This is a genomic window from Mesorhizobium sp. 113-3-9, assembly GCF_016756515.1.
Lineage (GTDB): Bacteria > Pseudomonadota > Alphaproteobacteria > Rhizobiales > Rhizobiaceae > Mesorhizobium.
Map to the genome: position 1 here is coordinate 4,149,339 of NZ_AP023246.1, position 226,439 is coordinate 4,375,777.

Sequence of the window (226,439 nt, forward strand, 5' to 3'; positions counted from 1 at the left end):
CCGGCCAGAGCATTTCGCCGTTTCACGGAAACGGTAAAACGCCCTATCTCTTTGTTTTAACGCAATTCCCAAAGGGAAAAGCGCTACGCGCCTTTCCCGGGAAAACCGATCACGCTTTCCTGGAATTGCTCAGGGTGCCGGTGCGGGGTTGATCGAAGCCGTCAGTAAGCCCGGTGACTGAAGCGGGCGCGGTATGCGCCCATCGTCAGGTTGCGGAAATCCTCGCCGCTGACATGCACCAGCGTTCTGTGGTCGCCGCCTTCGAAGTAAATGTCGGCGGCATCACCAAGGCTTTCATCGACAATCACCGGCACGTCGTAGGGGGCGCCGATCGGCGGGATGGCGCCGGTGTCGCAATCAGCGAAGAGCGAAGTCACCTCGTCTTCGGAGGCTAACCCGAGACGCTTGTCCATGACGTGTTGCAATGTGCCGAGCTCGATCCTGTGCGTGCTGGGAATCACGGCCAGCGCATAGCCGAGTTCGTGGTGAACAACCACCGATTTGGCCACTATGCTGCCGGGTACATGCGCCGCAATGGCGGACTGTCTGCTGGTGGATGTGCGATGGTGGGCGACCGTGTCGTATGAAATTCCCTTCCCGTCGATAAAGTCCTTCAGTCTGGTTGCGATCGTCATCTTGGCCTCCCTTTGCCGGAGTTCGCGACGATGGTTCGAGGCGCGGCGGCAAGATCTGAATGGGTTTGCGCGTCAGGGGCCGGCTCCGAAAAATGCCAGCCGGGTGAAAAGCGTGTAGTCGGCTTCGAAGACCATCATTGTCATGAACACCAGCACCAGTACCGGCGGCAGGATGATCGCATAGGCCAGCGCCAACCGTTCCCAAGCCATGTGCATGAAGACGGCGACGATCAGCCCTGCCTTGAGGATCATGAAGATCAGGATCAGCGACCATCTGAGATAGCCGTGGAGGCCGAAGTAATCGACCAGATAGGAGCAGGTGCTGAGGATGAACAGCCACGCCCAGACCACCAGATAGAGCTTGATCGGATGTTCCTGATGGACGTCTGCACGGGCGACGGCCGCCGGCGCTCCAGCATGAAGTGCGTGTTGTCCGAGGCCGTTTGTGGTTGCTTCAGCCATGTCTGCCTCCTCACCAAAGATAGAAGAATGCGAAGATGAACACCCAGACCAGGTCGACGAAGTGCCAATACAGCCCCATGATCTCGACGTTCTCGTAGCGGCCCGTGCGGCTGGTGAAGAAGCCGCGCCGTCCGGTGTCGAAATCTCCGCGCCAGACCTTGCGCGCCACGATGATCAGGAAGATCACCCCGATCGTCACATGGGTGCCGTGGAAACCGGTGATCATGAAGAACGACGACCCGAATTGTGCGGCGCCCCAGGGATTGCCCCAGGGCCGCACCCCTTCACTGATCAGCTTGGTCCATTCGAAGGCTTGCATGCCGACAAAGGTCGCGCCGAGTGCCGCGGTCAGAAGCATGAGGATTGCCGTCTTGCGGCGGTCGCGGCGGTAGCCGAAATTGACCGCCATGGCCATCGTTCCGCTGCTTGAGATCAGCACGAAGGTCATGATGGCAATGAGGATCAGCGGGATTTCCGAGCCGCCGATACGCAGCGCAAAGACCTCGCTCGGATTGGGCCACGGCTCGCGTGTCGAAATGCGCGCGGTCATGTAGGCGAGCAGGAAGCAACCGAAGATGAAGGTGTCGCTGAGCAGGAAGATCCACATCATGGCCTTGCCCCAGGACACGTTCTTGAACGCGCGCTGATCCGAGGACCAATCGGCGGCAATGCCTCGCCAGCCTGTGGGCCGTGGCTCCGTCTGGCCGATATGTGTCAGTGTCCCTGCCATTCGCTTGATCCCCTCAGGTCAGCAACTGCCGGCAAATGTCGATGAACGTCGCGGCCCAGCCGGCCAGCAGCGCGAAGATGGCAAGCCAGATGAAAAGCAGGAAATGCCAGTACATGGCGCATAATTCCACGCCGAGGCGAAGCCGTTCCGGCCGCGTTCCAGTCCAGGCGCTCTTGGTGGTCCTGCCCAGACCCACCAGCCCTCCCAGCACGTGCAGGCCATGCATGCCGGTTATCAGGTAAAAGAAACTGTTGGCCGGATTGGAGGCCACAAAATAGCCGTCGGCGGTCAGTTGCCGCCATGCCATGAACTGTCCGACCAGGAAGGCCAGGGCCGTGAGCCCGGCCGTGGCGAGGCCGAGCCTGACGGTGTCGATTTGGCCCCTGCGCGCCGCCACCGAGGTGCATTGCAGGGCGACGCTGCTCAGGATCAGCACGCCGGTGTTGAGCCAGAGCAGGCGCGGCAAGGGCAGCGGTTGCCAGTCCGACACCGCCATCCGCATGAAATAGGCACTGGTGAAAAGCGCGAAAAGGCAGCCGACGACAGCAAGGAAAACGCCGAGGCCGATCTTGGCGGTTGGCAGGGCCGACCGGTCGAGGCCGACGAAATCGCCGGCCAGACCTTGCTCAAGCCATGGCTTCGTCATCAGCCTCTGGTGCGAAAGCCACCAACCGGCAAAACCGGCAATGACGAGCAGGAAGACCAGGATGACGCTCATGCCGGCTCCCTTGAGGGGCCGAAGGAGCCCGGCATGTTCTGCGGGATGAAGTCCTCCTTGGCGCCCGGTACGCTGTAGTCGTAGGCCCAGCGATAGACGATCGGCAGGTCCTTGCCGAAATTGCCGTGGGCCGGCGGTGTTTGCGGCGTCTGCCATTCGAGCGTCGTGGCCCGCCACGGATTGCCGCCGGCCTCGCGGCCATGGCGGATGCTCCAGATCAGGTTGAACAGGAACACCATCTGGGCAAAGCCGACGATGAACGCCATGACGCTGATGAACGAGTTCAGGTGATGGGCAGACTCCGTCATGATCGTCATGTCGGTCAGCTCGGCATAGCGCCGCGGCACGCCCATCAGGCCGAGATAGTGCATTGGGAAGAAAATCAGGTAGGCGCCGAGGAAGGTGACCCAGAAATGGAACCTGCCCAGCGTTTCGTTGAGCATCCGGCCGGTGACCTTCGGGTACCAATGGTAGATCGCGCCAAAAACCACGAGGATCGGGGCGACACCCATGACCATATGGAAATGGGCGACGACGAACATCGTGTCGGACAGCGGAACATCGACGACGACATTGCCGAGGAACAGGCCGGTCAGCCCACCGTTGACGAAGGTGACGATAAAAGCCAGGGCGAACAGCATCGGTATGGTGAGATGGATGTCGCCGCGCCACAGGGTCAGCACCCAATTGTAGACCTTGATGGCGGTCGGAATGGCGATGATCAGGGTCGTGGTGGCGAAGAAGAAGCCAAAATAGGGGTGCATGCCGCTGACATACATGTGGTGCGCCCAGACCACGAAACTCAGCGCGCCAATGCCGACGATGGCCCAGACCATCATCCGGTAGCCGAAGATGTTCTTGCGTGCATGGGTGCTGATCAGGTCGGATACGATGCCGAACGCCGGCAGTGCCACGATGTAGACCTCGGGATGGCCGAAGAACCAGAACAGGTGCTGGAACAGGATCGGGCTGCCGCCATTGTGTTGCAGTTGCTCACCCATCTCGGAAATCGCGGGCATGAAGAAGCTGGTGCCCAGGACGCGATCAAGCAGCATCATCACGCTGGCGACGAACAGCGCCGGAAAGGCGAGCAGCGCCATGACAGTCGCGGTGAAGATGCCCCAGACGGTCAACGGCAGGCGCATCATTGTCATGCCGCGCGTGCGCCCCTGCAGCACGGTCACCACATAGTTTAGGCCACCCATGGTGAAGCCGATGATGAACAGGATCAGCGAGGAGAGCATCAGGATGATGCCCCAGTCCTGGCCGCCTGGCGTCCCGCTCATGATGGCCTGCGGCGGGTAGAGCGTCCAGCCGGCCCCCGTTGGTCCGCCGGGCGCGAAGAAGCCGGACACCAGGACCAGCACGGCGAGCAGGTAGATCCAGTAGCTCAGCATGTTGACATAGGGGAAGACCATGTCGCGCGCGCCGACCATCAAGGGGATCAGGTAGTTGCCAAAGCCGCCGAGGAAGAGGGCGGTGAGCAGGTAGATCACCATGATCATGCCGTGCATGGTGATGAACTGGTAGTAGGCTTCCGGGGTGATGAAGTCGAACGTGCCGGGAAAGCCGAGCTGCAGTCGCATCAGCCAGGACAGCACCAGGGCGACGAGGCCGATTGCCGTTGCCGTCGCCGAATACTGGATGGCGATGACCTTGGCGTCCTGCGAGAAGACGTATTTGGTCCACCAGCTGTGCGGATGGTAGAGTTCCATTTCCGCGACTTCGGCCGGCGGGATTCCATCTGCAGGCGTGATGTCGACCATAGGAACACCTCCGTGTCCTTTTCAGCGAGCCTCGACCGTTTCGAGCCTTGCTGCAATTTCGGGACCCGGCGCCGCCGTCTGTCCCGTCGCCTTGTCCGCCGATCCCGTCTGCTGGGGGGGCGACAATTGTGCAAAAGTCTGCTGCTGGCCGAGCCAGGCCACATAGTCCGCCTGGGTATCGACCACGACGACGCCATGCATCATCGGATGTCCCTGGCCGCAAAGTTCGGCGCACAGGACCTGGAAGGTTCCGGTCCTGGTCGGGGTGAACCAGAAATAGGTCACCGAGCCCGGGATCATGTCCATCTTGGCGCGGAATTCCGGTACATAGAAATCATGCAGCACATCGATCGAGCGGAGCAGCATCTTGATCGGTTTGCCGACCGGCAGATGCAGATCGGCCGCTTCGACCACGACATCGTCCTGACCATTGGGATCGCTGGGGATGATGCCTAGCGGATTGTCGGCACTGACGTCGCGCGTGTCTGATGTGCCGAGCTTGCCGTCATTGCCGGGCAAGCGGAAACTCCACTGCCATTGCTGGCCAATGACCTCGACCTCAGTCGCATCGGTCGGAACGGTAACAAACCGGCTCCAGACGAACAGGCCGGGAACCAGCAACGCCGTGACTCCAACCGCGGTGACGATCGTCAGCCACGATTCGAGCCGCTTGTTCTCTGGTTCGTACGCCGCGCGATTGCCTTCCCGATGACGGAAGCGGAACACGCAATAGGCCATGAAAAGCACGACGGCGGCGAAGACGACGCCAGTGATCCAGAAGGTAATGATGATGGTATTGTCGATATAGGCCCAGTTCGAGGCAATCGGCGTCCACCACCATGGGCTCAGGAGGTGAAACAACACAGAGCCCACTACGATCAAAACGAGTACAAGCGCTACGGCCATGTCCCGTTCCTCCGGCATTCGAGGGGGGCGAAGCCGACCCAACAAATACCAAGCGCATCATAGCTTATTTTGGGGTCGCAATTCCAGAGGCGACTATCTTGACGCGAAAAATGCTGTCTTTTGCCGCCGCGACCCTTCGAGACGAGCCATCCCCAGAACCGCGGTTTGGCGGGTGAGGGGCGCGCTTTTGAGGCAATTCCGGGGAAAACCGCTTCACCCTTTTCCTGGAACTGCTCTAGCGGCACCATTTCTCGACGGCGATCGCAATCGCCTTTGTGCAATCGACGAGATCGCGCACCGAGACCCGTTCGTTCGGCTGATGTGCCTGTGCCGGATCGCCAGGACCGAAATTGACGGTCGGCGTGTTGCCAAGCCCGGTCGGCAGGCCGATGTCGCTGTGCGCGCCGAAACCGCTGAGGATCGGTGACAGCTTGGCTTCCTCGACCGCCTGCTGGAAGACGCCGATGAACGGATTGTCCGACGGAATCTCGGCGCAGTCGGCGTCGAGGATCCATTCGACGCGGGCCGGGTGCTTTCGCAGATAGGGGTCCGCCTGGCAGACATTGGCGATGTGTTCTTCGATTTCGCGTTTGACGTTGCCGCCCAGCCTGAACTCGTCATGCTCGCTCGGCAGGTACTGCGCGTCGATTATGATCTCGCCGCGTCCTGCCATGGAGGAGGGGTGTTCGCCGGCATTGATCTGGGTGACGATGATCTGGTTGGGCAGGTCCATCAGCGGATGGTTCTTCCTGGGATCGAACATCCAGCGCCGGTTGAGAATGTCGATACCGTCGAGGATTTGCCGGCAAAGCTGGACGGCATCGACCGGGCCGCTCGAATACCAGGCATTGGGCGTGAGTTCGGCGTGGCCGCCTATGCCGTCGATGATGATCCTGCCCCACAGGATGCCGTGGCAGAGCGGCGCTATTCTGTTTGCCGTCGGTTCGGTCATGATGCCGGCGTCGGCGTGAAAGCCGCGATCGACCATGGCGAGCGAGCCCATGCCGCCGATCTCCTCGTCGACGACGGTGGTGAAGACGATGTCGCCGGACAGGGGAATGTCGAGCTCCCTAAGGATCTCGACGGCCATCAGCATGCAGGCGACGCCGCCCTTCATGTCGACCGTGCCGCGGCCGTGCAGAAATCCATCCTTGAGGACGGGCTGGAACGGGCCGGTCGCCCAGTGGCTGGCGGCGCCGGGCGGCACGACGTCGATGTGGCCGGTGAGCATGATGGAACGTCCGCCGCCGGTGCCTTTCAGGACGCCGCCGAGATTGGGCCGGCCGTCGAAGGTCCGACCCTTGTTGGCGCCGGCGCGGCCTTTGTATTTTTCATAGAGCGCCGGACCGTCCGGATCCCAGAGATCGGTCGTGAAACCGAGCGCTTCGATGCGTTTTTGCAGATAGAGCTGGCAATCGCGCTCTCCTGGCCCGGCCTCCTTGGGATTGGATTTTACGATCGAAGGGAAGGCGACGAGATCGCTCAGCGTTGCGACGATGCGGTCGGCGGCTGCCTCGATGCGTGCGGCGATGATCTCTTCTTTGGACGGCATCATGATCTCCAACGTTGGGAAAGTCGGTCGGCGAGAAGGACGAAAACCAGAAGGGCGCCGACAATCCCCACCTGCCAAACCGTGTTGATGTTCAATTGCAGAAGACCGGTCTTCAGCGTGACCAGCAGCAGGACGGCCGCGAAAACGCCGCCGACGCCACCGCGCCCGCCGGTGATGACGATGCCCCCCAACATGGCGGCGGTCAGCGATTCAAGTTCGAGGTTCTGGCCGATATTGGGCCTGCCGCTGCCGAGCCAGGCGAGCGAAACCAGACCGGCGGCACCGGCGAGCGCTCCGCTCAAGCAATAGAGAATGAAGCGCACGCGATCGACCGGAATGCCGACCAGCTTGGCCGAGCGTTCATTGAAGCCCATGGCGTAGATCCAGCGCCCCCAGGCCGTCGAGATCAGCACCAGGCCAGTGAGGGCGAAGCACGGGATGGCAAGTGTAAGGAAGGGCATGGGAATGCCCATGACGACGCCACGCCCCCAGACAAGCAGCCAGGACGGCACGCCGGCCTGGGCGGCACCGCCGGTGACGGCGAGTGCCGCGCCTGAATAGACGAAGAATGTGCCGAGCGTCGCTATGAAGGGAAGCAGGGCAAGCCCGTTGACCAGCCATCCGTTCAATGCGCCGAGCACCGCCCCGGCCAGGATGCAGGCGACCGGCAGCAGGACAGGTGGCAGGCCAAGCTTGATGCAAAGCATTGCGACGATGGCGGATAATGAGACCGCGCCGCCGACCGACAGGTCGATGCCGGCGCCACCGGCCAGGATGACCAGCGCCTGGCCGAGGCCAACCAGCGCCAGGATCGTCGAGAACTGAAGAATGGTGGTGACCGTGCCGAGGTTGAAGACCGAAGGCCTGAGCACAGCCAAGCCGACAATGACGATCAGCCAGAGTGCGCAGAGCAAGGCCAAGGTGAGGGCTGGGCCCTGCAGATTGCGGAGCGTCTTCATGCGCGGGCCCGCTGTATCAGGCCAAGCGGCAGCCGGTTGGAGACGGCTTCGAAGCCGAGCACGCCGATGATGAGAACGCCGGTGACGACGGGCTGCCAGAGCGAGGGGACACCGATCAGCAGCAGCCCGTTCTGAAGGATTCTCAAAAGCAGCACGCCGAGCACGGTGCCGATCAGGCTGCATTTGCCGCCCAATATGCTCGTGCCGCCGAGAATGACCGCAGCAATGGCATCGAGCGCCAGCGTGCTGCCGACCGTCATTTCCACATTGCGGTAGGTGGCGACATAGAAAGTGGCGGCAATGCCGGTCAGAAGGCCGCTGATGAGGAAGGTCATGAAGCGGGTCTTGACGACCGGGATACCCGACAGCCGCGCCTTTTCCTCCGAATTGCCGATCGCCAGCAGATGCAGCCCGTAGGGCGTCCGCCGCAACGCCAGCCAGACGATGAGATAGGCAATGGCTATCACCAGGGCGGGAACGGGGACGCCGAGTACGGTTGTTGCAAGGATGTTGGTGAGGCTCGAGGGCAGGCCGGAAAGCCATTGCCCGCCGAGCAGGACGAAGACAGCGGTGCGGTAGACGCCGAGCAGGCCAAGCGTGCCGACGATGGCGGGGACGCGGCCGAGAACGACGACAATTGCCGTCACGCATCCAAGCAACGCCCCGACCAGCGGACCGACAATGATCGCCAGCACCGGACTGCCATCGGCACCGAGCACGCGGCCGATGGCTATGGCCGCGAGCCCCATGACGATGCCGATCGACACATCGATGCCGCCCATTGCCAGCAGCAAGGTCATGCCAAGGCCGACAAGCAGCAGTTCGACACTGTTGCGCAGCACCGTCGCCGCATTGCCGGAGGTGGCATAGTGAGGCGATGCGACGGAAAAGATGACGATCGCCAGCAAACAGGCGACAAGCAGAGACCACTCTCGTCCGTTCATGGAGAAGACACCGTTTGCAGATTGTCGCACCGCGCTCATGTCAGGCTCAGAAGTTGAACTTGTCGACGTTGTCCTTGGTGAAGACAGCCGGCGGCCCGAGCAGCAGAATGCCCTTGGCGGCGTCATAGGTGACGGGCTTTTCCAGGCCAGCGATCTTGTTCTCGGTCTCGAAGGTCTTGCCGTCGATCAGCTGTTTGCCGGCCCAGACCGTGAGATAGCCGAGCTGCTCGGGATCCCACAGAACGGTGAAGCCGAAGGCGCCGCTCTTCAGGTAGGAACGCGCGGTGTTCGGGCTGCAATAGCCGGCGCCGATGACCGAACCGATCTTGCCGGCGGTCTCGATGGCCTGGGCGACACCCGGGCAGGTCGAGGATGCAACGGCGATGATGGCCTTGATGTCGGGGGTGGCGGCCATGAGATCACCTGATATTTGCGCGGCGCGCTCCGCCGTGCCGCCGGCGAATTGCGGGGCGAGCAGCTTCAGCTTCGGATATTTGGCCGTGGCTTGCTTCTGCATGAAGCCGATCCAGGCGTTGAGGTTGGACGCCGTCGCCTCGCCGGAGACGATGCCGATCGTTGCGTCCTCGCCGACGCGCTTGACGAGTTCGTCGACGATGGTCGTGCCAAGGCCCTCGTCGGTTGCCTGGGCAACATAGACCGCGCGGCCGCTGTCGGGCGCATCGCTGTCGCTGGTGAACAGTTTGATGCCCTTGGCCTTGGCGCTCTCGACCACCGGGGCGATGCTTGAGGCATCAAGCACGCTGACCGAGACCGCCTCGACGCCCTGGTCGATCAGGTTCTGGACGATCTGCAACTGGTCGACCGGGTTGGTGTCGACCGGGCCGGAATAGATGAAGTCGACGCCGAGATCCTTGGCGGCGCGATTGCCGCCGGCTTCCATGGCGTTGAAATAGGGGATGCCGATCAGCTGTGGGACAAAGGCAACCTTGTGCTTGTCCGCGGCATGCGCCGCCGTGGCAACGACGAGTGACAATGCGGAGGCGGCGAGCACTTTCTTGAGTTGTGAAAGCATTTTGGTTTGATCCTCTCTGGAAATGACGTGCGTTTCAGTTTGTTTTTTCGAGCGCCCGCACGTCGGGATGAGCGCCTGTTATGAGCGAAACGACTTCCTCGTGATTGGTCTCGGTGGCCAGCCGTTCGGCCACCTTGCGACCGCGCCGGAACACGACGATGCGGTCGGCAACCTCGAAGACTTCGGAAATGTTGTGGCTGATAAGGACGACGGCGCAGCCGCGCGCGGCGAGCCGCCGTGTCAGCGCCAGCACCTTGCGGGTCTCGGCCACGGCAAGGGCCGCCGTCGGTTCGTCCATGATGACCAGCTTGGCATTGAGATTGAGCGCCCGGCAGATGGCGACAGCCTGGCGCTGGCCGCCGGACAGGCTGCCGACAGGCGCTTCCGGGTCGGAGATATGGGCATCGAGTTCTTTCAGCAGGCCGTCGACGCGCTGGCGCATTTCCTGGCGCTTGAGGAATGGGATACCAAAAATGGAGCGTTTCAATTCTCGGCCGAGAAACACGTTCTCCGCGATCGAAAGGTTCTCGGAAAGCGCCAATTCCTGGAAGATCGTCGCGATCCCCGAGGACGCTGCATCCTTGGGTGAGGAAAAGGCGACCGGCTTGCCTTCGATGACGAGTTCGCCGTCGCTCGGCGCATGGGCGCCGGCCAGGATCTTGATGAAGGTCGATTTGCCCGCACCATTGTCGCCGAGCAGCGCCAGCACCTCGCCGGAGCGGATCTCCAGGTCGACATTCGCCAGCGCGGTCAGCGCGCCGAAGCGCTTGGCGATGTTTCTGGCGACAAGAAACGGTGCTGTCATGGTGGTTCCCCGGCGTTGCTGATCGGGCTGAGTGGCTAGATGGTCTTGCTCACCCAGCGCAGCACATTGGTCCAAAGGCGCGCATAGCCGGGCCACTCGACAAAGCTGTTGGGCAGCCAGTGCGGGCCGATGTCCGATGTCCAGACCAGGGTGCGGCCTTCGCCATGGCGCCCGGTGACCAGCAGCGGGTGACCGCCCTGGTCCTGCGGCAGCCGCGCCAGCACTTCGACATCGTCCCGGTCGCGGGCAACGACCTCGTTGGCGCCGAGAAGAATCGGCCATTCGCCGTCGATGCCGGCAAAGAGCGGATGATCCCTGGGGCCGGTGATCTCGGGCCGAAAGCCCTCGGGAATTTCCAGCCGGTCGTCATTGGGCAGGCAGGTGACCGGCAGCGCATCCTCGACAGCCGTGCGATTCCAGCGCGCCTTGCCATCGATGCCCTGGAAGGAGAAATAGCCGCCGATCATGATCAGGCCGCCGCCGGCCAGCGTCCAGTCGCGCAGAAGCTTGAGCCGGTTGGGGACCGTCTTGCCGTGCAGCCAGACATCGGGATGGAGCAGCAGCGAGTTCGCACCGATGTCGGACAGGATGATCGCCCTGTATTGCGACAGGCCTTCCATGGTGAAAGGCAGCTTTTCGACAGCCTCATGGGCCGGCATGTAATCGAGATCGAACTCGCTGTCCTTCAGGGCGGCAACGAGCGGTGTCGCACCCAGATGAAAGGTGACGCTGCCGAACTGATCGAAGCCCTTGTAGTGGGTTGCCGAACTCATCCAACTCTCGCCGACCAGAAGGACTTTTGCTTTCGCCATGATCATATTCTCCTGATTTCGCTTGATGGGCGGATGTCCAGAAATCGATAAGTCTTTGATTTAACTTGCCATAACAGTGTCGCTCGCCAAGGCGGCGGCCTTCAGGGTCGCGAAATCCGCGATGTAGCCCTGCGCGCCTTCGACCGTGGTCGTCAGGCTCGCGCCGATCGCGGCATAGCGGGCGGCGGCGTCCAGAGACGCGCCATGCAGCCACAGGCTCAGGAAGATGCCGGCGAAGCTGTCGCCGGCGCCGGTGGCATCGACGCGGTTGACCGGAAGTGCCGGCACCTCGATCTGTGGGCCGCCGCCAGCCGGGAAGACGACCGCGCCAAACTCGCCAAGGGTGAGCACGACGGTGCCACGCGGCTTGATGCGTGACAGCATCAGCCGCACCTCATCGATCATGCTTGCGATTCCGGTGCGAAAGCCGAAAATCTCGCGCATCATCACGTCGTTGATGAAGGTCAGGTCGATCTGCCTGACCATCTGCGCGAAGGTTTCCGGCGTGCGCGCGCTTTTGGGCAAGCCGGCCGAATGCAGGCTGACCTTCCAGCCGGCCTGATGAAAGCGCGTGATGGAGGCGGTCATCGTCTCATAGTGAAAGCCTTCGATATGCAGGCAGGTGGGGCGCTGCTCAGGCTGGATGTCCAGATTGGCGGTCAGGTCGACCTCACCCAGTTCGAACGGTTCGCTGATGATGGTGCGGCTGCCGTTGCGCTCGATGATGACGATCGCCTGCGAAAGCCGGTTGTTGGGCGTGCTGCGGATGGGGAGGGCGTGGACGCCCAGCTTGGAAAGTTCGCCCAGCGCCCAGTCGCTTTCCGCATCCCGGCCGACCGCCGTCGCCAGTTCCACGTCAAGAGCGTAGGGCGCCCCAACGCCGGCCGCGGCAACCGCGAGATTGGCGGCTGGGCCGCCCAGCGCCTTTTCGATATGGCTGGCGGTGATCCGGTCGTCTCTATGCGGCAGCACGTCGACGCGGCACAGGAAGTCGACGCTGACGCGTCCGGCGACCAGAAGCCTTGGCAGGTGATCGAGGTTTTTTGGCCTGCGCAATGCGCGGCCGGGCAGGGAACGCGCGAAGGAACTCGGCCGGTACATCAACGCGGCGACCGCCTTCTCGATGCGGTCGCGAGTGTCTTCCCTGAGGCCGGCGGTGCCATTGATGAAGTTCGAGACCGTGCCGATGGAGACACCGGCGGTCCGTGCGACATCCGCTATGGTAGGGCGCTTGCGTTGCAATTGCCTGGTTCCGATTGAAGCGTTTCAAACGGTAGCAGCGGAAGTGCGGCGCCTCAACGAAACCATTTTCCAAAAAATAGGAGATTGCGCTTGTTGTTTGGAAGATTGATCCAAGTTGACCGAGATGGCTGGATTGCTCTTTCCAGGATTGAACGATTTTCAAATTTCCGTATTTCGTTCGATCCGCTGCGCCTGATCGGGCGCTCATCGCAGCCCTTCCTGCAATCCAGCAAGCAGTTGCCACGCTTGAATGGCCCTCGGGCGTCTTCTCTACGGCCAGAAACAGCAATGCCGCCGGGCGAACCCGGCGGCATTGCCTTCCACAATCAGGATACCGCCGTTGTTGGTAGACGCCTACGGCGTCGTCTCCGCTCCGATCTTGGTCGCCATCTGGTCGATCTTGCCGGCAAGGACGCCCTCGGCCCAGGCCGTGACCTCGGCGTCTACGGGCTTGTTGGCCATGTCCGTCAGCGCCGCGCCGAGCGACGCCTGATCGGTGCCAACGGTCGCCGCGGCAGCCGCCGCCTCTGCCTGGGCCGCCGCCGCGTTATCGGCGTCTACAACGGTCTGCTGAGCCGAGATTTGATCGTTCACAGCCTGGACTTGTGCGGCCGTGGCGGTCGGATCCGCCTGCAGGGCGGTCAATTGTGCATTCAGCGTATCCAGTTGGGCCTGGGCAGCGGCGGCCGTGGCGGCAGCCGCCTCAGCCGTGGCCTGGGCGTTCTTGGCTTTCGCCGACTGCGTCACAAAGGCCTGAATGGCGGCGAACTTCTTGCTCTTGGAATTCATATAGGCGTTGATGTTGCGCTGCAGCGAGTTCAGCCGACCAAGCTTGGCGTGGATGTTCTTGTCCTTGGGCACGGACGCAACCTGGGTGGTGTCGACCGTGGTATCGGTTGTTGTGTCCGTTTCCGCCTTGGCTACCTGTCCTGGGGCTGACGCAGACTTTCCATGCGGAGCGCCGCTCTTGCCATGGCCATTGCCGCCGGCATTGCCGTTGCCATTGCCGTTGCCATTACCGCCGGCATTGCCACCGCCGTTGCCGTTGCCGTTGCCACCGCCGTGCCCGTTGCCGCCACCGTGCCCATTGCCGCCTCCGGCGAGCGCCGGCGACGCCAGAAGCGCCAATGCGGCAAGCGCCGCGAACAGAGTTTTCCGGTTTGTCATGGTGTCTCCTCGGGGAATCGCCACCTCCGCCCAACCGCTAGGGCAGCGTAATATGAGAAACCGCTAATCGTACGGAGTAAACTTTAGACAAATGCGGTCGCAATGCGCGAGGCTGGTGACCGCAGGAGACATAATTATTTGATATTACACGTAAATCAGCGCCATGAGACGGCTATGGCACTGAAGTCCCATGCCGGCCGGACCATGGTCCTGGCTGCCAACCAATGATGGTCGAGCGGCCCGTCCGAAAGGCGCTGGAATGCGGGAAGTCGATGACTAAAGCCTGGTCGGATGCGTTGCGGGCGAACGGCCTGGCTCTGCTCTCGGCGAAGATGATTTGTTCGCCATATCGGCCGGCGCTCAAATCAGCAGCAGGCCCTTCATGCTGGCGTATCCCTTGCGCCCGATGATGATGTGGTCGTGCACGGCGATACCCAGCCGTTTGCCTGCTTCGATGATCTCTTTCGTCATCTCGATGTCGGCGCGCGACGGCGTCGGGTCGCCTGACGGGTGGTTGTGCAACTTCCTCTCGCCGTAAGCTATCTTATTGAAATATAGTGCAGAAATTCCCACATCCGAGAACGTGAGGAGCGGCGTCTGGGGGCGGTATTGGATGCTCCTCCGTCACTGACCACGCTCACTCACCGCCGTTCATGCTGAATCGCTTTGACGCATGGCACGCCACTTTATTCATTTGATCCCACGTCTCCAGTTCCTCAATTGGGTACAACACGGCTTTGCCAAGCTTGACGTACGCCGGTCCAATCCTCTTGGCTCGCCAATTTCGTAGCGTTCCAAGAGAGATGGTGCCGCGATAGCGTTCCGAGACTTCCTCAGCTGTCAAAAACTTCCTGTTGTCCATTAAGCCCCCAAATGTCCGACGTCGGGAACATGGGAGCAGGCTCAAGCACGCTCCCAAACCCTTGGTCATGCAGTTGCGCGGTCATAAGTAGCTATGTGCGTCGGAAATAGAAGCCGCTGAGTGAGGGAGTAGAAGCAGGGGATATGTCTGGATAGAATCGGATCAACTGCCAACAAAGTGTGCAAGGTCGGTCGACCCGGGCCGACCGGAAAATGAGGAGTGCGATCTGCGGTTCCATCGCCTCGAACCGTTAGTGCTTCGTGTCGGAGAGGAATTGGATGAGGCGACGCATTTCGGCGAGTTTGAGCCAGCCTGAGCGGGAGAGCGCAAGAAACACGAGGCGAACTACTCTCGAAATCTCATCCCGATGTCGCAACCTAGAAGTGACGGGATAGTCAGAGGATCAACGCTCAGTGACCACGGCACGAGTTGGGAGCCGAGGCCGTCGTCGATCATCGCCAAGCGGCCCGATGACAGTATCAGTTGCCGTCCCGCTAGGAAAAAGGCCGGCGCCCTCGCTGGGAGGTTGCCCGAATGGCGCCGGCCAGACGGTCCTTTTCAGGTCCGCCGCTCTCCAAACATAGCTGAGTCTTTCCGGTGCGTCAGATGGTGGCGGACTACACTTTGGCTTTCCGCTTCCCAGGTGCCTTCTTGGCTGGTACGACGGGTTCAGCCTTGCGGCCAAGTCCGATGGACTTCGCCAGTTGCGAGCGCTGAGCGGCGTAATTCGGAGCTGTCATAGGGTAGTCGTGCGGCAAGTTCCATTTGGCGCGATAGGCGTCCGGTGTCAGGCCGAAGTCCGTGCTAAGATGCCGCTTCAGTGATTTGAACTTTTTGCCGTCTTCGAGGCAGACAATGAAGTCCGGCGTCACCGACTTCTTCGGGTTGACCGCCGGAGTTTGCGGCTCAGTGACCGGTGGAATCGGCGTGCCAAGTCCGGACAGCGAAGCATGAACCGATGCTATCACGTCCGGCAAGCCAGACACCGGTAATGGATTGTTGCTGACATATGCTGAGACAATGTCGGCGGTTAACTCAGCTAGTTCGGCAGAGCGGGTATCGGATTCGTCGGTCATTGGTGGTCCTTTTGCCTGATTTATCCCCTCTCTAGGGGCTGATGATTAACGACGCAACCGTCGTCCTAAGCCTGATCTATCGAACTGCAGTGGGGCTAATGCAGAATTCGTAAGGTCTTCGGACAACCCTTTGACGTTATTGCCGAAGTAGTTCCTGCCGTAGGGCGAATGAGGCTAGTGGAGCGAAGTTGCCTGCCCAGCGTCCGGTTTGGCTGGGGTTCCTGGAAGCTTTTCGAACTTTCTGGGTCGCGCCTCAGCCCGAATTGCGGGTGCTGATGGACAAAGTGGGACGCTAGATTCGGTTTTTGGATAGTTTTGAGGGCATCGACTTCTGGTAGATGCGCCAGATAGCGCGTCAGCACAAACTTCCGAACGTGCTATCTTTTGAACGGCTGCTTTGCGCCTCAAGTCGGTCGTAGAGGGCGGCTTTGCCGTTTCCTGAAGGGAAACATCGCCGACCATCACGCTGGAAGTCGAGTTCCCGCCATTTCCCGGGAATCCAGCCGATATAGAGAAACGGCGAGGTGTTGAGATTGAAGACCTCGTCGGCCATCGCGCGTACCCTGCACCTACTACGATAAATGCGGGTTCTTGAGCTGATAGCGGAATTCGGCCATAGGCTGATCATCAGGTGAACCCCTTCGGGTTTATCGACCATGCGAAAGGCGGAGGGGCCGGGCAACACCTAGTTGCACGAAGGAGGATATCGCCGGCCGGCATGCGGGTATCGCAAACTTCACCTCTGGCTGAATTGCCATGATCGATGACGGTACCGGCTTCCAGCTAGTGCCCTGACAGCCGACAAACGGATCGGTCAGCAAATCGCCGGCATCGTCCGCGACAGCGGTGGCATCGAGTGGGGTCCGGCAGCAGGGCGGCACTCGGACTTCAGCCGCTCAGCAGCCTGCGACACGGTCAAGTCACATCCCTTGATTCGCAGACAGGCAAGCTGGACACCGGCATTGACGGGTATGCCGGTCTGCTGTCAATGTACGTTAACTGGTTGTTTACCATCCGCAATTGTCGGATGAGATCGGGGGCAATTTTGGAACCGTTTTTGGACGCGAACCTTCTGAATTGGGACGATCGAGCCGAACTGCACGCGACCGACAGAACGGGTAGCTACCGCATCGAGAATGTGCTGGCCGGCGGGTCTAATCTCTATGAGTTGGAAACGCGCGAGGTCGGCGACATTTTCAGCACGGACATTGTCCATCTGCAATGCCACATCGGGCTTGACACGATCAGCCTCAGAAATCTCGGCGCGGGCAGCGTGACCGGCCTGGACTTTTCACCAAGGGCGATCGCTGCGGCGCGGGATTTCTCCGCCAAGGCAGGCAGCGACGTGCGCTTCGTCGAAGCGCCGGTGTACGAAGCTGTCGAAGCGCTCGACCGGACCTATGATATCGTCTACGTCACCTGGGGGTCGGTGAACTGGCTTGACGATGTCTTTCGTTGGGCGCGCGTGGTCGCCGATCTTCTGCGGCCCGGTGGTAGGCTCTATATGGCCGAGGGCCATCCCTTGATGTTCCAGTGCAATCGAAAGGCTGCTGCTCTCGAATTGAAGGATGACTGGCGAACGCCGGAGGCGCGGCCACTCGTCTGGAACGAGCAACGGACCTATACTGGCGATGAGCGAACCTTGAAGCATCCTCGATACTATGAATGGATCCACCCGATCAGCGACGTAGTGAACGCGCTGATCGCCGCAGGGCTGACGCTCGATTTTCTCAATGAGCACGACACCGTTTCCTGGCAGCACTTTTCATTCGCTGTGAGAGCCGGCAAGGACATGTATGGCCTGCCCGAAAACGCTCCCAAAATTCCGATGGCCTATTCAATTGGCGCGACCAAGCGTGGCGTCGGGACGTATCGGATCGTGCAGAAAAAGGTCGACAGCCACTAGCCCCGCTACGTGGCGAGTTTCTCGTGCGATATATCCGGCGTATCAGCGTCCGAAGGAGCAAAAATTTTAAAGACTGTGAAGTCTAAAATTAAGTTATTGCGAACTAATATTCCCTTGATGAGGCTCGCCTGGGAGAGCCTGAACGGGCAAAGGGAATATCGCTTTATTGGCTTTTTTTGCCAAAATGTACGGCCGCATGAGGGGTACTGTCCTCTCACCGGCAAGGATTCCGGCGGCGATCGCGGTCGTAGTGATGGCCGTTTGCGCAATATTCGCTGACCATCAAAACAAGATCGTCTCGGATCAGGCCGCCCGCGTGGATGTTCTGGCCAAGGTCAACGTCATTCGAGCCAAGCTCGAAGGCAACGTCAACGGCAACCTCCAGTTGGTGCGAGGATTGGTCGCTGCAGTTATGACCGAACCCTATATGGGACAGCAGCGTTTCGCGGAGCTTGCCGGTAGACTGTTCAACGAAGAGTCCCAGCTTCGCAACATTGCCGGCGCGCCCGATCTGGTCATTTCCTTGATGTACCCGATGGCGGGCAATGAAAAGGCCATCGGCCTCGACTACCGCAAGAACGACCAGCAACGCGCGGCCGCGTTACGCGCGCGAGATGAGCGCAAGGCTATCATCGCTGGCCCTGTAGATCTGGCGCAGGGCGGGCAGGCCTTCGTCGGCCGATTTCCGGTATTCGTCAAAAGCGCGGGCAACACCGACCGGTTCTGGGGCATCGTTTCCGCGGTCATCGACGTCCAGCGCCTTTATCAGGCGAGCGGACTCCTCGACAAGGATCTTGGGATTGACGTCGCACTTGTCGGCAATGACGCCCTTGGCGCAAATGGAGTCCAGTTCTTTGGCGACGAACGCGTCGTCAGAAGCGATCCTGTAACCGCGGACGTTCTTTTTCCGTCGGGCTCCTGGCGGATCGCCGCCATTCCCAAAAACGGTTGGTCCGCCACTTCCGCCAACGCATGGTCGTTGAGAGCGATCATGGCGGCGGCGGCGGCACTGATCTTGATCCCTTTCCTGGCGGCAGGCCGCCTGATCGACGAGAGGCAGCGAAACTACTGGGAACAGCATCGGCTGTCGCGACGTCTGGAACTTGCTCTGGAGGCGTCGGCCATCGGAGTGTGGGAGCACGATCTAGAAACCAACCATCTCACCTGGGATGAGCGCGTCAATGAAATATATGGCAAGGAGGCCGACGGCAAGTCGCGCGGATATGCGGACTGGGCCGGGGCTATTCATCCTGCCGATCTGCCTCGCGCGCTTGCGGACTTCGACAATGCCGCAGCCGGACAGAGCACATATTCATCCGAATACCGGATTGTTCGTCCGGACGGCGAAATTCGTCACGTCCGCTCCAGAGCGATCTTCTATCAGACCGCCAACAATTCCCCCCGAATGGTAGGCGCAGAGTGGGACGTTACGGCGGACGTGTTGCTTAACACCGATCTGGTTCGCGCAAAACAGTTGACCGAGTCGAAAAATACGGAACTTGAATCTGCCAAGGCGCGTATAGAACACGTCGCGCTCCATGATGCGCTGACGAATCTGCCCAATCGGCGTTATCTGGATCAGGTGCTGGAAGACTACGTGAGAGGGGCCAGGCTTAATGGTAGCTACGCGGCGCTCCTTCACATCGATCTGGACCGCTTCAAGCACATCAATGATACTCTCGGCCATGCAGCAGGCGACGCCATGCTGGTGCATGCGTCATCCGTCCTCCAATCCAACGTGGGCGACCGTGGTTTTGTCGCCCGGATTGGAGGAGACGAATTCATCGTGCTCTGCACAGTACATGACGATGCCAGCCAGGCGGCGTCCCTCGCTGAGAACATCGTCGAGCAGATGCGCAGACCTGTCTATTACCAAGGGCATCAATGTCGATTTGGCGTCAGCGTTGGAATTGCGATCGACAATGACAGAGACGCCGGTGCCAGGCAGTTACTGGTAAACGCCGATATTGCCCTCTACAGGGCAAAGAGACGGGGCCGCAACCGTTATGAATTTTTCAGCGAAGAGCTGCAAAGCGAAATCGTCAACACGAAGAGGATTGCCGACGAGATTCTAGCCGGCCTCGAGCGCGACGAATTCGTCGTATTCTACCAGCCTCAGTTTGATGCAAAGACGCTGGAGATTGTGGGAGTTGAGGCGCTGGCGCGATGGCGGCATCCGGAGAAAGGGATTCTGACGCCAGACGTGTTCCTGAAGACCGCCGAAGAACTGAATGTCGTCTCGGTGATAGACGGCAAAGTTCTCCAACAATCAATCCTGGATTTCGACGCCTGGTCAGCCAAAAAGATGGGTATTCCGCGCGTGTCAGTCAACGTTTCGGCGCGGCGCCTTCAAGATGAGAACCTTCTGAAGAGCTTGCGGGGCCTCAACATCAGGAAGGGGACATTTTCCTTTGAGCTGGTCGAGTCGATCTTCCTCGACGACGACGACGATCTGGTCACATGGAACGTTGAACAGATTAAGCAGCTCGGCATCGATATCGAAATCGACGACTTCGGCACGGGCTATGCTTCCATTGTCAGTTTGCTCAAATTGCAGCCCCGCCGCCTGAAGATAGATCGCCAGTTGGTGGCTCCCATCGTGAACTCACCTCAGCAACGGCAGGTCGTCTCGTCGATCATCGAAATCGGCAAATCCCTGGGCGTCGAGATCGTCGCCGAAGGCGTCGAGACGATGGAGCACGCGAGCCTGCTCAAAGGGCTTGGCTGCGACATATTGCAAGGCTACGCATTCGGGCATGCGATGGATTCCGACGGGCTCAGAAGGTTCGTTCGATCTCGTCGGTTGTCTGTCGCCAGCTAGAGCTAGAGCCCTTGACGCACTTGGCTAAAGACGGCCTGAATTGAACACGAAAACACCCCCAAAGGCGGACGCGACTATGGATGGCCCCGTTTGTTCGTCAGTTAGCAGATGCTTTGCAGGCGACCAAAACAGATGAGGACCCTTCTGCCCGGCTGGCCCTCTAGCCCGTAGCGTCGCCTTGGGGCACTCAGCAGGCTAGTAGAGACGCGAGAAATGGGACCAGCCACCGGTTGAGATGACTGCCCAATTTCACCTATGCGCCGGACGATGAGATGGCCGGTCGCTCGGCGGCGCGCTTGACCGCCTGGCTGGCGTCGAGAGTCGCAGCGAGAAAGTCGCGCAGTCCGTTCGCGTCGGGCTGTGCCTGCGATACAGAGGGGGAAGCGATTACCCAGCTGTCTTCGACGATGGACCCGATCCAGAGTTCCGTCGAATGGCCGTTTCGCAGGTCAATGTCGGTCGCCCAGATACGAAGCACGCCTTCGCCACATGGTTGCCGGCCAGCACCACCGTCTGGCGCCGCTACCTCTACCATTCGCCAATCATGCCGCATCGCTTGAAGATCACCGACGAGGCTCCGGCTAAACGCGGGCATCGTGTCTGCCGATTTCACGGGGCCTGCGGCGGGGCGCCAAGAGGGGCCGCGCACTGCTTATACCGGCACGGTCACTACACCTGCGAGGCCGTGGCTATGCGTCGAGCCGTTGCCGGTCTCGCAGCGACTGCGACCAAAACAATCGCGACTATGCCGAAGCGTGACGATCAGAACACAACAAAAATCTAGCTGCCTCCCATCTTGCGCAAGAGAGGGCGGCACTTCGTTCGCCGGCATTTGTCAGGAGCCCGCCGGTCGCACTTATCCGCCACGGCAGGCTCTGCGGCCCAGTTCCATACGGTTTTGTAAACTTACCGCCACGATGGCGTCAAAGTCGTTGAGGAGCTTGGGACTGGAGGGACAAGTTCGCTGAATGGAGGAATGAAGATGTTCCGCAAATTAGCCGTTGCCGCTGCACTCGTAACCGTTTGCAGTATGCCCGCTTTCGCTGCCACGGAATACTGGGTGGCAAAGGATACCGCGACGAAGAAGTGTGAAGTCGTTACGAAAAAGCCGGACGGCTCGAAGTTGATGGATGCCGGCAAGAAAACTTACGCCACTAAGGGCGACGCCGACAAAGCGTTGAAGCTCCTGGCTGATTGCAAATAATCCGATAGCGCTCTCCGGCGCAATTTCATACCCGTCCCGGGTCGACCTGGGACGGGCTTTTTGAAGCAGCCGGACTGAAGTACCGGAGGTTGATTGCTCAGCGTTGATGTCGCCCAATATCGGGAGCATAAACGGTAGACCCGGCAACTGCGGCAGTGAGGATTTAGCTTTCGTGCAGTTCAAGCGAGCCCTTTGTCTGCAAACCAATCGATACCCCTGTGGTTTTTCATCGCTACAGCAATGCCGGAGTTCTCTCAAGAACAAGCTGGCAAGCGCTCCGACGGGGCAACTTGTCGGCCGTTGCCGCAGGATCGATGCGACATTGGCACCGTCACCCGACCGGGGTTACCGGTGCCGACAGGATGGCTCTTACTCACCGATGGCGCATCTCTCTGCCAAGAGTTATGCGTCCGCGTCGGGAGAGCTATGCCAAACTGAGTCACAGCCGAAATCAGCGACCGAATACTGGCACGACATTGAGGGTGTTCGGGGTGGATAAGGGACGTAAGTCTCAAGATCTTGTTTCGGCATTGGATATACCCCGGCAAACGGGTGCGAGGGATAGGCGACATTATTGAAGGCAGGGCGCGAAGCGCGGGGTCGGCTCTCGCCTCAGCAAACGTACTACGGCCGGATCTGAAATTTGGACCTTTTAGCAATTTCGAACGTTATCAGATGATTTTATCGGGCGGGGTTTTCATCGTGGGCGGGAAAGCTACAAATCCAGCTGTTGGGCCATCGAAGCCGCGACTGCTTGGGGTTCTTGGACCTGGCCTGATCACGGGCGCTTCTGACGACGATCCGAGTGGAATCGCCACCTATTCGCAGACCGGCGCTCAATTTGGGTTCGGGCTCACCTGGACCATGCTGTTTTCCTATCCATTGATGTCGGTCGTCCAGGAAATCAGTGCCCGCATTGGCCGAACCACCGGCCGCGGCATCGCTGGTAACATGCGGAAGTACTATCCGAATTGGTTGCTGCAATCGGTCGTTGTCCTGCTGATCGTCGCAAATATAATCAACATCGGTGCCGATCTTGGCGCTATGGGTGATGCGCTAAAGCTCATCATCGACGGCCCAGCGCTCCTCTACGTGGTGCTGTTCGGCACTATCTCCGTCTTACTTCAAATTTTCCTCAACTACAGCCGCTATGTTTCTGTGTTGAAGTGGCTTACGCTTTCCCTATTCGCTTATTTCGGCACGGTGCTGTTTGTTCATGTGCCCTGGAGCGAGGTGGCAAAAGGCTTGTTCATTCCCAAGCTCTCGCTCGATGCTTCGTTCTGGACAGCGGTGGTCGCTATCTTCGGCACCACCATCAGCCCATACCTGTTTTTCTGGCAGGCTTCACAGGAGGTCGAGGACCAGAAGGCCAAGCCGCAACGTAAACCCCTGAAAAAGGCGCCCGAACAGGCCAAGAGTGCGATCGAGCGCATCCGTCTGGATACCTATGTTGGTATGGCATTTTCTAATATTGTCGCCCTCGCCATCATGATCACGGCCGGCGCGACACTCCACGCCAACGGAACCACGGACATTCAGTCTACCAGCCAAGCGGCCGAAGCTCTTCGGCCAGTCGCAGGCACCTTCGCTTTCGCCATCTTCGCCCTTGGCGTCATCGGAACGGGACTGTTGGCAATTCCGGTCCTGGCGGGCTCCGCCGGGTATGCATTGGGCGAGGCCCGCAAGTGGCCGGTCGGCCTGGAGCGTGAACCGCTGCAAGCCAAGGCCTTCTATGCGACCATCGCGATCGCTACCCTAGTTGGAGCATGCCTGAATTTCACGCCTATCAATCCGATCAAGGCGCTCTACTGGAGCGCCGTGGTCAACGGCGTCGTCGCCGCGCCCGTCATGGCTGTCATGATGCTAATGACGGCCAGAAGCGACATAATGGGTGAGGCGACCGTGCCTCGGTGGATGCGGCTAATCGGGTGGCTTGCGACAGCGGTGATGGGAGCGGCGGCTACAGTCATGGTTGTCCAAATCTTTGTTTAGGGTTTGTCGTGAAAACGGCGAGGTATCTCGGTGAAATCGACAAGGTGTGCTGACCGCAAGGGACTTCGGCGACGGCTCGCCCTCCAAAAGGTGGTTCGTTCGTGTTTTAACGATTAGTAAGTAGCGAGGTCTAAAGTTCGCTAATGCGCTTCGCTGCCCTATTGTTCTGTTGAATCGCATTCTTTGGCTCGGATTTGTCCGCCAACAACGTTGAATACGTCAACGCAACGGCACCAGGCTCATGCCCTTCAACCACTTGACCGGTCTTATCTAACGGCTAGGCCTTGACGACGTCACTGTATCCCGTTCGGCGCATGGTAGGCTACCGCGCCTTCAGATTGTCGGGGCGGCTCGAACTATCAGCCCATAGACCCACGACGGAGCCGGTAAAATAGACTATACGAGAGGAATGATGACCCTCTAAACCACCAAATGGGATGCTGTCGAATTGCTCGATAGCGAGGACGCTATAGCTGCTTATCTCGAAGCCGCACTCGACGATGAAGACGAGGCGCTTGTGGCCCTAGCCCGAACGAATAGTTTCCGAGCGCGAGAGCGGTTAGGGCAGTCCGCAAAGGTGTGCCCTACGAGTTCATAGTTTCGCGTACGATGCCGCTAACGGAGCGTGCTTACGATGGCCTACATAGTGATCTGGTACGGGAAACAAGGCATCGTTGAAACAACCCCCTTCGATGCTGAGAAAGCGGCACGGAACCATGCGAAGGCGGCATTCGCCGATCAACAGCACGACAACGGCATCGTGGCGGTGGAAGTTCGGAAAGACGACGGCACGGTCGTATTCAGCCAAGCGGGTGGCGGCGGTGGCGTTTTGGACGGAGGGGGATAAAATGGCCTCCTGCGAGCGTGGGTGTAGTTCCTCGGTAACTTTATCGCACCTTGCCCGCCGGCCTGAGCCGGCGGTCGAAGCCGTATGGTCATTTGCGGATCGCAGGAGGTCGCCGCCGAGTACTGCGGTTGCTTTTCGTTCTCGGCGGCGCGGAACCCGACGCAGTTGCATCAGACTCGCAGATATAGGCGCCCTTTCTGGTGTTCCCGTAGTTCCTGCTTCCGGCGAAGCGGAAAATCTTCGACTTCAGGTTCACCCAACCACGGTGCCGGGCGGGCAACGGGCCTTCTCTTTCAGCGGCAGCCAATTTCTAAAGCTCAACGAGACGGTATTCAGCCATATCAACACCATACAAGCCTCTCGCCTTCAAATGTATGGGAACGATTGCTGGCCCTAAAAGTGGCGCGCCTGGATGAGCAATTCAGATGCCAATCCAATAGTGCCATAGCGGGACGAGTGCGATTTGCTTCGGAAGGCCGACAGGCGCCATAGGCGTCTTCATTAGAACGCAGGGCGACGCTAGCAAGCGTCCATGGGACCATATCTTGAAGTGGGTGCGTTTCACGGAGACAACGCTTATGGCAGCAGTGGGCCTTTACAAATGCCCGGGAAATCCGCCGTGGGCCTGTGTGCTGGAAGGGGCGAAAGGCACCTACGTCGCAGAGCATCATTATCGAGAAGGTGGCTATCAGCCAAACTTTGACACCTTGCCATGGGAGAGCGACTACAAGGCCGCTAAGGAAAAAGCGCTGGCTGCGGCCAGATCCTATCCGTTTTCAAAGGTTGAAGAGCCTTCATCGATTGTAAAGACAGGCAAATAAGCGTTGGCGATCAGCCATTCGGTTACGACTGTTCGAATCAATTCCGGCTTCGAAACGCCCATCTCTGCGGTCAACTCATCTAGGATTCCCTCGATTTTCGGCTCGAGGTCAACGCCGTCGCCGGCATTCCGGAGCATCAGCGCCGCCCGGCGCAGTAAGACCTTAAGATGCGATGACGACATCTCCGCGTTGCGATCGGCGGCACCTTCAAGCTCTTCGACAAATGATTGGCGGCTCATCGCGATCTGTTTTCCATTTCTTGCAGGGACCATCGCGCGGTGCGTGGTGGAACGCAAGGCGGTTGGCAACGGATCGCTTCGCAAACAACCTAATGCCTATCGCTGCGAGAAATGCCTGCAGGTTGGAGGGCGAGCTTAAGACACCTGTTCCGGTTTTGCTGCGCCGGACGGCCATGCCCTGCCGATCGTCGCAGGATGCCGGAGGGGTGCAAACGAGAGCCCATTCGGTGAGCGGCGGCTTTCTATTTTTTGTGCGGCACAATGTAGGTTCTGCTGACGCCGTTGCTCCCGATACCCCGCGTGACAACAACTGTTGAGTAGCTGTTCGGCATCGAGCCCGTCACCGTCGCGTCGATTCTGCGGCAGCGGCCGACGAGTTGCCCCGTGGGAGCGCTAGCCAGCCTGCTCTTCAATGATGTCCGGCACTCGTCAAGCGAAGAATATAATCCCGGTGGCATGTTAATTGGCTTGCAGACAAGAGGCGCGTTCGGGCTACAGGAAAGCAATAACATCACTGCCGCAGTCGCCGGGTCCATCTCCGAAAGCTCCATGTTTGGACGAGGATCTAACGCGGATCGACGGCCTTTCGTTGCACGTGCCTGCTTCCACACGGTACCGGGCTCCCTGTGGCAGCAACTGGCGCGCGTTTACATCCAACCGAGCCAGGCGTACCTTTTGAGCATGAACAAATGGGGATGCTCGTCACTCCTCCCGAACTAGCGCCCGCTGCCTCACGGTGGCGGGCTTTTTTAGGAACAGGGCGCGAGTATCTCCACCTCGACGCTGCCTGCGAAAAATTGCACCGATCAGGCATTCCTTGGAGGAAGCTGTCCACAACTTTCAGGCGACCTTTTCTGTGGAGCCGCGCACGCGCACAGACGTCCCCGAGGTGAACGGCAATGTGCGCAACCCGCTCATAGCGTAATTGGATAGCGTCACACGCACTTCTTGCGTTCGGCCACCTCGACACCGAGCCGGAACGCCTTGCCGTCCGCGTAGGAGCGTGCGTGGCGGCGTGAGCGGCCAACGATTAAATCTCGAAGTACGGAACTCAGATCATTACGGTCTCGCCAATTCTGCAAAAGACCCACAAAGCGAATGCGATGAGTACGGCGTATTCGAAAATACGAAGCAGAGAGGACAATTAACCGCTTTTCCAGTTCAGGACAGCAGGTACTTAGGGGCAATTCCCGCCGGATCAATATTCCCGCAACCAACTACGCGGCAGCCCGTTGACCTATGCTGGTTGATCCCAGCACTCGGACCCTGGCCCGCTGCCATTACCTATCCGGCAGTGGGCCTTTTTGACGCCTGTTGACTCGCGAAGCCGGGGCAACGATTTTGCTCCGCTGCGGACAGGGACATAAAAATGGCCTCATACGTCAGGCAAAGACTTGCGGAAATCAGGGCAGACCCCGCTCTGCGGTGGCGCCCGATCAAACGCCCAACGCTGCGCAAGCAGGCGGGCGTCGCCGCGCGGTGGGTTGCTGTCCTGGCGCAGGACAAGCGCCTGTTGATCGTTATTCATTTGGTGGATCAGGAAAGAACGGTGACCGACCTGGTCTCGCAGGTGGGCGTCAGACAGACCACCCTTTCAAAACATCTCAGCGTGCTTGTTGAACACGGGATTGTGGAATGCCGCGCCGAAGGCACCTGGCATTACTATTCCTGCAAGTCGGAAGACGCAAAGGCTGTCATCCGGTTGCTGGATGATCTGGCCCGAAATGACAAGCTTCCCGAAATATCGCCTGGCACCAGACAGCGAACGTGAAGCCTTCCGCACTGTTCACGTCAGAGAGCGCTCGTCAAAGCTAGCGGCCTTTTTCCTTGGAACCGAAAACGTTCGGCGAGGTTTGTTAAGTGCTCGGTGTCCCTCCGCCGAGCGGACAAACAAGAGCCCGTCACTGTTTTCGCGGTGGCGGGCTTTTTTAGGCCGATTGACAATATTGATTGGCCGGCTCGAACAAATTTCTCACTGAGGGAAAAAGCGAGGACACCACATGAAAAAGTCATATGAAAAGCCTACGCTCATCAAGCGCGAACGTCTTTCGAAGGTTACGGCAGGCCCCGGTCCTTCAGTGATTATCGTGGTCCCAAGCCCAGGCTGAGACAGCAAATACCTGCTCGGAAGCCCGTTGGCTCCGGCCGGCGGGCTTTTTGTTTGTCGCGGCATGGCTATTTCCGGAGGCTCAGAAACATGAGGATCGTTGCACCATCTTCAGGCTCCAGCGGCTCGTGCCCTGGCCCTTCGTGGTAGAGGACTTGGCGCAGGTCTCGCTGATCGACGAGTTGGCCGCAATAGGGGCACGGATAGAAATGGGCCTCTTCGTTGGCGGCCCGTGCAGCTTGCCGGGGATCGGCGGGCCAAGGTCTGATAGCTTCGTCATAGGCTGAAACTGTATTCGAAGACGTGACCGCGCTGTTCGTCGGTCACCCGGATCCATACTGGCTTGGTAGTGCGCAGCGTGACGCCACGCTCGGTGCTTCTTGGGCGGCCCTTAAGGGTGTAGAAGCACTAACGAGATGGGTTGCTGTCACGGCATCGCCGCTCATTTCCTCGACGTGATATTTCGGCCCGCTTGTCTTCATCCCTTGCCTTTGAGCGCCTTCGCGCGCTCCAAAGTCTCGCAGCTGTTGCCGTGCTTGGCGATCAAATCCCTGACCTGCTGCGGAGTGATCCCGGCCTTCTCGGCAAAGTACTGGACTTCATAGTCCTCTGACGCCGATACCCTGTCGCGGTCCCGAAAGTCGCGTTTGCTCTTGTCGTCGGCCATAATCAGTCCTCTAGCAATTGTCGACCCTAGCGCGCTGCAGCAGGGGTGACGTTCACTTTTTCTTTGCCGCAGCCTGCCGCTTCTGTCCGGTAGGCGCGGCGGTTCTAGCGTCTTTCGAATGCGCTGCGATTGCCGGCCCAGCGCCCGTTTTTTTGCGCATGTCGCCCGACTTCTCCGGACCAGGCTTGTTGCCAAACAGCTTCGAGAATAATCGCATGTCAGCCTCCCATGGCGTCGTCGACACCGAGCTGCTGCAGCTCGGAGTAATCAATCGACGCGACAATTATTCCATTGGCATCGCGCGCTCTAACGGCCCAACCGGTCGGGACCCGATTATTGCTTAGGGCGGCGCGCCACAGATCCTCAGCGGATCGGCGCACCTCTTCTTCCACAGCTGCGAGATGAGGCAAGCGAATGCCAGCCACCTGGCGGGCCTGCCCGTCGTCCTGGTATTCAAGTGTGTAGCTGTCGGCATCAACCGAGCGCTCGTCAGTCATGTCAACGACACCGGTCGGGGTTCGCTGTTCCACGCCAAAAGTAGCCACCTGCACCAGCACAGCCTTGGCCGATTCGACCAATTCATCGTCCGAGACAGGGTATGTACCTGCTGCCAGGGTCACGCGGATCTGCTCTCCTCCTTCACCCTGGAACTCCACCAGGTGGGCGTCGCCGACCCGAAAAACCTGAGTATCAACTACTTCCATGTCCGTTCTCCTGCGAGGAGGGAATTTACGCTTAAAGAGGAGACGTGAGCCCCGGCGCTCAACTCCGGGGCTCAGGATGCGAAGGGGGACGCGGTAGCGCTAAGCCGCTTCGGCCGCTGCGTTGACAGTCGACTCAGCAAGCGCTGTGAGCGCCTCATCGGTGGCCTTTTCTTCGCCGAGTGTCAGCTCGAGGAGGGACGCGGCTTCGTCGAGGCCAAGTTCGGTTGCCCATGTTTTCATGGTGCCGTAGCGCGAGATCTCGTAGTGCTCGACAGCCTGAGCGACCGCCAGCAGGCCGGCATCGAGGGCAGGGGTGCCCTTATATTCTTCCATGATCTCGGCACCTTCATCGGTGATGCCGACGATTGCTGCGCACGTTTTGGCCTGAGGCTTCTTGTCGATGACCTCGAACACCTCTTCAAGGCGCGCGACATGCTCCTCAGTTTCGCCGCGGTGCTTCTCGAATGCCGCCTTCAGATCTGGGCTGTTTGCGGCCTTTGCCATCTTCGGCAGCGTGGCAAGGATCTTCTTCTCTGCAAAGTAGATGTCCTTGAGCGTGTCGTGAAAAAGCTCACTCAGGCCTTTAGGTGAGGCCGATTTGGTCGTCGCCATGATTGGTCTCCCGTGTTGACGCCTCGAATTGAGGCACCTCAGGAACTTCGCTTTTGAAAGCTGGTTCCGCGAAATCGAGCTCTTGCGATTTTAGGTATGATTGAGGCTGGCACAGCTGCAGCTAGTCGCCCGACGTATTATTGACGCAGCCTAAGCTCAGCTCGATGCCTTGATGCTCGGCGCCGGCGGCTTCACCGTCGCCTGAAGCTGGAGCTTCTCGACAGGGGCAATTGCCGCCGAATTAATATTTAACCAACTCCGCGGCAGCTCGTTGACCTATGCTGGTTGATCCCAGCACTCGGACCCTGGCCCGCTGCCATTACCTATCCGGCAGTGGGCCTTTTTGACGCCTGTTGACTCGCGAAGCCGGGGCAACGATTTTGCTCCGCTGCGGACAGGGACATAAAAATGGCCTCATACGTCAGGCAAAGACTTGCGGAAATCAGGGCAGACCCCGCTCTGCGGTGGCGCCCGATCAAACGCCCAACGCTGCGCAAGCAGGCGGGCGTCGCCGCGCGGTGGGTTGCTGTCCTGGCGCAGGACAAGCGCCTGTTGATCGTTATTCATTTGGTGGATCAGGAAAGAACGGTGACCGACCTGGTCTCGCAGGTGGGCGTCAGACAGACCACCCTTTCAAAACATCTCAGCGTGCTTGTTGAACACGGGATTGTGGAATGCCGCGCCGAAGGCACCTGGCATTACTATTCCTGCAAGTCGGAAGACGCAAAGGCTGTCATCCGGTTGCTGGATGATCTGGCCCGAAATGACAAGCTTCCCGAAATATCGCCTGACACCGGACAGCAACCGTGAAGCCTGTTCAGCGCGCACTGTTGCCTTCAGAGAGCGCTCGTCAAAGCTAGCGCGCGGCCTTTTGTTGGAACCGAAAACGCTCGGCTAGGTTTGTCAGGTGCTCGGTGTCCTTCCGCCGAGCAGACAAACAAGAGCCCGTCACTGTTTTCGCGGTGGCGGGCTCTTCTATTCGCCTCGCAGCATGCCGCAGGCCTTGGCGGCTGCTACGAAGGCCGTGCGCACCTCGTCGGGCGTCATGGTGCCTTCCTTGGCCGTGATGCTGGGTAGAATTGGAACCATTATCCGCCAGCGCCGTCGCGTCATCAGCCTCTCACGAAATTGACTCGACCGCTAAGACAGCGAAGCGCACTATCTTCGGATCGTAGGCCAACTTACAGGGGCGCCAACGGCTGAGAGCGACCACAGGTGCTTTCGACCCCTACAGGGAGAATGAAGCCTTGGCTACTGTCGCCGCGCAGATTTCCCCAAACGTCCAATTGTCCGAATTGTTGGGTGAGTGGGTTGTGGCCATCGTGGAAAAGCGCGGCAACTCATACACCCGAAGCTTCTTGGATAAAGCCTTTGCCGAGTCTTTTGCCGAAGGCCAGCGTGTGCGCCTTGGCATCCGCACCGCGCTGGCGGTTGCTTTAGTGACGGAGGCGGATTGCCTGTCTACCCCTACGGTCCGATCCCGGTAAGATATTGTCGCCTACGAGTTGATCGTCGGAGGAAAGTTTGGGCGGTATAAAAGAACCGGTTGCACCTATCTCGCCTAGCCAATCTTCGTAGCCCGCGTTCATCTTGGCCTTTAGAGCGCCAGGATCGATTATTCCGGATTGGAACAGGCTCATCAGCCGCCGTCCGAAGTGCTCCCTTGCCGGGTGGCCTATTGGAATCCCAGCCTCTTCGCAGTAGCTGTTGAGTACCTTGGTGAGCATCGAAAGCTGTTCGGAATTGACCAAATTATCGAGTGACATCGCTTTTCCCTCGTTGGGCGAAAGCGTGATGGACTCTTCCAAGCGCCAGCGCCCTTGCCGTGGCTGGCGACACCGGCCCTCTACGCCTCTGAGGGCGGATTAGCGAGTCTTTTCGGCCGGCTCGGGTGGGCTTCAAGGCTCGCGGGCCAGCGCGGGGCGGTTAAACAGTTGCCTGACACCCCGCGCTGGCCCCGGCGGGATCGGGCATCACCGCCGCGACAACAATTAGTCGAGCCTAATTAAGCGGAACATTCCGTGATCGCGGACTGAGCTTTCCGCATTGCAGCGCCAGTAGGCCAGCGTTTCAGCCACCATTATTTTTAGTCTGCCTGACTTGGCAAGTTCAGATCTCGCCGCTGCATGAACTGCGCCACGCGGCTGCCGTTCCGGTAGCTTCCACCAACACTTAACAGCCGCGAATCCGTAAACCCTTACAAGGGAAACAACATGGGACTTATACGCGACCTCGCTATGCGGTCGAGGAATACGATCTGCTTGGCGTCGAGCGCGAGACGGGAAAGCAGGCCTTCGCGCTCATGTCCGACCGGAAGACTGGGAAATATGTGGGTTCAGCCTTTATCAACTCCAAAGGTATATCCGAGATCGGCTATGGAAGCGCGTCCAGGAGCATGCCGGGCCGGCGAAGGGCATGAAGCGGCCGGTGACGCGATGGGTTAAGCCGGGCATCATCGGCCGGGTGAAGCACTTGCACGGCGAAGAGGATCTGCGACATGCGTCGCTTCAAGATTTCCTGGAAGAAACCTAAGACATCATTGACTTGGAGCTTCCCGTGCTAGCAGCCGGAGTATCTCGGCTTCCGCCACAGAGAACAAGCTGTCCAACTCTTCAAGATGGTTAGAAAATCCATCTTCCGCAAACTCCCTTCGAAGTGAGCTCACTTGCGTTCTCGCTCCCGTCAGTGCCGCCTGCCAGCGGTCGCCACCTGGCTGCAGCTCGCCACCGACGGTTTCTCGTATCCAAGCAGATGCGAGTGTCAACGTCGCGCGAAAGATATGCTGACCGGAACAGTCACGAACTTTTACAGATAATATCCGCCTCGGGCCATCTGGCAAAACCTCACGAGCAATGTCCGGCAGGACATCTACAGCATGGAAACTCAATTCTTCCAACGAAGCGCAAAATATTCCGTCTTCATCCACAGTGAGCTCTTCTCCGTCGTGCACATCAAAATAGTACCGAGACATACAATCCTCGATTTCCAGTTCAACAACGTCGTCACCGTGAATTTCTGCCGAAACTTACAACCTGCGGGCCGGGCGAAGGTTCCGGAATCGCTGAGCCCCCGGCTTTGGTGCGAATACGGCAGTGGTTGCAGCTATCAAATGATGCAGACCCAGGGCTCCTGGGGGAGTAGGTTCGACACATCGGCGGAAATTGCCACGGGCTCTGCCGGCTGTGAGCGAACATCGCGCTTCCGCCCCGACATGGAGGCGCAGTGTGTGTCCCGCAAAAATCTGGAATGCTTTCAACCAGAGGAAATCGAATTACTGCAGCGCATATTCGACCGTATTTGCAGTGAGGGGAGGGTCGCGCGTGGCACCCTGTTTGAGGAGCAATTGGCCGCTTGGTTGATCGCGCTGTACCAAGGTGGCGAACGGGATGAAGCAAAGCTCATCGAAGCGAGCCGAACTCGAATTGCAAATTTCACAAGCCAACCCACCTCTATCGCCACACCGCTTGCTTTCCCTACGTTCCCCAAATCGAGCCAGGAAAACTATTCCAAGTCAGCGATTTTTTGGCCGTCAGACCAAAGGGGGCTGTCATGAAATGGAAAGTCGACCGCGACAAGATCGAGCGCGCCGACCGGGAGAGCAAGATTTTGCTGGATGCTGAGCGCGCTGCGCGAGAATCGAAAACTGCAAATTTACGGGAGCAGAGGCTTAAAGCTGGGAGCACGGAACCTAACCTGGCGAGTGATCTTAAGCCTCGATGAGCACACGTGGCGTCAACTTTCTGGATCAATGGCTGGCAAATAACGTCCCCGAGACGACAAAAGCCGATGTCATTTCCGTTGATGAGCTGACCCACAAACTCATCGCCGACGCCAAGGCGATCGGGATCAAGCGCAGCGAGATCGACGAAGAGGTCGACAGTCTCTACCGCACCATCCTCGACGCGATCGTGCATTTCGACCCGGGTCTCTTAGATTGAAACAGATTGCGCCAGCCTTCATTATTTACCCGCCGCCTATCGAGGGCCTGCCTTTCTTGGCGGTCGAGATGATGCCGGACGGTTCGATAACAGCTGTGCCGTTTCGGTCACTCGAGGAAGCGATCGCTTTCAAGAATGAGCAGTCAAAGGATTGGCTGCGAAGGCAAACTCAGCCTTGATTCGTTCCCGGTTCGTTTTTGGCCTTCCCTGACAGCAACGATTGAGCATCCAAAATGTGCGGACGCGTTCTCGTAAAGACGACAATCCCCGACATGGTCCGTCGGTTTGAATTCGCCCATGCCGGCGAGGTCGAGCGGTTGGGCAACAGCTTTCCCCTCTGGAACGGCGCGCCCAGTCTGACCTATCCGATCATCGTCCGCGAGGAGTTGTCGACGAGCATGGCCGGCTTCGTGTCGGCGCGGTGGGGCCTGGTGCCCGGCTGGGCTCGTGACGGCGGCGTAGGCCGCCGCCCGTCAACGCACGCTGAGAGACCATTGCGACCAACGGCATGTTCCGCAAAGCCTGTGCCTCACGGCGCTGCCTGGTGCCGGTGGACGGGTATTTCGAATGGCAGAAGCTGGATGCCTCGGGCAAGAGGAAATAGCCCTATGCGATCGCGATGAAGGACGACGAACCCTTCGCTATGGCCGGCATCTGGGAAGAGTATGCCGACAAGGTCACGGGCGAACTGGTCCGCACATTCGCAATTGCCACCTGCGAGCCGAACAGTCTCATGGCAACCATCCATGACAGGATGCCGGTGATTTTGGCGCCCGCCGATTACATGCGCTGGCTCGGCCCGGAGGCCGATCCTCACGACCTGATGAAGCCCTTTCCTTGGGACCTCATGAAGATGTGGCCGATCGGCAGCAAGGTCGGCAAGCCCGGCAACAACACGCCTGACATCATCGAAGAGATCGGCCGGCCGGATATCATCGATGTGAAGGGCCACGGCCCGGACGACCTATTCGATGTCTGACCGGGACGAGCCTCTGGCAGCATGAGTACACGCGGGACTAACTTCCTTTTCAAATGGATTGCCAACACCATTCAAGAGATCGACGATACCCCGGTCGCCGAGCTGGCTGAGATGCTCTTCGCCGATGCTAAAATGCTTGGCTTTAGCAGAGCGGAAATTGAAGACGACACGGGCAGCGCCATGGATGCGATCGATGATGCCCGTCGCCACCGGGATGCCGGCTTGGCCGACTGACGGAGTCATTGGCCTGATAGTTGTCCTGGCAAGAAGCTAGGAAAAGGTTGATGCCGGCTTATCGGTTTGAAGGTCCGCGATTCCGCGGCCGATGGTTATGAGGTCCTGCAGGACGACGAAGTGGTCGGTTCTTTCGCTAGCATAGTCGAGGCGATTCGGTACGTCGGCGATCGGGACGCACGCCTCTCGCTTGATTGGGGCCGGATCATCGTCGGCGGCGACGCCGCGCCATTCGATTATGAACGGTCATTCCTCGGCACGTGCGTCGGCCGCATTCTTGGGGAGCCGCACGGTCCGAGCAAGGGCTATTGGTTCTGGACGATCAGCACCAACCACAGGCGCTGGCGGGTGCATTGCGGCCAGCGCGGCAGGAATGCCGACAAGGACGCGGCGGTGGCCGAGTTGGAACGCCAGTTCACGGAATATCTGGCCGAAACGCCGCCTTATGCCCAGGCGAATGGCGTGTAAGGATCTACCGCTTCACATTGTCCAAGCGTTTCGGAGCGTTGGCATCTCGGATGATGTTGGCGGCCTCGCCTACGGAGATCCCACATTTACGGGCGTAGTAGGCGGCCTCTGCTTACGTTCTACAGGCGCTTCAACAGCCTGTTTCGCTCTCCGGTTTGCCTTCCCATGTGGCGAATAATAGCACGTTGTGGGACTTGGCTGAACGCCCGCATCTGCTGTGGGTGGGGGAACCTCGCAACCGCATCAATTCGAGCCATGGCGGAGCCAAGGACGCGCGCGGAGGGTCTCGCGGGTAAGTGAATTCAAATCGTAGCCGATTTGGCACCAAACAGGTCACAAGAATGGTGTAACTCTCGCCAGAACGGTACAGGCTGTCGGGTGTGTAGAGTCTATTTGGTGCCACACTGGCACTAACGCACCAAATCGCCGGATGATGTCGAAAGAGGCCCTAACGCCTTGCAATTGAAGGCGTCAACGGTTATTCAGACGCCCGTTGCTGCGGCAGCTCAGTGGTAGAGCACTCCGTTGGTAAGGAGTAGCGGCGGACTACGCCGCTTCTGGTTATCGCCACATCGCTCTGAGTACAGCCCCAACGGGCGAGCAGCGGAGGATAAAAGTTCGCGGCTTTGCACCGCCCGCTGCTCACAACCACCGGTCATGTTCGCCGGTTCTTATGGGCTTCATGCCGTTCCGCATCGAATGCCTGCTTTCCCTTCGCGGCCCATAGATCTCGTGCATGCTCGCCTTCAGCGCTCTGCAATTTGTCGGCCGTAGAGAGCAGCGCGCCATATATGGTGGCGCGATCATCGCCAGTCAGCTCGACGATGCCTGCCTTGGCGACGAGACCGCCGAGTTCGATCAGATGTCGGGTGCGCTTGCGACGCTCGACCTGCCAGGCGCGCATGTCATTGCGAGCCCGTGCCGCTTGCCGACGATTGTGGGCCGCCCGGTTGCGCTGGAGTGCTGCGAGCGTTGCGCTGAGATGTCGGAGCAGTTCGCCTGGACCTGTTTTCGAAAAACATCACCCCACGCTTGGCCCATGCCTCAAGCTTTGCCGTGTCTTTCGTCTCAGCGATTGCAACCAGTGCGCCGGCCAGTTCTTCGGTGCTGAGTTGATCGGCGCCGGTGGCGATCACCAGTTCGCCAAGCTGCTGGACCTTTCGAGTTTTGAGCTCTCGCGTTTTTTCTTCCAGCGCCTTCAGTTCCGCGTCGAAGTCCCGTGGTTTGCGCATGGCTGTCTCCATCTGACGTCAATGCGGCGATCATAGGCGAGCGTCCGCCGGAAGGCTTCAGGGTTGCCGAGACAGCCCGGGACGGGCTGGTCCATCCCGAGATTTTTTCGAGGGAGGGCGCGCTTATACGTCGTGCCGACGTGCGCTTTGCCGTGCAAATGATCCTGTCGCGATGGCGATCTATCATCTTCACGTCAAGGTCATTGGCCGCAAGGCTGGGAGCAGCGCTGTCGCGTCGGCCGCCTACCGCTCGGCCTCGCGGCTGCGCGACGAGCGGATCGAACGCAGCCATGATTTTTCGGCCAAACGCGGCGTCGTTCATTCTGAGGTGATGCTGCCGGAGGATGCACCGGAGGCCTGGAGCGATCGCGAACGGCTGTGGAACGATGTCGAGGCGTTCGAGGTACGCAAGGATGCGCAGCTTGCGCGCGAGGTGGAGTTTGCGCTGCCGCGTGAACTCAGCCAGCCGCAAGGCATCGAACTGGCGCGCGGCTTCGTTCAGGTCGAGTTTGTCAGCAAGGGCATGGTCGCCGATCTCAATGTGCACTGGGACAGGGCGGAGGATGGCAGTCCCAAACCGCATGCCCATGTCATGCTCACCATGCGGGCCGTGGACGAGAACGGTTTTGGCGCGAAGGTTCGAGACTGGAATGCTACCCAGCTGGTTGAGCGCTGGCGCGAGCGATGGGCGGAGCTTGCCAACGAACGCCTGGCCGAACTCGACATCGACGCGCGCATAGATCATCGCAGTCTGGAAGCGCAGGGCATTGCCCTGGAGCCGCAGACCCAGATTGGTGCACCGGCGCAGCGCATCGAGGGCAGTGGCCTTGCTGCTGGCGATAGTGAAGCAGATCGCGCCGAACTGCATCGCGAGATCGCGCGCAACAATGGCGCGCGCATCGTTGCCGATCCATCCGTGGCGCTGGACGCCATCACCCATCAGCAATCGACCTTCACCCGAAAAGACATTGCGAAGTTCGCGCATCGGCACAGCGATGGAATGGAGCAGTTCAACGCGGTGATGGCGGCCATCAGCAATGCACCCGATCTGGTCGAGCTCGGCAAGGACAGGCGTGGCGAAGATCGCTTCACCACCCGGCAGATGATTGAGACCGAACAGCGCCTTCACCGCGCGGCGGAGCGTATCGATTTGGACGAGCGACACGCGGTGAGTGAGGCACATCGCGAGGTAGCTCTGGCGCGCGCTGCGCAAGGCGGGCTTGTCCTTTCGGGCGAGCAGGCCGATGCGCTTGCGCACATCACCGATGGTCACGGTCTTGGTATCGTTGTCGGCTTTGCCGGCACCGGCAAGAGCGCCATGCTGGGCGTTGCGCGCCAGGCATGGGCGGCAGCCGGCTATGAGGTTAAAGGCGCCGCACTCTCCGGCATTGCGGCCGAGAATCTGGAAGGCGGATCAGGCATCCCGTCACGCACCATCGCCAGTATGGAGCATAGCTGGGGACAGGGCAGGGATCTGCTCACCACGCGCGATGTCCTGGTGATCGATGAGGCCGGCATGGTCGGCACGCGCCAGTTGGAGCGCGTGCTCTCCCATGCGGCGGACGCTGGCGCAAAAGTCGTCCTTGTCGGCGATCCCCAACAGCTGCAGGCGATCGAAGCGGGTGCTGCATTCCGTTCGATCCATGAACGCCACGGCGGCGTCGAAATCGAGCAGGTGCGCCGGCAGCGCGAGGACTGGCAGCGTGATGCCACGCGCGATCTTGCAACCGGCGGGATCAATGCTGCGATCAGCACCTACGACGCGCACGGCATGGTGCATCGAGCTGCAACGCACGACGAAGCGCGAGCTGAACTCGTCGAGCGCTGGGATCGCGACAGGCAGGCGCATCCAGAGGCAAGCCGGATCATTCTCACACACGCAAACGACGAGGTGCGTGCGCTCAACCAGGCAGCACGCGAGCGCATGCGCGCTGCCGGCGATCTGGGTGACGATGTCCAGGTGAATGTGGAACGCGGTGCAAGAACCTTCGCCAGCGGCGACCGGGTCATGTTCCTGCGCAATGAGCGCGGACTCGACGTCAAGAACGGCACGCTTGGCATTGTGGAGGAAGTCAGCACACAGAGCATGACCGTGCGCACCGACGACGGCAGATCGGTCCAGTTCGACCTGAAAGACTACGCGCACATCGACCACGGCTATGCCGCGACCATTCACAAGGCGCAGGGCATGACCGCCGACCGGACCCATGTCCTCGCCACGCCCGGCATCGATGCACATGGCAGCTACGTCGCACTGTCGCGGCATCGCGAAGGGATGGAACTGCATTACGGCAACGATGAGTTCGGAACCCGCGAACGGCTCGTCCGGACGCTGTCACGCGACCGCGCCAAGGAGATGGCATCCGACTACGAGCAGATTGACCCCGTGCAAAGCTATGCCGAGCGGCGCGGCATCACCTTCCGACAGCGCGTGGTCGAGATCGTGCGCCGGATCGTTCCGGAGAAGCTGCGCGACAGGATCGGCGAGCTGCTGGACGGGTTGCGCCCACCTTCAGAGGCGGAGCCCGGACAAGAGCGCGGGCAAGGGCCGGAAAGGGGGGGCAGTGGAACGCAGCGCGGCGATGTCGGCGCCGCACCTGGAAGAGAAGCGGCCGCCAGGGCTGCGCAGCGCGAGGGGGATGCTTCGGTGGATTCGGAGGCAGCGTTGCGCAGCGCTCGCACCAAGGCGCTGGTGCGTCACGCGCGCGCGCTCGACGCGATGTCGCACAACGCAAATGCGGACGGGCAGGGCAGTCCTGAGCAGACGCGCGAATTGAGAGATGCCCGTAGCGCTTTCGAGAAGGTGCGGCCGTATGGCTGGCGCGATGCCGAAGCGGCTTATGTGAAGAATCCCGAGCTTGTCCGCGAGGCGGGGGCTGGCCGCGTCAGCCGCGTTGTGCTTGCTCTCCAGCTCGAAACCGAAATCCGCACCGGGATGGACAACGATCCCGGCCGCCGCGCCGACCGTTTCGTGGAACGTTGGCAAAAGCTCGATCGGACCGGACGTGAGCAATATCAGGCCGGCGACATGTCCGGCTACAAGTCAACGCGCTCGGCCATGTCCGACATGGCCAAGAGCCTCGAACGCGACCCTCAACTTGAATCCCTGCTTGCAAACCGCAAACGCGAGCTTGGCATCAAGATCGATTCCGGCCGGCGCCTTGGTGCGGAACTGGCATTCAGCCATGGCATCGGAAAGGGGCGGGGCCTTGGGCTCTGACACCCTTCCGATTTGCCGCCGTTTTCACGCCGCAGGCGGCTGAAGCGACAAACCTGATTGCGTCCAGCATTCGGTTCGTCGTGTCTAGCAACAACCACTTTGAAGCAGGCAAGCTATGCCCGAGTCAGATCGTATTGTGCGCCTCAGTACCGTCCTTGCCCGAACCGGTCTGTCCCGCTCGACCATCTATCGCAAGATCGCCGAAGGCACGTTCCCCGCTCAGATCAAGATAAGCATCAACGGGGCGGGCTGGCGGGAATCCGATGTCAATCGATGGATTGACGATCCAGTCTCATGGCACACCAGCGCATCACGAAAAAACAGCGACTAGTGGCGATGGAGTGGCACGTTGCTGGCAATGTTGAACACTTTTCTCTGGGGCTGGTTCAATGACTGGGAAGGGGCCGGCAGCCCGGCAGCTTTCGGTACAGAGCAAGCTATAGCAGCCGCTAGACTTACGTGGTGCTCTGGGCTCAGTGTACCCGAGATTTCGCGTTGTCCGCTCGTGGTGCAGCATCCCAACGCTCTATCAGCGTCGCCATAGGAACGGAGTGCAAGTGGTGCTCGGAGCTCGACATCAGCAACAGCCGATTGATGGTATTGTCCTGAAAGCCTCCGAAGCGAAACGCGGTCGTAAGGCGCGCCGCGATGGCGGGGACCTTGGCGCTGGCGATTAAGGATTTCATCGAGTCCCGCTCTCGCCGGAAGCGTGCGGCGAGCTGTGCCTCGAAGTTCGGTTTCAGATTGTCAGCGGTACGGGAAGCCGTATAGGCGAAGGCGGCACGAAAGAGCGACTCCATCGCGCGAAACGACCGGTCGTTTAACACTCGGAATATCGCTTGGTGGCCTACCGGAAATTCGACTTGGGTCGATGCGATCTCGCGCTGCAACTGGATCAGGGCAGGCGTGGTTCCGAGATGCCGCCTGGCGAGGGCCGCCTGAAGTTCTCTCCAGCGGAAGATACTGTCGGTCAGTATCTGCGCGCCGGTCGCCTGGGCAAGGTACATCGCTATCTCGAAGTTGGGCGCCATCTTCATCACTTCGAACTGACCACCGTCCATGAGCGGGTCGCCCTGCAGGATGGCCAGCATGTCGTCCACCTTCATCTGTTCAATGAACTCAACGAGGGCATTTATCCCGATCGACTCGTCATCGCCCGCTATCTCCAGCATTCGCTTGGCAAGAGTTTCCTTCGGCATGTTCAGCATCATACGGCGCATGTCTTCTTGCATCACCGTCTCAAGCCTCGGATCGTCGGACGGGCCAAACTTAACAGTCTGGGAACGAGCCCTAGCCATGGCCATCATCTGGTCACGGAGGTGAAAATCAAAATCGCACGGATCCGGGATCAGGGTAACCAGCCCTGCCTCGACGAGCGGCATGAGCTGCAGGAAAGTCATCAGGGTCTTGAGGGCTTCGCCGCGGTATTGGCGGGGGTGCTCCGTGGGTCGCTTATCCTTCTGTATGGTTCGTGAGATCATGAATGGGTTCTGGATGATCACCTCACCAAAATACAGCGGCGCCCCCAGCGCGAACTCCATGATCAATTTGGGATGGAGCGACCCTGTATACACCGAACGCATTTTGCCATCCGGCTTGGGCATGAGGGATAGCAGGTCGGTCTCGAGCGGCCACAGGGCCTCGTACAAGCCATACATCCGCGCGATCTTGTCATCGGTCATTTCGCGACGGACCGTATCCCAGTCGTTGCTTTCCAGCTCGAAGAGCAGGGTCAAAGCGTCCATGAACATCATATTGCGCTCGCGGGTACTCTTCTGCGTCCACGACATGCGCAGGTGTACCGGCTTGTCCCGGCAGCAATTTCCGAACGGCTGCCCGGATCCACACGGACAGTAGTCGCGTGACCGGGGCTGAGCTTTGGGCTCGGCCTTCAGCAGCCATTCTCTGGGTTTTTCGGTTCGCCCGAACTCGTCCTGATAGTGGACATCACCGTTGTCGAAACTGGCAAACATCTCGCCACCGAACCGGTATAGCTCGTCCGCCGGCGGCAGGAACGTTGCTCGAAGGTCGGCCCAGGACTTAGACACCACCTTTTCGGGATAAAGGTCTTTCCGGCGCGACCCGGCGACATAGCGGTCTGCGCGGGCCTTGATTACGAAGTTCACTTCGGTGACCTGATCGTCGGTGAGGTATCGCGTCTTGATGAACTCGATCGTCGACACCATCGTAGGCTGGTAGTTCCGCGCAAACGTCCTTTTCGCGTCGGGGCGCACCGCGGGGTCCTTTGCGTATTCGAGGTTAGTAAGGATCAGGAGGTGATCCGGGCCCAGCGGGAAGAGTGTCTGCGAGCCCTTCAGAGCGGTCGATGGATCTCTGGGGTGTCGGTTGCGCGCGTCAGACGGCGGTACGGCATGGTTATAAACCGTGACCGGATGGTCGCTGAGGATGAACTTGACGCCGGCCTGCTCCGCGGAGACGATTTCCCGAACTCCGGTCGTCCAGGTCGTCACGTTTAGCATGCGGATACCCTGCATCTCCAACATCAACTGGTTCTGGGCAACACCCGGCAACATCTCGCCGAGCCGACCAATCTCCGGATACTGCTGGCGTAGCCATGCGAGACCCTTTGGCGTCCGCAATTTCTGGATGTCCAGATATTCAAAAAGGTCTTCGAAATGTTCATGCCAGGCACGCTGGTCATCAGCGCAGAATGCCCGGATCGCGTCGGCGCCCCGCCGGTCGATGTCACCGAAAAGCTTTTTCTCGATCTCGTCTTCGATCTCGACTCCAAAGAATGTCGAGTAGAGGTCCTGCTCGACGAACGCCCGTGAAGTGGGTGAATTGAATAGGTGGCGCCCGCTCGACACCATCCCGTCTCGGCCCTTGTAGCTAGGCGGCTTCAGGTCGAGCAAGCAATGAGTCTTCATGCCCGGAGTAAAGAACCTCTCCTGATGCCATTGGGGAACATAATGGTTCTTCCTTGTGACCGACATAGGTGCTCGCTGCTTACGTGCGGGATATCCACCAGCCTGATCTGTTGATCAGGCCACCGACAATGTCCGCTATCAACAATAGCTATAACCTTCCGAACCTCCGGAATGGGCGGTCTTCGCCGTCTCTAGCAGGCTGAGCGCTGTCAAGTGCGGTCGCGGAAATTCAAGATCGATGCTCGAACGTACTGCGGGATATTCAGGTAGGCAGACCACGCTGTTTTTCCAAGATGCCCTCGCAGCTTGACCTCGCTGCTCAATGGATTCTCGGCCGGATTGCCGCAATCCGGGACAATGTGAACGGCATGAATGATCTTGTTACAGGCCTGCTCAAACGAGAGAGGGAACTCCTTACCGCTATTGAGGATGTCCGTTTGGAGCGAGCCACACTGCATGGAGACTAGTCGATGCTTTGGCTCGGCTGGATCGGCGCGCAACTGGCTCATGTGTTCCAAGTGGATGCGATTGGCGACCGCAGTGCCTACCAACAAATGGGCGATCTCGTCGGCGAAGTGATCATCTCGCATTAGTCTGAGGGGATCATCTGGTGTAGGCGCGAGTTCAAAAAGCCGCCCGTCGCCGCTGAATACGAGAAACAGGCGGTATATGTCCCGGATCGCAATCGATGAGTTCAACTCGAAATTGTTGCGCCCATACGTGGTCAAAATCGTATCCTTCTGTCGTCTGACCAACCCTGATCGCTATGGCCGGTCCGAAATAACTGCGCATTCTCCTTTATGCTTTGCGGTGGCATGCGGGTCGAGCCCTCGCCTTTCCATTATCCAGGACTGCCTGGCTGATAGAGGTAGTGTGAGTGGGCTGGGAATGTCCGGTCTTGGCAACCACTGGTGTCAGCCGGAACGACTGATATGAGGCGCAAAGCCGCCGCTCGCTCGCTACGGCGCTGTTGTGTGGCGCGCTCGCGAGCGGTTGGGATGGTCTCAGCTAGATTCAGTCTGGTTCTGCTGCCAATCTCTTGATGGCTGAAGAAGGGTCGAACCCCAGGATTTTCGCCAGATCGATGAATTCGACTACGTCGACGCGGCGTTGGCCGCTTTCGAGTCGAGCGACAAACGACTGATATTCGCCGAGCTTTTCGGCGAGCTCGGTCTGTGTCAGCCCGCTAGCCTCACGCTTTGCAATCAGCATCGTGATCAATGACTTGTGGCGCAGCGTTCCGAGCGTTTTCACCACCGGCCTCATCCAGTTCCAGATGAGGGCTTCAATTATATCTGATTTCCAGTTATCTTAAATTCAGATACGACCCAGCCATGTCGAATTGGAGGAATCCAAGATGGCGCAATCAGCAGCAATGAAACATGACCCAGCTCTCGCCCTGTGGGCCGCATGGCATCGTGCCCAACATACATCTCTGGTGCTTTGCAGGGTCCAGCAGCGGTTGGAGACGAGAATTATCTGCAATACCGGAATTCAGGCATTGACCAGAGGCGAAATGAAAAAGCAGCCCATGCCAGTGGCCGCACCGGACGGCGTTCAGTACGCTGTTGCTCGGGAGGCCGAAGTCTTAGCCATGACCGAAGCGCTCAAACTTCAAGATGCGCTTCCAGAGGTTCCAGCTCTGTCGTTAGCTGGCATCTTAGCCAAGTTGGAGGTGATCGTCGGAGCGGACCGTGACATCGGCGATCCGACCGATTTCCCTTGGCCACACATCGCTTCCGTATTGCGCGATCTGAAAGCTATCGCGGGCGATTTGCAGCCGTGCGAGTTGGACCGCTTCACCACTCGCGCTGATATAACGAGGCATCTACAGCAAGCAGCCCAACTCGTAGACTCAGTCGAGGCGGAACAGGCTGCGGAACATATACGCCAAACTGCGAAATCGTTCGCGGAAACATCCGTTCTTCCAAAACCGGCTGAATTTTAGAAATCAAGTCGGCCCTGTCCCGTCTCAAACGTCAAAAAAGCAGTTGCTAGCTCACGCAGCTTCCCTAAGGGCGACTTTACGCTTCTTCTTCGTCACGAGTTCGCGGACAAACTTGTCCCACCGGGCCATGGCAGCACGCTTTTCCGGCATGTAATTCCAGCGATCGTAGCTCTTGGAACTGACGTCCTGCAGAGTGTGGTTCTGCAATCGGTCTCGGATCTCTTTCGAGAGACCTGCCTTGCCGGCAAGCGTCTTCCAGGTTCGCCGGAGATCGCGGTTTGTCACGACGGGAATGACCTCGCGATCGCGCTGTCGCCACATGAACGAATAGAGCGTTCCATGACTGACAGGCTTGGACGGGTCGGTTGCGGATGGGAAAAACCAACCAAATTCATTCGGCTTGATCGACCCGATAAGCTCGGCCGCTATCTTGGGCACGGGGATGGCATGAGGCTTTCCATTCTTGGTCTTGGACCAGTCGATGATGCACTCAGCGGCATCCCATTGATCGACGTGTAGCCGAGCAATCTCTTCGACGCGTTGGCCGGTCAGCATAAGAATTCTTACCGCACGCGTGTAAGGGGGATGTACCGGCGCATCGGGATATTCGAGCCAGCGATAGAGACGGACAAATTCCTCTTCGTCCAACCAACGCGTTCCAACGTTTTTTGGTTCTGTCGGAATACCAGCAGCCGGATTGTAGATGAGACGAAAGCGACGGACAGAGGTCGAGCGGTAGTCGTGCTCGGATTTCAGCCCCCAACTGTAGGCCGATCGAATATAGCTGCGAACATGATCGGCCATGGACCGTTTGCCTCGCTGATAGATCGGTCGAATGATGTCCCTGATCTCATCGGGCTCGATGTCACGGGCAGGGCGGTTGCGACCGAGCGAATCGGCGATCTTGTTCAATCCCTTTTCGGCCTCCTTCCAGGACGGTTTTCCATCTGCCTTGAGCGACGCGACGTAAGCCTCAAACAGATCGGCGACCGTGCCGGGTCGCGTGTCGCCTGCAATCTTGATGCTGCGTCCCTTCTGGATCATGTCGGCGAAATCGCGTCTGAAAATCTCGCGAGCCTGGCTGAGGCCCATTGACGGATACGAGCCGAACTTTTTTTTGAGACGCTTTTGGTCTCGCCATTGCTGGGCCATCCAGTCCGCCGTTACGCGGGTCGGCATCGGCTTTATCACGAGAACGAGGCGGCCTGTTCCGTGACCCTCGCCATCGACAAGGTTCTGCTGCTTTCCGGTCTCCTCGACTTGCTTCAAAGCGCGGCGAATCTCTCCATCGGTAAGGCTTGGCACTGGGGTCTCCCGTAGGCTTTCGAGTGGGATCGGCTGACGGGTAGTAGGGGTCTGTGGTTGGGTCCAAACGGGCCTTCGATCCCCCTAAAACCGACCCCAATATGCCACGATATCCGACTCTGCGACAAGTCGAAAAAGCGATATGTATCAATGTGCTAAAGCGTGATTGTGCGTGATCAAAAAGAGGCGAGTGGGATGGTTGTGCACCAGGATGATCGCGGTGGCCGACAGTTCAAGCGCACGCTTGACCACTTCCCTGGGATAGACGGGCGTATGATCGACAGTGCCGGTCTGCTGCACCTCGTCGGCAATCAGCGCGTTCTTCTTGTCAAGGAACAGGATGCGGAACTGTTCGCGCGCCTCGAAGGCCATGGCAGAGCGGCAGTAGGCGAGAAGCTGCGTCCAGGACGACAGGACTTCGCGGCCATGCACCTCGCCATGCGCCATGCGCTGCGCCGTCGCCGCGACGATTTTCAGGTCGAGCGCCACCGCCGGGCCGATGCCCTTGACCTCCTGCAGCAGGTTGACGGGCGCGCCAAGGACCTCGGCCAATGTGCCGAAGCGCGTGAGCAACGCCTTGGCGGCAGGCTTGGTGTCGGCGCGCGGGATCAGCCGGAAGAGCAGGAGCTCCAGAAGTTCATAGTCGGGCAGGGCGTCTGGACCCGCTGAGACGAAGCGCTCGCGCAAGCGGTCGCGATGGCCGAGATATCCAGGTTTTTCGGCTGGAGCCGAGTTTGCCTTCGCCGCCGGCCGAACCGGTACGTCGGAGAAGAAACTCCGCTCGTCTTCGTCGTCGTTGGCTTTCCCCATCCGCCCCCGCATCCGGCAATCGATCGGGCGCAGCAGTCGCCCGACGGTCAAAAAATCAGGCCGGCAGGCCGGGCCGGTCGAGCTTGTTGGGCGAGAGCGTGAAAATCTCGCAGCCGGCGTCGGTCACGCCGATCGTGTGCTCGTACTGCGCCGACAGCGAGCGGTCGCGGGTTACCGCCGTCCAGCCGTCCGACAGCACCTTCACATGCGGCCGGCCGAGATTGATCATCGGCTCGATGGTGAAGATCATGCCGGGCCGCATTTCCACGCCTTCATTGACGTTGCCATAGTGCAGGATGTTCGGGGCGTCGTGGAACAGCTGGCCGACGCCGTGGCCGCAGAAGTCGCGCACCACCGAGCAGCGCTCCGCCTCGGCAAAGGTTTGGATGGCGGCGCCGATGGCGCCGGTGCGGGCCCCGGGCCTGACCGCGGCGATGCCGCGCATCAGGCATTCATGGGTGACCTCGAGCAGCCGCTCGGCGGCGCGCTTGATGGTGCCGACCGGATACATGCGCGAGGAATCGCCGTGCCAGCCATCGAGAATGTAGGTCACGTCGATGTTGACGATGTCGCCATCCTTCAACGGCTTGTTGTCGGGAATGCCATGGCAGACGACATGGTTGATCGAGGTGCAGGACGACTTCGTGTAGCCGCGATAGTTGAGCGTCGCCGGCAGCGCGCCGTGATCCATGCCGAACTCGAAGACGAAACGGTCGATGGCATCGGTGGTGACGCCGGGCGCGACCATGGGCACCAGCTCGTCCAGGCAACGCGCGGTGAGGTCGCATGCCTTGCGCATGCCGGCAAAACCGTCCTCGCCATAGAGGCGGATCTGGCCGGTGTTCCTGAGGGGGGCGGTGGCGGCGTCGAGATAGGTGACCATTTTGTCCGTATGGAAGGTAGGGCGCTGCAGGGGTGCTGGCGTGAAAATCCCATCAGATTTGGCACTTGGGGGCAAAAGGTTCAAGGAAGAACTGCCTGATGCAGCCCGAACCGGCGGGATATTCGTCGCGTCGGTCCGGTCTTTTGCCGGTTTTGCACGGTTTGCTTTCCTTTCCGCCCGTCGTGCGCTAGGGCGGGACGATGTCTTGGAGATCGCGTCCAGCCCTGAAGCGCGCCAGATCGCTTGAAGCGCCGCTGACGGCAGCCTGCTCATGTCTGATGGGCCTTGTGCTGCTGGCGATGCTGTGCCTCGGCCGGCCGGACGTCCCTATTTTCGCCGACCCCGCCCAGGGCAGCGCCAGCGTTGGCATCGAACGGTCGGGCGAAGTCGCGGCGCTGCTGCGCGTCACCAACAAGGCACAGGCCCTTGAGGTTCGCACCGCAAGGCCGGTGCTGGCCAAATTCGCGGGCGGCCATCCGGCATTGCCGGCTCCAGAAACTGTTTTCCTTTGGCTCGCCCCGACGTCGCCGGCGGTGTTTGTCGCCGGCCATGGGACGATCTCGGCTCCGTGCACCAGCACCAATCAGCCGCGCGCGCCGCCGTCCGCGCAGGCCTGAGCGGTCCAAGACCGCACGTTCGCCATCCATTCCAAGCCATTCGTGTCGCGATCCGTGCGGCGGCCATAGCCGCGCATTGGTGGCGCGGCGCGTCATTTCCGGATCATCGCAATGCAACAACGTATCAAGACATTCAAAAGCCTGTCGCGTGCGGCCTCGGCTGCTTCATTTCTGTCCGTTCAGGCGTTCATCTGTATCGGAACCGTTTACTGGGCGATCGCCGAGACGCTCTATCTGTCGGGAACCGGAGCGCTCGTGCTCGGCGCCCTGTTCGCCTTGCCGTCGGCCTATGTTCTGGTGATGGTGGTGCGCATGGCCTTCGACGCCGAGACCGACCCGGCCAATAAGTAAATTGCGCCGCCGGATCGGAAAGTTCTGCCGGGTACCTTCATGCCGGCAGAACTTTCCTCGCCCTTTGCAGCAGAAGCGGCCGCTTCCGCAGTGACGACACATTTCCGTGGCACAAACCGGTCAAAGCAACTTTTGACGACGGACGGCGTTGCTGGGCGACGCCAGTTCGGGAGATTTCGGATGGACAGATTGCAGTTCGAGGTGCCGGTGCGCATCGCGCAAGGGCCCGGCTTGCCCGTCGAGGAGATTTACAGCGTCGAGCAGGCGTTGGATTTTCTCCAGGACTGGCCGGCACGCCGGCAGGGGCCGGTGTATCAGAAAGCCTTCAACGCCTGCTTTGGCGCCACGGTAGACGTGGTCAAGACCGAGGATGCCTGCCGGGCATTCATGGCGTTCTGCCGCGTCACCGGACTGATGGCCAGCGACATGATGGCGCCGCGCAAGCGCGGCGGCGAGGCGAGGGCGCTGCAGGCTTGAGGGCAGCTTCGCTTGCCTCGATAACCAGTTCGGCTTGAGTGCCTGTTTCGTGTCGCGGATATCCATCAATAGCGGCGTTAAGCTTCCGTTTCCACCTTCGCGGCTACGCCATTGCTTGTTCAGCAATGTTGATTCGTTGCGTCAGTCTCATGGTTCGGAAGATGTCTGCAGAAAAAATCCGTGCGTTCCCGATCGACCGTCAGTTATTCCTGGTCAGAGAAGTTGCGGCCAAGCTCGACAATCTGCATGGCGAGACAGCGGCCTCGTTCTGGAGGGCCAAGGCAGCGGAGCTGCTTGACCTCGTCGTCGGGTCGGGCAGGGACAGAGCCACCGCCGGTGACGAAGTCCGCAGATTTTTCCTGGCTGTACAGAAAGAGTTGTCGGCTGGAGTGGCCTCAGAGCCAGTGCCCGTCCTTTCCGCCTGAAGCCAAGACTGCCGGCAAACCAAGACTGCCGGCGCGCTGGATTTGACCGCATCCGGTTGAGCCGGATCGCTTTCATTCGTCCGCGGAGCGCTGCCGTGCCGTCAGGAACGGCAATCGCCGTCGTCCGCGCACCGATCAGCGAACGGCCGGCTGCTTGAAACCAATAGAAGCCGTGATCAAAAATGAACCGAACTTCTTAGCCGTTCGTTCATATATGCGTGCTTTCTAATTTAAGCCATGGCTTCCAATTGCTTCACCCGAATTCGGCTCATGGCGACCGGTATACGCCGGAGTACCAAGGCAAATGTTGCCACTATCTTCGCCCTCAGCCTGCCGATCGTCGTCGGTGCCGCTGGCTTCGGCGTGGAGACCTCCTACTGGTACTACAACAGCCTGAAACTGCAGGCGACGGCCGATGCCGCCGCCTATGCCGGCGCGCTTGAACAGATCTCAGGGTCCGACAAGCCGACGATCGTCGCAGCCGCGACACAGTCGGCCACGTCCAATGGGTTGGGCTCGGGCACGATCGTCGTCAATACGCCGCCAACGTCCGGACCGAATACGGCGAAGAAAGCGGTCGAGGTCATCGTCGGCCAGAAGCTCGACCGGATGTTCACCTCGATCTTCACGCAGGGCCAGGTGCCTGAACAGGCGAGGGCGGTGGCCCTTATCACCAACGCCTCGAAGTCCTGCATGACCGCGCTCGATCCGACCGCCTCGCAGGCTGTACTGTTTTCCGGCAATACCAGCGTGAAGGTCACCGGCTGCGTGGTGATGTCCAATTCGAACGCTTCGGACGCCATCAAGCTCCAGGGCTCGGCAGCACTGCAGGTCGATTGCCTGATATCGGCGGGCGGCGTTTCACTGAACAATCCGGTCACCACCGTTTGCCCGGCCCCGATCACCCAGGCGCTGCCTGTCGCCGATCCATTCGCCGACCTGCCGACCCCGGCCGCTTCAAATCCCTGCCAGAACACCAACAAATCGACGCTGAAACCTGGCACCTACTGCAGCGGACTGAGCCTTAGCGGCAGCGTTACCCTCCAGCCGGGCGTCTATGTCGTTCAGGGCAATCTCAAGATAAACGCCAACGCTTCCGTCACCGGCAGCGGGGTGACCATCTTCATGTCAGGCAGTTCGACGGTCAGCATGAACGGCAACGCCTCCGTGCAGCTCAGTGCGCCGACTTCGGGAGCCTATTCAGGCGTTCTGTTCTATGGCGACAGGGCCGGCAGCAGTGCATCCAGCACCTTCAACGGCACAGCCGACTCGCTGCTGACCGGGGCCATCTACTTCCCAAGACAGCAGATCAGCTATCTCGGCAATTTCGCGGGCAACGGCGGCTGCACCCAAGTCGTCGCCGATACGATCCAATGGTCAGGCAGTTCAACCATCAATCAGGATTGCACCAGCCTCGGAATGCGCGACATTCCGGCCGCGCAGTCCGTGGCACTGGTCGAGTAGCCTCCCGTGGAACGCCGATCAAAGCCGATCCTTGGCGACCGTTCGGGCGTTGCCGCGGTCGAGTTCGCCATGGTCCTGCCCTTCCTGTGCGCGGCGCTGCTCGGCATCATCGACGGCTGGTCCTATGTGACGAGTTCGCTGTCGATGCGCGCCGGCGTGAAGACCGCCGCGAATTTGATCATGGCAGGATCGACCAATGACACGGCGACGCAGGCGGTTGCGATCTCGAGCTGGGAGAAGCGGCCGACGGACGGCCAGGTCACGCTAAGCCGAATCTATATGTGCGGGACGACCGTGGTCAACGCTTCCGCCTTGTGCAGTGGGCCGAAGGTTCCATCGGTCTATGTCCAGATCCAGGCATCGGCCACCTGGACGCCGCCCTTCACCTTCGGCGTTTTTTCCGCGTCCAGCGTCATCGGCCACCTGGAGGTGATCCGTGTCCGCTAAGGCAAGCGCCTTCAAGGGGGATCGATCGGGTGGAACGGCGTTGGAGTTCGCGCTGATCGCGCCATTCCTCATCATATTGCTGTTCGGAATCTTCGCCTTGGGCTGGTCGATGAACTCGGTCTCCAGCGTTCGCTATACGCTTGAGACTTCGTCACGCTCGCTGCAGCTTCAGAACACGTTGACCCAAGCCGACATCCAATCGATCGCCACGCAGAAATTGCAGGCCCTGGGTTTGAAGGATGTGAACGTGACGATCGCCATCGACCCGGCGAGCGGCGGCTTCCGCATGGCGCATCTGACCGCCACCTATGCCTTCGTCGTCGACTTCCCTTACCTCAGCGCCTTCCCGATCAACTACGCGACCACCGTTACCGTGCCGCTGGTCGGCGGCTAGGCGATCGATCCTACCGCCGGAACATTCTTCGTCTGGTGAAGTTCTGAATCCGCCTTGGTTTTGATCCCCGTGGGCCAAGGCCAGGAAGCTGCCTCCATCAGCTTCCAACCAGCCCGCCTCGGACGGGGGCAAAACTGTCTGGGGCGGGCTTCGTTCAGCCTTGTCGCCGCAGCGAGCAGTTTTCCACCGTTAACTCCAGCCTGTGGATCGAGTTGTCTTGCAGGAGCTTCGATGTGTCGCTTATTAGGAATTCCTTATGGAGCGACGGCACGCAATGCGGAGAGTCAGGGATGGGCTCTGGGAGGTCTACGACATAGACAACAACAAGGTTGTGCGCGTGGGCGGAGTGCCCCTGACAAACTTGTTGGATGAAGACGCGCTCGATGCCTTGGATCTGATAAGGGATGGCTTTCTGACCCCGGCCAAATCCAGGAGGACAAAACCCTAAAGCAAGCTCCAATTCGGCATGCTTGTCGGGCTGGTCCTAACCTATGGCGTGCTGCTCGCCCCACAAGCCGACATTGTGAGGAACCTGTGGACCGGATGTCGACGCCATGCCGACCAGAGCAACGATAATACCCAGGCCTACCGCGAGGGCCACAGCGACCGCGGCGACGCTGGCTGCAGGCGTGTGCTGGTGGCGTTCCAGAGCCTTGCCGAGATCGTCGAAGGTTGTTTCCATTCGCCGAAGCTAACAGACGTCAGGCAAACAAGGCGTTAACGAATGAGCCGCGGCGCTTCTACGGTATCGGCAGGGCGCCGAACAGCGCGCATTGGCCGCCCTGGTGCGCAGCAGGAGGCGCCTGAGCCGGCGGACGATAATACAGCGGTCGGCACCAGATGCGCTTGTGCGGGCTCTGAAAGGCCTTGGAACCGAATCAGGGGTTCGCAGCTTCTACCGACGAAGCATGCATATGAGGCGTACCTATTGTTCAGTGACAAAGAGACCCGATTTCTAGAAGCTGGGCTTATCCTCGCGGTGCCTCTTTCCATCCTGGTCGCAGTGGTGATGGTCAGCATGACATTCGGCTGGTTTTGAATGACCACGGCGAGATCAACGACGAGATTGTGCATTACGACCCTCGGCCTGCCGGAAGAGGCCTTGCCACCGAGATCGAGGGGAGGAATATAATCCTCTCGTTGCGGCGGCCCTTGCGTTTGTCCGGTGGCACACCACGGGGCCGGTGCGGCCTCCAACCGCACTTGATGCGGAACATTAGCCATCTCTAAAAGTTGATCCGTGCGGCAGGTAGGTGCCCTCCATCGTCCTGCCGAAGATCGGGTCTCCGATCGGGCCCGCGCCTTTTCGCCGCCAGAGGGGCGCGGGCTTCAATTTGCCAGGGTATGACGATTTCCGGCAACTTTGCGGACAGCGGACTCGTAGAGCAATTGGTCGCTCTGTTTATGTCCCTCATGCCAGGGCGGCTGGCTCGCCGAGATTTCGTTGGGGTTTCTCGGCGAGCCTATCCGAGGACAGGGGATAAAATGGCCGGCGCCCGTCGGTTGGGGACCGTTGGGTGGGGGGTGGACGCCGGCCAAGCGGACAATCAGGTCCGCCGCATGAACGGCATGACTGATTCAAGAAGCCTGCGATATGGTGCGATCACGGACTGCTGGGCGCATGGCCTAGCCGACTTGAGGGCCTAGCCGACTTGGGGCTTCCTTCCGTGCAAGCCGGCTGTTGCTTTCATCGGCCCAATTGTCGTCAGGAGGGGCGTCGGCTCCACGGGGGAGTAGGGTGCTGATCCGCCGTATTGCCTGACATCACCTTCCAAACCCTGCGCAGCTTTGATCACGGCCTTGCGGCTGTTACCGTGTTTGAGGATCAACTCCCAGACCAGGTCCGCGGTCAAACCGTTCTCCGAAGCGAAACACTCGACCTGATGGTCGTGAATAGCATCATGCCAGGGCTTATAGCCGCCCATTTAGGCCTCCGCTTTAGGTGCCGCATGGCAAAGATATGCACTGCTGTCAGATGTAGGTGAAACATGCGAACGAAGGACGTAGCACGGCGCCAGACAGCGCCAGCGAGCATCGAGACGGTGGCCGCTCGGCTTCAGGTCTGCGATTCGGCGGATATTCGCCAAAAATTGGACAGGGAGCGGAGGTTTTTTGCTAATTGCTTGAAGTTGCTGGTACGCCCAAGGGGAATCGAACCCCTGTTACCGCCGTGAAAGGGCGGTGTCCTAACCGCTAGACGATGGGCGCGCTCAGACGAAGCGGCTTATACTGGCGTTGTGCGCAACCGGCAACCCGTCAAGTGTCGCCCTGGACAACTTTTTTGTGGGCCTTGGGAATACAGGGATTTCATCACGACTGCACGGCCTGGCGATTAGCATAAACGCCCATCGCTTCGTCATTCTGGAGCGAAGCGACGCGGCGCAGACCCCAGAATCCATGCCGCGATTTCAAGGCGCTGCCACGGTGCAAATTCTGCTCCGCTGCGCTCTTCGACAGGGGGTACGGAATGGATCCTCGGGTCTCCGCGACGGAGCTTTGCTCCTGCTCCGCCCGTGGATGACGAAGTTGGGGACGCTTCGGCCAATCTCGAATGTTTGGAATTGTCCGCTGGAACGACATTGCCTGAACGGCCTTGGCAGCCAACAGGCTTCGGCCCATCAAAGAGCGCCGTTAGCCGTCGCCACCACCGTCGCCGCTACGCTGCGCCGGCGGCAGCGCCAGTTCCAGTCGCGCTCAGGGCCGACGTCAACGTGGACCGATTCGGTGTGGCAGTAGGTGCCGACGCCGCCACGGCCGGGCATGGTCCTGATGTAGTTCGCCAGTTCCCATTTGGAGACGCCGGGTACCTGGATGTCGGCGGCGGCGCAGTACATGTGCAGCGAATTCTTGGCGCCGTTGGCGCGGCGGTTGCGGGCGGGGTCGCGGTAGCCTGACGTCACCATCATCTTGCGGCCGTAATGGCCTTCGATCGTCTTCAGCACGCGCACCAGCGACGGCTTCAGGCAGGCGACATCAACGCTTTCGTTCTGCTTCAGCAGCCCGTTGGGCGCGAGCCGGGCCATGCCGGCGGCGGACGCTACCTGATAGCTGCCGCCCGAACCCTCGTCCTCATTGAGGTCGACGTCGCTTTCGTCGTCGAGGCCGGATTTGCGCTTGATCTCGAACAGCGCCGTCTGGCGCACGCCGGGCAACGCGTCGCCGCCCGTGATGTGGCCGGCTTCGTCGCCGGTCGAAGCCAACTGTATCGGCTTTGCGGCGGAATCGGCCGAGGCCAGTGTGATGATCGGCTTTGCCGGAGCCGGCGCGGGCTTGGCCTGCACGGCCGGCTGTTCGCCCGTGCGCGTGTTGACCAGCGGAGCGGGGGTTGCGGAAGCCGGCGTGGCGCCGAACATCGAGGCCAGGAAGCCCCGCTTCTTCGGCGCCTCGGCTTGTGGCATCTCGCCCGCCGTCACATAGACCGGATTGTTCATCGCCGGTGCCGCGGCAGGCTTCGGCGCCGTCACCTCGGCATCAGCCGCGGCGATCTTCTGGGCGACCGCGTCGGTCTGCTGCGCCGTCTGGGCCGGCTGCTGCAGGGCCTGCGGCGTTTGTCCCGCGATCGTTTCAGCCCCGGCCGGCGTTGTCAGTGGAAAGGCAGCCTCGGGTTTGGCGATCGGTACGTAAGCGACCGTTTCGGGAAGCGCCGTATCGCCTTCGCTCATCACGGTCGTCTGGGTGGTCGTGGTCTGCGATGTCGAATCGGCGGTGGTGATGGGCTTGCCGGTGGCGGCCGCATTGATGTTCGAGGAAGAGGCATTGTAGCCAGGCATTCCGACCGACATTGTCGGGTCGCCGGCCGAGGTGCAGGAGGCCAGGAGCACGGAGCAGAGCGCTGCCACGATGGCGCGGCGTTCTCCCTTTGCGAGGCTCCATCCTGCTGATTTCAAAGTCAAATTCCCCCTCGATACCCGGCCGGTAAATCCTTGGCGCAGCACTGGCCGCCGCAGTCCAAGGTGACCTTTGTCTCCGATCCGGAAACGAGACCTGTGTCAAATCCGCAAGCTTGAAAGTATTTTTGCAGCGATTGCCGAATTACGGCCGCTCGACGGTTGACGACACCATTTCGCCCGCTTTTGGCAAGCCGTCAACTCACCAGACATTACAGTCCGTTACACACGCACCTTGACATAGGTGCCGGGAGCATCCCCCAAGGTTTTCATATGCTTGCCGGGTTTGCGGGCAGGCACGCGGGTGTTGTCCTTGGCTTCTATCCAGCCTTGCCAGTGCGGCCACCAGGATCCCGGATGGTCGGTGGCCGTGGCTATCCACTGGTTGAAATCGCCGATCGGCGCGCGGCCGGTCCAGTACTGGTACTTGTTGGATGCGGGCGGATTGACGACACCGGCTATATGGCCGGATCCGGCCATCACATAGTCGACCTTGCCGCCGAAATATTTCGAACCGAGGAAGACGGACAGCGCCGGCGCGATGTGATCTTCCTTCGAGGCGAGGTTGTAGATGGGAATGGTGACATCGCCGAGCGAGACCGTGCGGCCCGCCAATTCCATCGTGCCGCGCGAGAGGTTGTTCTCCAGATAGCAGTTGCGCAGGTAGAAGGAGTGATTGGCCGCCGCCATGCGGGTCGAATCGGCGTTCCAGTAGAGCAGGTCGAAGGGCAGGGGATCCTTGCCGCGCATGTAGTTGTTGACGACATAAGGCCAGATCAGGTCACCGGAGCGCAGCATGTTGAAGGCGGTCGCCATCTTGGTGCCGTCGAGATAGCCCTTTTCGTTCATCGACTTTTCCACCGCCGCGACCTGTTCCTCGTCGACGAACACTTTCAGGTCGCCGGCATAGGTGAAGTCGACCTGCGTGGTGAAGAAGGTCGCCGACTTGATGCGGTCATCGCCTTCGCTGGCCATCAGCGCCAATGCCGCCGCCAGCAGCGTGCCGCCAACGCAGTAGCCGATCGCGTTGACGTCGCGCTCGCCGGTGGCCTTCTCGATCGTGTCGAGGCCGTATTGCAGGCCTTCCCTTATATAGGCTTCCCAGTTCTTGGCGCCGTGGCGCTCGTCCGGATTGATCCAGGAGATGACGAAGACGGTATGGCCTTGCTCGATCGCCCAGCGGATGAAGGATTTCTGCGGGTTGAGGTCGAGTATGTAGAACTTGTTGATCCAGGGCGGGCAGATCAGCAGCGGCCGTTTCAGCACCGTCTCGGTGGCGGGATCATACTGGATGATCTCCGCGACATCGCTGCGGCCAACCACCTTGCCGGGCGTGGTGGCGATGTTGCGACCGATCTCGAAGGGCGAATAGTCGGCCTGGCGCAGTTTCAGGTCGCCCTTGCCGGCGGCGATGTCCTCGGCCAGCATCTTCATGCCGCGCACCAGGTTCTCGCCGTTGGAGGCGACGGTTTCGCGAAACAGTTCCGGATTGGTCAGGATGAAATTCGACGGCGAGATGGCGTTGGACACCTGCTTGACGTAGAAGCTCGCCTTGTGGCGGGTGTGCTCGTCCAGACCTTCGGCGTGCTCGACCAGTTCGGACGCCCAGCGCGAGGTGACGAGATAGGCCTGCTTGAGAAAATCGAAGAAGGCGTTGCGGCCCCATTCCGGATCCTGGAAGCGCTTGTCGCCGCGCTCCGGCTTGACGGCATCGTCGGCACCCTCGGCGCTGGGACTGACACGCTGTATGGCGTTCGCCCACACGGTCATGTAGCCGGCGAACAGCCGCGTCTGCGCCTCGAGCGCGCGCTGCGGGTCGGCAAGCCAGTATTCGCTGAGCTTGGAAAAGGTCTTGACCATGTCGACGACCGGTTCGGCGACGTGGTCGCGCACCTCGCCTTTCTCGCGCGGCTCGGCCCAGGCCGACGCCGCCTTGCCGGCCTGCTCGACCATGCGCGCCATGTTCAACGCGAAGCGTTCCGGATCCTTCACCAGATATTGCTCGACGGTCGAAGGCTCGTCATCTTCCGTTTTGCCCGAATCGGGTGTTTTGGACATGGTTCGCGGGGTTCCTCCCGAAGCGTTTTCTTGACATATTAACATGGGACATCCGACAGGGTCCAATCTCGCTCTACCTCGGCTGCCAAGGAAACAATATGACGATTAATATTGGCGAGACTGTTTTTTTTGGTGCCGCACGCTTTTGCCGCATCGGCGTGGCGATCGTCCTCGTGGGGATCGCCGGATGTTCGAGCGCGAATACCAGCGGTCCGGTGCCGATGGCGGAGAATGCGGGGCCGAAGGATACGGGCACCTTTCCGAACCTGAACATCCCGCCGCAAGTGGCGAACAAGCAGTTCACCGAGGCCGAGCGGAACGCCAAGCTCGCCGAACTCAAGGCCGACAAGGGCGGGCAGGGTGCCAAAAGCGGCGGCGGCTCCGTCACCGATCAGGCGGCGCTGACGGATCTGGCCAAGAAACACGGCCCCCAGACGCTGAAGCAGATCGAAGGCAAATGCGATCCCGCCCTCGACCCTACCTGCAAATGAGTATATAGCGCGCGCCCAATACCCCCCGTTGCTGTCTGGAACCGCCATGGAAGAGTTTCACAAGGTCCGTCGCCTTCCGCCCTACGTTTTCGAGCAGGTCAACCGGCTCAAGGCCAGTGCGCGCTCGCGCGGCGCCGACATCATCGACCTTGGCATGGGCAATCCGGACCTGCCGACGCCGAAGGCCATCGTCGACAAATTGTGCGAAGTCGTGCGCGATCCGCGCACGCATCGCTATTCCTCCTCGCGCGGCATTCCGGGGCTGCGCCGCGCCCAGGCCGCCTATTATCAGCGCCGCTTCGGCGTGAAGCTCAACCCCGACACGCAAGTGGTTGCCACGCTCGGCTCGAAGGAAGGCTTCGCCAACATGGCGCAGGCGATCACCGCGCCCGGCGACGTCATCCTGTGCCCCAATCCGACCTATCCGATCCACGCCTTCGGCTTCATCATGTCGGGCGGTGTCATCCGTTCGCTGCAGGTCGAGCCCGATGACGGCTTCATTCCGGCGGTCGAGCGGGGCATTCGCCATTCGATCCCGAAGCCGCTGGCCTTGATCCTCAACTATCCGTCGAACCCGACGGCGCTGGTCGCTTCGCTCGATTTCTACAAGGACGTGGTGGCGTTCGCGAAGAAGAACGACATCATCATCCTGTCCGACCTTGCCTATTCGGAGATCTATTTCGACGGCAATCCGCCGCCTTCGGTGCTGCAGGTTCCGGGCGCCATCGACATCTGCGTCGAATTCACCTCGATGTCGAAGACCTTCTCCATGCCCGGCTGGCGCATGGGCTTTGCGGTCGGCAATGAACGGCTGATCTCGGCGCTGACCCGGGTGAAATCCTATCTCGATTACGGCGCCTTCACGCCAATCCAGGTGGCGGCCGCGCATGCGCTCAATGGCGACGGCGCCGATATCGCCGAGGTGCGCGACATCTACCACAAGCGTCGTGACGTGATGGTCGATGCGTTCGGCCGCGCCGGTTGGAATATTCCCGCCCCGGCGGCCTCGATGTTCGCCTGGGCGCCGATCCCGGAGCCATTCCGTCACCTCGGCTCGCTCGAATTCTCCAAGCTGCTTATCGAGCACGCCGACGTGGCGGTGGCGCCCGGTGTCGGCTTCGGCGAACATGGCGATGATTTCGTGCGCGTGGCGCTGGTCGAGAACGAGCACCGGATCCGCCAGGCGGCGCGCAACATCAAGCGCTTCCTGTCGACCAGCGCCAAGCAGCCCAACAATGTGGTGCCGCTCTCCGCCCACCGGTAAGCAAGAATTCTATCTGATTTGAGGGACGTCGCCTTCCATGGCTGAAGCACTGCGTGTTGGAATTGCCGGCCTCGGTACGGTCGGTGCATCGGTGGCACGTGTGCTGCGCGACAAGGCGGCGGAACTGACCCGGCAATGCGGGCGCGACATCATCGTCGCAGCGGTTTCGGCGCGCGACCCGAAGCGCGACCGTGGCATCGATGTCAGTTCCGCAAAATGGTTCGACGATCCGATGAAGATGGCGCAGACCGCCGAGATCGACGTGTTCATCGAATTGATCGGCGGCGACGAGGGGCCGGCACGCCTGTCGGTGAAGGCGGCGCTCGAAGCCGGCCGCCATGTCGTCACCGCCAACAAGGCCCTGCTCGCCAAGCATGGCGTGGCGCTGGCCGAGATCGCCGAGAAGAAGGGCGTGCTGCTCAACTACGAGGCGGCGGTGGCGGGCGGCATTCCCGTCATCAAGACGATGCGCGAGGCGATGGCCGGCAACTCGGTCACCCGCGTGTTCGGCATTCTCAACGGTACCTGCAACTACATCCTGACCCGCATGGAGGCCGAGGGCATCTCGTTCGATGCCTGCCTGAAGGATGCGCAGCGGCTGGGTTACGCCGAGGCCGATCCGACCTTCGACATCGAAGGCCATGACACCGCGCACAAGCTGTCGATCCTGACCAGCCTTGCCTTCGGCACCAAGATCGCCGCCAACGACATCTATATGGAAGGCATCTCCAACATTACCCAGGCCGACATCCGTGCCGCCGGCGACCTCGGCTACAGGATCAAGCTGCTGGGCGTCGCCCAGCGCACCGAAAGCGGTATCGAGCAGCGCGTGCATCCGACCATGGTGCCGACCGCCTCCGTCATCGCGCAGGTGCATGGCGTCACCAACGCGGTGGCGATCGAGACCGACATCCTCGGCGAATTGCTGCTTTCCGGCCCCGGCGCCGGCGGCAACGCCACCGCGTCGGCCGTCATCGGCGACATCGCCGACATCGCCAAGAGCCGGCCGGGCTTCCAGCATGGCCCGGTCTTCGGCCGGCCGGCAAAGGAGTTGAGGCCTTACAAGAAGGCGCAGATGCGCAGCCATGCCGGCGGCTATTTCATCCGGCTGACCGTGCATGACCGCATCGGCGTGTTCGCCGCGATCGCCAAGCGCATGGCCGACAACGATATTTCGCTGGAATCGATCGTCCAGCATGCGGTCAGCGGCGAGGCGGCGGCACAGAAGACGGTGATCCTCGTCACCCATGAGACCACCGAGGCCGCCGTGCGCAAGGCCGTCGACGGCATCACCAAGGACGGTCACCTGACCGACAAGCCGCAGGTCATCCGCATCGAGCGGGCAGGGTAGCTCCGCCCCCACCGTCGCGCAGCCGCGATCAGCCGGAACGAATCCGCGCCGGCGCCGTTCTCTTGGTCAGCAACCAAGGGAGCCGCTCCATGGCCGATACCAACAAATCCGACACCCCTCACATCGACGACATCCAGAAAACGCTGGAAAAGCAGATCGCCGAATTGCGCAAGGAGATCACCAAGATCAACAAGAGCATTTCGGCGCGGGGCGCGGAAATGCTCGACGATGCCAGTGAGCAGGCTTCGGATTTCTACGAAACGGCCGCCGCGCGTGCTTCGCGGACAGCGCAGCAATTGCGCACCCAGGCCCAGGCGGTTTCGGACGTGGCGCGCGAAAACCCGGGTACCACGACCGCATTGGTCGGCGTGATCGGCCTGCTCGGGTTTCTGGCCGGGATTGCCGTCGGCCAGTCGTTGAACAACGACAGTTCGCGCCGCTGGTATTGACCGCGTCGACATCGAGCCGGCGTTGCCGGTTCGTTTCGCGGTTTCTCAGGTAATCATTTGAGGAGGGCACCATGGCTTCATCCGTGCTGATCGGCATCCTGATCACATTTCTCGTCATCATCCTTGTTCTTTATCTGGTGCAGCGCCTGCCTCTCGATGCCCGGATGCGGCAGATCGTGCAGATCATCGTCATCATCATCGGCATCATTTCGCTGCTCAAATACCTCGCGGTTTTCTAGATCCCGGCGTTATCTCTGTATCTTCAAGGGCGGCCCGGCTGTTTCCAGCCGGGCCGCAATCTTGTTCGGAATAAGGTTCAATCGATTGATATTGCTTATCTTTCGATAAAACTCGCGGCAGGTCTTGCCGTTGTCATGCTCGTTTGACAAAACAAGCCCGCCTCCGGCGGGAGGTGGCATGCAAACGAGGATTTGCCGAAATGAATGTGGCCCAGAACATCGTCGCCGGCCTTGACCGGATACTCACCATGGAACTGGTGCGCGTCACCGAAAGGGCCGCGGTCGCGGCAGCCAGGCTGCGTGGGCGCGGCGACGAGAAGGCGGCTGACCAGGTCGCTGTCGACGCCATGCGCCAGGAGCTTAACCGTCTTGCCATCAAGGGCACGGTGGTGATCGGCGAGGGCGAACGGGACGAGGCGCCGATGCTCTATATTGGCGAGGAGGTCGGCACCGGCAAAGGCCCGGCCGTCGATATCGCCCTTGATCCGCTCGAGGGTACGACGATCTGCGCCAAGAACCTCCCTAACGCGCTTGCCGTCATCGCGATCGCCGAGAAGGGCAGTCTGCTGTTCGCGCCTGACGTCTATATGGACAAGATCGCCATTGGTCCGGGTTATGCCGAAGGCGTCATCGACCTCGACGCATCGCCGGCCGAAAACATCGCCAGCCTGGCCCGGGCCAAGGGCGTCGCGGTGTCCGACATCACCACCTGCATCCTCGACCGGCCACGCCACGCCAAGCTGATCGATGCCGTGCGCGCCACGGGTGCCGCGATCCGGCTGATCGGTGACGGCGATGTCGCCGGCGTCATCCACACCACGGACCCAGACGAAACCGGTATCGATATCTATCTCGGTACGGGGGGGGCGCCCGAGGGCGTGCTGGCGGCGGCCGCACTGCGCTGCACCGGCGGCCAGATGCAGGGCCGGCTGATCCTCGATACGCCGGAGAAGGTCGCCCGCGCGGCGAAGATGGGCATTTCCGATCCGAAGCGGATCTACCATGCCGAGGACATGGCGCGCGGCGATGTGCTGTTCGCGGCCACCGGCGTGACCGACGGCAATATGCTGGCCGGCGTCAAGTTCGGCGGCACATACATCACCACGCATACGATCGTCCTGCGCTCGTCGTCGCGAACCGTGCGGGAGATCAAGGCTCGGCACCAGGATCTGGATAAGTTCTAAAGCTCTCTGTTTTGACGCAATTCCCAAGGGGAAAGCGCTACGCGCTTTTCCCGGGAAAACCGTTTCACACTTTTCCTGGAATTGCTTTAAGCCTGCTTGCGAAGCCGCGCCGCAGTTGTTAGCCATTGGCCGCATCTGAACCTTGGCGCGCAAGGACCGACGATGAAAGCGTTCGATTGGCACGCGAATCCGATTTCGCGTGCCACGCCCATCACGAAGTCCTACCGCAACACCCAGAATGTGCGCCGCTTTTTCATCCGCGAATGCGGCGATACGTTCAGGTTCGATCGGTCTTTCATGGCCTGGCTCAAGAACGATCGGGAAAAGACAATGGGGGACGCGGCCGAGGAATGGGTCCGGCGCCAGGCTGAAAAGCGGAAAGCGTAGTTATTCTTGAGTTCTCATGCGATGCCTACCGCCGCGAACCGCTTGGCTTTGCCCGCCTTTGGCGCCAAAGCCCGTCGTGTTCACGCGACGCTCCTTAGAGCAATTCCAGGACAAGTGCGAAGCGGTTTTCCGTCCGGAATTGCGTCAAAACAACAAGTTAGAGCGGTTCGGCGGTTCCGTGAAACGATGAACCGCTCTAGGCCGTTGTTTGTGCATGTCGTTATCCCAAAACCGCTGCACACTTTTGGGCGACATGCATTATCCTGCGGCCAACCATGAGTTGGCAAAGCGCATGATGGGCGACAGGCGCCTCTTCCTCGATGTCAGGCAATCGGCTACCGGTCTCTCCTGGGAGCATCGGCTGACCGAGCGACAGGACATGATCGCGCTGGCCATCGCGCAAGGCCATGGCGTGCCCGACATCGTTGCACGCGTCCTTGCCGGACGCGGTGTTACCGCCGAGCAAACCGAGCGGTTCCTCGATCCGACGATCCGCGACCTGTTGCCGAATCCGGCTTCGTTGACCGACATGGACAAGGCCGCCACCCGCATCGCGGCGGCGGTGATGGCGAGGGAAAAGGTGGCCATCTTCGGCGACTACGATGTCGACGGCGCGGCCTCGTCAGCCTTGTTGAAACGGTTTCTGACGCATTTCTCGGTGCCGTCGGAAATCTATATTCCGGACCGTATTTTCGAGGGTTACGGCCCCAATCCCGATGCCATGCGCGAACTCGTCTCGCGCGGCGCGACGCTGATCGTCACCGTCGACTGCGGCACCAACAGCGCCATTTCCGTCGATGCGGCCAATGTCGCCGGCGCCGATGTCGTGGTGCTCGACCACCATCAGGTCGGTGGCGCCTTGCCGGCCGCGATTGCCGTCGTCAATCCAAACCGCGACGACGATCTTTCCGGTCAGGGTCACCTCTGCGCCGCCGGTGTCGTGTTCCTTGCCCTGGTGCAGACCGCAAAGGTCCTGCGTGGCTTGACCGAGACCACGCCACCGGATCTGCTTTCCATGCTCGATCTCGTTGCATTGGCCACCGTGTGCGACGTGGTGCCGCTGACCGGCGTCAACCGTGCCTTCGTCGTCAAAGGGCTGCAAGTGGCGCGCCAGCAGAAGAATGAAGGGCTTGCCGCATTGGCGCGGGTTTCTCGCATCGGCGAACCGATCGGCACCTTTCATCTTGCCTATCTGATCGGGCCGCGCATCAACGCCGGCGGGCGCATCGGCGACGCGGCCCTTGGCAGTCGGCTGCTTGCGACAGACGATCCGGTCGAGGCAGGGACCATCGCCGAGACGCTGGACCGGCTGAACCAGGAGCGGCAGCTGATGGAGCAGGAGATGCTTGCGGCAGCCCGCGCCGAAGCCGATGCCGAGCTTGCCGGCGGCAATGGCCCGGCCATCGTTGTCACCGCCAGCAACAACTGGCATCCCGGCATTGTCGGTCTGCTCGCTTCACGCCTGAAGGATCATGCCCGGCGGCCGGCTTTCGCCATCGCATTCAACGCTGTGGGCATTGGTACCGGTTCGGGCCGTTCGGTGTCGGGCTTCGACCTCGGCCGGCTGGTGCGCGAAGCCGCCGATGCCGGCTTGATCGTCAAGGGCGGCGGCCACGGCATGGCGGCCGGTATCACCGTGGAGCGCGCCAGGCTTGGCGAACTCAGGGCGTTTTTCGAGGAGCGCGCGGCCGCCGACGTGTTTCGGCTGCAGGACGAGGAAAGCCTGGCAATCGACGGCGCGCTTGCCGCCGAAGGCGCGACGCTCAGCCTGCTCGATGCGCTGGAAAAGGCCGGCCCCTTCGGCGCCGGCCATGTCGCACCGGTTTTCGCGCTGCCGCGCCATCGGCTGGCCGACGCCCGGCCGGTCGGCACCAACCATATCCGCGCCGAATTGCAGTCGGAGAGCGGCGGCCGAATCCAGGGGATCGCCTTTCGCGCCGTCGACACCGCACTTGGCGAGTTCCTGTTCAAGAACCGGGGCAAGACGGTGCATATCGCCGGCTCGCTGTCGGGCAATTACTGGAACGGCAACCGCACCGTGCAGTTCCGCATTATCGACGCGGCGCGGGCGTGAGGGTGGCTGGCTAAGCCAGAACCGTCTGCAGCCGGCTCAGTTCGCCGATCTGGGCCATCGTCGCCTGGTAGCCGAGCTGGATCGCCTCGTCGGCACGATGGAACTCGGTCAGGCCGATATGGCTGAGCTTGGGCTGCAGCGACATGTCGGGCGGATCGCCGGCAAGCCTGGCGCGCGAGATGCGGTCCTGGATGATGTTGAAGGCTTCGACCATGACGCCGGTGATGCCGAGGCGGCTCTGATGCGACTGGTGGTCGGGGTCCGAGTGACCGGCGCGCGGCGCGTCCTTTTCGACAACCAGTTCGCCGGCGCTGTGCTTTATCACCGCTGCGCGGCCGAACAGGTCGTAGTGAAGATTGACCGCCACGACGAGGGGCTGTTCGTAGGCGCGGCAGACCGACACCGGCACCGGATTGACCAGCGCGCCGTCGACCAGCACACGGCCGTTGCAATTCACCGGCTCGAACACGCCAGGCAGTGCGTAGGACGCGCGCATGGCCGTGATCAATGAGCCGCTCGACACCCAGATTTCGTGGCCGGTGCGGATTTCCGACGCGACGCAGACAAATGGCTTGGGCAGATCCTCAAAACGAACGCCTGCCACATGCTCACGCAGGCGGGCGTCGAGCTTCATGCCGCCGAACAGGCCGCTGCCGCGCAGATTGAGATCGAGCAGGCCGAAAATGCGCCGCTTGGTGAGGCTGCGGGCGAACTCTTCCAGCTCGTCCAGTTTGCCGGCGAGATAACAGCCGCCGACCAGCGCGCCGATGGATGTGCCGGCTATCATCGACACTTCGATACCGGCTTCGTCGAGTGCACGCAGCACACCGATATGGGCCCAGCCACGGGCGCAGCCTCCACCCAATGCCAGTGAGATGCCTGTCTTCTTTTCGGGTTTTGGTTGGGGTGCGCCGCCGGACGAGGAGAGGCCGTTGGCTTCTCGAACGTCTGATCTGTTACGCAATGACGCCCACTCGAGCATCATGATCTCCCTTGTCCCACATCCTTTGTATCAAAAGGATGTTTGAGAATAGTGAACATGAGTGGTTTGTGAATATGGAATGGTTCACACAGGCTTCCGATACGTCTTTTCCGCATCGAACAGCGGTTTGCTGCCGTCGTCGACAAGCGTCCCCTTGCCATCGACCAGACCCACCGTCCGATAAAAGCATGAACGCCGGCCGGTGTGACAGGTTGCGTCGTGGCCCAACACTTTCACGTGCAGCCACAATGCATCCTGATCGCAGTCGGTGCGCATCTCGACGACATGCTGGAAATTGCCCGAGGTTTCGCCCTTCTTCCAAAGCGCGTTGCGCGAACGCGACCAGTAATGGGCGATGCCCGTTTCCAATGTCAGCGCGAGCGCCTGCGCGTTCATATGGGCGACCATCAGCAGCATGCCGTCTTCGGCATCGGTGACGACCACCGTGACAAGACCGGCCGCGTCGAAGCGCGGCGAGAACACCGCGCCTTCTTCGAGAGCCTTCTTGTCTGACGGAGCTTCGGGAAATTCCAGTGCCGACATCGCCGGTGCATTTTCCTGTTTGACCACCATCCTGTCCGAGAACCGGTTCTTCGGGATCATGGTTGGGCGATGCCGGTGCCGGGCTTACGCCCCGCCGCCGCGCACCATGGTGACAAAACGAACCTGCTCTTCGGGCGTATCCTTGAAGACGCCGGTGAAGGTGGAGGTGAGCGTGGTGGAACCCTGCTTGCGGATGCCGCGCATGGCCATGCACATATGCTCGGCCTCGATCATCACGGCGACGCCGCGAGGGTTGAGCACGTCCTGGATGACGCCGGCGATCTGCGCGGTCAGCGCTTCCTGCGTCTGCAGGCGATGGGCGAAGATATCGACGACGCGCGCGATCTTGGACAGGCCGACGACCTTGCCGTCTGGGAGATAGCCGACATGCGCCTTGCCGATGATCGGCACCATGTGGTGCTCGCAATGCGAATGGAACTGGATGTCCTTGACGATGACGAGGTCGTCATAGCCTGCGACCTCCTCGAAGGTGCGGCCGAGTTCCTCCGCCGGGCACATGTCGTAGCCACCGAACATCTCGCGATAGGCCTTGGCCACGCGCTTGGGCGTGTCGATCAGCCCTTCGCGGTCCGGATTGTCGCCGGTCCAACGCAGCAGGGTGCGCACCGCGGCCTCGACCTCGGCTTCGCTCGGCCGGTCGGTGACCGGCTTTTCCATGTAAGCGGACTGGGGCATGAATTTCTTGATGACGGCATCCATAAAAGGCGTCTCCCGTAGTTCCTCTCCAAGGAGGAACGAGTTGAACGGACCACGACCTTTCGGTGTCGGAAACTCGCCCCGTTTCCAGCCCCGTAAGCGGCGTGAACTTCCCGGCCAGGACAGCGGCGCTCATCGCCTTGTCGTTACCGGACTGCCAGCATTATATAAGGTCGTAGCGAGCGAAAGGAAGACGCAGCAGCGGCAATCGCTGTTCGCTTGGCGGCGACGGATTGGAAAATAATGATCAACGACGTCTACAACGCGAAAATTCTCGGCTTTGCCGGAAACATCGAACGGATCGGCCGGCTCGACCATCCCGACGCGACCGCCAAGGCACATTCCAAACTGTGCGGTTCGACCGTTACCGTCGACCTCAAGATGGAAGACGGCGTGGTCACCGACTTCGCCCATGACGTGAAGGCGTGCGCGCTCGGCCAGGCGTCGTCCTCGATCATGGCGCGGCATGTCGTCGGCGCGAGCGCCGAGGAACTGCGCGCGGTGCGCGACACCATGCTGAAGATGCTGAAGGAAAATGGCGAGCCGCCGCAAGGACGCTTTGCCGACCTGAGGTACCTGGAACCGGTGCGCGACTACAAGGCGCGCCATGCCTCGACCATGCTGACCTTCGACGCCGTGGTCGACGCCATCGGCCAGATCGAGAAGAAGCGCGCCGAAGAAGCGGCTTAGGCCTGCTGCTGCAGCTTGTGTCTGCTTTCGGCAAACTCGCCTCTCAACCAGTCGGCGAACGCGGCGGCCGGTTCCGAAAGATCCTTCAGATTCCTGGCCACCAGCCAGTAGGCGCCCGACGCAACGTCGATGTCGAACGGCTTGATCAGCGCTCCGGATGCGACTTCCCCGCCGATCTGCAAGAGATCACCCAGCGCCACGCCATGCCCGAGCAGCGCGGCCTGCTTTGACAGCGAGGCATCCGCCAGCATCGGACCTCGCGCCGGCACGGCGTCGGCGGGCACGCCGGCCGCCTCGAACCAGCGCGCCCAGCCCTGGCGGTTTTCCTCGTGCAAAAGCGTGTAGCGGGCAAGGTCGATCGGCTCCTCGAGGGCAGGGCCCGAAGCGAGCAGCGCCGGCGACAGAACCGGGGAATCGACCGTCGAGGCAAGCCGCTCGGCCTGGCTGCGAGGCCACGAGGTGGCATGCGCGCTGAAGCGCAAGGCAAGTTCGGGCTGATCCCCGCGGAAATCGATCAGCCTTGGATCAACTTCCAGGGACACGTCGATATCGGGCCGCAATTGGCGGAATCGGTTGAGCCGGGGCACCAGCCACACGGATGCAAGCGACGGCTCGACACTGACACGAACCAGGGACTGCGCGGGGACCGCCACCAGTTCCGACAGCAGCCGGTCGATATCGTCAAAGCTGCGGACCAACTGGGCAAGCAGCCGGCGGCCGGTATCGGTCAGTTCGACACGGCGATGATGGCGTTCGAACAGAGGTTGGCGCAGGAAAGTCTCGAGCTCGCGGATCTGCCGGCTGATCGCGGCCTGGGAGACGAAAAGTTCCTCGGCTGCCCGGCTGAAACTCAGATGCCGCCCCGCCGCCTCGAAACTCCTCAATGCCGTCAACGGCAAGCGCCCGCGCTTCATTCGCATAATCCAGGGTTATCCGAAGTGGAAATTATACTCGTTTGAAGGCCAAGGCCAGCGGCGGTCTAATCGCATCAAAGGAGACCGACCATGAACCAGTTCCTGAACATCTTCGGCGATGTGATGCGGATCGCGACGTTCCAATGGCGTGACGAAAGGCTGCATACCAAGTGCGGCGAGGAGTCGATCCGCCCCGGCCGCTCGATGCCTCCGGTTGACCGGCAGCCGTTTCGCCGCTTCCGCCCATGACGCACAGCGGGTGGGGATTGCGTTCTCCCGGCGAAGCTCACATCTATCGCGAGAGGAACGCGATACGGAGATTGCGGTGCACGACCCGCATGGGCATGCCCACACTGCCAGGCCGCCGGGACGCGGCCGCAACTGGCCCGGCCCGTGGCGCAAGACGCCTGGCCGTCTCTTCGGCACGTCGCTCGTGCGCCTCTATCAGTTGACGCTGTCCGGCTTTGTCGGCAATTCCTGCCGGCATCTGCCGACCTGTTCCGAATACGCGCATGAGGCGATCGCCCGCCATGGCCTGTGGGCCGGTGGCTGGATGGGATTTTTCCGCGTGCTGCGCTGCGGCCCATTCGGCACGCACGGCATCGATTTGGTTCCGGAAGTGCTGACGGACCGCTACGTCTGGTTCATGCCCTGGCGCTACTGGCGGATCGGCCGGAAACGCGGCGAAGCCCAGGCCTGACGGTGGCCTAACTTCAAAGTCGGACTATTTCGTACCATTCAGCATCATGCTGGGTCGTCGTTTTGATACATGGAACCCTACAACCACGACGACGCGACTTCTGTCCAAAACCAGTTGCCGATAAAGCGATCGTCACAGGCGAGGCCCAGTCATTTTCTTATATTCTCTCCAGATTTTGGTCGCCATATATACTATGTAGCGTTCATGATGGTATATAAGATATATAATAAAAAACAAAACAACAGTGAAAGCGACTGTTCCAACTAAAGATAGTATGAATTCTATCGGATTTTTTTCGAATTTAATCCAGCTGAATTTATCTCTTATTTCTCCAGATGCCAGCGCTGACACTGATATGCCCATCGTGTACCCGATCAGGCTCGTCAACGCGATATAGGCTATAACTTTTTTCCAAACACTCATGGAGAGTAAGGCCATAATTTCATTTCTGATCGGCATTCGAGCAGTCGACGCAGACATTGTCCAGATGGGTTAACCGGAGACGATATGAGCTCCTCAAATTTGAAGTACAACACGCGTTGAATTAACGCGTGTTTGATGGGCCAGCATTATACGGATCTCGATTTGAGGACAGATTTTTAGAATTCGGTAGGGTTAACGCAAGCCTGCACAAAGACTGCGCATTTGAGACAAAATCGAGACAAGAGACCTCGCTAAGCCCGCTCGCGAACACCCTTCTGGAGCGAGCATCAATGCGTAACATCGACCGTCTTCCCTTTATCCTGGCTGGAGTCCTTTTCCTGCTCGCCTGGCTGCTGGGGTTCCCGATGCGCGCGCAATCGGCGCCGCTTGGGGATGTGCACTGCACGCTGATCGCCGATGCGGCGACCGGCAAGACGCTTTACCAGGACGGGACCTGCGACCAGCGGTTCAGCCCGGCCTCGACGTTCAAGGTACCGCTTTCGCTGATCGGTTACGACGCCGGTATTCTGAGCGACGAGCACACGCCGACCTGGGACTACAAACCCGAATTCAATGCGGTGAAAAGGGATCAGAAGGCCGTCGACCCGGTGATCTGGGAACGCGATTCGATTATCTGGTATTCCCGGGAGATCACCCGCCGGCTGGGCGGCGAGAAATTTGCCGGCTACGTATCGAAGTTCAAATACGGCAATAGCGACGTTTCAGGCAATCCCGGCAAGGATGACGGTCTCACGCGTTCCTGGGTCAACTCCTCGCTCAAGATCACGCCGGTCGAACAAGTTGCCTTCCTGCGCCAAATGCTCGCTGGCAAGATGCCGGTGTCGGCGAAGGCGCATGAGATGACGCGCGCAATCATACCGAGCTTCAAGGCCGGCGATTGGTCCGTTCAGGGCAAGACCGGCAGCACGAGGCTCGGCGAGGGCGGCAAGGACAAGCGCTCGCTCGGTTGGTTTGTCGGTTGGGCCCGGAAAGACGGACGCCAGATCGTGTTCGCCCGGCTGGTTGTCGATACCAATCGGACCGATATGCCGAAAGGGTTGGCGACCAGGGCCGCGTTCCTCAGGGATCTGCCGCAACTGATGAAGTAGGCTGGGCTTTACGGCGGCGGCATCTGCTCATAAAAGACTGCCGCCGCCGGACGCCTCCGGCCAACCTGATGCAGGTCGCAGCCGCAAGCCGCCGGTGACCTGCATTTTACCACCCGCGCTCGTTTGCGGGACTGGATAGGAGATACATGATGCTGAATTCCGTTTCCCTGACATTCCCCGATGGTTCCGTCCGCGACTACGACGCGGCGATGACCGGTGCCGGCCTTGCCGAATCGATCTCGAAGTCGCTGGCCAAGAAGGCCGTCGCCTATGCCATCGACGGCACCGTGCGCGACCTCAGCGACCCGCTCGGCAAGTCCGGCAAGGTCGAGATCATCACTCGCGACGACGCGCGCGCCCTTGAGCTTATCCGTCACGACACCGCCCACGTGCTGGCGGAAGCCGTGCAGGAATTGTGGCCGGGAACGCAGGTGACCATCGGGCCGGTGATCGAGAACGGATTCTATTACGACTTCGCCCGCAACGAGCCGTTCACGCCGGATGATTTTCCGGTGATCGAGAAGAAGATGCGCGAGATCATCGCGCGCAACAAGCCGTTCACCAAAGAGGTCTGGTCGCGCGACAGGGCCAAGAAGGTGTTCGCCGACAAGGGCGAGCGCTACAAGCTCGAACTGATCGACGCCATTCCCGAGGATCAGGATCTCAAGATCTACGCCCAGGGCGACTGGTTCGATCTCTGCCGCGGTCCGCACATGGCTTCGACCGGCCAGATCGGCAATGCCTTTAAGTTGATGAAGGTGGCCGGCGCTTATTGGCGTGGCGATTCGAACAACCCGATGCTGACGCGCATCTACGGCACGGCCTGGGCCGACCAGGCGCAGCTTGATGCCTACCAGACGATGCTGGAGGAGGCCGAGAAGCGCGACCATCGCAAGCTTGGCCGCGAGATGGACCTGTTCCATTTCCAGGAAGAAGGGCCGGGCGTCGTCTTCTGGCACGCCAAGGGCTGGAAGATGTTCCAGAACCTGGTCAACTACATGCGCCGCAGGCTCGACGAGCAGGGCTACCAGGAGGTCAACGCTCCGCAGGTGCTCGACAAGAGCCTGTGGGAAACGTCAGGCCACTGGGGCTGGTATCGTGACGCCATGTTCAAGGTGACGGTCGCGGGCGACGACACCGACGACGATCGCGTTTTCGCGTTGAAGCCGATGAACTGTCCGGGCCATGTGCAGATTTTCAAACATGGGTTGAAGTCCTATCGCGATCTGCCCGTGAAACTTGCCGAATTCGGCAATGTGCATCGCTACGAACCATCAGGGGCGCTGCACGGGCTGATGCGCGTGCGCGGCTTCACGCAGGACGATGCGCATATCTTCTGCACTGAGGAGCAACTGGCGTCGGAATGCCTGCGCATCAACGACCTGATCCTGTCGACCTATGCCGATTTCGGTTTCGACGAGATCAGCGTGAAGCTGTCGACGCGGCCGGACAAGCGTGTCGGCACCGACGAGGCGTGGGACCACGCCGAGGCGATCATGAGCAGTGTGCTGGAGACGATCAGGACAAGATCCGGCAATCGGATCAAGACTTCGATCAATCCGGGCGAGGGCGCCTTCTACGGGCCGAAGTTCGAATATGTGCTGAAAGATGCCATCGGCCGCGAATGGCAATGCGGCACGACGCAGGTCGACTTCAACCTGCCGGAGCGCTTCGGCGCCTTCTACATCGGCTCCGATTCGGAGAAGAAGCAGCCGGTCATGGTGCACCGCGCCATCTGCGGCTCGATGGAGCGTTTCCTCGGCATCCTGATCGAGAACTATTCCGGTCACTTCCCGCTGTGGTTCGCGCCGCTGCAGGTGGTGGTGGCGACGATCACGTCCGACGCCGACGGCTATGCGACCGAAGTGGTGGCAAAACTCAAGGCCGCGGGCTTGTCGGCCGAGGCCGATCTGCGCAACGAGAAGATCAACTACAAGGTCCGCGAACACAGCCTGGCCAAGGTTCCGGTCATCCTCGTCTGCGGCAAGCGCGAGGCGGAAGAGCAGACGGTCAACATGCGCCGGCTTGGATCGCGTGACCAGGAGTCGCTGGGCCTTTTGCAGGCAATCGATCGGCTGACCGAAGAAGCGATCACGCCCGATCGCCGGCGCAAGCGCGCCGCCTGATTTGAGCAGCACCTTTGATGGTGGCGGTGGAGCGATCCACCGCCATTTTCATATCCCTGTCACGCCGATCTTGTAACGAGCCCCTATGCTCAAGCTGAAATTGCGCGAACGGTCCTTTCCCGAACTTTCATACGCCAATCCGCACCAGCCGGTGCTGGCGCGGTGGTTCATTCATTCCGTCGAAGGCCTTTCCGGCCGCGATCGCTTTGCGGCACTCTACGATTTCTGGCGCCGTGGGGTCGTACCGACCGGTGAGCGCGTGTTCAGCCGCATGCTCGACCTGATCGATGTCGGCGTGCGAACCGCCGATCAATGGCCGCCCGCACAACTGCCCGATACGCCGCTGGTGATCGTTGCCAACCATCCCTTCGGCATTGGCGACGGCATTGCGGTGCTGTCGCTGGCGGAGCAGCTCGGGCGGCCTTTCCGGGTGATGATCCACAAGGATCTGCTCAGGATTCGCGAGATGGAGCCCTATTCGCTGCCGATCGACTTTTCCGAGACCAAGGAAGCGCTGAAGAACAACATGGCCGTGCGCCACGAGGCGGTACGCCTGCTGAAGGAGGGCGTCACCATCGTGGTGTTTCCGGCCGGCGGCGTCGCCACGGCGCCGAAAGGCTTTGGCCGGGCGCGCGACCTGCCATGGAAAATGTTTCCCGCCCGCCTCGTCCAGGAAGCGAAGGCGTCGGTCGTTCCCATGCATTTTTCCGGACAGAATGGCAGGCTGTTCCACCTGGTCAGCGGGCCTATGAACATGGCTGAGCGCGATGGCCGGGTGGCCAAATTCGTCGGCAAGGCCTCGCTGACATTGCGCACGTCGCTGCTCATCCGCGAATTCGCACGGCTGTCCGGCAGGGCGATCGACGTGCGCGTCGGCGATGTGCTGAGCTGGAGTGAGCTGGAGCCGCTGCGCGACCGCAAGGCATTGCTCGAGCGTCTCTACCGCGGCGTGTTCGACCTGGCGCCGCAGCTGCCGCGCCGCCGGATTCCCTTCCTGCCGGCGCGGACGAAGCTGAAGCTGGCGGCCTGAAATAGGGGAATGGGTCGTAGAAGGCTAATCCGCGCCTTCTTCCGGATCCATCGCCGCGGCCTCGGTCGCCAGAACCTCGATCTCCTGGTTCTGCCCGGCCACGACCGTGAAATCCTTCTGGTAGATGCGGTCGCGGTTCTTGGCGATGATGGTGTAGTCGCCCTCGGCAAGCACCATCGAGGCGAAGGCGCCGACTGTTTCCTTGATCGGATCGCCGGATTCGTTGAGCAGCGACCAGGACGTGTCGGCGATCGCTTCACCGCCCGTTTCGCGCACCAGCTTCATCGTGATCTCGGCGGCGTGATGCTCGACGGTGGCTTCGGTCAGCTTGCCGGCCTCGACGCGGATGTCGGAGCGGATCACCGCGTTGACCGCGCCATAGGTCGAGACGACGTGGTAGATGCCGGCATTGAGTCGCACGACGCTGTTGGGCTCGACATCGGGAATGATCAGCGCGCGGTCGCCATTGGCCTCGGCGGTGCCCTCATAGATCGAGAAGCGCAGTTTTTTCGGGGGAATGCGCACGCCGCCGGACAGAACCGCGTCGAGCTTCAGGCCACCAGCGTCGAGCACCAGGCTTTCCCGCTTGGCTTCCTTGCCGACAGTGATGCGCTTGGTGGCGCCGGCGCGGCCATAGGAGGCATGGACCAGATAGCTGCCGGGCTCGAGCTGGAAGACGGCACTGCCGCCATGCGCGGAGGCGACCATCGGCAATTTACCGTTGACGGGCTCGGGCTTGAAGACACGCCAGACGAGGCCACGGGTGATGTCGGTGCCCTTGTCGGTCAGCTGGGCCGACAAAGTGATGGCGCCACCGCCGCCGAGCGCCAGCGGGGTTTCGGTCTTGGGCGTCGCATAGCTCGAAATTCCGGGGAGTTTCAGGTCGCTGACGCCGTCCTTTTCCTGCGCAGCAGCCAAGGAGACCGGCAGCAGGAACAGCGCGGCGCAGAGCCAAACCAGGAAAAGACGCAGTCGCCCCTCAAACATGCCTTGCGTTGAAGCCCATGGCGGTGGCAATTTCAAGGCTTAAGAGTCCGATCCACGACTCTTCAGCCCGGCGCTCGCGCGCCTTTGCCCGAGCCGCCCGAATTCCCGATGGTGCGCTTCAGCTCAAAACAGAGTGTGTAGGAGACTTGCGCCCATGGCGTCGCCGATCATCGACTTCCTGCTGACCCGAAATTCAGCACCGATTCCGGAGCTCAAGGATCCGGCGCCCAGCGACGCCGATATAGCGACGATGATCGCCGCCGCAACGCGCGTGCCCGACCATGGCCGGCTGGAGCCCTGGCGCTTCATCCTCTATCGCGGCGATGTCCGCGTCGAGATCGGCAGGAGGCTCGCGGAGCTTGCCGAGCAGCGGGAAGGGCCGCTGCCCGAGGGCCGCCGCAACCAGGAGCTGGCGCGCTTTTCCCGTGCGCCGCTGGTGATCGGTGTGGTGTCGGTGCCGAAAGAGAATCCCAAGATCCCGCAATGGGAAATGTTCCTGTCCGGCGGCATGGCGGCGATGAACCTGATGATTGCGGCCAATGCGCTGGGCTATGGCACCAACATGATCAGCAACTGGTATTCCGACGTGCCGGAGGGCAGGGCGATCCTCGGACTGGCGCCGCAGGAGCGTGTCGTCGGTTTCATCCATATCGGCTCTTATGCCGGCCCGGCGCCGGAGCGGCCACGGCCTGATCCGGCCAAGCTCTACGCTGATTACGCAGGACCCTGGGCGGGCTGAATGTTCTACGAACCATCCAGAGGGCACGGGCTGCCGCACGATCCGTCGAAGGCGATCGTGGCGCCGCGCCCGATCGGCTGGATATCGACGCTGAACAAGGCGGGCGAGATCAATCTCGCGCCATACTCTTTCTTCAATGCGGTTTCGACGCGCCCTTTCATCGTCTGGTTCTCGTCGGAAGGAGAGAAGGACAGCGCCTCCTTTGCCCAGGAGACCGGCGAGTTCGTCGCCAATCTGGTCAGCCGCGATCTTGCGGAGAAGATGAACTACACGTCCGTCAACGCGCCGCCTGGCGTCAACGAGTTCGTCTATGCCGATCTCGCCATGGCGCCTTCGCGTCTCGTCAGGCCGCCGCGTGTGGCGGCAGCGCCTGCCGCGCTGGAATGCCGGGTGACGGAAGTCTTCCGCCCAAGGGCGTTGGACGGAACGCTAACCAGCGCTGTCGTCGTCGCCGGCGAGGTGGTCGGCGTGCACATTGACGATGCCTTCCTGAAAGACGGCCTGTTCGACATCACCAAGGCCGGGAATGTGGCTCGTCTCGGTTATATGGATTACGCCAGCGTCGAAGAGGTCTTTTCGATGCGCCGGCCCCGCTGGGGCAAGGAGTAGGCTCCAGGCCGCTCAGCGCGCCTTGACGGGGTTCGTTTTGCGTCGGGCTGTCATGACGGCTCTGATGTAGCCGGGTTCTCCGATCCGAATGCTTCCGTCGGGAAGGCCGAGTATACGGTCGAGAGCGATCTCGTAGAGCCTGAGGCGTTTCTCCAGGACTTCGATCGCGACCTCCATATCGGCGTCGCTGCCGCCGGCGATCGCCTTGGCGACGACATCATGCGTGGCCAAGCCGAACTGCATGACGATGTCGGCGACACCCTCCGGATCGAAGGTCCTGAAAGTGCCGTCTTCGACACCTTGCCGGATGATCTTGACCAGCAAGGGTGAAAACGACGCGCTGGCCGCCAGGTTGATGCGGTGGAAAAGCACCAGATTCTCCGGCCGAAACATCGTTTCGAAAAGAGCCCAGGCCTCCGCCGCGGTTTCGATCTTGGCCCGTCGCGACTGTGAGAGCAGGCCGTTCAGGCGGCCAAGCGGGTCGAGGCCGGGATCGTCGAGCACGCCCTGAACCCCAGCCAGTGCCTGTTTCGCGAAACGGTCGGCCAGTGCTTCCAGAAGAGCCTCCTTGGAGGCGAAGTAGTGATAGAAGGCGCCCTTCGAGACGCCGGCTGACGCAATCACGTCGTTGAGGCTCGCTCTGTCGTAGCCGTGCGTCAGGAACAGAGCCTGGGCATGGTCCAGAAGTTCTTCTCGCCTGAGTTCTGGATGCTTGATGACGCGGGGCATGACCAACCTTCTGCACGTGATGGCCGTTTTCGTCCAGCGCGGAACCTGCTTGAATCTTAGACCATCGGTCGGTATGGTAGACCATTGGTCTATTTCTGCCAATGCCGGCGAGGGGCATGCCGTGGAAGGTCGATCATGATCGCGAAATTGGTTCTTCAGACATTCATCTGGTTCGGCGTCATGGGCGCCTTGCTCTTCCTGTCGGCGGGAACGCTGCACTGGCCAGGTGCCTGGGTCTATCTGGTGGTGATGGTGGGGCTCAGTCTCACCATGGGCGTGGCGCTGGCGCGTCGCGATCCCGGCCTTATGAAAGAGCGGCTGAGCCCTCCCATCCAGAAGAATCAGACGGCGGCCGACAAGGTCCTGCTATCCATACTTCTCATCGCCATCTTCGGCTGGCAGATCTTCATGGGATTCGATTTCCGTTTCGGCTGGTCGGCGGTTCCTGTCTGGGTGCGGGGGGTTGGAGCGCTGGTCCTGCTGATCGGAATCTGGATCTGCTATCTGACCATGCTGGAGAACAGTTTTGCTGCGCCCGTGGTGAAGATCCAGGATGAACGGGGACAACGCGTGATCACCACCGGGCCTTACAGCTATGTCCGCCATCCCATGTATGCCGGCGCCATTCTCTTCTTCGCCGGCACGGCACTCCTACTTGGCTCCTGCTGGGGGCTGGCATCGGTGCTCGTGTTCGTCGTTCTCCTGGCCATCCGCACGTTCATAGAAGAGAAAACGCTTCGCATCGGCCTGCGCGGCTATGATGACTATGCTGCTGAGGTCCGCTACCGCCTGATCCCGAAGGTCTGGTAGCGGTCAGGCGGAAATGCCTGCTGCCCTCGCGCGTGCAAGCAGCCTTTCGGCCAGCCGCAGATGCGGGCGGTCGTACATCTTGCCGTCGATTCCAACAACGCCGGGATTTCCGGCTGCCTCGAACGCCGCGACGATTGCCGCCGATTGTCTGACCGCCTCGACCGAGGGCGTGAAGGCGGCATTTATGACCGGCACCTGGTCGGGATGGATCGCCATCTTGCCGGTGAAGCCGTCTCGCTCGGCCTCCGCGCATTCCGCGGCGAATGCCGCCATGTCGCGAAAATTCGGGAACACGGTGTCGATCGCGGCGACCTCGGCGGCTCCGGCCGCCAGGATAGTTGTCAGGCGGGCGTGGCGGAACACGTCGGTGTAACGGCCCTGCTCGTCGCGGGTGGAGCGTGCGCCGATCGCCGCCGACAGGTCTTCCGCGCCCCAGGTCAGACCGGCGAGCCGCGCACTTGCGCCGGTATAGGTCGCGGCGGCGAGTATTCCCGCCGGGGTTTCGGTGATGATCGGCAGGATCCTGATCGAGCCGTCGGGCAGGCCGTTCTCCGCCTCCCGAACCCTGAGCTTTGCCGAGAGGTGCTGCACATCCTGGCCGCTGTTGGATTTGGGCAGCATGATGCCGTCCGGCTTTGCCGCAACGAGCGCGGCAAGATCGTCGTCCGTCAATCCGGTCGAGAGGTCGTTGACCCTGATATAGATGGCCGAGGTGGTTTGTCCCCTGCGTTCGACGATAAAGCGTGCGGCGACCGCGCGCGCCGTCGCCTTGTTCTGCGGCGCCACGGAATCCTCGAGATCGACGATCACCACGTCGGCGCCGGCGCCAAACCCCTTTTCCAGCTTGCGCTCGGAATCGCCGGGAACGAACAGCAGCGAACGCATCAGGCGGCCTTCTTCAGCATCATCGCCTGCCTGGTGCATTTGGCGACGAGGTCGCCATGCTGATTGTAGGCGCGGTGCTCGAATTCGACGATGCCGCGATCGGGTTTCGACTTGGACTCGCGTACCGAGACGACAGAGGTTTCGACACGGATGGTGTCGCCGTGGAAGACCGGATGCGGAAACACGGTTTCCTTCATGCCGAGATTGGCGACCGTCGTGCCGACCGTGATGTCATTGACCGAAATGCCGATCATCAGGCCGAGCGTGAAGAGAGAGTTGACCAGCGGCTTGCCCCATTCGCTCTTGGCGGCGAAGTCGAAGTCGATATGCAGCGGCTGCGGGTTCAATGTCATCGCCGAAAACAGCATGTTGTCGCTCTCGGTGACGGTCTTGCGCAGCGTGTGCTGGAAGACGTGGCCGACGACGAATTCCTCGAGATATAGCCCGGCCATTTGCTGTTTCCTCCGCTGTCTGAGGGTTGATAGGCGCTGCATTCAGCAGTCGCAAGCCAGTTAATGAACATGGTGAACCGTTCGTAAACCATTTCTGCCTACCGTCTTCAGCGGGGCCGGAAACCTTCTGGCAAGGGGGCATAGCAGGCGGGCATGGTTGTTGTTTCGCATTTCCTGAAGTGGATCTACACGGCCAGGGTGTCCGAGCGTGCCGCCGCGGCCAACGCGCTGGCCCGGGCCTATGTCAATTCCGAATTGCCGTTCGAGGATCGTTGCGCCGCGGAGGCCGCGCTGACGCTGCTGCTCGACGACGCGTCGTCGAAAGTGCGGCTGGCAATGGCCGAAGCACTCTCGATGAGCCAGCACGCGCCGCTGCAGATCATCAGCGCGCTGGCTTCTGACCAGCCCGAAGTCGCCGGTGTCGTGCTGGCGCGCTCGCCGCTGCTCACCGACGCCGATCTGATCAACCGTGTGGCGGCGAGCCAGAAGGCAACGCAGAAGCTGATCGCGGACCGTCCTGTTGTCTCGATGGCGCTGTCGGCGGCCATCGCCGAGATTGGCGAGGCCGAAGCCTGCGCGGTGCTGCTGGCCAACAGCGGCGCCGACATCGCCTCCCTCAGTTTCCGCCGCATGGCGGAGCGCCACGGGCATCTGCCTCTGGTACGCGAGGCACTGATATCGGATGCACGCCTGCCTGCCGACAGCCGGCATATGCTGCTGATCAAGCTTGGCGAAACATTGAAGACATCGCCACTGGTCATGGCATTGATGGGCGCCGCGCGTGCCGACCGCGTCATGCGGGACGCTTGCGTCAAAGCCTCCGTGACGCTGATTGAGGGCACGCGCCAGGAAGAACACGCGGCTCTGATCGAGCATCTCAGGCTGCGCGGCGATCTCACCGCAAGCTTCCTTATCCGCACCATCGCGCATGGCAAGGTCGATTTCTTCGGCTCGACGCTGGTGGCACTCGGCCAGCAGTCTGAACAGCGCGTGAGGGCGCTGCTGGCCGGCGGGCACGATGTCGCCTTGCAGGCTCTGTTCCGCAGCGCCGGCCTTGCCGCGGCCACGCATGCGATCATCCTGCGCGCGCTGAAAATCTGGCGGGAAGTTGCCAATGGCAAGCGCGTTGCCGGCGTGCAGGAGGTCAGCTGGCTGATGCTCAAGGAACTGGGCGGGCAATCCGCGGAAGGCGATCTCGCCGCTCTGGTCAAGTCTATCCATCTTGACGCCCTGCGCGAGAACGCGCGGGGGCACGCACTGGCAATCGCCGCAGCCTAGCCTTTATCCCTGGCGAAGAAATCCGGGAAGTCCTCCATCGCCGCGGCGATAATGCGCAGTGATGCCGCGATCTGCAGCGCGTCGCTGTTGGCGTTCCGCTGGGCTATGCCCGCCGCATATTGCCGGGCCACGGCGACAGTCGCTGTCTGCGGGTCACCGGGCGCGCGGAAAAGCAGTTCGCGCGCCAGCCCTCTCAGGAAGTTGGCGACCGAAAGCGCGGTCTCGGACGGGATGGCGTGGTTCTGGCTTGCGCTGCGCAACCGCAGGATCTCCAGACCGACCGTGACTGCGGCAACGCCGCCACCCAGAACCGCTTCGCCCTTCCTGCCGGAATTCTGCACCAGCGGCATCAACTGGTTGATCCGGTCATAGGCGAGGCTCTCGAAGGCCGATCGCCTCGGCACGCGCTCGTGCAGGCAAAGTCGAGCCAGATCCTCGCGCATGGCCCGCACGATGCGATTGGCCGCGAGCCACGGATCGGCGGGGAGCACGATGAGGAAGACCCCGATCGCCAGCAGGATGCCGACCAGGATCGATGCCGAGCCGGCAAGGAAGGGGCCAGGAGCATAGGTCATCGCCTGATGGGGACTGAGGAAGGCGAGAAAATTGATGGCGAAGGCTGTCGCCACGCCGACATAGCGCGGATTGGCCATGGCGAGCGCCGCCGGCACCAATATGGGAACGACAAAGAGCGTGAACCAGCCAAAACCGGGCAGGGCGGGAAGCGCTATCTGGCCGACGAGAAAGGCAAAGGGCAAAGCGAGCAGGGTGCCCTTGAAGAAGCCCCAAGATACCTGCACCGGGTCGGGGCGAGCGGCAAACAGGCTCGATACGACGGCAACCAGAATGACGGTGCCTGCCGCTTCCGACCATTTCGTCGTCAGCCAGAATGCGGCGACCAGCAATGTGGCAAGGGCCGCGCGGACGGCGTTACGTGCCGCGCCGGGATAGTCGCGATGCACCACGAGGGCGGGTTGCCGGCTGGCGCGACCTTGGCGGCGCGTGGCTGGTGAGCGCAGCGCATCCAGACCGCGCAGCACCTGTTTCAGCGCCTCGGCGAAATCGGCGGCGATGGTGAGGCGGGTGATGGTGCCGACCCTGTCGTCACCCTGGTCGACCGAGGCATCGGGCATTTGCCTGGCTTTGGCCGAGATCGCGTCGAGCCGTGCCACCCAGGGCGCGATATCATCCAACGCGCCGGGTTTGGCCGCCAGTTCACCGACAAGCACTTGCAACTCCGAGCGTACCGGAATGAGCGCGGCGTTCTTCGGAGCGGCGTGCGAATGCAGCGCACGTGCCGCCGAGAGAGCCGAGAGCAGCTGTCCGATGGTGCGCCGGACCGGATGGGCGCGGGGCGCGAAGCTTGCTGCCTCGAGCCTGGCATAGGCGCGCATCTCGCCAAGCGTCTGGGTGTCGGCGACAAGCTTGCGGTGCAGTCCGATGAGCGTTGCCCGATCGCCGCCGGAGAACGCACCGCCGGCATAGATGGCGAGGTCGAGAATGCAGCGTTTCAGCCGCGAGATGATGGCGTCACTGGCCAGTTTCGGCAGGATCAGCCGGCTGGTCAGGCCGGCGCAGACGATACCGAGTACGATCTCGGCGCAGCGCGCGACTGCAAGGTCGACGACAAGGTGCGGTTGCCCGAAGGCGGGCAGGCCGATGATCATGGCCGTGTAGCCGGCCAGGGCCGCGCCATAGGCTTCCGGGTTGCGCAGCAGCGAGGAGACGAAGGTACAGATGCCGATCCAGACCGCCAGCACCGTCACCAGCACCCAGGGGCCGGTACCAAAGATCGTGGTGATGCCGATCGCGGCGACGCCGCCGGCGAGCGTGCCGAGCAGACGGTAAAAACCCTTCGCCAGCACCATGCCGGCAACGGGCTGGGCGACGATGAATACCGTCATCATCGCCCATTGCGGGTGATCGAGCCGCAGCGCATAGGCGGCGAGAAGCGCTATAAGCCCGGCCGAAACGGTGCGCAGGGCGAAAATCCAGTCCGAGTGCGTCGGCTGTGTCAGCCCGGCCAAGCTTGTCTCGAAATAGGCTTTCAGCCGTGCCCGGGTCACATGCTCGTCTCCGCAACTGGAGCCCGTGTTATGGACCGGGTAGCGCTCAGATATCCAGCACTTCCGTCTCCGCGAATTCGGCACGCTCCTGGATGAAGCGGAAGCGGGCTTCCGGCTTGGTGCCCATCAGCGCGTCGACCGCGTCCTTGGTCGCGGCCTCGGCGTCGATCACGTCGACCCTGAGCAGCGTACGCTTCCTCGGGTCCATGGTGGTCTCCTTGAGCTGCGAGGCCATCATTTCGCCCAGGCCCTTGAAGCGGCCAAGCTCGACCTTGCCGCGCCCGGTGAATTCGGTGCGCAGGAGTTCGTCCTTGTGCGCGTCGTCGCGGGCATAGGCGACCTTGCCACCTTGCCTGATCGAGTAAAGCGGCGGCACCGCCAGATAGAGATGGCCGCCACGCACCAGCGCCGGCATTTCCTGGTAGAAGAAGGTGATCAGCAGCGAGGCGATGTGGGCGCCGTCGACGTCGGCGTCGGTCATGATGATGACGCGGTCGTAGCGCAAATCCTCGTCGCGGTACTTCGAGCGTGTGCCGCAGCCAAGCGCCTGGATCAGGTCCGATATCTGCTGATTGGCGGCAAGCTTGTCATTACCGGCGCTGGCAACGTTGAGGATTTTTCCGCGCAATGGCAGTACTGCTTGGCTGGCACGGTCGCGTGCCTGCTTGGCCGAGCCGCCGGCGGAGTCACCTTCGACGATGAACAGTTCGGCACCGGCCGCCGCGTTCTGCGTGCAGTCGGCGAGCTTGCCGGGCAGGCGCAGCTTGCGTACCGCGCTCTTGCGCGACACCTCTTTCTCCTGGCGCCGGCGCACCCGCTCGTCGGCGCGCGCGATCACCCATTCCAGGAGCTTCGAGGCTTCCTGTGGATTATCGGCCAGCCAATGGTCGAATGGATCGCGGATCGCGGTCTCGACAATGCGGATCGCCTCGATCGTTGCCAGCCTGTCCTTGGTCTGGCCGACGAATTCAGGTTCACGGATGAACACCGATAGCATGCCCGCCGCCGAGATCATGACGTCTTCGGAGGTGACGACCGAGGCGCGCTTGTTGCCGACGAGATCGGCATAGGCGCGCAGGCCCCGCGTCAGCACGTTGCGGAAACCGGCCTCGTGGGTACCGCCTTCACCGGTCGGGATGGTGTTGCAGTAGGAATTGATGAAACCGTCGCCGCCGAACCAGGTCACCGCCCATTCAAGCGAGCCATGGCCGCCCTGCTTTTCGCTCTTGCCGGCGAAGATTTCCCGCGTCACCTGGAAGTCGTCGCCGAGCGATGCCTTGAGATAGTCCTTGAGGCCGCCTGGAAAATGGAATTCCGCCTTGGCCGGCGTCTGGTCCTTCTCCTTGATCAGCGAGGGATCGCAGGTCCAGCGTATTTCGACGCCGCCAAACAGATAGGCTTTCGAGCGCGTCATGCGGTAGAGCCGCGCCGGCTCGAAAGCCGCGCCCTTGCCGAAGATCTGCTCGTCGGGATGGAACCGGGTCTTGGTGCCGCGGCGGTTGTGCACCTCGCCGAGGTGCTCCAGACCGCTTACCGGAATGCCGCGCGAGAAGCGCTGGCGGTATAGTTGACGACCTCGCGCGACTTCGACCTCGAGATGGTCCGACAGCGCGTTCACAACGGAAACGCCGACGCCGTGCAGGCCGCCCGAGGTTTCATAAACCTTGGAATCGAATTTGCCGCCCGAATGCAGCGTCGTCATGATGACTTCGAGTGCCGGCTTCTTGTATTTCGGATGCGGATCGACCGGGATGCCGCGGCCATTGTCGGTAACGGTCAGAAACCCGTCGGCCGAAAGCTCGACGTCGATAAAGGTGGCATGGCCGGCAACCGCCTCGTCCATCGAATTGTCGATGACCTCGGCGAACAGATGGTGCATCGCCTTGTCGTCGGTACCGCCAATATACATGCCTGGCCGGCGACGCACCGGCTCCAGGCCCTCGAGCACCTCGATATCGGCGGCGCTGTAGCCCTCGCTACCATCCTTGGTCGCTGCGGGGCGCTTGGCCGCCGCCTGCACAAGGGGATCCGCCGGGCGCGCCGGTGTGCGAACCGGCTGCGGCTGCTTGTCCATATTGCCGAAGAGATCGTTGTTGTCGTCCATGCCTGCCATAGGGTCCGGTGCTGCGAATCACCCGCCGATACTGCCACGCTTTTCAGCGCCAAGCGACGGAAGTTCCTGTTACGTTCGGGGATTTGACCCCCTCTTACCTTAAAACCATTCGATAACCAAGCGGGCGGAAATAGGTCCGATACGGCTGGCCGGGATTCCTGTTTCTTTAACAAAGCGGCCTAGCGTGAGCCCAACATAACAAGAAACGACGGGCAGCAGGGGTTTCGGCGTGAGGGGCAAGGCCATAACGATGATCGGCATCGCCGCCGTTTTCGGCGCGATATCGATCTTTGCCGCGGATTTCTGGGTCAAAAGCCAGGCCAAGGCCGACGCCGAGGAGAAGACGTCGTCGATCGCTGCCCCAGCTCCGCCAAGGATCGAGTTCAAGACCATCGTGGTGGCGAACGCGTCGTTGCGCTACGGCATGGAACTCGACCGTGCAAAGCTGATCGAAATCCCGTGGCCTCAGGATTCCCTGCCGCAGGGCGCCTTTGCCACCATCGACGGGCTGCTTGGCGAAGGCAGCCGCGTCGTGCTGTCGCCGATCGAGGTCAACGAACCGGTGCTGCTGACCAAGCTGTCGGGGCCAAACGGCCGCGCGACGCTCTCCAACATGCTGACGCCCGGAATGCGCGCGGTCACCATCCGCACCGACGAGATCGCCGGTGTCGGCGGCTTCGTCACGCCGGGCGACCGGGTCGATGTCGTGCTGACGCGCGATGCCGGCGAAATCCAGGAAGTCGCCAAGAACGCGCAAGGGGCGGCCGGTTCGACCATCACTTCCGAGATCGTGGTTGCGGACGCCAAGGTGCTGAGCGTCGGGCAGGGCGCCGACGAGCGCCAGACCACGCCGCAGGTGGCCAATTCCGTGACTATCGAGGTGACGACCGAGGGCGCGCAGAAAGTGGCGCTTGCCCGCACCGTCGGCACGCTGTCGCTGTCGCTGCGCTCGGCCAGTGAAGGCGGCGACGGCAAGAATGGCGTCACCACCATCTCTTCCTTCGGCGGATCGGTAGCGGCCAAGGCTCAGGCCGCGGCCGGCTCCCTGTTCGATGCGATGACCAAGGAGCCGGAGAAGCCGAAATTCAAGACGGTCATCGTGACGCGCGGCACGAAGGCCGAGGAATATCAGGTTCCTGCGCGGGACCAGAAGTAAATGCCGGTGGGGACCGGGCGGGACGGGGCAATGTTGATGCGTACCCTATATCGAATGGCAGGCCGGTTGCGCTTCGTGCGCATCCTGGGGATGGCGGTTGCCCTGGCTGTGAGCGGGATGCTTGCCTTGCCTGGCGCGGCCAAGGCGGACAATGACGTCGTCTATGTCTCTGCGACCAAGAATGCGTCGATCAAGGTCGCCAAGGGGAAGCCCAAGACGATCGTGACGAGCGCCGCTTTCTACCAGATTGTCATCGGCGATCCGGAGATCGCCAACGTCAATCCGCTGACCGACAAATCCTTCTATGTGCTGGGCAACAATCTCGGCACCACCGGAATCGCTTTGTTCGACGAGAAGAAGCAGCTTGTCGGCACCGTCGACATCGAGGTGACGCTCGACACGGATCAACTGGCCAGCACCATCCGCGCCAGCGTGCCGGACGCCAAGATCAAGGTCGGTTCGGCCAATGGCCGTGTCGTGCTGTCGGGTGAGGCGGACGACGCTGTCGCCGCGGACAAGGCAAGCAAGATCGCCAGCCGCTTTTCCGGCAATGAAGAGGTGATCAACTCCGTCAACATCTCGTCCTCGCAGCAGGTCCAGCTCAACGTCCGTTTCGTCGAGATCAATCGCCAGGCAAGCCAGGATCTCGGCGCCAAATACAGCGCCAATTTCGCCTACGGTATCGGTGGGCGCGACGTCACCATCGATCCGGGAACCGTGCCGGCGGCCGGAACCGGCGAGATCATCGGCCGGCTGTTGTCGAACGGCGTGTCGATCGATGTCGCCATCAAGGCGCTGGAAGAGCGCGGCCTTGCCCGGCGGCTGGCCGAGCCGAACCTGATTGCCCGTTCGGGCGAGACGGCGAGCTTCCTCGCCGGCGGCGAATTTCCGATCCCGGTTTCCGAGGAAAACGGCAAGATTTCCGTCAGCTACAAGAAGTACGGCGTCAGCCTCGACTTCACGCCGACAGTGCTCAAGGACGGGCTGGTCAGCCTCGACATCGCGCCGGAAGTGTCCTCCATCGACGCGTCGGCCTCCTACAACATCGGCACCATCTCCGTGCCCGGTTTCATCGTCCGCCGCGCCAAGACCTCGGTCGACCTGAAGAATGGCCAGAGCTTCATGATCGCGGGGCTGCTGCAGTCGCAAAACGACATCACCACATCGCGCATTCCCGGCCTCGGCAAGATGCCCGTGCTTGGACCGCTGTTCTCGTCGAAGTCCTATCAGCGCCGCGAAACCGATCTGGTCATCATCGTCACGCCCTATCTGGTCAAGCCGGTCGATCCATCGAAGAAGATGGCCGAGCCGACCGATGGCACGCAGCCGGCCAGCAACGTCGACTATTTCCTCAACAACACCGAGGAAGTGAAGGCATCGGACAGCGGTCGCGCGCTGGCGCTGGCCGATGGCAGTGCCGCAAGAGCCACTCCCGCCACCACGGTCGGGCATTTCCTCGACCTGCCGAAGGACTGAAGTGCCATGCGTTTGATCCTGAGGTCGAGCATTGCCTTGCTTTTGGCCGGCTTCGCCGCCGGCTGCACCAGCGACGACTATGTGCGCAGTGAAGGGCTGACGACCGGCGCCGGTAACGCCCAGGCCGCCAACACCGTCATGCAGATGGTCGATCCGTGGAAGTACGGTGTCCAGAACACCAGGCTTCTCGTGCCTGCCAAGCGTGGCGATGCCGGACCTGTCACCCCCGATCAGGCCGCCGCTTCGAAGGCATCGCAGACGACCACGGGCAACTGACCCCAAAGGGCGATCGAGCCCACAGGCTGATAAAAATGGCAAACGGCATCAAGACCCGGAAAATCCTGCTCGTATCGACGGACAGGACCTTCGTGCAGGACACGCGGACCGCATTCGCCGCCTCCGAGATCATCCAGCTCTCGGCGGTGGAGAAGAGTGTCACCGAGTTGCGTGGCGAAATCCAGGAGGCCGATTTCGGCGCCATCATCGTCGACATGGACGCGGCGAGGCTGGAGGAGGTCGAGTCGCTGCAGCGCATCATGCGCCGGCTGGAGGACAAGACACCGGTCGTCGTCGTCACCCAGGAGTTCAACGCCGCCGCGGTGCGCATCCTGGTGCAGCTCAAGGTCGCCGATTTCCTGGTCAAGCCGATCACAACGGCCGACCTGGTGCGCTCGGTCGTGCGGGCGTTGCAGGGGCCGGGGCGGGAGGAAAACACCGAGTCGCAGATCTACACCTTCATGCCTGCCGCCGGCGGCGTCGGTACAACGACGCTGGCGCTGCAGACCGCCTTCCAGCTGCATCATTCGGTGACGCGTGGCGCCTCGACCTGCGTGGTCGATCTCAATTTCCAGCAGGGCGCCTGTGCCGAATATCTCGACCTCGAGCCACGTTTCGACATCACCGAGATCGAGAACCAGCCCGAACGTCTCGACCGGCAGCTGCTCGACGTTATGCTGTCCAAGCACGCCAGCGGGCTGTGCGTGCTGGCCGCGCCGACCCACCCGGCGGAGATGCGTTCGTTCAAGACCGATGTCGTGGTCCGCATGCTGGACCTCGTCTCGGCCTATTTTGACAATGTCGTCATCGACATGCCGCGCACCTGGTTTCCCTGGACGGAGACCGTGCTGCTCGGCTCCAACAAGCTGTATATCGTGGCCGAGATGACGGTGCCGTGCCTGCGCCACACGCAAAGGCTGATCCAGGCTGTCTATGAGACCGCCGGCAAGGAAGTGAAGCCGAACGTCATCGTCAACCGTTTCGAGCAGAAGATGTTCGACAACGGCATCAAGCAGGCCGACGTCCAGGAGATTCTTGGCGAGCATTTCGTCGGCGGCATCGCCAACAACTACCGGCTGGTGCGCGAGGCGGTTGACCGTGGCGTGCCGCTGCACGAAATCGACCCCAATGCCAATGTCGTCAACGACCTGAAGAGGATCATTCTTCCGGAGGAGGCAGCCGCGACTGGACCCAAGTCGAAGTCGCTGTTTAGTCTCGGCAAGGGCTTCTTGAAGAGGAAGGCCGGATGACCAGCCGTTTTTCAACCCTGCAGAACCGTGACGCGCGTCCGCAGCGTCCGGCGGAATCAGCCCCGGTCGCGCATCATGCTGTCGTCATCCCGACCAGCCGAAAGGCGCCCGCAAAGCCGGATGTCGCGCCGGCAAAGAACGCCAACAAGGTGCTCGATGCGCGCGTCCGCATTCACCGCATGCTGCTCGAGGAGATCAACCTCGTGGCGCTGGAGCGTTTGCCCAAGGAGGAGATGCGCCGGCAGGTGCATGATTTCGTTTCTGAAAAAACCCGCCAGGAGCGGATGGCGATCAACACCGTCGAACTCGAAGCGCTGGTCGACGATATCGTCGACGAGATGGTCGGCCTCGGTCCGCTTGAGCCGCTGCTCAAGGATCCGGACATCAACGACATCCTGATCAACGGCCACCAGAACTGCTTCATCGAAAAGAAGGGCAAGCTGCAGCAGGTCCATATCCCGTTCAAGGATGAGGCGCATCTGCTTAGAATCATTAACAAGATCGTCGCCGCGGTTGGCCGCCGGGTCGATGAATCGCAGCCGATGGTCGACGCGCGCATGCTCGACGGTTCGCGCTTCAACGCGGCCATCCGCCCGGTTGGAGTCGACGGGCCGCTGGTGTCGATCCGCAAATTCTCCAAGAACAAGCTCGGCCTTCACAAGCTGGTCGAATTCGGCGCCATCACGCAGAACATGGCTGAGGTGCTGGCGGCGGCAGTCCACGCCCGCAAGACGACGATCATTTCGGGCGGCACCGGTACCGGCAAGACGACGATGCTGAACGCGCTGTCGGCCTTCATCCCCGAAGACGAACGGTTGATCACCATCGAGGACGCGGCAGAACTTCAGCTGCAGCAGCCGCATGTCGCGCGCATGGAGACGCGCCCCGCCAACATCGAGGGCCATGGCGAACTCAAGCAGCGCGATCTCGTCAAGAATGCGCTGCGCATGCGCCCAGACCGGGTCATCCTCGGCGAGTGCCGCGGCGAGGAAGCCTTCGACATGCTGCAGGCGATGAACACCGGCCATGAGGGGTCGATGGCGACCATCCATGCCAACACGCCGCGCGATGCCATTTCGCGCCTCGAACAGATGCTGGGCATGACCGGCATGCCGATGACGGTGCAGTCGATCCGCAGCCAGATCGCCAGCGCCATCGATATCATCGTCCAGCTGACCCGGCTTTCCGACGGCAAGCGCAAGGTGACAAGCGTCGCCGAGGTAACCGGCATGGAAGGCGACGTCATCCAGATGCAGGAGATTTTCCGCTTCGTGCGCACCGGCATGGATGCCGATGGCGGGATTCTCGGCTATTTCGAGGCGACCGGCATCCGGCCGCGCTTCCTCGAGGATCTGCGCGCCATGGGCATCGAATTTCCCGGACGCTATTTCGAACCCGGCCGGCCGCAGGAGTAACCAGGTGTTCGACGGGCTGAGCGCGATCTATGTCGTCTATGCCGGGGCAGCACTCACCGGCATCATGATCGCCGAGGCCTGCTATCTCCTCTACGCCGGCCGCAGCGACAAGCGCACCGCCATCAACCGGCGCATGAAGCTGCAGGAAAACAAGATCAGCCAGGAGCAGGTGCTGATCCAGCTGCGCAAGGAGCGCGGCCTCGATGCGGGCACCTCGCTGTTCTCGCCGGACCGGTTCCGTGCCCTGCGCACGCAATCGGGCATGATCATGCCGCTGTCGAGATTCCTGATGATCACCTCGGGCGTGGCGCTGGCCATGGCCCTGGTCGCCATCTGGCATGGCTTGCCGCTTCTGATGGGGCTTGTCCTGTTCGTCGTTCTGGTGCCGCTGTTGCCGGTGGTGGTGATGCGCTTCAAGCGCAAGCGCCGGCTCAAGCGCTTCGGCATGCAGCTGCCGGAGGCGCTGGAGCTGATCACGCGCGGCCTCAAGGCCGGTCATCCCGTGCCGGTGGCCATTGCCATGGTATCGCGCGAGATGCCCGATCCGATCGGCACCGAATTCGGCGTCATCGCCGATGAGGTGACCTATGGTTCCGACCTGGTCTCGGCGCTGAATTCACTGTTCGACAGGGTCGGCCATGAAGATCTGCCGCTGTTCATCACCGCCGTCTCCATCCAGTCCAGTTCGGGTGGCAATCTGCGCGAGATTCTGGACGGCCTGGCGCTGACGATCCGCGAGCGCGGCAAGCTGCGCCGCAAGGTGCGCGCCATCTCGACCGAAGGCCGCATGTCGGCCTATATCCTGACGGCGATACCCGCGCTTTTGTTTGCCGCCATCATGGCGCTGATGCCGGGCTTCTACCGCGATGTCTGGGACGAGCCGAAAACCTGGTACCTGATCGGCGGCTCGGTGACCTGGTTGATGCTGGGCAATCTGATGATGTTCAAGATGTCGAATTTCAGGTTCTGACATGCAGGGCTTCATCGAGTTCCTCGCTTCGCTTGCTCCGACCTCGTTGATGCCGGTGGCCGTCCTGTTGCTGGCCCTGGGCAGTGGCGCGGTCGTCTGGCCAATGGTGGCGGCGAAGGGCGATCGCAACGAAGTGAAGCGCCGGCTCAAGGTCGACCATGGTCCCGCGGCCGCGAAACCCGAGCCGCTGCAGAAGAAGAATGCCGACGTCGTGCGCGAGAAGGCGGTGAGGCGGGCACAGGAATTCTACGCCAAGAGCGATCCCGAAAATGTCGCCCGGTTGCGCATGAAGCTGATCCAGGCCGGCTACATGGAGCCGCGCGCCGTCGGCACGTTCTTCATCATACGCTTCTCGGCGCTGGTCGGCGCCGCGATCGGCGCGTTTGTTCTGAACCAATGGCTGGCCAATGCCGACGCGACGATGGCCAGCCGTTGGGCGTTCGTCATCCTGTCGGGCGTGGCCGGCTATTTCCTGCCTGGCCTGGTGCTGACCCAGAAGGTGCGGGAGAAGATGCGCGAATACCGCAACGGCTTTCCCGACTTCATGGACCTGATGATCGTCTGCTCGGATGCCGGCATGAGCATGGAGGCCGGCATCGAGCGCGTCTCGAAGGAACTCGCCAAGACCTATCCCGCGCTCAGCCAGAACCTTCAGCTGGTGTCGCTGGAACTGCGGGCCGGGCGCAGCCTCGACGATGCGCTGAAGGCACTCGCCGACCGTCTCAGCCTCGACGAGGTCCGTTCCTTCGCCACGCTGCTGCAGCAGTCGAAGGAGCTCGGTACCAGCCTGTCGGGCGCATTGCGCGTCTTCTCCGACGAAATGCGCCACAAGCGCATGTCGCTGGCCGAGGAGAAGGCGCATGCCCTGCCGGCCAAGATGTCGATACCGGTGACGGTGTGCATCCTGCCGGTGGTGCTGATGATCGCGGTCATTCCGATCATCGTCAAAATGACGGGTAGCCACTAGCCAATATTGATGCTCTGGATCCGGGGCCGACAACGCATCATCCGGCCCGAACGCGGCCCTGCGACGTGAGAACCCCATGCGAATACTGTTGTGTGCCGTCTCCCTCGCTCTCGCCGCCACCAGCCTGTGGCCGGCGCAGGCCGCGGCCGACGATTGCGGCGATGCCGCCGCGCTGTTGCGGCAGGCCTATCCCAAGGTCCAGAAAAGCGCCGACGGCCGCTCGTTCACGCTCGAGCCGCATACCAGCATCCCGCTCGCGGACCCGCAGGACGGTGCGCCGGGCCTGGTCTGCAAGGTCTGGCCCGCCCATGACGATCTGTTGCTGGTCGTGGTGCCGCTGATCGACAGCGTCCAATCCGTCGATGGCCAGCATGTCGGCGATATCGAGCTTCTGGTCGTCGACAGGAAGACCCTGCAAATACGCCAGCGCCTGCTCCAGCCCAAGCTGATGAACGACGATGCCATCGCCATCCGCGGCATCGAATTCGACACCGGCCGCTACGGGCTGGCGCCCGGTGTCACCGCCTTCGGCCTGCGCATCGACATGGCCAACCATTCGCAGCCCAATCCCTTTGGTGAGACCGACCTGCGGCTCTATGCCATCGCCAACAATGCGCTGCACATGGTGCTCGACGGCCTTGTCGTGGCCGGCTTTGGCGGCGAAGGCGACACCAATTGCGCGGGATCCTTTCATTCGAGCAAGGTCAACCTGGCGATGAGCCCGACGATCCATCGCGGCTACCACGACATCATCGCGGTCGAGCGGCAGGATACCGACGAGCTGTTCCCCGACAAGGATGGCGAGTGTCAGTCGCATCCCGGCAAGTCGGTGAGCCGGACCCACCGGCTGCGCTATGACGGCAGCCGCTATCCGGTTCCGGCGGCGCTCAAGGCAATGGACCCGCCGTAAGAACGCGGTTCGCACCTGTTCGAGGCGTTGCAGCCCAATGGTTAACGGCCGGTATTGCGGAAACCAAATCTTAGGGGCATTTCGGCACCGAAGCTTAATGGCTGTGCTGTAGTGTCTTTCCCTGAAGAACGACCCGACAAATCGGGCGACGGGGCAGGGCATGCGTCAGACGAAATTTGCGGCGGCGGCCACGATGGCGGCCGTCTTGATGATCACCGGGTGCACGACGAACAACAACGTCGACACGACCAAGACCACCGCGATCCAGCCGGCCGCCAGGGATGTCGATACGTCCGATCTGGCGCAAGGCAAGGCGCAGTTTCGCGACGCCAATTATGGCCTCGCCGAACAGCATTTCCGCAAGGCCGTCGAGCTGAAGGCCGACAATGCGGAGGCCTGGATGGGACTCGCCGCCTCCTATGACGAACTCGGCCGCTTCGACTTTGCCGACCGCGCCTACGGCCAGCTCCTGAAAGTCGCCGGCCGCAAGCCGCAGATCGTCAACAATATGGGCTATTCGCAACTGCTGCGCGGCAACAAGAAGAAGGCCAGGGCGCTGCTGCTGGAGGCGAAGGCCGGCATGGCCGATCCCACGGTCGTCAACGCCAATCTAGCACTGCTCAACAAGGGCTGATGGCCGTCCTCGCGATGGCCAAGGGTACGGTTTCGGGACAGGTGGTATCGACGCTTTGTAAACCTTAACCGCAGCTTCGGTCGAAAGATCGGCTGAAAACCATGATCGAGGGCTGCCGCTGACCTAGAATGCGGCGTAACCGCCGACTCTCGAGAGGCCCCCGCCCGATATGCTGGATTTCAGTTCGCTCCTGCTCGCGGCCGCGCTGTCGGGCACCTGTCTGGCCGTCACCATGTTTGCAATCTGGTTCACCGCGCCGCGGGCCCGTTTCGTGCTGACGGTGGCGTGCGGCATCCTGGTGCTCGTCGCGCATGTGATCCTGTTCTGGCGATACACCAAGGAGCCGGATCCGCTGCTTTGCCAGATCGCGCTGGCGCTGCTCAGCCTGGGCTTCCTGATCCTCTGCATTTCGGCCATGCAGTACCTTGGCGTGCCGGACCACAAGCGTGCGGTCGTGCCGACACTTGCCGCCATGGCAATCTGCGCGGCCTTGACCCTCCTCGGCCTTGATGGTGTCGGCTTCATCGTCACTTACGCGACAGTGACCGTGCTGCTGTCGACGATCGGGGCCATGTTCTGGGTCAATGGCAGCCATGATCGCCGCATCCTGCTGGTGGTCTCGTTCCTGAGCGGCACCTGTGCGCTGTCGTTTGCCCTTTGCGGCATGGTTCTGCTGGCCAAGGCGCAATGGACGCTCGGGGTGGCGCCCGACAATTGGGCCGAACGCCTGAATTCCGTCGTGGCGGTGGCCTGCATGACCGGCCTCGGCGCCTTGACGCTCTCGCTGCACCATCTGCAGGCACAGATCGAGCTGAAGGCCGAGACGATGACCGATCCATTGACCGGGCTGATGAACCGTCGTGGGTTGACATCGCACCACGGCGAGCGGTCGTTCGGTCCCTTCGCGGCGATCGTCATGTTCGACCTCGATCACTTCAAGAGGACGAACGACATCTACGGTCACCCCATAGGGGATCAGGTCCTGTGCCGATTCGCCGCCGTCATCCGGAAATATGCCAGGACCGGCGTCGACGCCTTTCGGCTGGGCGGCGAGGAGTTTGCCGTCGTCATGTCGCGGATGACGGAAGAGCGGGCCTATGATCTCGCCAGCAAGATCGGGGTGGCCTTCGGCACCGAAATCGTCGCCACTCCGCTCGGTCCGTTGCGCAGCACGGTCAGCGGCGGCATCGGCTTTGGCGGCGCCGACGGCAGCAGCCTCGACGAAGTGCTGGCCGAGGCGGACGCCGCGCTTTACGCGGCCAAGCGCGCCGGCCGAAATTGCGTCGTCAGCCGCAAGAGGATGGGCAAGGCCGAACCGGTCAAGCCGGCCTTGCGCTCAGCTTAGTTACTCCGCTGCTCCCAGATAATCCGACAGCGGCGGGCAGGAACAGACCAGGTTGCGGTCGCCGGCGACATTATCGATGCGCGACACCGGCGGCCAGTACTTTGCCGCTGTGTCGGCGTCGCCGGCGGGGTAGGCCGCTTCCAGCCGCGAATAGGGATGGTTCCACTGGCCGGCCAGTGCCTCGGCGGCGGTGTGCGGGGCGTTGACCAGCGGGTTGTCGGTCAGCGGCCATTCGCCTTTCGCTACCTTGGCTGCCTCGCCGGCGATGGCAATCATCGCCTCGCAGAAGCGGTCGAGCTCGCGCTTGGGTTCGGACTCCGTCGGTTCGACCATCAGCGTGCCGGCAACCGGAAACGACATGGTCGGTGCGTGGAAGCCGTAGTCGATCAGGCGTTTGGCGATGTCATCGACGCTGATGCCGGCACTCTCCTTGAGCACGCGCGTGTCGAGGATGCACTCATGCGCGATGCGATCGTGCCGGCCCTTGTAGAGCAGGGGGAAGTGCGGCGCGAGCCGTGTCGCCACGTAGTTGGCCGAGATGATGGCGGTCTCCGTTGCCTGCTTCAGGCCTGCAGCACCCATCATGCGGATATACATCCAGGTGATCGGCAGGATGGAAGCGCTGCCGAAAGGTGCGGCCGACACCGCATGCGCCGAGCCTTCGGTGACATGGCCCGGTAGATAGGGCTTCAGATGCGCCTTGACGCCGATCGGGCCGATGCCGGGGCCGCCGCCGCCATGCGGGATGCAGAAGGTCTTGTGCAGGTTCATATGGCAGACATCAGCGCCGATATCGGCAGGACGGGCAAGGGCGACCAGCGCGTTGAGGTTTGCGCCGTCGAAATAGACCTGGCCGCCATGCTCGTGAATGAGGGCGCAGAGGTGGCGGGCGCCTTCTTCGTAGACGCCGTGCGTCGAGGGATAGGTGAACATCAGCGCCGCTAGGTTTTTGGAATGCTCGTTGGCCTTGGCCCGCATATCGTCCATGTCTATATTGCCGTCCTCCAGGCAACGCACGACGACGACGCTCATGCCGGCCATCGCCGCACTGGCCGGGTTGGTGCCGTGCGCGGAAGAGGGGATCAGGCAGACGGTGCGGTGGCCTTCACCGCGCGAGCGATGATAGGCGCGGATGGCGAGCAGGCCGGCATATTCGCCCTGGCTGCCGGCATTGGGCTGCAGGCTGACAGCGTCGAAACCGGTGATTTCCGACAGCCAGCCTTCCAGCTCGCCGATCATGGCGCGATAGCCGGCCGAATGCGCTGATGGCGCGAAGGGATGCAGATTGGCGATGCTTGGCCAGCTCACCGGCATCATTTCGGCCGCGGCGTTGAGCTTCATGGTGCAGGATCCGAGCGGGATCATGGAACGGTCGAGCGCAAGGTCCTTGTCGGCCAACCGGCGCAGCAAACGCATCATGTCGGTTTCCGACTTGTTCTCGTTGAAAACCGGCTGGGTCAGGAACTCTTTTCCACGCGGCTTGCCGGGTACCGTGCTGCCGGCCGAGGGCCCGGCCTTGGCACCGAACAGGGCCGCGATCGCGTCGAGATCAGCGTCGGTCGAGGTCTCGTCGAAGGCTATGGCGACATGGTCGGCATCAAGCACGCGAAGCAGCCGGCCGGTCTTTTCGGCGGCGGCGGCGATCTCAGCGGCCTTGCCCTTTACCTCCACCGTCACCGTGTCGAAACGGCTGGCGCCGAGCACGGGCACGCCTGCCGCCTTGAGACCGCCTGCCAGACGGTTGGCCAGCGCGTGGATGCGCCCGGCAATCGCCTGCAGCCCGGCGGGTCCATGCCAGATGGCATAGGCCGTCGCCATGTTGGCGAGCAGTGCCTGCGCGGTGCAGATGTTGGACGTCGCCTTGTCGCGGCGGATATGCTGTTCGCGCGTCTGCAGGGCGAGGCGGTATCCGGGCCGGCCCTTGCTGTCGGTCGACTGGCCGACCAGGCGGCCGGGCATCAGCCGCGTCAGCCTGTCGGAGACGGCGCAATAGGCGGCGTGCGGGCCGCCAAAGCCCATCGGAACGCCAAAGCGCTGCATCGGCCCGACGGCAATGTCGGCGCCGAGTTTCGCCGGCGCATCGGTCAGCGTCAGGCCCAGCGGATCGGCGATGAAGACGACCAGCGCGCCGGTGGCGCGGGCCTTGTCGATCGCCACCTTGTGGTCGCCATAGACGCCTGACGTATCGGGCCAGGAGACGAGCAGGGCAGCCGTGTTGTCGTCGATCGTCTCGCCGTCGATCTCGATGCCGAGTGGTTCGGCGCGGGTGCGTACCACATCCAGGGTCTGCGGATGCGGCGTGCCGGCAAGTGCCACCTTGGTGCGTTTGTCGCGATGGTGGCGCAGCGCTATGCCGACCGCTTCGGCGACAGCGGTTGCCTCATCGAGCAGCGAGGCCGACGCCACCGGCAGGCCGGTCAGTTCGGTGACCAGCGTCTGGAAATTGAACAGCATTTCCAGGCGGCCCTGGCTGATCTCGGCCTGATAGGGGGTATAGGCCGTATACCAGGCCGGATTCTCGAACAGATTGCGCTGGATGACCGGCGGCACGTGTACGCCGTGATAGCCGGCGCCGATGAAGCTCTTCAGCACGGTATTCCCAGCCATTGTCGCCGACAATTCGGCCAGTGCTTCGGCTTCGCTCGCCGGCGCCGGCAGGGCCAGCGGCAGGTCGAGGCGAATCGATTGCGGCACGGCCTGGCTGATCAACGTCTCGACAGAGGGGACGCCGATCACCGCAAGCATGGCTCTGACGTCGCTGACATCAGGACCGATATGGCGGGCCGAGAAGGGGGTAAGTGCTGCGCTCATCGTCTTAAAATCCTGTTATCAGCCGATATGGGCTTTGTAGGCGGCCTCATCCATGAGGCCGGCGAGCTGGCTTTCGTCGGCAAGCTTCATCTTCCACAGCCAGCCGGCGCCGGTTGCCGCCGAGTTGACCAGCGAGGGGTCGGAAGACAGCGTGCCGTTGGCCTCGGTGATCTCGCCGTCGACCGGCGCGTAAACGTCGGAGGCCGCCTTGACGGATTCGACCACGACGGCGGTATCGCCCTTGGTCAGCTTCTTCCCCGTTTCCGGCAGTTCGACGAAGACGAGGTCGCCGAGCTGCTCCTGCGCGTAGTCGGTGATGCCTACGGTGGCGATGCCGCCTTCGACGCGGAGCCATTCGTGATCCGATGTGAAATAGGTCTTTGCCATGCGGTCTATCCTTTGCGGTAGCGATGAGGGGTGAAGGGCAGGGAACTGATATCGACAGGGATTTTCGTGCCGCGCACGTCGGCGAAGACCCGCGTGCCGGGCTTTGCCAGCGATGCGGCGACATAGCCCATGGCGACCGGGTGGCCAGCCGAGGGGCCAAAGCCGCCCGATGTGACATGGCCGGCGGGATTGCCGTCGGCGTCCAACAAGGCAGCACCAGCGCGCACCGGTTGGCGGCCTTCCGGCTTCAGGCCGACACGCCTTTGCGCTGGGCCGCGTTCCACGGCGGCGCGCAGGGCGTCCGCGCCGATGAAGGCGCCGGACGCGCGGATGTCCTTGGGGATTGCCCACATCAGCGCGGCGGCCGCCGGGTCGGTCTCCGGCGTGATGTCCTGGCCATGCAGGCAAAGCCCCGCTTCCAGCCGCAGGCTGTCGCGCGCGGCAAGGCCGATCCACAGCACGCGTTCATCCTCGAGCAGCTTCGCCACAAGGTCGCGCGCATCGGCCTCGGGCAGGCCGATCTCGAAACCGTCCTCGCCGGTATAGCCGGACCGGCTCATGAACCAGTTCTTTCGCGGTTCGACACCATGCATGAACAGCAGCGAGCCAGTCTCGATGCCGGCGCGGGACAGCACGGCCCAGGCCTCGGGTCCCTGCATGGCCAGGAAGACGCGATCGAGCGGGCCGACCTCCACGTCAAAATTCGCGGCCAGCTCGCGCAGATGCTTTTCGTCGGCGATGGCGTTGCCGGCATTGGCGACGACCATGAAGCGGTCGGCGCCGAGGCGGGTGACGATCAGGTCGTCGAGGATGCCGCCTGCCTCATTGAGGAAGAACGTCAGTTTGGATTGCGAGATTTCGAGCGCGCCGGCATCCAGCGGACAGGCACGGTTGAGCAGCGCGACCGCTTCCGGTCCGCTGACCTCGAACAGTTTCATGTGCGAGATGTCGAACAGGCCCGCATGTTCGCGGGTATGCAGATGTTCCTTCATGACGCCGGCCGGGTAGGTCAACGGCATCGACCAACCGGCGAAGGCGCCGAAGCGCGCACCGGCGGCTGTGTGGATATCCTCGAGGGGAAGGTGTTTTGAGTCGTCGCCCGTCATGTCGTCTCCAGAGTCGCACGCAATCGGCCGCGAATGGCGACCAGTCCGTGCCCCTCTGTCTGAAGCCTGAGAGACTCGCGCAGCCGGAACCCTGTCAGCGGCGCTTACACCTTCGGCGCGGGGGCAAGCCCCGACTTTCCAGAGTGTCTTTCCCGTCTACGGTTCTTTTGCCTGAGAGATTTCGGGCGATTTCCCCTTCGGCGGCAGCTCTCGCTGCTCTCTCCCGCAAACAGGTAGGACTCAAAACCTCGAGTCCTCGACGCGCCATCCATAGCCCGCCGGCGACACCTTGTCACCTCCCTGCGACATCTAAAGCGCGTTGCGCGTTAGCTAAGGTCAGGACTCGTTGATCCAGAAGATGAATGTTGCGGCGAAGGCGATTGCCGAGAGGAAGGTGCGCGCGCATCGGTCGTATCGTTTGTAGATGCGCCGCCAGTCCTCGATCCGGGCGAACATGTTCTCGATCTTGTGGCGCTGTCGGTAGAATGGGATCGTATTCGTGCTGGATGCGATGGCTGGCATGGGGCGGGATGCATGGAGCGATGCCCTTGTTGGCCAGAGCCCGTCGGAAGGCGGCGGAACCGTAAGCCCTGTCGGCGAGCATGAGCAGACGCGCCAATTGCTGGGACGCCGCCGTCGCGGGATCATCCTTCAGCAGCCTGAAGAAGGAGCGCATCCGAAAATGCATCTACAAAACCCGAAGCCTCGCCCGGGCCGACATCTTCGATTATATCGAAGTCTTCTACAACCGAACCCGTCGCCACAGCCATCTCGGCGGCGTCAGTCCCAAGGCGTTCCAAAGCGCCGCGGCGTGAGGCTGGGAATTGTCTGCCAATCCGGGGGCAGTCCAATCTGAAGGAATTTAACTGGCGCCTGTCCTTGATTAAGCGGATACTGTTTCTGGGTCGGTGGGAAACCCTGGAGGGCCTCATGACCACACACAAGGTCGGCTACCTGATCGGTAGTCTCGCCAAGGCGTCGATAAATCGCAAGCTTGCAAAAGCACTCGTGCAACTCGCCCCGCCAGAGCTTGAGATGTCGGAGATTTCCTTCAAGGATTTGCCGCTCTACAGCTACGACTACGATGCTGACTTTCCACCTGTCGCGCGCACTTTCAAAGACTCCATCGCCGCTGTGGAGGCAGTGCTTTTCATAACACCCGAGTATAACCGCTCGATCCCAGGCGGGTTGAAGAACGCGATCGACTGGGCGAGCCGCCCATATGGCAAGAATTCCTTCGCTCGCAAGCCGTCGGCCGTCATTGGGACATCACCGGGAACTATTGGAACCGCCGTGGCCCAGCAGAGCCTGCGCAGCGTGCTGAGCTTCTGCAATTCGCCGCAGATGAATGCTCCGGAAGCCTACATACAGTTCACGCCGGGCCTGATCACGGACAGCGGCGAAGTGACGGTTGAATCCACCGAGCAGTTTTTGCGCACCTACATGGCCGAGTTCCATATGTTTATTGCACGGGTACTTCAGGTGCTTCCCAAAGACGCCTGACGACGTTTCAAGTGTCTAAACGCAGTCGCTGCGTTGTGTTTTCCGGTGCGGTCGCGGCTGCCAACTGATCGGCGGCAGCCCTGTCACAGAGGTTTTCGTGATCGATCTTGTGATCGCGCCCTACGCTGTATTGCTCATTCGACTTTGCCTTGGGGTCATGTTCGTTGCGCATGCGACGCTGAAATGGCGCGTGTTCACCATTCGCGGGACCGTCGCGTCCTTCAACTCCTGGTCTAGATCTTTGTTTTTTGATGCATGTCGTTCTCCCAGAACCGCTGCTCACTTTTGAGCGACATGCATTGGCCGACAAGTCTTCGCTAACCACGCCGTTTGCCGGTTTTTCAAGACACTCCTGATATACGAGGCCGATGTAACGCTTTGGGGCGGACGGGGACGACAATGGGCGAATTGATCATGAGCGCGCCGGTGGCGGGGCTGACCTCGAAGAACCGCATTGCCTCGGAGGACGTGGTGATGCTGCGCCGCGAGGTGTTCGCCGATGGCGTGGTGACACGGGGCGAGGCCGAGGCGTTGTTCGCGCTCGACCAGACGGCGCGGGACAAATGCGCGGATTGGGCGCCGTTCTTCGTCGAGGCGGTGACCGATTACATCGTCCACCAGGAAAAGCCGTCCGGCTACATCTCGCAGGACAATGCCGACTGGCTCGTCCGCACCATCTCGCGCGACGGCATGGTCGACAGCCGCACCGAACTCGAATTGCTGGTCCACGTGCTGGAAGAGGCAAGATCGTCGCCAGGCAAGCTTTGCGTCTATGCGCTCGAGCAGGTTGCGCACGCCGTCATCGATGGCAAGGGGCCGCTGATGCTGGGTGGTGCACTGGTGCCTGGACTGATCGCCAGGGCGGAAGTCGAGCTGCTGCGCCGCATCCTCCACGCCCATGGCGGCGACGGTAACATCGCCATCACCCGGAGCGAGGCCGAGGTGCTGTTCAGGATCAACGGTGAGACCGCCCAGGCCAAGAACGATCCGTCCTGGAACGACCTGTTCGTCAAGGCTATCGCCAATTTCGTCATGTGCTCGGCCGGCTATGAAGCCCCGACTCGCGATGTGGCGCTACGCCAGGAAACCTTCCTCGAGCACGCCGATCCGGAAATCGGCGGCTTCTTCAGTCGCATGGTCTCCGGCGGCCTTGCCGGCATCATCGAAGCCTACCGGTCTCCGGATGATATCGAGGCGGAATGGGAAGCCAAGAACAGGGCGGCCGAGGCTTTGGCCCGCCGCGCCGAGACGATCGATGTCGGGGAAGCCAAATGGCTGGTCGAACATATCGGGGCGAACCGTCCTCTCTACGAGAACGAGCGCGCGCTGCTGACCCTGATCAAGCATGCCTCGCCGGAGATTCATCCGGCGTTGAAGCCGCTGCTCGACAAGGTTGCCTGAAAGAACAAGCGTACGCTGCGCGTCACTCCCTCTCGGTTTCGATAGGGTTCGCCGGCCATAAAACTCCTCTAGTGTCGGGTGGGGACGTCCACTCTCAGGGGGAGAACAACACATGACCGCATTTCGGAAGATGCTTGTGCTTGCCTTTGCCGCTGGCCTTGGCTCGACAACGCTGGCCTTTGCCGGCGGGATGACGCCGGAGCAACAGGCCGATGCCCGCACCAAAGTGGAAACAGCCGTGGCGCTGGCCAACATCGCCAAGGCCGACAAGGATGGCGAGGCGATGCTCGTCGCCGCCAGACTGCTGGCCCAGGCCGGCCCGGTAGCCGAGCAGGGCGCCAAGGTGAAGGACGGCAAGCCGACGCTGATGGACACCGGCAAGATGGCCAAGATGGCCAAGGACATGGGCGCCGACGCCAAGAAGGCCGATGCCGTCGCCAGTATGGCGACGTCGAACGGTGAAACCGCGCGCAGCGACGGCTATTGGTACTACAGCTGTGATTCCTACAACAATTGTCAGTGGATCTACGCCGGCTATTGAGCGGAGCCGGGGGCTCAAAACACAGTATAGCGTTGGTCATTGGCCCGTGGTCTCCACGGGCCGATCCTCTTTTTCGGATGCGGGTCAGATGCCGCCGTACCAGTCGTAGCCATTGTCTTCCCAATAGCCGCCGCGGCCGCCGCCGACATTGGCGAAGCTGTCGACCAGTTCGATCTTGTAGAGATATTTCGGCATCTTGTAGCCGAGTTGGCGCTCGACGCGCACACGCAGCGGCGCGCCGTTCTCGACCGGCAACGGCTTGCCGTTCAGGCCATAGGCCAGGATCGTCTGCGGGTGGCGGGCGTCGATGAGGTCGATCGTGCCGTAATATTTGATGTCGCCGGACAGGCTGCGGTCGATCGTGTCGAGGCAATGGAACATGACATAGCGCGCCTGCGGCTTGACCACCGCCTGGTCGAGCACCAGCGACAGCGGCGTGCCGGTCCATTTGGCGATGCAGCTCCAGCCTTCGACACAGTCGTGACGGGTGATCTGGGTGCGGCTCGGCATGTTCTGAAGCTGCTCGCGGCTGAGCGACAGCGGCTTTTCAACCAGTCCCGAGACTTCCAGCCGCCAGTCGGCGAAATTGTTGGCAAGCAGGCCCTTGTAGGTGTCATCGTCAGGGGCGGTGACGCCGTTCGGCCGCTGCGGCTGGCGGATATCGGCCTCGGTGAATTCCGGCGCCAGCGCGTCACGTCCGGCAAGCAGGCGCTGCGCGCGATATGTCAGGCCATTGGCATTTTCGAGGAAGCTGCGCAGCCCGCTGCCGATGCTCAGCTGGCTGTCGAAAGCGTCACATCCCGACAGCATGATACCCGAGGTGCCAAGGCTGGCGGCGGTCAGGAATTTTCTGCGGCTGATCTGGAACTTGGCCATCTCAGGCACTCCTTTCGGTCGTCTTGTCGTCATGCGCGGGAGGGTCCGTGCGGTACCAGCCGGTGATGATCGAGCGCAGTTCGTTGATCGGGCCGGCGGCCAGGATCATCAGGATGTGAATGATGAAGAAGCCGACGAGCAACAGCATGACAGTGAAATGGATGGTACGCGCCGTCTGCCGGCCACCGAGTAGCTCGTTGAGGAACGGCAGCACCGAATTCATGCTGGGCGACATGGCGAGGCCGGTGATGATCATCAGCGGCAACAGCACGAACAGCACCCCACCATAAGCCATCTTCTGCAGCGTGTTGTATTCGCGTGTGTGGTGGAATTTCAGCCTGGCGTGGTCGACGATGTCCCGCGGCAGCCGCTTGAGGTCGTCGAGGCGCGGGGCGAGATCGCGCCTGATATGGCCATTGATCAGGCTGGCGACCAGCCAGACGATCAAGGTCGTCGTCAGGATCCAGGCGAAGAAGAAATGCACGACGCGGGCGGTGCCGAGATCATAATAGGAGGGAATGGTTGCCCAGGACGGGAAGCCGCGCGCCGTCTCGTTACCTGGCGGACCCGACCAGCCGAGAACGCCTGTCGTGTCGAAGCGGTGCCCGAAGATTTCGGTGTAACCGCGCGGACCGGCATCGGTGTTCGCGGCGCCGATTTCGAAAATGGTGTTGTTGTATTCGAAGCCGGATTGCTTGCCGATGTAGAGTTGCGGCCGGGCGTTGAAGATCTGCAGGCCGGAAAGCAGCATGAAGAACAGCGAGATGGCCCAGATCCAATGCGTCAGCCGTGTCCAGCGCGACTGGCGGTAGATCAGTGTGCTGTCACTCGACGCGGGAGCATCCGGTCCGGTGGCGGATTGGCTTCTGGCAACGGATTCCATCTTGTCTCGTCTCCCGGCCTCGCGGCGTGGCCTGCGCGTTCATTGTCCTCCTGATACGTCGCGATCCAAACCGATGTTTCATCCGATCACGGATTTATTACGGACCACCAAGGCTGACGGCGAGATTGACGGCCGCGGCGACGATGACCGTGTTGAAAAAGAACGACAGGATGGAATGGACAAGCACGACACAACGCATATGCGTCGTCGAGATGTTCGTGTCGGCGGTCTGCGCCGTCATGCCGATGACCGCCGAGAAATAGAGGAAATCCCAGCCTTCCGGACGCTTGTCACCCGGGAACAGCAATCCGCCGACCGGGATTTTTGTCTTGGTCTTGGTGTCGACCTCGTCGCCGTCCATCCAATAGACATGCGCATAATGAAGTGCCGCCATGGCATGGATAGTGAACCAGCCGAGTGGGATCGACAGCAGCGCGAAGCCAAGTTCGACCGGGTGGCCTTTGTCCTTCTGGTTGATCAGCAGGAACAACGAGACAAGGGCGACGCCGACAACGACAAGCGTGACGGCGAAGATGACCAGCACCGGCTGATCGGTGGCCCGCGCATTCTTGCTCAGATATTTGCCGGTGAATTTGGGCATCTGGCTGACGACAAGAATGACGTAAGTGGCGAAAAAGGCGTTGGCGCCGATCGAGTAGGCGAGCGGGGCGTGCAGCAGCAACGCCACAAGCAGCGCAAGCGCGCCGAAACACGCGGACATGGCGAACAGCATGTGGCGCTGCATGGGTTTTTGCACGGGGATTTCGGCAGCCATGGTGGTTCCGACCCTGAATGGCGCTCTGTTCTAGCTCGGTGTGGCGGATTTCAGGGCGCGCCGCAAGATGCGGTCGAGTTCGCCGAGGAACCGCGAGCGGTCCTGCGGTGCGAAGGAGGCATTGTAGCCCTTGCTTTCGCCGGTCTCGCGCAAATGCTGCTTGAGGTCGCGCATGGCCACCGCCATGCCGATGGTTTCGGGTGTGAATGGGCGTCCGGTGGGGCCAAGCACGTGGGCGCCCAGCGCCACGGCGCGGGCCGCGAGCGGAATATCAGCAGTCACCACGACATCGTTGGATTTGGCGTTCTCGACGATCCAGTCGTCGGCGGCGTCAGCTCCCTTGGAGACGACGACGTTGCGGATCATCGGATCGCGCGATGGCCGCAAGCCGCCATTGGATACGTAGGTGACGACGATGCCAAGGCGCTCGGCGACTTTCTCGACCTCGGCCTTGACCGGGCAGGCGTCGGCGTCGACGTAGATGGCGGGTGCGGTCATTGTCTCTCCGAAACGGACAGGGGGCCGGAAACATGTCCGGCCCCTGCCTGAAATCTTACAGCGTTCAGGCCGGCAGGGCGCCGGATTTCTTCGCCGTCCAGGTGGCGATATAGTCCATCAAGCCGGGGTTGAGGCAGTCATAGGGCTCCAGCCCGATCGTCTTCAACCGCGCCCGGATGCCGTCCATCCGCTTCGGATCGACGCCGGATTCGATGATTGACGAGACAAAGGCGGTGAAGCCCGGCGGCGACCAGCCGTCCTCCTCGAAACGCTCGGGGTGGATGAAGGTCAAGCCCTTGAACGGATGGTCACGCTCGACCGGTCCGTGCATGTGGACGCCGCAGCCGGTGCAGGCGTGGCGCTGGATCAGCGCGCTGGGGTCGACCACCTTGAGCTTGTCGCCGTTCTCGGTGACGGTGACGTCGCCGGTACCGGCAACGGCAACCACCGAGAATACGGCACCTTCCGGCTTCCAGCACTTGGTGCAGCCGCAGGCGTGATTGTGGGCGATCTGCCCCTTGACCTTCACCTTGACCGGCTTGCTGGTGCAGGCGCAGACCAGCGTGCCGCCGGCAAAGCTTGCGCTTTCCTTGGGCAGGCCATTGTCGATTTTCGGGTGCAGTTTCTCCGCCATTCCATTCTCCTCCCAGTTGTGAACCACAGAGGTCGCTGGCCGGTGGGTCGGCGGCGTGTGGCTTTGCTTCAGTAAACGACGACGCTTCGGATCGACTTGCCCTCATGCATGAGGTCGAACCCCTTGTTGATATCCTCGAGCTTCAGCGTGTGGGTAATCATCGGATCGATCTGGATCTTGCCGTCCATGTACCAGTCGACGATGCGCGGCACGTCGGTGCGGCCGCGCGCGCCACCGAAGGCGGTGCCCATCCAGGTGCGGCCGGTGACGAGTTGGAACGGCCGTGTCGAAATCTCCTGGCCGGCGCCCGCGACGCCGATGACGACCGATTTGCCCCAGCCGCGATGCGAGGCTTCCAGCGCCTGGCGCATCACCTTGGTGTTGCCGGTGCAGTCGAACGTGTAGTCGGCGCCGCCGATCTGGTCGGCACCGCGCTTGGTCATGTTGACGAGGTAGGGGACGATATCGCCGTCGATCTCCTTCGGATTGACGAAATGCGTCATGCCGAACCGCTCGCCCCATTCCTTCTTGTCGTTGTTCAAATCGACGCCGATGATCATGTCGGCACCGGCCAGCTTCAGGCCCTGGATGACGTTCAAGCCGATGCCGCCGAGGCCGAAGACGACAGCCGTGGCGCCTTGTTCGACCTTGGCGGTGTTGATGACGGCGCCGATGCCGGTGGTGACGCCGCAGCCGATGTAGCAGATCTTGTCGAAGGGGGCGTCCGGATTGACCTTGGCCACCGCGATCTCGGGCAGCACGGTGAAGTTGGAGAAGGTCGAGCAGCCCATGTAATGGAAGATCTTGTCCTTGCCGATCGAGAAGCGCGACGAGCCGTCGGGCATCAGGCCTTGCCCCTGCGTGGCGCGGATGGCCGTGCACAGATTGGTTTTTCTCGACAGGCAGGACGGGCACTGCCGGCATTCGGGCGTATAGAGCGGGATGACATGGTCGCCCTTCTTGACCGAGGTGACGCCCTTGCCGACGTCGACCACGACACCGGCGCCCTCATGGCCGAGAATGGCCGGGAACAAGCCTTCGGGATCGGCGCCCGACAGGGTGAACTCGTCGGTATGGCAGATACCGGTAGCCTTGATCTCGACCAGCACCTCACCGTCGCGGGGACCGTCAAGGTCGACCTCCATGATTTCCAGCGGCTTTCCGGCGGCGACAGCGACAGCGGCGCGGGTTTTCATCAGGCGTCCTCCAATGCGAATTTTTTTCCAAGGTTTCAGGTTTTGTCGACACGATCAACTGGAAGCTGGTGCCGGGACTGGGCCACAGCGAAGAATTGGAATCGCAAATCGATTGAAAGGCAGTGATTTGCATGGTCGGCTTGACCCTGCAAGCACAGGCCATAAAAGGAACGACCGACCGGAGGGGAATGACCTCAGCATGTTCACGAAAATCCTGATCGCCAATCGTGGCGAGATCGCCTGTCGCGTGATCAAGACGGCGCGCAAGATGGGGATTGCCACGGTCGCCGTCTATTCCGATGCCGATCGCGATGCGGTTCACGTCGAGATGGCCGACGAGGCGGTGCATATCGGGCCTTCGCCCGCCGCGCAGAGCTATCTCGTGCCTGAAAAAATCATCGCGGCCTGCAAGGAAACGGGCGCCCAGGCCGTGCATCCAGGCTACGGTTTCCTGTCGGAACGGGCCGCCTTCTGCGAAGCGCTCGAAGCCGAAGGCATCGTCTTCATCGGCCCGAAACCCAAAGCCATCAAGGCGATGGGTGACAAGATCGAATCGAAGAAGTTCGCCAACGCCGCCAAGGTGTCGACGGTCCCGGGCTGGCTTGGCGTCATCGAGAATGCCGACCACGCTGAAAAGATCGCCGGCGAGATCGGCTATCCGGTGATGATCAAGGCTTCGGCCGGCGGCGGCGGCAAGGGCATGCGCATTGCCTGGAACCAATCGGAAGTGCGCGACGGGTTCGACCGGGCGCGATCGGAAGCCAAGAGTTCGTTCGGCGATGACCGCGTGTTCATCGAAAAATTCGTCGTCGATCCACGCCATATCGAGATCCAGGTGCTGGCCGACGCGCATGGCAACGCACTCTATCTCGGCGAGCGCGAATGCTCGATTCAGCGCCGCAACCAGAAGGTGGCCGAAGAGGCGCCGTCGCCATTCCTCGATGCCAAGACGCGCAAGGCCATGGGCGAGCAGTCGGTGGCGCTGGCCAGGGCCGTCGACTACCAGAGCGCCGGCACGGTCGAGTTCATCGTCGACAAGGACAAGAACTTCTATTTCCTTGAAATGAATACACGATTGCAGGTCGAGCATCCGGTGACCGAGCTTGTCACGGGCATCGACCTGGTCGAGCACATGATCCGCGTCGCTGCCGGCGAAAAGCTCGCCTTGAAGCAAAGCGACGTCAAGCTGAATGGCTGGGCGGTGGAAAGCCGGCTCTATGCCGAGGATCCCTATCGCAATTTCCTGCCGTCGATCGGCCGGCTGACGCGCTATCGGCCGCCGGAGGAGGGGCAGTTTGGCGATGTCGTCATCCGCAACGACACCGGCGTCACCGAAGGCTCGGAGATTTCGATGTTCTACGACCCGATGCTCGCCAAGCTGTGTACCTGGGCGCCGACCCGCCTCGAGGCGATCGATGCCATGTCGGAAGCGCTGGACAGTTTTGTGGTCGACGGCATCGAGCATAATATCCCGTTCCTGGCGGCGCTGATGCAGCATCCGCGCTGGCGGGAAGGGGCGATTTCGACCGGCTTCATAGCCGAGGAATATCCCGACGGTTTTGCCCCCGTCGTGCCGAACAGCGAGGAAAAGGCCGTGCTGGCATCCATCGCCACCGCCACGGAATTGTTGCGCCGCGACAGGCTCGACCGGCTGGGCGGGCGGCTGGCGCCGCATTCGGGGGCGCTGAAGCGCGACTGGGTGGTGAAGATCGGCGAGGATTATCTCCAGGCGTCCATCCTGGAAGGCATGATTTCGATCCCGATGGAGATCGACCTGTCGATCGACGGCGGCAAGGCGCTGACCGTTTCATCCGATTGGCGGCCGGGCGATCTGATCTGGCGCGGCACGGTCGGCAAGCGCTCCGTTGTCGCCCAGATCCGGCCTGTCGCCAACGGTCTTCGCATTGCCTGGAAGGGCATGTCGGTGACCGCCCGCGCCATGCTGCCGCGTATCGCCGAGCTTGAAAGGCTGATGCCGGAGAAGGTGGCGCCGGACACGTCGAAGCTGCTGCTCTGCCCGATGCCCGGCCTCGTCGTGTCGATCGCCGTTGCCGAGGGCCAGGAGGTCAAGGCCGGCGAAACGCTTGCCGTGGTCGAGGCGATGAAGATGGAAAACGTGCTGCGCGCCGAACGAGATCTCGTCGTGTCCAAGCTCAACGCCAAGCCGGGCGACAGCCTGGCCGTTGACGCGGTGATCATGGAATTCGCTTGAGCAAGTCGCGCAGGGTCGCGGAAGCCTGTGGTTGTCGGTCGTTTGTGCTGGACTGGTATCGCCCGGTCCCGGACAATACATCTTCACCGACTCAAAGCCTTCGACAGCGCGAGAAACCATGGCGGATGACAGACTTCCACGCGATCCCCTGAAGCGCGAAGCCGCGATCGCGGCGGCGCGGCCGGAGGCACCGGCGCGGCCGTTCGTCCATCTGCGGGTGCATTCGGCCTATTCGCTGCTCGAGGGTGCGCTTCAGCTTGGCAAGATCGTTGGCCACGCCGTGAAAGACGAGGCACCGGCCATTGCGGTCACCGACACCAACAACCTGTTCGGTGCGCTGGAGTTTGCACAGAAGGCGGTCAAGGACGGTATCCAGCCGATCATCGGCTGCCAGATCGCGCTCGCCTTTTCCGGCGAGAACAGCGACGGTCAGCGCGACCGCCGGCGGCAAGGGCCGGAGATGCGGCCGGTTGTCCTGCTCGCCGCGACGGAAGCCGGCTATTCCAACCTGGTTCGGCTGGTCAGCGGTGTGTATCTGGAGACACCGCCCGGTGAGGCGGTGCACCTGACCACCGAGACGCTCAATGGACAGACCGATGGGCTGATCTGCCTCAGCGGCGGGCCACGCGGCCCGATTGGCAACGCCTTGAAGGAGGATCGCCGCGATCTGGCAGAGGTGAGGCTTTTGACCCTCAAGTCGCTGTTCGGCGACCGGCTCTATGTCGAATTGGACCGGGTTGCGGGATACGACCGGGTCATCGAGCACGCAACAATCGATCTCGCCTATACGCACGAACTTCCGCTTGTCGCCACCAACGAGGCCTTTTTCTCGTCGCGCGACGATTATGAGGCGCATGACGCGCTGATCGCCATCGCCGAGGGCTCCGTCGTCGCCGTCGACACCCGCCGCCGGTTGTCGCCGGACAATTTCCTGCGCAGCCAGGCCGACATGGCAAAGCTGTTCGCCGACCTGCCCGAGGCGATCGACAACACCGTCGAGATCGCGCTGCGCTGCTCCTACTATCCAAAGAACCGCAGCCCGATCCTGCCGCGTTTCACCGGCGGCGACAATGCCGACAAGGACGCCGCCGAAAAGGCGGAGGCCGCCGAACTCGCCCGCCAGGCGCGCGAGGGGCTCGACGCGCGGCTTGCGCTGCACGGACCAACCCCCGGCTATACGGTCGAGCAATATCGCGAGCGGCTCGAATTCGAGCTCGGCATCATCGAGAAGATGAAATTCCCCGGCTACTTCCTGATCGTTGCCGACTTCATCAAATGGGCCAAGGCGCAAGGCATTCCGGTCGGCCCGGGCCGTGGTTCGGGCGCCGGATCGCTGGTCGCCTATTCTACGACCATCACCGACATCGATCCGCTGCGCTTCTCGCTGCTGTTCGAGCGCTTCCTTAATCCGGACCGCGTGTCGATGCCCGACTTCGACATCGACTTCTGCCAGGATCGCCGCGAAGAGGTGATCCGCTACGTCCAGCAGAAATATGGGCGCGACCAAGTCGGCCAGATCATCACCTTCGGTACGCTGCAGGCCCGCGCCGTGCTGCGCGACGTCGGCCGCGTGCTGCAGATGCCCTATGGCCAGGTCGACAAGCTGTCGAAGATGGTGCCGCAGAACCCGGCCAATCCGGTCAAGTTGGCGGACGCCATCGCCAACGAGCCGCGCTTTGCCGAAGAGGCCGAGAGGGAGCCGATCGTCCAGACGCTGCTCGACATGGCGCAGAAGCTCGAAGGCCTCTATCGCCACGCCTCGACGCACGCCGCCGGCATCGTCATCGGCGACCGGCCCTTGTCGGAACTGGTGCCGATGTACCGCGATCCGCGCTCGGACATGCCGGTTACCCAGTTCAACATGAAATATGTCGAGCAGGCCGGGCTGGTGAAGTTCGACTTCCTCGGCCTGAAGACACTGACCGTGCTGGAGACGGCGGTGAAACTGATCCGCCGGCGCGGCATCGACATCGACCTGGCGACGATACCGCTCGACGATCCCGAAACCTATGCCATGCTGTCGCGCGGTGAGGTCGTCGGTGTGTTCCAGGTGGAAAGTGCCGGCATGCGCAAGGCGCTGATCGGCATGCGGCCCGACTGCATCGAGGACATCATCGCGCTGGTCGCGCTCTACCGTCCGGGCCCGATGGAGAACATCCCGACCTACAACGCCAGAAAGCATGGCGAGGAGGAGATGGCCTCGATCCACCCCAAGATCGACCATCTGGTGAAGGAGACGCAAGGCGTCATCGTCTATCAGGAACAGGTCATGCAGATCGCGCAGGAGCTGTCCGGCTATTCGCTCGGCGAAGCCGACCTTCTGCGCCGCGCCATGGGCAAGAAGATCCGCGCCGAGATGGACAAGCAGCGCGAGCGCTTCGTCACCGGCGCTGTCGAGCGTGGCGTCAGCAAACCGCAAGCCGACTTCATTTTCGACCTGCTGGCCAAGTTCGCCGACTATGGTTTCAACAAGTCGCACGCCGCCGCCTACGCCGTCGTCTCCTACCAGACGGCGTATCTGAAGGCGCATTACCCGGTCGAGTTCCTGGCGGCGTCGATGACGCTCGACATGGGCAATACCGACAAGCTCGCCGATTTCCGCCAGGATGCCCTGCGCCTCGGCATCGAAGTTCTGGCGCCGTCGGTCATGACGAGTTTTCGGCCTTTCGAGGTCGGTGAGAACCGCATCTACTATTCGATGGCGGCGCTCAAGGGCGTCGGCGACGCGGCGGTCGAGCACATCGTTGCTGTCCGTGGCGAGAAGCCATTCAAGAACCTTGCAGATTTCTGCGAGCGGGTCGATCCCAAGATCGTCGGCAAACGTGTCTTCGAAAGCCTGATCATGGCCGGCGCGCTCGACTGTTTCGGGCATGACCGGGCACAGATGATGGCTGGCGTCGAACGGATGATGGGGCTTGCATCGTTGGCGCAGCAGAATGCCGTTTCCGGCCAGGCCGATATTTTCGGCGCTTCGCTCGGCGCGCAGTCGCAGGCGCTCAACCTGCCGGCGACCGATCCGTGGCTCGCCGCCGACCGGCTGCACCGCGAATTCCAGGTTGTCGGCTTCTATCTCTCTGCCCATCCGCTCGACGAATACAAGGCGGCGCTGCAGAAGATGCGGGTGCAGAACTGGGCGGAGTTCTCAGCCGCCGTCAAGCGCGGCGCTTCTGCCGGCCGCCTTGCCGGCACGGTGACCAGCAAGCAGGAACGCAAGACGCGCACCGGCAACAAGATGGGCGTGGTGGCCTTTTCCGACACTTCCGGCCAGTACGAGGCCGTCCTGTTTTCGGAAGGATTGGCACAGTATCGCGACCTCCTGGAAGCCGGCCGCTCCGTCGTCATCACTGTCGCGGCGGAGGACAGGCCCGAGGGCGTCAATCTGCGCATCAACTCGGTCCAGTCCCTGGAGGATGAGGCAAGCCGCATCCAGAAGGCGCTGCGCATTTTCGTCAGGAACGATGGACCCGCTTCGATTATCCAATCCCAGCTCACCCAGCGTGGCGAGAGCCAGGTGAGCATTATCGTGATCAAGGAAGAGGCGCAGGGCGAGGTCGAGATCGCCTTGCAGGGAGGCTACCGCGTCTCGCCGCAGATCGCCTCGGCGATGCGCGCCGTGCCCGGCGTGGTCGAAGTGGAATTGGTGTGACCGCCGCCCTTGGTGGGCGGTGGCGACCCTGCGGGCGGCATCCGCCGCGCACGCAATCGCGATCCGCATGAAGACCCCAGACAAGGATTCATCCCAGGATCTTTCCGCAATTGCGCGCCTGCGCGACACGCTGCGCAGGCTCTACCATGGGCGCACGCCGGCGGCTTTCCGGTTCCAGCTGGCGGCAATCGTCATCGATCTGGCAATCATCGCCTTCTTCATCGCGACACCCGTCATCCAGCAATCGGCTTCGTTCCTGTGGCTGGATTATGCCGTGGCGGTGCTCGTCGGCGTCGACCTGATCGCAAGGTTGCTGGCCTCCAACGACATGCTGCGCCTGATGAAGCAGCCGACCTCCTGGGTGGATGTCTTCATCCTTTTGACGCTGCTGATGCCGACGGCGCTCGCCAATCTCGGTTTCCTGCGCATCCTGCGGCTGTGGTCATTGTCGCGCAGCGGTTCGATCTGGCGGCATTTCGAGATGCGTGGCCTACGCCCATGGCGGGAGGCGAGCCACGCGGTCATCAACCTTTTGACCTTTCTCTTTGTCATCACCGGCTTCGTCTACACCTTCTTCTTCCGCAACGGAGCCGGGCTGGAAAACTACATCGACGCGCTTTATTTCACTGTGGCCACGGTGACCACGACCGGTTTCGGCGACATCGTGCTGCCGGGCATGGCCGGCAAGCTGACCGCGATCGTCACCATGATCATCGGTATATCGCTGTTCGTCAGGCTGGCGCAGGCGATCTTCCGGCCGGCCAAGGTGTTCTTCCCGTGTCCGCAATGCGGGCTGCAGCGGCATGAACCGGACGCGGTGCACTGCAAGGCCTGCGGGCATGTTCTCAACATACCGGACGCAGGCGACTAGGCGCATGAATATTCAGGTGATGCCGGCTATGACGCCGCCACTTCAGCCGGCTCGACCGGCTTGCGCTGCAGATTGAGCAGATTGCCCATCAGGATGAGCAGCGCGCCACCGGCGGTGAAGGCGTCGATCTGCTCGTGATAAAGCAGCCAGCCGACCAGCGCGGACAATGGCACCCGCAGGAAATCCATCGGCGAAATGACGGTCGCGTCGGCATAGGTGAGCGCGCGGGCCATGCAGAAATGCGATGACATGCCGGTGAAGGCGATCAGCACGATCCATGGCCAGAGTTCGAGTGAAGGGGTGCGCCAGACATAGAGCGCGGGGACGAGGCCGAGCACCGACTGGATGATCAGCATCCAGAAAATGATGCGCACGACGCTGTCCGTGCGGGTCAGTGATTTGACCATGACCAGCGATATGCCGAAGCAGACCGCGGCGCCCAGCACGACGAGGTGTCCCGGATCGACAGAGCCGACGCCCGGGCGCACGATGACCACCACGCCGATCAGTCCGAGCACGACCGCCGCCAGTTTCGGCCGGCTCAACCGTTCACCCAGAAAAGTCACCGCCAGGATCGCCGTCCAGATCGGGGTGGTGAATTCGATCGAGATCAGCACCGCCAGCGGAATCAGCGTCAGCGCGTAGAGCCATGCCGCCTGGCCGCTATAGTGAACGACATTGCGGGCGATGTGGGCGAGGGGACGCTGCGTGCGCATCGCCGCGAAGCCGCCGCTTGTCAGCACCAGCGGCAGGAGAATTAGGAAGCCGATCACCGAGCGCAGTTCCAGCACCTGGAAGACATTGAGCTCGGCTGTCGTGGCGCGGCCGGCGACCGACATCCCCAGGAACGAGGTGACCGACAGCGCCATCCAGAACGCAGCCTTGGGGATCGATGGGGTGGGTTTCATGGCCGCTATCTCGCAGGCAGGAGCCTTTGCCGCAATCGCTAGCCGGTTGATTCTTCTGGACCAGTCGTGGGGACGTTGCAAATGGTCGCGTTGCCGGCGGAACCTGATACGCCAAGGGGCGTTGAGTTGCAGTATCCACCCAAGCCTTGATGTCTACATGTCTGCCTGACGAGGAGAACTTCGATGATATCACCAGCGCGGTTCGCACTTGCCGGCTGCCTGCTGGTCGCGGCCAATGCGGCACATGCCGATGAGAGCAAGTTTCTCCAATCCTTCCAGGGGAATTTTGCCGGCAAGGGGACTGTCCAGGTGACGACGCAGGCGCCGACAGTCAGCGTTTCCTGCACTTTCAAATCGGATGCGACAGCGTCCTCGCTATCTCTCGACGGCAACTGCCGCGGCCTTGTTGTGGTCACGCGTGCCATCAGCGCCCATCTGAAAACCAGTGGTGCCAGATACAGCGGCGTGTATGTCGGATCGCGCACCGGTCCGGCGCAGCTCAACGGCAGCCGCTCCGGCAACGCGATCAACCTGGCCATCCGCTGGGCCAAGCTGGTCAATGGCGACCGCAGCGCGCAGCTGACGGTGCAGAAAAAGGGCGTCAATGGCATTCTGCTGACCGTCACCGACCGCGATCCCAAAACCGGCAAGAACGTTGTGACCAGTCGTATCGATCTGAAGCGCACCTGACGGGTGCATTGATATTCAGGTGATGCCGGCCTGACCTGAATCTCAACACACCCGGCACCGGATCAGTCCTCGAGCGGCTCCGGCGGGTGGGCGTCACGGCCCCTGCCGAATGTATAGCCGGTCTCCACCGCCTTGCGGCCGAACTTGTCGCGCAGCGCGTCGATCGCGCCTTCGGCCATGGCGCGCTTGCGCGACTGAACGTCGACCAGATCCTGCGGGTCGGCCTTGTCGTCATCGGAGAGGTCGCTGACGCCAATGCCGAGCAACCGAAATTTCGTTCCGTCCGTCTCCTTGCGCAGAAGCTCCACTCCGGTCGAGAAGATGCGATCGGCGAGCCGGGTCGGGTCACCGAGTTGCCGGTTGCGCGTGCGCAGCTTGAAATCCTGGGTCTTCAGCTTCAGCACCACGGTGCGTCCGGCAATGCCTGATTTTTTCAGCCGCGCCGAGACCTTTTCCGAAAGGCCCCGCAGCACCGCAACCAACTCTTCCAGCGACGCGATGTCGGTGTCGAAGGTGGTTTCGGCCGATACGCTCTTGGCGTCCTGGTCGGGGTCGACGCGGCGGACGTCCTCGCCGCGCGAAAGCCGGTAGAGCCGGTCGCCCATCGCGCCATAGCGGCGCATCAGGTCACCACGCTCCATCTTCTGAAGCTGGCCAATGGTGCGGATCCCGTCGCGCTCAAGGGTGGCGTTGAACGCCTTGCCGACGCCCCAGATCATCGTCACCGGCTGTGCCGCCAGGAAGCCGACCGCCTCGGCCTCGCCGATGACCGAAAAGCCGCGCGGCTTGCGGAAGTCCGACGCGATCTTGGCGAGGAATTTGCAGTAGGACAGGCCGGCCGAAACGGTGATGCCGATCTCCTTCTCGACGGCCAGCGCAAAGCGCGCCAGCACCACGGCCGGCGGCAGGCCGTGCAACCGTTCGGTGCCGGCGAGGTCGAGAAACGCCTCGTCGATCGACAGCGGCTCGACCAGCGGCGTCAGCGCCTGCATCATGGCGCGCACCTCACGGCCGACGCGCACGTATTTTTCCATGTTGGGCGGGATCACAACCGCCTCGGGGCAGGCCTCGAGCGCCTTGAACATCGGCATGGCGGATCGCACGCCGCGGATGCGGGCGATGTAGCATGCGGTGGAGACGACCCCGCGCTTGCCGCCGCCGACGATCAGCGGCTTGTCCTTGAGCGCCGGGTTGTCGCGCTTTTCGATCGCCGCGTAGAAGGCGTCGCAATCGATATGGGCCAGATGCAGCCGATAAAGCTCGGGATGGCGGGCAAGGCGAGGGCTGCCGCAGCGTTCGCAGCGGCGCGTCTCACTGCGCTGAAACGTCAGGCAGTCACGGCAAAAACCGTGATCGGGATTGTTGACAGGGGTCGCCATCACTGCGAACATAAAGAGAACAGAAGCAATGGTACGACAGTGCAAGGCCAGCGACAAGCTTGGCCTGGGGAGAACCGCATGAGCACGACCATAGTGCCGCTGGCGCCTGAGCTCTGGCCTGATTTCGAGGACCTTTTTGGCAAGCAGGGCGCCTGTTACGGCTGCTGGTGCACGCATTTCAGGCTGGCGCCGGCGGCGCGGCGCGAAAGCAGCCGCGAACGCAACAAGGACCATATCAAGGCACGCATCGAAGCCGGCCCGCCGCCCGGCCTGCTGGCGTTCGAGGACGGCAAGGCGGTTGGCTGGATGCAGATCGGGCCGCGCGCCGACGTGCCCGAATGGAACAACAAGGGCAGGGGCTCGGCGCCGATCGACCCCGCCGACGCTTCAGATCCAGCTGTTTGGGCGATCTCGTGCTTTTTCATTCGCGCCAAAGCGCGCGGCAGAGGCATCACGCATCGCCTCGTTGAAGGGGGCGTCGATTTCGCTCGCAAGAACGGTGCACGGCTCGTCGAGGCCTGCCCGATCGACCTGTCGCGCGATTCGCGTTCGATCGGCTTGTTCGTCGGCTCGTCAGGGGTGTTCGAGAAGGCCGGGTTCGAGAGGCTGGTCGAGCGCAAGGCGGGCCGACCGCTGATGCGGCTGGTGCTTTAACCCGGTTTGTCGGGGTTGATTTCACCTTGCGGTTGTGACGGTAACTTCATACCACATAGAAGAAGCGTTTCTTCCAGGTCAGACGGGAGAATTCTTGTGAGCCGTGCCCTGCCTTTCGCTTTCCTGCTTGCGTTGAGTGCGCCGGCTTTCGGCCAAACCGTCAACAGTCAGGGTGCCAAGGAATTGTCCGAAGACTTGGCCCGCTATGTCGGCAAATCGGCGTTCAACGACGGCATTTTGAGGATCTCTGTCGAAGGCGGTGCCTACAAGATCACCTTCGATCTGCAGGCGCTTGCGGCGAAAATGCCGAAGGAGAACCTTGCAAAGTTCGATTTCCCTCCTTTCACGCTGCTTGTCAAACCGCGCGGCGAAGGAGGCTGGGACGTGTCGTCAGATTTTTCGACCAGCGGGTCGTTGGAGATAAACGATCTGACCGGCCCGCGACGTGCACAAATCGCCATCAGGGACGGCAAGTTCACCGGCGTCTATGATTCTGAATTGGCGGCATTCACCAGCGGCGCAAGTTCGACGGCGGGCATGACGATGATCTCGCATCTGCCCTAGGCAAGTAACGGATTTAAGCGCCGGCTTGAGTTCCTCGAAGTTCACGGCCAGCAAGTCGACCGATGGCGGTGTCGATCTCAATTTGACGCAGACGACAATGGATTTCGCCGAAACGGTCAAAATCGACAATCGCGCCGTCGGAGGCGTCAAGACGTCGGAACTGGCCATGGATATAACCGCTAAGGCAATACGCACAAAGCCGTTGCTGGACCTCTTGGCATTCGCGGTAGCTCACGAAGATCAGCGCCAACTGAAAGCTGATCAGGCGGAACTAAAGGCGCTCTTGCTTGCCGCCCTGCCGCTCTGGGAACGGGTAGGCGGAACCTACACGTTCACGAATTTTGCCTTTGAAACCTACGCCGGCAATCTCGGTGCCGCGCGATTGAGCACTACATTCGGGGCCGACGGGATCGCCCAGAGCGGTAAGTTCGAATATGAAATCAAGGCCTCTGGCGTAAGTTTTCCTTATATCATTCCCGGTTGGGCCGCCAAACTGCTTCCTACCGAGTTCGATTTGAAATTCGGTGGCGCCAACATCGATCTCTACAGTATGACCAGGAAGGCGATTGAGACATTCGATCTCAACAAGGACCCGCCTTTGCCTGCGGACTTTGGCGATCAGATCAAGGCTGACTTCATGGCCAACATGCCCAAATTCATCGTCGAGCATTCCGTGTTCAAGAATGGCGACACGGAAATCGCGCTGCAGGGGGAGGTGACCTTCCCCGGTAACAAGCCCGATGCCGATTTTACCGTCGACGTGGCTGGCTACGACAAGATCGTTGAAAGCCTGAAGGTGTCCGCAAGATCGGAATCCGAAGCCGCGCAATATCTTCCGTTTGTGCTGGCCGCCCAAGGATTCGCCAAGAAGCTACCGGATGGCCGGCTGGAATGGGTGATCGACGCCAAGTCCGATGGGTCGGTGATGGTCAACGGCGGCATGCTGAAGCCCGCCGATCCGGTGGTGGATGAAAGCGTCGAATGATGGCGGGGATGACGGCAGCCAAGTCGATAGCGGCGGTGCAGGTGCGAAACAGAGCCCTTGAGGGTGCAGCTTCAGAGGGCCGAGAAGAGATTGGCGAACCAGTCGTCGCCAAGCCCATCGGTTGTTTATGCGGCTGGTACTGAAGCCGATTGGCTGACTGTCATCATCTTGCAGTTGTGACGGTATTTGCCTACCAGAAGCACCAAACGCTTTTGCCTTTTCGGACCAACGGAGAGTTTTTCGTGAGACATATGTTGCCGGTTGCCTTCACCGCGCTTTTGCTGAGCGTGCCCGCTTTCGCACAGACCGTCGACGGTCCCGGTGCCAAGCAACTGTCCGACGACCTGTCGCGCTACGTTGGCAAGCAGGCAATCGACAAAGGTGTGCTCAAGGTTTCGGCCGAGGGCGATGCTTACAAGATATCGGTTGATTTGAAGGCGCTTGTCTCGGCTCTGCCCGACCAGAAACTGGTGAAATTCGATTTGGCGCCCTACGCCCTCCTGGTCAAGCCGCGCAGCGACGGGTCCTGGGATGTCTCGATGGATTTTTCGCAAGGCGGATCCTTCGAATTCAACGGGCCTGAGGGAAAGCAAAGCACCCAGTTCTCGATCAAGGATGGCAAGGGCAGCGGCGTCTACGATCCGAAGCTCGCGGCTTTCACCAGCGCGACCAGTTCGTTGGGCGCGATGACAATGACTTCGCAGGACGCCAAGCAGAACATCGAAGTGAGCACCGGTGCCGGCACCGCGACCGTGACCGGCACCAAGGCGGCCGATGGAGGCGTCGACTTCGCCATGTCGCAGAAGATATCGAGCTTCGTCGAAGCGATAAAATTCAACGATGCCGAGAGTGGGCTGAATTTTCCGGTCACCATCAAGTCGCCGGAATTGTCGGTGGAGGCCAGTGGCAGGGGCCTGCGGTCGAAACCGCTGCTCGACCTCCTGGCATTTGCGGTAGCCAATGAAGACGAGAACACGCTGAAGGCCAACCAGGCGCAGCTCAAGTCGCTTCTGCTTGCTGCTCTTCCGGTCTGGCAGCGCATCGACGGAACCTATGCGTTCAAGGATTTCGCCGTCGACAGCCCAGTTGGCACTTTCGGCGCCACCCAGCTCAGCACCGCCTTCGGCATGGACGGCGTCGCCCAGAGCGGCACCCTCAATTACGGCATCAAGGCCACGGGGCTGACCGTGCCGCAGCAACTGCTGCCGAGCTGGACGGTGTCGCTGCTGCCGACCGATATCGATCTGAATTTCGGTGGCGCCAACATTGATCTCGACACCATGGCGAAGAAGGCGATCGAAGCCTTCGACCTCAACAGGGAACCGCCGCTGCCGGCCGAGTTCGGCGATCAGCTCACCGCCGACTTCATGGCCAAGACACCGAAAATCGTCATCGGCCACAGCACGGTGAAGAACAAGGACATGGAAATCGCGCTGGAAGGCGAGATGACGTTCCCGGGCCCGAATCCCGAGAAGCCCGACGCGAATCTGACCGTCGATGTCGCCGGTTTCGACAAGATCGTCGCCAATCTGCAGGAGGCGGCAAAGTCGGAACCGGAGGTCGGGCAGTACGTGCCTGTAGCGCTGATGGTAAAGGGTTTTGCCAAGACACTGCCCGATGGCAAACTGGAATGGGCGGTCAACGCCAAGCCGGACGGATCGGTGACGGTCAACGGCGTCATGCTGAAGCCGGCCGATCCGGCGGTGGACGACAGCGTCGACGACAATGATGGCGCCGACGACGACAGCGGAGACGGTGCTGGAAACGACAATGGCGGGGCAGGGGCGAAGCTGAACCCCTGAGGTCGATGCACGTCGTCCAAAGCGCGCAACGGTGTTGGACGATATGCTCTATAAAACAAACAGTTGGAGCGGCTCGGTGTTTCTTAGGAGCACTGAACCGCTCTACGAGAGCCCCAGCGCGCCAGCGATCTTGGGCGCGGCTTCGTGCCAGTCCTGGACAATGAAGACATCGTCCGGGACCGGCGGCAGGAACGCACGCAGCGAATTGTCGGCCATCAGGTGGAAAAGATTTGCGTCGGCGACCGAGTCCCGCACCGACGCCAGATTGTGCGGCTGATCGTCGACGAAGACCACCGGCCGGCCATTCTTGCCGCGCAGCCTGGCCACCGCCGGTCCCTTGGCCATCTCGGTGGTCAGCAGCGGATAGTCTAGACCCAGGGCATCGAGATGGATGCGACGCACCGCACGATGCCTGTGCGGCATGGCCGTCAGCAGTATGATTTCCGCGCGCTTGCCGAGCCCTGCCAAGGCTTGCGCCGCACCGTCGGTGATGCTCTGCCAATCGGCTTGCGCGTCGAAGAAATCGCCCAGAAGGGCTGTGACCTCGGGCTGTTCGATCAGTCGGCCGCTCGCCGTTTCGGCTATGTTGCCGGTCAGCCGGAAGGACGCCAGTGTCAGGCCATAGCCGCGCGACTTCAGGAAATGCGGGAAGGGGCGGATGAATTCGAGCACGACGTCGTCGACGTCGAGCACCAGCAGCGGCCGGTCGTCGGCCGCCAGTTCCTCGATCTGGCGGGCGGTCTCCGGATCATCGCTCATATGGAATGCTCATGGTTGTCGTCGCCGAGCGGCAATGCGCGCAATGCCTTGCCGACGGCCGCCGGCGGCGTGCCCGTTTCCTCGGCAAAGCGCATCAGCGTCGGCTCGTGGGCGAGAATGAACTGCAGCACGCCGGCCAGGAAACCCGGCTCGCCGGCGGCCTTGCGGATCGAATGCGCCTCTATTCCGGTGATCGCCAGAAAACGCGGCAACAGCTCCGGATCGGAGGCAACGAAGCCCAGCGCCTTCACGGCGATGGTTTCCGCCTCTTCGCGCATTGACGCCGCGTTTGCCATCACTACCTTCGGCATGTGGAATGAGTCTCTTCCGCAGTAATGGCAAGAGTTGCTTGCGGCAAGCCTTTACAGCGCGGCGCGCCTTTTGGACGCGCCGGGAGGCGATGTGGAATTCGCGCTGCTTTGCAGCCCGAGGGTTTCCGTTTCGTCAATCATATTGCCGTATAGTGAAGCAGGGTTTGGTGCGTTCAACCAGGGGCGCATGACGGCCACCTTCGAGCGGAAGGACGGCCGGGACGGGATGTCGATGCCTAAGAAGGTCATGATCGTCGAGGACAATGAGCTCAACATGAAGCTCTTTCGGGACCTCATCGAAGCAAGTGGTTACGAGACGGTGCGCACCCGCAATGGTCTGGAGGCGCTCGACCTGGCGCGCCAGCACCGGCCCGATCTCATCCTGATGGACATCCAGCTGCCCGAAGTATCGGGACTGGAAGTGACCAAATGGCTGAAGGAGGACGACGATCTGCACGTCATCCCGGTCATCGCCGTGACGGCCTTCGCCATGAAGGGTGACGAGGAACGCATCCGCCAGGGCGGCTGCGAGGCCTATATTTCGAAGCCGATCTCGGTGCCGCGTTTCATCGAGACCATCAAATCCTATCTGGGCGATGCCTGATGTGCCATTCCAGCCGAGCCGGAGCCTTGTGACATGACCGCGCGGATCCTCGTCGTCGACGACATCCCTGCCAATGTGAGGCTGCTGGAGGTCCGGCTGCTGGCCGAATATTTCGAAGTGCTGACCGCCACCAACGGGCCCGACGCGATCGAGACCTGCGAGAACGGCAAGGTCGATGTCGTGCTGCTAGACGTGATGATGCCCGACATGGACGGGTTCGAGGTCTGCCGCAGGCTGAAGAGCGATCCCGCGACGTCGCATATCCCGGTGGTGATGATCACCGCGCTCGACCAGGTGTCCGACCGTGTGCGCGGGCTCGAGGCCGGCGCCGACGATTTCCTGACCAAACCGGTCAACGACCTGCAGCTGATGACACGCGTGAAGAGCCTGGTCCGGTTGAAATCACTGACCGACGAGCTCAGGCTGCGGGCCTCGACGACGCGCAATATCGGCATCGAAGAGCTGCTCAGCCGCAATTTCGCATCCGAGGACACGACGCCGAAAGTGCTGTTGATCGACGAGCGCAAATCGTCGGTCGAGCGCATCCAGAAGATGCTGCGCGACCGCGCCGATCTCGACGTCACCAACGATCCGCATGCCGGGTTCTTCCAGGCGGCCGAAACCCCCTATGAATGCGTGATGATCTCGACGGCGTTTGCCGATTTCGATCCGCTTCGGCTCTGCTCGCAATTGCGCTCGCTCGATCGCACCCGTTTCGTCCCGATCATCCTTCTGGCGGAGGAGGGCGAGGAGGAGCGCATCATCCGCGGCCTCGAACTCGGCATCAACGACTATCTTATGCGGCCGATCGACCAGCAGGAGCTGACGGCGCGGCTGCGCACCCAGGTGCGCCGCAAGCGCTACAACGACCAATTGCGCGCCAGCGTCACCCAGACCATCGAAATGGCGGTGACGGACGGCCTGACCGGGCTGCACAACCGCCGCTACCTCGACAGTCATCTGCAGACGCTGTTCGACCGCGCCGTGGCGCGGCGCCGGCCGCTGTCGGTGATGATCACCGATCTCGACCGCTTCAAGTCGATCAATGACGCGTACGGCCATGATGGCGGCGACGAGGTGCTGCGGGAATTCGCCCGGCGGCTGCGCAAGAATGTCAGGGGTATCGACCTTGCCTGCCGCTTTGGTGGCGAGGAGTTCGTGGTGGTGATGCCGGACACCGACGGCGCCGTGGCGGAGAAAGTGGCCGAACGCATCCGCGCCGAAATCGCCCAGAAGCCTTTCGCCGTCGGTGCCGACGGCAAGACGATCGAGGTCACCGTCAGCGTCGGCGTGTCGTCGGTTCTGAAGGGGGTGGATACGGTGGCGGCGTTGATGAAGCGCGCCGATCTCGCGCTCTATGAAGCCAAGAGCGGCGGCCGCAACCGCGTCGTTGCCAAGGCGGCGTAAGCGTCCGCGGTCGATTCCCCGGTCAATCCAACAAGGTTAGCTATTTACCTTAATCCAAGCGATTTGCGAGCCTTGGTTAAGAAACTGTTGATTTTCCTAAGCCCGTGCGCAAATGTGCTGGGGAAGACGAAGCCGGCGCGAGGGTAGATAGCCGGCTCGATCCCTGAAATACCCCATGATGCTCAGGTCCGCCGCATCTCCTGGGTCCGTGGGGTCGGCCGGCCGGCGCTGGCACATAGTGGCCTCCTCGTACCGCTGCCAACCGCCGACCGGCCCCCTTTGTCTCAAAACCTCTGCAGCAGCCCCGAAAGGGGCTTTTTTCTATGCGGAAAATCTGAGCAACGCTCCCTGGATCAGGAGCAGTGTCTACTGCGGCAGCCATGACCGCGAGCTGCCGTTTTGGCTGTCACCCAGGGCGGGAGAGCACCTCTCTCCACTTTGTACATATGGCGCACAAGGGGCTTGCGGCAAGACCCGCCTGTTCCCGTAAACCGCTGCCCAAAGCGCGTCGCGTTGAAACGGATTCATGCGACGAGCCTTGGGGCTCTGATTTGATGCATGCCGTTCTCCCGAAACCGAAGTCACTTTTGGGCGACATGCATTGGCCAGCGGAAAACGGGAGTAACGAGAATGGGTATTGTGTCGCCTATGGACGGATTGCGTCGAGATCATGCGGTGGTGATCGCAGGAGGCGGTCCGACAGGGCTGATGCTGGCCGGCGAACTCGCTTTGGCAGACATAGACGTTGCCATTGTGGAGCGGCGCCCGACCCAGCAGCTGGCCGGTCTGCGCGCGGGCGGCCTGCACGCACGCACCATCGAGGTTCTCGATCAGCGCGGAATTGCCGACCGGTTTCTGTCGCGCGGGCAGCGCTTCCCGACCGTCGGCTTCCACATGATCCGTATGGACATCAGCGACTTTCCCAGCCGGCACAACTATCTGCTGGCGCTGCGGCAAAACCATATCGAACGGATACTGGCCGACTGGATCGACGAGTTGGGGGTGCCAATCTATCGCGGGCAGGAAGTCACCGACTTCGCGCAGGACGACGACGGTGTGGACCTGGATTTGTCCGGTAGCCAACGCTTGAGGGCGCAATACCTCGTCGGCTGCGACGGAGGACGCAGCACGATCCGCAAGGCGGCTGGCATCGAGTTCGCCGGATGGGATCCGACGATGAGCTGGATGATCGCCGAGGTCGAAATGTCTGGGGAACCGGCATTGGGCTTTCGCAACGACGCCTCCGGTATTCATGCGATAGGCAAGATCGAGGACGGCGACAGGGTGGGTGTCGTGCTGACCGAGAGGCAGCTGACGATCGGCGGCGAGCCGACGCTGAATGATCTCAGCGAGGCGCTTGTCGCCGTCTACGGCACCGATTTCGGGGTCCACAGTCCGACCTGGCTCTCTCGCTTCACCGACATGACACGTCAGGCCGCCACCTACCGCGACAGGCGTGTCCTTCTGGCGGGCGACGCCGCGCACATCCATCCTCCGATGGGCGGGCAGGGGCTCAATATCGGCGTGCAGGACGCGGTCAATCTGGGATGGAAGCTGGCCCAGGTGGTCAAGCGGATCTTACCGGAAAGCCTGCTCGACACCTACCACGCCGAGCGCCATCCGGTCGCTGCCCGCGTGTTGCGCAACACGATGGCGCAGGTCGCGCTTCGCCGCACGGATGAGCGCACCAAGGCCTTGGGCGACACGATGACCGAGTTGCTCGGCATGGAAGAGCCGCGCAAACGGATTGCCGCGGAGATGTCCGGCCTGGGTATCCGCTACGATCTCGGCGAGGGCCACCCGTTGCTTGGGCGGCGGATGCCCGACCTCGACCTTGTCACAGCCCGCGGTCCGGCGCGGGTCTTCAGCCTGCTGCACGACGCCCGACCGGTGCTCCTCAACCTTGGTAGACCAGGCTGGCTGGATATCACGCCCTGGGCGGATCGGGTCCGCCAGATCGAGGCTGGATATGACGGCATCTGGAAGCTGCCGGCTCTCGGGACGGTCGCCGCGCCCGACGCCGTCTTGATCCGGCCGGATGGATATGTGGCCTGGGTCGGGGCTGGAACCCAAATGGGGTTGACCGAGGCGCTGACCGCTTGGTTCGGGCCGCCCGCGGCGCGTTAGCGACACGATCAAAGCGGCGACCTCCTGCAGTGCCGCAGGCCTTTGCGTCAGAAGCGTTCGCGATAATCGCGCGGGTTTGTGCCGAGGACACGGAGAAAGCCGCGCCGCATCGTCTCTTCCGATCCGAAGCCGCAGCGGCGAGCCGTCTGGTTGACGGCCTGGCCTCGTTCCAGCATCCGTCGCGCCGCCTCGATCCGTATCTCCTCGATCGCGCGGGCAGGCGTGCGGCCGGTTGCCTCCCGATAGTGCCTGGAGAAGCTGCGCGGGCTCATATTGGCGCGCTCAGCCAGGTTGGGTAGCGAAAGGTCGCCATCCAGGTTGTCCTGGATCCAGCCATGCAGCCGGTCGAAGCGTTCGTCGCCCAGCTGCAGCTTGAGCGTCTGGCTGAACTGCGCCTGGCCACCGGGGCGCTTCAGGAAGACCACCAGTTCGCGCGCCACCGCAAGCGCCACGCGCCGGCCAAGGTCGGCCTCGACGAAGGAAAGGGCAAGATCGATGCCCGCCGTCACGCCTGCCGAGGTCCAGACATTGCCGTCACGGATGAAAATCGGATCGGGTTCGAGGCGGACCGCCGGAAAGCGCCGCGCGAACTCGGCGCAGCGTCCCCAGTGGGTAACGGCACGCCTGCCGTCGAGCAGGCCTGCCGTCGCCAGCAGCATGGCGCCACTGCAGACGGACGCAGTTCGCGTGGCGTCGCGCGAGCGGCCGGTCACCCAATCGATCAGCTCGGGGGCCTCGCAGGCCGCGTTGATGCCCCATCCACCAGGCACGATCAGCGTGTCGATCCCTGGCCCGTGCGCCGGCAGCGCCGCTGCCTCCAGCACGAGACCGGCAGATGTCCTGATCCGCGGCGAGGCGGCAACGACCGTGACCTCGTAGGGCGCGGGTTCGCCGGCCTGCGTCCTGAAGTCGTTGGCGCTGGCGAAGACCTGAAGCGGTCCGCTGACATCGAGGAGTTGGACGTCGGGATAGGCAAGGATTTCGATATGGCGCATGGCGATTTGGCTTGAAACGAGGGATGATTGGCGATCGTGCCAAAGCATGGTGCCTTAGATTGGCTGGAGTCAACCTATGGAGAGTTCCGTGACCCTTCGTTTCGGCATCCTCGTCTTCCCCAATGTCCAGCAGCTCGACCTCACTGGCCCTTATGAAGTCCTGGCATCGGCAAAGGGCGCCGAGGTGGAATTGATCTGGAAGGATCGCAATCCGGTGATGTCGTCGACGCGACTGTCGCTCAACCCGACGGCGACCTTCGACGATTGCCCGCCTCTCGATGTGCTGTGCATTCCGGGTGGAGGCGGCGTCAACACGCTGCTGGAGGATCAGGCTGTGCTCGATTTCGTGCGGGAGCGCGCGGCTCAGGCGCGCTACGTCACCTCGGTGTGCAGCGGTGCCCTGGTGCTGGGTGCCGCCGGCCTGCTCAAAGGCAAGCGGGCGACGACGCATTGGTACGCGCATGATTTCCTTGCCGAGTTCGGCGCCATCCCAGTCGACGAGCGAATTGTCGAGGACGGAAAGCTGATAACCGCCGGCGGCGTTACCTCGGGGATCGATTTCGGCCTCCTCCTGGTCGCCAGGCTTCTCGGTCAGGCCGAGGCCGAAACGGTGCAGCTCTCGCTCGAATATGCCCCGGCGCCTCCGTTCCAATCGGGGACGCCCGCACAGGCTTCGCCTTCCGTGCTGGCGGAAGCAAAGGAGCGGCTCGCGGGTTCGAGGCGGGTTCGTGAGGACATGTTCGCGCGTTGGCGCGCCACGGCCGCCACGCCGGCGCGAAGCCACGCTTGAACTGGCGGGCCGAACGGCGCCATGGCTCGCCGTTCGGCCCGTCCTCGTTTCGGCTGTTGACACGTTTCTCCGTCTGTGCAGAAATTGGTTGGACCATTGGACCACTTGCGCGTCGCTTCGGGGAGGAAGTGTGGACCAGAACAGCCTGCCACCCATCCAGACGACGGCGCGTGATGACGCTGTGCTGAAGGCATTGGTGGGCTTTGTTCGCGCCGAAGCCTTGCAGCCCGGCGAGCGGCTTCCGACCGAACGTATCCTGGCCGAGCGGCTGAAGGTCAGCCGCAACACGGTGCGCGAGGCGCTGACGCGGTGGGAAGGGCTTGGTCTCGTCGAGCGGCGGCAAGGCAGCGGCACCTTTCTCAAGGCGGCTGTGTCGCCCGACATGCTGCATATGCCGCTGACGCTGGCGGGCGGCAATGATTTCACAAGCCTGATGCACACGCTTGAAATCCGCCGCGCGCTGGAGGCGGAGGCCGCGGCTCTTTGCGCCGAGCGGGCGAGCCCAGCCGACATCGCCGAGATCAAGCGCAAGCTCGACATCATGGAGCAGGCATTCCGTACCCGCGACGGCATGTCGTCGGAAGAGGACTGGGAGTTCCACCAGGCAGTCTACCGCGTCTCGGGCAATCCGCTGTTCGAACAGATCATCGCCGCCATGCACGAGCTGTTCCACCGCTTCTGGGAGCATCCGCTGGGCGTGCGCGATTTCGGTCACGCCAGCTTTCCTTACCACCGCACCATCTACGAGTGCATCGCCGCGCGCGACCCGCAGGGTGCCCGCGCCGAGGCACTCAAGCTGATCGCCACCGTCGAGGACGATCTCAAGCGCGGTGCAGCCAAACTCAAACTTCCGAGCCAGACATGAACGAGCATCCGAGCGGTTTCGATCACGATTATCTTGCCGAGGCGGCGACGCTGCTGGCGCATGACGAACCGTTCCCCGGCGGCGCGGTGGTGCCGCCGATCTATCAGACCTCGCTGTTCACCTTCGCCAACTATGCCGAGATGGCCGACACCTTTGCCGGCAAACGAAAGCAGCCGATCTACTCGCGCGGCGACAATCCGACGGTAATGGAATTCGAAGCGCGCGTTGCCGCCCTCGAGGGCGCCGAGGCCGCGCGCGGCTTTTCCAGCGGCATGGCGGCGATCAGCGCCACGGTGCTTGCCTTTGTCGGGGCGGGCGAGCGCATCGTGGCCGTGCGGAACTGCTATGGCGATGCCTATCGCCTGTTCGAGCGGCTTCTGCCTCGGCTCAACATCAAGGTCGATTATGTCGACGGCTCCGATCCGGATGCGGTTGCCGCGGCACTTCCCGGGGCCAAGCTGCTCTATCTGGAAAGCCCGACCTCGATGATGTTCGAGCTGCAGGACATCGCGCATCTGACACGGCTTGCCAGGGAGCAGGGCATCGTCACCACCATCGACAATTCTTGGGCGACGCCGGTTTTCCAGAAGCCGATCGCGCACGGCGTCGACCTGGTGCTGCATTCAGCGTCGAAATATCTCGGCGGCCACAGCGACACCGTCGCCGGCGTGGTGGCCGGCTCCGCGGCGCATATCAAGCACATCAACGAACAGACCTATTCCTATCTCGGCGGCAAGCTGTCGCCGTTCGAAGCATGGCTGCTGCTGCGCGGCCTGCGCACGCTGCCGCTGCGCTTGCCGCACCATATGAAGAGCGGGCTCACCATCGCCGAGCGGCTGAAGGCGCATGCCAATGTCGAGCGAGTCAACCATCCCGTCTATTCGAACCATCCGGGCAAGGCGACGCTGGCGGGCTATGCCGGTCTGTTCTCCTTCGAGGTGACGGACGATATCGACATCCCGGTCTTCGTCGATGCGCTGAAATTTTTCCGCATCGGCGTTAGCTGGGGCGGGCATGAAAGCCTGGTCGTGCCGGCCAAGGCGTCGCTGGAGCAGACGCCGGGACTGAATTCGATGGCGCGCTTCGGCGTCAGCCCCCGAACCATCCGCTTCAATGTCGGATTGGAAAGTGTCGAAGACCTCTGGGCCGACGTCGCCCAAGCCTTCGAAAAAGCCAGAAAATAACAAGCGGGTTCAAAATGGGAGTCTTGAACATGAAAAAACTGACCATCATGCTTGCCACCGTTGCGGGGCTGGCGATTTCCGCCGGGAGCGCGCTGGCCGATTCGACCCTGAAGATGGTCGAAGTCATCACCAGCCCGCCGCGCACCGAATTCCTGAAAAAGCAGATCGCCGAGTTCGAGACGGCCAATCCCGGCGTCAAGGTCGAGCTGATCTCGCTGCCTTGGGGGCAGGCCTTCGAAAAATTCCTGACCATGGTGCAGGCCGGCGATACGCCCGACGTGGTCGAGATGCCGGAACGCTGGATGGGTCTCTATGCCAACAATGCCCAGCTCGAGGACCTCGGCCCCTACATGGCTAAGTGGGACGATGCCAAGACGCTTGGCGACCGCGCCAAGCAGTTCGGCTCGACGGTCAACAACACGCAGTTCATGATCCCCTACGGCTACTATGTGAACGCGCTGTTCTGGAACAAGAAGCTGTTCAAGGAAGCCGGCCTCGACGGTCCGCCGGCCACGCTCGACGAGTTCGTCGCCGATTCCAAGAAAATCTCCGCCATCCCGGGCAAGTATGGCTACTGCCTGCGCGGCGGGCCGGGCGCCTTCAACGGCATGCACATGTTCATGAACATCGCCGCCGGCAAGGGCGGCTACTTCAACGAGGACGGGACCTCGACCATCAATGACGAGGGCTCGGTCAAGGGCCTGCAGATGCTGGCCGACATGTACAAGGACGGGCTGGCGCCCAAGGACGCGGTGAGCTGGGGCTTCAACGAAACCGTCACCGGCTTCTATTCCGGCACCTGCGCCATGCTGAACCAGGACCCGGACGCGCTGCTCGGCATCGCCGACAAGATGAGCGCCGATGACTTCGCCGTTGCGCCCCTGCCGACCGGTCCGAGCGGCAAGTCGTATCCGACGCTCGGCTATGCCGGTTGGGCGATGTTCGCCAATTCGCAGCACAAGGACGACGCCTGGAAGCTGATGGCGACGCTGCTTTCGCCCAAGGATAATCTGGCATGGGCCAAGGAAGTCGGTGTCGTCCCGATCCACAACGGCGCCGACCAGGATCCCCATTTCAAGACCGAGCAGTTCAAGGGCTGGTTCACGGAACTGAGCGACAGCTCCAAATACGAAATGGTGACGCCGCCGACGCATCTGGAAAATCTCGGCAACTTCGTCGACCAGGTGGCGATCAAGAATTTTCAGGAAGTGCTGCTCGGCCAGAAGACCGCCAAGGACGTCGCGGACCAATGGGCTGCCTTCCTGACCAAGGAACAGCAGGACTGGCTGGCGAAGAACAAGAAGTAAGCGCGGGTTTTTCCTTCTCCCCGTAAACGGGGAGAAGGTGGTCCGATAGGGCCGGATGAGGGGCGGAGCAGCATTTCCAAGGTTAGCGCTGCCCCTCATCTGCCTGCCGGCATCTTCTCCCCCGTAAACGGGGAGAAGGGTGCTCTCGCCTTCGCCGGCACCCACTCATCACTGTTGAGCCCCAATGACCTATGCCGTGTCCGAAATACGATCCGCCGGCAAGCCGCGCCGCAAGCGGCTGTCGCATGCCGCCATCGAGCCCTGGCTCTATCTCAGCCCGGCGATCATCCTGCTGATCGTGGTGCTGTTGGTGCCGCTGATCATCGGCATCAGCTACTCCTTCCGCAAATTCTCGGCCTTCAAGTCGGTATATGTCGGGCTCGACCAGTATCGGGCGATGCTGTCGGATCAGGTTCTGGGGCAAGCCCTGGTCAACACGCTGTGGTGGACGGTCGCCAGCCTGTTCTTCCAATTCTTCCTCGGCCTCGGCCTGGCGCTGCTGCTCGACAAGCCGTTCTGGGGCCGCAAGGTGGTGCAGGCTCTGGTGTTCCTGCCCTGGGCGGTGCCGTCCTTCCTGTCCGGGCTGACCTGGGCCTGGCTGTTCAACCCTATCATCGGGCCGCTGCCGCATTGGTTGTACGCGCTGGGGCTCAAGGCAGAGCCGACCAATGTGCTGTCCGATCCCGCCACGGCGATGTGGGGGCCGATCGTCGCCAATGTCTGGTTCGGCATTCCGTTCTTCGCCATCACGCTTCTGGCGGCGCTGAAGTCTATCCCGTCCGAAATGCACGAGGCGGCGGCGATCGACGGCGCTTCGCCCTGGCAGCGCTTTACCAAGGTGACGCTGCCATTCCTCGCGCCGACCATCGCCATCACGGTGATGCTGCGCACCATCTGGATCGCCACCTTCGCCGACCTGATCTTCGTCATGACCGAGGGCGGGCCGGCTGGTTCGACCAATACGGTGCCGGTCTATATCTACGTCAGCGCCTTCAAGTCACTGGACAAGGGCTATGCCTCGGCGGTGGCCGTGCTGCTGCTCGTGCTGTTGATCGCCTATGCGATCGCGCTGATCGCCATCCGCCGCTCCCTGGTGAGGCACGTCTGATGATCGCGGGACGCTCTGCTTCACAACGGTTCCTTGGCAGTATCGGCCTCTACGCGGCGATCGCCGCCTATGTGATCTTCGCCCTGTTCCCGATCTACTGGACGCTGAAGATCTCGGTGACGCCGGAGCGGCTGCTCTATTCCGAAGGCATCACCTTCTGGCCGTCGCGCACGACGTTGCAGAATTTCGTCACCGTGCTCGAGGCCACCGATTTCCCGCGCTATTTCCTCAACAGCGTCATCGTCTCGGTGTCGACGGCGGCATTGGTGACGGTGATCGCCACGCTCGCCGGCTACGCCATGTCGCGTTTCACCTTTCGCGGCAAGGCGGTGCTGGCGCTGATGCTGCTTTTGACCCAGACTTTTCCGCTGGTGATGGTCATTCCGCCGATCTACCGCGTCATGGGCCAGATCGGCCTGATCAACAGCCTGACCGGGCTGATAATCATCTACACCGCCTTCAACACCGCCTTCGCCACCTTCCTGATGCAATCCTTCTTCGACGGCATCCCGAAGGATCTGGAAGAGGCCGCGATGATCGACGGTTGTACGCGTGCCCAGGCAATGCGCCGGGTGATCGTGCCGCTGACGCTGCCCGGCATGGGCGCCACGCTCGGCTTTGTCTTCACCGCCGCCTGGAGCGAGCTCCTGTTCGCGCTGATGCTGATCTCCAGCGACGACAAGAAGACCTTCGCCGTCGGCCTGCTCACCTTCATCGGCAAATTCGCCGTCGACTGGGGGCAGATGATGGCGGCGTCAATCCTGGCGCTGATCCCGGTCTGCATCTTCTTCGCCTTCCTGCAACGCTATCTCGTCACCGGCCTGACCGCCGGCGCCGTCAAAGGATAGACCGATGGCCTCTGTCACGCTCGAAAAGGTCCGCAAGGATTACGGCGCCGTTCGCGTCCTGCATGCGGTCGACCTTGAAATCGCCGACGGCGAATTCGTCGTCCTGGTCGGTCCGTCCGGCTGCGGGAAATCGACACTGCTGCGCATGATCGCCGGGCTGGAGGAAGCCTCCGGCGGCGAAATCCGTATCGGTGAGCGATTGGTCAACGATGTGGCGCCCAAGGATCGCGACATCGCCATGGTCTTCCAGTCCTATGCGCTTTATCCGCACATGGATGTCTCGAAGAACATGGGCTTCAGCCTGATGCTGCGCAAGGCCGAGAAGCCGGCGATCGATGCCAGGGTGGATGGCGCGGCCAAGCGGCTGGGCTTGGACGCCTACCTTCAGCGCCTGCCGCGGCAGCTGTCCGGCGGCCAGCGCCAGCGCGTCGCGATGGGCCGCGCCATCGTGCGCGATCCCAAGGTTTTCCTGTTCGACGAGCCGCTGTCCAACCTAGATGCCAAGCTGCGCGTCCATATGCGGGCCGAAATCAAGGCGCTGCACCAGCAATTGAAGACCACCTCGGTCTATGTCACGCACGACCAGATCGAGGCCATGACCATGGCCGACCGGATCGTGGTCATGCATGACGGGCTGATCCAGCAGGTTGGCGCGCCGCTCGATCTCTATGATCATCCGGCCAACATGTTCGTTGCCGGTTTCATCGGCTCGCCGGGCATGAATTTCCTGCCGGCGACGGTTCGCAAGGGCGAGGTAGCTGAAGCGGCGCTGGCCGATGGCCAGGTGCTGAAACTGCCGGATGGCCTGCCGCTCACCGCCGGCGATGCCATTACCATCGGTCTGCGGCCCGAGCATATCCGGTTGGCCGATGACGGCGCGCTACGGGGCGAGGTAGGGGTCGTGGAGCCGCTCGGCCTCTCGACACAGTTCTACGTCACGCTGGCCGGCCAGCAGATTTGCGTCTTTGCCATGGGCCGCGCCGGCGTCAAGCCCGGCGACACCGTGCGGCTGGCGGCCGACCCGGCGTCGCTGCATCTGTTCGATCCGAAAAGCGGCGATCGCATCGGCTGAAGGAAATTCAGCCGGGCTGAGGGAGCGAGCCCGCCGCCTCTGCCTTGGCAAACAAAAACGCCGCCCGATGGGCGGCGTTTTTGTTTGCAAGGGGAAAACCCAGATTACTTGATCTTGGTTTCCTTGAATTCGACGTGCTTCTTGGCGACCGGATCGTACTTGCGGAACGACAGCTTGTCGGTCTTGGTACGGCTGTTCTTGCTGGTCACGTAGAAGAAACCGGTGTCGGCGGTCGACAGAAGCTTGATCTTGATGTTTGCGGCTTTGGCCATGGTATCAGTCCGTTTGTTCGTGGAGTTTTGGCCGCTGGAGCACGGGGAAAACACCCGGACGCGGGAAACTTGGCGCGACACATAAAGAACGTGCCTGGAAAGTCAAGCCCGGCGGACCTGATGTGGCCCGTCCGGGAAGCCCATTGCGCGTAAATCAGACGTTTTCCGTCTCTGGCACGGCAACCTTCTTCCAGTCTCCGGTCGTGTTCCACCAACGATTCGGATTGGCGCGGTCATCCAGCCCCTTTGATCGGCTGGCGAGGATCGGCTGGAGGCGGATCACCGGCTCCTGATAGGAGTGGGCCTGGAAAATCGCCTCGACGACGCGGCTTGCCAGCGCCTGGTCGTCAGGCAGTTCGAATGAAACCTCGACCGTGCCAGGGCGGCGGCGCATTTCGATTTCGGCCCCGGCCGCGGCCCCTTCAAGCGGCCTGTAGCGCTCGATGCCGTGTGCCGACTGATAGGCGTTGCGGTCGTATTTGCCCATGGCCAGCGGGGCGATCGCTACGACCGCGTCCATGATGCGGTCGACATCCGCGGCCGGGGCCTGGAAGGTCACAAGCAGCAGGAGCGTCATTCGCAATGATGTGGTTTCAAAGCCGCTGTCGATCATGGGAGTGTCCTCAACTTCCGTTCTTGGGGGACACTCTTTTAACCTGACGCTGCTGACACGGTTCTGTCAGCAGCGGTCGCTGTCTCAAAGGGTCAAAGGAGAATTTTGCGGACGAGCCTGACGCCAACCAGCGCCATGTAGGCGCCAAAGAACAGGCCGAGCGACCAGCCGAAACCGGACGGACCGAAGGCGTCCATGCCGATGCCGATCGCCTGCGGGCCAAGCACCATGCCGACACCATAGCAGAGCACGAAGGCGGCGTTGGCGGATGCCAGTTCATGGCCGGAAAGCTGCGAGCCGAGATGGGCAAGACCGATCGTGTACATGGCGGCGACTACGCCGCCCCAGACGAACAGGAGGGCGGCCAACAGGTGCCAATTCTGGGCGAAGAAGGGCATGAAGACCGTGCCGACAAGGCCGACCGTGGCGCAAGCGAGCAGCAGATAGCGGCGGTCGCTGACCCGGTCGCTGATCATGCCGATCGGGATCTGCAGCAGCACATTGCCGAGACCGATCATGGTCAGCAGCAATGCGGCGTCGGCTTCCGAATAGCCGATGCGGTTGCCGTAGATCGGAAACAGCGCGAAGCCGCCGGTTTCGACCGCACCGAATACAAGCACGGCGGCGGTCGCCGATGGCACTAGCCAGATGTAGCGAAGGAAGTTGCTGGTTTCGCCATCGGCAACAATGGAGGGGCTTTCATTGCGCGCGGCCAGCACCGGTATCGCGGCCAGCGTCACCAGCACGATGATGACGCCGAACGGCCTGAAGCCGGAGCTGCCAAGATGGGCGAACAGCCACGGTCCGGCGGCAAAGCCGAGCGACAGGACGGTGGCGTAGATGCCAAGCACAAGACCGCGCCGGTGCGGCGGTGCCGACGTGCTGATCCAGAATTCCGACAGGATGAACAGCACCGTCAACGCGATATGCAGCACGATGCGCAGCGGAAACCACATCCAGAAGTCGGGCGCGAAATGGAAGCCGACGAAGGCCAGGGCGCCGGCGGCGATCATCCCGATCATGGTCCAGGCGACGCCGAAGCGCATGGCGAGCGGTGTGGCCAACGGCGCGCCAGCGATCGAGGCAAGGCCGGCGACGGCGGTGTTGAGGCCGATCATCGAAGCCGAGTGGCCCCGCGTTTCCAGGATGACGCTGAGCAGGGGCATGCCGAGGCCAATGGCTATGCCGACGACGCTGATCGACGAGATCGCCGCCACCATCGGCAGCCAGTGTACGCGTTCGTCGCCCTTGGGTTGGGTATCGACCGTCATGGGATGCTGAATACTCTGTCTCTTTGATCTTACGCAATTCCCTGGGGAAAAGTGCTGCGCGCTTTTCCCGGGAAAACCGCGTCACACTTTTCCCTGGAATTGCCCTACAGAAGTTCGCGGGTGAAGCGGTTTCGGACAAGTCGGTAGAAGGGGACGGGGCCACCCGGACGCAGCAGTGGATCATGGGCGAGGCGCTTTTCCAGCTCGTCCAGGATCATTCGCGTGATGTCGGGTATGTCGGCTTCCCGGGCCTTGGCGAGCGGCAGCCAGACCAGTTCCTCGAGTTCGTTGGTCGGCCCGCCGCCGGGCAGTTCGACGGCGACATCGTTGCGCCAGGCGCTGAAGAAACGGGTGTCGAAGCGGCGTATCCGGTTGGGTGGGGTGATGGCGCGCGCGATGAAACGCAGCGTTTCCAGTGACGGCCTTACGCCGTGTTCGACAAAACCCTGCCAGTCACGCTTGTCGGTGGCAAAGGCGGCCTTCTGGCCTATCAGCAGCCCGGCTTCCTCATAGGTTTCGCGGATCGCGGACAGCGCGACAGCCCGGGCTCGCGCGGCACTGGTGCGGCCGGGACCAGCAAGCAGCTTTGTTTCCTCGTCGCGGTGCAATCCGGTGGCGGTCGTGATCCGGCTGTCCGCCGGATCAGTGCGGCCGCCGGGAAACACGAACTTGCCTGGCATGAACGCGTGGCCGGCGTGACGGCGGCCCATGAGCACCAGCACCTCATCGCCCTTGCGGTCGAGCAGGATCAGCGTCGCGGCGTCACGCGGACGCAGAGGCCGGCCGCTATGCGCGGCAAGACCCTTGTCGAGCTTGTCGACGTCCACCTTGGTCATTGCTTCCATGCGCAGGGACCTAGCGGAAACTTCTGGCAAGCGAAAGTGGCCTTCACGGTCGGTATGTTGCGCCAGCCAGAGCTCTAGGCTCTCGGATGAGGCTCAATCCCATCCTTTTCGCCGCCGAAGCCGTGCATATAGAACGCCCATTGCAATCCGATGACGGCCCCTTTGACAGGCTGCAGCAGCGCTACCGACAGCAAGATGGTCAGGGGCACCCAAATGAGGATGTGCTGCCAGGTGGACAAGGTCGACGTCGCTTCCACGCCCATGAAGGCACCGAGAACGATGTGGCCGACGATGACGATGACCAGATAGGCCGGCAGGTCGTCGGCGCGATGGTGATGGATCTCCTCGCCGCAGACGCTGCAGGTCTCGACGGTCTTGGTGAAGCCGCGAAACAGCTTGCCTTCGCCGCAGTTCGGGCAGCGCCCCAAAAAGCCGCGCTTCATTGCCGTCCACAAGGGGCGGGCAACCCGGCCCGACTGATGCTCGCCGCCGAAAACCTGTTGTTCCATCATCGTCTCCTGCCGCGCGACCCCGGTCGCGATTGCGATGCACGGGCACGACCCTTAGCCTTGTGAAACGACCTGGTGGAGCCTGGCAGGGGCTTCGGGTCGGTCAACATCTCGAAACGCATCGCGCCGGCCATAGGCGCCACCTCGACGAGCCGAACCTCGACGCGGTCCGCGAGCTGGTAGCCTTTTCCCGAGCGTTCTCCGAACAGGGAGCGGGCCGTTTCGTCGTATATATAGTAATCGCCGCCCAGAGTTGAGACGGGGATGAAACCATCGGCGCCATATTGCGGCAATTGGACAAATAGTCCTGATTTGGTGACGCCGGAGATGCGGGCGTCGAAGCGGTCGTCGATGCGCTCGGCGAGATAGGCTGATATCAGCCGGTCGACCGTGTCGCGCTCGGCCGCCATGGCGCGCCGTTCGGTGCCGGAGATCAGCACCGCGACATCCTCCAGCCGCGCTTCCTCTTCTTGCGTCAGCCCGCCGGGACCGAGGCCGAGTGCGGCAATGAGTCCGCGATGCACGATCAGGTCGGCATAGCGGCGGATCGGCGAGGTGAAATGCGCGTAGCGCCTGAGGTTGAGGCCGAAATGGCCGATATTCCCGGGTGAATATTCGGCCTGGCTCTGCGAGCGCAACACCACCTCGTTGACCAGCGCCTCGTTGTCGGCGCCATGCACGCGCTCGAGAATGCCGTTGAACTGGCTGGGCCGCATCTGCGCCCCGCGCGCCAGCGACAGGCCAAGCGTTGCCAAGAATTCGCGCAGCGATTCCTGCTTGGCGAGCGAAGGCGCGTCGTGGACACGGTAGACCAGCGCCTGCTTCTTCGCCTCCAGCGTCTCGGCCGCGGCGACATTGGCCTGGATCATGAATTCTTCGATCAGCTTGTGGGCATCGAGCCGTTCCGGCACGATGACGCGATCGACCGTGCCATCCGGCTTGAGCAGGATCTTGCGCTCCGGGAGGTCGAGTTCGAGCGGCTGGCGGCCATCGCGACCGCGCTTGAGGATCGCATAGGCATCCCATAGAGGCCTCAGCACCGTGTCGAGGATCGGGCCGGTCTTGTCGTCCGGCGCGCCGTCGATCGCCGCCTGGGCCTGGGGGTAGGCGAGCTTCGCCGCGGACTTCATCATCACGCGGTGAAAGGAATGCCTGATCTTGTGGCCGTCGGCGGAGAAGGTCATGCGCACCGCCAGCGCCGGCCGGTCCTGGCCTTCACGCAGCGAGCAGAGGTCGTTGGAAATGCGCTCGGGCAGCATCGGCACGACGCGATCCGGGAAATAGACCGAATTGCCACGCTTCAGCGCCTCGCGGTCGAGTGCCGTGCCGTAGCGGACATAGGCGGCAACATCGGCGATCGCGACGGTGGCGATCACGCCGCCCGGATTCTTTTCGTCGAGGTCAGGCGTCGCGAAGACAGCATCATCATGGTCCTTGGCGTCGGCCGGATCGATAGTGACCAGTGGCAGGTCGCGCCAGTCCTCGCGATTGGCCATCGTCGCGGGCTTCACCGCCTCGGCCTCGGCGATGACGTCGGCCGGGAAGATGTGCGGAATGTCGTGGGCATGAATGGCGATCATCGAGACCGCCTTTTCGCTGGTCAGCGAGCCAAGCACGTTGAGCACCTTGGCTCTCGGCAACCCATAACGGGAAGCGCGTGCCGGCTCGACCTCGACCAGGTCGCCATTCTTGGCGCCGTTCTGGAATTCCTTGTCGACGATCAGCTCCGGCTGGCGCCGTTCCACTGGTTCAATGCGGAAGGTACCGTCCTGCAGCACGCGGAAGACGCCGAGAACGGCATCGTTGCGCTTCTCGAAGATCTTCATCACCCGTCCGGTATAGGCGGGGCCTGACGGGTCATCGGTCGGGAAGGTCTTGGCCAGGACGCGGTCTCCGATGCCCGGCGCCGGTCCGTTGCCGCCGCGCGACACGCGGATCGATACGACGGGTGGTTCGCCCGTGCCCACGGACTCGGCCGGATGCGCCAGCAGGACACCGTCGCCGTCGCGGCCAAAAATGTCGAGCACGGCGACATGGGGCAGGGCGCCGACGCGGGCCAGCCGCTTGCGCTCCTTGGTGAGCACGCCCTCATCCTGCATGTCACGCAGGAGATCTTTCAGCCAGATGCGGTCGTCGCCGCGCAGCGCGAACGCCTTGGCGATGTCGCGTTTTCCCGCCCGGTCGGGATTTTCGGCGATGTAGCGCAGGATCTCGTCACGAGAAGGCTTGTAGTCGTCCTTGACCTTGGCCCTCGTGTCGGCGGTGCGCGGATCGCCGTGGCTTCTTCCGGTGATCCTGCGCGCCACGCTGTCCTACCCTTTTTTCTTCGCGGTCGGCTTCTTCGCAGCCGGCTTTGGGGCCGCTGTTTTCTTCGCCGCCGGTGCCTTGGCCGCTGCTGCCTTGCGGAACGGCTTCTTGCCGCCGCCGCCCTTGGCTTCCTTCTCGGCAATCAGCGCCAGCGCGTCCTCAATCGTCACCGATTGCGGATCCTTGCCCTTGGGCAGCGTGGCATTGACCTTGCCGAAATTGACGTATGGCCCGTACTTGCCGTCGCGCACGACGATCTTGCCGCCGCCGTCCGGATGGTCGCCAAGTTCCTTCAGGGCCGCGGCCGTGCCGCCATTGCGGCCGCCCTTGCCCTTGGATTGCTTCTCGGCAATCACCGTGACGGCGCGGTTGAGACCGATGGAGAACACATCCTCGATGCTGTCGAGATTGGCGTAGGTGCCATCATGAAGGACGAACGGACCGTAACGGCCGAGCCCGGCCGAGATCATCTTGCCGCTCTCGGGGTGTTTTCCCACGTCGCGCGGCAGACCCAGAAGCGCGAGCGCCTTTTCATGGTCGATGGAGTCGGGCGTCCAGCCCTTGGGCAGGCTCGAACGCTTGGCTTCCTTGCCGTCGCCGCGCTGGATATAGGGGCCGAAGCGGCCGGAGCGCAGGGTGATTTCCTCGGCCGTGTAAGGATCCTTGCCGAGCACCTTGGTGCCGTCCTCGCCGCCGCCATTCTCGCCGTTCGGATTGGCGGCGTCGCCAAGCTGGCGGGTGAACGAGCATTCGGGATAGTTCGAGCAGCCGACGAAGGCGCCGAACTTGCCGAGCTTCAGCGACAGATTGCCAGTGCCGCATTTCGGGCAGATGCGCGGGTTCGAGCCGTCCTCGCGGGCGGGAAAGACCAGCGGCGCCAGTTCCTCGTTGAGCGCGTCGAGCACGTCGGTGACGCGCAGTTCCTTGATGTCGGCGACCGCGCCCGAAAAATCCTTCCAGAAATCGCGCAGCACGTCTTTCCAGGCGAGCTTGCCGTCGGAGATCTCGTCGAGCTTTTCCTCGAGCGAGGCGGTGAAGTCGTATTCGACATAGCGCTCGAAGAAACTCTCGAGGAAGGCGGACAACAGACGGCCCTTGGCCTGCGGCACCAGCCGGCGCTTGTCGATCGTGACGTAGTCGCGGTCCTCGAGCGTCTTCAGGATTGCCGTATAGGTCGACGGCCGGCCGATGCCGAGCTCTTCCAGCTTCTTGATCAGCGAGGCCTCGGAATAGCGCGGCGGCGGCTCGGTCGTGTGCTGGGTGGCGTTGATCGCCTGGCGGGCAAGCTGCTCGCCGGCACGGATCTCCGGCAGACGACGGTTTTCCTCGTCTTCGGCGTCGTCGTCCTTCTGGTCGGTGTAGGCGGCGATGAAGCCGTCGAAGCGAACGACCGAACCGACGGCGCGAAGCTCGGCGGTACGGGCGCCGTTGACGGCCTCGATCTCGACGGTGGTGCGCTCGATCTCGGCCGGCTGCATCTGGCTGGCGATGGCGCGCTTCCAGATCAGCTCATAGAGCCGCAACTGGTCGGAATCGAGATACTGCCTCACCGATGCCGGGGTGCGCATGAAGTCGGTCGGCCGGATCGCTTCGTGCGCTTCCTGGGCGTTCTTGGCCTTGGCGGTGTATTGGCGCGGCTTCTCCGGCAGGTACTTTGGGCCGAATTCCTTGGCAATGGCGTCCCGAGCACCAGAAATGGCCTCGGGCGCCATCTGCACACCGTCGGTTCGCATATAGGTGATCAGGCCGGTGGTCTCGCCGCCGATCTCCATACCTTCATAGAGGCGCTGCGCCACCTGCATGGTGCGCGTGGCCGAGAAACCGAGGCCCGACGAGGCGGCCTGCTGCAGCGTCGAGGTGGTGAAGGGCGGGCCGGGATTGCGCTTGGTCGGCTTGGCTTCGACGGACAGCGCCTTGAAGGTCGCGCCCTCGAGCATCGCCTTGATGTCGTCGGCCTGCGCCTTGTTGGCAATGTCGAGCTTTTGCAGCTTCTTGCGCTCGAAGGCGGTCAGCCGTGCTTCGAAATTCTCGTTGCGCGGCGTGCCGAGGATCGCGGCGATCTGCCAATATTCCTCGCGGATGAAGCGTTCGATCTCGGATTCGCGGTCGCAGACCAGACGCAGCGCCACCGACTGGACGCGGCCGGCGGAACGGGCGCCAGGCAGCTTGCGCCACAGAACCGGCGACAGCGTGAAGCCGACGAGATAGTCGAGCGCCCGGCGGGCGAGATAGGCATCGACCAGCGGCGCATCGATCTGGCGCGGATTGGCCATCGCTTCCAGCACCGACGATTTGGTGATGGCGTTGAAGACGACGCGGCTGACGGGCTTGTCCTTCAGCGCGCGCTTCTGCTTCAACACTTCCAGCACATGCCAGGAGATGGCCTCGCCTTCGCGATCAGGGTCGGTGGCGAGGATCAGGCCGTCTGCGTCCTTGACCGCCTTGGCGATGTCGGCGAGCCGCTTGCCCGATGCCGTGTCGACCGCCCAGGACATGGCGAAGTCTTCATCCGGGCGCACCGAGCCGTCCTTGGCCGGCAAATCGCGGACATGGCCGAACGAGGCCAGAACCTTGTAGTTCCTGCCCAGATATTTGTTGATTGTCTTAGCCTTGGCCGGCGATTCGACGACGACGACGTCCATGAGGTCTCTTATCTGCTGTGATGCGCCAGAAGAATTCCGCTGCGCGCGACGAAATCTCGTTTCTGTTTGTCGCTCACATGGCCGCGCTTTTGCATCCGGTCAAGGGGAAGCGCCCAAATTGCGAGGTCGCCGGCAGCAATACACTCTAAGAGTGTATGGAGAAAATCACAGAATTTCGATTATGAGAGTTGGCGGTCGCAAGTCGGCGAAAACGACCGCGCGCCTCCGATGAGTCGACGAATTGTGTTGCGCGGGGAGCCTGGCTCACATTGCGCAAGAAGAAGCTGGCCGCCAAATGCATTGGGGGACGCCGGCGACCAGCTCCATGTCCCGCCAGCTAGCGGGAACGGGAATGGAGGCTCAGTCGGCCTTGACGATATGCCAGACGCCGGCGACACCGTCACCGCTCATGTCTCCGGCTTTCTTGTCCTTGATGAAGGTGTAGACCGGCTTGCCGTCATAGGCCCACATCTTGGTGCCGTCGGTTCGGTCGACCACGCTCCATTCGTCCTGCGCCTTGGCGCCGGCCTTGGCCTTCAACGGCGGCCAGTTGGCGGCGCATTTGTCGTAGCAATTGGTCTTGCCCTTCTCGTCCTTGTCATAGGTGTAAAGCGTCATGCCCTTGGCGTCGGTGTAGATCTTGGTGCCATTGACCTTGGCTTCCTTCCACGCTTCGGCGGCGTAGGACGCGGCGGTGCTGAGCAGGAGTGCGGCCAACCCTGCGGCTATCGTTTTCATGGAAATCTCCCTGGCTGATATCTGGAGACGCGCGGGAAATCGCGGTCTCGTTCTATCAACGCCAGCCGCGGGTGCTTTCTTCCCCGCGATAACTTGCCACATGATGGTGATTGGCGGACAAACCCGCGTGCCGCTATATCGTCGCCAAACAGTCGGAACTCAGGGAATGGCATTGGATATCGGCTATGTCAGCGCGGTCGGGGCGGGGGCCATCTCGTTCCTGTCGCCATGCGTGCTGCCGCTGGTGCCGCCCTATCTCTGCTACATGGCCGGCGTGTCGGTCGAGGATTTCCGCGGCAATGCGGGCGTTACGGCAAGGCAGGGCGCGCGCGGCGCGCTGCTTTATTCCTCGATCGCTTTCGTGCTCGGCTTCTCGACCGTGTTCGTGGCGCTCGGCGCCGGCGCCTCGACCATCGGCCGGCTGCTGCGTGTCTGGCAGGAGCCGCTGGCGATGGCCGCCGGCGTGCTGATCATCCTGATGGGCCTGAATTTCCTCGGCATCCTGCGCATTCCGCTGCTGTCGCGCGAGGCGCGCTTCCAGTCGCAGGGCAAGCCGGCCAGCGCCGTCGCCGCCTATGTCATGGGGCTGGCCTTCGCCTTTGGCTGGACGCCCTGCATCGGCCCGGTGCTGGGACCGATCCTGACGCTGGCCGGCGGGCGCGAAACGGTGGGCGAGGGCGCTCTGCTGCTCGCCGCCTATTCGCTGGGGCTTGGCATACCCTTCCTGATCGCCGCGCTGTTTTCTGGTGCCTTCATGCGCTTCCTCGGCAAATTCCGCGTCCATCTCGGCCGCGTCGAAAAGGCGATCGGCGCGCTGCTGGTGGTCGCCGGCGTGTTTTTCCTCACCGGCGGCGTGCAGACGGTGTCGTATTGGCTGCTGGAGAATTTCCCGGTGCTGGGGCGGCTGGGGTAGCGATCCGGCCGCAGCACGGATGTGTAACGGCTCGGGCGGTAGACCTACTGATTATTGATCAGAGGGCGATGGTTCAGTGATGGATCCCATCGGTAATTTTGCCTTTGCAGTAATATTTAGACCAAGTCGGTCTTTCAGGAGGGTCATGACCTCGTTCAACGACAAATCGGCTTCTGCAAAGTCTCGACCCGCCCTTGATATCAGCTCCGCCGCAATTCGATCCGCCTCATAGAATTTCAAAGCTTCGGGGCCCTTTTTGTTAAACGCAAACTCCCCCTTTCCCGTCGATATATCGATGGTTTGCGGAAGCTCTTCATTCAGTATTGACCTCATGGTACTGTACGCGGACCATGCCGGGAGAATGCTGTTGTGGATTTGGGGGATATTCAAGGCTTTATTGAAGACGTCGTCTGCGCCAAGCGATAGTAGCATTCCCATCGCTTCCGGCTCTATCGTTATCGGGTCAAAAATGTTGACGAGTGGCAAGAGGAAGGTCACGGGCGGGCCCTCGTGGCGATCCGCTGCCGCTCTGGCCTCGCATTCGTCCACATGTAACTTCAAGTTTCCGAGGTTGTTAACGATCGCAATCATTTTGAAGATCAAAGAAAAAGCCAAGGCTTTGCGTTCCTCGGCAGCTACTTCCTCCCGCTCACTTTTCGCAGCCTTCAACCCACTTACCTGTAGGAAATAGGAGATCAAACCACCAACCACGGACCCGACGATGGCGCCCGCTATTGCCGACCAAAACTCGGACATTTGTTCCCCTTTGCATATGATCGCTGACAAATTCCGGCTTGCTATGCGAGCTTCCATAGGCGCTCGATGCGACCGATCTCTTCAATTAGATTGCGACGTGGAAAGTCACCGAGAACATAAACGGTCGTCTGTGGGCCTTCGATCTTTTGAAGCGTGCTATCCCCAAGATGCGGTCGCAGACTTGCGTAAACCGGCCAAGCCATGAAAGCGAAATTCAGGTCGTCACGATCCTCTACCGACGCCGCGTCGAGTTTTCCGATAAGCTCTTCGCGCCATCGGTCCACAAGCTGTGCACGCCGTGTGAGACGAGCCCGGCGTTTCTCGACGTCCCACGCCATCCATACGGTAACTATGCCGCCCGCACCGCCAAGCAACGGAGGCAAGACTAGCTGGGTTAGAATTTCTAGCCAGGTCATTTCCGTAACTTCACCCGATACCGTCGTTAGCAACAAATTAGTCTCGCTCCTCATGCAGGATGACGAGCGTTTCGGTTTAACGTCAACTCAATCCCAGTTTTTGTGTTACTACCTCGAAAGATCGAAATGCTAGCCGAGCTTTGACCAGAGAAACAGTGGGCTTCATTCCTGATAACAGCGGCTCCAGCTGCAATCTGGTCACGTCGCAAACAGGACCCACAATCACCTCGCGCAAAGCCAAACTTTCGTTGAAGGGCAAGAAGTAAAGGTTCTGGTCGGGATCGCGGTCCTCCAATCTTGTCCAGATTCGATATTCCGCTTCATAACTCCAATCTGGTCCCTTTAGAAAAAGCATTGGCTTTAGGTCACTCTCGGTCGGCTCCCGGTCGAGAGAGATAGGTGGCCTCTCAACAGAGTAAGTCACTTTTTCCGCTATCTCATCAGAGACATCAAACCCTAGGCAAATCCCTCTGTGACGATCGGCGTAGTGGCTCCACATCACCGCATTCCGCCAACTAGGTGAAAAGCAGAGCATCCCGAAATTAGCAGACATCTGGTCGCGCCATTGGTCCCAGCGTCGACGAGCCATGCTGTCGTTCAATTTGGGCGCCCGAAGGTCAAAGGGATCGTTAAGGTCGTTGATCTCAGCGATCTTGAGACGACGATGTTCGATGTTCTGAAGAGCATAATGGGCATGTGTGAAATGGTAGAGGCGCATGGCAGTCTCGCACGATCTTGGAACAAATCCCGGCCCATTATGCGTTCAGAGCCGTGTCAATTAGGACCGATAGTCACAGGTAGCGAAAGGAAATCAACGGCAGTAGCCAGGAATCGGAATTCAACGACCCCGATATGTTACGGACACTGTGAGGGCACTATTTTTGTAACAATCAGAGGAACCTTGAGAGATTCTGCAATTTTTTGATTTTGCTTTGTTTTTGGTGGGCACGGTAGGATTCGAACCTGTGGCCTACTGATTAAGAGTCAGCTTCTCGACCATCTCACCGGAATTTAACCGCATTGGTGCAGCATGGCGCCGCTGCTATCCTGTTTTGATTCCCAACCCTTTTCCTATGGTTGTCCTTCCATGAGCCAGAGATCCTGCCTGTCTGTCATCCTCGCCGCCGGCGAAGGCACGCGCATGAAGAGCGCGCTGCCGAAGGTGCTGCATCCGATCGCAGGCCTGCCGATGGTCGCCCATGTGGTGAAGGCGGCCGACGCCGCCGGTGCCAGCAGCGATGCGATCGTCATCGGCCATGGCGCGGAAGAGATGCGCAAGGCGGTGGCGAAGTTCTCACCCAAGGCCGAGACCTTCGTGCAGGACAAGCGATTGGGTACGGCGCACGCCGTTCTTGCCGCCCGTGAAGCGATATCAAGGGGTTATGACGACATCCTGGTGATGTTCGGCGACACGCCGCTGATCGATGCGGAGGCTCTGACCCTGGCACGGATGAAGCTCGCCGAAGGCGCGGCCATCGCGGTGATCGGCTTCCGAACGTCCAATCCAAACGGCTATGGCAGGCTGGTCGAAAAAGGCGGCAAGCTGATCGCCATCCGCGAAGAGAACGACTGTTCCGAAGCTGAGAAGAAAATCACCTTCTGCAATGCCGGCATGATGGCGGTCGCCGGCACCCATGCGCTGAAGCTGCTCGACGCGGTCGGCAACAAGAATGCCAAGGGCGAGTATTATCTGACCGACATTGTCGAGATCGCGGGCGCGCAAGGTCTCGATGTCGTCGCCACCGAAGCCAGTTTCGAGAATGCGCTCGGTATCAACAACCGCGCCGAACTGGCGCAGGCCGAGGGCATCTGGCAGCAGCGTCGACGCCAGGAGGCGATGCTGTCGGGCGTGACGCTGATCGCGCCGGAAACGGTCTATTTCTCGCACGACACCGAGATCGGCGCCGACACGCTGGTCGAACCCAATGTCTGGTTTGGCCCGGGCGTGAAGATCGCCGGCGGCGCCAAGATCCATGCCTTCAGCCATATCGAGGGCGCCACCATCGCGGCCAATTGCGATGTCGGGCCATTCGCTCGGCTGCGGCCAGGCGCCGATCTCAGGCAGAAGGCCAAGGTCGGCAATTTCTGCGAGGTCAAGCAGGCTGTTGTCGAGGAGGACGCCAAGGTCAACCATTTGACCTATATCGGCGATGCCCGTGTCGGCGCGGGCGCCAATATCGGCGCCGGCACCATCACCTGCAACTATGACGGCTATTCGAAATTCTTCACCGACATCGGCGAGGGCGCCTTTGTCGGCTCGAACTCCTCGCTGGTGGCGCCGGTATCGATCGGCAAGGGCGGCTACATTGCGTCGGGCAGCGTCATCACTGAAAGCGTGCCCGACGACGCGCTGGCCTTCGGCCGCGCCCGCCAGAAGACCATTCCCGGCAAGGGCAAGGAATTGCGCGAGCGATTTGCCTCGGCCGCGGCGGCGAAGAAGAAGGCCGCTGGCGCCGATCATTAGCGGTCAGTCGGCGGGCTGCTTTCTTCCTGAAGCAATTGAAATCCGATCAATTGCAGTAACCGGATTGCAAGAGCGGTCTGGCATGGTGCATGCGTTGAGAAACGTCCGTTACACCGGACGAAATGCAATGTGACTTTCACGGCAGGCCGGCCATCCCTAAATAGCGCTGGTTTTCCATGGGGAATTGGGGACTGTCTGCATGTGCGGTATCGTTGGAATCGTCGGCCACTCGCAGGTTGCACCGCTCATCGTCGACGCGCTGAAGCGGTTGGAATATCGCGGCTATGACTCGGCCGGTGTGGCCACCATCGAGAAGGGGCAGCTTGGCCGCCGTCGCGCCGAGGGCAAGCTGATCAATCTCGAACGCCGGCTCAAGGACGAGCCGCTCGAGGGCACGATCGGCATCGGCCACACGCGCTGGGCGACCCATGGCGTCCCCAACGAAACCAATGCGCACCCGCATTTTTCCGACGGTGTCGCCATCGTCCACAATGGCATCATCGAGAATTTCGCCGAACTGCGCGATGAACTGACGCGCGACGGCTATTCCTTCTCCTCGCAGACCGACACCGAGGTCGTCGCCCATCTGGTGGCGCGCGAACTGGCCAGGGGGCGCAAGCCCGTCGAGGCGGCGCACCAGGCGCTGAAGCGGCTCGAAGGCGCCTTTGCGCTGGCCATCATGTTCAAGGGCGACGAAGACCTGATCGTCGGCGCCCGCAACGGCCCGCCACTGGCCGTCGGCCATGGCGACGGCGAGATGTTTTTGGGCTCCGACGCCATCGCGCTGGCGCCCTTCACCAATTCGATCACCTATCTCGAGGACGGCGACTGGGCGGTGGTGCGCCGCGACAGCGTCGCCATCTTCGACATCGACGGCAGACAGGTCGAGCGCAAGCGCCAGCAGTCGCTGTCGACCTCCTTCATGGTCGACAAGGGCAACCGCCGGCATTTCATGGAGAAGGAGATCCATGAGCAGCCCGAGGTGATCTCGCACACGCTGGCGCATTATGTCGACTTCGTCTCCGGCGTCTCCAAGCCGCTCGACCTGCCGTTCGACTTCGCCAAGATCGGCCGGCTGGCGATCTCGGCCTGCGGCACCGCCTATCTCGCCGGCCTGATCGGCAAATACTGGTTCGAGCGCTATGCGCGGCTGCCGGTCGACATCGATGTCGCCTCGGAGTTCCGCTATCGCGAGATGCCGCTGTCGGCCAACGATGCCGCCTTCTTCATCTCGCAGTCGGGCGAGACCGCCGACACGCTGGCCTCGCTGCGCTACTGCCGCAAGGCCGGCATGAAGATCGGCGCCGTCGTCAATGTGCGGGAATCGACCATGGCGCGCGAATCCGATGTCGTGCTGCCGACGCTTGCTGGGCCCGAGATCGGCGTCGCCTCGACCAAGGCTTTTACTTGCCAGCTCTCGGTGCTGGCATCGCTTGCGGTGCGCGCCGGCGTGGCGCGCGGGGCGATCTCGAAGGATGAGGAGAAAACCCTGGTGCGGGCGCTCTCGGAGGCGCCGCGCTATGCCAACCAGGTGCTCAAGCTCGAGGAGCAGATCGAGCGCATCGCGCGGGAGCTGTCACGCTATTCCGATGTGCTCTATCTCGGCCGCGACACCAATTTCCCGCTGGCCATGGAAGGCGCGCTGAAGCTCAAGGAAATCTCCTACATCCACGCCGAAGGTTATGCGGCGGGCGAGTTGAAGCATGGACCGATCGCGCTGATCGACGAGAACATGCCGGTCATCGTGATCGCGCCGCATGACCGCATCTTCGAGAAGACCGTGTCCAACATGCAGGAAGTGGCGGCGCGCGGCGGCAAGATCATCCTGATCACCGACAGCAAGGGGGCGGCTCAGGCGAGCGTGAAGACGATGGAGACCATCATTCTGCCGGACGTGCCCGAAATCATCTCGCCGATCATCTACGCGCTGCCGATCCAGATGCTGGCCTATTTCACCGCCGTCTTCATGGGCACCGACGTCGACCAGCCCCGCAACCTGGCGAAATCCGTCACGGTGGAGTAAGTTTTGCCGCTGTGGCAGGTCGCTAATAGCGTAACGAGTTGCTCGACTTGCGATCGGGCGGAACCTCTGTTTCTCGTCATCCACGGGCGGAGCAGGAGCGAAGCTCCTGCACAGACCCGAGGATCCATTCCGTGACGTTGGGTCGGATCAAAGCGTCGCAGAATTAGGCGCTACCATCCAGTGCCGCGGAAAAGCTCAAACCACTCCGGATTAGCCTTCTCGATCAGTTCGATCTTCCATTGGCGCGGCCAGCGTTTCAGTGATTTTTCGCGCTGGATGGCATCGCGAATGTCGAAATATTCCTCGTACCAGACCAGGCGCTGCACGCCGTAGCGCCCGGTAAAGCGCGAGCCTTCGCCGGATCTGTGCTCCGGCATCCGACGGCCGAGATCGTTTGTGACACCAGTGTAGATGGTGCCGTGCTTCTTGCTTGCTGTCATATAGACATAGCCCGTCATGCGTGAACAATAACGGATGGATGATCGGGCGACCATTCTGACGGGTTGCATTCTTCGGCCGACGTCACGGAATGGATCCTCGGGTCTGCGCCGCGTCGCTTCGCTCCTTGCTCCGCCCGTGGATGACGAAGGGAGGGATGTTTCGGCTAATCGCGAACGGAAGCAGCTTCCATTTGGAACACTGAAAGCCGCGTTATAAGCGAGTCCTTTAAAAACTTCGCAGTTCCAAACGGCCGTCCGGTTCACTAATGTTGCGCTGCAACCCGCGCCCCGGTGAACCATGTCCGATGCTCCGAAGACCTCCGGCATGACCCGGCTGAGGAACTATTTCCTCACGGGCTTCATCGTCTGCGCGCCGCTGGCGATCACCGCCTATATCGCCTGGTCGTTCATCGGCTGGGTCGATTCCTGGGTAAAGCCCTATATTCCGGCGCGTTACAGCCCCGACACCTATTTGCCATTTCCGGTTCCGGGATTCGGGCTGATCGTCGCCCTGATCCTGATCACGCTGATCGGTTTCCTCGCCGCCAACATTGTCGGCCGCGCCATTGTCGGTTTCGGCGAGCGCCTGCTTGGCCGCATGCCGCTGGTGCGCGGTATCTATGGCTCGCTGAAGCAGATTTTCGAGACCGTGCTGTCGAACAAGGGCGACATGTTCCGCCAGGTCGGGCTGGTCGAATATCCACGCAAGGGCGTGTGGTCGCTGGTCTTTGTCGCCAGCGAAAAAGAAACCGAGATCAATGAGAAGCTCGACCAGGAAGGCGATCCGCTGATTGCCGTGTTCATGCCTTGCACACCGAATCCGACAACCGGATTCCTGATGTACGTGCCGAAGTCGGACATCGTGCTGCTCGACATGACGATCGAGGACGGCGCCAAGCTCATCGTCTCCGCCGGGCTGGTGGCGCCCGAGGTGAAGACGAAATTGGTGACGCTGAACGGCGAGCCGATCAACGGAACGGTCGCCAATCCGCCGCTAGGACCTCATCCGGCGCGCAAGAGCCGCACCGCCTCGTCGCGGCCGAACAAGTAGAGCAGCAGGCGCAGCGCCTCACCCCGGTCGGACTGCAACTCGGGGTCGCGCGACAGGATCAGCCTCGCATCGTCGCGGGCTGCTTCCAGCAGATCGGCATGCGCCTCGATGCGCGCCACCTGGAACCCCGGCGTACCGGACTGGCGGGTCCCCAAAAGCTCGCCTTCGCCGCGCAGTTTCAGATCTTCCTCGGCGATCAAAAAGCCGTCCTCGGTTTCGCGCATCACCGACAGCCGGCGTTTTGCGGTCTCGCCGAGCGGGTCCTTGTAGAGCAGCACGCAGGAGGAGGGCTTGTCGCCGCGCCCGACGCGGCCGCGCAGCTGGTGCAACTGCGCAAGGCCAAAGCGTTCGGCATGCTCGATGACCATGACGGTGGCGTCGGGCACGTCGACACCGACCTCGATGACCGTGGTGGCGATCAGGATGCGGGTCTCGCCCTCCTTGAAGGCACGCATCGCCTCGTCCTTCTCGGCGCCCTTCATGCGGCCATGGACGAGGCCGATGCGGTCGCCGAACAGCGGCTTCAGCGAAGCAAAGCGATCCTCGGCCGACATCAGCTTGATCTCTTCCGATTCTTCCACCAACGGGCAGATCCAGTAGATCTTCTGGCCACCGGCGACCGCGTCCTCCATGCGGCCGACCAGTTCGTCGAGACGCTCAAGCGGCAGTGTGACAGTGCGGATCGGCTGGCGGCCAGCCGGTTTTTCCGTCAGCTTCGAGACATCCATGTCGCCGAAGGCGGTCAGCACCAGCGTGCGCGGAATAGGCGTCGCGGTCATCACCAGCATGTCGGGCGCATCGCCCTTGGCGGTGATGGCGAGCCGTTGGTGAACGCCGAAGCGATGCTGTTCGTCGATCACGGCCAGGACCAGGTCGTGGAAGGTGACCGTCTCCTGGAACAGGGCATGGGTGCCGACGACGATGTCGATCTCGCCGCTCGCCAGGCCAGCCAGCGTTTCGGTGCGTTCGCGGCCTTTCTCGCGGCCGGTAAGGATGGCGATGCGCAGCCCAACCTTGGCGGCAAGCGGCGCGATCGTCGCCAGATGCTGGCGCGCCAGGATTTCGGTCGGCGCCATCAGTGCCGCCTGGCCGCCCGCCTCGACGGCGCGCGCCATGGCAAGCAGAGCGACCACCGTCTTGCCCGAACCGACATCGCCCTGCAGAAGCCGAAGCATGCGCTCGGGGTCGGCGAGGTCCGCATTGATTTCGGCGAGCGCGAATTCCTGGCTTGCAGTGAGCGAATAGGGAAGGGCCGCACGCAGTTTCTCGACGATGCGGCCGTCGCCGACCAGGGGGCGCCCAGACAGACGGCGGATCTTTGCCCGCACCAGCGCCAGAGAGACCTGGCCCGCCAGCAACTCGTCATAGGCAAGACGCCGCCAGGCAGCGCCGTCGATGGAAACGTCGATCGGGTCCGCCGGATTGTGGATACGGGTAAGCGCGTCGGCAAAGGTGGGAAAGGTGTGCCGGCGCATGAAGGCGCCGTCCTGCCATTCCGGCAATTCGGGCAAGCGCGCCAGCGCCTGGCCGATCGCCCGGCGCAGCACCTTGCCAGAGAGCCCCGCGGTCAGCGGATAGACCGGTTCGACCAGCGGCAGGTTTTCCGCCTCGCTGGCCAGCGCGATATGGTCGGGATGGACCATGGTCGGGCGGCCGTTGAACCATTCCATGCGGCCCGAGACCACGACATGTTCGCCGACAGGCATCGCCTTTTCGAGGTAGGCGGCGTGCGCATGGAAAAAGGTCAGGCCGATTTCGCCGGTATCGTCATGGGCGTAGACCCTGTAGGGCACCGACCTGTTGCCGCGCGGCGGAGGCTGGTGGCGGTCGATGCGCACGTCGAGCGTGACGATCTGGCCTTCCGCGGACCCAGCAATACCTGGCCGGCTGCGGCGGTCGATGACGGTATGCGGCAGCACGAACAGAAGGTCGCCCGCGCGGGCCGCGCGATCACCAAGATCAGCCGTGACCACCTTCTCGATCAGCGCGCCAACCTTCGGCCCGACGCCGGCAAGCGAAGTGATCGGGACGAACAGCGGATCGAGGATGGAAGGACGCATGATGTCAGCTTATGTCGCGACGGCCTCAGCGCAAGGCTGACAGCACCTTCTATCCACGCTATATGCGCCGCAGCAAGCGAGGATGCGGCACAATGACCGGAACGAAACGATCAAGCGAGGGGCTGGACACCCACCGCCGCAAGCTCTTGTTCCGTTCCTGGCATCGCGGCATGCGCGAGATGGATCTGATCCTCGGCACCTTCGCCGACGCCGAGATCGGTGCCTTGACCGACGAGGAAATCGACCAATATGAGAGGCTCCTCGACATTCCCGACACCGAATTCCTGCCGTTGATCACCGGCGAACGGCCGATCCCGGCGGATATCGACTGCGCCGTCCTGCAAAAGATCCTGGCGTCCCGCCGGACCATGACTTTCTGAACACAAGCAATTCCAGGAAAAGTGCGAAGCGGTTTTCCGTCCGGAATTGCGACAAACTGAAAACAAGCAATTCCAGGAAAAGTGCGAAGCGGTTTTCCGCCCGGAATTGCGATAGACAAGACCGTGATCTGATGAGCCTCATTCCCACCATTGGTCTGCCGAAAGGCCGCGCCGGCCAGTTCATCGTCGACGGCGTCGCCGATGGCTATGAAGCCTTCGCGCTGGTGCAGGCGGCCCTGGAAATCGCGCCCGACAAGCCGGTGCTGTTCGTGGCGCGCGACGGCCAACGCCTGCCGGCGATCATCGAGGCTCTGGCTTTCGCGGCACCCGGCCTGCCGGTGCTGGAACTGCCGGCCTGGGATTGTCTGCCCTACGACCGCGTCTCGCCCGGTTCGGATGCCGCCGCCAAACGCCTCGATGCGCTGACCGCGATGATCGCGCTGGCCAAGAAGCCGCACCGCGCCGTCATCCTCACCACCGCCAATGCGTTGCTGCAGCGCATTCCGCCGGCCGACCTTGTCGAGGCACAGACGTTTCACGCAAGGCCCGGCAACCAGATCGACATGAATGCGCTGGTGTCGCGGCTGGAAACGTCAGGCTTCGAACGCGTGCCGACGGTGCGCGGCATCGGCGAATTCGCGGTGCGCGGCGGCATTCTCGACCTGTTCGCTCCGGGCTGGACCGAGGCGCTGAGGCTCGATTTCTTCGGCGACACGCTGGAATCGATCCGCGTCTTCGACGCCGCCACGCAGCGCACCACCGGCCAGCGCAAGTCGATGGCATTGCAGGCGATGAGCGAAGTGGCATTGACGCCCGAAACCATCAGCCGCTTCCGCCGCTCCTACATCGAAGCCTTTGGCGCGCCGCAGCGCGACGACGGGCTTTACGCGGCGGTCAGCGAGGGCAGGCGCTTTGCCGGCATGGAGCACTGGCTGCCGTTCTTCTACGACCGGCTGGAGACGGTGTTCGACTATCTGCCGGACACGCCGGTTGTTTTCGACCATCTGGCGCATGAGGCGTTGGCTGAGCGTCACACGCTGATCCTGGATCATTACGAGGCGCGTAAAAAGCAGGCTGACGCTGCGTTGAAAGATGCGGTGCCCTACAAACCAGTGGCGCCCGATCTGCTCTACTTGTCGCCGGAAAACCTGATCGCCTCGCTCGGGCCACGCGAAGCGATCGATTTCACGCCCTTTGATGCGCCCGATGCCGGTGCGAAAAAGGTCTATCACGCCGGCTCGCGCCATGGCCGCAGCTTCGTCGAGGAGCGCGCCGATCCGAACGTCAACGTGTTCGATGTGGTCGTCAGACACATCGCCGACGAGCGCGCCGCGCGCCGCCGTGTCGTCATCGCCGGCTGGACCGAAGGCTCGCTCGACCGGCTTGGCCAGATCCTGGCCGAGCATCATCTCGGCAATCTCAAGCAGGTCGAGACGCTGGCGGAAGCCGAACGGCTCGAGCCGGGGCAGGCGGCTCTTGCCGTGCTGCCGCTCGAATCCGGCTTCGAGACCGAAAAACTGGTCGTCGTCGCCGAACAGGATATTCTGGGCGACCGGCTGATCCGGCGTTCGAAGCGCAAGAAGCGCGCATCCGACTTCATTGCCGAGGCCTCGGCCTTGTCGGCCGGCGATATCGTCGTCCATGCCGACCATGGTATTGGCCGCTTCATCGGCTTGCGCACCATCGAGGCGGTCGGTGCGCCGCATGATTGCCTGGAAATCCACTATGCCGGCGACGACCGGCTGTTCCTGCCGGTGGAGAACATCGAGCTTCTGTCGCGCTACGGTTCTGATACAGCCGAAGCGACGCTGGACAAGCTTGGCGGTGGTGCCTGGCAGTCGCGCAAGGCAAAGCTGAAGCGGCGCCTGCTCGACATGGCCGGGCAGCTGATCCGCATCGCCGCCGAGCGGCAGATGCGCGCCGCACCGGCACTGGTGCCGGCCGAAGGCCTCTATGACGAATTCTCGGCCCGTTTCCCCTATGAGGAAACCGACGACCAGCAGACGGCGATCGATTCGGTGCGCGACGACCTTGGCGCCGGCAAGCCGATGGACCGGCTGATCTGTGGCGATGTCGGCTTCGGCAAGACCGAAGTGGCGCTGCGCGCGGCTTTCATCGCCGCCATGGAAGGGTTCCAAGTCGCCGTGGTGGTGCCGACGACGCTGTTGTCACGCCAGCATTTCAAGACGTTTTCGCAGCGTTTTTCCGGCCTGCCGATCCGTGTCGCCCAGGCCTCACGGCTGGTCGGCGCCAAGGAACTGGCCGAGACGAAGAAGGCGCTGGCCGAGGGCCAGGTCGACATCGTCGTCGGCACCCATGCGCTGCTCGGATCCTCGATCTCGTTCAAGAATCTCGGCCTGCTGATCATCGACGAGGAGCAGCACTTCGGCGTCAAGCACAAGGAACGGCTGAAGGACCTGAAGACCGATGTCCACGTGCTGACGCTGTCGGCGACGCCGATCCCGCGTACGCTGCAACTGGCGCTGACCGGCGTGCGCGAACTGTCGCTGATCGCCACGCCGCCGGTCGACCGCATGGCCGTGCGCACTTTCATCTCGCCCTTCGATCCGCTGGTCATTCGCGAGACGCTGCTGCGCGAGCGTTATCGCGGCGGGCATTCCTTCTATGTTGTTCCGCGCATCAGCGATCTCGCGGAAATCCATGATTTCCTGAAGGAATCTGTTCCCGAATTGAAGGTGGCGGTGGCCCATGGCCAGATGCCGCCGGGCGAACTCGATGACATCATGAACGCCTTCTACGACGGGCAATATGATGTGCTTTTGTCGACCACCATCGTCGAGTCCGGTCTCGACATACCGACCGCCAACACGCTGATCATCCATCGCGCCGACATGTTCGGCCTGTCGCAGCTCTACCAGTTGCGCGGCCGCGTCGGCCGCTCCAAGGTGCGCGCCTATGCGCTGTTCACGCTGCCGGCCAACCGCAAGCTGACCGACACCGCCGAACGCCGGCTGAAGGTGCTGCAATCGCTCGACACGCTCGGCGCCGGCTTCCAGCTCGCCAGCCACGATCTCGATATCAGGGGCGCCGGCAATCTTCTGGGTGAAGAACAGTCCGGCCACATCAAGGAGGTAGGCTTCGAACTCTACCAGCAGATGCTGGAGGAGGCCGTCGCCGAGGTGAAGGATTCCGGCGAGGTCCAGGATGGCGGCTGGTCGCCGCAGATCGCCGTCGGCACGGCGGTGATGATCCCGGAAAGCTATGTGCCGGACCTGCAGCTCAGGCTGGCGCTCTACCGCCGCCTTGGCGACCTCGAAAACACCGAGGAGATCGACGCCTTTGGCGCCGAACTCATCGACCGGTTCGGCCCGCTGCCGGACGAGGTGAAGCATCTCCTGAAGATCGTCTTCATCAAGGCGCTCTGCCGCAAGGCCAATGTCGAGAAGCTCGATGCCGGGCCGAAGGGCGTCGTCATCCATTTCCGCAAGCGCGAATTCTCCAACCCGGTCGGGCTGGTCAAGTTCATCGGCGAGCAAGGCTCGCTGGCCAAGATCCGGCCCGACCACAGTGTCGTCTTTACCCGCGACTGGCCAACGGCCGAGAAGCGTCTGGCGGGCTCGGCGGTGGTCATGACGCAACTGGCGCGGCTGGTGGAGAAGGCGGCATAGCCCACCCTGCCCATTCGCCAGAGCTGAAATTCCGGTCTAGAATAGGAAATCGGCTTCGTGTATGGAGCCGCCAACCCATATAGGGGTGGAAATGCGGGCGAGGGTGTTCGCCGGAAAGAGCGTTGGGTGCAGCGATGACGAAATGGTCGCCGAATTCGTGGAGAGCAAAGCCGATCAAGCAGGTTCCTGCCTATCCGGACCTTGCCGCGCTGAAAAACACGGAAGCCCAGCTCGCCACCTTTCCGCCGCTGGTTTTTGCCGGTGAGGCACGCAAGCTGAAGAAGCAGCTCGCCGCGGTCGCAGCCGGCGAAGCCTTCCTGCTCCAGGGTGGCGATTGCGCCGAGAGCTTTGCCGAACATGGCGCCGACAACATCCGCGACTTCTTCCGCGTCTTCCTGCAGATGTCGGTGGTGCTCACCTTCGCCGGCGCGCAGCCGGTGGTGAAGGTCGGCCGCGTCGCCGGCCAGTTCGCCAAGCCGCGTTCGTCCGACAATGAGACCAAGGGCGAGGTGACGTTGCCGAGCTATCGCGGCGATATCATCAACGGTATCGAATTCGACCAGAAGTCGCGCATTCCCGACCCCGCCCGCCAGGAAATGGCCTACCGCCAGTCGGCGGCGACGCTCAACCTTTTGCGCGCTTTCGCGCAGGGCGGCTATGCCAGCCTGGAGAACGTGCATCGCTGGATGCTCGGCTTCGTGTCCGACAGCCCGCAGGGCGAGAAGTACGAGTCGCTCGCCAACCGCATCACCGAGACGATGGACTTCATGAAGGCCGTCGGCATCACCTCGGAGACCAACTACGCGCTGCGCGAGACCGATTTCTATACCAGCCACGAGGCGTTGCTGCTCGGCTATGAAGAGGCGCTGACCCGCGTCGACTCGACCTCCGGTGACTGGTACGCCACGTCAGGCCACATGATCTGGATCGGCGACCGCACGCGCCAGCCCGACCATGCCCATGTCGAGTATTGCCGCGGCATCAAGAACCCGCTCGGCTTGAAATGCGGCCCGTCGCTGACCGCTGACGGCTTGCTGGAACTGATCGACCTGCTCAACCCCGAGAACGAGCCCGGCCGGTTGACGCTGATCGCGCGCTTTGGTTCGGACAAGGTCGCTGATCATCTGCCGAAGCTGGTGCGCGCGGTGCAGAAGGAAGGCCGCAGCGTGGTCTGGTCGTCTGACCCGATGCACGGCAACACCATCGAGGCAGCCGGCTACAAGACGCGGCCGTTCGACCGCATCCTGAAGGAGGTGCAGACCTTCTTCGAGGTGCACCGCGCGGAAGGCACGCATCCGGGCGGCATCCATGTCGAGATGACCGGCAAGAACGTCACCGAATGCACCGGTGGCGCGCGCGCCATCACGGCAGAGGAATTGCAGGACCGCTATCACACCCATTGCGACCCGCGCCTCAATGCCGACCAGGCGATCGAACTGGCCTTCCTGGTCTCGGACCTCCTGAAGAAAAGCCATCCGGTGCAGCACAAGCAGGCTGTGAACGGCTGAACGGTCGATCCCGACCGATCGAAACAGGAAGGCGCCGGAGAAATCAGGCGCCTTTTTTCGTGTCGGGCCATGCCGTCACCGTGATCGACGTGCCAAACCTTACGGAAATTTATGCCGGCGCGATCATTGCAAAACCAAGATTGAGGTGAACGTTCGCCGCCGAGATCATGTTATCCGGCTAGGAATCGGCGAATGGCAATGGAAGACTCCACCCAGGAGCACCTCGAGAACGCCGAGCATGCCGAACATGCCGCGCATGAGGGCAATCCCTTTCTGACCACGGTCTCCGTGACCATTGCGGTGCTGGCGGTTCTTGCCGCGACGGTCGGCAGCTTCGAGTCGCTCGAAACCGCCGAGGCGATCAACGACAAGAGCGAGGCGGCCTACCTCCAGAACAAGGCCAGCGATCAGTGGAGCTTCTTCCAGGCAAAGAGCATCAAGAAGAACAGCTATGAGATCGCGGCGGCAATGGGCGGCCCCGCTGCCGGCCAATTCCAGGCCAACGCCAAGCGCAATGAAGCCGACGGCGCGGAGATAGAGGCCAAGGCGACCGAATTTGAAAAGCAGGTCGATGAAAAGCTGCGTGACAGCGACCTGCGGGAACATCGGCACCATGTTCTGACATTTGCCGTGACGCTGCTGCACATCTCGATCGCCGTCGCGACACTTTCCATCATCACCCGTGGCAAGCGCTGGCCGTGGATAGGCTCGCTGGCTCTTGGCGCCCTGGGCGCGATCGCCGCCGGCTTCGCCTATGTTTGATTGCGCTGGCGCTTCGGTCCGACATGGCCCAAGGGCATTCGTCGCGGGCGCAGGGCCGGGCGCGATCAGTCCTTCTTGTAGAGCAGCCAGCTCTTGCCGGCGCGGCCGGCCATGGTGGAATGCTTGGTGACGCGGTTGCGGCCGCTGACCTTGGAGCGGTAGAGCGCACGGTCGGCTTTCGTGTAGAGGTCCTCGGGGCCTTCGGCCTCCGACGCCATGCAGATGCCCATCGACACCGTCACGGTGCCGTAATTCATACCGGTCTGGCTGCTGGTGAACGGCGTCTGTTCGATCAGGGCGCGAATGCGCTCGGCGATCTCGCAGGTGGCGTCTTCGCTGGCGCCCTCGATGATCAGCGCGAACTCCTCGCCACCGGTGCGGGCGACGAACATGCCGCCGCGGATGCTGGTCTGGAAAATGTCGGCGATGATCTGGATGATCTTGTCGCCGACCGGGTGACCATAGCGATCATTGATATCCTTGAACCGATCGATGTCGGCAAGGATCAGGGCATTGAACAGGATGCCCTTGTTGCTGTTGTAGATTCGGGTGATTTCCTTGTCGAAGGCGCGCCGGTTCCAGATGTGGGTCAACGGATCGGTGTCGGCGAGCCGCTTGTACTCTTCGAGCTTCGACTTGACGCTCTCGAGTTCGGTCGTCTTGTCGTTGAGCGTCGAGGCGACCTGCCGGCCATGATCAATGGTCGAGTTGGTGGCGACCGACATGGCGTTGGCGATCTTGTGCAGGAGATCCTGCGAAAGCAGGCTTCGGTTACTCAGGCCGCTCGATGTCTCATCGAGAATCCTGCCGTATTTTTCGATGTGGCCGCGCTCGCTCCGCAACAGCGATGCGACTTCCTCGAGCTCCCTGGCGATGACGTCCCGCGCATGCTCGACAATGTCTGGGCCATGGTTATGGGCAAAGAAAGAACGGCCGATCTTGTCCAACTCGTCCTGTGTCGGCCGGTTGCTCAGCGAGAGCACAGCAAGGCTGAGCTCGCGATTGGTGCCGCTCAGGGCCTCGTAGAAGATCTCATAGTTGCGCGGCAGGCCAAGCACGCCAAGCTGGCGCATCGTGGCGACCACGGCAGATACGATATCGGTGCCTTGTTCGGTTGGGGCGGATGCCGGCTGCATGTCTAATTCACTCGTCCCCTCGGATCCCGACGCGGAATTGCGGGTTCCATTGATCGCCGCCCTGGGGAGCGCTACCCGATAGTCCGAAACATCTTGCGAAGAGACCTGTCCCCACCCACGACCTTCGCTTGGCGTAACCATAAATGCGGCAGCGCTAAAGTTTCCTTAATTTGCACGATTTCCACAAGTTTTCTCTACCTGTGGCTGTAGAAGCGTAAATTTTCGCACCTCCGTCGCGAGACAAGACCCAATTCGGCGCGTTGGATTCGAAATCCGTGCGGGGCGCTGCTGGAAATGAAACTGAATTTCGAAATTAGCCACGCCAATCGATGTCGTATTTGCTTGCGCGCAGTCCCCGCAAAGCTGGAATCCTGGCATTGATGCTGGACGAGGTTTCTTCAAGGGGTGCCAAAATGAGCGACAGTCACCGGGGATCATGCCTGTGCGGAGCGGTCCGCTTCCGGACGCACGGAGCGTTGCGTGGTGTCGTCTACTGCCATTGCTCGCAATGCAGGAAGCAGAGCGGGCATTTCTATGCCGCGACCAATGTTGCCGACGCCGACATCGTCATCGAGGGCGCCGAAAGCATCACCTGGTATGAGGCATCCGCTTTCGCCAGGCGCGGCTTCTGCAAGGCATGCGGTTCGGTGCTTTTCTGGAAGCCGAGGGATCAAGGCTACATTTCGGTCATGGCGGGATCGTTCGACAAGCCGACAGGCCTCAAGGGCGACTGTCATATCTTCGTTGGCGACAAGGGCGACTATTATTCGATCGACGACGGGCTGCCGCAATTTGAAAAGTCGACGCCTTCGATAGCGGTCGCCGAATGAATTTTGGACGAGACGCCTTATTCCCTTGATCGGGCCGTTGCTTTATCTCGTGCCGGTAACTCGGAAAGAGGTTTGGGCATGCAGCGGCTGATCGACGCTTTTTTCAATTCGGTACGGGCGTTTCGCAAGCTGGCTGCCAGCGAGAAGGCTTTCCAGCAGGAATTGCTGCTGTTGCTGCTCGCCTTGCCGGCGGGGTGGTTCGTTTCCGTCTCGTGGCGTGGCTACGCCTTGCTGATCGGGGCGGTGCTGCTCCTGATCATGGTCGAGGTGCTCAACACCGGGATCGAGGCCGCCTGCGATGCGTTCAGCCGCGAGTTCAACGTCGACATCCAGCTGGCCAAGGATTGCGGTTCGCTGGCCGTGCTGATTTCGGTGTTCATCGTCGCCGGCGTCTGGGGCATCGCGCTCATCGAGCGGATCACAGGCTTTCCCATCTGACCTTCCGCCCGACCATGGAGGCTGGCGCCGTCACTGTTCCCGGCGACGCTCGCGCCTGGCGATGTGGCGGGCGACAAGCCAGGCCAGCACGGCCACGGTGAGGCCGATGCCGAGCCCGATCAGCAGTCGTTCGTGGCGCAGCAAGGCCTGGCCAACGAAATGCTCGGCGCCCAGCCCGAAAACGTAGCCAATGGTGCTGAACAGCACCGCCCAGATTATCGATGAGATGGCGTTGAGGATGACGAAGCGGGGTGCTGCTATGGTCGACAGGCCGGCCGCGATGCCGCCGACCAGGCGCATGCCGTAGACATAGCGGTTCGATAGCACGAAGATGTTGGGATGGGTGTTGAGCAGGCGGTAGGCACGGCGGAAGCCGGGCCGCCTGCGCAGCCTGACGACATGACGGTTGTCTGCGAAACTTCTGCCCAGGATGAAGAAGAAGGTATCGCCGACGAAGGCGCCGAGCGCTGCCGCGACAAAGGCGTGCCAGAGCACGAAAACATGCTGGTGGGCGAAGAAGCCGCCGAGGATCGCGGCACTTTCCCCCTCGGCGACACAGCCGACGAAGACGGCGAGCAGCCCGTACTGTTCGATGAAATGATGGATCGCGTCGGTCATGGGGTCGACTTCTGCTGCGCCAGCCTCTCGTCGATCCGCTTGACCACTTCCGCCAGCCGCACGATCTCGTCGCGCATGCCGATGATCTGGCTGTGGCGCAGTTCATCCAGTTTTTCGTGGAGCGCCATGATCTCGATTTCGGCCTTCAGATTGACCTCGTAGTCGTGGGCGGCATCGATACGGTCACGTTCGGTCTGGCGGTTCTGCGCCATCATGATAACCGGCGCCTGCAAGGCGGCGACCATCGACAGCACCAGATTGAGGAAGATGAACGGGTAGGGGTCGAAGGCGTCGCGCGTCAACAGCCAGACATTGCCCGCGGTCCACAGGACCAGAAAGGCAAGGAAGCCGAGGATGAAGGACCACGAGCCGCCGATGCGGGCGATGGTGTCGGCAAGCCGGTCGCCAAAGGTCTGGTGGAAAGCAACCGCCTTGTTGGTGTCCCTGGAGATCGTGGTGCGTTCGAGCGTCGATTGCAGCACCCGGCTTTCCAATAGGCTGAGGCCATCCGGGCGTCGCTTGAGCCAGCGGTTCGCCAGGTCGTCGATCGTCTTGTACATGGCAGTCTCCGTCGTCAGTGGAGATAGACGTAGAGGCTGCCGGTCCTCGCGGGAAGTGTTACATTCAAGCCAACAGCGAGGGACCCATGGCAGATTTCAAGAAAATTCGTCTGCGCGCGGCAAAACGCAAGGGCGGCGAGGCGGAGCTTTTGTCGTTGCTGGGGCCGGTGCCCGACAATGCCGCAGTCGCCGACATCCCGGACGATCGCATTCTGTCGACCATGGCCGAGCGAATCTTTGCCGCCGGTTTTGTCTGGCGCGTCATCGAACAGAAATGGCCGGGTTTCGAGGAGGCGTTTCTGCGCTTCGAGCCGAAGCGGCTGTTGTTCCAGCCTGATGATTTCTGGCACGATCTGGCTTCCGACCAGCGCATCGTGCGCAATCCGCAGAAGATCAAATCGGTCCGCGACAACGCTGCCTTCGTCGAACGCGTGTCCAAGGAACATGGCGGCTTCGGCCATTTCCTTGCCGACTGGCCAGCGGATGATCAGGTCGGACTGATGGCCTATCTCGGCAAGCATGGCAGCCGGCTCGGCGGCAATACCGGCCAGTATTTCCTGCGCTGGCTGGGCTGGGACGCCTTCGTCATTTCGGCCGACATGGCGGCCGCCCTTCGTGACACTGGCCTCGATATCGCCGAAAGCCCGACTTCGAAGAGGGACCTCGACAAGATCCAGGCCCAGATCAATCAATGGGCGGCGGACACGAGGCTGCCGCGCCGGCACATTTCGCGCATCCTGGCGATGTCGATCGGAGAGAACCATTCGCCGCAGTCGTTGCGCGAATATATGGGCGACGACTGATCGCCGGTCTGGGCGCGAGTGACCCCAGGCCATTCGGATCGGCGCGGTCTGGGGTGGTCCAAACGAACGCCATTGCTCGGGCAATTCCGCCGCGCTAAGTCAGCAGGCATGACCAAGAAGCCTGACATACTGCGCATCGCGATCGCCCAGCTCAACCCGACAGTCGGCGATGTCGCCGGCAACCTCGCCAAAGCCCGCGAGGCGAGGGCGGATGCCGCGCGCCAGGGCGCCGATCTCGTGCTCTATACCGAGCTTTTCCTCGCCGGTTATCCGCCGGAGGATCTGGTGCTGAAGCCGGCCTTCCTCAAGGCCTGCGAAAAGGCGGCGCAAGAGTTCGCCGCCGACACATCGGATGGCGGCCCCGGCGTCATCATCGGCACACCGCTGAAGCGCAAGAGCGGCACGCACAATTCGATCATCGTCGCCGATGGCGGCAAGATCCTGGCCGAACGCTACAAGCTCGACCTGCCGAACTATGGCGAGTTCGACGAAAAGCGCGTCTTCCAGGCCGGGCCGGAACTGCAGGGCCCCGTCAATTTCCGCGGCGTGCGGCTGGGCATCCCGATCTGCGAGGACATCTGGGGCGACGTCGCGGTGTGCGAGACGCTGGCCGAAAGCGGCGCCGAAATCCTGCTGGTGCCGAACGGCTCGCCCTATTATCGCGCCAAGATCGACGTGCGCCATCAGGTCGTCATCAAGCAGGTCATCGAATGCGGCCTGCCGTTGATCTATGCCAACCAGCTCGGCGGCCAGGACGAGCTGATCTTTGACGGTGCCTCCTTCGCCATCGGTGCCGACAAGACATTGGCTTTCCAGATGAGCCAGTTCGAGGACGCCGTCGACGTCACCACGTGGAAACGCACAGAGGACGGCTGGGTCTGCTCGGAAGGGCCGATGTCGAAGATCCCGGAGCGGGAAGAGGCCGACTATCGCGCCTGCATGCTGGGCCTGCGCGACTACGTCAACAAGAATGGCTTCAAGAATGTGGTGCTGGGCCTGTCGGGCGGCATCGATTCGGCGATCTGCGCTGCCCTTGCCGTCGACGCGCTCGGCGAGGAGCGGCTGCGCGCGGTGATGATGCCCTACCGCTACACGTCGAAGGATTCGTTGAAGGATGCCGAGGACTGCGCCCGCGCGCTCGGCTGCCGCTATGACATCGTACCGATCTTCGAGCCCGTCGAAGGCTTCATGCACGCGCTGACGCAGCTTTTCGAAGGCACCAAGGAAGGCATCACCGAGGAAAACCTGCAGAGCCGCGCGCGCGGCACCATCCTGATGGCGATCTCCAACAAGTTCGGCTCGATGGTGGTCACGACAGGCAACAAGAGCGAGATGTCGGTCGGCTACGCCACCCTCTATGGCGACATGAATGGCGGCTTCAACCCGATCAAGGACCTCTACAAGATGCAGGTCTATGCGCTGTCGCGCTGGCGCAACAGCCATGTGCCACCGGGCGCGCTCGGACCGTCTGGCGAGGTCATCCCGAAGAACATCATCGACAAGGCGCCGTCGGCGGAATTGCGGGAAAACCAGACCGACCAGGATTCGCTGCCGCCCTATCCGGTGCTGGACGACATCCTCGAATGCCTGGTCGAAAACGAGATGGGCGTCGACGACATCGTGGCGCGCGGCCACGACCGGGCGACGGTGACGCGCATCGAGCATCTGCTCTATATCGCCGAATACAAGCGCCGGCAGGCCGCACCTGGCGTGAAGATCACCAGGAAGAATTTCGGCCGCGACCGCCGCTATCCCATCACCAACCGTTTCAGGGATCGTGGATAAGGCGCGGTTCGTCCACTGGGCGAAAATGCGCGGTGCCGCGAGACGAGGACACGGCCATGCAAGACTGTGAGATCAGTTTCGACCTCGCGCGGATCGACTTCCGCGCGACCTCGGACCTGTTGATGACGAGTTACTGGGGCGCCGGACGCAACGACGAATTTCATCGCCGGGCCTTTGCCAATTCGTTCTGCGCCGCCGCTTACATCGATGGCCAACAGGTCGGCTTCGGCAGGGCGATCACCGATCGCACGGTGTTCGCCTATCTCGCCGACATCATCGTCTGGCCCCGGCATCGCGGGCAGGGCATAGGCTTGCGGCTGGTGCGGGGGCTCATCGATCATCCCGAACTCGGCACCGTCTCGCACTGGAGCCTGTCGACCAGTGACGCGCATGGCGTCTATGAGAAACTGGGTTTCAAACCCTCGACGGACGGCCGATACATGCGCCTCGATCGCACGCCCCAGTGACGGGCACAGGGCGAAAGCTTCCATCCGCCATTGTTGCAAAATAATCTCAGTGCTTGGATCAGATACGCTTTGGTCAGGAGCTGGTCTTGGCGATGCATTGGGCCGTCTCTATAAAGACCGTTCCGCGATTCTTTGCGGGAGGTCCGAATGGCAGTATTTCACATGGTAATGCGAGGCCGCGAAGCCTAGGTCCCGTCCGGCGCTCCGCGAAGGTCTACTCTTCGCGCCGAGGCCGGATTGGGCAGAGGCTTATGCCGATGCCGGTCGCCGCCCTGACAAGGGCGTGACGCCAAAATATGCCAGTCCGCTTCCGGGCAATCATTAGCCCTTTGCGCGGCTTCTTCAATTTTAGACTTTACTGGGATCGGGCTCGTTTGCGCCCGAATGATATCATGGCTCGTCTTAAGATCGATTTGCGCGCGAGCGCGTTTCGCAGCGTTCTTGGTTTCTCGCTCACCCACTGGCGGCGCCAGCCTTGGCGGCTTTCGCTCATCATGGGCGGTTTCCTGCTGTCGACGCTGGCCGACGTCCTGACGCCGCTTTATTCCGGCCGGCTGGTCGACGCCGTCGCCAGCAGCGCCGGTGCGGACGCCATTGCCTGGAATGCCGCGATGACGGCGTTCTCGATTCTGATGGCGCTGGCGCTGGCCGGCGTTGTGCTGCGCAACCTTGCGTTCATGGGCATCGTCGAACTGACGCTCAAGATGATGGCCGACATCGCCGCCGATGCCTTCCATCGCGTCCAGCGGTTTTCCACCGACTGGCACGCCAACAGTTTTGCCGGCTCGACCGTGCGCAAGGTGACGCGCGGCATGTGGGCGCTCGACCTGCTCAATGACACCATCCTCATCGCGCTGCTGCCGTCGGTCGTCATGCTTGTCGGCTCGACGCTGCTGCTGGGCTGGTTCTGGCCGTTGATGGGGGCGGTCGTTGCCGCCGGCTCGGTGCTGTTCATCATGGTGACCGCAATGCTGTCGCTTGGCTATGTCGCGCCGGCGGCAAGGCTCGCCAATACGTGGGATACACGCCTGGGCGGTTCGCTGGCCGACGCGGTGAGCTGCAACGCAGTGGTCAAGGGCTTTGGCGCAGAGGAGCGCGAAGAGCGCCGGCTGGCCAGGGTCGTCGCCAAATGGCGAGGACGCACGCGCCGCACCTGGGTGCGCGGCACGGTCAACGGCACCACACAAGGGGTGCTGCTGCTGGCCATGCGGGCCGCGGTGATCGGCCTGGCGCTGATGCTGTGGTCATGGGGGCAGGCGAGCGCCGGCGACGTCGCCTTCGTGCTGACCTCGTTCTTCGTGCTGCAGGGCTATTTGCGCGATATCGGCACGCATATCCGCAATTTGCAGCGTTCGATCAACGACATGGAGGAACTGGTCGATTTCCAGTCCGAACCGCTCGGCATCGAGGACAGGCCCGGCGCCGGGCCGATCCGGATCACGCAAGGGGCCATCAGCTTCGACAACGTCACCTTTCACTATGGCAATCACCGGACGCCGCTCTATCGCGACTTTTCGGTCGATATCGCACCGGGTGAACGTGTCGGACTCGTCGGGCACTCGGGGTCGGGCAAGACGACGTTCGTCAAGCTCATCCAGCGGCTCTATGACGTGAATGCGGGCAAGATCCTGATCGACGGCCAGGATATCTCGCAGGTGGCGCAAGCGTCGCTGCGCGGGCAGATCGCCATCGTCCAGCAGGAGCCGATCCTGTTCCACCGGTCGCTCGCCGAAAACATCGCCTATAGCAGGCCGAGCGCGACGCAGGCCGAGATCGAACATGCCGCCAGGCTGGCGAGCGCGCACGACTTCATCGTCAACCTGCCGAAGGGTTACGGCACGCTGGTCGGCGAGCGCGGCGTGAAATTGTCGGGCGGCGAGCGGCAGCGTGTGGCGATCGCGCGCGCCTTCCTTGCCGATGCGCGCATCCTGATCCTGGACGAGGCGACATCGAGCCTGGATTCGGAATCGGAGGTGCTAATCCAGCAGGCGATGGAGCGGCTGATGGTCGGCCGCACCACGCTGGTCATCGCGCACCGGCTTTCGACGGTGCGGGCCCTCGACAGGCTGCTGGTCTTCGATCGCGGCAACATCGTCGAGGAAGGCTCGCATGACGAACTGATCCGGCTGAAGGGCGGCATCTACCGACGCCTGTTCGAGCGCCAGGCGCTCGAGCTGACCAAGGGACTTGCCATCTGACCTGGGGTGGCCTTCGGCTTCGTTCGGAGGCCACCTCTATCAGGCGCCGTCAACCGGTCGGGAGAGTGGCACGGAGGCAGGCAACCGCGGGCGGAGCCGAACCTGTTGCGAACGCATCGGCGGTGGCTCCCCGTCACCCAGCCTATGCTGGTCGAGCCAATCCGTGACGAGAAGCGATATCCAGGTCCCCTGCGGATCCTGAGCGTGAGACATTTTATTTATGGTGCCGATCGAGATACGTTGTCTCAACCATTGATTGATATTGCTTTTCTAAAAGCAACTCAGGGGAGATCTTCGCGTCTCCTGGGATCCGATTGATCAGCGCAGGGTTTCGCCCTCCGGCAGACGACCTCCGTAGGCCTCACGATGCATCTTGGTTCTGTAAATGCCGGTGTGAAAAGCGTGGCTGCGCCGTCGGTGCTGGAGACGCAGCACGGCACGGTTCGGCCGCTCGCAGCCGAAGACCTCGAGCGTGTCGCCGCACTCTTCCTGACGAAGTTTCGGCGGCGACGTCACCTTCTCGATCGCGCGATCGCGGAGACGGCCGAGTATATGAAAAAGATCTATCTTGAGCCTGCCGGCCAGCCCGGTGAGAGCAGCGCGCTTGTCCAGATCAACCCGCAGGGCCATCTGGGTGGCTTCCTCGGGGTCCTGAAGGCCCGCTACGAGCTCAACGGGGCGGCATTGAACGCGGCGATCATCGGACCGCTCATGGCCGACCCCGGCACCGATCACGGCTCGGCCGGACCGCAATTGCTGCGTGCCGTGCATCAAGGCGCTTTCGATCTGCACCTGACCGATTCGGCCAACCGGGTGTCCCTGGCCTTCGCGCGCCCGATGAAGTATCAGCTGCTGCCGGTGCATTGTCTGGGATGGACCTGCATTTTCCGGCCGGCCGCGATGGCAGCCGCCGTGGCGCGCGGTAAATGGCCGGGCCTGCCTCGCTTCGCACTCGATCCTTGCGCCAGAGCATTCGACACTTTTACGAGAAAAAGGTTCGAGCCGCCCGCCCAGCATTCCTCGTCACACCGGGTCCATCGCAAGCCGATGGATGCCGCGCAGTTTGCGGAGCGGTTGCCGACGCTGGTGTCCGATTACTCGCTTCGGCCGCGCTGGCAGGATGGCGAGCTGCCACGGCTGCTCGCGCTGGCGGCCGAGAAGCGGGCCGACGGTCCCCTTCATTTCGGCGGGACCTATGACGAAACAGGCAAAATACTCGGCTGCTACGCTTTCTACGGCCAAGCCGGCGGCATCGCGAACCTGTTGCAAATCCAGGCCTCCGGATCTCACTGGGGCGCTGCTCTGGATGGCCTGATCGCCGACGCGCGGAATATGGGCTGCGTGGGCATCGCCGGGCAGACACAAGGCAGGTTCATGCCTCAGCTCTTCGGCTACAAGAATGTCCTCCTCCGCTATGCCGGGGGGACGATGGTCCGCTCGCGGATCGCCGAGGTCACGGAAGCGGTCCGCTCCGGCGACATCTTCATCGGTGGCTTGATGGGCGACCGCTGGACCCGCCTCAGTTCCGACGATTTCGGCCGCTGATCAGCCTCGGCTCGACCGGCGTCGGCTCCGACCGCCGGCTGCGCTCCAACGTGGCACGCGCCGCCCGGTCTTTTCATTGCGCGCGCCATGTTCTATGTCTGCGGCACAGCGCGGGGGCGCATCTTGTCAATCACAAAGGCATCCGGTACGCCCCATCCATGACAGTTACCGTTCGTTTCGCCCCGTCACCGACCGGCCGCATCCATATCGGCAATGCGCGCACCGCTCTCTTCAACTGGCTGTTTGCCCTGAACAACAAGGGCCGCTTCATCCAGCGCTTCGACGACACCGACATCGCCCGCTCGAAGCAGGAATTCGCCGACGCCATCCTCTACGACCTGCATTGGCTGGGCATTTTCCCGGACGCCACCGAATATCAGTCGCGGCGCTTCGAGATCTACGACGCGGCGGTCGAGCGGCTGAAGGCGGCTGGCGTTCTCTATGCCTGCTACGAAACGCCGGAGGAACTCGATCTCCGGCGAAAAGTGCGCCGCACGCGCGGCCTGCCGCCGGTCTATGGCCGCGAGGCCCTGGCGCTGACCAGAGAGCAGGTGGCCGAATACCAGGCCGACGGGCGCCGGCCGCACTGGCGTTTCCTGTTGCCCAATTTCTCAGACGATCCGCAGCAGCCCGAACGCACCGAAATCCACTGGAACGATCTGGTGCGCGGCGAGGAAACGGTCGATCTCGCTTCACTCTCGGATCCAGTGCTGGTGCGCGAGGACGGCACCTACCTTTACACGTTGCCGTCCGTCGTCGACGACATCGAGATGGGCATCAGCCACGTCATCCGTGGTGACGACCATGTCACCAATACCGGCGTGCAGATTGTCCTGTTCAAGGCGCTGGGCGCCGAACCGCCGGTTTTCGGTCACCACAATCTTTTGACCACCGTCTCGGGCGAGGGACTGTCGAAGCGCACCGGGGCTCTCTCCATTGAAAGCCTGCGCGAGGACGGTATCGAGCCAATGGCCGTCGCTTCGCTGGCCGTGCTGGTCGGCACCTCGGAGAATGTCGCGGCCGCGCATGACCTGGCCGAACTCGCCGGCCATTTCGACCCGGCCGCGACCTCGAAATCATCGGCCAAGTTCGATCCGGACGAGCTGTTCGTGCTCAACCGCGTGCTGCTGCACCACATGCCCTTCGACGAGGCCCGAGACAGGCTGATGGTGCTCGGCATCTCGGGCGACCAGGCCGAACCTTTCTGGTTGGCGGTGCGCGGCAATCTCGACCGGCTCGCCGATGCGGTGGGCTGGTGGCGCATCCTGCGCGAGGGTCCGCAGGAACGGTCCGATTTTTCCGCTGACGACCGCGATTTTCTACATCAGGCCTTCGATGTCCTGCCGGAAGAGCCCTGGAACGGGACAGTCTGGAAGGATTGGACCGGCAAGATCAGGGAAGCGACCGGGCGCAAGGGCAAGGGGCTGTTCATGCCGCTCAGACTTGCGCTTACCGGACTGCCTTCGGGGCCGGAGCTTGCAGATTTATTGCCGCTGATGGGTCGGGAAGGAACGTTGGCCCGACGACCCTGACCTTGCGCTGTTCCGGCGGCAAGGCGGACACGGGCGATGTCACCGGCTTGGCGGAAAGCCGCTTGATGGCTTCGCGGTCGAGCCCGCCTTCCATATTGGCCAGGGTTTCCGGGTCGGCGCCCGGATCGGGCTTGGAGGCCGGGACCGGAATGAACGGTGCCGCTTCGGTTTCGGGCTGCGACTGTTGCGGATTTGGCGGGTTGCCGCCAATGATCTGGAAGTTCTGCGCCGCATTGCAGCCGCAAGCCGGTGGGCGCGGCATGTTGGACTGCTTGTAGAGATAGGCGGTCGGCAGTTCGCTATAGGGCCTGCCGGTGACCGATGATGTCATCGCGGCGGAATCGTCGTCCATGCCGCGCGAATAGAAGACCTGCATCTCGGTGCCGGGGCAGCTCGATTCGCAATTCTTCTGGTCGCGCTCGAAATCGCTGACCGAGGCCGCGTTCGACATCGGGAAGAAGTAGCCGTCGCAGGTACGTACGCACATCGTGCGGAACTCGCCGCCGGCGCTCGGGAAATCGGGAACCCCGGGCTGGTTCAAAACCCTGCTGATATTGCGCTCCCCATCGGGATTGTCGGCCTGGTCAAGCGTGTCGCCCTGCTGGCTGTCGTTGCCGAAAAGCTGGTTGAACAGGTTCGCGTTGCCGTCCTCTCCACGATCAGCTTCCTGCAGCGGAGCGTGGCGCGGCGCAACCGTGGCGTCTCGGCAGCCATTGGCGTCGAGCGCGGCCAGGATGCGGCCACGGTCGCGACGCGATCCGCCGCCGGCGAGCTGGGCGCGCTTGGCCTGGAGGCTGTCGAGATTGGCGTTCATGCGGTCGATGGTGGCGTTGAGCCCGGCGCATTGGTTGACGTTGCGGGAAAACAGCGAGAATCCGCACCCGGCGCTGTCCGCCTGGCCACGGGCCTTGGAGATCTGTTCGCGCTGCCGGTCGATCGCGGCGTCGTATTTCCGGATCATTGCCGAGCCACCGCCGCCGCCACGCGAAGCCGCGGTAAGATCGGCCTCCAACTGACGACAGACCCGCGAAGCGGCCTGTGGCTCGGAGATGGTGGCCCCGGACAGCAGCAGGCCAAGCAGCATGGCAGCATGCGCCCGCTTCAACCCTGCGCTTATCATCCGCCTCAAATCCCGCTTGCCTATGGCCGCCAAGCTACCTCGTTCGCGGTTAATCGTCTGTTTCGGATGCCGTCCAGCGATTTGGCTGAAAGTCGTCAAGTCGCGGCAACGGATCACGGCAAACCGTTCGCGCTGATTGTCAGAACTTGTAGTTCATGCCGATCTTGACCGTGCTGAACTTGTTGTCGAACTCAGTGTTGCTGCCACCGTAGTCGATGGTCTGGTCTCGCAGATCGACATAAAGATATTCGACATTCGCGGACCAATGATCGGTGAATGCCTGTTCCAGCCCTGCGCCAAGAGTCCAGCCAGTCTTGGTGCCCTTTTCTGAAAAGCTATTTAAGGGTCCGCCAAGATATCGGTTTTCAACGCTTCCGTAAGCCAGGCCACCGGTTCCATAGATCAGGGTACTGTCGAACGCATATCCGGCCCTGGCGCGCAGCGTCCCAAACCAGTCCACCTTGGTGTCGTATGTATCGCCGCGGACGCCGACATTGATTTCGCCAGAGTGTCCCTTGATGTCCGAGCCCGCAATGTCAGCTTCGACGCCGAGAACCAGGGAATTGATCTGGTAGTTATAGCCGACTTGAACACCACCTAGGAATCCGTCGATGTCGTAGTCCTGGCTTGCTTGAAACGTTGGCGTGTTGGGCGAACTGAAAACCGCGTCGGTTTTTCCAAAACCGTAGCCAATCTGCCCGCCGACATAGACGCCGGACCAATCATGGACGGTTGTGGGCTCGGCACTGATGGCGTCCGCGGCCAGCGCGTGTCCGCCGATCAGCGACAGCAATGCGGATGCGAGCAACAGGCCCTTCACGACGTCCTCGCCGTCAAATGAGATGGACAACCATATCAGGTAGGCTTTCCCGGCGAAATCCGCTTCCGGCCAACGCCGAATTTCCGCAATCGCAAGTTGCTGGTGCGCAACACCTCGGTTTGCAACGAGTTGTCGCCAGCACAGGAGGGTGTGCCCGAAAGACCAGGCCGAGCCGCTGAAGCCGGCTTCGGCCTAGTCCAGATTGGCGACAGCCTGCGCTTTGTGCGCGGCCTCGACCACGGCGAGCGCCGTCATGTTGACGACACCGCGCGATGTGACCGAGGGCGTCAGAATGTGCGCCGGCTTGTCGGTGCCAAGCAGGATCGGCCCGACATGCAGCGCATCCATCATGGCGCGCAGCGCCGTCAGCGTGATGTTGGCCGAATCGAGGTTCGGGAACACCAGCAGATTGGCTTCGCCCTTCAGCCGCGAATGCGGATAGACGCGCTGGCGCAGATGTTCCGACAAGGCTGAATCGGCATGCATTTCGCCGTCGCACTGAAGTTCCGGCGCGATGCGCGCCAGGATCGCCGCCGCTTGCCGCATTTTCAGCGCGCTTGGCGAATCGCGCGAGCCGAAATCCGAATGCGACAACAGTGCCGCCTTCGGCTCGATGCCGAAGCGCTGGATTTCCTCCGCCGCCAGTACGGTCATCTCGGCGATCTCCTCGGCCGTCGGGTCGACGGAGACGTGCGTGTCGGTGAGGAAGATGATGCCGCGCTGCGAGATCAGCATCGACAGGGTCGACAGGTCATAGTCCTTGATGCCCGCGCGAGGGCCAATGATGAGGGTGACGTTGCGCAGATGCCGCTCGAAGCGTCCTTCGAGGCCGCAGACCATGGCGTCGGCATCGCCGCGCTTCAGGGCCAGCGCCGCGATCACCGTATTGTCGGTGCGCACCATGGTGCGTGCGGCTTCCGTCGTCACGCCGCGCCGGCCGGCAAGTTCGATCAGCAAGTCGACATAGTGCCGGTAGCGCGGATCGTCCTCCGGGTTGATCAGGCCAAAATCGACGCCCGGCTTGATGCGCAGCCCGTAGCGTTTCAGCCTGACCTCGATGACGTGCGGACGGCCGATCAGGATCGGCTCGGCAATGCCTTCCTCGAGCACAACCTGGGCGGCGCGCAGCACGCGCTCATCCTCGCCATCGGCATAGATGACACGCTTGGCGCTCGATGCCTTGGCGGATGAGAACACCGGCTTCATCACCAGGCCGGAGCGGAAGACGAAACGGTTGAGCTTGTCTATATAGGCGGTGAAATCGGTGATCGGCCGTGTCGCCACACCGGTGTCGCAGGCCGCTTTGGCGACGGCCGGCGCGATGCGCAGGATTAGCCTGGGATCGAAGGGCGAGGGGATCAGGAAATCGGGCCCGAAGATCGGCGTCTCGCCCGAATAGGCGCGTGCGGCGACGTCCGAAGGCTCTTCGCGGGCAAGGGCGGCAATGGCCCGCACGGCGGCCATCTTCATCTCTTCATTGATGGCGCTGGCACCGCAATCGAGCGCGCCACGGAAGATATAGGGGAAGCACAGGACGTTGTTGACCTGATTGGGAAAATCGGACCGGCCGGTACAGATCATGGCATCGGGTCGTGCAGCGCGCGCCACTTCCGGCATGATCTCGGGATTGGGGTTGGCCAGCGCCAGGATCAGCGGCTTCGGCGCCATGTGCTGCAGCAGTTCCGGCTTCAGTACGCCGGCCGCGGAGAGGCCGAGGAAGACGTCGGCGCCCAGGATGACATCGGCCAGCGTGCGCGCCTCGGTGTCCTTCACATAGGGGTCTTTCCAACGGTCCATCTCGTCGGTTCGGCCCTTGTAGGCGACGCCGAAACGGTCGGTGACCCAGATGTTTTCGATCCGTACGCCGAGCGAGACCAGAAGGTTGAGGCAGGCTAGGGCGGCCGCACCCGCGCCTGAGGTGACGACCTTGATGTCCGAAATGGTCTTGCCGGCGAATTCCAGACCGTTGAGCACGGCGGCGGCGACGATGATGGCGGTGCCGTGCTGGTCGTCGTGGAACACCGGTATGCTCATGCGGGCTTTCAGCCGCTCCTCGACCTCAAAACACTCCGGCGCCTTGATGTCCTCGAGGTTGATGCCGCCGAAAGTGGGTTCGAGAGCGGCGACGGTCTCCACCATGCGTTCGATCTCGGGGGCATCGATCTCGATGTCGAAGACATCGATGCCGGCGAATTTCTTGAACAGCACCGCCTTGCCTTCCATCACGGGTTTGGAGGCCAGCGGGCCGATATTGCCGAGACCGAGCACCGCCGAACCGTTGGAGACGACGCCGACCAGGTTAGCGCGAGCCGTATAGTCGGCGGCGGTTGCCGGATTGTCGCGGATCTCAAGGCAAGGGGCGGCGACGCCGGGCGAGTAGGCGAGCGCCAGATCGCGCTGGTTGCCAAGCGGCTTGGTTGCCTGGATTTCGAGCTTTCCCGGTGTCGGGTGCTTGTGGAAGTAGAGGGCGGCTTCGTCGAGGTCCGAACGTGCCGTTTTCTTGTTCTCGCCTTCCATGCGGCCGCTCCCTCGAAACCTGCTTCGAGAGCCCTTTTAGCATGCGGCCAAGGTTTTTCGCGACGCTAATTGACGCGCCGTCGGCTTTAAACCGTGGCGCGTCAAAAATCACTGGATGTCAGATGCTTACGGCTGTTTCATGCCGGATTAATCCCGCCGCTCTGCCGACCTTTTGATCAGAAAGCGCTGACGTAGAGACCACCATCGACCGGGATGTTCTGTCCGGTCAGATAGCCGGCATGGACCGAGCACAGGAAGGCGCAGATCTGGCCGAATTCCTCCGGCGTGCCGAGCCGCTTGGCTGGCACGTCGGCGCTGTTGCGGGTCTTGCGCGCGGCGGCCGCGGCGGGATCCTCGACAGTGCCGGCCTCGTGAGGCCCGCGCAGCCGGTCGGTGTCGAGCTTGCCGGGCAAGAGACTGTTGATGGTGACGTTGCGATCGATCACCGTTCGCGCCACGCCGGCGAGGAAAGAGGTGAGACCAGCGCGCGCGCCCGACGAAAGATCGAGACCGGGAATGGGGACGTAGACCGACAGCGAGGTGATGTTGACGATGCGGCCGAAACCGCGCTTTGCCATGCCGTCGAGGACGGCCTGCACCAGTTCGATCGGCGTCACCATGTTCTGGGTGACGCCTTCGAGGATTTTCGTGCGATCGAGCTCGCGGAAATCGCGCAGCGGCGGGCCGCCATTGTTGTTGACGAGAATGTCGGGCTCGGGGCAGGCGGCAAGCAGGGCCTTCTGCACCTCGGGCTTGGAGACGTCGCCGACGACTTCCGTCACCGTCACGCCATAGCGCTCGCGCAGCTCGGCAGCGGTTTTGGCCACCAGTTCGGCATTGCGCCCATTGACGACGATGTCGCAACCGGCCTCGGCCAGCGCCATGGCGCAGCCTTTCCCAAGCCCCTTGCTCGAAGCGCAGACGATTGCCTTCTTTCCGCGGATACCGAGATCCATGACGATTTCTCCTGTGATTAGGCCGGCAAGCTAGTCCTTAGACTGGACCAATCGCAACCGTCATACGGTTGTTGCATGAATCGAGGCATAGGCTGCTCGAAAGCAAGGGTGAATCGCGATGTCAGGCCAAGAGCCCCGCACTTTCCGCAGCATGTTCATTTCCGACGTCCATCTCGGCTCGAAGGCGGCCAAGGCCGAGTTCCTGATCGATTTCCTTAGATACCATGACGCCGACATCATCTATCTGGTTGGCGATATCGTCGATGGCTGGCGGCTGCGGCGGAGCTGGCACTGGCCGCAAAGCCACAACGACGTCGTGCAGAAATTGCTGCGCAAGGCGCGCAAGGGCGCCAGCATCACCTATATCGCCGGCAACCATGACGAGTTCGCCCGCCAGTTCCAGGGCGTGCATTTCGGCGGCATTGTCGTCGCCGACAGCGCGATCCATGAAACAGCCGACGGCAAGCGCCTTCTCGTCATCCATGGCGATCAGTTCGACACCGTCGTTCACAATCAGCGCTGGCTCGCCTATCTCGGCGATCATGCCTATGACGCGGCGATGATCGTCAACCGCGTGGTGACGCGGTTGCGCCAATTGCTCGGCCTGCCTTACTGGTCGTTCTCGTCCTGGGCAAAGGTCAAGGTCAAGAAAGCGGTCAACTTCATCGGCTCGTTCCAGACCGTGCTGACCGAGGAAGCCCGCCGCTCGCATGTCGACGGCGTCATCTGCGGCCATATCCACCATGCCGCGATCGAGAATTTCGACGATGTGCGCTACATCAACACCGGCGACTGGGTGGAAAGCTGCACGGCCGTGGTCGAGCACTTCGACGGCCGGATGGAAATCCTGACCTGGGCGCAAATCCTGCCGGAAGCGCCGGACGAGCCCTTCATCCCGATGCTCATCGAAGATCGGGTGGGGCAGGCGGCCTGACCGAATTCTCGCTGGTTTTCGGTGTCAATTGATTAGTCCAGCCGGTTTCGCCTGGTTTTTCGCCATGTTAAGGGATCGATCTGCGTTGCTGGCCGGCCGGCCAAGTGCGGCGTAATTGGATCGATTCATGTCCCTGCCGCCGCTTTCGCCAGAACAGCTCGTCAAGCCGCGCCATTTCGAACTGCGCATGAGCCTGATCTTCGGCACGCTGTTCATATCGCTCGGCACGCATCTGCCTTATTTCCCGCTCTGGCTGCAGGCCAAGGGCTTTCACGCCGAGCAGATCGCCGTCATCCTGGCGGCGCCCATGTTCCTGCGCGTGGTGACGACGCCGCTGCTGACGACGCTCGCCGACCGGGCGCGGGACCGCGCCGATGTCTATGTCGCGCTGGTGGCAGCGTCCCTGCTGCTCTCGGCGGGTTATTTCCTGACGCCGACCTACGCCATGGTGCTGGCGGTGTCGCTTGCCCTGACCATTGTCTGGACGCCGCATTCGCCGATCGCCGATTCGCTGGCGCTTTCGGGCGTGCGCCGCTTCGGTTCGAACTACGCAAGCATGCGCAAATGGGGTTCGATCTGCTATCTCTGCGCCAATGTCGCGGGCGGCTTCATCCTGGCGGCCACCGGTCCTCAAGCTGTTCCGGTGATCATTTTCCTTGCCCTTGGCGCGGCACTCGTCGCCGGGCTGCTGGCGCCGCGCATGGGGCGGCCGCGCAAGGCCTCGCCGCTTTCTGCCGCGGACATCCAGCACGCGGCGCCGAGCCTGTTCAATGCCTATTTCCTCTACTTCACCTTTGGCGTCGGCATCATCACCGCCAGCCATGCCTTCCTTTACGGCTTCGTTTCCATCTACTGGAAATCGATCGGCATCAGCGATTCCGTTGTCGGTCTGCTGTGGGCCTGGGGCGTGGTGTCCGAAGTCTGCATGTTTTTGTTTTTCAATCGCATTTTCGCCTCCATATCCGTCGTCAGGGTGATGGTGATCGCCGGCATCGGGTCGATCGTGCGCTGGATCATCTTCCCACTGGTATGGCCGCTCGGCCTTGGCGTCGCCGGCTTCTTCGCCGTGCAGTCACTGCATTCGGTGTCTGTCGCGATGGTGCTGATCGGCCTGCAGAAGATGATCGCCGAGACCGTTTCCGAGGAGCGCACGGGCGCCGCGCAAGGCATTGCTTATTTCTTCAACGGCTTCTTCATGGCCGCCGTCACGCTTGCGTCCGGTCCGCTCTATGACCGTCTCGGCGTCGATGGTTTCCTGGTGATGATCCCGATCGCGATCATTGGCCTCGTGCTGATCGGGCTTGCCGCGCGCTCAGCCCCAAAGCGCGCGGTCCGGGGGTGAGACGAGCGAACCCTGATAGACGAGACCCGGCACCCGGTCGCGCGCAAGCAGCAGCGGACCATCGAGGTCAACAAAATCGGCGTCCTGGGCGAGCAGGACCGCCGGTGCCATGGCCAGCGATGTGCCGACCATGCAGCCGACCATGATGCCAAAACCCAGTTCGCGGGCGCGGTCACGCAGCACGAGCGCCGCCGTCAGCCCGCCGGACTTGTCGAGCTTGATGTTGACGGCGTCGTAGAGGCCGACAAGCGCTTCCAGGTTCTTCGCCTCATGCACGCTTTCGTCGGCGCAGATCGGCACCGGATGCGCAATATGGCGCAGGATCTCATCCTGCCCGGCGGGCAGGGGTTGTTCGATGAGCGCAATGCCTTGCTCCGCGGCAAAGGCGAGGTTCGCGACGATGTTGTCGTCGGTCCAGCCTTCGTTCGCATCAAGGATGATTCGGCTCCCGGGTGCCGCCTGTCTCACCGCCTGGATCCGGGCGATGTCGTTGTCGCCGCCGATCTTGACCTTCAGCAGCGGCCGGCCGGCGTTGGCACGCGCCTGTGCCGCCATCGCTTCGGGTTCGCCGAGCGATAGCGTGTAGGCAGTTTCCAATGGACGCGGCGGAGCTGACCAGATTGCGTGCGCAACCGGGTTGTCACCCATCTTAGCTTCAAGGTCCCAGAGGGCGCAGTCGACCGCGTTGCGGGCCGCTCCCGCCGGCATTGCGCCGAGCAGGGCGGTCCGGTCGATGCCACCGGCTATCCGCTCGCGCATCGCCTCTATCGCGGCGTGCACCCCGTCCATGGTCTCGCCGTAGCGCTTGTAGGGAACGCATTCGCCGCGACCGCTATGACCCTCCTGGCTGACCGTGCATGTGATGACCTCGGCCTCGGTCTTCGAGCCGCGCGAAATGGTGAAGGTGCCGGCGATCGGAAAGCGCTCCGCCTCGACCGAAATGACACGCGCCATATTTTTCTGCTCCGGCTGTGCGAGAAGGGTTGTCGGCAAATCGACAAGGTCGGACCCATCAGGCTAAACAGGACGCCATGTTGACCATCAGCAATCGCGACGCAAGCGGCACGACCGCCTCGGAGGCTGACCACCAACCGCGCGTGGCGGTCGGCGAGGAGGGTGGCGTTCTCGGCTGCGCGTTCTCCGGAATCTGGACGACACGAACGGTGGCGTCAATCGACGCCGACATGCGCAAGATCGAGAAACGAAGCGGTTTCAAGACTTTGGCGCTGGATCTTTCGAAAATCGAGAAGATCGATACCGCCGGCGCCTGGCTGATCGATCGCCTCGTCAGTGTCTTCGAGAAGAAGAACGTCGAGGTCCGGCTGCAGGGCCAAAGCGAGATCGCTTCCATCCTGCTCGACGCGGTCGGCGAGGCTGTCCGGCGCGAGCCCGAATCCGGGCCGGCGCGGCCGCCCAACATCGTCATCCGGGCGCTTGAGGCGGTTGGGCGGCGCGTCTACGAGATGCGCGACGATTTCTTTGCTTCGATGAATATTCTTGGCGCCACCATCCGCGGCGCGCAGATGAAGCTTGGCCGCGGCCACGCCGTCAACCCGGCGGCGATCTTCAACCAGATCGATCGCATGGGCGTCGGCGCCATCCCGGTGGTGGTGCTGATGTCGGCGATCGTCGGCGCCATCGTTGCCCAGCAAGGCGCCTACCAGCTCAGCTATTTCGGCGCCGACATCTTCGTCGTCGACCTCGTCGGCGTGCTCATCCTGCGTGAACTCGGCGTGCTGATGACGGCAATCATGATCGCTGGCCGCTCCGGCAGCGCGATCACCGCCGAGATCGGCTCGATGAAGATGCGCGAGGAGGTCGACGCGCTGAAGGTCATCGGTCTCAACCCGATTGGCGTTCTGGTCTTTCCGCGTCTGGTTGCGCTGGTGATCGCATTGCCGTGTCTGACGATCATCGCCAATTTCGCGGCACTCGGCGGCGGCATCGTCGCGGCCTGGCTCTACTCCGATATCCCCCCGGCCGCATTCATCGACCGGCTGCGTGTCGCCATCGATCTCAGCACGATTTTCGCCGGCCTGATCAAGGCGCCGTTCATGGCCATGATCATCGGCACGATCGCCTCGGTCGAAGGCATGAAGGTCGGCGGCAGTGCCGAATCGCTCGGCCAGCACGTGACCGCCTCGGTGGTGAAGTCGATCTTCGTCGTCATCATCCTCGATGGCCTTTTCGCCATGTTCTACGCAGCGATCGAGTTCTGAAATGATGGCGAAGGGCAACGGCATCACGGTTGGGGAAGAGGACGAAAGCGAAATCGTCCTTTCGGTGCGCGACGTCACCGTTGCCATCGAGGACAAGCTGATCCTCGACAAGCTTTCGCTCGACATCAAGCGCGGCGAGATCCTGGGGTTCGTCGGTGCTTCGGGCGCCGGCAAGTCCGTCCTGTTGCGAACCATTCTCGGGTTGATGCCCAAGCAGTCGGGAACGATCAAGCTGTTTGGTGTCGACGTCGACAAGGCAAGCGATATCGAGCGCCTGCGCATCGACATGCGTCTTGGCGTGCTGTTCCAGCATGGCGCGCTGTTTTCGGCGTTGACCGTGCAGGAGAATGTGCAGGTGCCGATGCGCGAATATCTCGACCTGCCAAGGAAGCTGATGGACGAACTGGCGCTGCTGAAGATCGAGCTGGTCGGGCTGCCGCCGGATGCGGCACAGAAATTTCCCTCCGAACTCTCCGGCGGCATGATCAAGCGCGCAGCTCTTGCACGCGCCTTGGCGCTCGATCCGGACATCGTCTTTCTCGACGAGCCGACGTCGGGACTCGATCCGATCAGTGCCGCTGAATTCGACGAACTCGTCGTCAAGCTGCGCGACACCATGGACCTGACCGTCTATATGGTCACGCACGACCTCGACACGCTGTTTACCGCTTGCGACCACGTGGCGGTGCTGGGCAAGAAGAAAGTATTGGTCGAAGGCACAATCGACGACATGCTGAAGAGCGAGGAACCGTGGGTGAAATCCTATTTCCGCGGAAAACGCGCCCGCCAACTTGATCTTGCCGCACGTGCATAGCCATAAGTGAAGCAATGGAAACCAGAGCCAACTACGTCATTGTCGGCATTTTTACGCTGGTTGCGATCCTGGCGGCGTTCGGCTTCGTCTACTGGACGGCGGCGATCGGTGACAGGGGCGAGACGACGCTGTTGCGTGTGCGCATTCCAGGTTCGGCCTCCGGCCTCGGCCGCGGCAGCTTCGTGCTGTTCAACGGCGTCAAGGTCGGTGACGTCAAGCGCGTCTATATCGACGTGGACAACCCGACTGTCGCCATCGCTGACACCGAGATCGACCGGATGACGCCGATCACCAAGTCGACGCAGGCCGATATCGGCCTTGCCGGCCTCACCGGGCAGGCCAACATCGAGCTCAAGGGCGCCGACCCCAAGGAAGTGAAACTCCTCGATCAGGCCGAAAAGGAAGGCAAGGTCGCCGAGATTGTCGCCAATCCGTCCGCCGTGACCAATCTGCTGCAGACGGCGCAGAACATCTTCACCCGTGCCGACAAGGTGCTGACCGAACTCGAGGGCTTCACCAAGGATGTTCGTGGGCCGCTGACGCAGACGGTCCAGAACGTGCAGACGTTCTCCGATGCGCTGGCCAAGAATTCCGACGGCATCGACAAGTTCCTGTCCAGCGTCAGCGCGCTGTCCGACGAACTGAAGGGCGTGTCCGGCAAGCTCGACGGCACGCTGAAGGCGGCGGAAGGCCTGCTCAATGCCGTCGACAGGGACAAGATCAAGAGCATCGTCGCCAATGTCGATACGGTGACCGCGAACCTCAAGCAGACATCGCAGCAGCTCGACGGTGTGATCAAGAATGTCGACACCGCGGTCGGATCCGTCAATGATTTTGCCAAGCAGACGCAGGGAACGCTGGCCAAGGTGGACGGCGTGCTGGACGGTGTCGACCCGGCGCAGGTGCGTGCGGCCCTGGCCAACATCCAGAAGGCCAGCGAGAACGCCAACAAGGCCGCCGCCGACATTGCCGTGGTGACCGACAAGTTCGCCAACCGCGCCGACGATATCGACCAGACGATCAAGGACGCCAAGCAACTGGCGCAGCGGCTCAACGATGCCTCGGTGCGCGTCGACGGCATCCTTGCCAGGGTCGACACCTTGCTTGGATCGGGGCAGGCCGACGGCGTGATGGCCGACGCCAGGGATACGCTGAAGTCGTTCAAGCAGGTTGCCGATACGCTGAATGCGCGGCTAGGTGTCATTACCGACAATCTGGCGCGTTTCTCCGGCCAGGGCCTGTCGAATGTCGAGGCGCTGGTGCAGGACAGCCGCCGCTCGATCTCGCGCATCGAGGAGGCGGTCACGGATCTCAGCCGCAATCCGCAGCGCATTCTTTCCGGTGGCGACGGCGAGGTTCGGCAATTCGATGGCAGGGCGCGGCGTTGACTTCGACGTCCGCTCGCCCCAGAAACAGTCATTGCGGATGCAGGTTATTTTGAGGTCGATACATAACGGGGACAGCAGGGGTCGCGCGTGAAGTCGATTGTGTCCAGATCGGGCCTGGCATTGCTTGCCTTGGTCCTCGCCAACTGCGCGGCGTTGCCCGGTGGCGGACCCGCGCCGCTTGACACGTTTGAGTTGTCGGCGCCTTCGGTCGACGCGCATGGCCACAGCCGCAAGCAAATCCTGATCGCCCAGCCCTCGGCGCTCAAGGCGCTGGACAGCCAGAACATCGTAATCAAACCCTCCGACCGCTCGATCCAGTATCTGAAGGGCGCGCAATGGGCCGACCGCCTGCCGCTGATCGTGCAGGCGCGACTGGCCGAGACATTCCAGCGCTCGGGCAGCTTTGCCGGTGTCGGCAAGCCGGGCGAGGGCCTAGCGATCGATTATCAGGTCATCGTCGAGATCCGTTCGTTCGAGGTGCGCGTCGACGGTGGCGAGCACGCCGAAGTCGACCTGTTCGTGCGCATCCTCAACGACCGCAACGGCGAGGTGCGCGCGTCCAAGAGCTTCACCGCGACCGCACCGGTCTCGGGCAGCGGCAATTCCGCCTATGTCAGTGCGCTGGACGCTGCGTTTGGCGATGCCGCCAAGCAGATCGTCCGCTGGACTGATTCGGTGATCTGAGCGCCCGGCGCGCCGGATACACCGACGCTTCCAGGCTAAAGGCGGTCGAAGACCTCCGGCCGCAGCTTTCCAGTCTTCATCAGGTGCCGCAAGGTGTAGGTCACTGACAGCGCATCGTCGAGCGCGTCGTGGCCCTGTAGTGGCGGGTGTTCGACACCATAATAATCCGCAAGCTTGTTGCTCGGCGTCCTCGCCAGATCCTCGATCGGCATCCCGGCCGCGATCAGCAACTTCACGGCGTTGTCAAACCGGGTAGCCGGGATGGAAGGCTGAATGCCCGCGACATAGCAGGAGATGGCGATCATGTTCAGTTCGTCCTTGCCCCAGGACCAGAATCGCGCACCGCCGGAAAAACGATCGATGTCGGCAAGGGCTTCTCCCAGCGCGACCCCTTCGGTCTCGATGTTTTCCTCAGTGATACCGGTCAGTTTGGTGAAGAACGGGTCAAGTGCATATCTCCGGCCAGACCGGTCGATCGGTCTGATATAGGCCTTGTGTGTACCGAGCAGCGGAAAATCATCTTCGAGCCCAAGTCTGACAGCGCCGATCTGGGCGATGACAGGGTCGGGATCGTGGGCAGCACACCAGAATCTGCGTTGCGAACCCTCAAGGCAGAGAAACTCGCAGTCGAATATGATTGCAGTCTTCACGGTCGGCCCCCTTTTTATCGAGGATCAGGGCGGCAGGCCCGTAGTCTTCGCGCCGTCGGGAAATCGGACTTCGCGCCGCGAGCGTATCGAGCGCATTCGTCGGCTCGCAGCTGCGAGAACGTTTCAGCGACGGAGCTTTGAGGCAGTCACAGGCGGGGCGGGGCCCCGCCTGTTCAATTCCGGTTCAGTGCAAGCGGCCGCTGGCGTGGGCCAGCATGGTGTAGACCTTGCCGGTGTCCGACGTCAGGTAGGTCTGTGCCATGATGTTGTCGCGGTCGTTGCGCGAGACATCCTTCAGCAGCTTCTCGAAGTCGTCGCAGTAACGGTCGACAGCGGCGCGGAACTCGGCCTCTCCCTGGTATTTGCGGCGGATCTCGTCGAACGTCTGCTGGCCCTTCAGCGTGTAGAGCCGGCGCGTGAACACGTCCCGCTCGCCGCGCCGATAGCGGTTCCACAGCTCGATCGAAGCGTCGTGGTCGATGGCCCGTGCAATGTCGACAGAGAGCGAATTCAGCGATTCCACCACATGCAGTGGCGAGCGCTGGGCAGGGGCCGCGCGCGGTGCTTCCGCGGGCGCCGAGGGTGGAGCCGCCGGCCTGAGATCCGCATCGTTCGACGCCGCGGTCAGGAGGTCACGCACCCAGCCGCCCTGTGGCGTGCGGGTGTTGGCGTCGGGACGCTGCTGACGCGGTGCCGCCTCAACCGGACGCTCGAGGTCGAGCGTGCCGCGCAGTGCGGCACCGCCCAGCGGCGCCTGCGGCGTGCGAAGCTCCGGCTGTGGCGCCGGCGCGCGACGCGGCGGCTCGGCAGCGCGGGTGGCCGGCGCTTGCGGCGCCGGACGCAAGGTGCGCGGCTCCGAGGTGTCGCCGCCACGACCGGACTTCGCAACGATGTCGGAAAGCTCCTTCAGGGCGTTGATCTGCTCGGAAACGGCGCGACGGATGGCAGAGGTCGATTCCTTTGCCTCTTCCGGCATCTCGATGACGCCTTTCTTGAGCTCGGCGCGGGTGAGGTCGAGTTCGCTCTTGATCGAGCCCGCGGTACGCCGCATCTCCTCGGTCGCATCGGCGAAGCGCTTGGTGGCCGAATCCACGACATCGGTGATGGCGTTGCGGATCTTGTCGGCCGATTCCAGCGTCTTGCCTTCGGCGTTCTGCAACGTCTGGCCGACGAGATTTTCGAAGGAGCGCATGACCCTTTCGAGATCTTCCGACTTCTTGACCAGGCCGACTGCGAGATCCTCGAGCGACGACTGCCTTTCCAGTGTGTGCTCGAGGTTGCTCTGAGCAGAGCTCAACAGATCCGAGGCACTGGCCAGCAGACGGCTGTGTTCATCGAACTTGGTGGCGATAGAGGCCACTTCGCGCAAGGTCGACGACGACAGTTCCGTCAGCCTTGTGGTGTTCGAGTCGACCAGGCGCGCCGAGCTGGCGAAGGTCTGCGCCGCCTTTTCGGTGGTCGCCGCGAAGCTCTGTGTGCTGCCGGTCAGGCGTTCGTCGACCTGGCCGAGGTTGAGCGCGGCCTGCTCGATCAGCTGACCGAGCTGCGAGCTGGAGTTGGTCATGCGGCCGATGAGATCGGCAACGCTGTCGGACAGCGACGAGCGGGCGCCTTCAACCGCCGACAAGGTCTCGGCGGTGCGGCTGGCGAGCGCGTTGACAAGGGCGGCGTTTTCGCTGCGCAGCTTCTCGGTCGCGCGTTCGGTGACCTCTTCCATGCTCTTCTGCAGTTCCGAGCCACCCTGGGCGAAGCGCTCGACCAACGGCCGGGCGGTTTCGTCGAGGATCCTCGACATTTCGGCGGAGCGGGCCGCGAGCATGGTGTTGAGTTCGCGGGTGTTGGCGCCAATCGTCTTGGCGGCGTCGTTGGTGCTCTGGCCGATATGCTGGCCAACCGCGGTGAAGGTCTCGGCGATCACATTGGCGCGCGAAACGAGTTGCGCCTCGGCGGTCGAAACCTGTTCGTTGAGCCTCTGCCCCATCGTCTCGGTGGTGTAGGCGAGCCGGTTCTCGACGCTCGAGAGTTGTTCCTCGACACGGGCGGCCGCGGCCGCCGCGCTCGATGCAAGACGCTCGTCGGCGCCGGCAAGCGCCTGCTCGATTTCGCGGGCATGCACGGCCAGTTCCTGGCCGGTCTGGCGGGCACGGTCGGCGACCCTCTGCTCGGTGCTGGCGAAAGCACCGACGATGGTCTGCGCATGTTCGCCGATCGTCGACGAGCTGTCGGCGATACGCGAGACCAGGCGCTGGTCCGCTTCGTCGAAGATGCGGCCGATTTCCGACGCACGGCTGGACAGGGCGTCCGAGCCTTCCGCGATGCGCGAAACCAGTTGCTGGTCGGCGGCATCGAAGATGCGGCCGAGGTCCGAAGCGCGGGCGGCCAGCGCCTCGGCCGATTCGCCGATGCGCATGCCGAGCCTCTGGTCGGCGCTTTCGAAGTTGCGCAGGATGTCGCCGGCGCGGGCGGCCAGCGACTGTGCCGTCTCGACGGCGCGGGCAACCAGTTTCTGGTCGGCCGCGTCGAACGTGCCGGCGATCTCGCTTGCACGGGCCGCCAGATGATCCGCGGTGTCCTGAGCCCGGGAGGCCAACTGGTCGGTGGTTGCCTGGGCGCGGGCGGCGAGCTTCTGGTCCGCCATGTCGAAGGTGCCGGCGATCTCGCCTGCGCGGGCAGCCAGCTGATCGGCGGTTTCATGGGCACGCGCCAGCAGCGTGCTGGAGGTGTCGTCGGCACGGGCAAGCAGCGCGTTCGACGTATCCTCTGCACGGGCGTGGAGGCGACGATCGGCCTCCTCGAAGGTGCGGGCGATGTCTTCGGCCCGCGCCAAAAGGGCGGCCGACGTCTGCTCGGCGCGCTCGGCGATCTTGCGGTCGGCGTCACTGAAGGCCGCACCGGCCTGCTCATGCAGCGTGCTGGTGACTTCCAGGACCTTTTCGCGCAATGCGCCGGCGACGAAGACCGCGCTCTTCTCGAGCACGTTGCGGACGTTGTCGACCCCGGTCGAAAGCGCACGCTCCATGGTTCCGGCGCGTTCCTCGATGATGCCGGTCTGACGGCTGAACGCCTGCTCGATCTTGTCGACATCGGCGGCGATCGCGGCCGAAATGTCGGTGCTCCGGGCTGCGATCTGGTCGATATGGCCCGACAGCGAGCGGTCGACGTCCTTGCGGGTCTCGGCGAGCTTGCCGAGATCGTCTTCCAGCGCACGGCTCAACATGTCGCGGCCTTCGGCCAGCTTGCCGACATGGCCGGCGATGATGTTGTCGATCTCACCGCGGCTTTCGGTCAGCTTCTGCAGGTCGGCCTCCAGGACCCGCGAAAGCTGTCCGCGATCCTCCGCCAGCTTTTCCGACTGGCTGGATATGACACCCTTGATGGTGTTGAGGTCCGATTCCAGCGCGCGCTTGAGAATGTCGCGGCCTTCGGCCAGCTTTTCTACCTGGCCAGCGACCAGGCCATCGATGCTGGAGCGGCTTTCGGCCAGCTTGGCGAGATCGGCTTCAAGGGCACGTTTGAGAATGTCGCGGCCTTCGGCCAGCTTCTCGACCTGGCCGGCGACCAGGCCATCGATGCTGGAGCGGCTTTCGGCGAGTTTGGCAAGATCGTCCTCGAGCGCTCTCGACAGGGTCGAGCGCTCCTGGACAAGCCTGTCGGCGTGGCCCGCGACCAGGCCGCTGACGCTGTCGAGATCGGTCTCCAGCGCCTTCGACAGGGTCGAGCGCTCCTGGACCAGGCGCTCGGCATGGCTGTTGACGAGGCTGTTGACGCTTTCGAGGTCGACTTCCAGCGCCTTCGACAGGGTCGAGCGATCCTGGACAAGCCGCTCGGAATGGCTGTTGACGAGGCCGTTGACGCTTTCGAGATCGGCTTCGAGCGCCTTGGCGAACTGGGCGCGGTCGTCGACCAGTTTCTGTGACTGGTCGGCAACGGTGTTCTTGATCGTGTTGAGGTCGGCTTCGAGCGCACGCTTGAGGATGTCGCGGCCTTCGGCCAGTTTCTCCACCTGGCCGGCGACCAGGCCATCGATGCTGGAGCGGCTGTCGGCGAGCTTGGCGAGGTCGTCCTCGAGAGCCTTCGACAAGGTCGAACGATCCTGAACCAGCCTGTTCATGTGGTCGGCGATGACGCTGTTCACATTCTGCAGGTCGGCTTCCAGGACCCGCGAAAGCTGTCCGCGGTCCTCCGCCAGTTTTTCCGACTGGCTGGAAATGACGCCCTTGATGGTGTTGAGGTCCGACTCCAGCGCGCGCTTGAGAATATCGCGGCCCTCGGCCAGCTTCTCGACCTGGCCGGCGACCAGGCCGTCGATGCTCGAGCGGCTTTCGGCCAGCTTGGCAAGGTCGGCTTCGAGCGTCTGCGACAGCAGGCTGCGGTCGTTGACAAGCCTTCCGGAATGATCGTCAAGCAGGCCCCTGATGCCCGAGAGGTCGCTTTCGAGCGAACGGCCGAGCTGGGTGCGGTCTTCCACCAGCTTTGCCGAATGGGTCTCGATCAGGTTCTTGATGCCGATAATGTCGTTTTCCAGCGCCTTGGCGAGCACCGCACGGCCTTCGGCGATCTTCTCGACCTGGCCGGCGACCAGCCCGTCAATGCTGGCGCGGCTGTCGGACAGCTTGCCGAGATCCGCTTCCAGGGCGCGCGACAGGATGTTGCGGCCTTCAGCCAGTTTTCCGACGTGTCCGGCGACCATTTCATCAATGATCGTACGAGCTTGAACGAGTTTCCCGGAGTCTTCATTGAGGGCCAGAGAAAGCCGGTTGCGGCCTTCTTCCAGCCTCTCGAGGTGACTGCCGAGCGATGCATCGATGGCCGCGCGCGATTCGTTGACCTTGCGCAGGTCCTCTTCGAGGGCGCGTGCAATCAGGCTGCGGCCCTCGGCCAGCTTCTGCACCTGGTTGGTCACGGCGGCATCGATGCCGGCGCGGCCCTCGGCGAATTTCGCAAGATCCGCCTCCATCGCGGCCGCCATGCGTTCGCGGCTTTCGGAAAGCTTGCGGCTGTGGTTTTCGACGGCTTCCTCGATGCCGACGCGAGCGTCGGCGAGCCGCTGGATGTCGCTGTCGAAGGAGCGCGAGACAACGTGACGCGCCGCTTCCATGCGCCCGGCGAAGTCGCTGGCGCGGGCCTCCAGCATGCTCGATGTCGAGGTGACGATGTCGGCCATGTCGGCGCCGATCTGGGTCTTGCCCTGATCGATCATCGCGCTCAGCGTATCCCTGCTCTCGGCGAAAGTGTGGGCGATTTCGCGGGCGCGCTCGACCAGCGTCTCGTTGATCTGGCGGGCTCGCGCCTCAAGCGCGGCATTGAGCTTCTGCGTGCCGGTGTCCAGCGCTTCGGCGCGGGTCTGGAACTCGCTGATCAGCGCCTGGCCGCGTTCGGCGAGCGTGCGCTCGATGCCGTTGAGGCTGGCTTCGAATTCCGAATTGAGGGTGCGCGCGGCGCCGCCAAGCAGCGACACCATGCCGGTGGTGCGATCGTCGAGCAGATCGGTCAGCGACCGGGTAAGGCCGTCCGTCGTGTCCGTCAGTTTGGCAATGCGCGTGTCGAGCAGGCTGGCGAAGGCCTCGCCAGAGGTCGTAAGCCTGTCGGTGATGTTGTCGAGCCGGCCTTCCACCGAATCGAAAATCGACATCGAGCTTTCATTGATGCGGTCGATCAGCGTGTCGCCGGAATTGGTGATCGTCATCGACAGCTTGGTCGATGCGTTGAGGATCGAGTCGCGGATGATGTCGCTGGCGGCGCCGATTTCATCCCTGAGCGTCTCATGCGCACCTGAAATCGAGGCGCGGACCCGCTCGGCATGGGTGACGACGGCCTCGCGCTCGCTGCCGAGCCCGTCGACCAGCGAACGGATGCGGGTTTCGTTTTCCGAGTAGGAGCGCTCGATCTGGTTGACTTCGCTGTGGACCAGCGTTTCCAGTTCCACGGCGCGGGCAAGCGTGCGTTCGATGCCTTCGCCCATGGCCGCCACCTCGCGGCGAACAGCCTGGCCGATCATCATGACGCGATCCTGCGCCATGTTTTCCGGCTCGGTCAGGCGGAAGGCCACTTCCGTCATCGACTGCGCGGCAATGCGCATGTCCTGGGCGCGGCGAATCATGGCCGCGAAGGCCCAGAACAGGATGATCGGCACGATCGCCGCGACGGCAAGGCCAATCAGCTCGGGACGGGCAAAGAACTGGTCGAGCGTGCGGATCCGCCAGATGCTCGGTCCGAACAGCAGGTTGGCGAGCGCACCGGCGCCCGCGATCCAGGCAAGCGAGACAAACGCGATGATCCAGTAGACGGTGTTGGAAGCGCGCCTGTTGAGGCTGTGCAGGAGGGTCTTGTAATCTTTCTGACGATCGTCGTTGGCCGGCGCAAAGCCCGTGGGCTGCGTGCCATTGCCATTGCGTGTCTCCACGGGGCGCAGTTCAGCGGGCTTGGCCTTTGGCGCGGGCTTCGCGGCCTGATTGGTCACGGGGGCCTGGTTGATCACGGGCGCCTGATTGGCGGCGGGTGCCGGATTCTGGTTGCGTCCCTCGCGAGCCAGCTCGTCGGCGGCCTGGGATATCTGCGCTTCCAGATCTTCCATCGAAGCCGCGATATCGAGATCGCCGCTGCCGATGTCGCCGCTGAGGTCGAGATCGAGCGCTTTTTCCAGTTCCCTGGCCACGTCGCTGTCGAGAGTTCTCGTGTTCGTCGTTGGTTTCTTCGCCATGCCTTCGCTACCCTGTACTAGCTGCCGCGGGCTTATAATTCTGTTTGTCTTACCCCCGCGCAGGAGGCTGAAAATGGACCCTCGTATCGTAATGACACAGGGGGGTAAAGAAAACATGCATTCCGCGGGATACGTAAAACTTTAAATATAAGGTTAACGGAAGCGTGATTTGGGCGCCGCTTTCGCAACATTTTTCCCGGCCATTCATTAACCCGTTGTCCATTGGATTCGCCTAGTTTTTCAGGCGGCCGAAGAAAACGGAGTTCGAGTTCATGCGTGGCGAAAGCGGCATTGCCTTCTCAATGCCCGGGGGCGACGTATCGGGAACCAGGCAGTCCCGACCGGTCGATTTGGCACACCTTGCCCGGCAGACGATGGGCGACCGCGCTCTTGAGCAGGAGGTGCTGGCGCTGTTTGTACAGCAGGCGCTGTCCGTGCGCGACAAAATAGTCGACGCCAATCTCAAGGACCGGCTTTTGCTGGCTCACGGGTTGAAGGGCTCGGCTCGCGGCGTCGGCGCCTTCGCCATCGCCGATTGCGCCACCGAGATCGAGCGGCGGCCGGAAGACAGCCAGACGCTCAAGCGGCTCGGCACGCTGATCGACGAAGTGCGCGATTTCATCGCCGCGATCAATCGCTGACCCCGGTTTGTGGAAAAACGTCACCGAGCGCCGCTTTCGCGCGGCAGTTGACTTGTTTGCCGGAGTGATTATCTCGGCTGAAACTCCCTTCAGGTGACAAATGACCAAACTGACCTTCATTGCCCATGACGGCACACATTTTGACGTGGATGCCGAAAACGGCTCGACGGTGATGGAAAACGCCATCCGCAACGCCGTGCCGGGGATCGAGGCCGAGTGCGGCGGCGCCTGCGCCTGCGCCACCTGCCATGTCTATGTCGACGAGGCATGGACGGCGGAGGTCGGCGAGCCCGAGGCGATGGAGGAGGACATGCTGGACTTCGCCTATGACGTCCAGCCGAATTCGCGGCTGTCCTGCCAGATCAAGGTGCGCGACGCGCTCGACGGTCTGGTGGTGCGGGTGCCCGAACGGCAGGGCTGAAGCCGATTTTTCCCGCTGCCGCTTGGCAGCAGGCCGCGGCTCATGCAGTCTCGCCCCATTCCCAAGGGGACACACAGCATGACCGAAACAATCAAGACGGATGTCCTCATTGTCGGAGCAGGGCCCGTCGGGCTGTTTGCCGTGTTCGAACTCGGCCTGATCGACATGAAGTGCCACCTGATCGACATTCTCGACAAGCCAGGCGGCCAATGCGCGGAGCTCTATCCGGAAAAGCCTATCTACGACATTCCCGGTTGGCCTTCGATCTCGGCGCAAGGACTTGTGGACAAGCTGCTCGAACAGATCCACCCCTTCAAGCCTGACTTCACTTACAACCGCATGGTCTCCAGCCTGGAGAAGCTGGAGGACGGCAGCTTCCGCGTGACCACGGACGAGAATGAGGTGTTCGAGGCCAAGGTGGTGGTCATCGCCGCTGGCGGGGGCTCGTTTCAGCCGAAGCGCCCGCCGATTCCGGGCATCGAGCCCTATGAGGGCAAGAGCGTCTTTTATTCGGTGCGCCGGATGGAGGATTTTCGCGGCCATGACCTGGTCATCGTCGGCGGCGGCGATTCGGCGCTGGACTGGACGCTGAACCTGCAGCCTGTGGCCAAAAGCGTGACGCTGGTCCATCGGCGCCCCGAATTCCGCGCCGCGCCCGACAGCGTCAACAAGATGTACGCCATGCAGGAGATGAAGCAGCTGGAATTCAGGGTCGGCCAGGTGACCGGCCTCGCCGGCGCCGATGGCCAGCTGTCATCGGCCACCATCAAGGGCGGTCCGGACGGCGATATCGAAGTGCCATGCACACGCATGCTGCCCTTCTTCGGCTTGACCATGAAGCTTGGCCCGATCACGGAATGGGGGCTCAATCTCCACGAGAACCTGATTCCGGTCGACACCGAGAAGTTCCAGACATCGGTGCCCGGCATTTTCGCGGTCGGCGACATCAACTGGTATCCGGGCAAGCTGAAGCTGATCCTGTCGGGCTTCCATGAAGTGGCGCTGATGGCGCAGGCCGCCAAGCGCATCATCAGCCCCGGCGAACGCATCGTGTTCCAGTACACGACCTCGTCCACGAGCCTGCAGAAGAAGCTCGGCGTGGTGGACGCTTCCTAGGGCGTTTCACCGTTTCGCGGAAACGGGAAGACGCCCTATCTCCTTGATTTTATGCAATTCCCAGGGGAAGGCGCTTCGCATTTTCCTGGAATAGCTCCAGTCTAGTCCGCCAGTACCGGAGCCTCGGGCCGGCCGCGCAGCGGCTTTTCCGGCATCAGGCTGAGCGTCAGAAGCGCCAGTACCAGCATGACCACGGCGGCGGCGAAGATCACCCAGAACGCCGAAGTCCCAGCCACGGCTCCGCCCGCCTGGGCGCCTTCACCAGCCAGCGGCAGGCCGTTGCCCAGCGCGACGGCACCGAGGATCGCAACGCCGAGCGCGCTGCCCAGCGAGCGCAGGAACGTCATCACGCCGGTGGCGACGCCGAGATGCTTGGGGTCGACCGCGTTCTGGACCGACACCGTGGCGACCGGAAAGGTGGTGCCGCTGCCAATGCCGATGCATGTCGTCAGGATCTCGACGACCAGCAACGAGGCGTGCCCGGCCACAAGCGTGAGGATGGCGAGACACACGGCGGCGAAGGCCAACCCGATCATGGCGATCCGCTTGTAGTGGACGAAGCGTGGAATTGTGCGCCCGCTGAATGTCGCGCCGGCAACCGTGCCCAGCATCAGCCCCAGCAGGGCGGTGCCGGATTCGCTCGCCGACAAGCCGATGACCGATTGCAGGTAGACCGGCAGATAGACCGACAGCCCGATATTCGAGGCCTGCAGGAGGAACAGGGAAAGCGTGCCCCCTAGAACGATCGGATTGGAGAGCACTTCCAGCGAGATCAGCGGCTCGGAAGCACGCAACAGCCGCAGCGCGAACGCACACCAAATGATGGCCGAACTCACCACCAGTCCGAGGATTTCGCGCGACAGCCATGGATACTCGCTGCCGCCCCAATTCAAGGCAAGAAGCAGCAGGGCGGTGGCCGCGATCAAAAGCAGCGCGCCAAGTCCGTCTATGCGATGCCGCTTTGCCGCGACCGGCAGCTTCCTCAGCGGCTTGTTGATGATGGCCATCGCGGCGATGCCGAGCGGGATGTTGATCCAGAAGATCAACGACCAGTGCAGGTGTTCGGCGAAGGTGCCGCCCAACAGTGGCCCAGCAATGCTGGCGACCGCCCAGGTGCCCGAAATCCAGGCCGCATACCGTGCTCGCTCTCGCGGCGGCACAAGGTCTCCGATCACGGTTTGCGCCAGGGCGAACAGGCCACCACCGCCGGCGCCCTGGATGGCGCGCCCGACCACCAGCATGAACATGTTGGGAGCCATCGCGCTGACAAGCGATCCCAGCAGAAAGATCAGGATCGCGGCATAGACCGTCGGCCGCCGGCCATAGACGTCCGAGATCTTGCCGTAGAGCGGCGCCATGGCGGTCGCGGTCAGCAGGTAGCCGGTGACGATCCAGGGCAGGTATTGCGCATGGCCTAGCGCATGGCCGATGGTCGGCATGGCGGGCGCGACGATGGTCTGGTCGAGCGCCGCCAGCAGCATCGACAAAAGCACGCCGCCGATGATGGCGTTCTTCTCGGCTTCGGTCAGTGGCGTTGCCGCAGCCGCGATGGTCTGCTTGTCGACAGCCTGGTCCATAAGTCTTTTGTCCATGTGCTTGCGCGCTGTCCGGGGCACCGATAGGGCTTGTCTGGTGGGTGGCGCCGCGCGATCGGCCGTGATGCCCGTGCTTGGAGGGTTGTGCCCTGCCAACCCGTGATATGTCGTTCCGTATAGGCCGATTTCGACTGCCGTTCGAAAATTTTTCGAAGCTGGCACTACGCTTCGGCCTGGTTGGCTTGCGTCGGCGCCACTCAGTGCGCCTACGAAATTCAGGCCGGCGGCAGCTGGCCATTCTGCATGCGCTCGATGCGATAGCGCATGAGCCGCAGGATACGGCTTTCGAAATTGACGCTTTCGACGCGGTCGAACTGCACCTGGGCGCGGTCGTGCCTGGCGAGGACGGCGGCGGTGATCTCGGCAGCCTTTGCCTTGGCCGCATCGCAATCCTTCTGCGGATAGGTTGCCTTCAGCGCGTCTTCGAGTTCGCGGGCATGATTCTTGGCGATCTCTACATGGCGTTCTTCGTGGCGCTTGATGTCGGCAGCCAGCGTATCCCAGAACAGCTTGACATCGGCATCCGCCTTGCGCGGGCGGCGCCATTCCGGAAGGATTACCTTGACCTTGAGGGTCACGACCGCGTCGGCGATCCGGCAGGAGCCAGCCTGCCGGGCGTAGCTGATACGAGTGGTGAAGGCCATCTGGGTGGCACCGGGGTGGCGCGAGCCCGTGCTTTTGACCTGCGGCCCATGTTTGGAGAGCTGCTTCTCGATATCCTCGAGCGTGCTCCCGCCAATGGAAAAATAGCTGTATGTCTTCACCAGATTGGCCGCGCCCGCTGGAATGGCGGTCGTCACAGCAAGCAGCAGCGCGCAGAGCAGGGTTCGTTTCATCATATTGCCTCTTCGACCACCTTGCTTTACGGCCGTTGCCAACGCAACGGAATTGATCCTTTGCGGATCACACATCATTGATGAGCCCATGGTTGATGAGCAATGACGGCGGGGCGATGGCAGCTGGCCCATGGACGCCATCTCGACCTTGGCCGCAAGGCCGTGGTCGTCGGGATCCTCAACGTCACCCCCGACAGCTTTTCCGACGGTGGCCTGTTTGATGCTCCCGAGGCGGCACTGGCCCAGGCGCGTCGCATGGTCAGCGAAGGGGCTCGGATCATCGATGTTGGTGGGGAATCGACCCGGCCGGGTGGCGCCGCAATATCGGCCAGCGAGGAACAGGCGCGTATCCTGCCGGTGATCGAGGCGCTGGCGCGTTCCGGCGAGGTGCTGATTTCGGTCGATACCTATCGTGCCGAGACGGCGCGGCTTGCGGTGGCTGCGGGCGCGCATATCGTCAACGATGTCTGGGGTTTGCAGCGCGAGCCCGACATTGCGCGGGTCGCCGCCGAAACCGGCGCCGGGCTCATCATCATGCATACCGGCCGGGATCGCGAAAAACTGCCCGACGTGATCGCCGACCAATTCGCCTTCCTGGAGAAATCGCTGGAGATCGCCCGTCGGAACGGCGTCGCGGACGAGCGCATCGTGCTTGACCCCGGCTTCGGCTTCGCCAAGGAGACGGCTGAGGACAATCTCGACCTGATGGCGCGTTTTGCCGAGCTTCATGCGCTTGGCTTTCCGCTGATGGCAGGCACCTCGCGCAAACGCTTCATCGGCACCGTCACCGGCCGCGATGCGGCCGACCGTGCCGCCGGGACTGCGGCGACCAGCGTCATTCTCAGGCTCAAGGGCGCGCATCTGTTTCGCGTCCATGATGTCGCAATCAACGTGGACGCGCTGGCCGTGGCGGATGCTATGCTGGCGCGTGAAACCGCCGCATCGGCCCGAAAATCGGAATCGATTTTCGGAAAGCGCGGTGCATAGATTCAAAAGTGTTAGAGCGTACTTTGTGCGTCCAAGTGGAACGCACGTCGCTCTAGATCGGGACGCTGAGCCATGTATGTCATCCGCTTGAAGAACTGCGCCTTCTTTGCACGGCATGGCGTGCTCGACGAGGAGGAGGCGCTTGGCCAGCGTTTTTACGTCGACGCGGTGCTGTCGGTCGAACCCGGCCGCGCGCTTGTCGACGATGCCATCGGGGAAACCGTCAACTATGGCATTGCCTTCACGGTGATCGAGAAGATCATCACCGGCGAGCGGCGCTTCCTGATCGAGGCCCTGGCAATGGAAGTGGCAAAGGCGCTGACGGAGCGATTTCCCCAGATCAAGAGAGCCGAAATCACCGTGCGCAAGCCGAACGCGCCGGTGCCTGGCGTGCTCGATTATGTCGAGGTGACCGTTGTCTGGCCGGAGTAACACCGTCTACCTCAGCCTCGGCGGCAATCTGGGCGACCCGGCTGCCTCGATGGCAGCGGCATTGCGTATTCTCGATGCCGATGCGGACACGCGCGTCGCCGCCGTTTCTTCGCTCTACCGCACGCCGCCCTGGGGCAAGCTCGATCAGCCGGATTTCCTCAACGCCGCCGCCGAACTGTCGACCCAGCTCTCGCCGCGGGCGCTGCTCGATCTCTGCCTCGATGCCGAGCGAAAGCTGAAGCGGGTGCGTGAGGAGCGCTGGGGGCCGCGCCTGATCGATATCGACATTCTGGTGTTCGGCGACCGCATCATCCATGAGACCGGCTTGGAAGTGCCACATCCGCGCATGCTGGAGCGCGCCTTCGTGCTGGCGCCGCTGGCCGAGATCGCGCCGGATCTTGCCGTCGGCGGGCGAAGCGTGTCGGAGCGCTTGGGCGCCGTTGACGCCGCCGGCATCGAGCGATTGCCATCCGGTCGTGAGTGGTGGAAATCTGAATCCGTCTCTAAATCAAAGAGATAGAGCATGATGTCATCCGAAAACCGTTTCACACTTTTCGGCATCATGCTCTAGCCTGACGCAATTTCAGGAAAGTGCGAGACGACGTTCCCTTGGGAACTGCGTCGAAACAACGAGATAGACAGGCGTCAGCCTGAGAAACCGCCTGCGTCCAGGAATGCCTTTTCCTCCGTCGTGGTTTCGCGGCCAAGCAACCTGTTGCGGTGCGGAAAGCGGCCGAAGCGCTGGATGATGTCGCGATGCTCCAGCGCGTATTTCAGGTTGAACTCGGCCCTGGCGGTGTGCAGTTCGACCGAAATGTCCTGGTCGGCAAGGTTTTCTGCATGTTCGAACGGCAAATACAGGAACACGCGGACTTCGGGTTCCAGCGCCAGATCATGCCCGGCGGCGACCGCCTTCCGAGCAAAATGCTTGGCCAGCGAGTCGGTGGCGAACATGTGGCCGGTACCGCGAAAACAATTGCGCGGAAACTGGTCGAGCAGGATCATCAGCGCCAGCGAGCCTTCGGCGTGTTCTGACCAGTCATCGCATTCGCGACGCGCGGCGGCGTAGTGCAGATCAAGAAAGCGGTCGCGGAAACCGGCATCGAAGGCATCGTTCTTCTCGAACCATGCATCCTCGCCGGCGTCACGCCAGAATTTGGTGACCGACAGGGCCCTGTTGTCCAATTCCATGCATGCTTCCCTGTTCAATCGGCGGTTTCGGATTTGTGCAGAACGCCGGCCGTCTCTTCATTGAGTGCCTGGCCGGGACGGCGCGGCGTGGAGAGCGGTGTCGGAATCGGCGTGCCGATATTGCCCCGCAAGAAGCGTTGTCCGGCGCGGATGCCTTCGGCGAGCTGGGTTTCGAAGCGGTCGGTGTCGCGGCGCCTGACGTCTTCGATCGTTTCAGCCACGTCTTCGGGATCAACCCCAAGCGATTCCAGGGCCGAGCCACCGAAAACCAGGGCCGATTCGAAAGTCTCACGCAGCTGATAGTCGACGCCGGCGCGAATGAGCTGCAGCGCGGTGCCGCGGTCGAAAGCCCGGGCCAGCACTGTGAGCAGCGGAAATTCGGCCTTGATCAGCTGGGCAATGCGAACCGCCGCATCGGCCTTGTCGACACAGATCAGCACCGCGCGTGCCCGGCCGGCGCCGGCCGCATGCAGGATATCCAGCCGCGTGCCGTCGCCATAATAGACCTTGAAGCCGAAATCGGCCGCCGCCTGGATCATCTCGACATCATTGTCGATGATCGAGACGTCTATGCCACGCAACAGCAGCGGCTGGCTGGCGATCTGGCCGAAGCGGCCGAAGCCGATGATCAGCACGCTGCCGGTCAGTCCGTCGGCGATATCGACCCCGTCGAGCGATTGCTCGTCGCGCGGGGTGACATAGCGCAAGGCGATGATCGCCAGCGGCGTCAGCACCATGGAGATGATGACGATCGCCGTCAGGGTCGCGTTGGCCTGGCCGTCGATGATGCCGACGGCAGCGGCGGCTGAGTAGAGGACAAAGGCGAATTCACCACCTTGCGCCATGAAGACGGCGCGTTCGAGCGCTTCGCGATGGCCGGTTTTGAGGATGCGGGCGACGATGTAGATGCCAAGCGCCTTCATCACCATGTAGGCCACGACATAGACGGCGATCAGCTTCCAGTTTGCGGCCACCACATGCAGGTCGAGCGACATGCCGACGGCAAGGAAGAACAGGCCGAGCAGGATGCCGCGGAACGGTTCGATGTCGGCTTCGAGCTGATGGCGGAAGGTCGATTCGGACAGAAGAACGCCGGCCAGGAACGCTCCCATCGCCATCGACAGGCCGCTGAGCTGCATGGCGAGTGCCGATCCGAGCACGACCAGAAGGGCCGCCGCCGTCATCACCTCGCGGGCACGGGCATCCGCCAGGATGCGGAAGAAGGGATTGAGCAGGTAGCGTCCGGCCAGCACCAGTCCGACGATCGCGGCAAGACCGATGCCGACCTCGGTCAGTCTTTCCGACAGGCTGGTGTCGGCGCCGCCCGGCGCCAGGAACGCGATCAGGGCCAGCAGCGGCACGATGGCCAGATCTTCCAGCAGTAGGATGGAGACGATGCGCTGGCCTTTCGGCGAGGCGATTTCCCCGCGCTCCTCCAGAAGCTGCATGACGATCGCCGTCGAGGTCAGCACGAAACCGGCTCCGGCTACGAAGGATTGCGAGATCGAAAAACCTCCGGCCATTCCCACGCCGGTCAGAAGGACAGCGCAGATCCCGACCTGGAGTGCGCCGAGGCCGAAGATTTCGCGCCGCAGGCCCCATAGCCGCGACGGCTGCATTTCCAGTCCGATGATGAACAGGAACATGACGACGCCGAGTTCGGCGACGTGGAGGATGGCGCCCGATTCGGAAAAGACGCCGATGCCGAACGGACCGATCACCACACCGGCGGCCAGATAGCCAAGGATCGAGCCGAGGCCCATGCGCTTGAAGATCGGGACGGCGACGACCCCCGCGGCAAGCAGCGCCACCACCTGAATGAGATCGCTGCCTGATGTTTCTACCGCCATTCCCACCGTTCCGTTTGTTCGAGGACCGCGGCCGATGCGGTCAAAACCGTGGCGCCGCGCGGATCGAGGGATGCGCTGGGCCGCCGTAGCACTTTGATTTTGCGCATGATCCGATCAGAAAATCGATTCCGATTTTCAGGTCTCGCGCCTGGCCGGAAGGATAGGGGTTTCGGTGCGGATCGAACAGCCTGAATCCAGCCCGGACAATATTGCAGGCGCGTTACACAAGTTGAGGCCGAGGCCGCGTTGCATCTTGCCATAATCGAGCGTTAGAGCACGCTCGGCTTCGGCCATTAGAGGGTGAGCGACGATCAAGTCGCGCCCTTTTGAGGAGATGACTGACATGAAGAAGTTTTTGCTTGTTGCCGTCGGCCTGGCGGTGCTTGCCGGCTCGGCCTGCTCGAAGGCACCGGAATGCACGGCCGAGATCGCGACCAAGAAGGCGCAGGACATGGCTGCCGCACTGCAGGAAGCGATCACCAAGGACCCGTCCAAGGCAGCTGACCTGACCGCCAAGGTCCAGGCGGTGACAACCAAGTACCAGGGCACCACGACACTTGCCGACGCCTGCAAGGCCTATGACGAGGTGACGGCAGCGATCAAGGGCTGACGCCCCGTTCGACTGTTTCAAAGGAGGTGGTGGCGATGGGCTGCCGCCTCTTTGTTTTTTGAGGTGTATTGCGGCGCGATGCGCGCTCAGTTCGGCGCGATGGAGCCGACTTCGACGGCATCGACGCGCTTCAGGTTCATGCCGATGACCGGCACCAACTGGTCCTGGACACGCACGGCAACCGTCACGGTCATCGAATTGTCGTCGGGAATGCGGGCCTGCATGACGCCGCGCAACTGGTTACGGTTGATGGTGAAGACCACTTTGCGGGCGTCGACAACATTGCCGCCGATGATATCGAGGCCTGCACCGGCCGAGCCGCCCATGAAGGAGCCCTTGTAGTCGCGGCCCTTGCGCTCGATCTTGGCCGACATCGGCTGGGTAAACACGCCGACCCGGCAGCCGCCGTCCAGCGTCATGCCCGTCTTGCCGTCGGGCGTGGAGCCGGTGAAACTGCAGTTGAATTTCGTGCCCTTGTACTTGCCGGCGATGATTTCGCCCGGACCGACCCATTTGCCTTCGGCCGACTGGAAGAACTGCTTGTCCGGCTCCGCGGCGGAAGCCTCCGAGGCGACACCGACGACTGCTGTGATCGCGACGGCCAGGGGCAGGACGCTGGACAGAATTACGCTTTTCATCGACGACACCCGGCAACAAAGAGGCTGTTTGGAACCGGTTTGACCATGAAGAAGATTGGTTAATGCTTCGTCACCGCGGGGCGTCGAAACCGCAATCTGCTCATCGTCCGGAAGAACAGGACGCTATTTGCCGGAGCCCGTCGTTTCGGTGTCCTTCTTCGCGGCGAACGATGTCAATGCAGAGAGAAAATCGCCCAGTCCAGGACGTTTGGCTGCGCTGAAGGGCAGGGGGCGCGCCGTCTCCATCGCCGCTATGCCGATGCGCGCCGTCATCATGCCGTTGACGACACCCTCGCCAAGCTTTGCCGAAAGGCGCGCCGCCAGGCCGTGGCCGACGATCTGCTGTACGAAACTGTCGCCGACGGCGATCGAGCCGGTGACCGCCAGATGTGCCAGAACGCTGCGCGCCAGGCGGAAGAACCCCAGCGTTCCCGGCCGCCCGCCATAGAGTTCCGAAAGACGGCGAATGAGGCGACCTGCCTCGAACGCGACATAGGCGACATCGACGAGCGCACGCGGGCTGACCGCCGTTATCAGCGAGACGCGTTTGGCGGCCTCGAGGATCATCACCTTGGCCCGGGCATCGAGGGGCCCGAGAATTTCCGCTTCGGCCAGGCGCACCAAATTGCCGCCGTCGATGATTTCGCCGCGCAGTTCGGCCAGCGCGCGCCGGCCGGCCGCTGTTTCCGGCTTGGCCGCGACGAAAGCTGACAGCTCGTCGACCACCGATCGTGCCGCCTTTGGATCGTCGCGCGCGATGGCATCGAGCGCGCGCTTTTGCAGTTTTTCGACTTCGGCGAGGCGGGCGATCGCCAGGAACTCGCGGATCAGGATCACCAGGAGTGCCAGCACGGCAACAACAGCCATGCCGGCGGCCAGCCAGCCCAGCCATTCGGCACGGGCGAAGAGGTCGCGTATCAGCTGGTCGGTCCACAGGCCGACCGCCAGTGAAACCAGCACGCCCATGGCGCCGAAGAAGATGCTGCCCAACAGCGAGCGCTTTCTGGGGGCGATCGCCGGTGGCGGCTCGGTGGCAACAATGTCTGGCTCGTCGAAAACGTCGATCTCCGCCGGTATGACCAGCGCGACATCTGTCTTGAGCGCACGGGGTTTGCGCGAAGGCTCGGCCTGGCGCGCTTCTGGCGCATCCTGTGTTGGCGTGGCTTCCGGCTCGATGCGGAAGGCCGCCGGCTTGCGGGGCGCGGTCATGCCAGATGGTCTCCGATCAGGAACTGCAAGGCACGGTCGAGCCTGATATGCGGCAAGGACAGCGTGACGCCCTCGGCCGTGCGTTCGAGCTTTGGCGGCCGGAACCGGACAAAGCGGATTGCCGGGTCCGTGGAATCCTGCCTGTGGTCGGGCCCGGAGATGTCGAACAACGCATCAATCTTCTCCGGTAAATCACCGGGAAATATGGCGGTTTCGGTCTTCCCGTCAAACGTCTCGCCGTTGATCTTCTCGCCGGCGATCGGCGTGCCGATAATGACCGGCAACGTCTCACGGCCTTGCTTGACCGTGCCTTCTCGGGTCGCACGCACCGCCGCCATGGCCACCACGTCGACGTCGGCGCCGGTGAAGTTTGCCCGTGCCACGGCGCGGTCGGCCAACCGCCGTACGATTGCCTGCAATCGGTCATGGCTTTCATGGTGCAGGTGGTCGGCCTTCGTCGCGGCGATCAGGATGCGGTCGATGCGCCGGGAAAAGAGGTCGGTGAGGAAGCTGCCCCGGCCGGGACGAAAGCAGCTTAGAATTTCGGTCACGGCGCGCTCGAGATCGGCCATGGCGCCAGGGCCGGCATTCAGCGCCTGCATGGCATCGATCAGCACGATCTGGCGGTCCAGCCGCGTGATGTGTTCGCGGAAGAAAGGTTTGACGACATGCGTCTTGTAAGCCTCGTAGCGCCTGTCCATCATGGCATGCAGCGACCCCGGGCGTGGACGCCTGTCGCCGAGGCCTGCCAGCGGCGCGAAAGTCAGCGCGGGGGAGCCTTCGAGATCGCCGGGCATCAGGAAACGGCCCGGCGGCAGGGTCGAAAGCGCCCGCTCGTCGAGTTTGCAGGCCTTGAGATAGGCGGCGAAGCTTTCGGCCAGGCGGCGTGCCGTCATCTCGTCGGCGTCGGCATTCGGGTCGATCCGCGCCGAGATCTCCCGCCAAGCCTGCGACAGATCCTCCCGCACCGGCAAGGCGGCCATCTCGATGGCCTCGCGTGAAAAATCGGTGAAGGATTTGCCGAGCAGCGGCAGGTCGAGCAGCCATTCGCCGGGGTAGTCGACGATGTCGACCGACAATTTGCCGGAAGAGAACATGCGGCTCCAGCCGGAGGCCGATTCGTATTCGATGGTCAGCCGCAGTTCAGAAATGGCGCGTGTCGAATCGGGCCAGACGCGGTCGTTGACCAATGCGGCGATGTGGTCTTCGTATTGGAAGCGCGGGACGGCATCATCCGGCTGCTCTTCAAGGAAGGCGCGCGCGATGCGCCCGGATTTCTGTGCCTCGAACAATGGCAGGCGTCCGCCGTGGATCAGATTGTGGACCAACGCGGAGATGAACACCGTCTTGCCGGCGCGGGAAAGGCCTGTAACGCCCAGTCTCAACGATGGAGAAAAAAGCCCTGTGGCGCGTCCCGACAGCGTATCGAGGGCAATTCTTGCCTCGTCGGTGATAGTGGTTAGCGATGATGCCAAAATGTGCTCTCTCGGGCTTCGGTCCCTGCGATATAGGCTTTGGAACCAGGCTTTGAAATGGCGCCGGGAAGCGACACTAGAGATCGGCCGGTGTCAGAAACGCTTCGAGATAACCTGCTTCCTGGGCTACCTTCGTCAGGTCGTCCAGGAAGCGCACGACTGCCAGGCCCGAAGTCGGGAAACCATGATTGAGCATTGCCCGCGCCGTCTCCTCGCCGTCGCCCGAGACCGCCATGGCAAGATCCTCCATCATCGGGTTGTGACCGATGACCAGCAGGGAACCCGGCCCGCCATGCTCCCGGATAAGGCGGAGATAGCCGGCCGCGTCTTCGCTGTAGAGCGTGTCGAAGAACAGCACCTTGCCGGTATCTGTCTGGCCGGCCAGTCCTTCGAGCGTCTCCCTGGCGCGCTTGGCGTTGGAGCACAATGTCAGGTCGGGGACATAGCCCCGTGACCGCATGGCCGTGCCTATGATCTCGGCATCGGCGCGGCCCGATGCGTCGAGCGGGCGATCGAAATCGCGCATGCCGGGCAGCGCCCAGCCGGCCTTGGCGTGTCGCAACAGATAGAGCCTGCTCACCCAACCTCCAATGATGCCGAAAGCCGAAGCCGCACCACGATTAGCCACGAGAAGGGCGGTTCGCACAATGGTCCCGCGTTCTCCCGCCAATGAATTGCATGGGATGGATGGCAAACGGTGGCGCGCTTTGGCCATGGAATCGGCTGCGGCTCGCTTCAGCGGCGGCCGCCGGCGTACTTTAACAATTGCGTGAGACGGTGGGCGATTGCGCTTGTGCAGGCGTCGACCGGCGAATATATAGGCGCCAAATTTGGGGCAGTTTGGGTGAGTCGAATGAACGACATCGTTACCGCCGATTACGTACCCTCCGAAGACGAGCCGTTCATGAACGAACGGCAGAAATCCTACTTCCGCCTAAAGCTCGTCACCTGGAAAAATGACATATTGCGCGAAGCGCGCGAAACTCTCGAAATCCTTCAGCAAGAAAACGCCAACCACCCTGACCTCGCCGACCGGGCCTCTTCGGAAACCGACCGCGCCATCGAGCTCAGGGCTCGCGATCGCCAGCGCAAGCTGATCTCAAAGATCGATTCGGCTCTACAGCGCATCGATGAAGGCACTTACGGCTATTGCGAGGAAACCGGCGAGCCTATCGCGCTGAAGCGGCTCGATGCGCGTCCGATCGCAACCTTGTCGATCGAGGCGCAGGAACGGCATGAGCGCCGCGAAAAAGTCTATCGCGACGACTGACACATTGCTTCGGGGCTGCGGTTTCGGGCAGCTACAACGAAGTTGATATCAAAATGGCCGGGGTTCCCGGCCATTTTTGGTTGGTGCTTGGCTGGGCCAAAACCGGGCGACAGCGCCCTCAACCTCGGTCAGGTCGCCGGCCGGCTCAGGCGCTTGTCATCTCTTCTGGCTTGAAAGTTCGCCCAGAAGCTTGGTCATTTCATCGTCGAGCGATTGCGGCGCCTTGGCTGCCGGTTTGCCCACCGGGCCGCCGGAGCGGGGCTGGTCCAGCGAAACCTCGAGTTCCTTCATCAACGTGTCGTCGATGCTGTCCTGCCTTGGCGGCGGTGGCGGCGCGTGCCTAACGGCATTGGCGTTGGCGGAGCCGTAGGCAGGCAGTGGCGTGACGTTGGCCGACTGATAGGTTTGCGCCGCCGGCTTCGGTGCGGGCGCCGGGGCTGGCGGTGGCGCCGCCGGGCGCTGGCGGGCAGGCGGCGGTGCAGCGGTCATCGGCTGCGGAGGTGGTGCGGGACGTGCCGGCGCGGGAGCCGGCTGAGGCGGTCGCGATTTTGCTGCCGGGGCCGTGGCCGCCGGGACGGGCTGCAGGCCGCTATCTCCGGTCAGCGCCGGACGGCGGGGCGCAGCCAGACGGATGTCGCGTTCGACGACGACATCGGTCGGGCCGCCGATCAGAAGCAGATGCTCGATGTCGTCGCGGCGCACCAGCACCAGTCGTCGATGGCTGTCGACGGCCGTGGCGTCCATGACGGCAAGCCGCGTCTTGCGGTTCCGTCCACCGGCGACAAACGTACCGAAGGTCAGGTTGCGCACGAGCCTGATGATGACGAGCACGATGACCAGCAGGATCAGCGCCGCGAAAGTCCACAGGAGTGCCGCCGCATAACCAGGGCCTGCCACGCTATCCAGCCACTGCATTGGTTTCCCCTGATCGGTTTGGAAAGTGACGCGACACTAGACCGTTGCGGCTGGCCACCGCAAGTTGCCTTTCACGCATCGTGAACAGCTTGAAACACTCTACGGCCCGCAGGCATCATTTTTATCTGACATTTGCCGCCCGGGCCTTTTCCGGACTAGGAGAATGTGATTCAACCGGCTAAAGCGCGTCGCGCTGAAACGGATTCATGCGACGCGCTTCAGGTCCTTGTGTTTCATGCATGTCGTTTTCCCAAAACCGAAGTCATTTTTGGGCGACATGCATTAGGGGCGGGTGTCGGAACAGCGGACTTCACGAGCAGGGGGCATATGGCCAAGGAAGCGCGCGGCGATTTCTATCCGGTACCGATCGTCGACCAGAACACGCGACCGGGCGCGGTCACCCGGCTCATCATCTTCATCGTCGTTCTGACGGGGGCCGCGATCGTCTTCGGCCTGTTCCGCGAGCGCCTCGGCGATCCGTTCCTGCTCGGCATGCTGGGCGTGCTGGCGATGATCGGCGTCGGCTTCCTGTTCGCGACCGCGATCGGCTTCGTACAGGTCACTCCGCGCTCGACCGGCGATGAACTGTCCAAGGCTTTTGTCGATTCCATGTCGCAAGGCCTGCTGGTGACGGACACCAAGGGCCGCGTCGTCTACGCCAACCGGGCCTATGCCGACATGACCGGAGCCTCCTCGGCGGCCGACCTGAAGACGGTCGAAGGGCTGCTCTCGGATGTTCCCGAGGCCTCGGTGACCATTTACCGGCTGGCCTCCGGCCTGCGTGACGGCCAGCCGGGCGACGGCGAGTTTCGACTGGCCCAATCGATCCGGCCCGGCGCCGAACCGGGTGCCCGCTGGTACAGGGCGCGCGCCCGAACCTTCAGCGTTCCGGGCCAGCGGTTGCCGATGCTGGCCTGGCAACTCGCCGACATTTCGCAGGAACGGGCCGAGCAGGAGCGTTTCTTCCTCGACCTGCAGAAGGCCATCGACCATCTCGACCATGCCCCGGCCGGTTTCTTTTCCGCCGACCAGGACGGTCGCGTCACCTACATCAACGCCACGCTCGCGGAGTGGCTTGGCATTGATCTCGCCAGTTTCACGCCCGGCGCCGTGACCTTGCCGGATATCGTTGCCGGTGACGGCATGGCGCTGGTGCGCTCGGTCAAGGCCGATCCCGGCACGACGCGCAACGCGGTCATCGATCTCGACCTGACAACGATGACGGGAGAGGCGCTGCCGGTGCGTTTCATGCATCGCGTCTCGGCCAGCCGCGAAGGTGTCGGCGGCCCGACGCGCACGATCGTGCTCAACCGCACGCAGGGCGAGGATGCGTCGGCCGATCTGCGCGCTTCGGAAGTGCGCTTCACCCGATTCTTCAATTCGACGCCGATGGCGATAGCGGGTGTCGATGCCAGCGGGCGCATCCTGCGTACCAATGCACCCTTCCTGTCGCTGTTTTCCTCGGTCGTCGACCGGGACGCCGTGGATCGCCGCGTGCGGCTCGATACGGTGATCCATGAGCGCGACCGGCCGGCCTTCGCCGCCGCATTCGAGAAAGCCCGCCAGCGGCAGGCCGACATCGAGCCGATCGACACCGTGCTGCCCGGCAACGAAGAGCGCCACATCCGGTTTTACGTCAACGCCGTCGCCGACGGCACCGGCGGCGAGGGCGCCGAGGAATCGGCCATCGTCTATGCCGTCGAGACGACCGAGCAGAAGGCCCTCGAAGGGCAGATGGCGCAAAGCCAGAAGATGCAGGCGGTTGGCCAACTCGCCGGCGGCATCGCCCACGATTTCAACAATGTGCTGACCGCCATCATCATGGCTTCGGACCTGCTCCTGACCAATCACCGGCCGTCGGACCCGTCCTTCCCCGACATCATGAACATCAAGCAGAACGCCAACCGGGCCGCTTCACTGGTCAGGCAGTTGCTGGCCTTCTCGCGCAAGCAGACGCTGCGGCCCGAGGTGCTGAACCTGACCGACGTGCTTGCCGATCTCAGGATGTTGCTTGCCCGCCTGGTCGGCAATGACATCAAGCTGAAGGTCGACCACGGCCGCGACCTGTGGCCGGTCAAGGTCGATATCGGCCAGTTCGAGCAGGTGGTGGTCAATCTGGCGGTCAATGCGCGTGACGCGATGCCGGCCGGCGGCGATCTCACCGTGCGTACCCGCAACGTGACCGCCGAGGAGTGCAAGACCTTCCCCTACCGCGAACTTGCCGCGGCCGACTACGTCGTGGTCGAAGTCGAGGATACAGGCAGCGGCATCGCGCCTGATGTGCTGAAGAAGATCTTCGAGCCGTTCTTCACAACCAAGGAGGTCGGCAAGGGCACGGGCCTTGGCCTGTCCATGGTCTACGGCATCATCAAGCAGACCGGCGGCTTCATTTTCTGCGATTCCGAAGTCGGCAAGGGGTCGACCTTCCGCATCTTCCTGCCGCGTCATATCGCGGAAGCGAAAAAGGCAGCCGAGCCCGGTGAAGCGCCAAGCGCCGCGCCGGTCAAGCCGGTCGACAGCACCAAGGACCTGTCCGGGTCGGCCACGGTCCTGCTGGTCGAGGACGAGGACGCCGTGCGCATGGGCGGCGTGCGGGCACTGACCTCGCGCGGCTATACCGTGCACGAGGCATCGTCCGGCGTCGAGGCGCTGGAAGTGTTCGAAGCACTGGGCGGCAAGGTCGACATCGTCGTCTCCGACGTGGTGATGCCCGAAATGGACGGGCCGACCCTGCTTGGCGAATTGCGCAAGCGCCAGCCCGACATCAAGTTCGTCTTCGTGTCGGGATATGCCGAGGACGCATTCGCCAGGAACCTGCCGGCCGAGGCGCATTTCGGCTTCCTGCCGAAGCCGTTCTCGCTCAAGCAACTGGCAACAATCGTCAAGGACATGCTCGAGTCCTAGAGCGCCTCACGTTGGAAACGGATCCGTGCGCCGCGCTTCGGGTCCTGGCTTTTGGGCATGGCGTTCGCCCAAGCGGGGGTCGCTTTTGGACGACATGCATTAGGCGCTTCCGCTTCTCTGCCCTTGCGCCACGCCCTCACAACGCCATGATTGCGGGTGAAGGAGCAAGCGGGCTTGGGGGAGCAACTGTTGACGCCACATATCGAAGCGCGCAGAGGCGATTACGCCGATACGGTGCTGTTACCGGGTGATCCGCAGCGCGCCGAATGGATGGCGCGGACATTTCTTGAAGCCCCACGCTGCGTCAATAGCCGGCGGGGTGCCCTCGGCTTTACCGGCCTGTTTCGCGGCCAGCCCATCAGCATTCAGGCGACGGGTATCGGTGTTTCATCATTCCTGATCTATGCTCATGAATTACTTGACTATTATGGCGCAAGAACGCTGATCCGCACCGGCACCTGCGGTAGCCTGAGCGCCAAGGCAAAGCTGCGCAGCCTTGTCATTTCGCAATCGGTTCGGCCCGAAAGCGCTCAAAGCGGTCAAGTCTTCGGCCTTTACGGGACCGCCGCCGGTCCGGATCCGACGCTGCTGGCCCGTGCCTTGGCCAAGGCGGCCGAACTCGGCATCGAACATCACGCCGGCCTGACACTTTCCAGCGACATCTTCCACCACCCGGACGGTCGCACACGATTTGCGGAGGCCCAGGCGGCAGGAGCGCTGGCGGTGGACATGGAAACCAGCGCGCTTTACCGGATCGCCAAGCATTTCGGGGTTAGTGCACTGTCGATCTGCACGGTGGTCGACAATATCGAGACCGGTGAACTGACCGATTATTCCGAACGTCAGCGGCTTTTCACGGACATGACCCGGCTGGCGCTCGAAATCGCTGGGGAAGGGCGGTAGAGCAGTTCACCATTTCACGGAAACGGCGAACTGCTCTAACTATTTGTTTTTGCGCATTCCCAAGGGCAAGCGCTACGCGCTTGTCCCGAGAAAACCGTTTCATACTTTTCCTGGAATTGCTCTAGGCCGCTTCTCGACTAGGCGCCATCCGCTCGTCCAGGTCGGGCCGATGGCCGCGCAGGTAGAGCGCGCAGGTGGTGCGCAGCATGGACGCGAAATTGGGGATTTCGCCGTTGATCTCGATGGCTTCGTCGTACAGCTTCGAGATGAATTTGGGCGTCGTCAGGTTCTGGCTTTCGGCGATTTCGTCAAGCAGGGCCCAGAACGTCGCCTCGAGCTGGATGCTGGTCGAATGTCCATCTATGCGGATCGACCGGTTGATCTGACGATAGCCTTCCGGATCCTGTGCGGCAAAGACTCTGCACATCGTTACCTCCCGTTTTTGTTGGTCTTGGGTGCCGACTCAGTGGTCGACGCCTTTTTTGACACTGCCTGCGGTTTCATCTTCGTCCGGACGGCCGATAACGGCAATCGGACTTTCGTCCTTAGATCGACATTACCGTTTTTCCTATCCTACACGTGGTAATCGGCTGCCACCACCTTTCTTCGACGGCGCGCATAATCACCTCTAAAGCATGAAAGCTGCGGAGTCTGATTTGGCGAAGGCGATCCACACCATGATCCGGGTTCTCGACGAGGCCCGGTCCATCGATTTCTACACCAAGGCGTTCAGCCTTGAGGTCGCCCAGCGACTGGATTTTGAGACGTTCACGCTGATCTATCTCAGCAATGCCGATACCCCTTTCGAAGTGGAATTGACCGTCAACAAGGGGCGGCAGGAGCCTTATGCGCTTGGCGACGGCTATGGTCACCTCGCAGTGTCGGTCGCCGATCTCGACGGCGAACACGATCGGCTCGGCGCGCTCGGCCTCAATCCGAAAAAGATCGTCGAGTTCAACCATGACGGGTCGCTCATCGCCCGCTTCTTCTTCATCGAGGATCCCGACGGTTACAAGATCGAGGTCCTGCAGCGTGGAGGGCGCTTCCAATAGGGGACAACCAGCCGCGCTCACCGCGCGGCGCCAGCAACGGCACCCCCAAGGGGTGCGAACAGCAAGCAGGGAGGAAACTATGGTCACGATTTATGAGAGGAAGCCTGGCCTGTCACGGCGCGAGCTTCTCAAACGCGGCGGTGTCGGTGCGCTGCTTGTCATTTCAGGCAGCGCCATCATCAGCCCTGAGCACGCCTGGGGCTTGGAAACCTCGGCGCTGAAGCCCGAGACGATGGCAACGCTGATCCAGGTCGCGCGCGACATCTATCCGCACGACCAGGTGCCGGACAAATATTACGCCATAGCCGTCAAGGGCCATGACGAGACAGCCGCCAAGGATCCCGCCCACAAGGAACTGATCGAGAAGGGCATTGCCGAACTCGACAAGAAGGCCGGCAAAGGCGGTTATCGCGGGCTCGGCTGGGAAGAGCAGCGTGTGGCGCTGCTCACCGAGATAGAGAAGACGCCTTTCTTCCAGACGGTGCGCGGCGGCCTCGTCGTCAGTCTCTACAACCAGAAAGAGGTATGGCCGATCTTCGGCTATGAGGGCGAGTCCTACTCCAAGGGCGGCTACATCGCGCGCGGTTTCAACGACATCGAGTGGCTCTGAGCCACTCTGTCCACAATCGCTTTTTGACCGATCTCATGGGAGGAAACCATGGCAGCACAATTTGATCTCAAGAACGACGGCGTGGTCGTCATCATCGGCTCGGGCGCCGGCGGCGGCACGCTCGGCAACGAACTGGCCCAGAAGGGCATAGACGTCGTCATCCTCGAGGCGGGCGCCCGTCACGAATATGAGGACTTCATCAACGACGAATGGGATTCGTTCGCCCAACTCGCCTGGAAGGACAAGCGCACCACATCGGGCGACTGGCGCGTGGCGAAGGATTTCCCCAACCTGCCGGCCTGGATCGTCAAATCGGTCGGCGGCTCGACGACGCACTGGGCCGGAGCCTCGCTTCGCTTCCAGGAGCATGAGTTCAAGACGGCGACCACCTACGGCAAGGTGAAGGGTGCGAACCTCCTCGATTGGCCGGTGACGCTGGCCGAAATGGAGCCGTATTACGCCAAGGCGGAAGCCAAGATGGGCGTGACCGGCACCAATGACTGGCCGCGCCTGCCGGGCAACAACAACTTCAAGGTTCTCAAGGCGGGTGCCGACAAGCTCGGCTACAAGGAATGCCATACCGGCAACATGGCGATCAACTCCGTCGAGCGCGACGACCGCAACTCCTGCCAGCAGACCGGCTTCTGCTTCCAGGGCTGCAAATGGGGCGCGAAATGGTCGACGCTCTACACCGAAATCCCCAAGGGCGAGGCGACAGGCCATCTTGAGGTCCGACCGAACGCCATGGTGATCAAGATCAACCATGATGCGTCGGGAAAGGTGACCGGCGTCGTCTATGCGGACAAGGACGGCAAGCTGCAGGAGCAGAAGGCCCGCATCGTCGCGGTGGCCGGCAATTCGATCGAAAGCCCGCGCCTGCTGCTCAATTCCGAATCGAGCAAATTCCCGCATGGCCTGGCCAATTCCTCGGGGCAGGTGGGCAAGAACTACATGCGCCACACCACGGGCTCGGTCTACGCGATCTTCGACAAGCCGGTGCACATGTATCGCGGCACCACCATGGCCGGCATCATCCGCGACGAGGCGCGGCATGATCCGTCACGTGGCTTCGTCGGCGGCTATGAGTTCGAGACGCTGTCGCTCGGCCTGCCGTTCATGGCGGCGTTCCTCAACCCAGGCGGCTGGGGGCGCTCCTTCACCACGGCGCTCGACCATTATGACCACATGGCCGGCCTGTGGATTGTCGGCGAAGACATGCCGCGCGAGGAAAACCGCATCACGTTGCATGCCGACGAAAAAGACGAACATGGCATGCCGATCGCCGACGTGCATTTCGATGACCATCCCAATGACACGGCAATGCGCGACCACGCCTACAAGCAAGCCTCGGCGCTCTACGCGGCGGTCGGCGCAACGCGCACCTTCCCGACGCCGCCCTATCCCTCGACCCACAATCTCGGCACCAACCGGATGAGCGAGAAGGCGGCCGACGGTGTCGTCAACAAGCATGGCCAGACGCACGACATCAAGAACCTGTTCGTGTCGGACGGCAGCCAGTTCACGACGGGTGCCGCGGAAAACCCGACCTTGACCATCGTGTCGCTGGCGATCCGCCAGGCCGACTACATCGCCGCCCAGATGTCGGCCAAGACCATCTAACCTCCCGACTGCCTGCTGGCGCGGAACCTGACCGGGTTCCGCGCCTTTTTTGTGTGCTGGAAGCTATGCCCCGACCGGCTGGCCGTCCTTGCGACGGATGGCGACCACCGATGGCCTCGGAGGCTGGCCGTCCCTGAAATCCGGCCACAGCGACTGCGCCTTGTCGAGCGTTTGGGCATCCTCGGAGGGGTGCTGCACCGAAAGGAACAGTGTCGTGCCATCCGGGGTGAAGCAAGGACCGGTCGCTTCCGCGCCATGCGGGCAGGTGAACAAAAGCTTCGGCAGGCCGCGTGCCGCGCCTTCCGTGTCGACGCCATAGACACCGTCCGGCAGGTCGAAATCGTTGGCGCCGTCGGTCGCCACCCAGAGACGCCCGGCGGGGTCGAAGGTGATGTTGTCGGGGCAGACGAACCAGCCATTGTCCGACGTGTCGGGATGGAAGGTTGCGCCGACCTTGGTGTCCTTTGGGTTGCCGCAGAGCACGAACAGGTCCCAGGCGTATTTGTCTGATGTGTGGTCGGCCTCGGCGCCACGGCCACCGGGCGGGATCAGCTCGACGATATGACCCCAGAGGTTTTCGGGCCGCGTGTTGGCCGGATTGATCTTGGATTCGTCCCGTTTCTTGTTCTTGGTCATGACGGCGTAGACGCGACCGGTGACCGGGTTGGTCTCGATGTCCTCCGGCCGGTCCATCGGGGTCGCGCCGAGCGCGTCCGCCGCCAGCCGTGTCTTCAACAGCACCTCGGCCTGATCGGCGAAGCCGTTCTCGGCGGTGAGTTTGCCCTGGCCATGAACCAGCGGCAGCCATGTCAGCGAGCCATCGGCGTCGTAACGGGCGACCGAGAGCACGCCATCGTCCAGAAGGCCGTTGCCGGAAGCCGGATTCGCCTTGTCGTAAGCCTTGTTCGAGACGTAGCGGTACATGTATTCGAAATAGTCGTCGTCGCCCATGTAGACGACGATGCGGCCGTCCTTGTTGAGGACGACCGTGGAGGCCTCATGCGACATGCGGCCAAGCGCCGTGCGCTTCACCGGCTTCGATTGGGGATCATAAGGGTCGATCTCGACCACCCAGTCGAAGCGGTTCGGCTCGTTCGGTTCCTTGTCGATGTTGAAGCGGTCATGGAAACGGCCACGGCCATAGATATCGGAGCCATCAAAGCCATAGCGGTCGAGAATGTCCGCGGTCGGTGCCTTTTTCGGGTCGCCGCCGAACAGGTCGGAAACGCCTTCCTCGCAGGTCAGCACGGTGCCCCATGGGGTAAAGCCGCCGCTGCAATTGTAGCTGGTGCCGAGCACCTTCGTGCCGGTCGCGTCGGCGGACGTCCTGAGCAGCGCGTGGCCGGCTGCCGGCCCGGAAACGGTCATCTCGGTGTTGGCCGTGATGCGGCGATTGAGCGGGCTGTCCTCGACGGTCTGCCACTTGCCGTCCTTGAACATGACCTCGACGATCGAGTGGCCCATCGCCGCCAGGCCGAGATCGACCTGCTCCTTGCTCATCGTCTTGCCGGCGTCGTCCTCGGTCATGCCGGGAAACATGACGTTGGGCGAGATGTATTCGTTGTTGACGCAAAGCAGGCCGTGATCGGAGTTCACCGAGCCCTTGGGCAACGGCAGGAAGGCGATGTAATCGCAATTGTAGCCGAAGCGCTTTTCCTGTTCGGCGGCCGCGACCATGTTGCCGTCGAAATCCGGCAGACCGGCGACAAGTGGATCGCCCCAGCGTGCGACGATTGTCGTTTCATAGCCTTCGGCGGCGGCATGGGTCTTGTCATAGACCCGCTTCAGTTCGGGAAAGCCCAGTGTGGAAAGCGCGGCGGCATGTGTCTCGCCGGCGAACAAGGAGCCGACAAAGCCGCCGCCGGCGATCAACGCGCCGGAAGCGAGGCTGCCTTTGAGGAGCGTGCGGCGCGAGACGCGCTCGGCGATGATTTCGCGAATGACAGGGGAGGACGAAAACGGGAAGTTGGCCATGTGTCTGCCTCTCGATGTGGATGGGTGACGGCGCACCGCTGCCTATCCAGCTTCGGCAACATCCAGATGACATGAGAGGGCGGGCTTGCAGCAGAAGGGCAGGCAGCCCGCACGGAAGCGGCACCCGCCAAGGCAGGGCCTACGGATTGCCTCCCTTGGTGCAGGTCGACGCGGTGAAGGCGCCATCGGGCTGCTTCATGATGATGTCGAAGGAGGGCGGGCTCTGGCCGTCCAGCGTTGCCTGGGTCAGCGACAGCGAGTTGCCGCCCGCCGTATAGCCGCCGAGCGGTCCCAGCCAGGAGATCACGCCGTTTGCATCCATCTGGTAGTTGTAGCCCTGCTGGGCGGCCCCGAAGGTGACCGGACCAGTGTAGACATTGCCCTTGATGGTGATGTCGCCGAGGTTAATGAACATGCCGAGCAGGTAGACCTCGCAGTGATAGGTGCCATCGGGCATCTTGCCGTCGCTGAAGTCGGCTCGTGCGATCCCGGTCGCTGCCGCCAGAAGCACCATGCCGATGAGAATGCGATAAATCAGGGATGCCATGACGTTGCTCGGTTGAGACGCGAGCTTGCCCCATTTTTGCGCCGTACCGCAACATTTGTCGTCCGTGCCCCATGTGTGGCGATCAAAATCTAGGCATTTGGCCAAATTGGGCGAAAATTAGGCAGATGCCTTGTGCGTTGCGCAAATTTCCCTCAACCAATTTTTAACCGGCTCTCCTTTGTTTGTTCCGCCTAATATAATAACAGTCTGATAATATTTGCCTATTTGCCGTTTTTCGGCATCCGCACAGCGGTTGGCATGGGGGTTGCATTGCATTGGTGCGGTGCAATCAACCAGCTTGGGAGTCTTCCGTATGAGGGGTAATTTCTCGACAATAACAAAAATGTTCTCGGCAAGCGTGGTCGCCGCTGGCCTGTTGATTTCAGCTCCCGCCAAGGCGGCGGACGACACGATCAAGGTCGGCATTCTCCATTCGCTGTCGGGAACCATGGCGATTTCGGAGACGACGCTGAAGGATGCCATGCTGATGCTCATCGACGAGCAGAACGCCAAGGGCGGCCTGCTCGGCAAGAAGCTTGAAGCCGTTGTCGTCGATCCGGCGTCCAACTGGCCGCTATTCGCCGAGAAGGCACGCGAGCTGATTTCGAAGGACAAGGTCGCGGCGGTGTTCGGCTGCTGGACCTCGGTGTCGCGCAAATCGGTGCTGCCGGTGTTCTCCGAACTCGACAACATCCTGTTCTATCCCGTCCAGTATGAGGGCGAGGAGAGCGAGCGCAACGTGTTTTATACCGGTGCCGCGCCGAACCAGCAGGCCATTCCGGCGGTCGACTACCTGATGAGCGAGGATGGCGGCTCGGTGAAGCGCTGGGTGCTGGAAGGCACCGACTACGTCTATCCGCGCACCACCAACAAGATACTCGAGGCCTATCTGAAGTCGAAGGGCGTCGCGGCCGAAGACATCATGGTCAACTACACGCCGTTCGGTTTCTCCGACTGGCAGACCGAAGTCTCGGCGATCAAGAAGTTCGGCTCGGCCGGCAAGAAGACCGCCGTCGTCTCGACCGTCAATGGTGACGCCAACGTGCCGTTCTACAAGGAACTCGGCAACCAGGGCATCAAGGCCGAGGATATCCCGGTCATGGCCTTCTCGGTGGGCGAGGAAGAACTGGCCGGTCTCGACACCGCGCCGCTGGTTGGCCATCTCGCCGCATGGAACTATTTCGAGAGCGTCGACACGCCCGAAAACAAGAAGTTCATCGCCGACTGGCACAAGTTCATCAAGAACGACAAGCGCACCACCAACGACCCGATGGAAGCCCACTATATCGGCTTCAACATGTGGGTTAAGGCGGTCGAAAAGGCCGGCACCACCGATCCGGACAAGGTCATCGACGCCATGATCGGTGTTTCCGTGCCGAACCTGACCGGTGGCTATTCGACGATGATGCCGAACCACCACATCACCAAGCCGGTGCTGATCGGCGAAATCCAGGCCGACGGCCAGTTCGAGACAGTTTCGCGGACGCCTGGCCTGGTCATGGGTGACGAATGGTCCGATTACCTGCCGGACTCCAAGAACCTGATCTCCGATTGGCGCGCGCCCCTGTCCTGCGGCAACTTCAACGTTGCCACGGGCAAGTGCGGCGGCAAGGGAACGAACTGATCCTCCCCGGCCTGGACCATCCGGTCCATGGCCCGGTCTGGACCATCCGGTCCAGGCCCATGACCGCAAGCGCCGGGCGGGCTTTCTCCTCCAGTCCGCCCGGGCGCGAAATCAACCTTTCGGAAGTCACCTGAAGCGATGAACCTGTTCCGCATGATTGGGCTGACGCTGTTGTTCCTGCTGGCGACGCTGTCGTCATCGGGGGCAGGCGAAGCCGATCTGCGTGGCATCATTGCCAAATTCGCGACGGCCAAGGGTTTTTCGGAGATCGGAACTGTCGTTCACGAACTGGCGGCCACCGGCGATCCGGCCGTCGAAGGCCCGCTTTCCGCACTCGCGGATGGCAATCTTTATATCCGCAAGACCGATTCCCTGGTGTTCGTCGGCAAGGAAGCCGGCGAAAGCGTCCAGCTTTCCGATCCGCTGAGCGGCGAAGCATCCGGCGAGGCGGCCAAGGACGGCATCACCAAGATCAAGGTGAACAACACGCTGCGCCGCGTCATCCGCGACGCGCTGGGCACGCTGACGCTTGGCGCCAAGGATCCGACCGTCCGCATCGCCGCCGCCGACACCATGTTCAAGACGCCCGACGCCGCCAACATAGAGCCACTCGACGCGGCGATCGCCAAGGAGACGGTTGCCAGCGTCAAGGCGCTGCTCGAACAGGCCCGCGCCGCTTCGGTTCTTGTCTCCGACCGTCCGGATGCCGACAAGCTTGCGGCGATCGCACTGATCGGCGCGCGTGGCGACCGCGATGCGGTTTCCTTGCTCACCTCGGTCGAGGCCAACGCCTCGGGCGCCGTGAAGGAAGCCGCGACAGCCGCAATCGCAGACATCAATTCGACATTGGCCCTGTGGGATGCCGGACAGAACATCTGGTACGGCATTTCGTTGGGCTCGGTATTGCTGCTCGCCGCGATCGGGCTCGCCATCACCTTCGGCGTGATGGGCGTCATCAATATGGCGCATGGCGAGATGGTGATGCTCGGTGCCTACACCACCTTCGTCGTCCAGCAGGTGATCCGCACATCCTTTCCCGGCCTGTTCGACTGGTCGCTGGTGATCGCGCTGCCGCTTGCCTTCCTGGTCGCCGCGCTGGTTGGTCTCGCCATAGAACGCGGCGTCATCCGCTTCCTCTACGGCCGGCCTCTGGAGACGCTGCTGGCGACATGGGGTGTGTCGCTGATCCTGCAGCAGGCGGTGCGCTCGATCTTCGGGCCGACCAACCAGGAGGTCGGCAATCCCTCCTGGATGTCGGGTTCGTTCGATGTCGGCCAGTTGGCCATCACCTGGAACCGTCTGTGGATCCTCGTTTTCGCGCTCACCGTCTTCGGCGTGTTGCTCTACGTGATGAAGCGCACGTCCTGGGGCCTCCAGATGCGGGCCGTCACCGCCAACCGCCGCATGGCCGCCTCGATGGGCATCAGGACGCCATGGGTCGACGCGCTGACCTTCGCGCTCGGGTCCGGCATTGCCGGCATCGCCGGCGTCGCACTCAGCCAGATCGACAATGTCTCGCCCAATCTCGGCCGCGGCTACATCATCGACAGCTTCATGGTCGTCGTCTTCGGCGGTGTCGGCAATCTGTGGGGCACGCTGGTCGGCGCCTTCTCGCTCGGCATCGTCAACAAGTTCCTCGAGCCCTATGCCGGCGCGGTGCTCGGCAAGATCGTCGTGCTGGTGCTGATCATCCTGTTCATCCAGAAGCGGCCGCGCGGCCTGTTCGCGCTCAAGGGCAGGGCGGTGGAAGCATGATCACGGGACACTTCTTCGCCGCCGGCGCGGACCGCCGCATCGCTATCACCATTTTCGTCCTGTTGGCGGCGGCCATCATCGTGCCGCTGCTCAACCTTGCTGTTTCTCCGGCAAGCGCGTTCTACATCCCGCCCTATATCGTGGCGCTGACCGGCAAATATCTCTGCTATGCGATGCTGGCGCTGTCGCTTGACCTGGTCTGGGGTTATTGCGGCATCCTTTCGCTTGGCCACGGCGCCTTCTTCGCGCTCGGCGGCTACGCGATGGGCATGTATCTGATGCGCCAGATCGGCTCGCGCGGCGTCTATGGCAATCCGATCCTGCCGGATTTCATGGTGTTCCTGAACTACAAGGAATTGCCCTGGTTCTGGTATGGCTTCGACCATTTCTGGTTCGCCGCGGTCATGGTGCTTGCCGTGCCCGGCCTGCTTGCCTTCGTCTTCGGCTGGTTCGCCTTCCGCAGCCGCGTCACCGGCGTCTATCTCTCGATCATCACCCAGGCGATGACCTATGCGCTGCTGCTGGCCTTCTTCCGCAACGACATGGGTTTCGGCGGCAATAACGGGCTGACCGATTTCAAGGATATTCTCGGCTTCAACGTGCAGGCCGATGCGACCCGTTCGGCTCTTTTCGCCGCCAGCGCGGTGATGCTGGCGCTCGCCGTGTTCGTCACCTGGGCGATCGTCGGTTCCAAATACGGCAAGCTCCTGATGGCGGTGCGCGACGCCGAGAGCCGCACGCGCTTCCTCGGCTGGCGGGCGGAGAACGTGAAACTGTTTGCCTTCACCGTCTCGGCCGTCATGGCCGGTATTGCCGGCGCGCTCTACGTGCCGCAGGTCGGCATCATCAATCCCGGCGAATTCGAGCCGTCCAATTCGATCGAGGTGGTGATCTGGGCGGCTGTCGGCGGGCGTGGCACCATTGTCGGGCCGATCATCGGTGCGCTGCTGGTCAATGCCGGCAAATCCTGGTTCACCGGCGTGCTGCCGGAACTCTGGCTGTTCGCGCTGGGCGGGTTGTTCGTCGCCGTCACGCTGCTCTTGCCGAAGGGTATCATCGGCATGTGGGATTCCTGGCGCGGCAACGCCAGGGCGCTGCGGGCGGCATCGCTGGCCGAAGAGACCGGCACCGATGGCGACCCGGCGCCAGCGAAGATCGTTCGCAGCGCGGCGGCAAAGCCTGGCGACTGGTCGTCGTCCAGCCCCGAACCGCAGCCGGCGGAGTGAGCGATGTCGAAGTCGAACACCATCCTTTATCTCGACGGCGTCTCGGTCTCCTTCGACGGTTTCCGCGCCATCAACAACCTGTCGCTTGTGCTCGACAAGGGCGAGATGCGCGCCATCATCGGCCCCAACGGCGCCGGCAAGACGACGATGATGGACATCGTGACCGGCAAGACGCGGCCCGATGAAGGCGAAGTGTTCTTCGACGGCCAAGTGGATCTCACAAGGCATGACGAGGCCGAGATCGCCATGATGGGCATCGGCCGCAAATTCCAGAAGCCGACGGTGTTCGAGAGCCACACGATCGAGGAAAATCTGATGCTGGCGCTGAAGGGGCCCCGTTCGATCTTCCCGGCGCTGTTCCACCGCCGCTCCGCCGCCGAGGCGCGCCAGATCGACGATATTCTTGGCATCATACGGCTGGGCGACAAACGCAACGAACTGGCGGCCAACCTCAGTCACGGCCAGAAGCAGTGGCTGGAGATCGGCATGCTCCTGGCACAGGATCCGAAGTTGCTTCTGGTCGACGAACCGGTGGCCGGGATGACCGATGCCGAGACCGAGGAGACCGCGCGGCTGCTCAAGGACATTGCGCGCGACCATTCGGTCATTGTCGTCGAGCACGACATGCATTTCGTGCGCGAACTCGGCGTCAAGGTGACCTGCCTGCATGAGGGCTCGGTGCTCTCGGAAGGCACGCTCGATTTCGTCTCGGCCGACGAGCGTGTCGTCGAAGTCTATCTGGGGAGGTGAGCATGGTCTGGCGGGTTCAATTCCATCGCTTCGATCTGGCCTTTCTCCGGTTCTGGAAAAGGCGCTGAGACATGCTCGAGGTTTCAAACGCCACGCTCCACTACGGTGCCGCCCAGGCGTTGCGTGGTGTTTCGCTGAAGGCGGGCGCCGGCAAGATCACCTGCGTGCTCGGCCGCAACGGCGTCGGCAAGACCAGTTTGATGAGATCGATCGTTGGCCATCATCGGCTGACGAGCGGAAGCGTTGCCTTCGAGGGGAAGGCGCTCGACCGGAGCGCGGCGTATGACCGCGCCCGGTCGGGCATCGCATTCGTACCGCAGGGCAGGGAGATATTTCCCCTGCTCACGGTGCGGGAGAACCTGGAATCGGGTTTTGCGCCATTGAAGCGTGCCGACCGCAACGTGCCGGCGCATGTCTTCGAGCTGTTTCCGGTGCTGAAGCAGATGCTTGGCCGCCGTGGCGGCGATCTTTCCGGCGGCCAGCAGCAGCAACTCGCCATCGGCAGGGCGCTGGTGATGCGGCCGAAGCTTCTGGTGCTGGATGAGCCTACAGAAGGGATCCAACCATCGATCATCAAGGATATCGGCCGCGCCATCCGCTACCTGCGCGACCAGGCCGGCATCGCGGTTCTGCTGGTCGAACAGTATCTCGACTTCTGTCGCGAGCTTGCCGACGAGGTCAACATCATGGATCGTGGCCAGATCGTCCACACCGGCCCGGCAGAAGATTTGGACCGGGCTGATGTCCGCAAATTTCTCACGGTCTAGAATCGGCACTGGACTTCAGTTTCCGGTCCGAATTCCTTGGCAAGTCCAATATTTCTTTCATCCAGCCATTCGCGTCTCTGGTGCATCAGGGACTGCATGCTAGTCTTTTTCTTGGCTTTGTGAGTCGGCCGCTTCCGTACCAGTCTGGTTATCGCAGATCGAGGGCGCGGCGAAGGCCGGGCAAGTTCCACGCAAGCAAGGCTTCCTAGCTTCCCTCCTGCGATCTTTGTCGTTCAAACGCGTTTGGGCACACAGGCTAAGGGACAGCCATGGAACGTTACGTCGAGGACTACCAGAAGCGGCGGCTTACCGAACGCGTCGACATCATCGCCGCCATCAACATCCTGAGGTCACAGGGCTGCGAATACGACGACCTGATCGAGGAGATCACCAAGGTCTTCTATGTCGACCTCGATGCCTTCAATGAGATTGTCATGGCAGCATAGATGGGCTGGGCCGATAGCCGGCTCGTTTCCTTCCCGACCTGGCTGACATCCACTGCCATCAATCCGGCCCGGGCGATGCCATGCGTTCCAGCAGCGCGATCGCTGCTGCCAGCGTCTCGCGGTCGTCCTCGTCCAGAATGTTCTCCAGCCGGACTGCAATCCAACGCGCCCGTGCGGATCGCGATTGCCTCAGTTCAACCATGCCGTCCTCCGAAAGACGATACAGCCGCTCCCGTCCGTCCCGGGGGCTCGGCTCGCCGGTGACAAGCCCCCCGACTTCCATGTCCGACAGGACCTTGCGCGCGCTCTGATGGGTGACCGCTCGCGCTTTCGCCACCATTGCCGCGCTGAGCGGACCCTTGCGATCCAGGAGGCCAAGCGTCTCCGACCTTGCATCCGAAGGCGTTCCGGCGCATTCGCGCGTCCGCCTGACAAAAGAACCGATGGCTGCCCTCAGGCGCTCGGCAAGCTCGAAATTCGCGCTATTCGTCATGTCATCGAATTTCCTGTCTCCGGCTGATCCAGCCAATCGCATCAGCACGGGGCCGATGCAACGGGCCATCCGGCACATGCACATAGGGATTGAACTCCGGTCGGGAATATATACAGTATGGCTGTATTGTTTTGCGAGGTAAATCATGCCCAAACCCAATCCGAAAGAGATCGTCCGGCGCTTCAATGCAGAGGTGATCGAAGAGGGCAACGCACAGAGCTTTGCCGAGTTGATGGCCGCGGATTTCGTCAATCACGCGGCTCCGCCCGGATCGCCCAATGGGCCGGAAAGCATGTGGCGCACCTTCGAAAACATCCTCCGACCGGCGATTTCGGAATTGCGCGTCAGGATCGAGGACCAGATCGCCGAGGGCGACATGGTGACGACGCGCAAGTCCGTCACCGGTATCCTCACAGGGCGATTGCTGGGAGCCGGTCCGACGAATGCGCCGATCGCCATCGATGTCATCGACATCGTGCGCGTCCGCGACGGCCGCTACGCCGAACACTGGGGCATGAACAATCTGGCCGGCGTCGTGGCCGCGATCCGGGGGGCGACGCATGAAGAGGTCGCCTCTTAGCCGCGAGATCGTCGAACGAGCAAACTCAACAGGGAGCAGATGATGGTCGAGACCGTCCTATGGCAGCGCTTCGAGGGGGCTATCTTGTTCGGGGCAGGTCTCCTGCTCTTCTGGCACGGCAATGGGTCGATACCATGGTGGGGAGCGCTGCCGGCGTTTTTCGCTCCCGACCTCAGCTTCCTTGGCTATCTTCTGGGGGCCAAGACGGGCGCGTTCATTTACAACGCCGTCCACATATACGGCTTCGGCGCGGCTGTGCTTGCAATTGGCCTCCTCGCGCAGGCTCCGCTTCTTGCCGGTTTCGGGTGGCTCTGGATTGCCCATGCGGGATTTGACCGCATGCTGGGCTATGGCCTGAAATTGCCGGAAGGCTTTGACCACACCCATCTTGGCCGCATCGGAAAGCGGCGGTAAGCGCCATCAGCTCGCGCGTCGGAAGGGGGAGGCCGTGACGCGGTTGCGGCCGCCACGCTTGGCGTCGTAGAGCGCCTTGTCGGCGGCGCTGAGCACCTTGTCGAAGCTGAGGCCTTCTTTGCTGCCGAATGCAAAGCCGGCACTGACCGTGCAGTTCAGGGAACCGTTTTCGGTCTCAATCAAGCGCGTCGCGAAAGCGGTCCGGATGCGCTCGGCGGCTTCTTCAACCGTCTCCGGCAGAGTGCGCTTCAACACCAGCGCGAATTCCTCGCCGCCCATGCGCGCCGCGACGTCGGCCTGGCGAAGATTGCCGGCGAGTTCCCCGGCGAACACTTTCAGCACCTCGTCGCCCGCCGCGTGGCCGTATTCGTCGTTGATGGCCTTGAAGTTGTCGAGGTCGAAGACGACCACAGCGGTAAAGGCGCCGACCGGGACATTGCCATGCATGTCGAACAGGGCGCGCCGGTTGAGCAGTCCGGTCAAGGGATCGGTCAGGGCATCGCGGCGATGGTGCCTCGCCAGACGACCCTGATTGAGCGCAAGCGAAAGGGCGCCAATACCCGTCATGCTGGCGATGACCACGATGAGGCTCAGTTCCTCCGCCCAGTTGCTTGGCGCATGCCCCAGGACCAGTTTTCCATCCCAGGCAAGAACCATGGCGCAGAGCGCGAAAGACGTGGCGGTGGCCGAATAGAGCGCGGTGATGCCGATCGTCAGGGCAGGGGCCTCGTTCCGGCACCTCCAATATTCGAAGGCGGTGGCGAACAGAAGCAAGGCCGCGAACGAGTTCTCGAATATGAAGCCCAGCCCGTCATAGCCCAGCGCCATGGGAGGCAGGGTCACCACCAGCGACATACAACCCAACAGCGTTCGCCTGACC

Annotated in this window: 214 protein-coding genes, 1 tRNA gene, 3 pseudogenes and 1 riboswitch (1 of these 219 only partly in view); of the genes and pseudogenes, 118 read left to right on the forward strand and 100 right to left on the reverse strand. The window is 62.1% G+C overall.

Features of this window, described 5'->3' with window-relative positions; translation table 11 throughout:
- Nucleotides 1–161: 161 nt before the first annotated feature.
- From MesoLj_RS20095 to MesoLj_RS20180, 18 genes and pseudogenes are all read right to left on the reverse strand, one after another.
- Nucleotides 162–635, reverse strand: a complete 474-nt coding sequence (locus MesoLj_RS20095) for an aminoacyl-tRNA deacylase (protein ID WP_202321982.1) — start codon at nt 633–635, stop codon at nt 162–164.
- 72 nt (nt 636–707) lie between these two features.
- Nucleotides 708–1,097, reverse strand: coding sequence for a cytochrome C oxidase subunit IV family protein (locus tag MesoLj_RS20100; protein WP_202321984.1), 390 nt, complete (start codon nt 1,095–1,097; stop codon nt 708–710).
- Between the two features lie 10 nt (nt 1,098–1,107).
- Nucleotides 1,108–1,827, reverse strand: a complete 720-nt coding sequence (locus MesoLj_RS20105; protein ID WP_202321986.1) for a heme-copper oxidase subunit III family protein — start codon at nt 1,825–1,827, stop codon at nt 1,108–1,110.
- Between the two features lie 13 nt (nt 1,828–1,840).
- A complete protein-coding gene (locus MesoLj_RS20110; RefSeq protein WP_202321988.1) occupies nt 1,841–2,545 on the reverse strand; it encodes a cytochrome c oxidase subunit 3 in 705 nt (234 codons plus the stop codon).
- Nucleotides 2,542–4,311 carry a cytochrome c oxidase subunit I gene (gene ctaD / locus MesoLj_RS20115; RefSeq protein ID WP_202321989.1) on the reverse strand — a complete coding sequence of 590 codons (1,770 nt, stop codon included), beginning with the start codon at nt 4,309–4,311 and terminating at the stop codon, nt 2,542–2,544. Before ctaD ends, MesoLj_RS20110 begins: the two co-directional genes overlap by 4 nt.
- 21 nt (nt 4,312–4,332) lie before the next feature.
- Nucleotides 4,333–5,217: a cytochrome c oxidase subunit II gene (locus tag MesoLj_RS20120; RefSeq protein WP_202321990.1), complete on the reverse strand. Its 885-nt coding sequence runs from the start codon at nt 5,215–5,217 to the stop codon at nt 4,333–4,335.
- A gap of 235 nt (nt 5,218–5,452) precedes the next feature.
- Nucleotides 5,453–6,769, reverse strand: coding sequence for a M20 family metallopeptidase (locus MesoLj_RS20125; RefSeq protein ID WP_202321991.1), 1,317 nt, complete (start codon nt 6,767–6,769; stop codon nt 5,453–5,455).
- Complete coding sequence (locus tag MesoLj_RS20130; protein WP_202321992.1) at nt 6,769–7,728, reverse strand: ABC transporter permease; 960 nt, start codon at nt 7,726–7,728, stop codon at nt 6,769–6,771. Before MesoLj_RS20130 ends, MesoLj_RS20125 begins: the two co-directional genes overlap by 1 nt.
- The gene (locus tag MesoLj_RS20135) at nt 7,725–8,672 is read right to left on the reverse strand and encodes an ABC transporter permease (RefSeq protein ID WP_244735106.1); all 948 of its coding nucleotides are present in this window, start codon (nt 8,670–8,672) and stop codon (nt 7,725–7,727) included. The genes MesoLj_RS20130 and MesoLj_RS20135 overlap by 4 nt, the downstream gene beginning before the upstream one ends.
- Before the next feature lie 46 nt (nt 8,673–8,718).
- Nucleotides 8,719–9,705: an autoinducer 2 ABC transporter substrate-binding protein gene (locus MesoLj_RS20140; protein ID WP_202321994.1), complete on the reverse strand. Its 987-nt coding sequence runs from the start codon at nt 9,703–9,705 to the stop codon at nt 8,719–8,721.
- Nucleotides 9,706–9,739: 34 nt separating this feature from the next.
- Nucleotides 9,740–10,510 (reverse strand): ATP-binding cassette domain-containing protein, encoded by a 771-nt coding sequence (locus MesoLj_RS20145; RefSeq protein ID WP_202321995.1) that lies wholly within the window; start codon nt 10,508–10,510, stop codon nt 9,740–9,742.
- Nucleotides 10,511–10,545: 35 nt separating this feature from the next.
- On the reverse strand, nt 10,546–11,322 hold the full coding sequence (locus MesoLj_RS20150) for a glutamine amidotransferase (protein WP_202321996.1): 777 nt from the start codon (nt 11,320–11,322) through the stop codon (nt 10,546–10,548).
- Nucleotides 11,323–11,382: 60 nt separating this feature from the next.
- Nucleotides 11,383–12,564, reverse strand: coding sequence for a carbohydrate kinase family protein (locus MesoLj_RS20155; RefSeq protein ID WP_202321997.1), 1,182 nt, complete (start codon nt 12,562–12,564; stop codon nt 11,383–11,385).
- Between the two features lie 354 nt (nt 12,565–12,918).
- A complete protein-coding gene (locus MesoLj_RS20160; protein WP_202321998.1) occupies nt 12,919–13,731 on the reverse strand; it encodes a hypothetical protein in 813 nt (270 codons plus the stop codon).
- A 360-nt stretch (nt 13,732–14,091) separates the two neighbouring features.
- Nucleotides 14,092–14,253 (reverse strand): annotated as a pseudogene (locus MesoLj_RS20165) (JAB domain-containing protein); the annotation flags it as partial.
- Between the two features lie 115 nt (nt 14,254–14,368).
- On the reverse strand, nt 14,369–14,593 hold the full coding sequence (locus tag MesoLj_RS20170; RefSeq protein WP_202322000.1) for a helix-turn-helix domain-containing protein: 225 nt from the start codon (nt 14,591–14,593) through the stop codon (nt 14,369–14,371).
- Between the two features lie 617 nt (nt 14,594–15,210).
- Complete coding sequence (locus tag MesoLj_RS20175; protein ID WP_202322002.1) at nt 15,211–15,669, reverse strand: MucR family transcriptional regulator; 459 nt, start codon at nt 15,667–15,669, stop codon at nt 15,211–15,213.
- Nucleotides 15,670–16,024: 355 nt separating this feature from the next.
- A complete protein-coding gene (locus tag MesoLj_RS20180; RefSeq protein WP_202322004.1) occupies nt 16,025–16,222 on the reverse strand; it encodes a hypothetical protein in 198 nt (65 codons plus the stop codon).
- A 303-nt stretch (nt 16,223–16,525) separates the two neighbouring features.
- Here MesoLj_RS20180 and MesoLj_RS20185 point away from each other — a divergent pair, with 303 nt between their 5' ends.
- Nucleotides 16,526–17,575: a class I SAM-dependent methyltransferase gene (locus tag MesoLj_RS20185; protein ID WP_244735107.1), complete on the forward strand. Its 1,050-nt coding sequence runs from the start codon at nt 16,526–16,528 to the stop codon at nt 17,573–17,575.
- 196 nt (nt 17,576–17,771) lie between these two features.
- Complete coding sequence (locus MesoLj_RS20190) at nt 17,772–20,396, forward strand: bifunctional diguanylate cyclase/phosphodiesterase (protein WP_202327370.1); 2,625 nt, start codon at nt 17,772–17,774, stop codon at nt 20,394–20,396.
- Nucleotides 20,397–20,649: 253 nt separating this feature from the next.
- Here MesoLj_RS20190 and MesoLj_RS20195 read toward each other — a convergent pair whose 3' ends face one another.
- The gene (locus MesoLj_RS20195) at nt 20,650–20,874 is read right to left on the reverse strand and encodes an LssY C-terminal domain-containing protein (protein WP_202322006.1); all 225 of its coding nucleotides are present in this window, start codon (nt 20,872–20,874) and stop codon (nt 20,650–20,652) included.
- 498 nt (nt 20,875–21,372) lie between these two features.
- On the opposite strand from MesoLj_RS20195, the gene MesoLj_RS20200 reads away from it, so the two are divergent.
- The 3 genes from MesoLj_RS20200 to MesoLj_RS20210 all read left to right on the forward strand — a co-directional run bounded on the left by MesoLj_RS20200 (nt 21,373) and on the right by MesoLj_RS20210 (nt 24,439).
- Complete coding sequence (locus MesoLj_RS20200) at nt 21,373–21,600, forward strand: hypothetical protein (RefSeq protein ID WP_244735108.1); 228 nt, start codon at nt 21,373–21,375, stop codon at nt 21,598–21,600.
- Between the two features lie 675 nt (nt 21,601–22,275).
- Nucleotides 22,276–23,592 carry an NRAMP family divalent metal transporter gene (locus tag MesoLj_RS20205; RefSeq protein ID WP_202322008.1) on the forward strand — a complete coding sequence of 439 codons (1,317 nt, stop codon included), beginning with the start codon at nt 22,276–22,278 and terminating at the stop codon, nt 23,590–23,592.
- 634 nt (nt 23,593–24,226) lie between these two features.
- Complete coding sequence (locus MesoLj_RS20210) at nt 24,227–24,439, forward strand: hypothetical protein (protein WP_202322010.1); 213 nt, start codon at nt 24,227–24,229, stop codon at nt 24,437–24,439.
- 766 nt (nt 24,440–25,205) lie between these two features.
- Here MesoLj_RS20210 and MesoLj_RS20215 read toward each other — a convergent pair.
- Entirely contained in the window at nt 25,206–25,568 is a 363-nt protein-coding gene (locus tag MesoLj_RS20215) for a ribbon-helix-helix protein, CopG family (RefSeq protein ID WP_244735109.1), read from the reverse strand.
- Between the two features lie 1,300 nt (nt 25,569–26,868).
- Between MesoLj_RS20215 and MesoLj_RS20220 the strand changes: the two genes are divergently transcribed.
- Nucleotides 26,869–27,270, forward strand: a complete 402-nt coding sequence (locus MesoLj_RS20220) for an ArsR/SmtB family transcription factor (protein WP_202322012.1) — start codon at nt 26,869–26,871, stop codon at nt 27,268–27,270.
- 814 nt (nt 27,271–28,084) lie between these two features.
- Here MesoLj_RS20220 and MesoLj_RS20225 read toward each other — a convergent pair.
- The 3 genes from MesoLj_RS20225 to MesoLj_RS20235 form a co-directional block, all read right to left on the reverse strand.
- The gene (locus MesoLj_RS20225; RefSeq protein ID WP_202322014.1) at nt 28,085–28,273 is read right to left on the reverse strand and encodes a DUF3606 domain-containing protein; all 189 of its coding nucleotides are present in this window, start codon (nt 28,271–28,273) and stop codon (nt 28,085–28,087) included.
- Nucleotides 28,274–28,491: 218 nt separating this feature from the next.
- Nucleotides 28,492–28,977 carry a DUF6894 family protein gene (locus MesoLj_RS20230; RefSeq protein WP_202322016.1) on the reverse strand — a complete coding sequence of 162 codons (486 nt, stop codon included), beginning with the start codon at nt 28,975–28,977 and terminating at the stop codon, nt 28,492–28,494.
- Nucleotides 28,978–29,076: 99 nt separating this feature from the next.
- Nucleotides 29,077–29,589 (reverse strand): YciE/YciF ferroxidase family protein, encoded by a 513-nt coding sequence (locus MesoLj_RS20235; protein WP_202322018.1) that lies wholly within the window; start codon nt 29,587–29,589, stop codon nt 29,077–29,079.
- 408 nt (nt 29,590–29,997) lie between these two features.
- Here MesoLj_RS20235 and MesoLj_RS20240 point away from each other — a divergent pair, with 408 nt between their 5' ends.
- The gene (locus MesoLj_RS20240; protein ID WP_202322020.1) at nt 29,998–30,399 is read left to right on the forward strand and encodes an ArsR/SmtB family transcription factor; all 402 of its coding nucleotides are present in this window, start codon (nt 29,998–30,000) and stop codon (nt 30,397–30,399) included.
- A gap of 165 nt (nt 30,400–30,564) precedes the next feature.
- On the opposite strand, the gene MesoLj_RS20245 is transcribed toward MesoLj_RS20240, so the two are convergent.
- Nucleotides 30,565–30,702, reverse strand: coding sequence for a hypothetical protein (locus MesoLj_RS20245; protein ID WP_202322022.1), 138 nt, complete (start codon nt 30,700–30,702; stop codon nt 30,565–30,567).
- Nucleotides 30,703–30,836: 134 nt separating this feature from the next.
- Here MesoLj_RS20245 and MesoLj_RS20250 point away from each other — a divergent pair, with 134 nt between their 5' ends.
- Nucleotides 30,837–31,076: a hypothetical protein gene (locus tag MesoLj_RS20250; protein WP_202322024.1), complete on the forward strand. Its 240-nt coding sequence runs from the start codon at nt 30,837–30,839 to the stop codon at nt 31,074–31,076.
- A 1,049-nt stretch (nt 31,077–32,125) separates the two neighbouring features.
- Here MesoLj_RS20250 and MesoLj_RS36840 read toward each other — a convergent pair.
- Nucleotides 32,126–32,560: a DUF6894 family protein gene (locus tag MesoLj_RS36840; RefSeq protein WP_446720249.1), complete on the reverse strand. Its 435-nt coding sequence runs from the start codon at nt 32,558–32,560 to the stop codon at nt 32,126–32,128.
- Here MesoLj_RS36840 and MesoLj_RS20255 point away from each other — a divergent pair.
- From MesoLj_RS20255 to MesoLj_RS20280, 6 genes and pseudogenes are all read left to right on the forward strand, one after another.
- The gene (locus MesoLj_RS20255; RefSeq protein WP_202322026.1) at nt 32,465–33,142 is read left to right on the forward strand and encodes a hypothetical protein; all 678 of its coding nucleotides are present in this window, start codon (nt 32,465–32,467) and stop codon (nt 33,140–33,142) included. The two genes, MesoLj_RS36840 and MesoLj_RS20255, sit on opposite strands and share 96 nt — an antisense overlap.
- Nucleotides 33,139–33,309: a hypothetical protein gene (locus tag MesoLj_RS20260; protein ID WP_202322028.1), complete on the forward strand. Its 171-nt coding sequence runs from the start codon at nt 33,139–33,141 to the stop codon at nt 33,307–33,309. The genes MesoLj_RS20255 and MesoLj_RS20260 overlap by 4 nt, the downstream gene beginning before the upstream one ends.
- The gene (locus MesoLj_RS20265; RefSeq protein ID WP_202322030.1) at nt 33,306–33,527 is read left to right on the forward strand and encodes a DUF768 domain-containing protein; all 222 of its coding nucleotides are present in this window, start codon (nt 33,306–33,308) and stop codon (nt 33,525–33,527) included. The genes MesoLj_RS20260 and MesoLj_RS20265 overlap by 4 nt, the downstream gene beginning before the upstream one ends.
- A gap of 233 nt (nt 33,528–33,760) precedes the next feature.
- Nucleotides 33,761–34,506 (forward strand): annotated as a pseudogene (locus MesoLj_RS20270) (SOS response-associated peptidase).
- Nucleotides 34,507–34,527: 21 nt separating this feature from the next.
- Entirely contained in the window at nt 34,528–34,740 is a 213-nt protein-coding gene (locus MesoLj_RS20275) for a DUF768 domain-containing protein (RefSeq protein WP_202322032.1), read from the forward strand.
- Between the two features lie 66 nt (nt 34,741–34,806).
- Entirely contained in the window at nt 34,807–35,208 is a 402-nt protein-coding gene (locus MesoLj_RS20280) for a hypothetical protein (RefSeq protein WP_202322034.1), read from the forward strand.
- A gap of 655 nt (nt 35,209–35,863) precedes the next feature.
- Here the strand turns inward: MesoLj_RS20280 and MesoLj_RS20285 are convergent.
- Both MesoLj_RS20285 and MesoLj_RS20290 read right to left on the reverse strand, forming a co-directional pair.
- Complete coding sequence (locus MesoLj_RS20285; RefSeq protein WP_202322036.1) at nt 35,864–36,112, reverse strand: conjugal transfer protein TraD; 249 nt, start codon at nt 36,110–36,112, stop codon at nt 35,864–35,866.
- A gap of 1 nt (nt 36,113) precedes the next feature.
- Entirely contained in the window at nt 36,114–36,440 is a 327-nt protein-coding gene (locus MesoLj_RS20290) for a conjugal transfer protein TraD (protein WP_202322038.1), read from the reverse strand.
- Nucleotides 36,441–36,612: 172 nt separating this feature from the next.
- Here MesoLj_RS20290 and traA point away from each other — a divergent pair, with 172 nt between their 5' ends.
- Entirely contained in the window at nt 36,613–39,660 is a 3,048-nt protein-coding gene (traA, locus tag MesoLj_RS20295; RefSeq protein WP_202322040.1) for a Ti-type conjugative transfer relaxase TraA, read from the forward strand.
- 115 nt (nt 39,661–39,775) lie between these two features.
- Nucleotides 39,776–39,991, forward strand: a complete 216-nt coding sequence (locus MesoLj_RS20300) for a helix-turn-helix transcriptional regulator (RefSeq protein WP_044547753.1) — start codon at nt 39,776–39,778, stop codon at nt 39,989–39,991.
- Between the two features lie 142 nt (nt 39,992–40,133).
- On the opposite strand, the gene MesoLj_RS20305 is transcribed toward MesoLj_RS20300, so the two are convergent.
- The 3 genes from MesoLj_RS20305 to MesoLj_RS20315 form a co-directional block, all read right to left on the reverse strand.
- On the reverse strand, nt 40,134–42,614 hold the full coding sequence (locus MesoLj_RS20305) for a DUF4238 domain-containing protein (protein WP_202322042.1): 2,481 nt from the start codon (nt 42,612–42,614) through the stop codon (nt 40,134–40,136).
- 143 nt (nt 42,615–42,757) lie between these two features.
- A complete protein-coding gene (locus MesoLj_RS20310) occupies nt 42,758–43,276 on the reverse strand; it encodes a hypothetical protein (protein WP_202322044.1) in 519 nt (172 codons plus the stop codon).
- 286 nt (nt 43,277–43,562) lie between these two features.
- A complete protein-coding gene (locus MesoLj_RS20315; RefSeq protein ID WP_010909788.1) occupies nt 43,563–43,814 on the reverse strand; it encodes a helix-turn-helix domain-containing protein in 252 nt (83 codons plus the stop codon).
- Between the two features lie 91 nt (nt 43,815–43,905).
- On the opposite strand from MesoLj_RS20315, the gene MesoLj_RS20320 reads away from it, so the two are divergent.
- Nucleotides 43,906–44,496 carry a hypothetical protein gene (locus MesoLj_RS20320; RefSeq protein ID WP_244735110.1) on the forward strand — a complete coding sequence of 197 codons (591 nt, stop codon included), beginning with the start codon at nt 43,906–43,908 and terminating at the stop codon, nt 44,494–44,496.
- 51 nt (nt 44,497–44,547) lie between these two features.
- Here MesoLj_RS20320 and MesoLj_RS20325 read toward each other — a convergent pair whose 3' ends face one another.
- The 3 genes from MesoLj_RS20325 to map all read right to left on the reverse strand — a co-directional run bounded on the left by MesoLj_RS20325 (nt 44,548) and on the right by map (nt 47,494).
- The gene (locus MesoLj_RS20325; protein ID WP_202322046.1) at nt 44,548–45,801 is read right to left on the reverse strand and encodes a tyrosine-type recombinase/integrase; all 1,254 of its coding nucleotides are present in this window, start codon (nt 45,799–45,801) and stop codon (nt 44,548–44,550) included.
- Between the two features lie 147 nt (nt 45,802–45,948).
- Nucleotides 45,949–46,611, reverse strand: coding sequence for a JAB domain-containing protein (locus MesoLj_RS20330; RefSeq protein ID WP_202322048.1), 663 nt, complete (start codon nt 46,609–46,611; stop codon nt 45,949–45,951).
- 55 nt (nt 46,612–46,666) lie between these two features.
- Nucleotides 46,667–47,494, reverse strand: coding sequence for a type I methionyl aminopeptidase (gene map, locus MesoLj_RS20335; RefSeq protein WP_202322050.1), 828 nt, complete (start codon nt 47,492–47,494; stop codon nt 46,667–46,669).
- Nucleotides 47,495–47,772: 278 nt separating this feature from the next.
- Here map and MesoLj_RS20340 point away from each other — a divergent pair, with 278 nt between their 5' ends.
- The 7 genes from MesoLj_RS20340 (at nt 47,773) to MesoLj_RS20370 (ending at nt 51,669) form a co-directional block, all read left to right on the forward strand.
- Complete coding sequence (locus MesoLj_RS20340) at nt 47,773–48,111, forward strand: hypothetical protein (protein ID WP_202322052.1); 339 nt, start codon at nt 47,773–47,775, stop codon at nt 48,109–48,111.
- Between the two features lie 111 nt (nt 48,112–48,222).
- Complete coding sequence (locus MesoLj_RS20345) at nt 48,223–48,462, forward strand: hypothetical protein (protein ID WP_202322054.1); 240 nt, start codon at nt 48,223–48,225, stop codon at nt 48,460–48,462.
- Between the two features lie 180 nt (nt 48,463–48,642).
- On the forward strand, nt 48,643–48,939 hold the full coding sequence (locus tag MesoLj_RS20350) for a DUF982 domain-containing protein (protein ID WP_202322056.1): 297 nt from the start codon (nt 48,643–48,645) through the stop codon (nt 48,937–48,939).
- A gap of 161 nt (nt 48,940–49,100) precedes the next feature.
- Complete coding sequence (locus MesoLj_RS20355; protein WP_056573404.1) at nt 49,101–49,364, forward strand: DUF6074 family protein; 264 nt, start codon at nt 49,101–49,103, stop codon at nt 49,362–49,364.
- 237 nt (nt 49,365–49,601) lie between these two features.
- Nucleotides 49,602–50,828 carry a pilus assembly protein TadG-related protein gene (locus MesoLj_RS20360; protein ID WP_202322058.1) on the forward strand — a complete coding sequence of 409 codons (1,227 nt, stop codon included), beginning with the start codon at nt 49,602–49,604 and terminating at the stop codon, nt 50,826–50,828.
- 6 nt (nt 50,829–50,834) lie between these two features.
- Nucleotides 50,835–51,275 carry a TadE/TadG family type IV pilus assembly protein gene (locus tag MesoLj_RS20365; RefSeq protein WP_140773189.1) on the forward strand — a complete coding sequence of 147 codons (441 nt, stop codon included), beginning with the start codon at nt 50,835–50,837 and terminating at the stop codon, nt 51,273–51,275.
- Nucleotides 51,265–51,669 (forward strand): TadE/TadG family type IV pilus assembly protein, encoded by a 405-nt coding sequence (locus MesoLj_RS20370; protein ID WP_140773190.1) that lies wholly within the window; start codon nt 51,265–51,267, stop codon nt 51,667–51,669. Before MesoLj_RS20365 ends, MesoLj_RS20370 begins: the two co-directional genes overlap by 11 nt.
- A 484-nt stretch (nt 51,670–52,153) precedes the next feature.
- On the opposite strand, the gene MesoLj_RS20375 is transcribed toward MesoLj_RS20370, so the two are convergent.
- The 5 genes from MesoLj_RS20375 to phaC all read right to left on the reverse strand — a co-directional run bounded on the left by MesoLj_RS20375 (nt 52,154) and on the right by phaC (nt 57,614).
- Nucleotides 52,154–52,351, reverse strand: coding sequence for a hypothetical protein (locus tag MesoLj_RS20375; protein WP_202322060.1), 198 nt, complete (start codon nt 52,349–52,351; stop codon nt 52,154–52,156).
- Between the two features lie 961 nt (nt 52,352–53,312).
- Complete coding sequence (locus MesoLj_RS20380; RefSeq protein ID WP_202322062.1) at nt 53,313–53,594, reverse strand: hypothetical protein; 282 nt, start codon at nt 53,592–53,594, stop codon at nt 53,313–53,315.
- 208 nt (nt 53,595–53,802) lie between these two features.
- Nucleotides 53,803–53,877, reverse strand: a tRNA-Glu gene (locus tag MesoLj_RS20385).
- Nucleotides 53,878–54,287: 410 nt separating this feature from the next.
- Nucleotides 54,288–55,562, reverse strand: coding sequence for a YcbK family protein (locus MesoLj_RS20390; RefSeq protein ID WP_202322064.1), 1,275 nt, complete (start codon nt 55,560–55,562; stop codon nt 54,288–54,290).
- A gap of 216 nt (nt 55,563–55,778) precedes the next feature.
- Entirely contained in the window at nt 55,779–57,614 is a 1,836-nt protein-coding gene (gene phaC, locus MesoLj_RS20395; RefSeq protein WP_202322066.1) for a class I poly(R)-hydroxyalkanoic acid synthase, read from the reverse strand.
- Between the two features lie 158 nt (nt 57,615–57,772).
- Between phaC and MesoLj_RS20400 the strand changes: the two genes are divergently transcribed.
- From MesoLj_RS20400 to recJ, 8 genes are all read left to right on the forward strand, one after another.
- Nucleotides 57,773–58,105 (forward strand): hypothetical protein, encoded by a 333-nt coding sequence (locus tag MesoLj_RS20400; RefSeq protein ID WP_342215755.1) that lies wholly within the window; start codon nt 57,773–57,775, stop codon nt 58,103–58,105.
- Between the two features lie 46 nt (nt 58,106–58,151).
- A complete protein-coding gene (locus MesoLj_RS20405) occupies nt 58,152–59,369 on the forward strand; it encodes an LL-diaminopimelate aminotransferase (protein ID WP_140773197.1) in 1,218 nt (405 codons plus the stop codon).
- Nucleotides 59,370–59,406: 37 nt separating this feature from the next.
- Nucleotides 59,407–60,720, forward strand: coding sequence for a homoserine dehydrogenase (locus tag MesoLj_RS20410; protein WP_202322070.1), 1,314 nt, complete (start codon nt 59,407–59,409; stop codon nt 60,718–60,720).
- 89 nt (nt 60,721–60,809) lie between these two features.
- Nucleotides 60,810–61,169, forward strand: coding sequence for a hypothetical protein (locus MesoLj_RS20415; RefSeq protein ID WP_140773200.1), 360 nt, complete (start codon nt 60,810–60,812; stop codon nt 61,167–61,169).
- A gap of 71 nt (nt 61,170–61,240) precedes the next feature.
- The gene (locus MesoLj_RS20420) at nt 61,241–61,408 is read left to right on the forward strand and encodes a Thivi_2564 family membrane protein (RefSeq protein WP_081295122.1); all 168 of its coding nucleotides are present in this window, start codon (nt 61,241–61,243) and stop codon (nt 61,406–61,408) included.
- Between the two features lie 200 nt (nt 61,409–61,608).
- The gene (gene glpX, locus MesoLj_RS20425) at nt 61,609–62,592 is read left to right on the forward strand and encodes a class II fructose-bisphosphatase (RefSeq protein WP_140773201.1); all 984 of its coding nucleotides are present in this window, start codon (nt 61,609–61,611) and stop codon (nt 62,590–62,592) included.
- Nucleotides 62,593–62,754: 162 nt separating this feature from the next.
- The gene (locus MesoLj_RS20430; protein WP_140773202.1) at nt 62,755–62,979 is read left to right on the forward strand and encodes a DUF6434 domain-containing protein; all 225 of its coding nucleotides are present in this window, start codon (nt 62,755–62,757) and stop codon (nt 62,977–62,979) included.
- 292 nt (nt 62,980–63,271) lie between these two features.
- Entirely contained in the window at nt 63,272–65,053 is a 1,782-nt protein-coding gene (gene recJ / locus MesoLj_RS20435; protein ID WP_202322072.1) for a single-stranded-DNA-specific exonuclease RecJ, read from the forward strand.
- A 10-nt stretch (nt 65,054–65,063) separates the two neighbouring features.
- Here the strand turns inward: recJ and MesoLj_RS20440 are convergent, their stop codons facing one another.
- From MesoLj_RS20440 to folE, 3 genes are all read right to left on the reverse strand, one after another.
- Nucleotides 65,064–66,035, reverse strand: coding sequence for a patatin family protein (locus MesoLj_RS20440; RefSeq protein WP_140773203.1), 972 nt, complete (start codon nt 66,033–66,035; stop codon nt 65,064–65,066).
- An 84-nt stretch (nt 66,036–66,119) separates the two neighbouring features.
- Nucleotides 66,120–66,578 (reverse strand): phosphoribosyl-AMP cyclohydrolase, encoded by a 459-nt coding sequence (gene hisI, locus MesoLj_RS20445; RefSeq protein ID WP_056573393.1) that lies wholly within the window; start codon nt 66,576–66,578, stop codon nt 66,120–66,122.
- An 84-nt stretch (nt 66,579–66,662) separates the two neighbouring features.
- On the reverse strand, nt 66,663–67,298 hold the full coding sequence (gene folE, locus MesoLj_RS20450) for a GTP cyclohydrolase I FolE (RefSeq protein WP_056572284.1): 636 nt from the start codon (nt 67,296–67,298) through the stop codon (nt 66,663–66,665).
- A gap of 240 nt (nt 67,299–67,538) precedes the next feature.
- Here folE and MesoLj_RS20455 point away from each other — a divergent pair, with 240 nt between their 5' ends.
- The gene (locus MesoLj_RS20455; protein ID WP_056572283.1) at nt 67,539–67,985 is read left to right on the forward strand and encodes an iron-sulfur cluster assembly scaffold protein; all 447 of its coding nucleotides are present in this window, start codon (nt 67,539–67,541) and stop codon (nt 67,983–67,985) included.
- Here MesoLj_RS20455 and MesoLj_RS20460 read toward each other — a convergent pair.
- Nucleotides 67,982–68,899 (reverse strand): LysR substrate-binding domain-containing protein, encoded by a 918-nt coding sequence (locus MesoLj_RS20460; protein ID WP_202322074.1) that lies wholly within the window; start codon nt 68,897–68,899, stop codon nt 67,982–67,984. The two genes, MesoLj_RS20455 and MesoLj_RS20460, sit on opposite strands and share 4 nt — an antisense overlap.
- A 90-nt stretch (nt 68,900–68,989) precedes the next feature.
- Here MesoLj_RS20460 and MesoLj_RS20465 point away from each other — a divergent pair, with 90 nt between their 5' ends.
- The 5 genes from MesoLj_RS20465 (at nt 68,990) to MesoLj_RS20485 (ending at nt 74,287) form a co-directional block, all read left to right on the forward strand.
- The gene (locus tag MesoLj_RS20465; protein WP_202322076.1) at nt 68,990–69,148 is read left to right on the forward strand and encodes a hypothetical protein; all 159 of its coding nucleotides are present in this window, start codon (nt 68,990–68,992) and stop codon (nt 69,146–69,148) included.
- 76 nt (nt 69,149–69,224) lie between these two features.
- The gene (gene yidD, locus MesoLj_RS20470; protein WP_202322078.1) at nt 69,225–69,599 is read left to right on the forward strand and encodes a membrane protein insertion efficiency factor YidD; all 375 of its coding nucleotides are present in this window, start codon (nt 69,225–69,227) and stop codon (nt 69,597–69,599) included.
- Nucleotides 69,600–70,312: 713 nt separating this feature from the next.
- On the forward strand, nt 70,313–71,131 hold the full coding sequence (gene blaOXA, locus MesoLj_RS20475) for a class D beta-lactamase (RefSeq protein WP_202327376.1): 819 nt from the start codon (nt 70,313–70,315) through the stop codon (nt 71,129–71,131).
- A 149-nt stretch (nt 71,132–71,280) separates the two neighbouring features.
- Entirely contained in the window at nt 71,281–73,257 is a 1,977-nt protein-coding gene (gene thrS / locus MesoLj_RS20480) for a threonine--tRNA ligase (protein WP_202322080.1), read from the forward strand.
- Nucleotides 73,258–73,342: 85 nt separating this feature from the next.
- Nucleotides 73,343–74,287, forward strand: a complete 945-nt coding sequence (locus MesoLj_RS20485) for a lysophospholipid acyltransferase family protein (protein ID WP_202322082.1) — start codon at nt 73,343–73,345, stop codon at nt 74,285–74,287.
- A 24-nt stretch (nt 74,288–74,311) separates the two neighbouring features.
- Here MesoLj_RS20485 and MesoLj_RS20490 read toward each other — a convergent pair whose 3' ends face one another.
- The gene (locus MesoLj_RS20490) at nt 74,312–75,274 is read right to left on the reverse strand and encodes a hypothetical protein (protein ID WP_202322084.1); all 963 of its coding nucleotides are present in this window, start codon (nt 75,272–75,274) and stop codon (nt 74,312–74,314) included.
- Between the two features lie 154 nt (nt 75,275–75,428).
- Between MesoLj_RS20490 and MesoLj_RS20495 the strand changes: the two genes are divergently transcribed.
- Both MesoLj_RS20495 and MesoLj_RS20500 read left to right on the forward strand, forming a co-directional pair.
- A complete protein-coding gene (locus MesoLj_RS20495; protein ID WP_202322086.1) occupies nt 75,429–76,013 on the forward strand; it encodes a nitroreductase family protein in 585 nt (194 codons plus the stop codon).
- Entirely contained in the window at nt 76,014–76,622 is a 609-nt protein-coding gene (locus MesoLj_RS20500) for a flavin reductase family protein (protein ID WP_202322089.1), read from the forward strand. It begins immediately after the preceding gene.
- A 12-nt stretch (nt 76,623–76,634) separates the two neighbouring features.
- Here MesoLj_RS20500 and MesoLj_RS20505 read toward each other — a convergent pair whose 3' ends face one another.
- Nucleotides 76,635–77,351: a TetR/AcrR family transcriptional regulator gene (locus tag MesoLj_RS20505; protein ID WP_202322091.1), complete on the reverse strand. Its 717-nt coding sequence runs from the start codon at nt 77,349–77,351 to the stop codon at nt 76,635–76,637.
- Nucleotides 77,352–77,486: 135 nt separating this feature from the next.
- Here MesoLj_RS20505 and MesoLj_RS20510 point away from each other — a divergent pair, with 135 nt between their 5' ends.
- Entirely contained in the window at nt 77,487–78,161 is a 675-nt protein-coding gene (locus tag MesoLj_RS20510) for a methyltransferase family protein (protein WP_202322093.1), read from the forward strand.
- A 3-nt stretch (nt 78,162–78,164) separates the two neighbouring features.
- On the opposite strand, the gene MesoLj_RS20515 is transcribed toward MesoLj_RS20510, so the two are convergent.
- Together MesoLj_RS20515 and MesoLj_RS20520 are read right to left on the reverse strand one after the other, a co-directional pair.
- The gene (locus MesoLj_RS20515; protein WP_202322095.1) at nt 78,165–79,046 is read right to left on the reverse strand and encodes an HpcH/HpaI aldolase/citrate lyase family protein; all 882 of its coding nucleotides are present in this window, start codon (nt 79,044–79,046) and stop codon (nt 78,165–78,167) included.
- Nucleotides 79,046–79,498 carry a MaoC family dehydratase gene (locus MesoLj_RS20520; protein WP_202322097.1) on the reverse strand — a complete coding sequence of 151 codons (453 nt, stop codon included), beginning with the start codon at nt 79,496–79,498 and terminating at the stop codon, nt 79,046–79,048. Before MesoLj_RS20520 ends, MesoLj_RS20515 begins: the two co-directional genes overlap by 1 nt.
- A gap of 153 nt (nt 79,499–79,651) precedes the next feature.
- Between MesoLj_RS20520 and MesoLj_RS20525 the strand changes: the two genes are divergently transcribed.
- The gene (locus MesoLj_RS20525) at nt 79,652–80,776 is read left to right on the forward strand and encodes a DUF2336 domain-containing protein (protein WP_202322099.1); all 1,125 of its coding nucleotides are present in this window, start codon (nt 79,652–79,654) and stop codon (nt 80,774–80,776) included.
- On the opposite strand, the gene MesoLj_RS20530 is transcribed toward MesoLj_RS20525, so the two are convergent.
- Nucleotides 80,773–82,842: an FUSC family protein gene (locus tag MesoLj_RS20530; protein ID WP_202322101.1), complete on the reverse strand. Its 2,070-nt coding sequence runs from the start codon at nt 82,840–82,842 to the stop codon at nt 80,773–80,775. The genes MesoLj_RS20525 and MesoLj_RS20530 overlap by 4 nt on opposite strands.
- A gap of 46 nt (nt 82,843–82,888) precedes the next feature.
- Nucleotides 82,889–84,946, reverse strand: coding sequence for a DNA topoisomerase IV subunit B (parE, locus tag MesoLj_RS20535; protein ID WP_202322103.1), 2,058 nt, complete (start codon nt 84,944–84,946; stop codon nt 82,889–82,891).
- Between the two features lie 238 nt (nt 84,947–85,184).
- Between parE and cpaB the strand changes: the two genes are divergently transcribed.
- From cpaB to MesoLj_RS20585, 10 genes are all read left to right on the forward strand, one after another.
- A complete protein-coding gene (cpaB, locus tag MesoLj_RS20540) occupies nt 85,185–86,111 on the forward strand; it encodes a Flp pilus assembly protein CpaB (protein ID WP_244735111.1) in 927 nt (308 codons plus the stop codon).
- Between the two features lie 54 nt (nt 86,112–86,165).
- Nucleotides 86,166–87,587: a type II and III secretion system protein family protein gene (locus tag MesoLj_RS20545; protein WP_446720332.1), complete on the forward strand. Its 1,422-nt coding sequence runs from the start codon at nt 86,166–86,168 to the stop codon at nt 87,585–87,587.
- A gap of 6 nt (nt 87,588–87,593) precedes the next feature.
- Nucleotides 87,594–87,863, forward strand: coding sequence for a hypothetical protein (locus MesoLj_RS20550; protein WP_056572257.1), 270 nt, complete (start codon nt 87,594–87,596; stop codon nt 87,861–87,863).
- A 35-nt stretch (nt 87,864–87,898) separates the two neighbouring features.
- Nucleotides 87,899–89,113, forward strand: a complete 1,215-nt coding sequence (locus MesoLj_RS20555; RefSeq protein ID WP_202322107.1) for an AAA family ATPase — start codon at nt 87,899–87,901, stop codon at nt 89,111–89,113.
- Complete coding sequence (locus MesoLj_RS20560; RefSeq protein WP_140773235.1) at nt 89,110–90,528, forward strand: CpaF family protein; 1,419 nt, start codon at nt 89,110–89,112, stop codon at nt 90,526–90,528. The genes MesoLj_RS20555 and MesoLj_RS20560 overlap by 4 nt, the downstream gene beginning before the upstream one ends.
- A gap of 4 nt (nt 90,529–90,532) precedes the next feature.
- Complete coding sequence (locus MesoLj_RS20565; protein ID WP_202322108.1) at nt 90,533–91,498, forward strand: type II secretion system F family protein; 966 nt, start codon at nt 90,533–90,535, stop codon at nt 91,496–91,498.
- 1 nt (nt 91,499) lies between these two features.
- Nucleotides 91,500–92,465 carry a type II secretion system F family protein gene (locus MesoLj_RS20570; RefSeq protein WP_202322109.1) on the forward strand — a complete coding sequence of 322 codons (966 nt, stop codon included), beginning with the start codon at nt 91,500–91,502 and terminating at the stop codon, nt 92,463–92,465.
- A 76-nt stretch (nt 92,466–92,541) separates the two neighbouring features.
- Complete coding sequence (locus MesoLj_RS20575) at nt 92,542–93,375, forward strand: hypothetical protein (protein WP_202322110.1); 834 nt, start codon at nt 92,542–92,544, stop codon at nt 93,373–93,375.
- A gap of 160 nt (nt 93,376–93,535) precedes the next feature.
- The gene (locus tag MesoLj_RS20580) at nt 93,536–94,009 is read left to right on the forward strand and encodes a hypothetical protein (protein ID WP_202322111.1); all 474 of its coding nucleotides are present in this window, start codon (nt 93,536–93,538) and stop codon (nt 94,007–94,009) included.
- Between the two features lie 169 nt (nt 94,010–94,178).
- Nucleotides 94,179–95,354, forward strand: a complete 1,176-nt coding sequence (locus tag MesoLj_RS20585; protein ID WP_202322112.1) for a GGDEF domain-containing protein — start codon at nt 94,179–94,181, stop codon at nt 95,352–95,354.
- Here MesoLj_RS20585 and gcvP read toward each other — a convergent pair whose 3' ends face one another.
- The 4 genes from gcvP to MesoLj_RS20605 all read right to left on the reverse strand — a co-directional run bounded on the left by gcvP (nt 95,355) and on the right by MesoLj_RS20605 (nt 100,180).
- On the reverse strand, nt 95,355–98,165 hold the full coding sequence (gene gcvP / locus MesoLj_RS20590) for an aminomethyl-transferring glycine dehydrogenase (RefSeq protein ID WP_202322113.1): 2,811 nt from the start codon (nt 98,163–98,165) through the stop codon (nt 95,355–95,357). It abuts the gene before it with no gap.
- Between the two features lie 18 nt (nt 98,166–98,183).
- Nucleotides 98,184–98,552 (reverse strand): glycine cleavage system protein GcvH, encoded by a 369-nt coding sequence (gene gcvH / locus MesoLj_RS20595; RefSeq protein ID WP_140773246.1) that lies wholly within the window; start codon nt 98,550–98,552, stop codon nt 98,184–98,186.
- Between the two features lie 5 nt (nt 98,553–98,557).
- A complete protein-coding gene (gene gcvT / locus MesoLj_RS20600) occupies nt 98,558–99,658 on the reverse strand; it encodes a glycine cleavage system aminomethyltransferase GcvT (RefSeq protein WP_202322114.1) in 1,101 nt (366 codons plus the stop codon).
- Nucleotides 99,659–99,807: 149 nt separating this feature from the next.
- A riboswitch (glycine riboswitch) is annotated at nt 99,808–99,894 on the reverse strand.
- A gap of 100 nt (nt 99,895–99,994) precedes the next feature.
- On the reverse strand, nt 99,995–100,180 hold the full coding sequence (locus tag MesoLj_RS20605) for a transposase (protein ID WP_202322115.1): 186 nt from the start codon (nt 100,178–100,180) through the stop codon (nt 99,995–99,997).
- Nucleotides 100,181–100,248: 68 nt separating this feature from the next.
- Between MesoLj_RS20605 and MesoLj_RS20610 the strand changes: the two are divergent.
- The 5 genes and pseudogenes from MesoLj_RS20610 to MesoLj_RS20630 all read left to right on the forward strand — a co-directional run.
- Nucleotides 100,249–100,473: pseudogene (locus MesoLj_RS20610) on the forward strand (IS3 family transposase); the annotation flags it as partial.
- 115 nt (nt 100,474–100,588) lie between these two features.
- Nucleotides 100,589–101,161, forward strand: coding sequence for an NADPH-dependent FMN reductase (locus MesoLj_RS20615; protein ID WP_140773252.1), 573 nt, complete (start codon nt 100,589–100,591; stop codon nt 101,159–101,161).
- Nucleotides 101,162–101,318: 157 nt separating this feature from the next.
- Entirely contained in the window at nt 101,319–101,450 is a 132-nt protein-coding gene (locus MesoLj_RS20620; RefSeq protein ID WP_244735553.1) for a hypothetical protein, read from the forward strand.
- Between the two features lie 110 nt (nt 101,451–101,560).
- Nucleotides 101,561–102,562, forward strand: a complete 1,002-nt coding sequence (locus tag MesoLj_RS20625) for a hypothetical protein (protein WP_202322119.1) — start codon at nt 101,561–101,563, stop codon at nt 102,560–102,562.
- Between the two features lie 112 nt (nt 102,563–102,674).
- Nucleotides 102,675–103,103: a hypothetical protein gene (locus MesoLj_RS20630; protein WP_140773257.1), complete on the forward strand. Its 429-nt coding sequence runs from the start codon at nt 102,675–102,677 to the stop codon at nt 103,101–103,103.
- Between the two features lie 84 nt (nt 103,104–103,187).
- On the opposite strand, the gene MesoLj_RS20635 is transcribed toward MesoLj_RS20630, so the two are convergent.
- From MesoLj_RS20635 to MesoLj_RS20660, 6 genes are all read right to left on the reverse strand, one after another.
- On the reverse strand, nt 103,188–103,979 hold the full coding sequence (locus MesoLj_RS20635; protein WP_140773259.1) for a molybdopterin-binding protein: 792 nt from the start codon (nt 103,977–103,979) through the stop codon (nt 103,188–103,190).
- Nucleotide 103,980: 1 nt separating this feature from the next.
- Entirely contained in the window at nt 103,981–104,862 is an 882-nt protein-coding gene (locus tag MesoLj_RS20640) for a cytochrome b/b6 domain-containing protein (RefSeq protein ID WP_140773260.1), read from the reverse strand.
- Between the two features lie 97 nt (nt 104,863–104,959).
- Nucleotides 104,960–105,637 (reverse strand): DUF1345 domain-containing protein, encoded by a 678-nt coding sequence (locus tag MesoLj_RS20645; protein WP_140773262.1) that lies wholly within the window; start codon nt 105,635–105,637, stop codon nt 104,960–104,962.
- 30 nt (nt 105,638–105,667) lie between these two features.
- Nucleotides 105,668–106,135, reverse strand: a complete 468-nt coding sequence (locus MesoLj_RS20650; protein WP_202322121.1) for a YaiI/YqxD family protein — start codon at nt 106,133–106,135, stop codon at nt 105,668–105,670.
- Between the two features lie 64 nt (nt 106,136–106,199).
- Entirely contained in the window at nt 106,200–106,769 is a 570-nt protein-coding gene (gene gfa, locus MesoLj_RS20655; protein ID WP_140773265.1) for an S-(hydroxymethyl)glutathione synthase, read from the reverse strand.
- Between the two features lie 68 nt (nt 106,770–106,837).
- Complete coding sequence (locus MesoLj_RS20660; protein WP_202322123.1) at nt 106,838–107,965, reverse strand: S-(hydroxymethyl)glutathione dehydrogenase/class III alcohol dehydrogenase; 1,128 nt, start codon at nt 107,963–107,965, stop codon at nt 106,838–106,840.
- Between the two features lie 199 nt (nt 107,966–108,164).
- On the opposite strand from MesoLj_RS20660, the gene MesoLj_RS20665 reads away from it, so the two are divergent.
- The 3 genes from MesoLj_RS20665 (at nt 108,165) to MesoLj_RS20675 (ending at nt 114,694) form a co-directional block, all read left to right on the forward strand.
- Entirely contained in the window at nt 108,165–110,177 is a 2,013-nt protein-coding gene (locus MesoLj_RS20665; RefSeq protein WP_202322125.1) for an acetyl-CoA carboxylase biotin carboxylase subunit, read from the forward strand.
- Between the two features lie 118 nt (nt 110,178–110,295).
- A complete protein-coding gene (gene dnaE / locus MesoLj_RS20670; RefSeq protein WP_202322127.1) occupies nt 110,296–113,823 on the forward strand; it encodes a DNA polymerase III subunit alpha in 3,528 nt (1,175 codons plus the stop codon).
- Between the two features lie 67 nt (nt 113,824–113,890).
- The gene (locus tag MesoLj_RS20675; protein ID WP_202322129.1) at nt 113,891–114,694 is read left to right on the forward strand and encodes an ion channel; all 804 of its coding nucleotides are present in this window, start codon (nt 113,891–113,893) and stop codon (nt 114,692–114,694) included.
- A 26-nt stretch (nt 114,695–114,720) separates the two neighbouring features.
- Here MesoLj_RS20675 and MesoLj_RS20680 read toward each other — a convergent pair whose 3' ends face one another.
- Nucleotides 114,721–115,602 carry a DMT family transporter gene (locus MesoLj_RS20680; protein WP_202322131.1) on the reverse strand — a complete coding sequence of 294 codons (882 nt, stop codon included), beginning with the start codon at nt 115,600–115,602 and terminating at the stop codon, nt 114,721–114,723.
- A 183-nt stretch (nt 115,603–115,785) separates the two neighbouring features.
- On the opposite strand from MesoLj_RS20680, the gene MesoLj_RS20685 reads away from it, so the two are divergent.
- Nucleotides 115,786–116,292 carry a hypothetical protein gene (locus MesoLj_RS20685; RefSeq protein WP_140773277.1) on the forward strand — a complete coding sequence of 169 codons (507 nt, stop codon included), beginning with the start codon at nt 115,786–115,788 and terminating at the stop codon, nt 116,290–116,292.
- 62 nt (nt 116,293–116,354) lie between these two features.
- On the opposite strand, the gene MesoLj_RS20690 is transcribed toward MesoLj_RS20685, so the two are convergent.
- Complete coding sequence (locus MesoLj_RS20690; protein WP_202322132.1) at nt 116,355–117,683, reverse strand: DNA polymerase IV; 1,329 nt, start codon at nt 117,681–117,683, stop codon at nt 116,355–116,357.
- Between the two features lie 66 nt (nt 117,684–117,749).
- On the opposite strand from MesoLj_RS20690, the gene MesoLj_RS20695 reads away from it, so the two are divergent.
- The 4 genes from MesoLj_RS20695 (at nt 117,750) to MesoLj_RS20705 (ending at nt 121,676) form a co-directional block, all read left to right on the forward strand.
- Complete coding sequence (locus MesoLj_RS20695; RefSeq protein WP_202322133.1) at nt 117,750–118,325, forward strand: GNAT family N-acetyltransferase; 576 nt, start codon at nt 117,750–117,752, stop codon at nt 118,323–118,325.
- Nucleotides 118,326–118,520: 195 nt separating this feature from the next.
- The gene (locus MesoLj_RS36325) at nt 118,521–118,889 is read left to right on the forward strand and encodes a hypothetical protein (protein ID WP_244735112.1); all 369 of its coding nucleotides are present in this window, start codon (nt 118,521–118,523) and stop codon (nt 118,887–118,889) included.
- Nucleotides 118,890–118,914: 25 nt separating this feature from the next.
- Nucleotides 118,915–119,874 carry a hypothetical protein gene (locus MesoLj_RS36330; RefSeq protein WP_244735113.1) on the forward strand — a complete coding sequence of 320 codons (960 nt, stop codon included), beginning with the start codon at nt 118,915–118,917 and terminating at the stop codon, nt 119,872–119,874.
- 251 nt (nt 119,875–120,125) lie between these two features.
- Nucleotides 120,126–121,676 carry a hypothetical protein gene (locus tag MesoLj_RS20705; RefSeq protein ID WP_244735554.1) on the forward strand — a complete coding sequence of 517 codons (1,551 nt, stop codon included), beginning with the start codon at nt 120,126–120,128 and terminating at the stop codon, nt 121,674–121,676.
- Nucleotides 121,677–121,778: 102 nt separating this feature from the next.
- Here the strand turns inward: MesoLj_RS20705 and MesoLj_RS20710 are convergent, their stop codons facing one another.
- Nucleotides 121,779–122,435 (reverse strand): hypothetical protein, encoded by a 657-nt coding sequence (locus MesoLj_RS20710; protein ID WP_202322134.1) that lies wholly within the window; start codon nt 122,433–122,435, stop codon nt 121,779–121,781.
- Entirely contained in the window at nt 122,432–122,731 is a 300-nt protein-coding gene (locus tag MesoLj_RS20715) for a DUF3572 domain-containing protein (RefSeq protein WP_027052046.1), read from the reverse strand. Before MesoLj_RS20715 ends, MesoLj_RS20710 begins: the two co-directional genes overlap by 4 nt.
- A gap of 247 nt (nt 122,732–122,978) precedes the next feature.
- Here MesoLj_RS20715 and MesoLj_RS20720 point away from each other — a divergent pair, with 247 nt between their 5' ends.
- The 3 genes from MesoLj_RS20720 (at nt 122,979) to MesoLj_RS20730 (ending at nt 126,884) form a co-directional block, all read left to right on the forward strand.
- Nucleotides 122,979–123,350 (forward strand): response regulator, encoded by a 372-nt coding sequence (locus MesoLj_RS20720; RefSeq protein ID WP_006334976.1) that lies wholly within the window; start codon nt 122,979–122,981, stop codon nt 123,348–123,350.
- A gap of 33 nt (nt 123,351–123,383) precedes the next feature.
- Complete coding sequence (locus tag MesoLj_RS20725) at nt 123,384–124,757, forward strand: PleD family two-component system response regulator (protein ID WP_202322135.1); 1,374 nt, start codon at nt 123,384–123,386, stop codon at nt 124,755–124,757.
- A gap of 630 nt (nt 124,758–125,387) precedes the next feature.
- A complete protein-coding gene (locus MesoLj_RS20730; protein WP_202322136.1) occupies nt 125,388–126,884 on the forward strand; it encodes an FAD-dependent monooxygenase in 1,497 nt (498 codons plus the stop codon).
- Nucleotides 126,885–126,931: 47 nt separating this feature from the next.
- On the opposite strand, the gene MesoLj_RS20735 is transcribed toward MesoLj_RS20730, so the two are convergent.
- Entirely contained in the window at nt 126,932–127,879 is a 948-nt protein-coding gene (locus MesoLj_RS20735; RefSeq protein WP_202322137.1) for a GlxA family transcriptional regulator, read from the reverse strand.
- Nucleotides 127,880–127,967: 88 nt separating this feature from the next.
- Here MesoLj_RS20735 and MesoLj_RS20740 point away from each other — a divergent pair, with 88 nt between their 5' ends.
- The 7 genes from MesoLj_RS20740 to MesoLj_RS20770 all read left to right on the forward strand — a co-directional run bounded on the left by MesoLj_RS20740 (nt 127,968) and on the right by MesoLj_RS20770 (nt 135,053).
- Complete coding sequence (locus tag MesoLj_RS20740; RefSeq protein ID WP_202322138.1) at nt 127,968–128,669, forward strand: DJ-1/PfpI family protein; 702 nt, start codon at nt 127,968–127,970, stop codon at nt 128,667–128,669.
- 130 nt (nt 128,670–128,799) lie between these two features.
- Entirely contained in the window at nt 128,800–129,534 is a 735-nt protein-coding gene (locus MesoLj_RS20745; protein ID WP_202322140.1) for a FadR/GntR family transcriptional regulator, read from the forward strand.
- Nucleotides 129,531–130,718: a PLP-dependent transferase gene (locus MesoLj_RS20750; RefSeq protein WP_140773292.1), complete on the forward strand. Its 1,188-nt coding sequence runs from the start codon at nt 129,531–129,533 to the stop codon at nt 130,716–130,718. Before MesoLj_RS20745 ends, MesoLj_RS20750 begins: the two co-directional genes overlap by 4 nt.
- A 29-nt stretch (nt 130,719–130,747) precedes the next feature.
- Nucleotides 130,748–132,025: an ABC transporter substrate-binding protein gene (locus MesoLj_RS20755; protein ID WP_202322142.1), complete on the forward strand. Its 1,278-nt coding sequence runs from the start codon at nt 130,748–130,750 to the stop codon at nt 132,023–132,025.
- 184 nt (nt 132,026–132,209) lie between these two features.
- Nucleotides 132,210–133,133, forward strand: coding sequence for a carbohydrate ABC transporter permease (locus MesoLj_RS20760; RefSeq protein ID WP_202322144.1), 924 nt, complete (start codon nt 132,210–132,212; stop codon nt 133,131–133,133).
- Entirely contained in the window at nt 133,133–133,981 is an 849-nt protein-coding gene (locus MesoLj_RS20765; RefSeq protein WP_202322145.1) for a carbohydrate ABC transporter permease, read from the forward strand. The genes MesoLj_RS20760 and MesoLj_RS20765 overlap by 1 nt, the downstream gene beginning before the upstream one ends.
- Nucleotides 133,982–133,985: 4 nt before the next feature.
- Nucleotides 133,986–135,053, forward strand: a complete 1,068-nt coding sequence (locus MesoLj_RS20770) for an ABC transporter ATP-binding protein (RefSeq protein WP_202322146.1) — start codon at nt 133,986–133,988, stop codon at nt 135,051–135,053.
- Nucleotides 135,054–135,157: 104 nt separating this feature from the next.
- Here the strand turns inward: MesoLj_RS20770 and rpmG are convergent, their stop codons facing one another.
- From rpmG to MesoLj_RS20810, 8 genes are all read right to left on the reverse strand, one after another.
- Nucleotides 135,158–135,325: a 50S ribosomal protein L33 gene (gene rpmG, locus MesoLj_RS20775; RefSeq protein ID WP_006201775.1), complete on the reverse strand. Its 168-nt coding sequence runs from the start codon at nt 135,323–135,325 to the stop codon at nt 135,158–135,160.
- Nucleotides 135,326–135,479: 154 nt separating this feature from the next.
- Nucleotides 135,480–135,938 (reverse strand): hypothetical protein, encoded by a 459-nt coding sequence (locus tag MesoLj_RS20780; protein WP_140773300.1) that lies wholly within the window; start codon nt 135,936–135,938, stop codon nt 135,480–135,482.
- A gap of 92 nt (nt 135,939–136,030) precedes the next feature.
- Entirely contained in the window at nt 136,031–137,209 is a 1,179-nt protein-coding gene (locus MesoLj_RS20785; RefSeq protein WP_202322147.1) for an MFS transporter, read from the reverse strand.
- A gap of 104 nt (nt 137,210–137,313) precedes the next feature.
- A complete protein-coding gene (locus MesoLj_RS20790) occupies nt 137,314–138,054 on the reverse strand; it encodes an NUDIX hydrolase (protein ID WP_202322148.1) in 741 nt (246 codons plus the stop codon).
- A gap of 74 nt (nt 138,055–138,128) precedes the next feature.
- Nucleotides 138,129–138,563, reverse strand: a complete 435-nt coding sequence (locus MesoLj_RS20795; RefSeq protein WP_202322149.1) for a DUF983 domain-containing protein — start codon at nt 138,561–138,563, stop codon at nt 138,129–138,131.
- Nucleotides 138,563–140,869: a ribonuclease R gene (rnr, locus tag MesoLj_RS20800; RefSeq protein WP_202322150.1), complete on the reverse strand. Its 2,307-nt coding sequence runs from the start codon at nt 140,867–140,869 to the stop codon at nt 138,563–138,565. The genes MesoLj_RS20795 and rnr overlap by 1 nt, the downstream gene beginning before the upstream one ends.
- 6 nt (nt 140,870–140,875) lie before the next feature.
- Nucleotides 140,876–143,512, reverse strand: coding sequence for a type I DNA topoisomerase (gene topA / locus MesoLj_RS20805; RefSeq protein WP_140773307.1), 2,637 nt, complete (start codon nt 143,510–143,512; stop codon nt 140,876–140,878).
- A 360-nt stretch (nt 143,513–143,872) separates the two neighbouring features.
- Nucleotides 143,873–144,250: a COG4315 family predicted lipoprotein gene (locus tag MesoLj_RS20810; protein WP_140773308.1), complete on the reverse strand. Its 378-nt coding sequence runs from the start codon at nt 144,248–144,250 to the stop codon at nt 143,873–143,875.
- Between the two features lie 166 nt (nt 144,251–144,416).
- Here MesoLj_RS20810 and MesoLj_RS20815 point away from each other — a divergent pair, with 166 nt between their 5' ends.
- A complete protein-coding gene (locus tag MesoLj_RS20815) occupies nt 144,417–145,163 on the forward strand; it encodes a cytochrome c biogenesis CcdA family protein (protein ID WP_056572171.1) in 747 nt (248 codons plus the stop codon).
- A 51-nt stretch (nt 145,164–145,214) separates the two neighbouring features.
- On the opposite strand, the gene MesoLj_RS20820 is transcribed toward MesoLj_RS20815, so the two are convergent.
- From MesoLj_RS20820 to MesoLj_RS20830, 3 genes are all read right to left on the reverse strand, one after another.
- On the reverse strand, nt 145,215–145,919 hold the full coding sequence (locus tag MesoLj_RS20820; RefSeq protein ID WP_202322151.1) for a hypothetical protein: 705 nt from the start codon (nt 145,917–145,919) through the stop codon (nt 145,215–145,217).
- A gap of 41 nt (nt 145,920–145,960) precedes the next feature.
- On the reverse strand, nt 145,961–146,335 hold the full coding sequence (locus MesoLj_RS20825) for a hypothetical protein (protein ID WP_202322153.1): 375 nt from the start codon (nt 146,333–146,335) through the stop codon (nt 145,961–145,963).
- Between the two features lie 82 nt (nt 146,336–146,417).
- Nucleotides 146,418–147,053 carry a DUF2971 domain-containing protein gene (locus tag MesoLj_RS20830; protein ID WP_202322155.1) on the reverse strand — a complete coding sequence of 212 codons (636 nt, stop codon included), beginning with the start codon at nt 147,051–147,053 and terminating at the stop codon, nt 146,418–146,420.
- A 369-nt stretch (nt 147,054–147,422) separates the two neighbouring features.
- On the opposite strand from MesoLj_RS20830, the gene glmU reads away from it, so the two are divergent.
- Nucleotides 147,423–148,799, forward strand: coding sequence for a bifunctional UDP-N-acetylglucosamine diphosphorylase/glucosamine-1-phosphate N-acetyltransferase GlmU (glmU, locus tag MesoLj_RS20835; RefSeq protein WP_202322157.1), 1,377 nt, complete (start codon nt 147,423–147,425; stop codon nt 148,797–148,799).
- A 199-nt stretch (nt 148,800–148,998) separates the two neighbouring features.
- Entirely contained in the window at nt 148,999–150,822 is a 1,824-nt protein-coding gene (gene glmS, locus MesoLj_RS20840; RefSeq protein WP_202322159.1) for a glutamine--fructose-6-phosphate transaminase (isomerizing), read from the forward strand.
- A 170-nt stretch (nt 150,823–150,992) separates the two neighbouring features.
- Here the strand turns inward: glmS and MesoLj_RS20845 are convergent, their stop codons facing one another.
- Nucleotides 150,993–151,280, reverse strand: a complete 288-nt coding sequence (locus MesoLj_RS20845) for a GIY-YIG nuclease family protein (RefSeq protein ID WP_202322160.1) — start codon at nt 151,278–151,280, stop codon at nt 150,993–150,995.
- Nucleotides 151,281–151,560: 280 nt separating this feature from the next.
- On the opposite strand from MesoLj_RS20845, the gene MesoLj_RS20850 reads away from it, so the two are divergent.
- A complete protein-coding gene (locus MesoLj_RS20850) occupies nt 151,561–152,313 on the forward strand; it encodes a DUF502 domain-containing protein (RefSeq protein ID WP_056576606.1) in 753 nt (250 codons plus the stop codon).
- Here the strand turns inward: MesoLj_RS20850 and recG are convergent.
- Complete coding sequence (gene recG / locus MesoLj_RS20855) at nt 152,265–154,373, reverse strand: ATP-dependent DNA helicase RecG (RefSeq protein ID WP_202322161.1); 2,109 nt, start codon at nt 154,371–154,373, stop codon at nt 152,265–152,267. The two genes, MesoLj_RS20850 and recG, sit on opposite strands and share 49 nt — an antisense overlap.
- 92 nt (nt 154,374–154,465) lie before the next feature.
- Between recG and MesoLj_RS20860 the strand changes: the two genes are divergently transcribed.
- The 4 genes from MesoLj_RS20860 (at nt 154,466) to MesoLj_RS20875 (ending at nt 160,652) form a co-directional block, all read left to right on the forward strand.
- The gene (locus MesoLj_RS20860) at nt 154,466–154,753 is read left to right on the forward strand and encodes a succinate dehydrogenase assembly factor 2 (RefSeq protein WP_202322162.1); all 288 of its coding nucleotides are present in this window, start codon (nt 154,466–154,468) and stop codon (nt 154,751–154,753) included.
- A 131-nt stretch (nt 154,754–154,884) separates the two neighbouring features.
- Complete coding sequence (mfd, locus tag MesoLj_RS20865) at nt 154,885–158,382, forward strand: transcription-repair coupling factor (protein WP_202322163.1); 3,498 nt, start codon at nt 154,885–154,887, stop codon at nt 158,380–158,382.
- 134 nt (nt 158,383–158,516) lie between these two features.
- A complete protein-coding gene (locus tag MesoLj_RS20870; RefSeq protein ID WP_056576615.1) occupies nt 158,517–159,890 on the forward strand; it encodes a class II 3-deoxy-7-phosphoheptulonate synthase in 1,374 nt (457 codons plus the stop codon).
- A gap of 192 nt (nt 159,891–160,082) precedes the next feature.
- On the forward strand, nt 160,083–160,652 hold the full coding sequence (locus MesoLj_RS20875; RefSeq protein WP_244735114.1) for a DUF4337 family protein: 570 nt from the start codon (nt 160,083–160,085) through the stop codon (nt 160,650–160,652).
- 65 nt (nt 160,653–160,717) lie between these two features.
- On the opposite strand, the gene MesoLj_RS20880 is transcribed toward MesoLj_RS20875, so the two are convergent.
- Nucleotides 160,718–161,788 (reverse strand): GGDEF domain-containing protein, encoded by a 1,071-nt coding sequence (locus MesoLj_RS20880; RefSeq protein WP_202322171.1) that lies wholly within the window; start codon nt 161,786–161,788, stop codon nt 160,718–160,720.
- Between the two features lie 413 nt (nt 161,789–162,201).
- Here MesoLj_RS20880 and MesoLj_RS20885 point away from each other — a divergent pair, with 413 nt between their 5' ends.
- Together MesoLj_RS20885 and MesoLj_RS20890 are read left to right on the forward strand one after the other, a co-directional pair.
- A complete protein-coding gene (locus tag MesoLj_RS20885; RefSeq protein ID WP_140773319.1) occupies nt 162,202–162,618 on the forward strand; it encodes a GFA family protein in 417 nt (138 codons plus the stop codon).
- A 78-nt stretch (nt 162,619–162,696) separates the two neighbouring features.
- The gene (locus tag MesoLj_RS20890; protein ID WP_140773321.1) at nt 162,697–163,056 is read left to right on the forward strand and encodes a diacylglycerol kinase; all 360 of its coding nucleotides are present in this window, start codon (nt 162,697–162,699) and stop codon (nt 163,054–163,056) included.
- 30 nt (nt 163,057–163,086) lie between these two features.
- On the opposite strand, the gene MesoLj_RS20895 is transcribed toward MesoLj_RS20890, so the two are convergent.
- Together MesoLj_RS20895 and MesoLj_RS20900 are read right to left on the reverse strand one after the other, a co-directional pair.
- Nucleotides 163,087–163,674, reverse strand: a complete 588-nt coding sequence (locus MesoLj_RS20895) for a DedA family protein (RefSeq protein WP_202322173.1) — start codon at nt 163,672–163,674, stop codon at nt 163,087–163,089.
- Complete coding sequence (locus MesoLj_RS20900) at nt 163,671–164,234, reverse strand: DUF1003 domain-containing protein (protein ID WP_140773324.1); 564 nt, start codon at nt 164,232–164,234, stop codon at nt 163,671–163,673. The genes MesoLj_RS20895 and MesoLj_RS20900 overlap by 4 nt, the downstream gene beginning before the upstream one ends.
- A gap of 86 nt (nt 164,235–164,320) precedes the next feature.
- Between MesoLj_RS20900 and MesoLj_RS20905 the strand changes: the two genes are divergently transcribed.
- The 6 genes from MesoLj_RS20905 (at nt 164,321) to gltX (ending at nt 172,564) form a co-directional block, all read left to right on the forward strand.
- Nucleotides 164,321–165,037 (forward strand): DNA-3-methyladenine glycosylase I, encoded by a 717-nt coding sequence (locus tag MesoLj_RS20905; protein ID WP_202322176.1) that lies wholly within the window; start codon nt 164,321–164,323, stop codon nt 165,035–165,037.
- Nucleotides 165,038–165,145: 108 nt separating this feature from the next.
- A complete protein-coding gene (locus tag MesoLj_RS20910; protein ID WP_202322178.1) occupies nt 165,146–166,822 on the forward strand; it encodes an NAD+ synthase in 1,677 nt (558 codons plus the stop codon).
- A gap of 56 nt (nt 166,823–166,878) precedes the next feature.
- Complete coding sequence (locus tag MesoLj_RS20915) at nt 166,879–167,289, forward strand: GNAT family N-acetyltransferase (protein WP_140773330.1); 411 nt, start codon at nt 166,879–166,881, stop codon at nt 167,287–167,289.
- 392 nt (nt 167,290–167,681) lie between these two features.
- Entirely contained in the window at nt 167,682–169,487 is a 1,806-nt protein-coding gene (locus MesoLj_RS20920) for an ABC transporter ATP-binding protein (RefSeq protein WP_202322180.1), read from the forward strand.
- A 366-nt stretch (nt 169,488–169,853) separates the two neighbouring features.
- A complete protein-coding gene (locus MesoLj_RS20925) occupies nt 169,854–171,032 on the forward strand; it encodes a hypothetical protein (RefSeq protein WP_202322182.1) in 1,179 nt (392 codons plus the stop codon).
- Nucleotides 171,033–171,190: 158 nt separating this feature from the next.
- On the forward strand, nt 171,191–172,564 hold the full coding sequence (gene gltX / locus MesoLj_RS20930) for a glutamate--tRNA ligase (protein ID WP_202322184.1): 1,374 nt from the start codon (nt 171,191–171,193) through the stop codon (nt 172,562–172,564).
- Here gltX and MesoLj_RS20935 read toward each other — a convergent pair.
- The 4 genes from MesoLj_RS20935 to MesoLj_RS20950 form a co-directional block, all read right to left on the reverse strand.
- Complete coding sequence (locus tag MesoLj_RS20935; protein WP_202322186.1) at nt 172,482–173,684, reverse strand: DUF2865 domain-containing protein; 1,203 nt, start codon at nt 173,682–173,684, stop codon at nt 172,482–172,484. The two genes, gltX and MesoLj_RS20935, sit on opposite strands and share 83 nt — an antisense overlap.
- A gap of 139 nt (nt 173,685–173,823) precedes the next feature.
- Nucleotides 173,824–174,504 (reverse strand): outer membrane protein, encoded by a 681-nt coding sequence (locus tag MesoLj_RS20940; RefSeq protein ID WP_202322188.1) that lies wholly within the window; start codon nt 174,502–174,504, stop codon nt 173,824–173,826.
- A gap of 192 nt (nt 174,505–174,696) precedes the next feature.
- Nucleotides 174,697–177,021, reverse strand: coding sequence for an NADP-dependent malic enzyme (locus MesoLj_RS20945; protein ID WP_202322199.1), 2,325 nt, complete (start codon nt 177,019–177,021; stop codon nt 174,697–174,699).
- A 176-nt stretch (nt 177,022–177,197) separates the two neighbouring features.
- Nucleotides 177,198–177,977, reverse strand: a complete 780-nt coding sequence (locus tag MesoLj_RS20950) for an SDR family oxidoreductase (protein WP_202322201.1) — start codon at nt 177,975–177,977, stop codon at nt 177,198–177,200.
- Nucleotides 177,978–178,128: 151 nt separating this feature from the next.
- Between MesoLj_RS20950 and MesoLj_RS20955 the strand changes: the two genes are divergently transcribed.
- Nucleotides 178,129–178,911 (forward strand): UDP-2,3-diacylglucosamine diphosphatase, encoded by a 783-nt coding sequence (locus MesoLj_RS20955; RefSeq protein WP_202327379.1) that lies wholly within the window; start codon nt 178,129–178,131, stop codon nt 178,909–178,911.
- A gap of 127 nt (nt 178,912–179,038) precedes the next feature.
- Nucleotides 179,039–180,253: an MFS transporter gene (locus tag MesoLj_RS20960; protein ID WP_140773345.1), complete on the forward strand. Its 1,215-nt coding sequence runs from the start codon at nt 179,039–179,041 to the stop codon at nt 180,251–180,253.
- On the opposite strand, the gene dgcA is transcribed toward MesoLj_RS20960, so the two are convergent.
- Nucleotides 180,224–181,207, reverse strand: coding sequence for an N-acetyl-D-Glu racemase DgcA (dgcA, locus tag MesoLj_RS20965; RefSeq protein ID WP_202322203.1), 984 nt, complete (start codon nt 181,205–181,207; stop codon nt 180,224–180,226). The genes MesoLj_RS20960 and dgcA overlap by 30 nt on opposite strands.
- 77 nt (nt 181,208–181,284) lie before the next feature.
- Here dgcA and MesoLj_RS20970 point away from each other — a divergent pair, with 77 nt between their 5' ends.
- The 4 genes from MesoLj_RS20970 to MesoLj_RS20985 all read left to right on the forward strand — a co-directional run bounded on the left by MesoLj_RS20970 (nt 181,285) and on the right by MesoLj_RS20985 (nt 185,358).
- A complete protein-coding gene (locus tag MesoLj_RS20970) occupies nt 181,285–182,472 on the forward strand; it encodes an ABC transporter permease (protein WP_202322204.1) in 1,188 nt (395 codons plus the stop codon).
- Between the two features lie 4 nt (nt 182,473–182,476).
- Nucleotides 182,477–183,286 carry an ABC transporter ATP-binding protein gene (locus MesoLj_RS20975; protein ID WP_202327383.1) on the forward strand — a complete coding sequence of 270 codons (810 nt, stop codon included), beginning with the start codon at nt 182,477–182,479 and terminating at the stop codon, nt 183,284–183,286.
- Between the two features lie 14 nt (nt 183,287–183,300).
- Nucleotides 183,301–184,674, forward strand: coding sequence for an MlaD family protein (locus tag MesoLj_RS20980; RefSeq protein ID WP_140773351.1), 1,374 nt, complete (start codon nt 183,301–183,303; stop codon nt 184,672–184,674).
- A gap of 87 nt (nt 184,675–184,761) precedes the next feature.
- The gene (locus MesoLj_RS20985) at nt 184,762–185,358 is read left to right on the forward strand and encodes an ABC-type transport auxiliary lipoprotein family protein (RefSeq protein WP_202322205.1); all 597 of its coding nucleotides are present in this window, start codon (nt 184,762–184,764) and stop codon (nt 185,356–185,358) included.
- A 35-nt stretch (nt 185,359–185,393) separates the two neighbouring features.
- Here MesoLj_RS20985 and MesoLj_RS20990 read toward each other — a convergent pair whose 3' ends face one another.
- The gene (locus MesoLj_RS20990; RefSeq protein WP_202322207.1) at nt 185,394–186,008 is read right to left on the reverse strand and encodes a 3'-5' exonuclease; all 615 of its coding nucleotides are present in this window, start codon (nt 186,006–186,008) and stop codon (nt 185,394–185,396) included.
- Nucleotides 186,009–186,192: 184 nt separating this feature from the next.
- Nucleotides 186,193–192,708 (reverse strand): kinesin, encoded by a 6,516-nt coding sequence (locus MesoLj_RS20995; RefSeq protein ID WP_202322209.1) that lies wholly within the window; start codon nt 192,706–192,708, stop codon nt 186,193–186,195.
- Nucleotides 192,709–192,980: 272 nt separating this feature from the next.
- Here MesoLj_RS20995 and MesoLj_RS21000 point away from each other — a divergent pair, with 272 nt between their 5' ends.
- The 3 genes from MesoLj_RS21000 to MesoLj_RS21010 all read left to right on the forward strand — a co-directional run bounded on the left by MesoLj_RS21000 (nt 192,981) and on the right by MesoLj_RS21010 (nt 194,886).
- Complete coding sequence (locus MesoLj_RS21000) at nt 192,981–193,349, forward strand: Hpt domain-containing protein (RefSeq protein WP_140773357.1); 369 nt, start codon at nt 192,981–192,983, stop codon at nt 193,347–193,349.
- Between the two features lie 100 nt (nt 193,350–193,449).
- Nucleotides 193,450–193,770 (forward strand): 2Fe-2S iron-sulfur cluster-binding protein, encoded by a 321-nt coding sequence (locus tag MesoLj_RS21005; protein WP_137931040.1) that lies wholly within the window; start codon nt 193,450–193,452, stop codon nt 193,768–193,770.
- Between the two features lie 78 nt (nt 193,771–193,848).
- Nucleotides 193,849–194,886 (forward strand): NAD(P)/FAD-dependent oxidoreductase, encoded by a 1,038-nt coding sequence (locus MesoLj_RS21010; RefSeq protein WP_202322211.1) that lies wholly within the window; start codon nt 193,849–193,851, stop codon nt 194,884–194,886.
- Between the two features lie 101 nt (nt 194,887–194,987).
- Here the strand turns inward: MesoLj_RS21010 and MesoLj_RS21015 are convergent, their stop codons facing one another.
- Nucleotides 194,988–196,463, reverse strand: coding sequence for an MDR family MFS transporter (locus MesoLj_RS21015; protein WP_202327385.1), 1,476 nt, complete (start codon nt 196,461–196,463; stop codon nt 194,988–194,990).
- Between the two features lie 233 nt (nt 196,464–196,696).
- Nucleotides 196,697–197,320 (reverse strand): DUF922 domain-containing Zn-dependent protease, encoded by a 624-nt coding sequence (locus MesoLj_RS21020; RefSeq protein WP_181179920.1) that lies wholly within the window; start codon nt 197,318–197,320, stop codon nt 196,697–196,699.
- A 99-nt stretch (nt 197,321–197,419) separates the two neighbouring features.
- Between MesoLj_RS21020 and folP the strand changes: the two genes are divergently transcribed.
- The 3 genes from folP (at nt 197,420) to folK (ending at nt 199,256) form a co-directional block, all read left to right on the forward strand.
- Nucleotides 197,420–198,304 carry a dihydropteroate synthase gene (folP, locus tag MesoLj_RS21025; protein WP_202322213.1) on the forward strand — a complete coding sequence of 295 codons (885 nt, stop codon included), beginning with the start codon at nt 197,420–197,422 and terminating at the stop codon, nt 198,302–198,304.
- A 72-nt stretch (nt 198,305–198,376) separates the two neighbouring features.
- Entirely contained in the window at nt 198,377–198,736 is a 360-nt protein-coding gene (gene folB, locus MesoLj_RS21030) for a dihydroneopterin aldolase (RefSeq protein ID WP_056576709.1), read from the forward strand.
- Entirely contained in the window at nt 198,720–199,256 is a 537-nt protein-coding gene (gene folK, locus MesoLj_RS21035; RefSeq protein WP_202322215.1) for a 2-amino-4-hydroxy-6-hydroxymethyldihydropteridine diphosphokinase, read from the forward strand. The genes folB and folK overlap by 17 nt, the downstream gene beginning before the upstream one ends.
- Nucleotides 199,257–199,381: 125 nt before the next feature.
- On the opposite strand, the gene MesoLj_RS21040 is transcribed toward folK, so the two are convergent.
- Together MesoLj_RS21040 and MesoLj_RS21045 are read right to left on the reverse strand one after the other, a co-directional pair.
- Nucleotides 199,382–199,927 carry a DUF924 family protein gene (locus tag MesoLj_RS21040; RefSeq protein WP_202322217.1) on the reverse strand — a complete coding sequence of 182 codons (546 nt, stop codon included), beginning with the start codon at nt 199,925–199,927 and terminating at the stop codon, nt 199,382–199,384.
- 14 nt (nt 199,928–199,941) lie between these two features.
- Nucleotides 199,942–201,777: a monovalent cation:proton antiporter-2 (CPA2) family protein gene (locus tag MesoLj_RS21045; RefSeq protein WP_202322219.1), complete on the reverse strand. Its 1,836-nt coding sequence runs from the start codon at nt 201,775–201,777 to the stop codon at nt 199,942–199,944.
- A gap of 343 nt (nt 201,778–202,120) precedes the next feature.
- On the opposite strand from MesoLj_RS21045, the gene MesoLj_RS21050 reads away from it, so the two are divergent.
- Nucleotides 202,121–202,387 (forward strand): hypothetical protein, encoded by a 267-nt coding sequence (locus MesoLj_RS21050; protein ID WP_019858327.1) that lies wholly within the window; start codon nt 202,121–202,123, stop codon nt 202,385–202,387.
- An 86-nt stretch (nt 202,388–202,473) separates the two neighbouring features.
- Here the strand turns inward: MesoLj_RS21050 and MesoLj_RS21055 are convergent, their stop codons facing one another.
- The 4 genes from MesoLj_RS21055 to MesoLj_RS21070 all read right to left on the reverse strand — a co-directional run bounded on the left by MesoLj_RS21055 (nt 202,474) and on the right by MesoLj_RS21070 (nt 206,289).
- Nucleotides 202,474–203,025 carry a hypothetical protein gene (locus MesoLj_RS21055; protein WP_140773370.1) on the reverse strand — a complete coding sequence of 184 codons (552 nt, stop codon included), beginning with the start codon at nt 203,023–203,025 and terminating at the stop codon, nt 202,474–202,476.
- Nucleotides 203,026–203,148: 123 nt separating this feature from the next.
- Nucleotides 203,149–204,234, reverse strand: a complete 1,086-nt coding sequence (locus MesoLj_RS21060) for a YcjF family protein (RefSeq protein ID WP_202322221.1) — start codon at nt 204,232–204,234, stop codon at nt 203,149–203,151.
- A complete protein-coding gene (locus MesoLj_RS21065; RefSeq protein WP_202322223.1) occupies nt 204,231–205,709 on the reverse strand; it encodes a YcjX family protein in 1,479 nt (492 codons plus the stop codon). The genes MesoLj_RS21060 and MesoLj_RS21065 overlap by 4 nt, the downstream gene beginning before the upstream one ends.
- Before the next feature lie 76 nt (nt 205,710–205,785).
- Nucleotides 205,786–206,289 carry a SixA phosphatase family protein gene (locus MesoLj_RS21070; RefSeq protein WP_202322225.1) on the reverse strand — a complete coding sequence of 168 codons (504 nt, stop codon included), beginning with the start codon at nt 206,287–206,289 and terminating at the stop codon, nt 205,786–205,788.
- Nucleotides 206,290–206,562: 273 nt separating this feature from the next.
- On the opposite strand from MesoLj_RS21070, the gene dksA reads away from it, so the two are divergent.
- Nucleotides 206,563–206,979 carry an RNA polymerase-binding protein DksA gene (dksA, locus tag MesoLj_RS21075; RefSeq protein WP_006202025.1) on the forward strand — a complete coding sequence of 139 codons (417 nt, stop codon included), beginning with the start codon at nt 206,563–206,565 and terminating at the stop codon, nt 206,977–206,979.
- Between the two features lie 156 nt (nt 206,980–207,135).
- Here the strand turns inward: dksA and MesoLj_RS21080 are convergent, their stop codons facing one another.
- The gene (locus MesoLj_RS21080) at nt 207,136–207,894 is read right to left on the reverse strand and encodes a flagellar biosynthetic protein FliO (RefSeq protein ID WP_202322227.1); all 759 of its coding nucleotides are present in this window, start codon (nt 207,892–207,894) and stop codon (nt 207,136–207,138) included.
- A gap of 327 nt (nt 207,895–208,221) precedes the next feature.
- Between MesoLj_RS21080 and cckA the strand changes: the two genes are divergently transcribed.
- Nucleotides 208,222–210,798, forward strand: coding sequence for a cell cycle histidine kinase CckA (cckA, locus tag MesoLj_RS21085; RefSeq protein WP_140773380.1), 2,577 nt, complete (start codon nt 208,222–208,224; stop codon nt 210,796–210,798).
- 189 nt (nt 210,799–210,987) lie between these two features.
- Nucleotides 210,988–211,701, forward strand: coding sequence for a purine-nucleoside phosphorylase (locus tag MesoLj_RS21090; protein ID WP_202322229.1), 714 nt, complete (start codon nt 210,988–210,990; stop codon nt 211,699–211,701).
- A gap of 121 nt (nt 211,702–211,822) precedes the next feature.
- Here MesoLj_RS21090 and MesoLj_RS21095 read toward each other — a convergent pair whose 3' ends face one another.
- Nucleotides 211,823–212,128, reverse strand: coding sequence for a ribbon-helix-helix domain-containing protein (locus MesoLj_RS21095; protein WP_140773382.1), 306 nt, complete (start codon nt 212,126–212,128; stop codon nt 211,823–211,825).
- Between the two features lie 229 nt (nt 212,129–212,357).
- Between MesoLj_RS21095 and MesoLj_RS21100 the strand changes: the two genes are divergently transcribed.
- The 3 genes from MesoLj_RS21100 to MesoLj_RS21110 all read left to right on the forward strand — a co-directional run bounded on the left by MesoLj_RS21100 (nt 212,358) and on the right by MesoLj_RS21110 (nt 214,983).
- Nucleotides 212,358–212,753 (forward strand): VOC family protein, encoded by a 396-nt coding sequence (locus MesoLj_RS21100; protein ID WP_140773384.1) that lies wholly within the window; start codon nt 212,358–212,360, stop codon nt 212,751–212,753.
- Between the two features lie 79 nt (nt 212,754–212,832).
- The gene (locus tag MesoLj_RS21105) at nt 212,833–213,363 is read left to right on the forward strand and encodes a gluconate 2-dehydrogenase subunit 3 family protein (RefSeq protein WP_172350369.1); all 531 of its coding nucleotides are present in this window, start codon (nt 212,833–212,835) and stop codon (nt 213,361–213,363) included.
- 48 nt (nt 213,364–213,411) lie between these two features.
- Nucleotides 213,412–214,983 (forward strand): GMC family oxidoreductase, encoded by a 1,572-nt coding sequence (locus MesoLj_RS21110; protein WP_056576753.1) that lies wholly within the window; start codon nt 213,412–213,414, stop codon nt 214,981–214,983.
- A 63-nt stretch (nt 214,984–215,046) separates the two neighbouring features.
- Here MesoLj_RS21110 and MesoLj_RS21115 read toward each other — a convergent pair whose 3' ends face one another.
- Nucleotides 215,047–216,957 carry a PhoX family protein gene (locus MesoLj_RS21115; RefSeq protein ID WP_202322230.1) on the reverse strand — a complete coding sequence of 637 codons (1,911 nt, stop codon included), beginning with the start codon at nt 216,955–216,957 and terminating at the stop codon, nt 215,047–215,049.
- 139 nt (nt 216,958–217,096) lie between these two features.
- Nucleotides 217,097–217,504: a hypothetical protein gene (locus MesoLj_RS21120; protein WP_202322231.1), complete on the reverse strand. Its 408-nt coding sequence runs from the start codon at nt 217,502–217,504 to the stop codon at nt 217,097–217,099.
- Nucleotides 217,505–217,847: 343 nt separating this feature from the next.
- On the opposite strand from MesoLj_RS21120, the gene urtA reads away from it, so the two are divergent.
- The 6 genes from urtA (at nt 217,848) to MesoLj_RS21150 (ending at nt 224,072) form a co-directional block, all read left to right on the forward strand.
- Nucleotides 217,848–219,128 (forward strand): urea ABC transporter substrate-binding protein, encoded by a 1,281-nt coding sequence (gene urtA, locus MesoLj_RS21125; protein ID WP_244735116.1) that lies wholly within the window; start codon nt 217,848–217,850, stop codon nt 219,126–219,128.
- A gap of 138 nt (nt 219,129–219,266) precedes the next feature.
- Nucleotides 219,267–220,883: an urea ABC transporter permease subunit UrtB gene (gene urtB / locus MesoLj_RS21130; protein WP_202322235.1), complete on the forward strand. Its 1,617-nt coding sequence runs from the start codon at nt 219,267–219,269 to the stop codon at nt 220,881–220,883.
- Nucleotides 220,880–222,109, forward strand: a complete 1,230-nt coding sequence (gene urtC / locus MesoLj_RS21135) for an urea ABC transporter permease subunit UrtC (protein ID WP_202322237.1) — start codon at nt 220,880–220,882, stop codon at nt 222,107–222,109. The genes urtB and urtC overlap by 4 nt, the downstream gene beginning before the upstream one ends.
- 3 nt (nt 222,110–222,112) lie before the next feature.
- Nucleotides 222,113–222,859 (forward strand): urea ABC transporter ATP-binding protein UrtD, encoded by a 747-nt coding sequence (gene urtD / locus MesoLj_RS21140; RefSeq protein ID WP_056576773.1) that lies wholly within the window; start codon nt 222,113–222,115, stop codon nt 222,857–222,859.
- A gap of 71 nt (nt 222,860–222,930) precedes the next feature.
- Nucleotides 222,931–223,626, forward strand: coding sequence for an urea ABC transporter ATP-binding subunit UrtE (urtE, locus tag MesoLj_RS21145; protein ID WP_013895283.1), 696 nt, complete (start codon nt 222,931–222,933; stop codon nt 223,624–223,626).
- Between the two features lie 269 nt (nt 223,627–223,895).
- Complete coding sequence (locus MesoLj_RS21150) at nt 223,896–224,072, forward strand: hypothetical protein (RefSeq protein WP_081294751.1); 177 nt, start codon at nt 223,896–223,898, stop codon at nt 224,070–224,072.
- Between the two features lie 58 nt (nt 224,073–224,130).
- Here MesoLj_RS21150 and MesoLj_RS21155 read toward each other — a convergent pair whose 3' ends face one another.
- A complete protein-coding gene (locus tag MesoLj_RS21155) occupies nt 224,131–224,712 on the reverse strand; it encodes a MarR family winged helix-turn-helix transcriptional regulator (RefSeq protein WP_202322239.1) in 582 nt (193 codons plus the stop codon).
- On the opposite strand from MesoLj_RS21155, the gene MesoLj_RS21160 reads away from it, so the two are divergent.
- Nucleotides 224,711–225,145: an ester cyclase gene (locus tag MesoLj_RS21160; protein WP_202322241.1), complete on the forward strand. Its 435-nt coding sequence runs from the start codon at nt 224,711–224,713 to the stop codon at nt 225,143–225,145. The two genes, MesoLj_RS21155 and MesoLj_RS21160, sit on opposite strands and share 2 nt — an antisense overlap.
- A 42-nt stretch (nt 225,146–225,187) precedes the next feature.
- Nucleotides 225,188–225,559: a DUF4260 domain-containing protein gene (locus MesoLj_RS21165; RefSeq protein ID WP_202322243.1), complete on the forward strand. Its 372-nt coding sequence runs from the start codon at nt 225,188–225,190 to the stop codon at nt 225,557–225,559.
- 6 nt (nt 225,560–225,565) lie between these two features.
- On the opposite strand, the gene MesoLj_RS21170 is transcribed toward MesoLj_RS21165, so the two are convergent.
- Nucleotides 225,566–226,439: the 3' portion of a GGDEF domain-containing protein gene (locus tag MesoLj_RS21170; RefSeq protein ID WP_202322245.1), read on the reverse strand. 275 nt of this gene lie beyond the right edge of the window; 874 of the gene's 1,149 nt are visible here — the last part of the coding sequence; its start codon lies beyond the right edge, outside the window — the gene reads right to left on this strand; it ends in the stop codon at nt 225,566–225,568.

Coding starts and splice junctions, on each gene's coding strand:
- MesoLj_RS20095 (WP_202321982.1), bottom strand. CDS start 635: ATGACGATCGCAACCAGACTGAAGGACTTTATCGACGGGAAGGGAATT.
- MesoLj_RS20100 (WP_202321984.1), bottom strand. CDS start 1,097: ATGGCTGAAGCAACCACAAACGGCCTCGGACAACACGCACTTCATGCT.
- MesoLj_RS20105 (WP_202321986.1), bottom strand. CDS start 1,827: ATGGCAGGGACACTGACACATATCGGCCAGACGGAGCCACGGCCCACA.
- MesoLj_RS20110 (WP_202321988.1), bottom strand. CDS start 2,545: ATGAGCGTCATCCTGGTCTTCCTGCTCGTCATTGCCGGTTTTGCCGGT.
- ctaD (WP_202321989.1), bottom strand. CDS start 4,311: ATGGTCGACATCACGCCTGCAGATGGAATCCCGCCGGCCGAAGTCGCG.
- MesoLj_RS20120 (WP_202321990.1), bottom strand. CDS start 5,217: ATGGCCGTAGCGCTTGTACTCGTTTTGATCGTAGTGGGCTCTGTGTTG.
- MesoLj_RS20125 (WP_202321991.1), bottom strand. CDS start 6,769: ATGCCGTCCAAAGAAGAGATCATCGCCGCACGCATCGAGGCAGCCGCC.
- MesoLj_RS20130 (WP_202321992.1), bottom strand. CDS start 7,728: ATGAAGACGCTCCGCAATCTGCAGGGCCCAGCCCTCACCTTGGCCTTG.
- MesoLj_RS20135 (WP_244735106.1), bottom strand. CDS start 8,672: ATGAACGGACGAGAGTGGTCTCTGCTTGTCGCCTGTTTGCTGGCGATC.
- MesoLj_RS20140 (WP_202321994.1), bottom strand. CDS start 9,705: ATGCTTTCACAACTCAAGAAAGTGCTCGCCGCCTCCGCATTGTCACTC.
- MesoLj_RS20145 (WP_202321995.1), bottom strand. CDS start 10,510: ATGACAGCACCGTTTCTTGTCGCCAGAAACATCGCCAAGCGCTTCGGC.
- MesoLj_RS20150 (WP_202321996.1), bottom strand. CDS start 11,322: ATGGCGAAAGCAAAAGTCCTTCTGGTCGGCGAGAGTTGGATGAGTTCG.
- MesoLj_RS20160 (WP_202321998.1), bottom strand. CDS start 13,731: ATGACAAACCGGAAAACTCTGTTCGCGGCGCTTGCCGCATTGGCGCTT.
- MesoLj_RS20170 (WP_202322000.1), bottom strand. CDS start 14,593: ATGGACAACAGGAAGTTTTTGACAGCTGAGGAAGTCTCGGAACGCTAT.
- MesoLj_RS20175 (WP_202322002.1), bottom strand. CDS start 15,669: ATGACCGACGAATCCGATACCCGCTCTGCCGAACTAGCTGAGTTAACC.
- MesoLj_RS20180 (WP_202322004.1), bottom strand. CDS start 16,222: ATGGCCGACGAGGTCTTCAATCTCAACACCTCGCCGTTTCTCTATATC.
- MesoLj_RS20190 (WP_202327370.1), top strand. CDS start 17,772: ATGAGGGGTACTGTCCTCTCACCGGCAAGGATTCCGGCGGCGATCGCG.
- MesoLj_RS20200 (WP_244735108.1), top strand. CDS start 21,373: ATGAAGATGTTCCGCAAATTAGCCGTTGCCGCTGCACTCGTAACCGTT.
- MesoLj_RS20205 (WP_202322008.1), top strand. CDS start 22,276: ATGATTTTATCGGGCGGGGTTTTCATCGTGGGCGGGAAAGCTACAAAT.
- MesoLj_RS20210 (WP_202322010.1), top strand. CDS start 24,227: ATGGCCTACATAGTGATCTGGTACGGGAAACAAGGCATCGTTGAAACA.
- MesoLj_RS20220 (WP_202322012.1), top strand. CDS start 26,869: ATGGCCTCATACGTCAGGCAAAGACTTGCGGAAATCAGGGCAGACCCC.
- MesoLj_RS20225 (WP_202322014.1), bottom strand. CDS start 28,273: ATGGCCGACGACAAGAGCAAACGCGACTTTCGGGACCGCGACAGGGTA.
- MesoLj_RS20230 (WP_202322016.1), bottom strand. CDS start 28,977: ATGGAAGTAGTTGATACTCAGGTTTTTCGGGTCGGCGACGCCCACCTG.
- MesoLj_RS20235 (WP_202322018.1), bottom strand. CDS start 29,589: ATGGCGACGACCAAATCGGCCTCACCTAAAGGCCTGAGTGAGCTTTTT.
- MesoLj_RS20240 (WP_202322020.1), top strand. CDS start 29,998: ATGGCCTCATACGTCAGGCAAAGACTTGCGGAAATCAGGGCAGACCCC.
- MesoLj_RS20245 (WP_202322022.1), bottom strand. CDS start 30,702: ATGACGCGACGGCGCTGGCGGATAATGGTTCCAATTCTACCCAGCATC.
- MesoLj_RS20255 (WP_202322026.1), top strand. CDS start 32,465: ATGGAAACTCAATTCTTCCAACGAAGCGCAAAATATTCCGTCTTCATC.
- MesoLj_RS36840 (WP_446720249.1), bottom strand. CDS start 32,560: ATGTCTCGGTACTATTTTGATGTGCACGACGGAGAAGAGCTCACTGTG.
- MesoLj_RS20260 (WP_202322028.1), top strand. CDS start 33,139: ATGAAATGGAAAGTCGACCGCGACAAGATCGAGCGCGCCGACCGGGAG.
- MesoLj_RS20265 (WP_202322030.1), top strand. CDS start 33,306: ATGAGCACACGTGGCGTCAACTTTCTGGATCAATGGCTGGCAAATAAC.
- MesoLj_RS20275 (WP_202322032.1), top strand. CDS start 34,528: ATGAGTACACGCGGGACTAACTTCCTTTTCAAATGGATTGCCAACACC.
- MesoLj_RS20285 (WP_202322036.1), bottom strand. CDS start 36,112: ATGCGCGCCTGGCAGGTCGAGCGTCGCAAGCGCACCCGACATCTGATC.
- MesoLj_RS20290 (WP_202322038.1), bottom strand. CDS start 36,440: ATGCGCAAACCACGGGACTTCGACGCGGAACTGAAGGCGCTGGAAGAA.
- traA (WP_202322040.1), top strand. CDS start 36,613: ATGGCGATCTATCATCTTCACGTCAAGGTCATTGGCCGCAAGGCTGGG.
- MesoLj_RS20300 (WP_044547753.1), top strand. CDS start 39,776: ATGCCCGAGTCAGATCGTATTGTGCGCCTCAGTACCGTCCTTGCCCGA.
- MesoLj_RS20305 (WP_202322042.1), bottom strand. CDS start 42,614: ATGTCGGTCACAAGGAAGAACCATTATGTTCCCCAATGGCATCAGGAG.
- MesoLj_RS20315 (WP_010909788.1), bottom strand. CDS start 43,814: ATGAGGCCGGTGGTGAAAACGCTCGGAACGCTGCGCCACAAGTCATTG.
- MesoLj_RS20320 (WP_244735110.1), top strand. CDS start 43,906: ATGGCGCAATCAGCAGCAATGAAACATGACCCAGCTCTCGCCCTGTGG.
- MesoLj_RS20330 (WP_202322048.1), bottom strand. CDS start 46,611: ATGGGGAAAGCCAACGACGACGAAGACGAGCGGAGTTTCTTCTCCGAC.
- map (WP_202322050.1), bottom strand. CDS start 47,494: ATGGTCACCTATCTCGACGCCGCCACCGCCCCCCTCAGGAACACCGGC.
- MesoLj_RS20340 (WP_202322052.1), top strand. CDS start 47,773: ATGGGCCTTGTGCTGCTGGCGATGCTGTGCCTCGGCCGGCCGGACGTC.
- MesoLj_RS20345 (WP_202322054.1), top strand. CDS start 48,223: ATGCAACAACGTATCAAGACATTCAAAAGCCTGTCGCGTGCGGCCTCG.
- MesoLj_RS20350 (WP_202322056.1), top strand. CDS start 48,643: ATGGACAGATTGCAGTTCGAGGTGCCGGTGCGCATCGCGCAAGGGCCC.
- MesoLj_RS20355 (WP_056573404.1), top strand. CDS start 49,101: ATGTCTGCAGAAAAAATCCGTGCGTTCCCGATCGACCGTCAGTTATTC.
- MesoLj_RS20360 (WP_202322058.1), top strand. CDS start 49,602: ATGGCTTCCAATTGCTTCACCCGAATTCGGCTCATGGCGACCGGTATA.
- MesoLj_RS20375 (WP_202322060.1), bottom strand. CDS start 52,351: ATGGAAACAACCTTCGACGATCTCGGCAAGGCTCTGGAACGCCACCAG.
- MesoLj_RS20380 (WP_202322062.1), bottom strand. CDS start 53,594: ATGGGCGGCTATAAGCCCTGGCATGATGCTATTCACGACCATCAGGTC.
- phaC (WP_202322066.1), bottom strand. CDS start 57,614: ATGTCCAAAACACCCGATTCGGGCAAAACGGAAGATGACGAGCCTTCG.
- MesoLj_RS20405 (WP_140773197.1), top strand. CDS start 58,152: ATGGAAGAGTTTCACAAGGTCCGTCGCCTTCCGCCCTACGTTTTCGAG.
- MesoLj_RS20410 (WP_202322070.1), top strand. CDS start 59,407: ATGGCTGAAGCACTGCGTGTTGGAATTGCCGGCCTCGGTACGGTCGGT.
- MesoLj_RS20415 (WP_140773200.1), top strand. CDS start 60,810: ATGGCCGATACCAACAAATCCGACACCCCTCACATCGACGACATCCAG.
- MesoLj_RS20420 (WP_081295122.1), top strand. CDS start 61,241: ATGGCTTCATCCGTGCTGATCGGCATCCTGATCACATTTCTCGTCATC.
- glpX (WP_140773201.1), top strand. CDS start 61,609: ATGAATGTGGCCCAGAACATCGTCGCCGGCCTTGACCGGATACTCACC.
- MesoLj_RS20430 (WP_140773202.1), top strand. CDS start 62,755: ATGAAAGCGTTCGATTGGCACGCGAATCCGATTTCGCGTGCCACGCCC.
- recJ (WP_202322072.1), top strand. CDS start 63,272: ATGATGGGCGACAGGCGCCTCTTCCTCGATGTCAGGCAATCGGCTACC.
- MesoLj_RS20440 (WP_140773203.1), bottom strand. CDS start 66,035: ATGCTCGAGTGGGCGTCATTGCGTAACAGATCAGACGTTCGAGAAGCC.
- hisI (WP_056573393.1), bottom strand. CDS start 66,578: ATGTCGGCACTGGAATTTCCCGAAGCTCCGTCAGACAAGAAGGCTCTC.
- folE (WP_056572284.1), bottom strand. CDS start 67,298: ATGGATGCCGTCATCAAGAAATTCATGCCCCAGTCCGCTTACATGGAA.
- MesoLj_RS20455 (WP_056572283.1), top strand. CDS start 67,539: ATGATCAACGACGTCTACAACGCGAAAATTCTCGGCTTTGCCGGAAAC.
- MesoLj_RS20460 (WP_202322074.1), bottom strand. CDS start 68,899: ATGAAGCGCGGGCGCTTGCCGTTGACGGCATTGAGGAGTTTCGAGGCG.
- MesoLj_RS20465 (WP_202322076.1), top strand. CDS start 68,990: ATGAACCAGTTCCTGAACATCTTCGGCGATGTGATGCGGATCGCGACG.
- blaOXA (WP_202327376.1), top strand. CDS start 70,313: ATGCGTAACATCGACCGTCTTCCCTTTATCCTGGCTGGAGTCCTTTTC.
- thrS (WP_202322080.1), top strand. CDS start 71,281: ATGCTGAATTCCGTTTCCCTGACATTCCCCGATGGTTCCGTCCGCGAC.
- MesoLj_RS20485 (WP_202322082.1), top strand. CDS start 73,343: ATGCTCAAGCTGAAATTGCGCGAACGGTCCTTTCCCGAACTTTCATAC.
- MesoLj_RS20490 (WP_202322084.1), bottom strand. CDS start 75,274: ATGTTTGAGGGGCGACTGCGTCTTTTCCTGGTTTGGCTCTGCGCCGCG.
- MesoLj_RS20495 (WP_202322086.1), top strand. CDS start 75,429: ATGGCGTCGCCGATCATCGACTTCCTGCTGACCCGAAATTCAGCACCG.
- MesoLj_RS20500 (WP_202322089.1), top strand. CDS start 76,014: ATGTTCTACGAACCATCCAGAGGGCACGGGCTGCCGCACGATCCGTCG.
- MesoLj_RS20505 (WP_202322091.1), bottom strand. CDS start 77,351: ATGCCCCGCGTCATCAAGCATCCAGAACTCAGGCGAGAAGAACTTCTG.
- MesoLj_RS20510 (WP_202322093.1), top strand. CDS start 77,487: ATGATCGCGAAATTGGTTCTTCAGACATTCATCTGGTTCGGCGTCATG.
- MesoLj_RS20515 (WP_202322095.1), bottom strand. CDS start 79,046: ATGCGTTCGCTGCTGTTCGTTCCCGGCGATTCCGAGCGCAAGCTGGAA.
- MesoLj_RS20520 (WP_202322097.1), bottom strand. CDS start 79,498: ATGGCCGGGCTATATCTCGAGGAATTCGTCGTCGGCCACGTCTTCCAG.
- MesoLj_RS20525 (WP_202322099.1), top strand. CDS start 79,652: ATGGTTGTTGTTTCGCATTTCCTGAAGTGGATCTACACGGCCAGGGTG.
- parE (WP_202322103.1), bottom strand. CDS start 84,946: ATGGACGACAACAACGATCTCTTCGGCAATATGGACAAGCAGCCGCAG.
- MesoLj_RS20545 (WP_446720332.1), top strand. CDS start 86,166: ATGGCAGGCCGGTTGCGCTTCGTGCGCATCCTGGGGATGGCGGTTGCC.
- MesoLj_RS20550 (WP_056572257.1), top strand. CDS start 87,594: ATGCGTTTGATCCTGAGGTCGAGCATTGCCTTGCTTTTGGCCGGCTTC.
- MesoLj_RS20555 (WP_202322107.1), top strand. CDS start 87,899: ATGGCAAACGGCATCAAGACCCGGAAAATCCTGCTCGTATCGACGGAC.
- MesoLj_RS20560 (WP_140773235.1), top strand. CDS start 89,110: ATGACCAGCCGTTTTTCAACCCTGCAGAACCGTGACGCGCGTCCGCAG.
- MesoLj_RS20570 (WP_202322109.1), top strand. CDS start 91,500: ATGCAGGGCTTCATCGAGTTCCTCGCTTCGCTTGCTCCGACCTCGTTG.
- MesoLj_RS20575 (WP_202322110.1), top strand. CDS start 92,542: ATGCGAATACTGTTGTGTGCCGTCTCCCTCGCTCTCGCCGCCACCAGC.
- MesoLj_RS20580 (WP_202322111.1), top strand. CDS start 93,536: ATGCGTCAGACGAAATTTGCGGCGGCGGCCACGATGGCGGCCGTCTTG.
- MesoLj_RS20585 (WP_202322112.1), top strand. CDS start 94,179: ATGCTGGATTTCAGTTCGCTCCTGCTCGCGGCCGCGCTGTCGGGCACC.
- gcvP (WP_202322113.1), bottom strand. CDS start 98,165: ATGAGCGCAGCACTTACCCCCTTCTCGGCCCGCCATATCGGTCCTGAT.
- gcvH (WP_140773246.1), bottom strand. CDS start 98,552: ATGGCAAAGACCTATTTCACATCGGATCACGAATGGCTCCGCGTCGAA.
- gcvT (WP_202322114.1), bottom strand. CDS start 99,658: ATGACGGGCGACGACTCAAAACACCTTCCCCTCGAGGATATCCACACA.
- MesoLj_RS20605 (WP_202322115.1), bottom strand. CDS start 100,180: ATGCCAGCCATCGCATCCAGCACGAATACGATCCCATTCTACCGACAG.
- MesoLj_RS20615 (WP_140773252.1), top strand. CDS start 100,589: ATGACCACACACAAGGTCGGCTACCTGATCGGTAGTCTCGCCAAGGCG.
- MesoLj_RS20620 (WP_244735553.1), top strand. CDS start 101,319: ATGTTCGTTGCGCATGCGACGCTGAAATGGCGCGTGTTCACCATTCGC.
- MesoLj_RS20625 (WP_202322119.1), top strand. CDS start 101,561: ATGGGCGAATTGATCATGAGCGCGCCGGTGGCGGGGCTGACCTCGAAG.
- MesoLj_RS20630 (WP_140773257.1), top strand. CDS start 102,675: ATGACCGCATTTCGGAAGATGCTTGTGCTTGCCTTTGCCGCTGGCCTT.
- MesoLj_RS20635 (WP_140773259.1), bottom strand. CDS start 103,979: ATGGCCAAGTTCCAGATCAGCCGCAGAAAATTCCTGACCGCCGCCAGC.
- MesoLj_RS20640 (WP_140773260.1), bottom strand. CDS start 104,862: ATGGAATCCGTTGCCAGAAGCCAATCCGCCACCGGACCGGATGCTCCC.
- MesoLj_RS20645 (WP_140773262.1), bottom strand. CDS start 105,637: ATGGCTGCCGAAATCCCCGTGCAAAAACCCATGCAGCGCCACATGCTG.
- MesoLj_RS20650 (WP_202322121.1), bottom strand. CDS start 106,135: ATGACCGCACCCGCCATCTACGTCGACGCCGACGCCTGCCCGGTCAAG.
- gfa (WP_140773265.1), bottom strand. CDS start 106,769: ATGGCGGAGAAACTGCACCCGAAAATCGACAATGGCCTGCCCAAGGAA.
- MesoLj_RS20660 (WP_202322123.1), bottom strand. CDS start 107,965: ATGAAAACCCGCGCCGCTGTCGCTGTCGCCGCCGGAAAGCCGCTGGAA.
- MesoLj_RS20665 (WP_202322125.1), top strand. CDS start 108,165: ATGTTCACGAAAATCCTGATCGCCAATCGTGGCGAGATCGCCTGTCGC.
- dnaE (WP_202322127.1), top strand. CDS start 110,296: ATGGCGGATGACAGACTTCCACGCGATCCCCTGAAGCGCGAAGCCGCG.
- MesoLj_RS20675 (WP_202322129.1), top strand. CDS start 113,891: ATGAAGACCCCAGACAAGGATTCATCCCAGGATCTTTCCGCAATTGCG.
- MesoLj_RS20680 (WP_202322131.1), bottom strand. CDS start 115,602: ATGAAACCCACCCCATCGATCCCCAAGGCTGCGTTCTGGATGGCGCTG.
- MesoLj_RS20685 (WP_140773277.1), top strand. CDS start 115,786: ATGATATCACCAGCGCGGTTCGCACTTGCCGGCTGCCTGCTGGTCGCG.
- MesoLj_RS20690 (WP_202322132.1), bottom strand. CDS start 117,683: ATGTTCGCAGTGATGGCGACCCCTGTCAACAATCCCGATCACGGTTTT.
- MesoLj_RS20695 (WP_202322133.1), top strand. CDS start 117,750: ATGAGCACGACCATAGTGCCGCTGGCGCCTGAGCTCTGGCCTGATTTC.
- MesoLj_RS20705 (WP_244735554.1), top strand. CDS start 120,126: ATGTTGCCGGTTGCCTTCACCGCGCTTTTGCTGAGCGTGCCCGCTTTC.
- MesoLj_RS20710 (WP_202322134.1), bottom strand. CDS start 122,435: ATGAGCGATGATCCGGAGACCGCCCGCCAGATCGAGGAACTGGCGGCC.
- MesoLj_RS20715 (WP_027052046.1), bottom strand. CDS start 122,731: ATGGCAAACGCGGCGTCAATGCGCGAAGAGGCGGAAACCATCGCCGTG.
- MesoLj_RS20720 (WP_006334976.1), top strand. CDS start 122,979: ATGCCTAAGAAGGTCATGATCGTCGAGGACAATGAGCTCAACATGAAG.
- MesoLj_RS20725 (WP_202322135.1), top strand. CDS start 123,384: ATGACCGCGCGGATCCTCGTCGTCGACGACATCCCTGCCAATGTGAGG.
- MesoLj_RS20730 (WP_202322136.1), top strand. CDS start 125,388: ATGGGTATTGTGTCGCCTATGGACGGATTGCGTCGAGATCATGCGGTG.
- MesoLj_RS20735 (WP_202322137.1), bottom strand. CDS start 127,879: ATGCGCCATATCGAAATCCTTGCCTATCCCGACGTCCAACTCCTCGAT.
- MesoLj_RS20750 (WP_140773292.1), top strand. CDS start 129,531: ATGAACGAGCATCCGAGCGGTTTCGATCACGATTATCTTGCCGAGGCG.
- MesoLj_RS20755 (WP_202322142.1), top strand. CDS start 130,748: ATGAAAAAACTGACCATCATGCTTGCCACCGTTGCGGGGCTGGCGATT.
- MesoLj_RS20760 (WP_202322144.1), top strand. CDS start 132,210: ATGACCTATGCCGTGTCCGAAATACGATCCGCCGGCAAGCCGCGCCGC.
- MesoLj_RS20765 (WP_202322145.1), top strand. CDS start 133,133: ATGATCGCGGGACGCTCTGCTTCACAACGGTTCCTTGGCAGTATCGGC.
- MesoLj_RS20770 (WP_202322146.1), top strand. CDS start 133,986: ATGGCCTCTGTCACGCTCGAAAAGGTCCGCAAGGATTACGGCGCCGTT.
- rpmG (WP_006201775.1), bottom strand. CDS start 135,325: ATGGCCAAAGCCGCAAACATCAAGATCAAGCTTCTGTCGACCGCCGAC.
- MesoLj_RS20780 (WP_140773300.1), bottom strand. CDS start 135,938: ATGATCGACAGCGGCTTTGAAACCACATCATTGCGAATGACGCTCCTG.
- MesoLj_RS20785 (WP_202322147.1), bottom strand. CDS start 137,209: ATGACGGTCGATACCCAACCCAAGGGCGACGAACGCGTACACTGGCTG.
- MesoLj_RS20790 (WP_202322148.1), bottom strand. CDS start 138,054: ATGGAAGCAATGACCAAGGTGGACGTCGACAAGCTCGACAAGGGTCTT.
- MesoLj_RS20795 (WP_202322149.1), bottom strand. CDS start 138,563: ATGGAACAACAGGTTTTCGGCGGCGAGCATCAGTCGGGCCGGGTTGCC.
- topA (WP_140773307.1), bottom strand. CDS start 143,512: ATGGACGTCGTCGTCGTCGAATCGCCGGCCAAGGCTAAGACAATCAAC.
- MesoLj_RS20810 (WP_140773308.1), bottom strand. CDS start 144,250: ATGAAAACGATAGCCGCAGGGTTGGCCGCACTCCTGCTCAGCACCGCC.
- MesoLj_RS20815 (WP_056572171.1), top strand. CDS start 144,417: ATGGCATTGGATATCGGCTATGTCAGCGCGGTCGGGGCGGGGGCCATC.
- MesoLj_RS20820 (WP_202322151.1), bottom strand. CDS start 145,919: ATGTCCGAGTTTTGGTCGGCAATAGCGGGCGCCATCGTCGGGTCCGTG.
- MesoLj_RS20825 (WP_202322153.1), bottom strand. CDS start 146,335: ATGACCTGGCTAGAAATTCTAACCCAGCTAGTCTTGCCTCCGTTGCTT.
- MesoLj_RS20830 (WP_202322155.1), bottom strand. CDS start 147,053: ATGCGCCTCTACCATTTCACACATGCCCATTATGCTCTTCAGAACATC.
- glmU (WP_202322157.1), top strand. CDS start 147,423: ATGAGCCAGAGATCCTGCCTGTCTGTCATCCTCGCCGCCGGCGAAGGC.
- glmS (WP_202322159.1), top strand. CDS start 148,999: ATGTGCGGTATCGTTGGAATCGTCGGCCACTCGCAGGTTGCACCGCTC.
- MesoLj_RS20845 (WP_202322160.1), bottom strand. CDS start 151,280: ATGACGGGCTATGTCTATATGACAGCAAGCAAGAAGCACGGCACCATC.
- MesoLj_RS20850 (WP_056576606.1), top strand. CDS start 151,561: ATGTCCGATGCTCCGAAGACCTCCGGCATGACCCGGCTGAGGAACTAT.
- recG (WP_202322161.1), bottom strand. CDS start 154,373: ATGCGTCCTTCCATCCTCGATCCGCTGTTCGTCCCGATCACTTCGCTT.
- MesoLj_RS20860 (WP_202322162.1), top strand. CDS start 154,466: ATGACCGGAACGAAACGATCAAGCGAGGGGCTGGACACCCACCGCCGC.
- mfd (WP_202322163.1), top strand. CDS start 154,885: ATGAGCCTCATTCCCACCATTGGTCTGCCGAAAGGCCGCGCCGGCCAG.
- MesoLj_RS20870 (WP_056576615.1), top strand. CDS start 158,517: ATGACGAAATGGTCGCCGAATTCGTGGAGAGCAAAGCCGATCAAGCAG.
- MesoLj_RS20875 (WP_244735114.1), top strand. CDS start 160,083: ATGGCAATGGAAGACTCCACCCAGGAGCACCTCGAGAACGCCGAGCAT.
- MesoLj_RS20880 (WP_202322171.1), bottom strand. CDS start 161,788: ATGCAGCCGGCATCCGCCCCAACCGAACAAGGCACCGATATCGTATCT.
- MesoLj_RS20885 (WP_140773319.1), top strand. CDS start 162,202: ATGAGCGACAGTCACCGGGGATCATGCCTGTGCGGAGCGGTCCGCTTC.
- MesoLj_RS20890 (WP_140773321.1), top strand. CDS start 162,697: ATGCAGCGGCTGATCGACGCTTTTTTCAATTCGGTACGGGCGTTTCGC.
- MesoLj_RS20895 (WP_202322173.1), bottom strand. CDS start 163,674: ATGACCGACGCGATCCATCATTTCATCGAACAGTACGGGCTGCTCGCC.
- MesoLj_RS20900 (WP_140773324.1), bottom strand. CDS start 164,234: ATGTACAAGACGATCGACGACCTGGCGAACCGCTGGCTCAAGCGACGC.
- MesoLj_RS20905 (WP_202322176.1), top strand. CDS start 164,321: ATGGCAGATTTCAAGAAAATTCGTCTGCGCGCGGCAAAACGCAAGGGC.
- MesoLj_RS20910 (WP_202322178.1), top strand. CDS start 165,146: ATGACCAAGAAGCCTGACATACTGCGCATCGCGATCGCCCAGCTCAAC.
- MesoLj_RS20915 (WP_140773330.1), top strand. CDS start 166,879: ATGCAAGACTGTGAGATCAGTTTCGACCTCGCGCGGATCGACTTCCGC.
- MesoLj_RS20920 (WP_202322180.1), top strand. CDS start 167,682: ATGGCTCGTCTTAAGATCGATTTGCGCGCGAGCGCGTTTCGCAGCGTT.
- MesoLj_RS20925 (WP_202322182.1), top strand. CDS start 169,854: ATGCATCTTGGTTCTGTAAATGCCGGTGTGAAAAGCGTGGCTGCGCCG.
- gltX (WP_202322184.1), top strand. CDS start 171,191: ATGACAGTTACCGTTCGTTTCGCCCCGTCACCGACCGGCCGCATCCAT.
- MesoLj_RS20935 (WP_202322186.1), bottom strand. CDS start 173,684: ATGATAAGCGCAGGGTTGAAGCGGGCGCATGCTGCCATGCTGCTTGGC.
- MesoLj_RS20945 (WP_202322199.1), bottom strand. CDS start 177,021: ATGGAAGGCGAGAACAAGAAAACGGCACGTTCGGACCTCGACGAAGCC.
- MesoLj_RS20950 (WP_202322201.1), bottom strand. CDS start 177,977: ATGGATCTCGGTATCCGCGGAAAGAAGGCAATCGTCTGCGCTTCGAGC.
- MesoLj_RS20955 (WP_202327379.1), top strand. CDS start 178,129: ATGTTCATTTCCGACGTCCATCTCGGCTCGAAGGCGGCCAAGGCCGAG.
- MesoLj_RS20960 (WP_140773345.1), top strand. CDS start 179,039: ATGTCCCTGCCGCCGCTTTCGCCAGAACAGCTCGTCAAGCCGCGCCAT.
- dgcA (WP_202322203.1), bottom strand. CDS start 181,207: ATGGCGCGTGTCATTTCGGTCGAGGCGGAGCGCTTTCCGATCGCCGGC.
- MesoLj_RS20970 (WP_202322204.1), top strand. CDS start 181,285: ATGTTGACCATCAGCAATCGCGACGCAAGCGGCACGACCGCCTCGGAG.
- MesoLj_RS20975 (WP_202327383.1), top strand. CDS start 182,477: ATGGCGAAGGGCAACGGCATCACGGTTGGGGAAGAGGACGAAAGCGAA.
- MesoLj_RS20980 (WP_140773351.1), top strand. CDS start 183,301: ATGGAAACCAGAGCCAACTACGTCATTGTCGGCATTTTTACGCTGGTT.
- MesoLj_RS20995 (WP_202322209.1), bottom strand. CDS start 192,708: ATGGCGAAGAAACCAACGACGAACACGAGAACTCTCGACAGCGACGTG.
- MesoLj_RS21000 (WP_140773357.1), top strand. CDS start 192,981: ATGCGTGGCGAAAGCGGCATTGCCTTCTCAATGCCCGGGGGCGACGTA.
- MesoLj_RS21005 (WP_137931040.1), top strand. CDS start 193,450: ATGACCAAACTGACCTTCATTGCCCATGACGGCACACATTTTGACGTG.
- MesoLj_RS21010 (WP_202322211.1), top strand. CDS start 193,849: ATGACCGAAACAATCAAGACGGATGTCCTCATTGTCGGAGCAGGGCCC.
- MesoLj_RS21015 (WP_202327385.1), bottom strand. CDS start 196,463: ATGGACCAGGCTGTCGACAAGCAGACCATCGCGGCTGCGGCAACGCCA.
- MesoLj_RS21020 (WP_181179920.1), bottom strand. CDS start 197,320: ATGATGAAACGAACCCTGCTCTGCGCGCTGCTGCTTGCTGTGACGACC.
- folP (WP_202322213.1), top strand. CDS start 197,420: ATGACGGCGGGGCGATGGCAGCTGGCCCATGGACGCCATCTCGACCTT.
- folB (WP_056576709.1), top strand. CDS start 198,377: ATGTATGTCATCCGCTTGAAGAACTGCGCCTTCTTTGCACGGCATGGC.
- MesoLj_RS21040 (WP_202322217.1), bottom strand. CDS start 199,927: ATGGAATTGGACAACAGGGCCCTGTCGGTCACCAAATTCTGGCGTGAC.
- MesoLj_RS21045 (WP_202322219.1), bottom strand. CDS start 201,777: ATGGCGGTAGAAACATCAGGCAGCGATCTCATTCAGGTGGTGGCGCTG.
- MesoLj_RS21050 (WP_019858327.1), top strand. CDS start 202,121: ATGAAGAAGTTTTTGCTTGTTGCCGTCGGCCTGGCGGTGCTTGCCGGC.
- MesoLj_RS21055 (WP_140773370.1), bottom strand. CDS start 203,025: ATGAAAAGCGTAATTCTGTCCAGCGTCCTGCCCCTGGCCGTCGCGATC.
- MesoLj_RS21060 (WP_202322221.1), bottom strand. CDS start 204,234: ATGACCGCGCCCCGCAAGCCGGCGGCCTTCCGCATCGAGCCGGAAGCC.
- dksA (WP_006202025.1), top strand. CDS start 206,563: ATGAACGACATCGTTACCGCCGATTACGTACCCTCCGAAGACGAGCCG.
- MesoLj_RS21080 (WP_202322227.1), bottom strand. CDS start 207,894: ATGCAGTGGCTGGATAGCGTGGCAGGCCCTGGTTATGCGGCGGCACTC.
- cckA (WP_140773380.1), top strand. CDS start 208,222: ATGGCCAAGGAAGCGCGCGGCGATTTCTATCCGGTACCGATCGTCGAC.
- MesoLj_RS21095 (WP_140773382.1), bottom strand. CDS start 212,128: ATGTGCAGAGTCTTTGCCGCACAGGATCCGGAAGGCTATCGTCAGATC.
- MesoLj_RS21105 (WP_172350369.1), top strand. CDS start 212,833: ATGGTCACGATTTATGAGAGGAAGCCTGGCCTGTCACGGCGCGAGCTT.
- MesoLj_RS21110 (WP_056576753.1), top strand. CDS start 213,412: ATGGCAGCACAATTTGATCTCAAGAACGACGGCGTGGTCGTCATCATC.
- MesoLj_RS21115 (WP_202322230.1), bottom strand. CDS start 216,957: ATGGCCAACTTCCCGTTTTCGTCCTCCCCTGTCATTCGCGAAATCATC.
- MesoLj_RS21120 (WP_202322231.1), bottom strand. CDS start 217,504: ATGGCATCCCTGATTTATCGCATTCTCATCGGCATGGTGCTTCTGGCG.
- urtA (WP_244735116.1), top strand. CDS start 217,848: ATGTTCTCGGCAAGCGTGGTCGCCGCTGGCCTGTTGATTTCAGCTCCC.
- urtB (WP_202322235.1), top strand. CDS start 219,267: ATGAACCTGTTCCGCATGATTGGGCTGACGCTGTTGTTCCTGCTGGCG.
- urtC (WP_202322237.1), top strand. CDS start 220,880: ATGATCACGGGACACTTCTTCGCCGCCGGCGCGGACCGCCGCATCGCT.
- urtD (WP_056576773.1), top strand. CDS start 222,113: ATGTCGAAGTCGAACACCATCCTTTATCTCGACGGCGTCTCGGTCTCC.
- urtE (WP_013895283.1), top strand. CDS start 222,931: ATGCTCGAGGTTTCAAACGCCACGCTCCACTACGGTGCCGCCCAGGCG.
- MesoLj_RS21150 (WP_081294751.1), top strand. CDS start 223,896: ATGGAACGTTACGTCGAGGACTACCAGAAGCGGCGGCTTACCGAACGC.
- MesoLj_RS21160 (WP_202322241.1), top strand. CDS start 224,711: ATGCCCAAACCCAATCCGAAAGAGATCGTCCGGCGCTTCAATGCAGAG.
- MesoLj_RS21155 (WP_202322239.1), bottom strand. CDS start 224,712: ATGATTTACCTCGCAAAACAATACAGCCATACTGTATATATTCCCGAC.
- MesoLj_RS21165 (WP_202322243.1), top strand. CDS start 225,188: ATGGTCGAGACCGTCCTATGGCAGCGCTTCGAGGGGGCTATCTTGTTC.